This window comes from Planctomycetia bacterium (assembly GCA_015075745.1).
In the GTDB taxonomy this organism is placed as follows: Bacteria; Planctomycetota; Phycisphaerae; order UBA1845; family UTPLA1; genus UTPLA1.
On record JABTTW010000002.1, the window covers coordinates 864,733 to 1,095,418 of the forward strand.

General features: G+C 60.9%; 190 protein-coding genes, 1 tRNA gene and 2 pseudogenes (2 of these 193 running past the window's edge). 75 read left to right on the top strand and 118 right to left on the bottom strand.

All coding sequences use genetic code 11. The features are described from left to right. Window position 1, top strand: a 1-nt sliver of a protein-coding gene (locus HS101_17090) for a hypothetical protein (protein ID MBE7507981.1). Its footprint begins 191 nt before the window's first position; just 1 of its 192 coding nucleotides falls inside the window; its start codon lies off the left edge, out of view; the stop codon is cut by the window's left edge — 1 of its three bases falls inside, at window position 1. Between the two features lie 108 nt (window positions 2-109). Here the strand turns inward: HS101_17090 and HS101_17095 are convergent, their stop codons facing one another. Further along, window positions 110-382, bottom strand: a complete 273-nt coding sequence (locus HS101_17095; protein MBE7507982.1) for a hypothetical protein — start codon at window positions 380-382, stop codon at window positions 110-112. 9 nt (window positions 383-391) lie between these two features. Then, entirely contained in the window at window positions 392-1,378 is a 987-nt protein-coding gene (locus HS101_17100) for a TerC family protein (protein ID MBE7507983.1), read from the bottom strand. A 200-nt stretch (window positions 1,379-1,578) separates the two neighbouring features. Between HS101_17100 and HS101_17105 the strand changes: the two genes are divergently transcribed. Beyond that, complete coding sequence (locus HS101_17105) at window positions 1,579-3,123, top strand: NCS1 family nucleobase:cation symporter-1 (GenBank protein MBE7507984.1); 1,545 nt, start codon at window positions 1,579-1,581, stop codon at window positions 3,121-3,123. Here the strand turns inward: HS101_17105 and HS101_17110 are convergent. The 4 genes from HS101_17110 to HS101_17125 all read right to left on the bottom strand — a co-directional run bounded on the left by HS101_17110 (window position 3,101) and on the right by HS101_17125 (window position 6,182). Next, window positions 3,101-3,922 (bottom strand): metal ABC transporter permease, encoded by an 822-nt coding sequence (locus tag HS101_17110; GenBank protein ID MBE7507985.1) that lies wholly within the window; start codon window positions 3,920-3,922, stop codon window positions 3,101-3,103. The genes HS101_17105 and HS101_17110 overlap by 23 nt on opposite strands. A gap of 26 nt (window positions 3,923-3,948) precedes the next feature. Beyond that, entirely contained in the window at window positions 3,949-4,713 is a 765-nt protein-coding gene (locus HS101_17115) for an ABC transporter ATP-binding protein (protein MBE7507986.1), read from the bottom strand. Window positions 4,714-4,780: 67 nt separating this feature from the next. Then, on the bottom strand, window positions 4,781-5,713 hold the full coding sequence (locus HS101_17120) for a zinc ABC transporter substrate-binding protein (GenBank protein ID MBE7507987.1): 933 nt from the start codon (window positions 5,711-5,713) through the stop codon (window positions 4,781-4,783). A gap of 187 nt (window positions 5,714-5,900) precedes the next feature. Further along, window positions 5,901-6,182, bottom strand: coding sequence for a flagellar biosynthesis anti-sigma factor FlgM (locus HS101_17125; protein MBE7507988.1), 282 nt, complete (start codon window positions 6,180-6,182; stop codon window positions 5,901-5,903). Between the two features lie 546 nt (window positions 6,183-6,728). On the opposite strand from HS101_17125, the gene HS101_17130 reads away from it, so the two are divergent. Further along, window positions 6,729-8,072, top strand: coding sequence for an NAD(P)-dependent oxidoreductase (locus tag HS101_17130; protein ID MBE7507989.1), 1,344 nt, complete (start codon window positions 6,729-6,731; stop codon window positions 8,070-8,072). 31 nt (window positions 8,073-8,103) lie between these two features. On the opposite strand, the gene HS101_17135 is transcribed toward HS101_17130, so the two are convergent. From HS101_17135 to HS101_17160, 6 genes are all read right to left on the bottom strand, one after another. After that, complete coding sequence (locus tag HS101_17135) at window positions 8,104-9,372, bottom strand: retropepsin-like domain-containing protein (protein ID MBE7507990.1); 1,269 nt, start codon at window positions 9,370-9,372, stop codon at window positions 8,104-8,106. Window positions 9,373-9,380: 8 nt separating this feature from the next. Then, a complete protein-coding gene (locus tag HS101_17140; GenBank protein ID MBE7507991.1) occupies window positions 9,381-9,770 on the bottom strand; it encodes a hypothetical protein in 390 nt (129 codons plus the stop codon). Window positions 9,771-9,831: 61 nt separating this feature from the next. Beyond that, complete coding sequence (locus HS101_17145; GenBank protein ID MBE7507992.1) at window positions 9,832-10,452, bottom strand: tyrosine-protein phosphatase; 621 nt, start codon at window positions 10,450-10,452, stop codon at window positions 9,832-9,834. An 80-nt stretch (window positions 10,453-10,532) separates the two neighbouring features. Further along, entirely contained in the window at window positions 10,533-11,588 is a 1,056-nt protein-coding gene (locus HS101_17150) for an iron ABC transporter permease (protein MBE7507993.1), read from the bottom strand. Beyond that, window positions 11,585-12,406: an ABC transporter ATP-binding protein gene (locus tag HS101_17155; GenBank protein ID MBE7507994.1), complete on the bottom strand. Its 822-nt coding sequence runs from the start codon at window positions 12,404-12,406 to the stop codon at window positions 11,585-11,587. Before HS101_17155 ends, HS101_17150 begins: the two co-directional genes overlap by 4 nt. Beyond that, a complete protein-coding gene (locus HS101_17160; GenBank protein MBE7507995.1) occupies window positions 12,399-13,412 on the bottom strand; it encodes an ABC transporter substrate-binding protein in 1,014 nt (337 codons plus the stop codon). Before HS101_17160 ends, HS101_17155 begins: the two co-directional genes overlap by 8 nt. A 27-nt stretch (window positions 13,413-13,439) precedes the next feature. Here HS101_17160 and HS101_17165 point away from each other — a divergent pair, with 27 nt between their 5' ends. Beyond that, window positions 13,440-14,210 carry a phosphoribosylformylglycinamidine synthase subunit PurQ gene (locus HS101_17165; protein ID MBE7507996.1) on the top strand — a complete coding sequence of 257 codons (771 nt, stop codon included), beginning with the start codon at window positions 13,440-13,442 and terminating at the stop codon, window positions 14,208-14,210. A gap of 72 nt (window positions 14,211-14,282) precedes the next feature. Here HS101_17165 and HS101_17170 read toward each other — a convergent pair whose 3' ends face one another. Continuing rightward, window positions 14,283-14,453 carry a hypothetical protein gene (locus HS101_17170; GenBank protein ID MBE7507997.1) on the bottom strand — a complete coding sequence of 57 codons (171 nt, stop codon included), beginning with the start codon at window positions 14,451-14,453 and terminating at the stop codon, window positions 14,283-14,285. 46 nt (window positions 14,454-14,499) lie between these two features. Between HS101_17170 and HS101_17175 the strand changes: the two genes are divergently transcribed. Next, entirely contained in the window at window positions 14,500-16,263 is a 1,764-nt protein-coding gene (locus tag HS101_17175) for a hypothetical protein (GenBank protein MBE7507998.1), read from the top strand. 455 nt (window positions 16,264-16,718) lie between these two features. Here HS101_17175 and HS101_17180 read toward each other — a convergent pair whose 3' ends face one another. Next, window positions 16,719-17,771: a hypothetical protein gene (locus HS101_17180; protein MBE7507999.1), complete on the bottom strand. Its 1,053-nt coding sequence runs from the start codon at window positions 17,769-17,771 to the stop codon at window positions 16,719-16,721. 677 nt (window positions 17,772-18,448) lie between these two features. Between HS101_17180 and HS101_17185 the strand changes: the two genes are divergently transcribed. Further along, window positions 18,449-19,930, top strand: coding sequence for an aldehyde dehydrogenase family protein (locus tag HS101_17185; protein MBE7508000.1), 1,482 nt, complete (start codon window positions 18,449-18,451; stop codon window positions 19,928-19,930). Window positions 19,931-20,293: 363 nt separating this feature from the next. Here HS101_17185 and HS101_17190 read toward each other — a convergent pair whose 3' ends face one another. Then, on the bottom strand, window positions 20,294-22,645 hold the full coding sequence (locus tag HS101_17190) for a hypothetical protein (protein MBE7508001.1): 2,352 nt from the start codon (window positions 22,643-22,645) through the stop codon (window positions 20,294-20,296). Between the two features lie 400 nt (window positions 22,646-23,045). On the opposite strand from HS101_17190, the gene HS101_17195 reads away from it, so the two are divergent. Further along, a complete protein-coding gene (locus HS101_17195) occupies window positions 23,046-25,199 on the top strand; it encodes an oligopeptide transporter, OPT family (GenBank protein ID MBE7508002.1) in 2,154 nt (717 codons plus the stop codon). 7 nt (window positions 25,200-25,206) lie between these two features. Here HS101_17195 and HS101_17200 read toward each other — a convergent pair whose 3' ends face one another. The 4 genes from HS101_17200 to HS101_17215 all read right to left on the bottom strand — a co-directional run bounded on the left by HS101_17200 (window position 25,207) and on the right by HS101_17215 (window position 30,755). Further along, a complete protein-coding gene (locus HS101_17200; protein MBE7508003.1) occupies window positions 25,207-25,797 on the bottom strand; it encodes a phospholipase D family protein in 591 nt (196 codons plus the stop codon). 436 nt (window positions 25,798-26,233) lie between these two features. Then, window positions 26,234-28,024, bottom strand: a complete 1,791-nt coding sequence (locus tag HS101_17205) for a hypothetical protein (protein ID MBE7508004.1) — start codon at window positions 28,022-28,024, stop codon at window positions 26,234-26,236. Between the two features lie 215 nt (window positions 28,025-28,239). Further along, window positions 28,240-29,508 (bottom strand): insulinase family protein, encoded by a 1,269-nt coding sequence (locus HS101_17210; GenBank protein ID MBE7508005.1) that lies wholly within the window; start codon window positions 29,506-29,508, stop codon window positions 28,240-28,242. Next, entirely contained in the window at window positions 29,508-30,755 is a 1,248-nt protein-coding gene (locus tag HS101_17215) for an insulinase family protein (GenBank protein MBE7508006.1), read from the bottom strand. Before HS101_17215 ends, HS101_17210 begins: the two co-directional genes overlap by 1 nt. A 420-nt stretch (window positions 30,756-31,175) precedes the next feature. On the opposite strand from HS101_17215, the gene HS101_17220 reads away from it, so the two are divergent. The 3 genes from HS101_17220 (at window position 31,176) to HS101_17230 (ending at window position 36,610) form a co-directional block, all read left to right on the top strand. Then, window positions 31,176-33,932, top strand: a complete 2,757-nt coding sequence (locus HS101_17220; protein ID MBE7508007.1) for a multicopper oxidase family protein — start codon at window positions 31,176-31,178, stop codon at window positions 33,930-33,932. 78 nt (window positions 33,933-34,010) lie between these two features. Further along, on the top strand, window positions 34,011-34,742 hold the full coding sequence (locus tag HS101_17225) for a DNRLRE domain-containing protein (GenBank protein ID MBE7508008.1): 732 nt from the start codon (window positions 34,011-34,013) through the stop codon (window positions 34,740-34,742). A 56-nt stretch (window positions 34,743-34,798) separates the two neighbouring features. Further along, complete coding sequence (locus HS101_17230) at window positions 34,799-36,610, top strand: redoxin family protein (GenBank protein MBE7508009.1); 1,812 nt, start codon at window positions 34,799-34,801, stop codon at window positions 36,608-36,610. A gap of 44 nt (window positions 36,611-36,654) precedes the next feature. Here HS101_17230 and HS101_17235 read toward each other — a convergent pair whose 3' ends face one another. From HS101_17235 to HS101_17250, 4 genes are all read right to left on the bottom strand, one after another. Next, window positions 36,655-37,473: an SDR family oxidoreductase gene (locus HS101_17235; protein ID MBE7508010.1), complete on the bottom strand. Its 819-nt coding sequence runs from the start codon at window positions 37,471-37,473 to the stop codon at window positions 36,655-36,657. Window positions 37,474-37,512: 39 nt separating this feature from the next. Then, window positions 37,513-38,670, bottom strand: a complete 1,158-nt coding sequence (gene phaC, locus HS101_17240; protein ID MBE7508011.1) for a class III poly(R)-hydroxyalkanoic acid synthase subunit PhaC — start codon at window positions 38,668-38,670, stop codon at window positions 37,513-37,515. A gap of 48 nt (window positions 38,671-38,718) precedes the next feature. Continuing rightward, the gene (locus tag HS101_17245) at window positions 38,719-39,231 is read right to left on the bottom strand and encodes a hypothetical protein (GenBank protein ID MBE7508012.1); all 513 of its coding nucleotides are present in this window, start codon (window positions 39,229-39,231) and stop codon (window positions 38,719-38,721) included. Window positions 39,232-39,540: 309 nt separating this feature from the next. Continuing rightward, on the bottom strand, window positions 39,541-40,014 hold the full coding sequence (locus HS101_17250) for a hypothetical protein (protein MBE7508013.1): 474 nt from the start codon (window positions 40,012-40,014) through the stop codon (window positions 39,541-39,543). Between the two features lie 225 nt (window positions 40,015-40,239). Between HS101_17250 and HS101_17255 the strand changes: the two genes are divergently transcribed. Together HS101_17255 and HS101_17260 are read left to right on the top strand one after the other, a co-directional pair. After that, on the top strand, window positions 40,240-40,875 hold the full coding sequence (locus HS101_17255; GenBank protein ID MBE7508014.1) for a hypothetical protein: 636 nt from the start codon (window positions 40,240-40,242) through the stop codon (window positions 40,873-40,875). A 46-nt stretch (window positions 40,876-40,921) separates the two neighbouring features. Then, a complete protein-coding gene (locus tag HS101_17260; GenBank protein MBE7508015.1) occupies window positions 40,922-41,461 on the top strand; it encodes a protein tyrosine phosphatase family protein in 540 nt (179 codons plus the stop codon). 238 nt (window positions 41,462-41,699) lie between these two features. Here HS101_17260 and rpsI read toward each other — a convergent pair whose 3' ends face one another. The 3 genes from rpsI to HS101_17275 all read right to left on the bottom strand — a co-directional run bounded on the left by rpsI (window position 41,700) and on the right by HS101_17275 (window position 43,823). Next, window positions 41,700-42,155 (bottom strand): 30S ribosomal protein S9, encoded by a 456-nt coding sequence (rpsI, locus tag HS101_17265; protein MBE7508016.1) that lies wholly within the window; start codon window positions 42,153-42,155, stop codon window positions 41,700-41,702. 36 nt (window positions 42,156-42,191) lie between these two features. Continuing rightward, complete coding sequence (rplM, locus tag HS101_17270; GenBank protein ID MBE7508017.1) at window positions 42,192-42,644, bottom strand: 50S ribosomal protein L13; 453 nt, start codon at window positions 42,642-42,644, stop codon at window positions 42,192-42,194. A gap of 165 nt (window positions 42,645-42,809) precedes the next feature. Continuing rightward, window positions 42,810-43,823, bottom strand: a complete 1,014-nt coding sequence (locus tag HS101_17275) for a hypothetical protein (protein ID MBE7508018.1) — start codon at window positions 43,821-43,823, stop codon at window positions 42,810-42,812. A gap of 153 nt (window positions 43,824-43,976) precedes the next feature. On the opposite strand from HS101_17275, the gene HS101_17280 reads away from it, so the two are divergent. After that, window positions 43,977-44,432 carry an ACT domain-containing protein gene (locus tag HS101_17280; GenBank protein MBE7508019.1) on the top strand — a complete coding sequence of 152 codons (456 nt, stop codon included), beginning with the start codon at window positions 43,977-43,979 and terminating at the stop codon, window positions 44,430-44,432. A 13-nt stretch (window positions 44,433-44,445) separates the two neighbouring features. Here HS101_17280 and HS101_17285 read toward each other — a convergent pair whose 3' ends face one another. The 3 genes from HS101_17285 to HS101_17295 form a co-directional block, all read right to left on the bottom strand. After that, window positions 44,446-45,318 carry a DUF547 domain-containing protein gene (locus HS101_17285; GenBank protein MBE7508020.1) on the bottom strand — a complete coding sequence of 291 codons (873 nt, stop codon included), beginning with the start codon at window positions 45,316-45,318 and terminating at the stop codon, window positions 44,446-44,448. Beyond that, window positions 45,315-46,517 (bottom strand): thiolase family protein, encoded by a 1,203-nt coding sequence (locus tag HS101_17290; protein MBE7508021.1) that lies wholly within the window; start codon window positions 46,515-46,517, stop codon window positions 45,315-45,317. Before HS101_17290 ends, HS101_17285 begins: the two co-directional genes overlap by 4 nt. Before the next feature lie 93 nt (window positions 46,518-46,610). Next, window positions 46,611-49,433, bottom strand: a complete 2,823-nt coding sequence (locus HS101_17295) for a hypothetical protein (protein ID MBE7508022.1) — start codon at window positions 49,431-49,433, stop codon at window positions 46,611-46,613. A gap of 381 nt (window positions 49,434-49,814) precedes the next feature. On the opposite strand from HS101_17295, the gene rimO reads away from it, so the two are divergent. Continuing rightward, a complete protein-coding gene (gene rimO, locus HS101_17300) occupies window positions 49,815-51,233 on the top strand; it encodes a 30S ribosomal protein S12 methylthiotransferase RimO (GenBank protein MBE7508023.1) in 1,419 nt (472 codons plus the stop codon). Between the two features lie 27 nt (window positions 51,234-51,260). Here the strand turns inward: rimO and purE are convergent, their stop codons facing one another. The 3 genes from purE to HS101_17315 form a co-directional block, all read right to left on the bottom strand. Further along, complete coding sequence (gene purE, locus HS101_17305) at window positions 51,261-51,755, bottom strand: 5-(carboxyamino)imidazole ribonucleotide mutase (GenBank protein ID MBE7508024.1); 495 nt, start codon at window positions 51,753-51,755, stop codon at window positions 51,261-51,263. 92 nt (window positions 51,756-51,847) lie between these two features. Beyond that, entirely contained in the window at window positions 51,848-53,326 is a 1,479-nt protein-coding gene (locus HS101_17310) for an MATE family efflux transporter (protein MBE7508025.1), read from the bottom strand. Between the two features lie 122 nt (window positions 53,327-53,448). Continuing rightward, window positions 53,449-56,400, bottom strand: a complete 2,952-nt coding sequence (locus tag HS101_17315; protein ID MBE7508026.1) for a hypothetical protein — start codon at window positions 56,398-56,400, stop codon at window positions 53,449-53,451. Window positions 56,401-56,683: 283 nt separating this feature from the next. Between HS101_17315 and HS101_17320 the strand changes: the two genes are divergently transcribed. The 13 genes from HS101_17320 to HS101_17380 all read left to right on the top strand — a co-directional run bounded on the left by HS101_17320 (window position 56,684) and on the right by HS101_17380 (window position 73,674). Continuing rightward, window positions 56,684-58,033 (top strand): glycosyltransferase family 39 protein, encoded by a 1,350-nt coding sequence (locus HS101_17320; GenBank protein MBE7508027.1) that lies wholly within the window; start codon window positions 56,684-56,686, stop codon window positions 58,031-58,033. Between the two features lie 323 nt (window positions 58,034-58,356). Further along, the gene (locus HS101_17325) at window positions 58,357-59,838 is read left to right on the top strand and encodes an SLC13/DASS family transporter (GenBank protein ID MBE7508028.1); all 1,482 of its coding nucleotides are present in this window, start codon (window positions 58,357-58,359) and stop codon (window positions 59,836-59,838) included. Between the two features lie 19 nt (window positions 59,839-59,857). After that, entirely contained in the window at window positions 59,858-61,762 is a 1,905-nt protein-coding gene (locus HS101_17330; protein ID MBE7508029.1) for a DsbA family protein, read from the top strand. Window positions 61,763-62,508: 746 nt separating this feature from the next. Further along, complete coding sequence (locus tag HS101_17335) at window positions 62,509-62,682, top strand: Flp family type IVb pilin (GenBank protein MBE7508030.1); 174 nt, start codon at window positions 62,509-62,511, stop codon at window positions 62,680-62,682. A gap of 133 nt (window positions 62,683-62,815) precedes the next feature. After that, window positions 62,816-63,376, top strand: a complete 561-nt coding sequence (locus HS101_17340) for a prepilin peptidase (protein ID MBE7508031.1) — start codon at window positions 62,816-62,818, stop codon at window positions 63,374-63,376. Beyond that, entirely contained in the window at window positions 63,373-63,813 is a 441-nt protein-coding gene (locus HS101_17345; protein MBE7508032.1) for a pilus assembly protein, read from the top strand. Before HS101_17340 ends, HS101_17345 begins: the two co-directional genes overlap by 4 nt. A gap of 55 nt (window positions 63,814-63,868) precedes the next feature. Then, the gene (cpaB, locus tag HS101_17350) at window positions 63,869-64,780 is read left to right on the top strand and encodes a Flp pilus assembly protein CpaB (GenBank protein MBE7508033.1); all 912 of its coding nucleotides are present in this window, start codon (window positions 63,869-63,871) and stop codon (window positions 64,778-64,780) included. After that, window positions 64,777-66,585, top strand: a complete 1,809-nt coding sequence (locus tag HS101_17355) for a type II and III secretion system protein family protein (GenBank protein MBE7508034.1) — start codon at window positions 64,777-64,779, stop codon at window positions 66,583-66,585. Before cpaB ends, HS101_17355 begins: the two co-directional genes overlap by 4 nt. Before the next feature lie 136 nt (window positions 66,586-66,721). Further along, the gene (locus tag HS101_17360; GenBank protein MBE7508035.1) at window positions 66,722-68,644 is read left to right on the top strand and encodes a VWA domain-containing protein; all 1,923 of its coding nucleotides are present in this window, start codon (window positions 66,722-66,724) and stop codon (window positions 68,642-68,644) included. 174 nt (window positions 68,645-68,818) lie between these two features. After that, entirely contained in the window at window positions 68,819-70,078 is a 1,260-nt protein-coding gene (locus HS101_17365; protein ID MBE7508036.1) for a response regulator, read from the top strand. Between the two features lie 182 nt (window positions 70,079-70,260). Next, the gene (locus tag HS101_17370; GenBank protein ID MBE7508037.1) at window positions 70,261-71,673 is read left to right on the top strand and encodes a CpaF family protein; all 1,413 of its coding nucleotides are present in this window, start codon (window positions 70,261-70,263) and stop codon (window positions 71,671-71,673) included. Between the two features lie 21 nt (window positions 71,674-71,694). Then, window positions 71,695-72,717, top strand: a complete 1,023-nt coding sequence (locus tag HS101_17375; protein ID MBE7508038.1) for a type II secretion system F family protein — start codon at window positions 71,695-71,697, stop codon at window positions 72,715-72,717. Between the two features lie 12 nt (window positions 72,718-72,729). Beyond that, window positions 72,730-73,674 carry a type II secretion system F family protein gene (locus HS101_17380; GenBank protein MBE7508039.1) on the top strand — a complete coding sequence of 315 codons (945 nt, stop codon included), beginning with the start codon at window positions 72,730-72,732 and terminating at the stop codon, window positions 73,672-73,674. A 21-nt stretch (window positions 73,675-73,695) separates the two neighbouring features. Here the strand turns inward: HS101_17380 and HS101_17385 are convergent, their stop codons facing one another. After that, window positions 73,696-74,847 (bottom strand): hypothetical protein, encoded by a 1,152-nt coding sequence (locus HS101_17385; GenBank protein ID MBE7508040.1) that lies wholly within the window; start codon window positions 74,845-74,847, stop codon window positions 73,696-73,698. Between the two features lie 149 nt (window positions 74,848-74,996). Here HS101_17385 and HS101_17390 point away from each other — a divergent pair, with 149 nt between their 5' ends. Then, the gene (locus HS101_17390; protein MBE7508041.1) at window positions 74,997-75,662 is read left to right on the top strand and encodes a LexA family transcriptional regulator; all 666 of its coding nucleotides are present in this window, start codon (window positions 74,997-74,999) and stop codon (window positions 75,660-75,662) included. Window positions 75,663-77,576: 1,914 nt separating this feature from the next. After that, complete coding sequence (locus HS101_17395; GenBank protein MBE7508042.1) at window positions 77,577-79,121, top strand: hypothetical protein; 1,545 nt, start codon at window positions 77,577-77,579, stop codon at window positions 79,119-79,121. Between the two features lie 8 nt (window positions 79,122-79,129). On the opposite strand, the gene HS101_17400 is transcribed toward HS101_17395, so the two are convergent. From HS101_17400 to HS101_17445, 10 genes are all read right to left on the bottom strand, one after another. Next, window positions 79,130-79,837, bottom strand: a complete 708-nt coding sequence (locus tag HS101_17400) for a sugar transferase (protein ID MBE7508043.1) — start codon at window positions 79,835-79,837, stop codon at window positions 79,130-79,132. Between the two features lie 86 nt (window positions 79,838-79,923). Then, window positions 79,924-80,736, bottom strand: coding sequence for a WecB/TagA/CpsF family glycosyltransferase (locus HS101_17405; protein ID MBE7508044.1), 813 nt, complete (start codon window positions 80,734-80,736; stop codon window positions 79,924-79,926). Further along, entirely contained in the window at window positions 80,711-81,898 is a 1,188-nt protein-coding gene (locus HS101_17410) for a glycosyltransferase (GenBank protein MBE7508045.1), read from the bottom strand. Before HS101_17410 ends, HS101_17405 begins: the two co-directional genes overlap by 26 nt. 202 nt (window positions 81,899-82,100) lie before the next feature. Next, on the bottom strand, window positions 82,101-84,359 hold the full coding sequence (locus HS101_17415; protein MBE7508046.1) for a glycosyltransferase: 2,259 nt from the start codon (window positions 84,357-84,359) through the stop codon (window positions 82,101-82,103). Continuing rightward, on the bottom strand, window positions 84,349-86,052 hold the full coding sequence (locus HS101_17420; GenBank protein MBE7508047.1) for a lipopolysaccharide biosynthesis protein: 1,704 nt from the start codon (window positions 86,050-86,052) through the stop codon (window positions 84,349-84,351). Before HS101_17420 ends, HS101_17415 begins: the two co-directional genes overlap by 11 nt. Window positions 86,053-86,054: 2 nt before the next feature. Continuing rightward, the gene (locus tag HS101_17425; GenBank protein MBE7508048.1) at window positions 86,055-87,644 is read right to left on the bottom strand and encodes an O-antigen ligase family protein; all 1,590 of its coding nucleotides are present in this window, start codon (window positions 87,642-87,644) and stop codon (window positions 86,055-86,057) included. Between the two features lie 91 nt (window positions 87,645-87,735). Further along, window positions 87,736-88,656 carry a CpsD/CapB family tyrosine-protein kinase gene (locus HS101_17430; GenBank protein MBE7508049.1) on the bottom strand — a complete coding sequence of 307 codons (921 nt, stop codon included), beginning with the start codon at window positions 88,654-88,656 and terminating at the stop codon, window positions 87,736-87,738. Between the two features lie 117 nt (window positions 88,657-88,773). Further along, window positions 88,774-90,411 carry a hypothetical protein gene (locus HS101_17435; protein MBE7508050.1) on the bottom strand — a complete coding sequence of 546 codons (1,638 nt, stop codon included), beginning with the start codon at window positions 90,409-90,411 and terminating at the stop codon, window positions 88,774-88,776. Window positions 90,412-90,503: 92 nt separating this feature from the next. After that, window positions 90,504-91,667, bottom strand: coding sequence for a polysaccharide biosynthesis/export family protein (locus tag HS101_17440; GenBank protein ID MBE7508051.1), 1,164 nt, complete (start codon window positions 91,665-91,667; stop codon window positions 90,504-90,506). Window positions 91,668-91,700: 33 nt separating this feature from the next. Then, window positions 91,701-92,513 (bottom strand): tetratricopeptide repeat protein, encoded by an 813-nt coding sequence (locus HS101_17445; protein MBE7508052.1) that lies wholly within the window; start codon window positions 92,511-92,513, stop codon window positions 91,701-91,703. Between the two features lie 489 nt (window positions 92,514-93,002). Between HS101_17445 and lptD the strand changes: the two genes are divergently transcribed. Then, a complete protein-coding gene (gene lptD, locus HS101_17450; protein ID MBE7508053.1) occupies window positions 93,003-96,086 on the top strand; it encodes an LPS assembly protein LptD in 3,084 nt (1,027 codons plus the stop codon). A 48-nt stretch (window positions 96,087-96,134) separates the two neighbouring features. Here lptD and HS101_17455 read toward each other — a convergent pair whose 3' ends face one another. The 3 genes from HS101_17455 to HS101_17465 form a co-directional block, all read right to left on the bottom strand. Further along, window positions 96,135-97,178: a diguanylate cyclase gene (locus HS101_17455; protein MBE7508054.1), complete on the bottom strand. Its 1,044-nt coding sequence runs from the start codon at window positions 97,176-97,178 to the stop codon at window positions 96,135-96,137. Window positions 97,179-97,546: 368 nt separating this feature from the next. Then, window positions 97,547-98,293, bottom strand: coding sequence for a 2,3-diphosphoglycerate-dependent phosphoglycerate mutase (gpmA, locus tag HS101_17460; GenBank protein MBE7508055.1), 747 nt, complete (start codon window positions 98,291-98,293; stop codon window positions 97,547-97,549). A gap of 110 nt (window positions 98,294-98,403) precedes the next feature. Then, window positions 98,404-100,554, bottom strand: a complete 2,151-nt coding sequence (locus tag HS101_17465; protein MBE7508056.1) for a DPP IV N-terminal domain-containing protein — start codon at window positions 100,552-100,554, stop codon at window positions 98,404-98,406. Window positions 100,555-101,503: 949 nt separating this feature from the next. On the opposite strand from HS101_17465, the pseudogene HS101_17470 reads away from it, so the two are divergent. From HS101_17470 to HS101_17485, 4 genes and pseudogenes are all read left to right on the top strand, one after another. Continuing rightward, window positions 101,504-101,584 (top strand): annotated as a pseudogene (locus HS101_17470) (SEC-C domain-containing protein). A 61-nt stretch (window positions 101,585-101,645) separates the two neighbouring features. Next, entirely contained in the window at window positions 101,646-102,941 is a 1,296-nt protein-coding gene (locus HS101_17475) for a 3-deoxy-D-manno-octulosonic acid transferase (protein MBE7508057.1), read from the top strand. Window positions 102,942-103,020: 79 nt separating this feature from the next. After that, window positions 103,021-104,097, top strand: coding sequence for a N(4)-(beta-N-acetylglucosaminyl)-L-asparaginase (locus tag HS101_17480; GenBank protein MBE7508058.1), 1,077 nt, complete (start codon window positions 103,021-103,023; stop codon window positions 104,095-104,097). A gap of 90 nt (window positions 104,098-104,187) precedes the next feature. After that, complete coding sequence (locus HS101_17485) at window positions 104,188-105,078, top strand: serine/threonine-protein phosphatase (GenBank protein MBE7508059.1); 891 nt, start codon at window positions 104,188-104,190, stop codon at window positions 105,076-105,078. Window positions 105,079-105,131: 53 nt separating this feature from the next. Here the strand turns inward: HS101_17485 and HS101_17490 are convergent, their stop codons facing one another. The 7 genes from HS101_17490 to HS101_17520 form a co-directional block, all read right to left on the bottom strand. Next, the gene (locus HS101_17490) at window positions 105,132-105,608 is read right to left on the bottom strand and encodes a DinB family protein (protein MBE7508060.1); all 477 of its coding nucleotides are present in this window, start codon (window positions 105,606-105,608) and stop codon (window positions 105,132-105,134) included. A 22-nt stretch (window positions 105,609-105,630) separates the two neighbouring features. Beyond that, window positions 105,631-106,461, bottom strand: a complete 831-nt coding sequence (locus HS101_17495) for a rhomboid family intramembrane serine protease (GenBank protein ID MBE7508061.1) — start codon at window positions 106,459-106,461, stop codon at window positions 105,631-105,633. 45 nt (window positions 106,462-106,506) lie between these two features. Beyond that, window positions 106,507-107,001 carry a MogA/MoaB family molybdenum cofactor biosynthesis protein gene (locus HS101_17500; protein MBE7508062.1) on the bottom strand — a complete coding sequence of 165 codons (495 nt, stop codon included), beginning with the start codon at window positions 106,999-107,001 and terminating at the stop codon, window positions 106,507-106,509. A 36-nt stretch (window positions 107,002-107,037) separates the two neighbouring features. Next, entirely contained in the window at window positions 107,038-108,867 is a 1,830-nt protein-coding gene (locus HS101_17505) for a HAMP domain-containing protein (protein ID MBE7508063.1), read from the bottom strand. A gap of 114 nt (window positions 108,868-108,981) precedes the next feature. Next, on the bottom strand, window positions 108,982-109,695 hold the full coding sequence (locus HS101_17510) for a response regulator (protein MBE7508064.1): 714 nt from the start codon (window positions 109,693-109,695) through the stop codon (window positions 108,982-108,984). A 267-nt stretch (window positions 109,696-109,962) separates the two neighbouring features. Next, window positions 109,963-111,609 (bottom strand): inorganic phosphate transporter, encoded by a 1,647-nt coding sequence (locus HS101_17515; GenBank protein ID MBE7508065.1) that lies wholly within the window; start codon window positions 111,607-111,609, stop codon window positions 109,963-109,965. A gap of 34 nt (window positions 111,610-111,643) precedes the next feature. Further along, window positions 111,644-112,315 carry a TIGR00153 family protein gene (locus HS101_17520; GenBank protein MBE7508066.1) on the bottom strand — a complete coding sequence of 224 codons (672 nt, stop codon included), beginning with the start codon at window positions 112,313-112,315 and terminating at the stop codon, window positions 111,644-111,646. 339 nt (window positions 112,316-112,654) lie between these two features. Between HS101_17520 and HS101_17525 the strand changes: the two genes are divergently transcribed. Together HS101_17525 and HS101_17530 are read left to right on the top strand one after the other, a co-directional pair. After that, window positions 112,655-113,278 carry a DUF47 domain-containing protein gene (locus tag HS101_17525; GenBank protein ID MBE7508067.1) on the top strand — a complete coding sequence of 208 codons (624 nt, stop codon included), beginning with the start codon at window positions 112,655-112,657 and terminating at the stop codon, window positions 113,276-113,278. Between the two features lie 10 nt (window positions 113,279-113,288). Then, entirely contained in the window at window positions 113,289-114,305 is a 1,017-nt protein-coding gene (locus HS101_17530) for an inorganic phosphate transporter (protein ID MBE7508068.1), read from the top strand. A gap of 91 nt (window positions 114,306-114,396) precedes the next feature. On the opposite strand, the gene HS101_17535 is transcribed toward HS101_17530, so the two are convergent. From HS101_17535 to HS101_17550, 4 genes are all read right to left on the bottom strand, one after another. After that, the gene (locus HS101_17535) at window positions 114,397-115,989 is read right to left on the bottom strand and encodes a hypothetical protein (protein MBE7508069.1); all 1,593 of its coding nucleotides are present in this window, start codon (window positions 115,987-115,989) and stop codon (window positions 114,397-114,399) included. A gap of 27 nt (window positions 115,990-116,016) precedes the next feature. Then, entirely contained in the window at window positions 116,017-116,997 is a 981-nt protein-coding gene (locus HS101_17540) for a glycosyltransferase (protein ID MBE7508070.1), read from the bottom strand. A 201-nt stretch (window positions 116,998-117,198) separates the two neighbouring features. Further along, window positions 117,199-117,657: a hypothetical protein gene (locus HS101_17545; protein MBE7508071.1), complete on the bottom strand. Its 459-nt coding sequence runs from the start codon at window positions 117,655-117,657 to the stop codon at window positions 117,199-117,201. Between the two features lie 15 nt (window positions 117,658-117,672). Next, on the bottom strand, window positions 117,673-118,269 hold the full coding sequence (locus HS101_17550) for a sigma-70 family RNA polymerase sigma factor (protein MBE7508072.1): 597 nt from the start codon (window positions 118,267-118,269) through the stop codon (window positions 117,673-117,675). A 318-nt stretch (window positions 118,270-118,587) separates the two neighbouring features. Here HS101_17550 and HS101_17555 point away from each other — a divergent pair, with 318 nt between their 5' ends. The 5 genes from HS101_17555 to HS101_17575 all read left to right on the top strand — a co-directional run bounded on the left by HS101_17555 (window position 118,588) and on the right by HS101_17575 (window position 123,384). Beyond that, a complete protein-coding gene (locus HS101_17555) occupies window positions 118,588-119,721 on the top strand; it encodes a Re/Si-specific NAD(P)(+) transhydrogenase subunit alpha (GenBank protein MBE7508073.1) in 1,134 nt (377 codons plus the stop codon). Window positions 119,722-119,748: 27 nt separating this feature from the next. Further along, a complete protein-coding gene (locus tag HS101_17560; GenBank protein MBE7508074.1) occupies window positions 119,749-120,030 on the top strand; it encodes an NAD(P) transhydrogenase subunit alpha in 282 nt (93 codons plus the stop codon). Window positions 120,031-120,033: 3 nt separating this feature from the next. Continuing rightward, window positions 120,034-121,482 carry an NAD(P)(+) transhydrogenase (Re/Si-specific) subunit beta gene (locus HS101_17565; GenBank protein ID MBE7508075.1) on the top strand — a complete coding sequence of 483 codons (1,449 nt, stop codon included), beginning with the start codon at window positions 120,034-120,036 and terminating at the stop codon, window positions 121,480-121,482. An 82-nt stretch (window positions 121,483-121,564) separates the two neighbouring features. Beyond that, the gene (locus HS101_17570) at window positions 121,565-122,509 is read left to right on the top strand and encodes a histone deacetylase (protein MBE7508076.1); all 945 of its coding nucleotides are present in this window, start codon (window positions 121,565-121,567) and stop codon (window positions 122,507-122,509) included. Next, the gene (locus HS101_17575) at window positions 122,506-123,384 is read left to right on the top strand and encodes a deoxyribonuclease IV (protein MBE7508077.1); all 879 of its coding nucleotides are present in this window, start codon (window positions 122,506-122,508) and stop codon (window positions 123,382-123,384) included. The genes HS101_17570 and HS101_17575 overlap by 4 nt, the downstream gene beginning before the upstream one ends. 24 nt (window positions 123,385-123,408) lie before the next feature. On the opposite strand, the gene cadA is transcribed toward HS101_17575, so the two are convergent. Further along, the gene (gene cadA, locus HS101_17580) at window positions 123,409-125,400 is read right to left on the bottom strand and encodes a cadmium-translocating P-type ATPase (GenBank protein ID MBE7508078.1); all 1,992 of its coding nucleotides are present in this window, start codon (window positions 125,398-125,400) and stop codon (window positions 123,409-123,411) included. Window positions 125,401-125,600: 200 nt separating this feature from the next. Then, window positions 125,601-126,197 carry a DUF309 domain-containing protein gene (locus HS101_17585; GenBank protein ID MBE7508079.1) on the bottom strand — a complete coding sequence of 199 codons (597 nt, stop codon included), beginning with the start codon at window positions 126,195-126,197 and terminating at the stop codon, window positions 125,601-125,603. A gap of 142 nt (window positions 126,198-126,339) precedes the next feature. Between HS101_17585 and lpxI the strand changes: the two genes are divergently transcribed. The 6 genes from lpxI (at window position 126,340) to HS101_17615 (ending at window position 133,409) form a co-directional block, all read left to right on the top strand. Beyond that, the gene (lpxI, locus tag HS101_17590) at window positions 126,340-127,209 is read left to right on the top strand and encodes a UDP-2,3-diacylglucosamine diphosphatase LpxI (protein MBE7508080.1); all 870 of its coding nucleotides are present in this window, start codon (window positions 126,340-126,342) and stop codon (window positions 127,207-127,209) included. After that, window positions 127,209-128,147 carry an SDR family oxidoreductase gene (locus HS101_17595; GenBank protein ID MBE7508081.1) on the top strand — a complete coding sequence of 313 codons (939 nt, stop codon included), beginning with the start codon at window positions 127,209-127,211 and terminating at the stop codon, window positions 128,145-128,147. Before lpxI ends, HS101_17595 begins: the two co-directional genes overlap by 1 nt. Before the next feature lie 80 nt (window positions 128,148-128,227). Next, a complete protein-coding gene (gene glgP, locus HS101_17600) occupies window positions 128,228-130,795 on the top strand; it encodes an alpha-glucan family phosphorylase (protein MBE7508082.1) in 2,568 nt (855 codons plus the stop codon). A gap of 138 nt (window positions 130,796-130,933) precedes the next feature. Then, window positions 130,934-131,007, top strand: a tRNA-Asp gene (locus tag HS101_17605). A 185-nt stretch (window positions 131,008-131,192) separates the two neighbouring features. Then, window positions 131,193-132,068, top strand: a complete 876-nt coding sequence (locus tag HS101_17610; protein MBE7508083.1) for an ATP-binding cassette domain-containing protein — start codon at window positions 131,193-131,195, stop codon at window positions 132,066-132,068. Between the two features lie 9 nt (window positions 132,069-132,077). After that, window positions 132,078-133,409: a hypothetical protein gene (locus tag HS101_17615; GenBank protein MBE7508084.1), complete on the top strand. Its 1,332-nt coding sequence runs from the start codon at window positions 132,078-132,080 to the stop codon at window positions 133,407-133,409. 7 nt (window positions 133,410-133,416) lie between these two features. Here the strand turns inward: HS101_17615 and HS101_17620 are convergent, their stop codons facing one another. Next, the gene (locus HS101_17620) at window positions 133,417-134,130 is read right to left on the bottom strand and encodes a CAP domain-containing protein (protein MBE7508085.1); all 714 of its coding nucleotides are present in this window, start codon (window positions 134,128-134,130) and stop codon (window positions 133,417-133,419) included. A 155-nt stretch (window positions 134,131-134,285) separates the two neighbouring features. Here HS101_17620 and HS101_17625 point away from each other — a divergent pair, with 155 nt between their 5' ends. Further along, window positions 134,286-134,987, top strand: a complete 702-nt coding sequence (locus HS101_17625) for a protein-L-isoaspartate(D-aspartate) O-methyltransferase (protein MBE7508086.1) — start codon at window positions 134,286-134,288, stop codon at window positions 134,985-134,987. A 57-nt stretch (window positions 134,988-135,044) separates the two neighbouring features. Here HS101_17625 and ftsY read toward each other — a convergent pair whose 3' ends face one another. Genes ftsY through HS101_17640 form a run of 3 tightly spaced genes read right to left on the bottom strand, consistent with a single transcriptional unit; the run spans window position 135,045 to window position 136,976 of the window. After that, window positions 135,045-135,959, bottom strand: a complete 915-nt coding sequence (ftsY, locus tag HS101_17630) for a signal recognition particle-docking protein FtsY (protein MBE7508087.1) — start codon at window positions 135,957-135,959, stop codon at window positions 135,045-135,047. A gap of 7 nt (window positions 135,960-135,966) precedes the next feature. Next, a complete protein-coding gene (nusB, locus tag HS101_17635) occupies window positions 135,967-136,428 on the bottom strand; it encodes a transcription antitermination factor NusB (GenBank protein MBE7508088.1) in 462 nt (153 codons plus the stop codon). 44 nt (window positions 136,429-136,472) lie between these two features. After that, window positions 136,473-136,976 (bottom strand): 6,7-dimethyl-8-ribityllumazine synthase, encoded by a 504-nt coding sequence (locus tag HS101_17640; protein MBE7508089.1) that lies wholly within the window; start codon window positions 136,974-136,976, stop codon window positions 136,473-136,475. Between the two features lie 392 nt (window positions 136,977-137,368). Between HS101_17640 and HS101_17645 the strand changes: the two genes are divergently transcribed. The 3 genes from HS101_17645 to HS101_17655 are packed head-to-tail and all read left to right on the top strand — an operon-like array spanning window position 137,369 to window position 141,121. After that, window positions 137,369-138,181, top strand: a complete 813-nt coding sequence (locus HS101_17645; GenBank protein MBE7508090.1) for an FAD binding domain-containing protein — start codon at window positions 137,369-137,371, stop codon at window positions 138,179-138,181. Window positions 138,182-138,224: 43 nt separating this feature from the next. Next, entirely contained in the window at window positions 138,225-138,710 is a 486-nt protein-coding gene (locus HS101_17650) for a (2Fe-2S)-binding protein (GenBank protein ID MBE7508091.1), read from the top strand. Beyond that, on the top strand, window positions 138,707-141,121 hold the full coding sequence (locus HS101_17655; GenBank protein MBE7508092.1) for a xanthine dehydrogenase family protein molybdopterin-binding subunit: 2,415 nt from the start codon (window positions 138,707-138,709) through the stop codon (window positions 141,119-141,121). Before HS101_17650 ends, HS101_17655 begins: the two co-directional genes overlap by 4 nt. Before the next feature lie 146 nt (window positions 141,122-141,267). On the opposite strand, the gene HS101_17660 is transcribed toward HS101_17655, so the two are convergent. Together HS101_17660 and alr are read right to left on the bottom strand one after the other, a co-directional pair. Continuing rightward, the gene (locus HS101_17660) at window positions 141,268-141,528 is read right to left on the bottom strand and encodes a hypothetical protein (protein MBE7508093.1); all 261 of its coding nucleotides are present in this window, start codon (window positions 141,526-141,528) and stop codon (window positions 141,268-141,270) included. A gap of 190 nt (window positions 141,529-141,718) precedes the next feature. Next, entirely contained in the window at window positions 141,719-142,891 is a 1,173-nt protein-coding gene (gene alr, locus HS101_17665; protein MBE7508094.1) for an alanine racemase, read from the bottom strand. 528 nt (window positions 142,892-143,419) lie between these two features. Between alr and HS101_17670 the strand changes: the two genes are divergently transcribed. The 3 genes from HS101_17670 (at window position 143,420) to rplL (ending at window position 145,284) form a co-directional block, all read left to right on the top strand. After that, a complete protein-coding gene (locus HS101_17670; protein MBE7508095.1) occupies window positions 143,420-144,109 on the top strand; it encodes a 50S ribosomal protein L1 in 690 nt (229 codons plus the stop codon). 19 nt (window positions 144,110-144,128) lie between these two features. Next, window positions 144,129-144,665 carry a 50S ribosomal protein L10 gene (locus tag HS101_17675; GenBank protein ID MBE7508096.1) on the top strand — a complete coding sequence of 179 codons (537 nt, stop codon included), beginning with the start codon at window positions 144,129-144,131 and terminating at the stop codon, window positions 144,663-144,665. 202 nt (window positions 144,666-144,867) lie between these two features. Next, window positions 144,868-145,284 carry a 50S ribosomal protein L7/L12 gene (rplL, locus tag HS101_17680; GenBank protein ID MBE7508097.1) on the top strand — a complete coding sequence of 139 codons (417 nt, stop codon included), beginning with the start codon at window positions 144,868-144,870 and terminating at the stop codon, window positions 145,282-145,284. Between the two features lie 313 nt (window positions 145,285-145,597). On the opposite strand, the gene recO is transcribed toward rplL, so the two are convergent. From recO to HS101_17705, 5 genes are read right to left on the bottom strand one after another with little or no spacing between them, the layout of a single operon-like run. Further along, window positions 145,598-146,437 (bottom strand): DNA repair protein RecO, encoded by an 840-nt coding sequence (gene recO, locus HS101_17685; GenBank protein ID MBE7508098.1) that lies wholly within the window; start codon window positions 146,435-146,437, stop codon window positions 145,598-145,600. Between the two features lie 9 nt (window positions 146,438-146,446). Next, the gene (locus HS101_17690; GenBank protein MBE7508099.1) at window positions 146,447-147,700 is read right to left on the bottom strand and encodes an HlyC/CorC family transporter; all 1,254 of its coding nucleotides are present in this window, start codon (window positions 147,698-147,700) and stop codon (window positions 146,447-146,449) included. Between the two features lie 8 nt (window positions 147,701-147,708). Beyond that, window positions 147,709-148,470 carry a carbon-nitrogen hydrolase family protein gene (locus HS101_17695; protein ID MBE7508100.1) on the bottom strand — a complete coding sequence of 254 codons (762 nt, stop codon included), beginning with the start codon at window positions 148,468-148,470 and terminating at the stop codon, window positions 147,709-147,711. Then, entirely contained in the window at window positions 148,467-149,015 is a 549-nt protein-coding gene (gene ybeY, locus HS101_17700; protein MBE7508101.1) for an rRNA maturation RNase YbeY, read from the bottom strand. The genes HS101_17695 and ybeY overlap by 4 nt, the downstream gene beginning before the upstream one ends. After that, window positions 149,012-151,294: an HDIG domain-containing protein gene (locus HS101_17705; GenBank protein ID MBE7508102.1), complete on the bottom strand. Its 2,283-nt coding sequence runs from the start codon at window positions 151,292-151,294 to the stop codon at window positions 149,012-149,014. Before HS101_17705 ends, ybeY begins: the two co-directional genes overlap by 4 nt. 311 nt (window positions 151,295-151,605) lie before the next feature. On the opposite strand from HS101_17705, the gene HS101_17710 reads away from it, so the two are divergent. Together HS101_17710 and HS101_17715 are read left to right on the top strand one after the other, a co-directional pair. Continuing rightward, complete coding sequence (locus HS101_17710; GenBank protein ID MBE7508103.1) at window positions 151,606-152,391, top strand: SAM-dependent chlorinase/fluorinase; 786 nt, start codon at window positions 151,606-151,608, stop codon at window positions 152,389-152,391. Window positions 152,392-153,965: 1,574 nt separating this feature from the next. Further along, window positions 153,966-156,161, top strand: coding sequence for an acetate--CoA ligase family protein (locus HS101_17715; GenBank protein MBE7508104.1), 2,196 nt, complete (start codon window positions 153,966-153,968; stop codon window positions 156,159-156,161). Window positions 156,162-156,243: 82 nt separating this feature from the next. Here HS101_17715 and HS101_17720 read toward each other — a convergent pair whose 3' ends face one another. Both HS101_17720 and HS101_17725 read right to left on the bottom strand, forming a co-directional pair. Further along, a complete protein-coding gene (locus HS101_17720; GenBank protein ID MBE7508105.1) occupies window positions 156,244-157,083 on the bottom strand; it encodes a prepilin-type N-terminal cleavage/methylation domain-containing protein in 840 nt (279 codons plus the stop codon). Between the two features lie 798 nt (window positions 157,084-157,881). Beyond that, a complete protein-coding gene (locus HS101_17725) occupies window positions 157,882-158,904 on the bottom strand; it encodes a DUF362 domain-containing protein (GenBank protein ID MBE7508106.1) in 1,023 nt (340 codons plus the stop codon). 74 nt (window positions 158,905-158,978) lie between these two features. On the opposite strand from HS101_17725, the gene HS101_17730 reads away from it, so the two are divergent. Continuing rightward, window positions 158,979-160,421, top strand: coding sequence for a UDPGP type 1 family protein (locus HS101_17730; protein MBE7508107.1), 1,443 nt, complete (start codon window positions 158,979-158,981; stop codon window positions 160,419-160,421). Between the two features lie 75 nt (window positions 160,422-160,496). Here HS101_17730 and HS101_17735 read toward each other — a convergent pair whose 3' ends face one another. Further along, the gene (locus tag HS101_17735) at window positions 160,497-161,486 is read right to left on the bottom strand and encodes a glycosyltransferase family 2 protein (GenBank protein MBE7508108.1); all 990 of its coding nucleotides are present in this window, start codon (window positions 161,484-161,486) and stop codon (window positions 160,497-160,499) included. 98 nt (window positions 161,487-161,584) lie between these two features. Between HS101_17735 and HS101_17740 the strand changes: the two genes are divergently transcribed. Then, window positions 161,585-163,270 carry a glycosyltransferase family 39 protein gene (locus tag HS101_17740; GenBank protein ID MBE7508109.1) on the top strand — a complete coding sequence of 562 codons (1,686 nt, stop codon included), beginning with the start codon at window positions 161,585-161,587 and terminating at the stop codon, window positions 163,268-163,270. 19 nt (window positions 163,271-163,289) lie between these two features. Here HS101_17740 and HS101_17745 read toward each other — a convergent pair whose 3' ends face one another. Next, window positions 163,290-164,477: a pyridoxal phosphate-dependent aminotransferase gene (locus tag HS101_17745; GenBank protein ID MBE7508110.1), complete on the bottom strand. Its 1,188-nt coding sequence runs from the start codon at window positions 164,475-164,477 to the stop codon at window positions 163,290-163,292. A gap of 198 nt (window positions 164,478-164,675) precedes the next feature. Here HS101_17745 and HS101_17750 point away from each other — a divergent pair, with 198 nt between their 5' ends. From HS101_17750 to HS101_17770, 5 genes are all read left to right on the top strand, one after another. Next, the gene (locus HS101_17750) at window positions 164,676-165,056 is read left to right on the top strand and encodes a hypothetical protein (protein MBE7508111.1); all 381 of its coding nucleotides are present in this window, start codon (window positions 164,676-164,678) and stop codon (window positions 165,054-165,056) included. Between the two features lie 155 nt (window positions 165,057-165,211). Then, window positions 165,212-166,825, top strand: a complete 1,614-nt coding sequence (locus HS101_17755) for a hypothetical protein (protein MBE7508112.1) — start codon at window positions 165,212-165,214, stop codon at window positions 166,823-166,825. A 38-nt stretch (window positions 166,826-166,863) separates the two neighbouring features. Beyond that, a complete protein-coding gene (locus HS101_17760; protein MBE7508113.1) occupies window positions 166,864-167,394 on the top strand; it encodes a hypothetical protein in 531 nt (176 codons plus the stop codon). A gap of 113 nt (window positions 167,395-167,507) precedes the next feature. Then, window positions 167,508-168,629 carry a flotillin-like FloA family protein gene (locus tag HS101_17765; GenBank protein ID MBE7508114.1) on the top strand — a complete coding sequence of 374 codons (1,122 nt, stop codon included), beginning with the start codon at window positions 167,508-167,510 and terminating at the stop codon, window positions 168,627-168,629. A 1,144-nt stretch (window positions 168,630-169,773) separates the two neighbouring features. Further along, window positions 169,774-170,763 (top strand): sigma-70 family RNA polymerase sigma factor, encoded by a 990-nt coding sequence (locus HS101_17770; protein ID MBE7508115.1) that lies wholly within the window; start codon window positions 169,774-169,776, stop codon window positions 170,761-170,763. A gap of 275 nt (window positions 170,764-171,038) precedes the next feature. On the opposite strand, the gene HS101_17775 is transcribed toward HS101_17770, so the two are convergent. The 6 genes and pseudogenes from HS101_17775 to HS101_17800 form a co-directional block, all read right to left on the bottom strand. After that, on the bottom strand, window positions 171,039-172,373 hold the full coding sequence (locus tag HS101_17775) for a PDZ domain-containing protein (GenBank protein ID MBE7508116.1): 1,335 nt from the start codon (window positions 172,371-172,373) through the stop codon (window positions 171,039-171,041). A 98-nt stretch (window positions 172,374-172,471) separates the two neighbouring features. Further along, window positions 172,472-173,062, bottom strand: a complete 591-nt coding sequence (locus HS101_17780) for a hypothetical protein (GenBank protein ID MBE7508117.1) — start codon at window positions 173,060-173,062, stop codon at window positions 172,472-172,474. A 2-nt stretch (window positions 173,063-173,064) separates the two neighbouring features. Then, window positions 173,065-173,691: an RNA polymerase sigma factor gene (locus HS101_17785; GenBank protein MBE7508118.1), complete on the bottom strand. Its 627-nt coding sequence runs from the start codon at window positions 173,689-173,691 to the stop codon at window positions 173,065-173,067. 154 nt (window positions 173,692-173,845) lie between these two features. Next, window positions 173,846-174,234 (bottom strand): annotated as a pseudogene (locus tag HS101_17790) (VOC family protein). A gap of 55 nt (window positions 174,235-174,289) precedes the next feature. Then, window positions 174,290-175,234 (bottom strand): decaprenyl-phosphate phosphoribosyltransferase, encoded by a 945-nt coding sequence (locus HS101_17795; protein MBE7508119.1) that lies wholly within the window; start codon window positions 175,232-175,234, stop codon window positions 174,290-174,292. Between the two features lie 105 nt (window positions 175,235-175,339). Next, window positions 175,340-175,990 carry a PilZ domain-containing protein gene (locus HS101_17800; GenBank protein ID MBE7508120.1) on the bottom strand — a complete coding sequence of 217 codons (651 nt, stop codon included), beginning with the start codon at window positions 175,988-175,990 and terminating at the stop codon, window positions 175,340-175,342. A 204-nt stretch (window positions 175,991-176,194) separates the two neighbouring features. On the opposite strand from HS101_17800, the gene HS101_17805 reads away from it, so the two are divergent. The 7 genes from HS101_17805 (at window position 176,195) to HS101_17835 (ending at window position 183,155) form a co-directional block, all read left to right on the top strand. After that, entirely contained in the window at window positions 176,195-177,787 is a 1,593-nt protein-coding gene (locus tag HS101_17805) for a UbiD family decarboxylase (protein MBE7508121.1), read from the top strand. After that, on the top strand, window positions 177,784-178,260 hold the full coding sequence (locus HS101_17810) for a hypothetical protein (protein ID MBE7508122.1): 477 nt from the start codon (window positions 177,784-177,786) through the stop codon (window positions 178,258-178,260). Before HS101_17805 ends, HS101_17810 begins: the two co-directional genes overlap by 4 nt. A gap of 77 nt (window positions 178,261-178,337) precedes the next feature. Beyond that, a complete protein-coding gene (gene ubiE, locus HS101_17815; GenBank protein MBE7508123.1) occupies window positions 178,338-179,099 on the top strand; it encodes a bifunctional demethylmenaquinone methyltransferase/2-methoxy-6-polyprenyl-1,4-benzoquinol methylase UbiE in 762 nt (253 codons plus the stop codon). Further along, window positions 179,099-180,973 (top strand): hypothetical protein, encoded by a 1,875-nt coding sequence (locus HS101_17820; protein MBE7508124.1) that lies wholly within the window; start codon window positions 179,099-179,101, stop codon window positions 180,971-180,973. Before ubiE ends, HS101_17820 begins: the two co-directional genes overlap by 1 nt. A 6-nt stretch (window positions 180,974-180,979) precedes the next feature. Further along, on the top strand, window positions 180,980-181,585 hold the full coding sequence (locus HS101_17825; protein MBE7508125.1) for a UbiX family flavin prenyltransferase: 606 nt from the start codon (window positions 180,980-180,982) through the stop codon (window positions 181,583-181,585). A gap of 44 nt (window positions 181,586-181,629) precedes the next feature. Next, window positions 181,630-182,157 carry an orotate phosphoribosyltransferase gene (gene pyrE / locus HS101_17830; GenBank protein ID MBE7508126.1) on the top strand — a complete coding sequence of 176 codons (528 nt, stop codon included), beginning with the start codon at window positions 181,630-181,632 and terminating at the stop codon, window positions 182,155-182,157. A 269-nt stretch (window positions 182,158-182,426) separates the two neighbouring features. Beyond that, window positions 182,427-183,155, top strand: coding sequence for a PEP-CTERM sorting domain-containing protein (locus tag HS101_17835; GenBank protein MBE7508127.1), 729 nt, complete (start codon window positions 182,427-182,429; stop codon window positions 183,153-183,155). On the opposite strand, the gene rnc is transcribed toward HS101_17835, so the two are convergent. Beyond that, a complete protein-coding gene (rnc, locus tag HS101_17840) occupies window positions 183,152-183,856 on the bottom strand; it encodes a ribonuclease III (GenBank protein ID MBE7508128.1) in 705 nt (234 codons plus the stop codon). The two genes, HS101_17835 and rnc, sit on opposite strands and share 4 nt — an antisense overlap. 185 nt (window positions 183,857-184,041) lie before the next feature. Here rnc and truD point away from each other — a divergent pair, with 185 nt between their 5' ends. Then, window positions 184,042-185,349 (top strand): tRNA pseudouridine(13) synthase TruD, encoded by a 1,308-nt coding sequence (gene truD, locus HS101_17845; protein ID MBE7508129.1) that lies wholly within the window; start codon window positions 184,042-184,044, stop codon window positions 185,347-185,349. 268 nt (window positions 185,350-185,617) lie between these two features. On the opposite strand, the gene HS101_17850 is transcribed toward truD, so the two are convergent. The 20 genes from HS101_17850 to HS101_17945 all read right to left on the bottom strand — a co-directional run bounded on the left by HS101_17850 (window position 185,618) and on the right by HS101_17945 (window position 212,117). After that, the gene (locus tag HS101_17850; GenBank protein MBE7508130.1) at window positions 185,618-186,616 is read right to left on the bottom strand and encodes a sigma-54-dependent Fis family transcriptional regulator; all 999 of its coding nucleotides are present in this window, start codon (window positions 186,614-186,616) and stop codon (window positions 185,618-185,620) included. A gap of 603 nt (window positions 186,617-187,219) precedes the next feature. Continuing rightward, the gene (locus HS101_17855; GenBank protein MBE7508131.1) at window positions 187,220-187,906 is read right to left on the bottom strand and encodes a PEP-CTERM sorting domain-containing protein; all 687 of its coding nucleotides are present in this window, start codon (window positions 187,904-187,906) and stop codon (window positions 187,220-187,222) included. Between the two features lie 173 nt (window positions 187,907-188,079). Continuing rightward, window positions 188,080-192,795, bottom strand: coding sequence for a hypothetical protein (locus tag HS101_17860; protein MBE7508132.1), 4,716 nt, complete (start codon window positions 192,793-192,795; stop codon window positions 188,080-188,082). Between the two features lie 1,079 nt (window positions 192,796-193,874). Further along, window positions 193,875-194,858, bottom strand: a complete 984-nt coding sequence (locus HS101_17865) for an HDOD domain-containing protein (GenBank protein MBE7508133.1) — start codon at window positions 194,856-194,858, stop codon at window positions 193,875-193,877. Between the two features lie 149 nt (window positions 194,859-195,007). Next, a complete protein-coding gene (locus tag HS101_17870) occupies window positions 195,008-195,508 on the bottom strand; it encodes a tetratricopeptide repeat protein (GenBank protein ID MBE7508134.1) in 501 nt (166 codons plus the stop codon). A gap of 37 nt (window positions 195,509-195,545) precedes the next feature. Next, window positions 195,546-197,618 (bottom strand): hypothetical protein, encoded by a 2,073-nt coding sequence (locus HS101_17875; GenBank protein ID MBE7508135.1) that lies wholly within the window; start codon window positions 197,616-197,618, stop codon window positions 195,546-195,548. After that, window positions 197,615-198,163, bottom strand: coding sequence for a hypothetical protein (locus HS101_17880; protein ID MBE7508136.1), 549 nt, complete (start codon window positions 198,161-198,163; stop codon window positions 197,615-197,617). The genes HS101_17875 and HS101_17880 overlap by 4 nt, the downstream gene beginning before the upstream one ends. After that, entirely contained in the window at window positions 198,160-198,747 is a 588-nt protein-coding gene (locus tag HS101_17885; GenBank protein MBE7508137.1) for a hypothetical protein, read from the bottom strand. Before HS101_17885 ends, HS101_17880 begins: the two co-directional genes overlap by 4 nt. Further along, window positions 198,747-200,405: a hypothetical protein gene (locus tag HS101_17890; GenBank protein ID MBE7508138.1), complete on the bottom strand. Its 1,659-nt coding sequence runs from the start codon at window positions 200,403-200,405 to the stop codon at window positions 198,747-198,749. The genes HS101_17885 and HS101_17890 overlap by 1 nt, the downstream gene beginning before the upstream one ends. An 83-nt stretch (window positions 200,406-200,488) precedes the next feature. After that, entirely contained in the window at window positions 200,489-200,923 is a 435-nt protein-coding gene (locus HS101_17895; protein ID MBE7508139.1) for a hypothetical protein, read from the bottom strand. After that, window positions 200,901-201,491, bottom strand: coding sequence for a prepilin-type N-terminal cleavage/methylation domain-containing protein (locus tag HS101_17900; protein MBE7508140.1), 591 nt, complete (start codon window positions 201,489-201,491; stop codon window positions 200,901-200,903). Before HS101_17900 ends, HS101_17895 begins: the two co-directional genes overlap by 23 nt. Next, window positions 201,488-201,919, bottom strand: a complete 432-nt coding sequence (locus tag HS101_17905; GenBank protein MBE7508141.1) for a hypothetical protein — start codon at window positions 201,917-201,919, stop codon at window positions 201,488-201,490. Before HS101_17905 ends, HS101_17900 begins: the two co-directional genes overlap by 4 nt. A gap of 2 nt (window positions 201,920-201,921) precedes the next feature. Beyond that, the gene (locus tag HS101_17910) at window positions 201,922-202,461 is read right to left on the bottom strand and encodes a type II secretion system protein (GenBank protein MBE7508142.1); all 540 of its coding nucleotides are present in this window, start codon (window positions 202,459-202,461) and stop codon (window positions 201,922-201,924) included. 117 nt (window positions 202,462-202,578) lie between these two features. Further along, window positions 202,579-203,025 (bottom strand): prepilin-type N-terminal cleavage/methylation domain-containing protein, encoded by a 447-nt coding sequence (locus HS101_17915; GenBank protein MBE7508143.1) that lies wholly within the window; start codon window positions 203,023-203,025, stop codon window positions 202,579-202,581. 82 nt (window positions 203,026-203,107) lie between these two features. Continuing rightward, window positions 203,108-204,367, bottom strand: a complete 1,260-nt coding sequence (locus HS101_17920) for a type II secretion system F family protein (protein MBE7508144.1) — start codon at window positions 204,365-204,367, stop codon at window positions 203,108-203,110. A 30-nt stretch (window positions 204,368-204,397) separates the two neighbouring features. Beyond that, window positions 204,398-206,062: a type II/IV secretion system protein gene (locus tag HS101_17925; protein MBE7508145.1), complete on the bottom strand. Its 1,665-nt coding sequence runs from the start codon at window positions 206,060-206,062 to the stop codon at window positions 204,398-204,400. Further along, window positions 206,055-206,492, bottom strand: a complete 438-nt coding sequence (locus HS101_17930; protein ID MBE7508146.1) for a PilZ domain-containing protein — start codon at window positions 206,490-206,492, stop codon at window positions 206,055-206,057. Before HS101_17930 ends, HS101_17925 begins: the two co-directional genes overlap by 8 nt. Before the next feature lie 120 nt (window positions 206,493-206,612). Beyond that, complete coding sequence (locus HS101_17935; protein ID MBE7508147.1) at window positions 206,613-207,374, bottom strand: fumarylacetoacetate hydrolase family protein; 762 nt, start codon at window positions 207,372-207,374, stop codon at window positions 206,613-206,615. A 36-nt stretch (window positions 207,375-207,410) separates the two neighbouring features. Next, entirely contained in the window at window positions 207,411-210,905 is a 3,495-nt protein-coding gene (locus tag HS101_17940; protein MBE7508148.1) for an efflux RND transporter permease subunit, read from the bottom strand. A 9-nt stretch (window positions 210,906-210,914) separates the two neighbouring features. After that, entirely contained in the window at window positions 210,915-212,117 is a 1,203-nt protein-coding gene (locus tag HS101_17945) for an efflux RND transporter periplasmic adaptor subunit (GenBank protein MBE7508149.1), read from the bottom strand. A gap of 263 nt (window positions 212,118-212,380) precedes the next feature. Here HS101_17945 and HS101_17950 point away from each other — a divergent pair, with 263 nt between their 5' ends. The 4 genes from HS101_17950 to HS101_17965 all read left to right on the top strand — a co-directional run bounded on the left by HS101_17950 (window position 212,381) and on the right by HS101_17965 (window position 217,635). Further along, on the top strand, window positions 212,381-214,972 hold the full coding sequence (locus HS101_17950; protein ID MBE7508150.1) for a protein kinase: 2,592 nt from the start codon (window positions 212,381-212,383) through the stop codon (window positions 214,970-214,972). 198 nt (window positions 214,973-215,170) lie between these two features. Further along, window positions 215,171-215,698, top strand: a complete 528-nt coding sequence (locus HS101_17955) for an RNA polymerase sigma factor (protein ID MBE7508151.1) — start codon at window positions 215,171-215,173, stop codon at window positions 215,696-215,698. A gap of 3 nt (window positions 215,699-215,701) precedes the next feature. Continuing rightward, the gene (locus HS101_17960) at window positions 215,702-216,211 is read left to right on the top strand and encodes a hypothetical protein (GenBank protein MBE7508152.1); all 510 of its coding nucleotides are present in this window, start codon (window positions 215,702-215,704) and stop codon (window positions 216,209-216,211) included. Continuing rightward, on the top strand, window positions 216,208-217,635 hold the full coding sequence (locus tag HS101_17965; protein ID MBE7508153.1) for a hypothetical protein: 1,428 nt from the start codon (window positions 216,208-216,210) through the stop codon (window positions 217,633-217,635). The genes HS101_17960 and HS101_17965 overlap by 4 nt, the downstream gene beginning before the upstream one ends. Before the next feature lie 36 nt (window positions 217,636-217,671). On the opposite strand, the gene HS101_17970 is transcribed toward HS101_17965, so the two are convergent. From HS101_17970 to HS101_18050, 17 genes are all read right to left on the bottom strand, one after another. Then, a complete protein-coding gene (locus tag HS101_17970) occupies window positions 217,672-220,572 on the bottom strand; it encodes a hypothetical protein (GenBank protein MBE7508154.1) in 2,901 nt (966 codons plus the stop codon). A gap of 101 nt (window positions 220,573-220,673) precedes the next feature. Beyond that, window positions 220,674-221,096, bottom strand: a complete 423-nt coding sequence (locus HS101_17975) for an HIT family protein (GenBank protein MBE7508155.1) — start codon at window positions 221,094-221,096, stop codon at window positions 220,674-220,676. Window positions 221,097-221,129: 33 nt separating this feature from the next. Next, window positions 221,130-221,804, bottom strand: coding sequence for a 50S ribosomal protein L17 (rplQ, locus tag HS101_17980; protein MBE7508156.1), 675 nt, complete (start codon window positions 221,802-221,804; stop codon window positions 221,130-221,132). 63 nt (window positions 221,805-221,867) lie between these two features. Beyond that, complete coding sequence (locus tag HS101_17985; protein MBE7508157.1) at window positions 221,868-223,049, bottom strand: DNA-directed RNA polymerase subunit alpha; 1,182 nt, start codon at window positions 223,047-223,049, stop codon at window positions 221,868-221,870. A 122-nt stretch (window positions 223,050-223,171) separates the two neighbouring features. After that, a complete protein-coding gene (gene rpsD, locus HS101_17990; protein ID MBE7508158.1) occupies window positions 223,172-223,807 on the bottom strand; it encodes a 30S ribosomal protein S4 in 636 nt (211 codons plus the stop codon). A gap of 21 nt (window positions 223,808-223,828) precedes the next feature. Continuing rightward, window positions 223,829-224,212 (bottom strand): 30S ribosomal protein S11, encoded by a 384-nt coding sequence (gene rpsK / locus HS101_17995; GenBank protein MBE7508159.1) that lies wholly within the window; start codon window positions 224,210-224,212, stop codon window positions 223,829-223,831. 39 nt (window positions 224,213-224,251) lie between these two features. Further along, window positions 224,252-224,638, bottom strand: a complete 387-nt coding sequence (gene rpsM, locus HS101_18000; GenBank protein MBE7508160.1) for a 30S ribosomal protein S13 — start codon at window positions 224,636-224,638, stop codon at window positions 224,252-224,254. A 41-nt stretch (window positions 224,639-224,679) separates the two neighbouring features. Then, entirely contained in the window at window positions 224,680-224,796 is a 117-nt protein-coding gene (rpmJ, locus tag HS101_18005) for a 50S ribosomal protein L36 (GenBank protein MBE7508161.1), read from the bottom strand. Window positions 224,797-224,855: 59 nt separating this feature from the next. After that, window positions 224,856-225,635, bottom strand: coding sequence for a type I methionyl aminopeptidase (gene map / locus HS101_18010; GenBank protein MBE7508162.1), 780 nt, complete (start codon window positions 225,633-225,635; stop codon window positions 224,856-224,858). 47 nt (window positions 225,636-225,682) lie between these two features. Beyond that, a complete protein-coding gene (locus tag HS101_18015; GenBank protein ID MBE7508163.1) occupies window positions 225,683-226,330 on the bottom strand; it encodes an adenylate kinase in 648 nt (215 codons plus the stop codon). Beyond that, entirely contained in the window at window positions 226,327-227,724 is a 1,398-nt protein-coding gene (gene secY, locus HS101_18020) for a preprotein translocase subunit SecY (GenBank protein MBE7508164.1), read from the bottom strand. The genes HS101_18015 and secY overlap by 4 nt, the downstream gene beginning before the upstream one ends. 75 nt (window positions 227,725-227,799) lie before the next feature. After that, window positions 227,800-228,426 (bottom strand): 50S ribosomal protein L15, encoded by a 627-nt coding sequence (gene rplO, locus HS101_18025; protein ID MBE7508165.1) that lies wholly within the window; start codon window positions 228,424-228,426, stop codon window positions 227,800-227,802. Window positions 228,427-228,446: 20 nt separating this feature from the next. After that, window positions 228,447-228,956, bottom strand: coding sequence for a 30S ribosomal protein S5 (gene rpsE / locus HS101_18030; GenBank protein MBE7508166.1), 510 nt, complete (start codon window positions 228,954-228,956; stop codon window positions 228,447-228,449). 68 nt (window positions 228,957-229,024) lie between these two features. Further along, on the bottom strand, window positions 229,025-229,393 hold the full coding sequence (locus HS101_18035) for a 50S ribosomal protein L18 (protein ID MBE7508167.1): 369 nt from the start codon (window positions 229,391-229,393) through the stop codon (window positions 229,025-229,027). Window positions 229,394-229,428: 35 nt separating this feature from the next. Continuing rightward, window positions 229,429-230,004, bottom strand: coding sequence for a 50S ribosomal protein L6 (gene rplF / locus HS101_18040; GenBank protein ID MBE7508168.1), 576 nt, complete (start codon window positions 230,002-230,004; stop codon window positions 229,429-229,431). A 50-nt stretch (window positions 230,005-230,054) separates the two neighbouring features. Continuing rightward, window positions 230,055-230,450, bottom strand: a complete 396-nt coding sequence (gene rpsH, locus HS101_18045) for a 30S ribosomal protein S8 (protein ID MBE7508169.1) — start codon at window positions 230,448-230,450, stop codon at window positions 230,055-230,057. Between the two features lie 54 nt (window positions 230,451-230,504). Further along, a protein-coding gene (locus HS101_18050; GenBank protein ID MBE7508170.1) for a type Z 30S ribosomal protein S14 crosses the window boundary here: on the bottom strand, window positions 230,505-230,686 show its 3' portion. It continues 4 nt past the right edge of the window; 182 of the gene's 186 nt are visible here — the last part of the coding sequence; its start codon lies off the right edge, out of view — the gene reads right to left on this strand; its stop codon occupies window positions 230,505-230,507.

Below are 230,686 nucleotides of genomic sequence, written 5' to 3' on the forward strand. Positions count from 1 at the left end.
ATTTCCCCGGATCATCAGTGCGCCCCTCCTCTGATCCTCCTCGTGCGTTGCGAGGGGGATCGAGGAGATGGCGCACGCAGGGTTCGCCCAGTTCTCCGCGAAGATTTGTTCACACGCCTTTCTGGCCTAATTCGTCACTACTCTTCGGCGGTTTTCCCCGTCTGTTCTTTCCCCTCGCGCGATCGAAAAGGTCTTCCGCCGTGGCGCGAACCGTCTTGAGCAGACGCCGCGCCCAAATAAACTCCGTTCCAAGAATCGCGAGGCCCATGATGGTCAGCGGGATTCCCGGGATGATGGGCATGATGTAGCCGATGATGCTCATGATCAGGACCGTGGCCCCGATCACGCCGATGACCAGTCGTCGAGCGGTTTTATAGTACATGACCGGTCCCTATGCGTCCGGAGATCGGGCTCGGCTGCGCTGCTGTTGGCCGGAAACAACGATTGACGTGACGATACCGGTGATCAGAACACCGCAGATAACCGCCAGCGAAATCTGCGTGGGAACGATGTAATGTCCCGAGAGCAGCATTTTCCCGCCGACGAAGACGAGTACGAGCATGAGACTGGCTTTGAGATATCTGAACTTGTCCATCACGCTGGCCAGGGCGAAGTAAAGCGAACGAAGGCCGAGAATCGCAAAGACGTTCGACGTGAAGACGATGAACGGGTCGGTCGTGATCGCGAAGATGGCCGGAATGGAGTCGACGGCAAAGAGGACATCCGTGCTTTCCACGACCAGCAGGACAAGAAAGAGGGGTGTGATCGCCCGTTTGCCGTCGATCCGAGAGAAAAAGTGCCGCCCCTCGAAGTCGGGTGTTACGGGATAAAGACGGCGTGCGACCCGAACAAACGGATTTCGGTCCGGCTCGATCCTTTCTTCCTTGGTCACGAGCATCTTGACGGCGGTGGCGATGAGCAGGGCCCCAAAGACATAGATGACCCAGTGGAAGCGGTGAATGAGGGCGGTACCGGCGGCGATCATCGCCCCGCGAAGAATCAGCGCCCCGAGGATTCCCCAGAAAAGCACGCGGTGCTGAAAGGCGCCCGGCACGGCGAAATACTTAAAAATGAGGGCGATGACAAAGATGTTGTCTAGGCTGAGGGACTTCTCAACGACGTAGCCGGTGAAGTACTTCATCGCCGCGTCCGCGCCGGACTCCTCGCCGCCCGCGTGAAGGCCGATGCCGAGCCAGTGATGCTCGTACATGTAGTAAATGCCGCCGTTGAAGACGAGAGACAGGAAGATCCAGAACGCAGTCCACGCGAGTGCCTCGCGCGTGCCGATGACGTGTTCCTTTCGGTTCAGGACACCGAGGTCCAGCGCGAGGAGCGATAAAATAAGGGCGATAAAACCGACCCAAAGCCAGACGATCACTGCTTGAATCCTGCCTTTCCCGGCGATGACGAACGGCGGGAGTATAGCGACGCGCGACCGTAATGCACGGCGCGAATTCGCCGATTAGAAATTTCGTCTCTGTTTGGAATCGACCGTGCCGGATATTCCCATGGCGCGGACCCGCCGGGCCCGTCGAGTTTTCCAGACCATCTGGTATATTGCCGTCGAGAGGTAAACCAATGAGCCCTCCGCAAGCCGAAGCCGTCGCCGCAGTGGCCCCAGTCCAGATTACGAACGGCATCCACGAATTAACTTTTGCGCCGGTTGAATCCGCTTATCACAACGATGACCTCGCCCCGACGCGGCTGGCCGATCGCAAGTGGGGGATGAAGGACATCGCCGCTCTGTGGATCAGCATGGCGGCGTGCGTCCCAACCTACATGCTGGCCTCGGGCCTCATCGCGGGGGGGATGAATTGGTGGCAGGCCGTCCTGACCGTCTTCGCCGGAAACGTGATCGTGCTCATTCCGATGGTCCTCAATGCCCACGCGGGCACGAAGTACGGCATCCCGTTTCCGGTTTATTGCCGGGCGTCGTTCGGCATTTTGGGTGCAAATATCCCGGCGCTGCTTCGAGCCCTCGTGGCATGCGGGTGGTTCGGGATTCAGGCGTGGATCGGCGGCTGGGCGATCTTTACGATCATGGCTCAGTTCTTCCCTTCATGGAAAACGCTTTCCGATACGCCTCTGGGGATCAATGTTGCCGAGCTGGGGTGCTTCCTGTTTTTCTGGAGCATCAACATCCTCGTCATCTACAAGGGCATCGAGTCCATCCGCATCCTGCTGAACATCAAGGCGCCGCTGCTTCTGGTTCTCGGGTTGTGCCTATTGGCATGGGCCTACAATCGGGCCGGCGGGTTCGGTGCGATGCTCGATCAGCCGTCGCAGTTCGCCGCCGGTCAGCCCAAGGCCGGACAATTCTGGACCTTCTTCGTCCCGGCGCTCACCGCAAACGTCGGCTTCTGGGCCACACTTTCCCTCAACATCCCCGATTTCACTCGCTATGCCTATTCGCAGCGCGATCAGGTCGTCGGCCAGGCTGTCGGGCTTCCGACCACGATGGGGCTGTACTCGTTCATTGGCGTCGCCGTCACGTCGGCGGCCTTCGTGATTTACGGCGAGGACCCGACACTATGGGATCCCGTGGTGCTGCTCTCGCGGTTCGAGAATAAGGCGGTGCTGGTCCTGGCGATGTTTGCGTTGTGCATTGCCACCCTCGCCACGAATATCGCCGCCAACGTGGTGAGCCCGGCAAACGACTTCGCCCACGTCTGGCCGAAGAAGATCAATTTCCGAGTCGGTGGTTACATCACCGGCGCCATCGGTATCATCATGATGCCCTGGAAGCTGGTGGAAGACCCGACCGGCTATATCTACAAGTGGTTGGTGGCGTATTCCAGCCTGCTCGGGGCCGTCGGCGGGGTCCTGATCGCGGACTATTTCGTTATTCGTCGTGCCCGACTGGATCTTCGCGGCCTCTACGAAAAGTCAGGGCCGTACTGGTTTACCGGTGGTTTCAACTTCCTGGCCGTCGTCGCATTGGCGCTGGGGATCGCCCCGTGCATCCCCGGTTTCATCGGGACGGTGACGACGATCAAGGTGCCGCAGATATGGCTCGACCTGTACCACTACGCGTGGTTTATCAGTTTCGGAATCTCGTTCCTGTTCCATCTCCTGCTGACCGGCCTCTTCGGACGAAGGGCTACTTCCGAAGCGATGGCTTGAGCGCGCGTGACGCGAGGATCGCCAGGACGTAAACGGCCGCGGAAAGAACGATCATCGTTGCGCCGGCCGGCAGGTCGGGACCATAGCTCAGCGCCAACCCGCCGATCGTCGTCGCCATGCAGATGAGTGTCGCGCCGATCATCATCCGGGTCAGCGTTCGCGCAAACTGTCCGGCGGTCGCCGCCGGCAGTGTGAGCAGTGCGATCACCAGGATGATCCCCACCACCTTCACCAGCACCACGACCGTCAGCGCGATCAGACAAAGTAGCAGCAGATAATAAAACTCAACGGCAATCCCGCGGAGCCGGGCGAATTCTTCGTCGAAGCAGACCGCCAGAAATTTGTTGTAGAACAAGAGCCCGGCGGCCACGATCAGCAGGTCGAGTCCCGCCAGCAGCCAGAGATCGTCGGGCGAGACCATAAGGATGTTACCGAAGAGGTAGCTCATCAGGTCCTTGTCGTAGCCCGGTGTCTTGGCGATGAAGAGAACGCCGGTCGCCATGCCGACGGCCCATATCGCGCCGATGACGGTGTCTTCGCGTTCTTTGGCGCGAAGACTGACCAGGCCGATGATCAGTGCGGATATGACGGACGCGAAGACGGCGCCCCAAAGCGGCGTGAACTCCCGCCAACCATGGACAACCTGAAGATACCTTGCCGCACCCATGCCGCCGAGCACGCAGTGAGATATCGCGCCGGCGATATAGGTGATCCGGCGGGTGACGACATAGCTGCCGACGATGCCGCAGGCGACGCTCGCGAGCACCCCCGTCGCCAGGGCAAGCTGGAGCAGCCTCATCTCTCCGACAGCTTGGAAAAACTCAGTCACGGCGTCTCACGATGTGCACAAGGACCGGAGTGGTCGTGATGGATCAGTCGAACGTCTCGCCCGTAAAGCTCGATGATGGCTTCGTTGGATAGCTCGCCGCTGGAGTGAACGTGAACCGTCCGATTCACGCAGACCACCGTCTTCACGAATCGCGATACGAACCCGACATCGTGTGAAACAAGCACGACCGTGAATCGCTCGCTGAGCTGCCGGAGCAGGGCGTACAAATCGTCCTGAACGCCTAGATCCAGATTGGCCGTCGGCTCGTCGAGCAGCAGAAGCTTCGGTTCGCACGCCAGGGCCCGGGCAATCAGCACGCGCTGCCGCTGCCCGCCCGACAGCGAGGAGAACGGCCTGGAAGCCTTCGATTCCAGATTGACGTCCTTGAGCCGGGCGCGGGCCATCTCCTTGTCCTTGGCGGAATAGGGACCGATGCATCGGGCGATGCCCAGTCGTCCCATGATGACCACGTCGAGCACGCTCACCGGAAAGAGCGGGTCGAGCTGGGCATGCTGCGGCATGTATCCGATGAACCCGCGGGCCTTGTCCGGCGGGAGACCGAATACGCGCATGTACCCCTCTTGAGGAGATATAAGGCCAAGCATGAGCTTGAGGAGCGTCGTCTTGCCGCCGCCGTTGGGCCCGACGATGGAAACGAAGTCGCGATCCGCGATCGCAAGCGTCACGTCGTCGAGGACGGTCGCTTCGTCGTAGCTGAACCGTAGTCCGCTCGCTTCAATAACGGTCGGCCGGGTTTCCAAAGGGGGGTGAGCTCCGAATCTATGCCGTGGCTGTCATGGACGAGCCGAATCGCGGATTCTCGCAGACTCAGTTTACCGGGGCCAGTGCACTTCTGATTTTTTGTGCCATCTCCTCGAGGTTTTTCAGATAGTCCCGGGCAAGTGGGTCCAAAGTGTCCAGCTTTGCGCCGAGTTCTCGGGCGACTGCTTCCGCGCCCGTCGTCGCGAACTGAGGCTGGACGAAGATGACTCGGGCGCCGCCGGTTCTGGCCTTCTCGACGAGCATGCGTATCTGTCGAGCGCCCGGCTCCTTGCCGCCCTCCTCGATCGCCACCTGTTTGAGGCCGTAGGCGTCCCCAAAGTAACCGAAGGAAGGATGAAATACGAAAAACTCCTTCCCCCGGCATGGTGCAAGAAGCTCGGTCAGCTTCGAATGCACGGCATCCAGCTCACGCTCGAAAGTCGTCAGGTTGCTCCGGTATTCGACGGCGTGATCGGGGTCCAGCTCTGAAAGCGTCTGCTCAATGCGCCCGGCCAGCTTCTTGACGATCCGCGGATCGAGCCAGATGTGCGGATCGCCCTCTTCATCGTGATGATGATGCTCTGACGCGCCGTCGTCATCATGGAAGCACTCAACGCCGGGACGCCGCTTGATGCCCTCACTCGTATCGACAAACTTGATCCGGTCGCTGACCGATCCCATTCGATCGCGGATCCCCGCCTCAAACGGAACGCCGATCCCGAAGTATGCGCGGGAGGCGGAAATCGCCGCGATCTGTCTTTGCGTGGGTTCGAAGGTGTGATAAGACTGCCCCGGCGCGACGAGGACCTCGACGCGCGCACGTTTGCCCGCGACGCGTTCGACAAAATAGGCTTGCGGGGCAATGGTGACGAAAACAACGAGCGATTGATCCGATGGACCATCAGCGCTTTTTGAGTTGCAACAAGGCTGAAGCAGAACGGCACTGATGACGAGCCCGCAAGCCGACAAACCCAGAAGTATTCTCGCGCGCCTCATCATGGTTTCCCGAAACCGCCGCCAATCCCTGCCAGGAGCGACAGGATGATTGTAATAGCTAGGGAAGCATAGAGCTGTCTCGGTGCAAAAAAAGAAACGGGTCGGCCGAGGCCACAACCCGTTTCAAAGGAAGAGCTCGCGGCACTGGCGGATCAAGCGCCGCGACTCAGTTTGTTGACGCGCCTGCCGATCAGTCTCCCAGATCGTTAAGCAGCCGCTCACTCGCAATGTCCAGCTTGTCAGGCGTCACGTACGAGCCGTCCAGAATCTCGTTGCGGATATTCACGATTCGGCGAGCCCGGACCTCTGGAAGTTCCGAAAGGCGACTCAAGAACGATGCCAATTCCGAAATCTCAACGGTGTCATCCAGGACGGCGGTGTTGGCCGACTCGGATCGGCGGGAAGTCTGATTGGCGAATTCCCTCAACGTTGACGATGAAACCGGCACCCCCAATCCCTGTATCTCACTCACAATACACCTCGCTTACTTCGCTTCGGCACACTTACAATTCACAACTGTTACGACTGATTGCGTGGCGAAGTTCGCAATCTAAAAAACCGTCTCTGACTGTCGCTGGGTCTCGGGCGGAAACTGCGCGTGGTCCGACCAAATCAGCCACAGTCTCAACATTCTCCATATCGGTCGCCAGCTACTCCGGACTAAAGGCATTTGCCGGGCATCCCCCATATGTAGTCTGGAATCGTCAAAAGTGCCGTTTTTCACAGCTTACAGGTATGTGCACACTTATCGGGCAAAGTGTCATAAGTCCTGCGATATCAATACTTGCATCAAGCGCCGCACTTCCACAGGCCGTGTCCAGCCGCTGTGATTTCCTCCAGCCGGGTACCACTATATATGGTGTATTGAAGGTCGTGCGTCCGAGAATATCTTAGGGGCTTCCACAAGTCCCTTTTGTGAAATCCTTCGTATTCCAACGCGCGAAGCGTGCGCGTTGGTCCGTCTGATCGCGTTTTTGGCAGCGGCGCAGTTGCAAAGACATTCCATATAATGCGAGACATGTCAAAGAATTCTCCTCCCGACGTAGCGAAGATACGAGCCGCGAACTTCGCCGAACTCGAACCTCGGTACACCGCAGATGAGGCGATTGCCGAGTCCTCTCGATGCCTGTTTTGCTACGACGCGCCCTGCACGCGCTCGTGTCCGACACACATAGATATTCCCAAGTTCATCCGCCAGATTCTCCACAAGAACCCGATCGGCGCGGCGGAGACGATCCTCAGCGAGAACATCTTTGGCGGATCGTGCGCCCGTGCCTGTCCAACCGAAGTCCTCTGCGAGGGCGCCTGCGTGGACAACACGCTGCTCAAGTCGCCCGTGCGCATCGGCCGACTCCAGCGATTCGCCTGCGATGAGGCGGCTGACAAGGACGTTCAGTTCTTTAAGGCGGGGCCGGACTCCGGCAAGAAAGTGGCGATCGTCGGCGCCGGCCCGGCGGGACTGACCTGTGCTCACGAACTGCGCAAGCAAGGACACGCCGTTACCGTCTTTGAAGCCCGCGAGATGCCCGGCGGAATCAACACCTACGGCATTGCCTACTACAAATACGATACGAAGTTTGCCCTGTCTGAAGTCGAGCAGGTCAAGCGAATCGGTGGAATCGACTTGCGCACCAATTCGCCGGTCACTGGTGCGCAACTTTCAAAGCTGCTTGCCGAATACGACGCCGTCTTTCTCGGCGTCGGCCTGGGGCGCACCGCCTCACTCCGCATCGACGGCGAAGACAAGTCGGGCGTCTGGGAGGCCCTGGACTTCATCTTCCAGACCCACACCATGCCGCTCGAAAAGTGTCAGGTCGGCCGTAAGGTTCTCGTCGTCGGCGGTGGCAACACGGCCGTGGACGTGGGGACGGCCGCGATTCGGCTCGGCGCCGAGGAAGTGACGATCGCCTATCGCCGCGGCGAGGCGGAAATGCCCGCCTTCAAGTATGAGTACGAACTGACCAAGTCCGACGGCATCCGCTGGGAGTTTAACGCCGCGCCGGCGCGGGTCGTCAGTGCCAACGGCGTGGCAACCGGGTTGGAATTCGCCCGGACGCGCCTCATCGGGGCGGGTCGAGACGCCAAACTTGAAACCATTCCAGGCTCCAACTTCGTCCTGGAAGCCGACATGATCGTCAAGGCCCTGGGACAGGAGGCGCTGCTCGACCTCTTAAAGTCCGTTCCGGGACTCAAGCTGGAAAATGGAAAGGTCGCCGTGGATCGAAGCAGTGGGGCAACATCCGTCCCCGGGCTTTTCGCCGGCGGCGACTGCATCACCAAGGGGGGCGAAGTGGTCGATGCGGTGCAGCAGGGCAAGATCGGCGCCGCGGGGATTCACGCTCATTTGACTGGCAGGAAGTAGCCCGTCACATATCTGCGACATGAGTAGTGGGCTACAGAATCGGATCCGACTCGACCTGCACGGTTCGCTGCACGCCGGCCGCATCTTCGATGAGCATCTCCGCACCGCCCTCACGGTGCACGCGCCGCCCGAAGAGCTCAGACTTGCCTTCCACGGTGGTCACGTCGATACTGTTCACCCGGACGATCTTCTCGCCGACGGCAAGCCCGGCCCGTGCAGCGCCGAAGCCGTCGGCGATCGTCACGATCTCATAGATTCCGTCGGCGGTGGACTTGAGAGCCATTCCAAAGGTGCCGATCGGCTCCCCAAGCAGCGTCGGCGTATCGGCCGCCGGGGTCAACTCCATCCACGATCCCATGGTCGATACATGCACGCTCTCGTGACTCGCGAGGATCAACCAACCGAGTAGCGCCCGGCGACGACCTTCGGGAATCAAAACGGCGGGCAAGTTGTCGGCGACCGCGCTGCCGATTCCGACGCCGGGAAGCCTGACGATCGACGTCTCGCAGGCCGCGCCGGCGCCAAGTATGTTCGTGCGAATTTGTGCCAGTGAGGCGGCATCAATTCCGGCGTCGGTCAGCACTTCATCGCCCAGTGCCAGTGCCACGGCCCCGCCGGTGTCCAGCAGGGCCTCGCTCGAATTCGCGGCATTCCCCAGGCGAACGCGCAGCGCGATGACGCCGACCTTGAGCGGCGAAAACGGGATCAACGGTCCCCCGACACTGAGATCAACCGCGTCGCTCGGACGATCTCGCGATCCCGCCGGCAGGAGCACCAATTGACGGCCGTGGTCCTCAACCCGCCAGTCAACCTGCATCAGCGCCGGAGCGGACATGATGAAGTCAACGCCCGCCTCGGCAAAGGTGTCGAAGCCCGACTCGTGCATGACTGTAAATGCAGCGCGACCGATCACGACGCCGCCGATGTCCACCGTCTCGGCCACGAACAGTGTCGAATCAAAATCAACAACAACCCCCGTGCGGCAAACGCCGAGGTCGTCGCGCTCCGATCCGTCCACCGGATTCGGCCCGTCACCAACCAGGCCGAATTTTGCAATGGACCTCGGCGAAGCCAGGCTGGTCAGGATCGTTCCGGTGTCCAGAAGAATGTTCGCCGTCACACCGTTGACGCGGCCCTCGACGATCAGGGCAAGCTGAGACTTGACCGCGACGGAGACGCCCTGCGCAGGCGGCGGAACGAGAAGCGTGTCATAGGGAGGAGCGCAGCCGGCGAAGGACAAGGCGATCGCAAAGAGCCGGACACGCCATCGATGCAAAGTGGGATCAGACCTCAAGGACATGACCCATTCTATTTCGTCCCCCGTCCCCCGGCATCACGGATACTGGAAAGTTTGATTTCAGCGGAATCCGGCGCGACGACGGGAAGCCGCGGCTTCACCTGCTCGTCCGGTGTCGCCTCCGTCTCAACCGGCTGGGTCAGGCCGAGCAGGCGAATCCCCACCAGAATCGCCACTGGTTGTCCCGCAATGATGACCCAATCCAGGCGCACAATGGCATAGACGCCGACGAGTGAAACACCGACCAGCCCCAGTGCCACCATTCCCGGACTCAACGTAAATCGCTCGTCTCGCTTCGACGCGATCAGGTGCATGCCGAGGGCCAGCCACAACAGCAGTTGGCCAAGCCCACCCGCCGCGAACAAAAGGAAGTCCGCAAATTCAATTCCCTGAGCCAGCAATTTCCACCCTTCACCCGAGACAGGATACTCGCCGATTCCTATCTCTCGTTATTAAGACCAATCACGGCTGCGTCGGCGCCGGTGAGTCGGTCGAAGATCGGCTATCTCTGGGGGCTTCTTGCCCTCTGCGGGGATATTTGCGTAGCTGCTCTTCAACGACGGTCTGCGATTCGCGGTCGAATCCGAAGGAGAGCATCTCCTCCATCGCCCGGTCCACCGACCACCCTTGTCGCTCGATGCGATACAAGGCGCATAGATATCCCGTGCGGTGTCGGCCCGCTGAGCAGTGCACCAGAACTGGCTGATTCGCCGGTTCATCGACGCACTCAAAAAACGCCCGCACCTGATCGTCGGAAATCGGCACGCGGCTGTCGATCGGAATTCGCACCACCTTCATCCCCAGCGACTCGGCGTATTCCACTTCCTCGGGGACGCGCCGGCTGTCGCCCTTGCGAACGATGAGGACCGTCTTGATTCCCAACTCATCCTGAAGCGCCTCGAGTTGATCCGTGTCGGGCTGTCCGGAACGATAGAGCACCTTCGGCTCAACGACGGCCAGCCGCTTTGGCAGACGCCGGTCGAGCGCGAGGGCGGCCAGACCGGCCCCTCCGGCGACGAGTACGACGATCACGATCAGTCGAAATGTCCGCTTCGACACTTGGGCACCAAACCTCGGAATCATGAATCTCCCATTCGAGAAAGGAACGTCAGCGGCCTAACAAGGTATTCGCGCCGCCGCCCGGGGGCAACCCTTCACATGGCTCAAAGTGCCTTGCGGTGCAGGAGAACGAGAAAAATCGGCACGCCGACAACCGCGGTGATGACCCCGATCGGCAAAACGGCCAGTCCCAGGTTGGTCCCTGAGACCGCACCGGCCCAGACCATCGCCAGTTGCGATATCCAGTCGCACACAGCAAGGAACACGCCGCCCAGCATCGCCGACATCGGCAGCAGGATGCGGCAGTCCCGGCCCACCAGCAGGGCGGTGGTGTGCGGCACGACAAGACCCACGAAACCGATCGGCCCGCAGATCGCCACCACGCACGCCGTCGAAAGGGAAGCGGCGACCACGCAGATGAGTTGCAGTCGCACGACGTTGACGCCGCGCGTGTGCGCCAATTCGTCACCGAGGACGTACTGATTAAGTGCCCGGGCGGACAGGATGAGAACCAGCCAGCAGGGGACCATCAGCGGCAGATTCGAACTCCATTGCAGGTTTCCAATAGTGTCGAGCGAGCCCATCATCCAGCGAATGATCTCAAAAGTTTGTCGCGCGCTGGAGAGCGAGGTGACCAGCATCATCATCGCCGAGCAGAACATGCCCAGCGTGACTCCGGCCAACAGCAACTCATTCGTCGTCAATCGACGAGCGCCGCGCGTGAACACCAATACAATCCCGATGACGGCCAGCGATCCGGCAAAGGCTGTCCATGTGACGCTCGATACTCCGAGCAGGGTAGACGCAAGGCCCAGGCGAATCGCCACCAATGCACCGAGCGAGCCCCCGCTGGCGATCCCGAGTGTGTAGGGCGTGGCAAGGGCATTACGAAAGAGTGTCTGAAACACAACGCCGGCCAGCGCGAGCGTGATGCCCGCCTCCACGGCAAGCAGGGTGCGCGGCAGCCGCAATCGGAAGCCGATTTGATAGGCCATCGGCGCCTCCTTCTGGCCGAAGTGTGCGATCTCGCGCCACGCGTCGATGACGCCGACCGACTTCGACTGGCTCCCGACGCCGGGACTGATCAGGAGAACGCCCGCGAGCAGGAGAAAGCCCGTCACCAGAAGCCGGATATATCGCTTGCGATCGAGCGGTGTCATCCGGGCGCCTCGCTGCCGGCGCTCAAACCGACCGGTATGATCCACGCGGCAGATCCGCTCGCATGCTTTACCTGTTCAAGCTTGACGCGATAGACCGGCTCCAACTGCGCGGGCGCCAGGACATCCGAAGGCGATCCCTGTGCCGCAACCTTCCCCGAATCGAGAAGCATGACGTGCGTGCAGTATCGAGCGGCGAGATTCAGATCGTGCGTTACGACGACGCAGGCCAGTCCCTCGCCGTCAACGAGTCGCCGGACCAATGAGAAAATGGCAAGCTGATGGTAAAGGTCGAGCGCCGAGGTTGGCTCGTCGAGCATCAGGACCGCCGCTCGCTGCGCCAGCGCCGCCGCGACATGCACGCGCTGCGCCTCGCCGCCGGACAGGGTGGCAAGCGATCGCTCGGCGAACTCCATCGTCTCCGTCGCCGCCAGCGAGGCATCGGCGATGGCAAAGTCCTCCGCCGATTCAAACAGTCCGAAAGGCCGATGCGGATAGCGACCCATCAGCACCACCTGCCGCGCCGTCAGACCAATCTCGCGCGTCGGGTTCTGCGGCAGGAAGGAGATGCGTCGCGCACGGGCGCGATCGTCCGTCTCTTTCAGCGGCACACCGTCCAGTGAAATCGTGCCGGACTTTGGCGTAACGATGCCGGCAAGTAGCCGAAGGAGCGTGCTCTTGCCCGCTCCGTTGGGGCCGACGATTCCCCAGCACTCTCCCGGTGCAATGTGCATCGTGACCGGCCCGAGAAAATTGGGCCGACCCTCGAAGCCGAACGTCACGGCATCCGCACCGATGATGGCCTGCCCGGCGTTAGTCAAACTTCGCCTCCGGATGCAGAAGCCGGGCGAGCCTGGCGATGACGTCCACGATCCTCGGCGATGGAATCGTCGCATTCTCGTCGCACAGAATATGAACGCGATTATTTTTGGCGGCGGGGATGCCGCCGAACGCCTGCCATTGGGCAAGCAGCTTGCGCTCCAATTCCTTCGTCAATTCCAATTCCGGCATGGCCTCAATGATAACGTCGGGCTGAGCCACGAGTATCGCCTCTGGCGAAATCGTCGGATAAGCGATGGCGCTGTCGGCAAAGACATTCTCTCCGCCCGCCGCCCTGATCATGTCGTCGACAAAGGTCCCCCTCGCCCCGGTCATGACCGAACTGATGGAGTCCGTGTTGCGCGCGATGGTGATGAGGACGCGCGGACGCGTACGACCGGCAACGGCGCGAGCGATGCGATCTAATCTGTCTCGCATCTCCCTTTCAACCTCGATCGCCTTCTCGCGCGCGTCCAGCAAGTCGCCAAGCTCGCCCAGCGTCTTGTAGATGTCTTCCAGTGTCTCCGTCTTGTCTTCGAAGAGCGTAATCCCGTTGGCCGCGCACAAGTCCTCAACCGCCTTCTGTCGTCCGCGCAGGACAACAAGGTCAGGCCGCAGCGTCAGCATCGCCTCAAGGTTCACATCAAAGAGCCCGCCGATCCGCGGCAGGTCCTTGATCGAATCGGGCCAGACACAAAAGTTACTCACGGCCACAAGCCGATCCGCCGCGCCAAGCGACGCGATGATCTCCGTCGAGTTCGGCGAGATGGAAATGATTCGTCTCGCCACCGGACGGGTTGTCACTTCGCGCGCCGGCTGTTTCTCGCAGGCGCTGGCGGCCATGACCCAGATGATCGACACATGAGCGATGTTTCTCGCACCGCGCGTGACAAAGCGGCGAAGCAGGGGCCTTATCTTCGATGATATGCTGCGGGTCATGACCCCGCGATTGTCGGGGCCGCTCAACTCACCGTCAAAATGCAGGTTCAGGATCGGTGATCGTGACATGCCGGGCGTCCTTGCTACACTCTCTGTATGGCTCGGCCCCGTATCCTCGTCCTCCGCGCTCCCGGCATTAACTGCGACGAGGAGACCGTCTTCGCATGGCAGCGCGCCGGGGCCGACTGCGACCTGGTTCATGTGAAGCAGCTCATCGCCGCGCCGGATTCCCTCGCTCGCTACCAGCTTCTCACCATCCCCGGCGGCTTCAGTTACGGTGACGACATCGCCAGCGGCAAGCTTCTGGCGAACCAGCTTAGCCATCACCTCGGCGACCAGCTCCGCGCCTTCGTCGATCGCGGCGGACTGGTCCTCGGCATCTGCAACGGCTTTCAGGTTCTCGTTCGCATGGGCCTGCTCCCGGGTGACGACTGCGGCGTTCGCGCGACGCTGGCGCTCAACGCTTCCGGACGGTACGAAAACCGTTGGGTGCGACTGCGCGCGACGGAGAATTGTCGTTGTGCCTTCGTCGAGCCGGGTGAGGAGTTCGACCTCCCCGTGGGGCACGGCGAAGGGCGTCTGGTTTTCGACGGCGACGACGAATCCGCGAAGCAACTTCGCGCGATGGGACGCATCACCCTCGAATATATCAGCCTCACCGTGGCGGCCCCGGTGTATCCGGAAAACCCCAATGGCAGCATTGGAAACGCCGCCGCTCTCACCGACGCCACCGGCCGCGTCTTCGGGCTCATGCCGCACCCGGATCGCCACCTCTTCGCCACGCAATCACCGGGACAAAACCGCGATTTCAATGCTGAAACCGCCGGTGCCCGGTTCTTCCGGCGAGTCGTCGATCGCCTTCGCTGATCCTCTTCATCCGCTCGCCCGACTGATTTCCAATCCGCGATACAGGCGCTGCTTGCCCGCCGTCGATAGTCGTCAAAGCGCGAGTCGTCGGCGTTTGCGGCATGCCGCGCCGCGGGGTTGGCCGATGATGCAGAGCCGTCCGGCGGTGCTGATAAGCGCGAGGTCGCAACCGGCCGGTCGCGCTTTTCCGTGAAAGGCATTTCGCATGAACGCGACGACGTTGAAATCCGACCAGATGCTCATACAATCGCACTCACAACCCAAGGCACTCAGAGTAAGGATGCTCGTTATGCCCAGCTTTGCACGGATGCTTTCTCTCCCGCTTCTCACCGTCCTCTTTGTCGGGGCGGCCTGCAACAAGATGCCCTCGCCCTTCACGGTGAAGGACCGCTCGCCGCATGCCGATTCCGACGCGCCGTTCGATCCGCCGAATACCTATCCCGAGTGGGCGTACGATTCGCAGAGCTATGTCAAACCTCCTCAGGAGCTCACGCCCGAGCCGAAGGTCAACGTCAACGATCCGCTGCATTACTTCACCAAGGGAAACGTCGTCATGATCCGCCGACCCGAGGGCTACACGCCGGAAGAGATTCCGCGGGTGGCCATCTGGTACACGGACAACAACGGCTTCCACTGGAACAAGGCCGGCTACTTCGGGCGCGAGCAGACCTTCTTTCCGTTTGAAGCGCCCGAGGATGGCGATTACGGCATTCGCTTTGTCGGTCCCGGGCAAGACCCCGCGCTTCATTCGCTCCCCTATCCGGAGCGCGTGTATCACGTCGACACGGCGCTGCCCGATGTCGTCGTGACCGTCGAGCCGGAGAAGACCTGGTACAACGTCGGCGAGACGGTGACGATTTCCTGGAAGGCTGAAGACGCGCATCTGATCGAGTACCCGGTGCGCATCGGTCGCCTGCTCGACTTCACCGCCGACGGCGCCAACGCGCTGGAGCTTCAGCGCGACCTGGCCGACGAGGGTCAGATCACCTACACCATTCCCGAAGACGCGCTCGATCACGAAGCGCGCTTCCGCGTCGATGCCCTTGACCGCGCCGGAAATCTCGGTGTTGCCATCTCGTTTGCACTCCAGGTCGTCCCCGAAGAGCAGGAAGACGTTTCCGAGCTCGAAGGCGGTGGCGAGATCGCGAAGGCCAATGTCGGTCCGGCGACCGACGCCTCCGAGGCAAACGCGTTGGCGTATTACGACGGCATCAACACGCCGGCGCTGAAGCAGACGTCCGTCGGCCCCGCGAAGACTCCGGTGTCCTCCGTCAAGCCGACTTTGGCGGAAGGCGACGCCGCGCTGCACGAGCCTTCGACCCTCGGCGATGCCGACTTCGACAGCGTGGCCATCGACGCATCGCTGGAGCCGACCCCAACCGGCGGCGACGCGCCGCTGCCGATGGCCACCATCGCCGCGCGAGCGGCCGAGCCGGAGGCCCAGCTTGTCTGGGATGCGGCGGCAACCGGGGCGACCGTCGGGGATACGCCGTTCCCACTCGGCCGAACCGATGGTGCCACAACTATGACACCCGTTAACGAGGTCCACATCGGAAAGCCCGACATCGCCGTGTCTCACGAGGCGACCCCCGATGGCGACGGGTTCCAGCCCCGCTCCGACGCCATTCTGGAGGAGTACTTCACCGTGCCGCAGCGTCCGGTGCAGTCGGAGCCGGAGCCCGCGAAACCGGCGGAGCCTTCCGCCCGGTCTATCATGGAGTCGAACCCCGCCTATCAGTCGATCGGCCTGACTCATGCCGACGGCCTGCTGGTGCCGATGCCCGCGACGATCGCCCCCGGCGAGACGAAGCTCGGCACGGTCCTGGCTCATCCGTGGCGCTCGCTGACCGATGTGTGGCCTGTCGCGATTCAGACTGTCTGGCTGCTCCCTCGGCCGAACTTCCAGTCGAAGTCGCTCAACGAACTCTTCGAGGGCAGGTTCCTCGCCGCCGGCAAGATCACCTACCCGGTCAGCGAGCCGGCCCCGGTCAATCGCACCGTGGTCAGCGCCCCCGATGCGGTTCTGAGCACGGAAGTGAACATCCAGCCGTAGCGGGATATTTCCCCCGGATTTTTTTTCTCGAATTGCGTGAGACACGAAGCCCACGGATTGGGATCCGTGGGCTTTTTTTTGTCGCGCAGGGGCGCTTGGAAGGCCGGCGCGAGGCGCTTTGGGCGCGCCTGAAGGGTCCAAGAGCAAGGTGACATACGGTGACACAAGCCTCGCGGAGATTGTTCCAACACTTGTGGCGGTCATGTGTTGGGGCAGCGGGCGAATTGGGTGGTTTTTGCGTGAAAACCGCCTGGCACACGCGGCATGTGGCGTCGGGTTTGCCTTCGGATCGCCGGAGATTCTGAATGCTTGTTTGCGGAGCATCGCGGGGACTCCTCCATAAGAACTTTTGCTCCATGTGCGCGCCTGGAAGGGTGAATTAGGGAGGGCCGGCGAGCGAGTAGGGAGTGCGTGCACGAGCGAAACGGCGCGGAGGCGAGACAGGCGGCGCGATCTCAGGTGAGGTCGATGAGTTTTTCGACGCTCGGCGGCGGGATGGGGCTTAGCCAGGCGCGGAGGAGCAATTCGGTTTCCTGAGTTGTTATGGTCAGGGTCTGGTTGCGGCTTTCCTCCACGACGAAGACGGTCCAGGACTCCCTGCGCGATTGGACCGCGACCAGGGTTGCGGACTTGGGGGTGAACAGTTCGAGGTCTGATTGGGTTGCGTTCTTTGACTTCTTTCGGAGTAACAGACCGCCGGGGACGATGAGCCATTCCAGGTGCAAATGCTCAAATGAAAACCCCGCCACACCTGCCAACGCCATCAAAAACGTCGCGACAAAAAACAACAATGACAATGTAACGACCCCCTGTCGATATGACGTCACGGCAGCCTGAATGACTTGTATTGCGATCATTAGAACTATCGGCCAAACCCAAACCAGGCGAAACGACCGCCGTATGCGTCGACCGATGGCCGTCTCCCCTGCGCTTGCACGAAGCCCCCTGCTCTCCTTCGCTTCGTCGCTCACATGGTTCGACATCGCATCCGCCAATTGGACGAACTGCTCGTCGGATTCGTCGAGGCTGACGGCGGGGAAGTTCACATCGAGCGGCTCGATCTCACCGACGGTATCGGTCCAGTGGAGTCGAATCGCCGAGGGTGAATTGCGATGGCGGGCCAGGGACTTCAGCCTGTTCACGATCAGGTAGTTCGGTCCGTCAACCGCGACGCGGGAGGCAATATGAGCCAGCGCGTCTTTGACTTGTCCCTTATCCGTCAGGCTCTTTGCCTCGGCGAGAGCCCGACGGCGATTTCGGTCCGACTCGATGACGACTGCGAAGATGGCAAGCGCCGTGACCGCGACGAGCGCGACAATCGCCACGATGGCATTGAGGGCGCCGATCAGCGCGCAGATGACTATCAGAACGAAGTACAGGCCGGCGGAGGCTGGGACGTAGATGCTGAGTTGGAGCGCACTGGGCTTTTTGAACTTCACGTCCACGAGGCCCGGTGGGGATTGCGGGCTCGCATTTGCGACAGCTTCAGTTGTCTTGACCTGGGTCATGGATGGCGTTCCGGCCCGGCGGGGTGCGTGTCGTGCATTTTTTTGACAGCCCACGCCTCGTGCGCTATCTTATCACGTTGCCCCGCTTCCCATCGAGCCGGGGTTTTTGGTGAACCGTCTCATTTGAAACTACGGAATCGGCCGGGTGTGACGAGGCGGACTACGCACGAGCTGGAAGCTCATGCTACCCGATTTTGAGAAGCCGCGAACCGGAGGGTGGTCGAGAGAATACGCGCGGGCGAAAGAATACGCGCGGGCGAAAGCTACGCACGAGCTGGAAGCTCATGCTACCCGATTTTGAGAAGTCGCGAGCCGGAGGGTGGCCGAGAGAATACGCACGAGCGAAACGCTACGCACGAGCGAAAGAATACGCACGAGCTGGAAGCTCATGCTACCCGATTTTGAGAAGCCGCGAGCCGGAGGGTGGCCGAGAGAATACGCACGAGCGAAACGCTACGCACGAGCTGGAAGCTCATGCTACCCGATTTTGAGAAGCCGCGAACCGGAGGGTGGCCGAGAGAATACGCACGAGCGAAACGCTACGCACGAGCTGGAAGCTCATGCTACCCGAGGGCGAGAACGCACGAGCCGGAGGCTCATGCTACCCGGACCATCAACCGAGACCGACAATGGGCGTCTGACGCGTCCTTGAAACACGCACATTCAGGAGGTATCCCATGGCTACTGCCACCGCACCTGCACCGGTCAAGTCGGACGTGAAGATTGAATACACCAAGTGCCTGATCGACGGCCAATGGGTCGATGCGGTCGCCGGCCGGACGTTTGAGACGATCAACCCGGCGACGGGCGACGTGATCGCGCATGTGGCCGAGGGCGACGAGCCGGATGTGGACAAGGCGGTGAAGGCGGCGCGCAAGGCCTTCGAGAGCGGGCCGTGGCCGAAGATGTCCGCCTCGCAGCGCGGCAACTTGATGTACAAGCTGGCCGACCTGATCGAGAAGAACAAGGAGAAGCTGGCGGCGCTGGAGACGCTGGACAACGGCAAGCCGATCCGCGATTCGCTGAATGCCGACCTGCCGCTGACGGTGGCGTGCTATCGCTACTACGCGGGCTGGGCGGACAAGATTCACGGCAAGACGATCCCGATCAACGGGCCGTTTTTCTGTTATACGCGGCACGAGCCGATCGGCGTTTGTGCGCAGATCATCCCGTGGAACTTTCCGCTGCTGATGCAGGCGTGGAAGTGGGGACCGGCGCTGGCGACGGGCAACACGGTCATTCTCAAGCCGGCCGAGCAGACGCCGCTGACGGCGCTTTATGTCGGGCAGCTTGCGCTTGAGGCGGGCTTTCCGCCGGGCGTCATCAACATCATCCCCGGCATGGGCCCGACGGCAGGCGGCGCGATGGCCCGGCACATGGACATCGACAAGGTGGCGTTCACCGGCAGCACCGAGGTGGGCAAGCTGATCATGGCGGCTTCGGCGAAGAGCAACCTCAAGCGCGTCGGCCTGGAGCTGGGCGGGAAGAGCCCGAACATCGTTTTCGCGGATGCTGACGCGGATGCGGCGATCCAGGGGGCGTACTTCGCGCTGTTCTTCAACCAGGGGCAGTGCTGCTCCGCCGGATCGCGGCTTTACGTGGAAGAGAAGATTCACGGCGAATTCGTCGAGAAGCTCAAGGGCATCGCCAAGAGCCGGCGCGTGGGCGATCCGTTTGACATGAAGACGCACCAGGGCCCGCAGGTGAGCCGCGAGCAGTTTGACCGGGTGATGAACTACATCGACAGCGGCAACCAGCAGGGCGCCAAGATGGTGGCCGGGGGAAGCCGGGTCGGCGATCGGGGCTTTTTCATCGAGCCGACGGTGTTCGACGGCGTCAACGAAGAAATGACCATCGCGCAGGAGGAGATCTTCGGCCCGGTGCTTTGCGTGATGCCGTTCAAGGACATCGACGAGGTAATCGCCCGGGCGAATCGCTCGGTGTACGGCCTTGCCGCGGCGGTGTGGACGAAGGACATCCAGAAGGCGATGACGATCTCCAACAGCATGCGAGCCGGAACGGTGTGGGTGAACTGCTACAACGTGTTCGACGCGGCGGCGCCTTTCGGCGGATTCAAGCAGTCGGGCATCGGCCGGGAGCTTGGCGAGTATGCGTTGGAGAACTACTGCGAAATCAAGACGGTGACGATGAAGCTGTAGGACGGCCGGCGGCGATCCATTCGGCGCGAACAGTGAGCAAGCATTCTCATTTGAGATGCCCACACGCTCGCTTATTCCGCGCTCTTGTCCCGACCGTGCGCGCTGTACATCGCGATCGCGCGATCTAAGGCCGCGTGTACCAGGCGGTTTTCACGCCAAAACCACCCCAAACTCGAATCGCCCCAACACGTGCCCGGCACATGGGTTGCAATCGCCCGCCGAGATTTTTTTCGCCTTATGTCACCTACGATTTTGTGAGGTCCATCCACGGGCAGGCCGCTGTGCGCGAGGCGGACGGGCCGTCCGCAGCGCGCGGAAGAGGCATCGCGGGCATTCACTTCGAGCGAGTCGATCGAAGGATCGCTATGGGTTGATGGTGGCGTCGATGAAGAGCTGGACGTCGAGACCGTCGGGGGCGCCGCTGTCGTCGAGATCGCTTCGGTCGATGTGGCCGGCGTCGGTATCGAGGCCGAGGAGGACCTGGGTGAAGAGATCGACGTCGATGTCATCGCGGTTACAGTCGTCGTTGATATCGGCGGCGAGGCCGCAGGGGGTGACTGCGAAGGCGATGTTTGCATCACCGCCGGCGATGCCATCGCCGGTGGGCAGTGAGGCGGGATCGTCGGCGACGGCGACTTCACCGTCCAGGGTCTGGCCGCTGTTGGCGGCGGTGACGCCGGAGACGACCAGGGTGTAGTCGTCGGGGGGCAGCGGCGCGTCGAGATTGAGGATGGCGGGGTTTACGTTCACGCCGGAGAGGAGTGTGAACGACCTGGCGCCAAAGTTGGCGCCGGTGATCGAGAAGTTCGCCGCGGAGGCGTTGACGTTGGTGTGGAACCAGACGGCGACCTGGGTGGTGGGAGACAGGCCGGAGATTTCGGCGCCGGGGGCCGGGGTGACCTGCACGATCTTCGGCGGGCCGGGCTGGTAGCTGACGTTGGAGAGGCCGGAGCGGAGGATCCACTGCTCGGGATCGAAGCTGCTGGCGGTGGCCGGCGCGTTAATGGGGACGACGAACCACTGGGTGCGCTGGTCGTTGGCAACGCTGATGTCCTGCGGGGAGCCCGCAATGGTGGTTCGGAGGCGGACGGGCATTTTGAAGGTGCTGGGCCAGCCGGCGGTCGTGTGGGTCTGGGCGATTTTCGCGAGGAGGTAGTTCTGGCCGTTGATGTTGGCGGACTGCCAGCCGTACTGATAAGCGGCGGCGCCGGGGCCGTAGACCCACTGGTCGAAGAACCATGAGAGGTCCTGACCGTAGGTGTTGGCGGCGATGGCGGCGAAGTCGTCGGTGGTCGCGGCGGAGCCCTCGAAAGCGGCGCGATAGTTGGCGAGGATCTGGAAGAAGGTTTCGTCGCCGACGACGCCGCGAAGCTGGTGGAGAACCCAGCTTCCCTTGTTGTAGCTGGAGTCGGAATCGAAGATGCCGCTGTAATTGGCGGTGTCGTACACGTAAACGGTCTTGGAGAGATTGCTGGGCTTTCGGTTCAGCATGGCGGAGAGATAGCCGGGCGTGTTGACTCCCCCGCCGCGGCGCTCGATCCAGATGGCTTCGGAGAAAGTGGCGAAGCCTTCGTTGAGCCAGATGTCGCTCCAGGTCTTGCAGGTGATCATGTCGCCCCACCACTGGTGCCCCAGTTCGTGGGCGATGGTCGATTCGTTGAAGGTGCCCAGGCCGGTCATGGTCTGATGCTCCATGCCGCCGCCGAAGTTGAAGTTGTAGTGGCCGTACTTTTCGTTGATGAAGGGGTATTCGCCGAAGACGGTGCGGAAGACGGGGAGCATGCTCAGGCATCTTTCCCAGGCGGTGCGGTTTCCGGGCGTGTCGCTCTCCGGGTAGATGTAGAACTCGACGGGCATCGACCCGCCGGGGTAGTTGTAGGTTCGCGTCCATTTGTTGTAGTTGGTGGAGGCGATGGAGACGAGGTAGGGCGCGATCTGGTAATTGCTGTGCCAGTGGGTGCGGCGACGATTTCCGCTCAGGAACTCCTCACTGACGAGGATGCCGTTGGCGGCGGTGGTGAAGTTGTTGGGGACGGTGTAGGTCAGGTCAATGGTGGCCTTGTCGCTGTTGTCGCCGGGCAGGCCGGCGTCGCCATCCTTTACGGGCCACCAGGAATAGGAGTAGTAGGGCTCACTGAGGCTGAAGATAATCTGAGAACTACCGTGGGGGCCGACCTTGAATGAGCCGAAGCCGAGCGGCCAGGACTCTCCGGTGTATTCGATGGTCAGGGTGAAAATTTCGTCGACACCGTAGCTGCGATCGAGGGTGACGAGGCGCGTCGAGTCACTGACTTCCGTGACGGTGACGGGGATGGTGTCGTCAATCATCGCGCTAAGGATTTCGTATTGAAACCGAAGGCGAAACGTGAATTCGGTGAGATTGGGAACTTTGCTCTGGATGGTGATTGTGTTTCGTCCGTCGAGGGTGGCGTGCGGGATTCCGAGGCTGACGAGATTGGAGAACTCGATATCGAGGTCGTAGTGAAGGACATCGGTGTCATGGAAACCTTCGCGCGGCGTCGCGTGGGAAGATGCCGCGGGGTCGCGATCGTGAAGACCGATCATGGCCTGGGCCTTGCCGCAACCCTGAATCTCCGGCTCGTGGCAGGCGCCGTAGTGAACGGCGGAAACCGGAGATGCAGTGAGAAAAGGCAAGATGATCGCCGCAGCGCTCAAGAAACGAAGCGGCCGCTGGAAGTGGCAAGCAAGACTCATTGATGAAAAACCCCTCTGCGGGACGGTTGTCCCGAACGGAAGACTCCGGCAGCCGGACGATGTTGTTTTAGCGAAAGCGACACTTTCCCGCTCACGCCGGTCGGGGCTGAGGCAGGCGTCCTGACGCTTTTGATTATATCGGGTGCGGTCGCCGACTCAAAGCCATTTACTTGCGGTAATAGAGTGGGTCGGGGAGACTCTTCGGGCCTTTGCCATGCCCCGTCGGCGGGCAAAAGAGGCACACGGGAGAACGCTTATGGGTCAGTGCTCGGCGTGCGGCGCAGATGTCGGTGAATCGGCAAAGTATTGCGGCCGTTGCGGGATTGTATTGGCCGGCGGGGCCGTTGGTTCAGGCGACAGTGTGCCAGCACACAAGCCATACGTCTCCAGCGAGACGGCGATGCCGGAGATGGGGTTCGCCCCGGTTCTTGTCGGCGCTATCCTGGGAATCATATTCGGCGCCTCGTCGCTGTACCTGGTGCTGAAGGTGGGGATGACGGTTTCGGCGTCGATCCCGATCGCGGTGCTTTCGATCACGCTCTTTCGGGTGTTCAGTCCGCTGGCCGGCCGGAACGCGACCATATTGGAGAACAACATCGTGCAGACGACGGGGTCGGCGGGCGAGTCGATCGCCTTCGGCGTCGGTGTGACGATGCCGGCACTGCTGATTCTCGGGTACGACCTCGAGGTGGTGCGGGTCATGCTGGTGGCGGTGCTGGGCGGTTTGCTCGGCGTTTTGATGATGATCCCGCTGCGACGGGTGTTCATCGTGAAGCAGCACGGAAAGCTGACTTATCCCGAGGGCGTGGCGTGCGCCGACGTGCTGATCGTGGGAGAGAAAGGCGGCTCTTCGGCGGCGAAGGTATTTACGGGATTCGGGATGGCGTTCGTCTATCAGTGGCTGATGGCGGGCTTCAAGTTCTGGCAGGATACGCCCGGGCGGCTTCTCAAGTTCTTCAAGGCGGACGGCAGCGTCGCGTTTGAGTTCAAGGGGGCGGCGGTGGCGATGGAGGCTTCGCCGGCCCTGCTCGGCGTGGGTTATGTGATTGGTCCGCGCATCGCGTGCATCATGGTGGGCGGCGGCATTCTGGCGTCGTGGGTCCTGATACCGGCGATCATGCTCTTCGGCGACGGGCTCAGTGCGCCGCTGTTTCCGGCGGAGAAGCTGATCCGAGACATGACCATCGGCGAGATATGGCACGACTACGTGCTGTACATCGGGGCCGGGGCGGTCGCGGCGGGCGGCATCATCAGCATGATGCAGTCGATGCCGATGATCATCGGGTCGATTAAGTCGGGACTCGGCGACCTGGCCGGTTCGCGGGCGAAGAACGGGGCCGTCAAAGTCGCGGCGCCGACGGCGATGCGCATCGATCGCGACATGTCGATGAAGGTCGTGCTGGTCGGGTGCGCGGGGCTGATCATCGCGATCTGGGCGGCGCCGATGCTGGAGATGAACCTGCTGGGCGCGGCGCTCATCGTCGTGTTCGGATTCTTGTTCGTGACGGTGTCGGCGCGGCTGACGGGCGAGATCGGGTCGTCATCCAATCCGATTTCCGGCATGACGGTGGCGACGCTGCTGCTGACGTGCCTCATCTTCGTGGCGATCGGATGGACCGGGGCGAGCCATCGGCTGACGGCGCTTTCGATCGCGGCGATCGTTTGCATCGCATCTTCAAACGGCGGAACGGTGGCGCAATGCCTGAAGACGGGGTACATCGTCGGCGCTACGCCGCGGCACCAGCAGGTGTCGATTCTGGTCGGGGCCATCACTTCGGCACTGGTGATCGGCTTTACCATTTTGCTGCTGAACGATTCGGGCACGGTCTATTCCACGAAGGAATTGCCGACCCGGACGATCGACGTGACGAAGCTCGACGCCGAGGCGAAGGTTCACGTCGGCGGGACCTACGCGGACGACGATCAGGCTGAGTACCTCGTCCTGCAGGCGCGGGTGGGCGAAATCGAGGGCGTACCACAGGGCAAGTACCTGGTGAACGATGCCGGAAATATCTGCTATCTCGTCGATCCCGGCATCAACGGCAAACTTGAGAAGCGCGACGACGGGGTGAAGGTGAACAAGTACATCGCCCCAAAGGCGGCACTGATGTCGTTCATCGTGGACGGCATTCTGACTCAGAAGCTCCCGTGGGCGCTGGTTTTGTTGGGGGTGGCTATCTCCATTGTCCTGGAGCTTGCGGGCATTCCCTCTTTGCCGTTCGCGGTCGGCGTATATCTGCCGTTGTCGGCGTCGACGCCGATTTTCGCCGGCGGAGTCATGCGTTGGCTGGCCGACAAGAAGGCGAGGCGCTCCGCGGCGGAATCGGAGATGAGCCCCGGCGTGCTGCTATCGTCGGGCTATATCGCGGGCGGGACCATCGGGGGCATCCTCGTGGCGATCATCGCGGCGAAGTGGCCGGAGTTGGCGGCGTCGATGGATGTGGGCGAAAGCGTGCTGGGCAAGCTGGCCGCGAATCCGGGGCTGACGCTTCTGCCGTTCGGGCTTCTGACGGTCGTCCTGTTGATGGTGGGATGCCGGAAGTCCGAGGCTTAGGTCGCGGCTACGACGCCTTTTTGGCGTGCTCCAGGTGGCGGTCAAAGTTTTCGATGTAGGCATCGATCACGTCGGCGGCGTTTTTGAGAATCAAGATATTCTCCGCGTTCTTGTCTTCGGCGGCCTTGGTGAAGTTGTACGAGCCGGTGATGAGCGCCCTGCCATCGACGATGGCGATCTTGTTGTTGGCGGTGTTGTGTTCGCGATCGAAATAGACGCGGACGCCGTCACGGCGCAGGACGCGCCAAGGGCCGTAGGTCGCCTTCTCCTGAGACTTGTCGAGGATGACGTCGACTTTGACGCCGCGTTTGGCGGCCTTGCCCAGGACTTCGGCGATTCGCTTCGAGGTGAAGATGTACATCTGAATGCGGATGTTCTTTTTGGCGGAACTCAGCTCTTCGACGATGCGACTCTCGCAGCCGCCGCCGGGCGAGAAGACGGCCTCGGCGCGGATGGCGCCGCCCTTTCGTGACTTGGTCATGGCGCCGGGCCCCATCGCCGTGGCCAGGAGGGCCGTGACGATGACACCGACGGCGGCGATGAGGGGGGCGGGCCTGCGAAGGGCGGAGACGGACGAGGTGAGATGATCAAGTGCCATGAAATGGACCTCCTAAACGGCGATCGAACGACGCCTCGGGCGGTGATCCTACCGAAGTTGGGAGGTCCGGGTCCAGAGAAATTCGGGACATGTTAACGAGGGTTCTGAACGCCGTTGGCGGGCGGATTTGAGTTTCGATTCCGCGCATTGCGGGGCGCGCTGGCCGATCTGTTTGCGACCGAACGATAGCCTCTCGCGAGGTCGATGTCGCAACGATTCTCGCTGGATCAGGGCGATTCTCGATCAAGCGTTTCGATTTCGCTCGCACTGGTTCATGTCGTTCGCACGGGCTGGAAGCCCATGCTACCCTGTTGGGGGAATTCGCAGTTGGGGGAATTCGCAGTTGGGGGAATTCGCTGCTGGAGGATTTGCTGCTGGAGGATTTGCTGTTGGGGGAATTCGCTGCGGTGGGCGTCAGGCGATGGCAGGGCTGGTATCAGGCGATGGCGCGGCGGGTGCGGTAGCTATGCTGCATGAGGAGGGCCCACATGAGGGAGGACTGGCCGATGGTCAGAACGATGTAGACCCATGCGGGTAGCTTGGGGAAGTTTCCGAAGGCGATGAGGATTGCGGCGGCGCCGAGGCTGAGGCAGGTACCGAGGAGGATTGCGGCTGCGCTGGCGTGGACCCAGGCGGCGGTGCTGGCGGTCGGGCGAAGGGCCCAGATGCCGGTGATGCCGGCGGAGGCGAAGAAGGCGGTCCAATAGACGCCGGTGTGGTAGCGCGAGTAGCGGAAGGCGGCGAGCCAGCCTTCGAAGGTGGCGGAGCCCTTGGGCCATAGGAAGTAGAGGGTCGCGCAGAGGACACCGCAGGTCAGCCAGAGGGCGCAGAGGCTCCCTGTGCGGACGCTTTCGTTGGGGGTCATCATGGCGATGCCGGCGACGGCGAAGATGCCGGCGAGGACGGCGGTGGAGAACATCCAGACGAGCGGCGTGATCTCGCGGACCTGGATGGGACGCTGCATGCGCTGCATGGCCTCGCGCTGGGCTTGTGGTAGCAAGTATGGTTCGCTCGATCGTGCGGCGGACGGCTGAGTGCCTGGGGGCGACGATTCAACGGGGAGGCCGAAGCCGGCGAGTGGATCGGCCACGGTTGTCGGCGTCATGCCGCGCTGTTGAACGCCGATGGCGGCGCCTTCGCTGAGGGCGCGGACGAGCGACATGTTGCTGACGGAGTTGTAGAAGGTGAGGCCGCCGAACATCCAGAGGAGGGCGAAGGCGATGTTGAGGATGCCCATGCCGAGGGACATGTGGGCCAGGACAATGGCGAGGACGACGAGCTCGCCGGCGACGACCCAGTGCCAGGCATCGACGTTTTTGTAGCTGGTGTGCTCGACGCTGGGGATGTGGCTGCCGGTGGCGAGCGAGGGGAAGCTTCGGATTTCGGTCATGCCGCTGGAGATGCAATACCATGCGAGACAGCCGAGGATCAGGGCGACGAGGAGGAAGACGGGCTTGGTCCGCGAGGATGCGACACCGATGGCGGTGAGGATGAGGACGGTGGCCCAGGTCGATTCGGCGCCCCAGTCGTTCAATACTTCGGCGGCGTCGGTTGCGAGGCGATCGATCAGCGGGGCCCAGTTGAACCAGCCGTGAACGGTTCCGAGGGCGGCGGCGGCGACGATGAGGAGGCCGATGGTTCCTCTTGCGCTGGCGTTTTCTTTGGTGAGGCCGGCGTGGACGATGTAGCCGAAGACGGCGGAGACAATGGGCAAGACAAAGGGTAACGACGAGTCGCCGAATGCGGTGGTGGCGAGCCATCTGAGCTTGCCGTCGATGAGCAGGTCACAGGTGTAGGCGGTGACGGCAAACTGGGCGGCGGTGACCACGACGCTTAGGGCGCGGCCGCGCTGGCAGGAGAGGCCGAGCAGACCGAGGACGATGGATGCAATCCACTTGGCACTGGGGCTGGTCCAGGGCTGTGCCTCGAGCCAGGAGGCGGGCACCTGATCGGCGGCGGCGGGCGTGACGCCCTGGCCGAGGGTGACGATGGTGATCCAGGTGGGATGGGAGATGGTGCCGAGGGCGACGCCGACGACGAGGAGCAGGAGACCTACGAACGCGAGGAGCGGGCGCGGGGCGGACTGGCCCGTATTGTCCATGACGCGGATGCCGTTGATTTTTCGACCGGAGGGACTAAGGGGTCTTGGCACGTGGGGCGCAGCGTCGGCGTCATGCGCGACGCGCAGTTGCGGGCCGGGTAAGGATTGCGTGGGCAGGTCGGACATGCGCCTCTAGTGAACTTCCTGGAATCCCTCCGATTCCGTAGGTGTATTACCCGCCGGGGTTAAAACAATTTCAATATCGGTAGGGGTTTTGCACGGGGCGAGCGGTTCCGAGGCCAAATTGGACCGGCAGAAAGGACAGAATGGGCTTTTTTTGCCCGCAGAGGCTGCGCGAGAGACGGCCGAAAGGCGGGATCGGGGGGCGGGGCGATCAAGGGTTAGCTGACGAGAGCGGCGTTATCAGGCCAATGACGCGGGCCGAGGCTGGTGAGCCAGCCCTCGGAGTCGATCGGCCATTTTCGCATGTAGTCCTGAATGGTGTCGCGGGTGACGGCCTCGATCGCACTCAAACGCTCGATGACGTCGCGCGGTTTTCCGACGGTGTCAATATCCTGGATGAGCTGCATGAGGCGGTAGTACGGGGCTTCGGCCTCGGTGGTGAGGCCGGTGCGGGTGCGATTCTTGACGCGCTGGACCTCTTCGGCGGTGACGCCGTCGGCGGCGACCTTTTTCAACTCGGAGCGCATGGCGGCCAGCAATTCGTCGACGCGCTGGGTCTCGCAGAAGCCGAAGGCGATCATCATGGCCGCGTCGCAATAGTCGAGCCGGCCGGCGGAGACGTAGGGGGCGATGCCCTCCTGGATGATGTTCCAGAAGAAACGGGAGTTGTGGCCGCCGATGATGGAGGCGAGGACGTCGGCGTTTTCGCGGTCGACGTGGGTGGCGGAGGGCGCGGGGACGGCGAGGGCAATGGCCTGCTGCTTGAAGCGGTCGACGACCTTGCAGCATGCGCCGGTCTTGAGCGGAGGCGGGGCCTTGCGCTCGGGACGCGGACTGCCGGCGGGCCAGTCGCCGCAATGCCTGGCTGCCATGGCCATGGCATCGTCGGGATTGATGTTTCCGGCGATGAGGAGGGTGATATTCGCCGGGTTGTAGCGCTCGACGAAGTAGCCGTGCAGCTCGTCGCGGGTGAGGCGGGAAATCGACTCGGTGGTGCCGAGGACCGGCCAGGCGAGGGCGTGGCCTTCGTAGGTTCGGCTGTGAATGAGGTCGTAGACGCAGCGGTCGATCTGATCGGCGGACATGGCGATCTCTTCGAGGATCACCTTTTTTTCGGTTTCGAATTCGTCGGGCGGGATGGCGCTTTGCATCATGTCGGCGAGGAGCTCGATCTGGCGCTCGAGGTCTTCGACGCGGACCCAGCCGAAGTAGACGGTGCGCTCCTTGGAGGTGTAGGCGTTGTAGGTGCTGCCCATGTTGTCGAAGTCGATGGTGATCTGTCGCCAGTCGCGCTTGGCGGTGCCCTTGAAGCACATGTGTTCGAGGAAATGGGAGACGCCGGCGAGATGCGGCGCCTCATCGCGGGCGCCGGTGCGAACGAGGAAGCCGGCGGCGGCGCTTTGGACGTGGGGCATGACCTCCATCACCAGGCGCAGGCCGTTGGAGAGGGTGCGATCGACAAAGTGGCTCGATTGGGCCGCGCTCATCAGGCGACTCCTTCCAGGGCTCTCGGGCCCAGGGTCTGCACGCAGAGTTGATCGCGCGGGTACTTTTCGAGGTAGGCCTGCACATCGGCGATGGTGACGGCGGCGAGCTTCTCGTTCTTCTCGGCGACGGAGACCGGCCTGCCGAAGTAGAAGAGATCGCTGCTCAGTTCGCTGACGCGGGCCCTGGTGATGTCGCCGTGGGTCTGGGTCTTGGCGATGACGCCGACCTTGACCCGTTCGATTTCTTCGTCGGTCACATCTCTGGCGAGACGATCGACTTCGCGGAGCAGGGTATTGTAGGTTTGATCGCAGCGCGCGGGGGTGGTTGAGGCGCCCATGAACATCCGGCCGGTGTTGCGGGGATGCTCGTCCCATGCGCCAACCCAATAGACGAGTCCCTGCTTTTCGCGCACTTCGACGAAGAGGCGACTGCTCATTCCTTCGCCGAGGACGCCGAGGGCGACGCGCTGGACGGGGTAGTCGTCGTGGTCCACGGGGGCGCCGGGCCAGCAGATCAGGATGTGCTCCTGTTCGAGCTCCTTGGCATGATGGCGGCGACCGGGAACGAATTGCGAATCCAGCGGACCGCCGTTACGTGCGTTGGGATCGCCGAAGCCGCCGAAGAGCTGGTCGATCCGGGCGGCGACTTTTTCGACGTCGATGCCGCCGCCGACGGTGACCTGAATCCTCCCGGCGGAGAAACAATCGCGCCAGAAGTTTGACACGTCCTGTCCGGTGATGCGGGCGAGGGACTCCATCGTGCCCAATTCGTGGCGACCGAGGACTTCGCCGAAGGCGTGCGGCTCGATGAGCTTGCGGGCGAGTTCGCCGGGCTCGTCTTCGAGGCTGGTGAGTTCCTGCTGGGCGAGCTCGATGGCGACGTCCACGAACTCCTGTGGAAAGGTGGGCGTCCGAAGCATTTCGGCGTGGAGGCCGAGGGCGTGATCCAGATATTCCGGGAGGCAGGTGCAGCGGAAGACCATGGACTCGCGACCGACGCCGGAGCCGGTCTGGGCGCCGATGGCGTCGAAGGCGTCGGTCAATTCCTGGGCGGAGCGCTGCCGCGTGCCCTTGGAGATGGACTCTTCGACGGTTCGGGCGAGACCTCCGAGCGACTCGGGCTCGTGGGCCAGGCCGGCGAAGACGCGGATTTCGTAGGCGGCGATTCGTCGGGCCGTCAAGGGTAGGGCCGCAAACTCGACGCCGCCGGGCAGTCTCCGGTGGACGAATTTCTCTTCCAATTTCATGCGGGGTTTATATCCCCGTTCGAGGCGTTCGCCAACCTCGGGCGAGTTGATGAAGAGGCGGGAAGAATCCGACGGGCTACCGGGAGTCCGCTCCTCACTCGCGGTGCGTGACAGGGAGGACGGCGTTACCGGTCCGGTCGGGCGCTGGGTTCGACGGGCACTTGACTGGACTCGCCGGTGCGACCTTATACACAGTGAATGGATGGTCTGGTGCGTCGCCTGGATCGAGCAGATTGGGGGCGAAAGTCTATGCTGACGGGGACCGAGCCTGTATCATGACTCATGTCAGGAGAGTGAAACATTTCCGGACGAGCCTGACCGCCCTCTTGGGGGATTTTCGCTTCGCCGATCACCGACCACACAAGGCGATGACGGCAAGGCATCGGCGATTGAATTCAATCCGGACAAGGAGCAGCCCTGGTGCACTCAGGAAACAATTCTCCCAACGTCCGTTGGGCATTAGTCATTCTGTTAACGGCGAGGGTCACGATCGGAATCGGCGGCGTTGTTCTCGCCGATTCGATCGTTCTCAACCCGGTGAAGGACACGACGCTGTACGATGACAACGAACTATACAGCAACGGCGCCGGCAGCTACATGTTCACGGGGCAGACGAACGGCACCGCCAATCGACGGGCGCTGATGAAGTTCGATGTCGCGGCGTCGATTCCCGCGGGATCGACGATCAACAGCGCATCGCTACAGCTTTATATGTCGCGCACGCAGGCGGGCGATGAGATCGTGCGCCTGCACGTGATCCTGGCCGATTGGGGGGAGGGCTTATCCAATCCGAGTGGGAACGAAGGCAGCGGCACATCGGCGGAGGACAACGACGCCACATGGAGGTATCGATTCTTCGATACGAACGACCTTATGTTTGCGCCGCAATGGACCACCCTGGGAGGCGACTACAACCCGACGCCCTCCGGATCGGCCACCGTCGGGATGTCCATCGGCAACTATACATGGCCCACCTCCTTTGCGATGGTTGTCGCGGTGCAGGGTTGGCTCGACAACCCGGCGACAAATTATGGATGGATCGCCATCGGCGATGAATCGACCGCCGGGACGTCCAAGCGCTACGATTCGCGTCAGTCCACAACATCGAGTCGTCGCCCGCGGCTGACGATCAATTTCACGCCGCCGGCGGCAAGCGGCGCGTGCTGCTTCGCCAACGGGTCCTGCCAGGTGCTGACCCTTCCCAACTGCGCGTCGATGAGCGGGACTTATCAAGGGAACGCCACGAGCTGTTCGCCGAATCCGTGTCCGCAGCCGATGGGCGCATGCTGCTATGCCGACGGCAGTTGTCAGGTACTCGGTCAGAACGACTGCATCACGACAAGCGGCGCCTATCAGGGCAACAGCACTGGCTGTTCACCGAATCCTTGTCCGCAGCCGACGGGGGCTTGTTGCTTTGATGACGGAACCTGCCAGGTTCTGACATCGGCCGATTGCACGACGCAGGACGGCACCTATCAGGGCGATTCGACGGCATGCACGTCAAATCTCTGCCCGATTGTGCTGACGCCGTTTGTTGACCCCCTGCCGATCCCCCCACTTGCCACTCCGACGACGGGCACGCAAGGCGGCGAGGCTAGCTATGACATTGAGATCGTGCAGGTGCAGCAGAAACTGCATTCGGAACTGCCGCCGACGACGCTGTGGACCTATGAGGGGATGTATCCGGGTCCGACGATTCTGGCGACGCGCGACGAGCCGGTGACGGTGCACTGGATCAACGATTTGCGCGACGAGCAGAACGTCCCGCGGACGGATCACTATCTGACGGTCGATCCGTGTGCGCACGGGGCGGCGAATGAGCCGAAGGTCGTCGTGCATCTGCACGGTGGGCACGTTCCGTCGGCGTATGACGGATACCCGGAGAATACGTTTCTGCCGGGCGACTCGGAGACGTATGTGTATCCGAACGATCAACTGCCGGGGCTTATCTGGTACCACGATCATGCGCTGGGGATCACGCGGCTGAACGTGTATATGGGGCTGGCGGGTGGTTATGTGATTACCGATGCGTTTGAGCAGTCACTGAATCTGCCGTCGGGCGAATACGACATTCCCCTGATCATTCAGGACCGCAAGTTCAATCCGGATGGTTCGCTGTATTACCCCGCCGCTTTGGACGATCACTTTTTCGGGGACAAGATGCTGGTCAACGGCATGGTGTGGCCGTACATGAATGTGAAGCAGGGCAAGTACCGCTTCCGGGCGCTGAACGGGTGCAACTCGCGGACGCTGACGCTGTCACTTTCCAACGCGCAAACGTTCCAGCAGATCGGCACCGACGGCGGCCTTCTACCTGCGCCGGTCACCGTAAGTGCGGTGACGCTGGGGCCGGCGGAGCGGGCGGACATCATCGTCGATTTCTCCGCGCTGGCGCCTGCGACGGAGATCGTTTTGACGAACAGCGCTGCATCGCCCTTCCCGAGCGGCGATCCGATGTTTGCGGTGCCGGATGTCATGAAGTTCGTCGTGCAGGCGGAGGCGGGACATACGGACGCCATCCCGGAGAGCCTGCGGCCGATGGAGACGCTTGACCCGATGGATGCGGTCACCACGAGGAACTTTGTGCTGAGGAAGCTGAGCAACCCGTGCAACGGGTCGATGTGGCTGATCAACGATCTGCAATGGGACGACATCACCGAGTATCCGGTGCTGGGGACGACGGAGATCTGGTCTTTCGTCAATCGCTCGGGTATTTCGCATCCGATGCACATGCACCTGGTGTTCTTCCAGATTCTTGATCGGCAGGATTTTCAGGTGATTGAGGGCGAGGTCGTGCCGATCGGGTCACCGGTGCCGCCGGCTGCGAACGAGGCGGGCTGGAAGGACACGGTGATGACACACCCCTACCAGATCACGCGGGTGATCGCGCGATTCGAGGACTATACGGGGCTTTATCCGTATCACTGCCACATCCTGGAACATGAGGACCACGAGATGATGCGGCAGTTCGAGGCGGTGTGCATCAAGGGCGACACGAATCAGGACACGCTGGTGGATGGCCGGGATATATCGCTGTTCGTGGAGGCGATCATCGGCACGGTGGAGGCAGGGACGGCGCAGTTCTGTGCGACCGATATGGACAGCAATCTGGCCCTGGAAACGGCGTACGACATCAATTTATTTGTCGATTGCCTTGTGGCGGGGAACTGCCCATAGAATGCATGACTCAGGGGGGAATTGAGCATGTGCACGGACTTATCAAAATTGGCTCGAAGGGTCGTTGGCTGCGCGGCAATGGCCGCACTGATTCTGGCTGTCGCGGCGGCCGGTGATGTGCGGGCCGATCTGGTCGTTCTGGGGGCGGCGGCGGACAACACGCTGATCGAAGACGCCGAGGGCGACGTCAGCAGCGGCGGTTCGACGGGGATGTTTGTCGGGCGCAATAATCAGCCTTCCAATTCGCGGCGTCGCGGCGTCATTCAATTTGACATTGCCGGGGGAATTCCGGCGGGATCGACGATCAACAGCGTCATGCTGGGGCTGAGCCTGTCGGCATCGAATGCGGCGGACGCCACGGTGTCAGTGCATCGGCTGCTGGCGGATTGGGGCGAAGGGACGGCGACGAGCAGCGGCGGACAGGGCGCGGCGGCCGGCGCCGGCGATGCGACGTGGCTCTTCGCGCAGTACAACACTTCGCCGTGGACATCGGCGGGCGGCGATTACAACGGCGCGATATCGACGCAGCTTGTTGTCGGAGGATCGGGCGACTATTTCTGGCCCTCGACGATCGCGATGGTCGCGGACGTGCAGGGATTCCTTAACGACCCCGCGATGAACTTCGGATGGATCATCATCGGCAACGAATCGGCGGCGCAGACTTCCAAGCGATTCTCGACACGCGAGGACGCGGACGAGGCACTGCGACCCCGGTTGATCGTGGATTACACGCCGGTGCCGGAGCCGACCAGCGCGGCGCTCTTGATAACCACCGCCCTGCTATCGCTTGGGCGGCGGCGACGACCGTGAGATTGGCGAACCACTTGTCAGCAATCGGCGATGGTGTGCGGCCCGGGCGTAAAGGTGTGAGCCTGGGCCGCGGCATGTTGCTCGTGGGCGCGGTTGCGGCCGTTCTCGCATTTCATCCACGGGCACTCGCCCAAGAAGATGTCGCCCTTCGCCGTCAGTCGGCGGTTGAGGATGCGGCATCGCTGGGCATTGGCCGGGTCGTGCCGGACCTTCGGATCGAGCCGCTCAAGGGCGACGCGACCACACTTTCCAAGCTGCTATCAGGCCGCAATGGACTCGTCGTCTGCATGACGAGCACGGACTGCCCATTGGCGGTGCGATACTCATCTCGTCTGGCGGGAATCGAGGATGAATACGCGAAGCGCGGGATTGCGTTTGTCTATGTCAACTGCGTGGACGCCGAGAGCGCCAAGGGTATGGTTGACGCGATCCGGGAGCAGGGATTCGACGGGCCGTATGTCGCCGACCGGCGCCACGACATTCAACATGCCCTTTTCGCGCGGACGACGACGGAGGTTTTTGTTCTCGATGCGGCGCGAGTGCTTGTTTATCGCGGGGCGATTGATGATCAATTCGGCGTGGGGCGGGCGCTGGATCGCGTTCGTCATGCCTATCTTCGCGACGCGCTGGACGCCGTGCTCAAGAAGCAGCGGCCCCGCGTGAGTGCGTCGTGGCCGCCGGGGTGTGTTCTCGATCCGGCGCCGACGACGACGAGGCCGGCGAGTGATCTCACCTATTACGGGGACATCGCCCACATACTTGTGAAGAACTGCGTCGGGTGTCATCGGAGAGGCGGAGTCGCGCCTTTTTCGCTGGAGACGCTGGCCTCGGTGAAGGGCCGGTTCTCGATGATTGAGGCGGTGGTTCGCGATCGGCTGATGCCGCCGGGGCACGTCCTTTCGACGGATGAGAAGCACGAGAGTCCGTGGGTGGACGACCCGATGCTCGCTGATTCGGATCGGGACGCGCTGCTTGCGTGGCTAGGGTCGGACCGGCCGGCGGGGAATCGGTCTGAGTCGCCGAAAGTTCCGGCGCTGTCTCAGACGTGGGCCATCGGGGAGCCGGACGTCCTGCTGACGACGCCACCGCTGGAGCTTCCGGAGTATGGGCCGTTGCAGGGCACGAGATTTTTGATTCCCACGAACATTGAAAAGGATGAGTGGATCAGCGCGGTTGAGTTTCGACCGATCGAGCGGGACAGCGTGCATCATGCGCTGGTGTGGATCATGTCGCCGGGCGACAGATTGCCGGGCAAGTCGGAGCTGCCGGTGCATCTTGAGTTGCTCGGCTCGTTCAGCCCGGCGGACGGGATGATTCGGTACCCCAGCGACGTTGGTCGGCGACTGCCGGGCGGATCGCTGCTGGTTGTTGATATGTATGCGAGCCCAATGGGACGAACGAAGGGATCTCGGCTTCGGGTGGCGATGCGATTTTCGGCTGCGCCGCCGCGGCGCGAGGTGCGGTCTTTGATTGTTTCGGACGCGACTCCGCGGATCGAGCCGGGTGCGTCGGTCGATCATCGCGTGGAGCATTTACTCTCTTCGGCGGCGAGCATTCGGGCGGTGATGCCGTACATGCGGGCTCGCGGGCGGTCGATGGAGATCGAGGCGGCGTCGCCGGAGGGCGATGTGTCACGAATACTCGGCATCGAGCGGTACGATTTTCGCTGGCCGATTCGCTATGAGCGGGCGTCACTGTTGACGCTTGCCAAGGGGACTCGCATCGCCGTCAGCGGCCACTTCGACAACTCTCATTCGCATTTGTCTAACCCGGATCCGTCGGGCGCGGTACAGATCGGGCCTGGCGCGGGAGACGAGGCGCTGATTGTCGCGTTTGAAATCGAGACGGATACCACGGGGCGCAAGTGACCTGTCCGGTCTTGCGGGCGGGCGCGTTGCTTCGTGTGCGGCGGTCAGGCGACGGGGTGCCAGCCGGCGTCGACCCAGAGCGAGCCGCTGACGGCGGAGTTTCGCAGGAGGAAGCAGATGGCGTCGGCGACTTCCTCGGGGCGCAGCAGGCGACGCAACTGGGTCTGCGGCAGGATCACCTGACGAATGAGGTCTTCACCCAGGGCGCGGACCATCGGCGTATCGGTGTAACCGGGGTGGATGATGTTGCAGCGGACGCCGTAGTAGATGGCTTCCTTGGCGAGGGTGGCCTGAGCACCGACGAGGCCGGCCTTGGCGGTCGCGTAGGAGACCTGTCCCTTGTTGCCGAGCGACGAGACGGAACCGATGAAAACGACGCCGCCCTGGGTGCCTTCGGTGGGCTCCCACTTGCCGAGGTTCTTGCGACCGCGATCCTCGGCGACGGTGGCAATGGTTTCCATGGCCCAGTAGATGGGGGCGATGAGGTTGATCCTGATGACTTCCTCGAACTCCTTGACCGGGTAGAGGTCTGCGCGGCTGCCGTTGTTCTTGTGGAACTTGACGGCGAGACGATCGCGGGTGATTCCGGCGGCGGGAACGCAGATGTGAACGGCGCCGAAGCGGTGTCGCAAATCCGCAAAGACGCTCTTGCGGAAATCTTCGTTGGTGACATCGCCGCTGTAGGGAAAGAGTACCTGGCGACCGACTTCCTTGTTGAAGGTGTCGCACATGTCGGTGACGGCGGCGCTGCGATCGACGGCGGCGATGGCCTCGATGCCGAGGTCGGTCATGGCGATGCTGGTGGCGCGGCCGATACCGCTGGCGGCGCCGGTGATGACTGCTACTTTTCCGTAGAATTGCATGGTGACACTCCCCAGTTCATGTCGACCTCGATTTCTCCATTAGGCCCTGGCGGCCTTGCCCCGGCGCTTCGACTTGCGCGCCTGGGGACGCTGGATCGGATCACTGCGATCCGCCAACCACTGAGCAACCTGCGGCCAAAGATCCCGCTGGGCCTTGCTGCCTACCGAGAGACCGATGTGGCCCGCCGGGAAGTTGATCGCCTTGCGATCCTTGGAGCCGACGAGATCGTTAAACGGCGCGCTCTGTCCGCAGGGGACAAGATGATCGGCCGTGGCCATTAGATTAAGTATCGGACAAGTGATGTTTGAAAGATCGACGATCTTCTTGCCGATGCGGAGCTTGTTCTGGACGAGCAGGTTCTTCTGGATGCAGTCCTTGACGAACTGGCGGAAGGTCTCGCCGGCCAGGGGGATGTTGTCGTTGACCCATGCCTCCATGGCGAAAAACTCCTCAAGGAACTTTTCGTCGTCCATGCGCTCGTAGAAGCCGATGTACTTCTCGATCAGGTTTGAGACGGGCTTGAGAATGGCGAAGGAGCCCTGCAACCATGCGGGCGGGGCATTTCCCCAGGCGTCGATGACCTTGTCGACATCGAACCACTTCGGATCACTCCAGACACAGAGAAGCGCCTCGCGGTCGGACCAGTCAACCGGCGCGGCCATGAGGATGAAATTCTTAATCATCTCGGGGTGGAGGGCGGTGTACATGGCGCTCATCGTGCCGCCCATGCAGTAGCCGAGCAGAGAGACCTGGTCCTCGCCGGTATATTCGCACACATGCTTCACGACGTTATGCATGTAGCGCTGAATATAGTATTCGAGGGTGAGGTGCTTGTCGGCCTCGGATGGGACGCCCCAGTCGATCAGGTAAACGTCGAAGCCGGCCTTGAGAAACTGCTGCACGACGCTCTTGTGCGGAAGGAGGTCGAGGATGTAGGGCCGGTTGACGAGGGCGAAGACGAGGATCAGCGGAGTTCGATGGGCCTTGGGGATGTCGGACTGGTAATGCAGGACCTTGAGCTTGTCCTCGATGTAGATGACCTCATGGGGCGTTGCGCCGACTTTGACATTTCGAGCGATGTCCATGACCTTGGGGAGGGCGGCCATTTTCTCCTTCATTTCATTGAAGGAGGGCATCATCGCCGAGAAGTTCGGCATCATGTCGAAGAACGGATTCTTGTATTGAGTCGTCGTCATTTCTTGTTGTCCGCGAGGCCTGTTCGTGCGTGACGAACGGCTCGCCCTTTATTTGCCTGACTTGCCCTTGGCACTCTTGCCTCGGGCTGCCTTGATATTACCGCGACGAGGCGGGCGCTGCGCCCGGCTCGCCCCGGCGCCGCGGCCCGTCCGCCGCTTGTCTTCCACTGCTGCGACTTTTGATTCCAGGGAACAGAGGCGATCGAGAACATTGGTCTCGATCGAGCGAAGTAGACCGGAAATGTCATCGACGTCGGTCTTGGCCGGCATCTGTGCGCCGCGATAAAGCTGGGTGAGAAACGAATCGATCTGCTGTTTGAAGTCCAGGGATCGGTCCATGGTCTCCTTCATCATCTGGAGAAACTGCTCCGACCGCATGAAGTCGTCGAAGTACTTCGCCATCGCATCGAAGAACATGCGCTGCATCTGCTTCTGGTTGTCCCGCGAGAGGGAGGGGCCCGCGCCGGCCCCGGTCTGCGGAACATTCATGCGGGCGAACATGTCAGTCCAGAATTGGGAGAGAGGGTCCATGGCAGCCTGATTGGAGTTGTTGTCGGTCATGACTCTCGCTTTCACCAAAAGCCGGTGTCCTCGCTTCCGACGGCCGGCGCGTCACCGGTGATGGCGCCCGCGGTCGGGCGAGGACGTCGGCCGAAAAAGAAAGGCCGCGGGGCGATTTAGCCTCTCCGCGGCCTTGTCATATTTAACACCGGCATCGATGTAGTGGTGCGAATTGTCGCCTGTTTCGTCATGTTGCAAGTCTCGTGGGGCAAGCGACGGTGTCAAGCAGCAATGCCGGTGTCTTGTAAAGTTTCGAGCCCGGCGGCTGCCTGGGTGGAAGCAGGCCGCCGAGCGTCGAAGGGTGGAGTACTACTTGGTCGCCTTCTTCTCGCCGAAGCTCATCGACTTACCGAAGAAGCGGGACCAATTCTCGATGCACTGGGCGCTGGCTCGGCTCGCCGTGTCCAGGTTGGATCGCATCGAATCAAAGGCGTTCTGCCAGATGTCGCGGGTGTAGGTGACGGCATCCTTGGGGCCGTTACCATTGCCGCTGTCGAGGGTCTTCTTGATGACCTCAAGGCCGCTCTTGCAGCCCTCGTCGAAGACCTTCTGGGCCTGCTCGGCATTCTTGCGGATCAGGTTGACCGAGTCGGTGGCGACGGACTCAAGGCAATGTGCGACGTCGTCGCATGATTCGCCGCGGGCGATGACTTCCGACATGCACTTGAAGGCGTCCTGCTGGAAGCGGACGCCGGTATCCATGGCGGACTTGAAAGTGTCGGTGGCCTGCTTGAACATGGTCTCGGTCTGATTCTTTACGTTTTCGACGGTCTGAGCGGTCATGGCGAACTCCTCAAAAAAAAACTTTTGCTTACAAGCGTCGTTGCCCCAGTTGTTCTGATATAAGTATATCGGAGGATCGGCCCGTTCGCAACATAAATTTGTGCAATTGCACAATTTTTGTGATCCGTCATAACATGCTATATTATAACATGTTACGATTCACATAGCAATTATTTGGTACGGAGAGCGCGTTTTTTTGCTGCAATTGCAATACGGAGGTGCCCCGTGGCGGCTGAACCCGGCGACGTCAAAGTCTACGAAATCAAGAAATACCCCAACCGCCGCTTTTACGACGTGACGCGGAGCCGCCACGTCACGCTCAACGAGCTGTACGATATCGTGCTCGGCGGCGACCGGATCGTGGTGCACGACTCCAAGACCGGCACGGACATCACCAACGTGGTCCTGACGCAGATCATCCTGGAGCACGATCCGCCCAAGCTAGACCTGTTCCCCGCCTCGCTCCTGCACCAGGCGATTCAGAGCAACCAGCAGATGGTCCGGCGGTTTATCGACCAGTATTTTGCCCAGGCGGTCGATGCCTTCGCGCGATCGCGGCAGCAGTTCGACAACTTTCTCTCCAAGTCGGGCTTCAGCCCCCTATCGCCGACGGCGCCGTTTGACTGGGTGCGGATGCTGATCCCGGACGCGGGCAGCGGCGCGACGAGATCGCAATCGACCCAGGATGAGCCGAACGGCGATTCGGAGACACGCAGCGCCGTCACATCAGCACGGATGCAGGAGGAACTGTCGGCCATGCGCGCGGAGCTGAACGCCATGAAGAAGGCCGGCAGCGCCAAGAAGCGCGCGACCGGCAAACGGGGCTCCAAGGCTTCGGTCAAGAAAAAACGGGGGCGTTGAGAAATCAAAGGTGACGCGATCGATACTTTTGACAGGGAGACTGGACATGAGATGGCGAGAGAACTTCCGAGGCATTCGACTCTGCATCGTTGCCATTGGCCTCATGGCAGGCTGCTCCCAAACCGGGCCCGAGAGAGTCGCTGACGTACAGGGCGTCAAGAACCTGAGCCGCGACGGCGACATTTACATCGCGGGAACGCCGACGCCGGAGGGTCTGGAGGGACTGAAGCAACGCGGGGTCAAGACCGTGATCGACTTGCGACAGCCGAAGGAGGGCACGGCGGACGAAGAGGCCGCCGCCCGGGCGCTTGGGCTGCGGTACATCAACATTCCGATGGAAAGCGACAAGCTCACCGATGCGCAGGCGTCGGCGGTGCTTGAGGCGATGGAGCAGGCAGGCGGCGAGCCGGTGCTGATGCACTGCAGCGGGGGAAACCGAGCGGGGGCTGCCTACGGGCTTTATCTCGGCAAGACCGGCAAGTGCCCGACCGCGGAGGCCATTGATCGAGCCAGGGCCGCGGGCATGAAAAACCCGAAGATCGAGTCGGACATGACGAGAGAATTGAAAAAGCCCGCCGGCGAGTAAATGTCGGGATTGTCGGATCGAATCGGGTAGGCGGGTTCGATTCGGCCCCCTGCCTCCCGCACCACCGGACGTGCGGATCACGCATCCGGCGGTTCTCAGTCTCGGGATACCCGCAACCGGGACTCCCAGAGGACTCGCACCACCAAGTCATCGCGCCATGCCCGGCGCACACACAAAAAAAGCCCGGCTCGCTTTCGCGGCCGGGCTGGGGATGTTCCATGTGAATCGGGTATCGCGGTTATCGCTTCGAGAACTGGAATCGCTTGCGGGCTCCGGGCTGTCCGGGCTTCTTGCGCTCCACCTTGCGGCTGTCTCGGGTCAGGAACTTGCCATCGCGGAGGACGGGCTCCAATGAGGGATCGGCCTTGCACAGGGCTCGGGAGATGCCCAGCATGATCGCGCCGCACTGGCCTGTCTGACCACCGCCATGCACGTTGACGGCGATGTCATACTTGCCGAGCACCTTGGTGGCCTTCAGCGGAGCGACGACGTCATTGACGTGCCTGATGTCGAAGAAATAGCTGCCGATCTCACGGTCGTGAATCATGAACTTGCCCGAACCCGGCTTGAGACGGACGCGTGCAACGGCCCGCTTTCGACGACCGGTCCCCCAGTGATAGCCGCCGACGGTCGGAGCCGCAGGCTTCGCGGCCGGCGTCGTTTCGGTCCCGCCACCGCCAATATCCACTTTCATCGCTTGATCCGTCACGCTTCAAAACTCCGGGGGGTTTTAGATTCTCGTCAAATCCAGGGGCTGACAATTCTGCGCCTGATGAGGATGCTCGGCGCCCTTGTATATCTTGAGCTTCTTGATCATCTGGCGACCGAGGGCGTTCTTCGGCAACATACGACGAACCGCGGTCTCGATGATCCGCTCGGGGTGCCGCTCTTTCATCTTGGCGAACGGGATGATCTTGTGACCGCCCGGATAGTAGGTGTAGTAGTCGTATTCGATGGCTTCGGCCTTCCGTCCGGTCACCTTGATGCATTCGGCATTGGTGACGACGACGAAATCACCGGTGTCCACATGCGGCGTGTACACCGGCTTATGTTTGCCCATCAGGACGGTCGCGAGCTTCGCCGCCAGCCGTCCCAATACCTTGCCGTCGGCATCCACGGAAAACCAATCCCGCGATACCTCCAGGGGCTTCGCCTGAAAGCACTTATCTGTTACGCATGACATGGGCTCAATCCTGTCGATCAAATCCGGTAATCAATATCGAGAACCCAACAATGTACCGCAAGATCGCGGCGTGTCAATCTCCCCAGTCGGCCGGGCCGGGCGGTCCTCGAATTCACGCCCTGACAAGCACTTATGCGGCGAGTATCCGCCTCGCCAGGAATGGGGCTATCCAACCGGCTGAGCCCGGCTGGTCGTCGGGCCCTGGCCGTAGTTCAGCGGAGCCCGGCGCTTCACCGCGACCTTATGGCCGCTGCGAGCGCTGGACAAGATCGCCTCGCTTGACGCGATGACGGATGCACATGGGACGGAATCGGCGGCCATCGTACTGCCGGCTGCCACCCACCTGACAAATTCACCGACGAGCCCGTCAAAACCCAACTCAACCGCCGGATCACTCGTCGCCAGCGTCGGTCGGTACATCGCATCCACCCGCGAGCCGTTGCCGCAGAACAGTTGCCCGGTCTTTTCGATGCGCATGCACGTGCCGTCCACCGAACGAAGCTCTAATTCAAGCCCCAGTGACTCGGGCGGTCCACTTGCGTGCAGATTAAGACTGAACGGCGTGCCGGTCATCGTCCGGCCGACGACCATCAACGCTCCCTCCTGATGCGCAACGCTCGTCACCTCGCGAATCGATCCGATCAGTGTCTGCACCAAATCTGCCGCTTCAAAGACCTGATCCGCGGCGACCGGGCCCTGATCATCAAGCCCTTCCCTCGGAGTACCTCGTCGTGTGATGTGCAGGGCAAGTGACATCGGCGTCCCAAACTTGCCGGACTCGATCAGCCGGCGCGCGACCGAAACACCCGGCGCAAAGCGCGACGGCGAAGCCGAAACGACCGTCCTGCCGGCAAGCTTGCTCATCGTCGCAACGCGATCCCACCGGGCCGCTCCACAGGGGATGCCCGGAACAAGGACCGATGCGCCGGAACCCAGGCACTGTTTGATGATTCCGAATCGCTCATTGTTCGGGCGAAAGACAATGACTCCCGCGGGCTCTGCTTCGCGCAAGAGCGCGGCGACATCCGAATACATCCAGCGGGCCTGAAAGACATCCACGTCGCGCCGGGGACTCTCGTCGCAGACGGCCTCCAGAGTGCCGTGCTTGCGAATCGAATGAATAAGCCACGGCGGCGCCTGGTGCGTCGAGCCGACGAAAGCCAGTTTGGGCAAGATCATGGGCCAACCTAACTCAATACGCATTGTCGTTCGCCGCCGGGTTCCTCACTCTTCACTCCGCTGCGCGGCACTGTATAATAACGAGTCATCTTCAGGCTGTCTGGTGAAGCCTGGATCGCGTGGCGACTCTAACTCTACGGAAAAATCACAGCCATGATGAAGTCAGCAAAGCAGTTTTCGGTGTTTCTGGTCAACAAGCCCGGCATCCTGTCCCGGGTGTGTGACGCGCTCGCCGATCAAAAGGTCAACGTCGTGGCCGTCACGCTGATGGACTCGGTTGAGCATGGCGTCTTTCGCCTCGTCGCCCAGGATGTTGAAAAGGCGCGGGCCGTGCTGAAGGGTCTGAATATCCCGACGACCGAGACCGACGTCCTCACGGTGGAGATGCCGAACCGGCCCGGCGCCCTGGCGGACCTCTGCTCGCGGCTGAACGCCGAGCATATCAGCATAAAGTATGCCTATGTGACCAGCGGCGCGGCCGGCGGTCGGACTGTCGGCATTTTCAAAGTCGATAATCTGCAAAAGGCGCTTAAGGTCACCGCGCCCCGAAAACCCGGCCGCAAGGACAAGCTCGTCGTGAAAGTCAATCGCGGCTCGCGGAGCCGTTAACACGAAGGACGCTTCAAAACAGCGAGAGCACTCCTGATTCCGCGGGCGGCGGATCTACCTGGTTGATCAAATCGTCATCCGGCATTCGCGCCACGATATACCCGACCGCCGAATTGAGAATCTCCCTTCGCTTTCGATTCGACCATTCTCCCAGCACATTGAGAATCGTGGCGTGCGTCGTACCCATGCGCCGCTCATAATCGGCAATCATGTCGAGCCTCGCATCGTAGAGTCCGCTCCAGAGCAGAAGCCGGCGCTCGCCGCCGATCTCCGTGCGCACCATGTTCGGCGAGTAGAGTGCCATCCGGGTCACGAAGTTCAGTTGACCATCGAGCATGTCACCCAGCAATGGACGAGGATGAAGCGGCGGACCGGCGCGGCGGCCGTCACACATCGCCATTCGGGCACGGAAGTCGTCCCCGGCGCACTCGAGCGCCAACTGGCGTAAGTCTCCTGGAGTTCTCAATCGGCCGTCAATTTTCAATCGAAATCGCTGTTCCCACCCCCATGGCGCGGTTCGCGGAATGACACCGTCGCGTTCGAGCGCCATGACCGCGCGGACGATCGATGCGTTGTACGCATTGATGTAGTAAGCCAGGCGGTCCTCGTGACGGGGGAAATGTTGCGGCGTCGATTCCGGACCCGTGGCGGCGAGCATCGCCATCGTCCGTTCAAGTGCCATCGGGTTGGCAACCAGCTTGCGGTAATCGAACCGGTCTTCCACGACGCAGCGATTCAGGACAAGCGCCCAATCGGCCCAATCCGGCTGATCGTAGTCCTTGACCCCTGCACCCTCGACGCGCGGGGTGATCGTCTGTGGTATACATCCTGACAGGAAAACCTGGCAACCAAGCAGGACGGCCAATCGTGTCAGATACCGTTTCATTCGGCGGATTCAAAAAGAACGGCCAGCCCCTGACCGACGCCCACACAAAGCGTCGCAAGGCCGCGCCTCACCTTTCGTCTGCGCATTTCCCGTACCAGCGTCGTCGCCAGTCGCGCACCGCTGCACCCAAGCGGATGCCCCAGCGCAATCGCGCCGCCATTAACGTTCACAATCGACGGGTCGAGCCCCAATTCGCGGATGCATGCCAACGACTGCGAAGCAAATGCCTCGTTCAGCTCGACGAGGCCGATGCTGTCGATCGGCCACTCCGCTCGGGTCAGCGCCTTCTTCGTCGCGGGAATCGGCCCCAGACCCATGCAGCTCGGATCGACGCCGGCCGACGCCGATTGTCGTACATACGCCAGTGGGCGCAGTCCCAACTTCTCGGCGACCTTGACCTCAACAATCATGAGTGCCGCCGCCCCATCGTTCAGCCCTGAACTGTTTCCAGCGGTGACCGTCCCCCCCTCCCGAAAGGCCGGTCGCAATTTTGCCAGGGCCTCCATGGTCGAGTCCGGTCGAGGATGCTCGTCGGCGGCGATCGTTTCCTTCTTGCCGCGCCCGATGTCGATATCGATCGGCACAATTTCCTCAGCCAGACGACCAGCCTCCATCGCGGCCTTGCAACGCATCTGGCTCTGATAGGCAAACGCGTCCTGATCTTCGCGCGTAATCTTGTACTTTTCCGCGACGTTTTCGGCCGTCTCACCCATGCTGAAAGGATGATACATCGCCGCCAGCTTCGGATTCGTCATCCGCCAGCCCAGCGTCGTGTCGTACATGGTCTGGTTGCCGCGAACGAAGGCCTCATCCGGCTTCGGAAGCACAAGCGGCGCGCGGCTCATCGACTCCGCCCCACCCGCGATGATGACATCGCCATGGCCCGTCTCGATCATGCGCGCGGCAATCGCAACCGCCTCAAGGCCGGATGCACAAAGGCGATTCACGGTGACGCCCGGCACGGTCTCCGGGAGCCCCGCAAGCAGTACTGCCATTCGCGCGGCATTGCGATTGTCTTCGCCCGCCTGATTGGCCGCCCCCCAGTAGCACTCGTCGATGATCGCCGGGTCGATCTTCGATCGAGAGACAACCGCCTTGATGATATGGGCGGCAAGGTCATCCGGTCGCACCGGTGCGAGTCCTCCCCGGTATCTCCCGATCGGCGTTCGCAAGCACTCAACAATAACAGCCTGTCGCATACACCCGTAGTATATGCACAGGCCGTCAGTGTGCTAGTTTCGATGGGTCAACGCGTCGTCATGTCGCCCGATTCCCAGCCGGGCGCCTCCAACTCATCGTCGCCGGCGACGCAGCCGAGGCCGAATCTGTCTGGCCCCAATGAGCAGGGCGAACGATACCGCCATCGAATTCATGATCGAAAGCCCACACAGCTTGATAGGCGTACCTGTCACGGGAGGAGCCGGCTGCGGCCCCGCCTCGCGGACGCTCACGCTGCAATCGCCGTTTGCGTCGTCAACAGGTCGGCCCTCCGAATTGACCTCTAGGCCCGGTTCATTGTTTGGACAGACGTCCACGCAGTCAGCCACACCGTCGCTGTCCGAGTCCGTATCCGCAACACCGCAGCCGCAAGTGCCGGGCGCAGTCTTATTCGGATCGCTCGGACAACTGTCGATGCAGTCGGGCGTGCCATCACTGTCGGAGTCGCCGCCGGCAATGTTGAAGGTCGCCACCAGCGTGTTGCCGACAATCTGAGCCGTGGCAGAGACGCAACCAGGGAACCTGGTCGTGACAACGGCGGGCGCATCACCCGTAATCGCGTTCGCCGTCAGAACCGTGATCTGGTCCCCCTGAGCCGGGAAGAACCCACCGAACTGCTTCAGCTCCAGCGTGCCGTTCAGGTTGGCCGTGGCCGCGACAACGAGTTGGTCGTGCTGCGTTCCCGCCGTCAGGCCGCCGACCTCAATGACCAGCCTGCCGCCCGCGCCCTGCGTGTAGTTACCGACAATCGGCACATTCACATAATTAGGATCGGGCGTGATGTTGAGAATGCCCGGCGACGCGCCCGGCTCGACCGTGCCGGCGACGTTGTTGACGTTCGACGAAAGATTACCCACGCCACGCAGCGCACCGCCATTGAGCGTCAATGAAAACGCAGTGAGGCTTCCTCCCGCGAGCTCCGTCAGGCCAGAGTTCTGAGTAATCGGGTTCTGAACGAGCATTCGTCCGGATGCCGCGCGAATGGTGCCGGTATTGGTAATCAATGCCCAAAGGATGCTCTCACCGGCCCCGCCCGTCTTTGTAAGCAGTCCCTGATTGTCAACCGGGCCAATTCCAAACCAGCGGCTGAACTCGAAGTCACCCTTGAGATCCACGACGCCGGTCGGCCGGTTGTTGAAGACTGAGAAATGAAAATTCTGCGCGATGACATTCGTCGTACCTTCATTCTCGAATGTGATATGCCCCCCCGTAAACGCCGGGCCTACGTCGTCAGGTCCGGTGACGTTCATGGCCGCGCCCTCGCGAATCGTCACCAGGGGGTTATAGATTCGTCCGCCCTGAAGATCGAGCTCGTGGGTGATGGCGAGGCTCCCGTTCCCGCCGATTCCATGGCCGGCATTCATGTTCCCGGAAACTCTGAGCCGAGGAACGACAAGCTCATATCCTGCGTCAACGGCATTGTTGGCCGCATGATTGACATGAAAGAAGCCGTCTCCCGTAATGTTCGTGCCCGGATGGTAGTTAGCCCAGCCCTCCATGCTGAACTCGGCGCCGGCGGCGATGTCGATCGTGCCGGCACAGTCAAGATTGTTGATGCATCGGAACAATCCCCCTTCGACGGATACCAAGCCGTCGCTGCGATTATTGAGCGGCACATTGAAGGCATTGGCCATCGTGGCCGTACCCGCTGTTGGCGGCTTTCGCAAGGTACCGTGATTCTCGACGGGCTTATCGACCAGGCCGGTCTGATGCAGCTCGCCCCCATCCTCAATCGTCACGACGGCGCCCGGCATGATGTTCAGGAATTGATTGAAGCATCCCAACGCTGCGCCGCTGGCGATGTTGATGGTGCCTTCAAGGTCAATCTGACCAAAGAAGTTTCCGATTCCGTTTTCCTGGATGTGACCACCGGGAAGAATGTGAAGATGCACATTCGGCTGCCCACCTTCGTCGGTGAGTGTGCCGGTGATGCCGAGGGTTGCTGAGCCGCCGAGTCGTCCGGTGGCCGCCACAGTCAGGTCTTCGATGGTAACATCCTGGTCCACAACGATTCCGTAGTTGGGGGAATTCTTGACAACGGCCCGACCCTGAATGACGACCCCGGGAACAAGCGTGAAAAACGCGCCGGTAATGCCCAACTCCGCGCCCGGCTCGATGAGCCAGTTTCCACCGATCGCGCCCGCCTGCGTCAATCGAAGCTCTCCATTCTGGATATGCACGAAGCCGGTATTGTTAAGATTCACTGCCCACTCGCTCACCCCTGCCGAACTCTTTGTCAGCGTTCCTGCATTTTCAAAGACGCCGGGACCAAAGGCAGTGAACAGAATCTTCGCGGCGTTCTGGACATCAAACGTTCCGGTTATTGAATTCTCAAAAATCGCCGGGCAACAGCCACCGGGAATCATGCCGATTGTCCAATCGCCCGCGCCGCTCCACGTCGCCGCGCCGTTGTTCGTCATGCGAAAGCCGCCGAAGAAGCTGAGCGTCTTGGCAGTGTCGCTTTGCATCGTCAGTCCACCGTTCAGAATGACCTGCTGCGCCAGCGCTCCGCCCGAGCGTCCGATTTCACCGGAGTTCCACACCATCGGGCCGTCGAATGTTCCGATCTCCGCAACCTGTAGTCCGCCATTGACCGTGAACGTGCCGTTCATCTGGGTAATGTTCTTCGCCACACCGGTCATCGCAGCCTGAACAGTGCAGTCAGAACCGATGAACACATCGTCATCGCCGCTCGGTAGAACGGGACAGAGCGGGGCCGGCGGAGAAGGGACATCCCAATTGTTCGACTTGGTCCCGGCATCCGGACCGCAACAGGCATGCCACAGCGTGTCCCCGCACGAGTTATCGAAGTGTCGATCAACCGCAAAGGCCGCCGGCAGGCCGGTCAGGCACAGAACGACGGCCGCATGGATTCCGCGAATCATGGCAAGCTTCATGACATTCTCCCGTGACGGTGTTCCCCGTAGATTTCCCCGGCAGGAGTCCCGGTCGGCCCTGACAATCGCATGTAACATACCGTTAGCATTGCAATTACGTCGCGGACCGGTGCGAGGTCCTGGCTGCCGTCCGCCCTGATTGCGACATTCGACCTAGTAAGGGGCCAGAAAAATTCTGAGATGTCAGATTCGGAGGTGCCCGAGCCGATTTCGGCCCGCCTCATACGCGGTTGTCTCTGGCCCGTCGGCGATCCGGAGACACGAAGTACTTCTGGAACGGCGCTTAGCGAAAACCTGACTCCGAGTGCCCCGAAGGGTAAGGTCCGGCGAAACCGCTATAATGGGCGACTCGGAATTTCGAATCGCCTGGAGCCTTTATCAGTGCCTGGACCGACCGTTTCATTTGTTTCCCTTGGATGCCCCAAGAATCTCGTCGACTCCGAGAAGATGCTCGGCATGCTCGCCGAAAGCGGCTGCGCGATCGTCGGCGACGGCGGTACGGCGGATGTCGTCGTGGTGAACACCTGCGGCTTTCTCTCCGCCTCGCGCGATGAGGCCATCGGCATCCTTCGCGACGCCGCCGAACAAAAGAGATCCGGCGAAATCAAGCGCCTGGTTGTCGCCGGTTGCCTGGTGCAACGCGACGGACAGGGGCTCATCGCGGAAGTCCCCGAGATCGACGCACTCGTCGGCGTCAACAATCGCGCCGATATTGTCCGGGCCGTCGTCGGCAAAGCCACCAAGAGCAAAAAAACCGGGAACTCAAAAAAGCAGACCCCGGCGGACAGCGGCGGAAACGGGCGCACGATTTTTCTCGGCGAGTATCACCCGTCTTCGTGGGCGAAGGACAATAAGTCCGATCGCTCGCGACTCCGTCTGACGCCCACGCATTACGCCTATCTCCGCATGAGCGAGGGCTGCAATCAGAAGTGCACCTTCTGCACCATCCCCTCCATCCGCGGGCCCATGCACTGCAAGACCGTCCCCGAGATCATGGCCGAGGCGCGCGAGCTCATCGAAGACGGCGCCGTCGAAATCAACCTCATCGGCCAGGACACCACCAGCTACGGGCAGGACATCGGCTACCAACCGGGCCTCGCAGGGCTTCTCGGTGAATTGAACAAGCTCGACGGCGCTCGCTGGATACGGCTCATGTACGCTTATCCGTCAGACTTCACCGACGAGATGATCGACGCCATCGCCGCCAACAATCGCATCGCCAAGTACATCGACATCCCCCTGCAGCACATCAGCGATCCGGTGCTCAAGGCCATGCACCGCCGAGTCACCCGCAAACAGACGGAACAATTACTCGAAAAGCTCCGACGAAAAATTCCCGGTGTCGCCATTCGCACGACGTTCATCGCCGGCTTCCCCGGTGAAACGGAAGACGACTTCGTCGATCTCTGCGATTTCGTGCGAGACTTCGGCTTCGACGCAATGGGCGTCTTTCCCTACTCCAGTGAGCCGGGCACGCCGGCGCATCGCATGAAGAATGCGATCCCCGGCGAAGCCATCGAGGCCCGCGTCGGCGCGCTCATGGCCATCCAGCAGGAAGTTGCCTTTGCACGCGCGGCCGCGATGAAGGGACGCACGATGGAAGTCCTGATCGATGACTTCGGACGCGGCGGTACCTACCCGGCACGCCATCAGGGCCAGGCCCCGGATGTCGACAGCATGGTCTATGTCGAGGGTGGCGAATATGACCCGGGCGAGTTCGTCCAGGTGCGCGTCACCGGCCACAGCGACTACGACCTGAAGGCCCGGCCGGTCTCGATGGGCCTGCCGATCCTGCACTGACTCGGGCCCAATCCCATCGCAACGCAATCAGGATGTTGGGCGCAGCTCGGATTCCGCAAGAATCGACTCGGCCTGCCCCTTGCGATACTTCTTGAGCGCCTCGCTCAACTCCGGTCGCTTGTTGGCGAGGATCGACACGGCCAGAAGTGCCGCGTTAATAGCACCCGGCTTGCCGATGGCCAGCGTGCCCACGGGAATCCCCGCCGGCATCTGCACCATCGAAAGTAGCGAGTCCATCCCCTTGAGAGACGCCGACTCCATTGGCACGCCCAGCACAGGCAATGTTGACTTCGCCGCGATCACACCCGCCAGGTGCGCAGCCCCCCCCGCCGCCGCAATGAGAACTTCGATCCCGCGCGACTCAGCCTTCGCGGCGTAGTCCAGTGCCTCATCCGGCGTGCGATGTGCCGATAGAACGCGCGCCTCATGCGCCACCCCAAACTTCGCAAGCGTCGCGGCACAATGCTCCATGACCGGCCAGTCCGACTTGGAGCCCATGAGAATTCCGACGAGTGATGACATTGCAGGCATGCTCCTCTCAATGAGTGGTGATCATTCGGCCGGCATCATAACCGGTATCCATCGTGCAATTGAAGGCCGCGGGCGCCGAATCGTTATACTTTGATACGCTGCCACTTCCCGCTGCGAAACCGCCAGATGATGAGCAGGCACCTGACCGTCAGATCGGCGAACATGCCCAGCCACGCGCCCAGCAGCCCCCACTGCAGCACGAATCCGCCGAACAGCGCCCCGGGAATCCGCACCAACGCCATACCGAAGAAGGTAATCAGGATCGGCAGCCTCGTGTCTCCGGCCCCGCGCAGAGCGCCGACGTAGACGATGAGCGGTCCCAGAACGATTTGAAAAAAGGCAAGCGCCCTCAGCGCCGGTACGCCGCATCGCCACACATCTGGTTCGTTCGAGAGCAATCGATACATCGCCTCGGCGCCGAAATAGAGCAGCAGCGCCGAACCAACCATCACCATCATCGTCTGCCGAACCGCCTCATTCGCGCACAGGCGGGCCCGCTCGGGCTGATGGGCGCCCAGATTCTGTCCAACCAGGGTCGACGCGGCAAATGAAAACGCATTGGCCGGCAAATAGGATAGCGACTCGATTCGAATCCCCACGATATGCGCCGCATAAATGATCTCCGTCGGAAACTCGCTCGGCACCCGATTCACAATGGTCATGAAGATAAAGTGCCCCGAAAAACTCAGGAGCCCATCGAGCGATGCAGGCGCGCCGACCCGAAACATCCGCCAGATCATCTGGCGATCGGGCCCTAGTTGCCTCGCATTCAGATGCACCGCCAATCCGCGTCGCTGAAGCAGCACGACAAACCCGAGGGCCCCCAGCCACCGCGCGATCGCCGTGCCCCACGCAATGCCCGAGACGCCGAGGCCCGGAATGCCCGCAACTCCGAAGGTCAGCACCCAACTGAAGACCAGATTGATCACGTTGACCGCGCCCAGCACCTTCAGCGGTGTGCGCGTGTCGCCCGCTCCACGAAGACAGGCCGCCAGGGCAAAGGATATCGAGGCCCCGATGTAGCCGATGGAGTCGATCCGAAGATACTGCACGGCGATCGCCGCTGAATCGCCCCGCAGATTGAGCAGCCGCGCAAATCCAGGCGCGACAAGCCCGATGACGAGCATGCCGACGGCCCCGACCAGTAATGAAAGCGTAAATGCCTGCCCCGTCGCCTGAGCCGCTTCTTTATCATTTCGAGCGCCGATCGCGCGGGAAACGATCGCCGTCGCGCCGATGCTGACCATGGCGAACAGCATCGTCATGAGCCAACTGACGTAACTGGCGAATCCGACCGCCCCCGTCGCCGCCGACGAAATCCGACCCGCAAGAAACGTGTCATTCCACGCAATCGCCGCGTTAAGAACTTGTTCGCCAAGGATCGGCAATGACAACCAGAAGACGGCGGAGCGAATCGGCCCCTCCAGCAGCGGACCTGCCTTATCGGTGGCACGTCCAGCCGTCATCGGCTCTTCAGACACCACGCCCGGCGTCGACGCCTCCGGCTCGATCGTGATGGCGGAGAACTCGGGATGTTCCTCTGAGAGGTGGGGTGGAGTCACGATGGGAGATCGCAGTTCATTGCGGCAATCGATGGACGCTTCACTTCGCGCAATGGACGACGACGTCCGCACATCCGCCGGCGAGCGCAGAGGTTTATAGCTCGCCCGGCCTGACGATTCAATCAGGGTGTCAGATAGGCATCGACGAACGGCTGAATGTCATGTCCGTTGACCAGGCCGTCACAATTCAGATCGCTTCTCACGAGTTGTGCTTGCGACTGCGGCAGGCCGAGAAGCGCCGCGCTGAACGCCGCCACATCATCGAGGTCCTCGTCAAAATCCTGGTCGATATCGACGCCGATGTTACCGGGAACACTCGCAGCGTTCGCCGGATCGCTGCACGCCTCGACCTCGGTGCGATCGAAGAACCCGTCGAGATCGCGGTCGATCCCGATGCGCGTCTCTGATCCCTTCGTGACGACCGTATAGGTCAACTCGCTGCCGGGAGCCGCCGACGCCTGCAGAGCCGCGGCCGTGATCGTCACGCCGGTCAAATCAGACTGAAAGACGTTCGCCCCGTTGTACTTCCAGCCGCGCTGAACGCCGCCCGCAATGCCCTTGACGACAAGTCCCACCTTGTTCGTATTCGCCTGGGCGATCATGCTCGATATCAGCGCCAACTGACCCGGCTCGGGATTGTTCGCATCGCGCAGCGTGGTCTGCCAGCCGACGGCCGCGTGCGTGTCACCCCCCGCGACGCCCGGTGGTTCGAGCGCGGTGCGCGGCGGATAATCCGAGCCGCTAAAGGCGAGCATGAGAGCGACGAGATCCGCCGTCATCTGATCTGATGAGACGCTGAAGACTGGCTCGTTCAAAAAGCTCTCGATGGAATCAACGCTGCCGTCGTGCAGCACGCCAAATCCCGCGGTGTTGCGAAGCTGCGTAAACTGAAAGCCCACTTTTTCGTATTGATTGCGCAGTTGCGGCACCTTGATGCTGAGATTCGTCGACCCGTCGAGTGAAACGAGCCCGAGGTGCATCTCACCATTCGGGCCCTGCGGGATATTCTGAAACGAGACGCCCACCAGCGCAGTATTCGTACCCATGCCCGTCGGCAGCGTGTGACATGTCACGCAGTTGACGCCATCCAGATTGCCCGTTCGATAAGCAGTCAGCCCGTTGACAGCATTGCCGTTCGGTAGCGGCTGGCCGGCAGGCGCAAACCGCCCCGTCGTGAAGTGCCCGGGAAGCGGGAGGCTCGTCGGCAGCGAATTGTCGAAATTGCGATACGGGTTCGGCGGATAGCGCACCGTCGCGAGAAAATTCTCAAACTCCTGCATCTCCGTCTGAGCCAACGGAAAATCGGCTCCCTGCAATGAGGCGAACGCCATCGAAAACTCTTCCAGCCCGTCACGGTCGCCGCGCCAATGATGCGGCTCCTTGCCGATGATGTCCTGCAGCGACTGCGTCGTCATCGGCCCCTTCATCGGATGCCAATCCTGACAGCCGCCGTCGGGGCAATTCTGACAATCGCCGCTCGGACAATTGATTCCGGCGTACGCGTTGAAGTCCTTCATATCCCCGCTCGGGTCGCCCAGGTCCCAGGCCAGCCGGTCCATTCGGGCATCCACATGGCACGACGCGCAGGAGATGTGGCCCAGCCCGGAATTCGCATGCGTATCGTACAAGTGCTTGCGCCCAATCTTGATCGCAGGCGGCGTCGGATCGTGTAGCGGGACACGCGGCAACAGCTCCGCCTCCCCCGTCGTATCAATCGTCGTGACGCTCGCCGCAAACTTGTTCAAGACATAAAGCCGATTCCGCGCCTCATCGAGCACAACGCCCGTCGGCCCCTCGCCGACTTCAATCGTCGGCGCTATCCCCGCCCGCACGCCCGACGCGTTGACGACCACAACATTGTTCGAGCCCATGCCGGAGACATAGCCGCGCGTCCCCGCCGCGTTCCAAACGATCCCGCGCGGATCGCCCAGCGACTTGTCGCGCTCCGATTGATCGATCGAAACAAACGGTACGCTGGTCCCGTACGTCAGATGAGGATTCAAATCGGCAATCGCGCTCACACTCGGCCCCGCCGGCGACACACGGGCCATCTCCACCCGAAGAAACCTCCCCTCAACCACCGGCTCGAAGCGCACCTCGTTCGTCGCATCGGTGCCGACGACCGTGACCTCGCCACTTGCCGGGTTCACCGCCAGCGCCATGCAGATGTTCATGCAGCCGGTCGCGTAAGTGACCGCCAGCGTACCCACATCGATGATCGCCACGTCATGATCGTACAAATCCCAGCCGACAGGCCGTCCGGAAAGCGCCGCCTGCGGACCGCTCACCAGATTCGTCCAGTCGTGGGAATTGTCATCCATCCACTGACCGGAGCCGTTCTTGCGAACGATAAGCCCCACGGCCGGAGGCGCAGGATTCATCGGGTTCTGTAACGGTTTGAAATTCACACCGTCATTCGGCGGCGGATTGACACCGCCGTAGGGCCCAGCCGGATCGCTCACCACATTCGGCGGGGTGCCCGACGCCATCGTCAATCCGCCCCCGAGAATCGTCGAATGGTTCCCCGACTCAAACACGGCGACATAGACTTCGTTGCGTACAGCGCTGTACGCCATCGCCCGGGGGTCCTCACCAAGAATGGCAATGCGAACAGGTGCCGCCGCAAGATTCGCGACGTCAAACACCAGCACGCTATTCGCCTGCGAGCACGACACGAAAGCCCGTTGCGGCGCACCGCCGAACTCCACGTCCGCGGGCTCGTCGTCGGTCCGTAGCGTCCGCACCACGTTCATCGACACCAGGCTGACAATGCTGACGTCGTCTGAGATATGATTGACCACCCACGCCTCGGTGTCGGATCGCGCCCGAACAGAAACGGGATCGAGCCCGACCGGCACACTGCCGAGCTTCAAAGGACGCCCACTCGTGACATCGAAGACTTCGAGCCGGTTATCCGCCGTGTTCACCGCCAGAAGCTTCGTGCCGTCCGGCGTCATGTCCATGGGGTGAACGTGTGGGTTCTCCCAATTGGCAAACTGCTGCGCCGACGCCGGACACCACGCCAGGAGACTTAGTAAGAATGCTGTATACAAGGAGAGTGATCGTGGCCTCATGAATCCTCCAAACCCCGGGAAGCCAGATTCTACCACGAAACCACGTGATAAGTCGGCCTTTTCCCCTGAATCGACGTCCCAAAAAGCAAAATCTGTTCACCTCACTGCACCCGCTCGCCGAGAGCGCGACGCCCGGTTGCATGGGTTCCTCACACACCGTCTCGATAGTCACGACTTATCCGCAGCCTGCCCCGGTTGAGTGTGAATCAGCAATCAAACATCAAGCTGGCTCCGTCAAGCCAACCCCGGCTACACTGCCGATGTGGACCCCCTATCGCCACAGATGGCCACCTGGACGACCGCACGCCCAATCGCGCCGTGGCTGCTGGCAGTCATTCTCGTCGCCATCTCCACGCATCTCTTTACCTTCTTCGCATCCGACTATGAGCCATCGATCGACGCGAAGGAGTACTTCGCGCTTGGCACAAGCCTTTCCGATGAGGGTGAGCTGCGCCTTCCGGATGGCAGCCGCGCCAAGCGCATGCCGCTTTGGCCTGCAACGATCGCACTGGCCGATGCCTGGCAGGGACGCGAACTCCTGCCCCACGCGATCTTCGAAATCCAAGCCGTCCTCTCGCTGATGAGTGTCATATTCATCGCACTGGCTGCCGCGAAGATCGCCGGCCCCAGCGCAGGCCTTCTCGCCGGTTTGATCGCCGCATTCTACGCCCCCTACCGAGCCCTTCAGGCTTCCTACCTCTGCGAGACAATGGTGATCTTCCTCTTAACCGGCGCTTTCCTCGCCTATCTCAGCTCGCTCAGGGCAAAAAGTACCGCCGCAACATGGAGCGCACTGACCGCAGCCTCGGTTGCCCTGGGCCTCGCCGTCCTCACGCGGGCAGATGCCGTCGTCATGGCGATCCCCTTTGCGATCGACACGTTGGCTCGCCGCAATCCCATCGGCGTCCGCATCGCCCGCACATCGGCGATGCTGGCCTGCGTCATCATTGCATGCATCGCATGGGGCCTGCGCAACGAGCGAACCATCGGCAAGTTCACCCTGTCCACCATCGGCGGGCTCAACTTTCACCTTGGAAACTGCGACGCCTACGCCGAAAACCCCGGCATGGATAGCGCCGACTACGCCGCCTTCGACCGCCTCCGCGAAGAGGAGGGGCTTTCCGAAGTCGAGGCCGACGAGCGCCTCTACGCAATGGGGCGCCAATTCCTTCGCGAGCACCCCGGACTCACGGCGGCCAACGCCCTCAGGAAAACGCGCGTCTGGTTTCAGTCAAACGTGACATGGAGCGCGCCGACCACCCTCCTCCTGATACTGTGGACGCTTGCCTTCCGAGGCCCGAGCCCGGCACGGCGATTCTTCTTCGGCGTCGCCGCGGCGTGGTCGCTCATCTGGTGCATCGTGCTTCAGGAGACGATGCGCCCCTGGGCGAGTCCCTTGTTCGTCGTGCCGCTCGGCCTGATCGGCATCGCCATCATGAAAGATCAAATCGGCCTCCGCCGTCTGCTCATCGGCCTCGTCGTCGCCCAGTTGGCCATCGCGATCGCCTTCGTCCCGCTAGAACGGCTGCGCTGGACCATCGACTGGGTCTTCATCATCACCATCGCCGCCGCAACGGCGCGCTTCTGCGATGCAAAGTCACATACGCAGCAGCACATCGAGGCGTCCGTGTAGTTCGTCGATTGCCCGAACCAGAGCCCGATTGATTCCCTCCTGCCCTGTCGCACCGCGTTGATTCCAGTGGCGGATCAGTTTCTTCAATTCGGCGAGATTCGGCTTTCCGCTGCCCAGAATGATGAGTTGACGAAGTCTTTGTAGTTCTTCTCCGGCCCCTGGCATATGACCTCCTTGATTTCACCGTCTCAAGTGTCTGATAAAGCCCGGCCCGCATTGGACTCTATGCCGCTGACTCGAATGCTGTCCACTCTCATTCAAAGAATCTCAATCGTGGCAACCTCGTCTCAATCGCCGCATACTACCTGCCACGGAGTCCTCTCGTGCAAAAGCGCGGCCTCATCATCTTCCTCATCGTCGCCGGCCTCTATTGCTGCTGCGCGCTTTACCCCTGGCACGACAGCGTCGAGGTCCGCCGCGCGACCGGCGTCGTACTCGCGACACTCATCCTGTGGATCACCGAAGTCGCCCCGCTCGGCGTCGTGGCCATGGCCATCCCGATCGCCGCGACCTTCACAGGTCTTCTCCCCTGGAAGGACGCCGTCGCCGCGTGGGGCGACGAGATCGTCTTCCTCTTCCTCGGCGCGTTCCTCCTCGCTCGGGCACTCGACAAGCACGGCGTCTTCGATTGGATCGTTCATTCCAAGTGGGCCACTTTCAAGACTGGCGGCTCAGGTTGGATGCAGACCCTCCTCGTCATGGTCATGGCCGGCGTGCTTTCAACCATGCAAAACAACACCGCCGTCACCGCAATGATGTTGCCGGTCGTGCTCGCCCTCGTGCGCCGCGTGAAGACGCCCGCCGCGCCGCTCCTGGCCCTTGCCTGGGGCGCGACCTTCGGTGGCATGGCCGTCCCGGTGGGGACAGCGCCCAACTTCATCGGCTACTCGGCGATGAAAAACATCGACGCGAGCGTGAGTTTCGTCTCCTGGATGCGCGTCGGCGTTCCGGTGTGGCTGGGATCATCGCTGATCGGCTGGTCCGTGTTGACAATCGGCTCGAGGTTCTTGCGTCGCCGTTCGTCGATGGATGACGCATCCGGCCAATCCGATCCGCCCCGCTGGATCAAGCCACTGCTCGTCACCGACGTCGGTCCCGAACCGGCTCACCATTCCAAGTCAATCCTGGCCGACAACACCGCGTCCACCGCCGGCCCCGCGCGGCGAATTGTCATCTTCGCCTTCCTCGCCGCGGCAACCCTTTGGCTCGTCCCCGGAATCATCCGCAGCGCCACTCCCGTGGACCATCCCGCCGCGATCTGGCTGCGGACCTATCTGCCCGAATCACTCGTGCCTGTCCTAATCGCCTGGGTCCTTTTCCTCGTTCGAACCGGTCCGGATCGCAAACCCATCCTTGATCGACACGACTTCCAGGCGCTCGACTGGGACACGCTCTTCCTGATCGCCGGAGGTCTGGCCATGGGGCGCATGCTCGAAACCAGCGGCCTCGCATCCGCCCTCGCCGACGGCCTTGCCCGCGCCGACATGCCGCCCGTCCTGCTCATGCTCTGCCTCGTCGGCGCGACCGTCCTGCTTTCCGAACTCACCAGCAACACCGCAACCGCATCGCTCATGGTCCCCATCGCCGGCTCGCTCGCCGAAGCGCTCGGCCTGTCCCCGGTGCAGGCGATCTGGCTCGTCGCCCTCGCCGCGAGTCTCGGTTTCGCGCTGCCCGTCTCAACGCCGCCCAATGCCATCGTCTACGGCACGCGCTTGGTTCCGCTGCGCTTCATGGCCGCCACCGGCATCATCGTCGATGCCCTTTGCACCGCCTGGCTCGTCTGCTGCGTCGTCATGTGGGCGTAAACGCTGTAGAATCCGCCGCATGATCCGCTGGCCCGGGAAGAAGAAGCGATCGACAGCGCGGCGCACTGCGCCGTCCACCAAGGCAAAGCCGCCTTCCACTCTAATCCTGCTCGCCGCCATCGGCCCCCTGTCGGTCTCGCTCTTCTCCACCGTCGTTCTCGTGCTCGGTCACTTCGAGATGATGAGTGTGCCCGGTTGCGGAATCGGAAGTCCCTGCGCCGACGCTGCGGCGAGCGTCTGGGGCAAAATCCCACTGATCGAATGGCCGGTGTCTTTCGTCGGGCTGGCCTACTTCATCGCGGTCGGCGTTGGCTGGCTCGTTGGCAGAGGCCTCGTCCCTCGCGCCTTCAAGTGGCTGATTCGATTGGGCGCGGCCGCTTCGCTGTTCTATGTGTTCCTCATTGTCATCTTCGGTCACTGGTGCTGGTATTGTCTCGCCGCACACGCCGGAAACTTCGCCTTCTGGTGGATCGTCGAGCGCCGCGCCGTTCCGACCGGGGACGCCATCCCCACGCTGGCGCCAACGGCGTCGGCCTTTGTCGCCTGTTCTCTGGTTCTCGCCGTCCTGCAAATCCGGCAACAGACCGCGATCAATGCTGAGGCGGCAAAGCAAATCGCCGAGACGACGAAGCAGGTCATCGCTGTCGCAACCGCCCCGGCCGACAAACCACCGACTGTTGATCGGACTCCCTCGCCCGATTTGGAAATGCATCCCGAATCAGACACTCCCCCAGTGGGATTTACAGGCCGCTATCACCGCGGCCCCGATTCCGCCGCCATTCGCGTCGTCGTGTTCACCGATTATCAATGCCCGATCTGCCGCCGGCTTGAAGAAACGATCGAACGCCTCTTGTCCCGCCGAACTGATGTCCGCCTGTCCGTCAAACAGTTTCCGGAATGTGAAGACTGCAATCCGTACTTCAAACGAAAAAACCTTCACCCCAATGCCTGCCGCGCGGCCTTCGCGGCGGAGGCCGCCGGAATCCTCGGCGGCGACAAGGCCTTCTGGAAAATGCACGCGTGGCTTTTTCAGCACGGCGGAGTTTTCTCATTTGAAGAACTTGCCCAATTTGCTCGTGAAATAGATTTGGACAGCGCCAAACTGCTCCAGGTCATGGAAAGCCCGCGCGTTCAAGCGCGCATCGACGCGGACATATCGGAGGCCGCTTCCCTGGGAATTCCACATACCCCGATGATCTTTATCAACGGAGTCGAATTGCGAGGCACCTCTCGCCGCGACGCGCTGTTGGTGGCGGCGAATCAGTTGGCGGAGTCGAGGCTCCCGGTGCTGTCTCCAGACGCCGATCGACCGCGTCTCGCCGCCGATCGCTATCTCGAACTCTGGAAAAAGGCGACCCCGCGATCCATTCCTCCGCTGACAAATGTCTGGCCGCGCGGCCCATCCGATGCGGGCATTCACGTCGTGATGTGGGGCGATTATCAGGATGCCGAGACCGTCGAAGTCGACATGGCCGTCCGCCGCCTCCAATCGGCTCGCGATGATATCCGCTATGAATTTCGACCTTACCCGCTCAACGCCTCGTGCAACCCGACCGTCTCCCGAAGCGACAATCTCATGGCCTGTATCACCACCCGTGCGGCCCTCGCCGCCGGCCTGCTCCAGGGCGAGGAAGGGTTTTGGCGAATGCACGAATGGCTCATGGAAAACCGGGATGGGATGTACGAAGAGGGCCTCATGGCCGGCGCTGCGAAGCTCGGATTCGATCGCAATCAGCTCACCAGGGGAATGAGAAACGAAACGATAGATCGCGCGATCGCCGAGAGCGCCAGGGCGGCCGCCGATGCCAAACTCAAGACGCTGCCCCTGCTCTTCATCAACGGGCGACAGGTGCCGAGGTTCTACGGCCGCAAGGAGGAAATCCTCGGCCGGATTTTTGATGAATCGAAGAAGCTTCGCGACTGATCGGTCGCAGCTCTGCCATCAAGTCCATCGAGATTCCAAGTGAAACCGACTCCAATCGGGCCCGGCAACTCTTGCGCTGCGGCCGGCACTTATTGCGCAGGCCTCGCGCAATTTGTGCCGATATCGCTCCTGCGCATTGCGATCAGATGAATGACATACGTTCTCAGATATCGGGCAATGCGCAGCAGGTGATGCAGGCCGATACTGATTATCAGTATTGCCGTCTTCGCCGGGCGGTCGGCATTCTTTTATGGGTACTCATAAATTTTCCGTGAGAAACCATTTGCCCGCTGCATGGCCATTTCTTATGTTGAGAGTGGCCGTCGCCGATTTTAGTACTGGTACGGTGGCGAAGGCCCGGGCTGATGCACGGGTTTGTCTGGGTGACACATCCGCGTCGCACTTACGCCGGAAGCCGGCAAGTTGCGAAGGCCCGCGTCGGGGGGTTGTGGCGGCGCAAGCATGCGTCGTTACGCCAAGTCAGTTGTCTGCCGCCCTTGGAGCGTTGCGGCGGGCCTTTTCCACTCAAAACAGAAGTTCATGCCCGGTCCGCGTTCGTCTTGAGACGAATGCCTCGCACCGCGGAGGGGCGAACCGGTTTGTCTTCGACAGAATGGACGCTGTCGGAAAGTTCTTCCCCCTCGTTGGGGGGAGAGAAGCAAAGGGCGAGCGCCCGGCAGGAAGTCGGGAGTCCGCCTGATACCCTGGGGACAGCGTCCGTTCCCTGCAGGAAGAGGAGAAGCATCATGAAGGTTCTTGTGAATCGCGTGAAGTCGTTTTTGGTTGAGGAAGATGGCGCGACGGCTACTGAGTACGCCGTCATGCTCGCGCTGATTATCGTGATCGCCCTGGGTGCGATCAGCGCGCTGGGCACCAAGGTGTCCCAGACCTTCGCCGACGTTGAGAGCCAGATGCCGTAATTCGGCGTCTCGGACGGCGGCACGGAATCGCCGCCGGTTGCACGACACGTTTAGCGGGTGGGCGGAGGTGGAACCCTCCGCCCCCCGAACGTGTCGTATGCCTTGAAGAGATCGATTGATCGGAGACTTGTAAATGTTCGGCAGCGGATATGAATTCTGGATGTTGGCGATACTCGCTCCCGCTACGCTTCTGGCGAGCTGGAACGACTATCGCACGCATCGCGTGCCAAATCTGCTCAACGCGATCCTGGCCGCATCAGGAATCGCCGCACAAGGCTTCATCTGGGGCTGGTCAGGCGTCGGACAGGCGCTCGGCGGCATGGCCGTCGGATTCGGACTGCTTTTCGGCCTCTGGCTCGTTCGCGGCATGGGCGCCGGCGACGTGAAGTTCATGGCCGCGATCGGCGCCTGGTTGGGCCCTGAGTTGACGCTCTACGCCGTCGCCGCCGGTGGAATCACAGGCGGGATTCTCGCGATGGGCATGATCATCGCCCGCGGAAAGTGGCGAGAAACAGGTACAAATTTCTCCGTGCTGCTGACAAAGATGAGTTCGATGCGCACGGCATTGTCGGAGTTCGGTTCGGTCGGCAGCCTCGCCGGTCAGGCGGGTGTCATGCCGTATGCGATTCCATTAACGATCGGGACCGGTTTGGCGGTACTGACGAAATACACTGGTTGGTGGGGGGTATTATGAAAACGAAACGATTGAAATCATTACGGCGTGGTGCGGCTGTCGTCGAGACGGCGGTGGTGGCTCCCTTGATGCTCCTGGCGATGTTCGGGATTGTCGAGGTCGGCTACGCATTCATGGTGAAGCAAACCGTGACGCTGGCCTCACGCGAAGGCTGCCGGGCAGCCGCCCTTCCGGGTGGAACGATGGCCGATGTCACGGCAGCCGTCGACGCCTCCATGGGCGCCGCCGACCTGACCGGCTACGCGACGACCAGCAACATCAGCTCGGTCGGCCCGACGGATACCGAGGTCTGGGTCGAAGTCAGCCTGCCCCTGAACCGCGCCGGCTTTACCGGCTCGATGCTCGGCGGCGGCTCCTTTGACATCACCTCGCGCACTTCGATGAGGCGTGAAGGCATTGAGAGTGATTCCTCCTCAGGCGGCGGCATCGAAGGCTGATCAACGCGACATCGGTTGATCCTGTGACGGACCCTTGTAAGCGGAGCAGCAAGATATGAAACCCAAGACAATCATTCCCATGATCATCGGACTGGGTGTTGGCTTCTTCGCCATCAAGATGGGTCTGGACATGGTCCAGAAGGCCAAAGGCTCCCAGGGCGACGAAGCGGTCGTCCTGGTAAGTGCCAAGCAGATCGAGGTGGCGTCGAAGATCACCGATTCCATGCTCACCACGACGAAAGTCCCGTCGGGGCTCCTCCCACGGGGCGCCTTCACCGACCGCAAGGCACTCCAGGAGCGCGTCACCGCTATGACCGTCGCCCCGGGAGTTCCGATCACTGAGAGCATGCTCGCCCCCCCGGGCTCTGAGCCTGGATTGCGGGCAATCATTCCCCCGGGTCACCGGGCCGTCAGCGTAAGCGTGACGGAAGAATCGGCTGTCGCCGGCTTCCTGATGCCCGGCAGCCACGTGGACGTCTCCACGGCGTCGGATCGTGACAACACCAGCAAGTTGATTCTGTCGGACGTCGAAGTCGGCGCCGTCGGACAATCCATGAGCGAAGTCGGCTCCGACGGCAAGAGCACGCGAATCACCAAGTCGGTCACGCTCTTCCTCGAGCCGCACGAAGTTCAGATGCTCAACGCCAACACCGGCGGACGCACGAAAGTACGCCTCGCCCTGCGCGGCAACGAAAAGGACCCGGGCGAGTCGTTCTGGACGAAGTTCATGGAAAACGCGAGCAACATGCCGCTCCCCGCGCCGAAGCCCAGGGCAAGACCCAAAATGCGCCCGCAGCACGTCGTTGAAGTGGTTCACGGTGGCGCCGTCGAACGGCTCGTCTTTGACGACCGTGGATTGGTGCATCGCAGCGGCTCTAAAGGACTAGGAAACGACTTCGCAGCACCCGCCGCGAACAGTCATCACGCCGGGTCGGATGAACCGACTCAGCCGGAGGCTCATGAATGAACTCTGTCACGGATGGACAACTTAAGTCGCTCGTTGCCGGCTCAGGGATGAGCATGGCTTCGTGCATTTCTCGACGCGTGAATCTCCGCTGTGGGCTCGGTCTGTTGAGCCTGCTCGCGGCCGCGGGGCCATCACCGGTCCTCGCCGATGCGCCCGAGTCGTCTGCCCGTCACGCAATGGCCAATCGCGCCATGACGTTGATGGACGCCTCGCCGCAAGTCATGGATTTGGCCGAGCAGGCCGAGCCCACTCGGGCCAATCAGCCCGCACGACTCGATTCAGAGCCCATCCTGCTCGCCAGCTCGATGCCCCCGGGGGACCCCGCCTCAAATGCGCCTCCCCCCAGGGAAGACGGCGATCTGATCGCGTCGATCGACGTCCAGTCCGCCCGAGCCCGGCCGATTACCGTCTCTCGCAACAGCTCTGCCGTCGTGGAGATGAAGGTGAAGTTCGATCGCGCGGAGATCGCCGACCCGAACGTCGCGGACATCTTCGTTGTTTCGCCGACCCGCGCCGTCGTTTCGGGACGCAATTTCGGCAGTACCCAGATGATCATCTGGTTCGGCGATCGACAGCGCGTGTTCAACGTCGTCGTGGAACATGACCTGTCCGTCCTGAACGATGCCATCTCAAAGGCATCGCCCTTGTCGCGCGTCACGCCGCGAAGCGTGAACGGAACGATCCTCCTTTCAGGAACGGTCCCCGACGCGCAGAGCGCCGAGCGAATCGCCGAACTGGCATCCCTCTATCAGGGCGGAGAAGTTCGAAATCAGCTCAGCGTGGCCGGCGTGCAGCAGACCATGCTTCGCGTGGTCGTGGCCGAGGTCAACAAGGACGCCGTTCGCGCGCTGGGCTTCAATTGGGCGATCGGCGCTTCCGACTGGACCAGAGATTTCTTCCTCGCCAATAACGTCGCCCAGCTCAATCCGACGGTCTACTCGAGCAACGGCCTCGCCAACATTCTCGCCCCGAATCCCGCCGGACAGTTGACCTATTCCGTCGCGGCCGTGGGCAATACCGCCAATACGAATCTCACCTTCGGATTCCCGCGGGCGGAGTTCCAGGTCTTCATGAACGCCCTTCGCCAGAATTCGCTCTCGCGCGTGCTCGCCGAGCCGAATCTGGTGGCGATCAGCGGACAGACCGCCTCCTTCCTCGCCGGCGGTGAGGTACCGATTCCAGTCACCCAGGGCGGCGCCGTCGCCGGCTCGATCACCATTGAATACAAGGAATTCGGCGTTCGGCTGGCCTTCACGCCGACCGTCATTTCCGGACAGATCATCCGCCTGCACGTCATGAGCGAAGTCAGTGACGCGGTGCCGGGCATGGCCATCGCCGGCGGGCTGCCGGTTTTCTCGTTCACGACGCGCCGCGTCGAATCGACGATTGAATGCGGTAACGGCCAGACCTTTGCGATCGCCGGACTGCTTAGCGAGCGCGTTCAGGCGGTAGCCGAGAAGATCCCCGGACTCGGCGACCTGCCGGTGCTCGGTTCACTCTTCAGCTCTGTGAACTATCAGAAGAACAACACCGAACTCGTCATGCTCGTGACCCCGCAGCTCGTCGAGCCGCTGGATCCGCAGCAGGTCACTCCGCCGCCGGGCGCCGAGATGGGTCATCCCGATGACTTCCAATTGTTCGCAATGGGCCAGTTGGAAGGCGATCCGAGGCCCGCTCCCGAAATCGTCGGAGTTCCCCGCGAGTCTGCCCCGGTCAACACACCGCCGGAAACATCCGGCTCCTGGCCGACAACACAGTTGACATTCCGCGGCCCCTGGGGACTGGCGGACTACGAAGAAAACTAAGCTCGGCGCACTTCGCCGCGATCGCCGCCGGCCGAAACGAGAGGCTGCGGAAAGATAGAAAGAAGCAGTTCGGGTGTGAATCGATGCCGGAGCGCATGGGTTGCACGATCCCGGGAATTGACAGGAGGGTGAAGCAATGCATCCAAACAGAAAGACCGCTCTGAAGATGGTCCGACGTGCGTCGGTCCTCACGCAGACCGTGATGTTCGGCAGCGCGGTAGGCGTCGGAATGGCCGCGCTCGCGGTCGACACCGGCCTCATGTATTCCTCGAAGGCCGAGTTGCAGAACGCCGCCGATGCCGCGGCACTGGCAGCCGCCTCTCAGCTTGGCTCGACCACCGATGCACAGGCCATGGCCGGCGCCGAAGCAGCCGCGTTCAGCAGCCTCAACAAGGTCGCCGGCGACTACTCCGACCTCATGCAGTCGGACGTCGTCTTCGGGCATGCGGTGCTCAACGGGACGAAGTTCAACTTCAACGCCGGTGAACTGCCCTACGACGCCGTTCGCGTCACCTTGCGGCGAGATCAAACCGCCGCCGACGGACCCGTCTCGATGCTCTTCGGCAAGGCACTCGGCGTCGATGGCGCGAACCTGGAAGCCAGCGCCACTGCCATGCTCACGCCCCGCGACATCAGCATCGTCATAGACCTGTCGGGCTCGATGAACGACGACAGCGAGCTGAGGCACTACAAGGACTTCGCCTCGGAAACCAGCGGTACGCGACCCGGCGTAAAGGTCAATCTGGAAGATGTCTGGCTCGCCCTGCCCTGTCAAAAGGGAAATAACGGCGTGGGAAATGGCATCGATCCCGCTCCGCCGGGCAACCCCTCGAACAACAACGATCAGCCGGGCACCGGACCGGGATCACCAAACAGCCAGGGTGGCAACACCAGTCCCGGCGCAAACCCATCTCAGGGCGGCGGCTGCGGCGGACCGCGATGGGGATGGATGACCGGTTTCGGCAACACCATTAACGTCGGCTCATACACGCCCGTCGGCGATCCCGGGTTGTACTACATTCCGCGATATTCGACGACCAGCCAGGCGGACATCGTTTCGAATCTCACCGAAGCGGGCTATTCCTCCGCCGAACGCACGGCGCTGTTGAGCGGCTCCAGTGACTCATCGTCCACGAACTACAAGAACCGCGTAAAGGTTCTTCTTGGGCTTGCAGGCTGGAAGAGCAAGAAGTCCGGAGGCAAGTACAATGGCGGCCCCGGCAACGGCAACGATACGGTGGACAGCAACGAGCTGACTCAGCAAGTCAACTGGACCTTCGACGGAGGCAGTTGGGACGACTACTTCAACTACGTCATGTCCAGCTCCACGCAGATGACCGCCACGGACTCGAACTTCCGCTATCGCTACGGCATCAAGACCGTGACGAATTACTTGCTCGAAAAGCGGGCCGACAAGGATGACTGTCCGGAGCTGCAGGACGCGCCCGAAATGCCGCTCAAGTCGGTCAAGGACGCCGTCCAGTCGATGATCGACATCATTGTCAGCATGGAGACCCAGGACCACGTGTCCCTCGAGACCTTTGCTCAGTACGGCTACCACGAAGTTGATCTCCCCGACGCGACCACCAGCTCGGAGCTCTATGCCGCACTGGCGGAGATTCCCGCGACCCTGAATCAGCGGCAGGCCGGTCACTACACGTCGATCACCAACATCGGCGCCGGCATGCAGAAGGGAATTCAGGAACTGACCAGCTCTCGCGCCAGGTCGTCGGCCGCGAAGGTGATCATCCTTCTGACCGACGGTAAGCCCAACACCAACTCAAGTGGCGGTTCGGTCGGCAACGACGCCCCCGAAGCCGTCAACTGGGCGCTCGATCAGGCCGACGAAGCCAAGGAATCCGGCATCACCGTCTACACCATCGGCGTCGGTGGCGACGTAAACGCGGACCTCTGTGAGCAGATGGCCTCAGAGCCCGAGTTCTACTTCTACGCGGACAGCAGCCCGGATCCTCAGACGGGTGCACCGATGTATGTGACCCAGCTTCAGGAAATCTTCAACACGCTGGGCACCAAGCGACCCGTTCGACTGATCCAGTAACGACATGCTTTTCGGACGCCGCGGCCGGCCTTAATCATCCTCAAAATCCCAATCGGGTGAGGGTGAAGCGGTCGGTCGCGGTGGCCGATAAGGCAGAGGCGGCATCGCCCGGGAGCGCGGTAAACACCGCGCCCGGGCCTTCGCCCATTCTAGTTGGGAGGCGGCAAACGCGACATGGCCGGCACGGTTCGAGTCATCCTGTACACCACCAATGAATCGAGCCTTCCCGAATTGCGGCGGGCTCTGACCTCACTTCCGCAGATTCGACTCGTCGCGGAACTGGAAGAGCCGAGCATGTTTGCCCAGGCGGTGGCGCAGTTCCCCGCCGATCTTCTCGTGGCCGATCTCGATCCGAATCCGGCGCTGGTCATTGAGTGCCTCAAGCAGCTCAAGGACACGGCCCCCGAAATGCCCATTTTCGCCCTCAGCACTCAGTCCGACGGCGCAGTCGTCCTGTCCGCCATGCGCGCGGGAATCCGCGAGTACCTGCTCAAGCCCTTGAACATCGAGGAGTTCGAGCAGGCAGTCGGACGGTGCGTAACCACCCAAACGCGCGTCCGCGAGCCGGGCAAGCTGATCTCCGTCATGGGCAGTGCCGGCGGCGTCGGTTGCACCACCATCGCGACGAACCTGGCCGTGGAGCTCAACGAGCTCGTGGGCCCACAGCAGAAAGTCGCGATTGTCGATTTGGACTTCCGGTTTGGTCACGTCGCGACCCTGCTGGACGTGCATGGCCAGTTCACCGTCGCCGACCTCTGCAGCACTCCGGAAGAGCTGGACCCGCAAATGGTCCAGAAGGCCCTGGTCGAGCACAATAGCGGCGTGCTCGTCCTGCGGCGGCCTCATTCCTTCGCCCAGGCCGAGATGATTACCGCGGCGCACTGCGCCAACGTTCTCACGTCGCTTCAGGAAATGTGCGCCTATGTCGTCGTCGACGGGCCGACCCGGCACGATCCGGGCGGCAGAAGCGTCCTCGACGCGGCCGACTACGCGTTCTTCGTGATTCAGCTTCTAGTGACCAGCGTCCGAAACGCCGATCGCGTCGTCCAGGAATTGGCCGTCCAGGGATTCAACACCGATCGAATCGCATTCATCTGCAATCGCCTCGGCAGGGAATCGGCTCATCTCGAAGTGGATCAGGTCGAGACCATCCTGAATCGCAAGCTGTTCATGACGATTGCGGACGACTGGAGATCGGTCAGCTCCAGCATCAACGTCGGCCAGCCTCTCAAGACCGAGTACGAACGCAGCAAGATCCGCCAGGACATCCATAGCCTGGCCCTCAAGATTCACGCTCCCGGCGAATATGCCGCCGAGGCCGCCAAACGGGGAGGCCTGCTCAGCAAGTTCTTCCGAAAGCAGCCCGCCAGCTCCTCAACATCCTCGGACGCGGTGGAGCCGGTAAAATCGCCACCGGTGGCAATTGGCGGCTGAGCCTCCGATCCCGATAACTTCGAATCGTTCTTCGACACTTCCCAACCGATAGCCAAATGCGCATTGCCGCCTGACCGATGATGAGGGGGGCCAGGTGCGTTTACGCCGATTGAGCGAGCATCCACCGGTCCCTCCACGGGGAAGAATCCATGTTCGGTAAGTCAAAAATCCCGACCTTGAAAATGCCCAAGGCGCCGGAGCCCCCTGCGGCTCAGGCGCCTGCGAACGCCGCTCCGGACCATGCGCCCGCTGCGCCGACCCCGTCGCCGGCGACCAAGCCCGCTGCATTGAAAAACAACGATCGAAATGATGAATTCTACGATCTGAAATCGAAGATCCACCGCCAGCTCGTTGAGACGCTCGACCTCACCGCCCTCTCGAAGCGCACCGGTGACGATGTTCGCGACGAAGTGCGACAGGTCATCGTCGGACTCTGCGACCAGCAGGACGCCCTGCTGAATTACAACGAGCGGCAACGCCTTGTCAGCGAGATTCTCGATGAGACCTTCGGCCTCGGGCCGCTCGAAGCCCTGCTCAAGGATCCGGCCATCAGCGATATTCTCATCAATGGGCCCAAGCAGGTCTACGTCGAACGCAAGGGACGATTGACCCTCACCGGCGTCAACTTCCGCGACAACTCCCACTTGATGCACGTAATCGACAAGATCGTCTCCTCCATCGGCCGGCGCTGCGACGAAGTCTCGCCGATGGTCGACGCCCGATTGAAAGACGGCTCCCGCGTCAACGCGATCATCCCCCCGCTGGCAATCGACGGCCCGTCCATGTCGATCCGCCGCTTCGGTGCCGATCCGATCACCTGGGACGACTACGTCAAATTCAATTCGGTGACGCCGCAGATGGTCTCGTTTCTCAAGGCATGCGTCATCGCCCACTTGAACATCATCGTGGCCGGCGGTACGGGTTCCGGAAAGACGACCCTGCTGAATAACCTGTCCACCTTCATTCCCGACACCGACCGCATCGTGACCATCGAGGATGCCGCCGAGCTTCGGCTTCGCCAGCCGCACGTGGTTCGGCTCGAATCGCGGCCCGCGAACATCGAAGGCAAGGGGCGTATCTCCATCCGCGACCTGCTCATCAACTCGCTGCGTATGCGTCCCGATCGCATCGTCGTCGGTGAGTGCCGCGGCGCCGAAACCCTCGACATGCTTCAGGCCATGAACACCGGCCACGACGGTTCGCTCACCACGATCCATGCCAACAGCGTTCGCGACGCCGTCCAGCGCGTCGAGACCATGGTCATGATGGCCGGTTTCGACCTGCCCATTAAGGCCATTCGTCAGCAGTTCTCCAGCGCCGTCCATCTCGTCATTAACGCGGCGAGACTCACCGGCGGACCGCGAAAGATCATGTCCATCGCCGAAGTGCAGGGCATGGAAGGCGAGGCGGTCACCATGCAGGAGATCTTCAAATTTGAACAGGTCGGCGTCGATGCGGCCGGTCGGGCCCACGGCCGGTTTGTTGCGACCGGTCTGCGGCCGAGCTTCCTCGATCGCCTCAAGGCCGCCGGTGTCGCGCTCGACCCGTCCATCTTCGAACGACAGGTGCTTTCGACCGACCCGGTGAATCAATAATACGAGGTGAAAAAATCGATCGTGGCGACGAACCTTTACATCCTGGCTGAAGACGCGAGCCTTTTCTCGCAGGCGTGGATCATCATCCTGCCCCTGTTCGGCTCGGTCATGCTGGCCTACGCCATCTTCAATCTGGTGAGCGACCTGCGCAAGGTCGAGTCCAAGAAGGTCCACAATCGCCTGCGCGAAAAGGACGGCCCCGACGGCGAAAACGACCGCGATCGCGCCGTCAAGGAATCGATCCTCCGCAGGCAGAATACCAACGACACAGCCTTCAGCGCCTTACTGGGAAAGCTCAGCTTCGCTTCGGCCCTTCAGAGAATGCTCGATCAGGCAAATGTTCAGATCGGGGCGACTACGGTACTCATCAACCTGATCGGCGCGGCGGCGATTGGATATATCGCCTGCTACTTCCTCGCCTGCGGTCAGTGGACCTGCATCGGCGTCTCCGCGGCCGTCTTTATCACCCCGCTGATCGTCTTGCTGATCAAACAGAAGATGCGCATCAACAAATTCATGAATCAGCTCCCCGACGTCTTCGAGCTGATGAGCCAGGCCCTGCGCGCCGGACACTCGCTGGCCAACTCGATCCAGGTCGTCAGCCAGCAGCTTCCCGACCCCGTCGGAACTGAGTTCGCCCGCGTCTTTCACGAGCAGAACCTCGGCATCAAAATCGAAGACGCCCTCAAGGACATGGCCGCGCGCGTCGGATTGATGGACGTGCGGTTCTTCGTGACCGCCGTGCTCATTCAGCGACAAACCGGCGGCGACCTGGCCGAGGTCCTCGACAACATCAGCGACGTCATTCGCGACCGAATCAAGCTGTTCGGCTCCGTCAAGGCCCTCACCGCGGAAGGCCGCCTCTCAGGATACGTCCTGCTCGCCCTGCCGGTCGTCGTCTTCCTCGTCGAGTTGGTCGTCAATCCAAACTACGCCGACGTCATGATCACCGAGCCCATGGGCCAGTACGCCCTGATCGGCGCCGGCATCGGGCAGCTCTTCGGGTTGGCGATGATCCAGAAGATCGTAAACATCAAGGTGTAAGAGGACCCGGCCATGGATTGGATCATTCTGGGAGGCATGTTGGCGGTCGCGGCGGGGCTGATCGTCTATTCCTTGATGCCCAAGGACACCGAGAAGGTCGAGGCGGTCAAACGACGAACCGCCGGCCTCTCAGCGACCGAAGACGTGACCGCCCTCAAACACAAAGCCAAAGATCGCGCAGCGATGCAGATGCTGCAAAAAGCCGCGCCGTACCTCTCCCGGCCCGTCATGCCGCAAAACACCGAGGAGCAATCCAAGCTCCGAGCAAAACTCGCCAGCGCAGGCTTTCGCCGAGAGTCCACGCCGATTCTCTTCCTGGCATGTAAAACGCTCGGCGGCCTCATCGGCGGGGCGCTCGCGCTATCGTATGCACTGGGCGTGGCGAAGGAATCGACGGAAGTCCTTTACTATGCCATCGGCGGACTCGGGCTGGGGTTCATGCTGCCGCAGTTCTGGCTCTCCAACGCCGTCAAAAAGCGATCCGAAGCCATCCGCAACGGACTGCCCGATTCGCTGGACCTCATGGTCGTCGCGGTGGAGTCCGGCCTGGGACTCGATGCGGCGATCCTTCGGGTCAGCGACGAAATGGGCAATGCCCACGTTGCCCTGGCGGAAGAATTGCAGATCGCCACCGTCGAGACGCAGATGGGCGTGCCGCGCGCAGAGGCCCTCACCAAAATGGCCGAGCGGACCGCCGTGCCCGAGATGAAGGCCCTCGTCGCCGTCATCACCCAGGCCGAAAAACTCGGCACCAGCATCGCCAAGGCCCTCCGCAATCAGGCCGAAGCCCTGCGGACCAAGCGGCGACAGCGCGCCGAGGAGCGGGCGCAGAAGACCTCGGTCAAGCTGCTCATCCCGCTGGTGCTCTTTATTTTCCCCGCCATCTTTGTCGTGGTCGCCGGCCCCGCGGTGATTCACCTGATGAAGACCTTCAGCGGCGGCACAATCAATCACTGATCATCAGTCGCTGATTCGAAATCAAGAAGCTCCGCCACGATCCACCTGCCATTGCCAGTTCGGGTCGTCGTCCGCCCGCTCAGAGAACTTCTGATCCGGATCAAACGTCTCCCGCCACCAAGCCCCGAATGTCTCAATGACCTGCTCCCGCTGACCGGGATTGCCCGCTCGTACGGCCCCCTGCCGCAGATCCGGCAAATACGTCGGCCATCGCCCGAGCACGACCGGAATATCGAGCCCCTGTCCGCCGCGTAAAATCTGCGCCGACTGCATTCCTTTTTCATCGGGCGCCTGCGGAATCATCATCCGAATGTTCGGGTTGCGCACAAAGGTACCGCGCCCCCGCCACTTGCCCTCGATCCAATTCTGAAACATTTCCGCCGCGCCGGTCGCCGGGATCGGCTCCTCATCCAAAGCCACGATCAGGTCCCCATCCTTCACCGGCACGTCAATCGGCACGCCGCGCACGCGCTCCAGCAGAATCGCCGCCCCCCCCTGCTGCACGCGCGCATCCTGCTCGTGAGTCAACACGCGAAACTCTGCCGGCTCCAGCGTGTTCGGGCGAAATGCCCCGTTCTGAGTCTCGATCAGCTTGATGCCCTGCCCGCCGCGGATGATGCTGATTTCGCACTTCGTCCCCGGCGCCTGTTCGCCGATCCAGCGCGTGAACTCAATCGCCTGGTTCTCCAGCGTCCCCGCCTTGCCGTTCAATGCGACCACGAGATCGCCGTTCTGAAGTCCACACCGTTGCGCCGACGAAAGCTTGAACACATCGGTAATGAAGAGCGCCGTCCCACCCGCCGGAACCCGGCCGTCCATCCCCTCGGTGACCGACTGCCCCTTGTGCGAGATCCCCAGAAACGCACGCGGCGGTCCGAGGTGCTCGGTCAGGTAAATCTCCAGCGCAATCTGCCGAATGCGGCGGCGAACATCGTAGTACGGCGTTGAATTGAACGCCTCGCGCAGGGGTCCGTAACACTCCTGCCCCATCTCCATGAGCAGGGTCATCGCATGATCGCGCTGATGCGCCTCGCGGCTCGAAAGCGCCCGAATCAGCTCCGGCACCTCCGCGGCTCGTTTGGCCTGAGGCGAATCCGCATCCGAGGCCTGCCCTGACGCCTGCTGCCAAACAGGCGTGGCCGTCATCATCAAGATCAAACCGAGTTTGAGCATGGTGCGCTTTCAATAGCCTCAAAGTGCCTTCAAGCCGCGGGACTCTGCCCCCCCGCTCGCTGCTCTGATTCTAGCCTCGCATCCGGCAAACCTACAGCTTGTTATCCTGTGGTTTGCCCCGCCGGGCCCATGTTACAATCCCCGGCGAAGTGGCCAAGTCCGATTCACAGCGTGCCCGACTCGTTGAACAGCAGTCGCTCGGTCAGCGACTTCGTCGCCTGCGCCGCCTGCAGGGCCTGACGCAGATCAAGCTCGCCGAAAAATCAAACGTCAATCAGGGCCACCTCTCCTCCATCGAGCAGGGCAATCATCTTCCCCGGCCGGACACGATTCGCGCACTCGCCATCGCCCTCGGCGTGCCCGAAGCAGTCCTTCTCGGCGAGGGAGACGGCCACGACGCCCCGCAGGCCCTCGACACGCGCGAGCTTCCCCTCTTCGGCACCATCCCCAACGGCCCTCCTTCCGATTCGCAGGAACAACTGGAGATGTTCCCGGTGTTGAGACATCTCTGGCGGCCCGATCGCTACTGTCTCCGCTGCGAGTTCGATTCAATGGAGCCCACGCTCAAGCGCGGCGACATCATCCTCGTGGACTACCGCCCCACCGTCGAACCGCAGTTCGTCCAGGGCCGCATCTGCGCCTGTCTCGTCGACGGCCGCCCCACCCTCAAGCGCGTCAGCGTCGAGCGCCCCGGCGCCGGCATCCTCATCATCCTCCGCGGCGACAACCCCTCCGTCCCCCCAACCGTCATCGACGACACCCGCGAATTCTCAATCCAGGGCGTGGCAGTCTGCCTGGTAAGCAGGGAGTTGTAAGGAAGAAAAGGGCAAAGCGGATGAGCTGCCGAGGGGTCCCTGTAAAGAACAAGTTCGCGCGGACGGCGGGAGTGTCGAAACAAACAATGACTGGTGAATGAACTGGGAACAAGCCAAGATGACACTTAAGCAACTTGGGTATCGTGCATCCCTGGGTTTGGCGACGGTTTTCTGCGCCAGTTCCGCGGTCGCATGGGCTGTTAGTTACTATGGGGTCGCTTGGTCATCCCTGTCGGCTGGCCATTATCGAATGATCTGTCTATCAAGAGGCGTCGGAACATGGCAAACACTTCAGCTTAACGGAAGTAGTGATGCTTCGATGGCGCTCCCGCAACGTGACGTTCGAGCGTCGAAGACTTACTTCGGGCATATTCCAAGCAGGCTTTCCCCTCTTTCTAACCCCTGGACGCCCTCGTCGATGAGCTCCAGTCGATTGAAATCACTGTCTGTTCCGCTTTACCTGCCTACGATACTCGTCGGATTACCTCTCGCGATTGTCGTGAGGTTCCAGATCGTCAAGCGGAAGCAGAGGCAGAAAGGATTTTGTGTTCAGTGTGGTTATCCGCACTTTGGAAACCGTAGCGGAATCTGCCCCGAATGCGGCACGCCAATCCCGGTGGACCAGAAACAGTCCATCGCCTAGACGACGACGTTTTCGGTGCCATCCTGCAAAAAAAGGGATCGGTTGAGGATCAGTTCGGGATCAGTTGGGGACAGGATCAGTTGGGGACATGCTACTTTTCCAAGCAACCCATACCCAGCGTGGTCCGGCGATAATCCTCCCGAAAACTCCTCGCCATTCATGTCTAACGATAAATCATTCGATCCGCTCTTCGGTCCCGGCGCGAACACGGAGCATCTATGAATGATGGGAGATCAATCCACCCACGCCCGGCAGGATGGCGCGCGATGCACGATCCAAAATCCTCAGCATCTTCACCCGCTAAACACATGGCCCCTCCTCGTGCCACGCCGTTTTCACCAAAAAACCACCCAAAACGCGAAGCGCCCCAACCTATGCCCGCCACAACACTTGCAAAAAAAAAAATCGGCTGTGTCACCGTATGTCACCTTGCAATTCATCGTCGCCGCCCCCCGATCCGAGCCGCGCGCGTCAGCAAGCGGTACCAGAAAATCCGGATCCCAATCGCATCCAACGCCAACCGTCGACCCAATCAGTGCCGCCGCCTCTGCATTCTCCTGGACCCTCTCGAATGCCCCCGCGCAACCCCGTCGCCGCACACCATTTCGACGTTTCGACGTTTCGACTCTTCGACGTTTCCACCAAAAATCACCCAAATCGCGAACCGCCCCAACCCACGCCCGCCACAACACTTGCCAACGCCCCCAAAAACTTTTTTCGCCTATTGTCACCTTGCAATTCATCGTCGCCGCGCCCCGATCCGAGCCGCGCGCGTCAGCAAGCGGTACCAGAAAATCCGGATCCCAATCGCATTCAACGCCAACCGTCGACGCAATCAGTGCCGCCGCCTCTGCATTCTCCTGGACCCTCTCGAATGCCCCCGCGCAACGCCGCCGCCGCTCACCATTTCGACGTTTCGACTTTTCGACGTTTCGACTTTTCTACCGTCTCCCCCAACACATGCCCGCCACAGGATTTACAATCGAAAAAAATCGGCTGTGTCACTATATGTCACCTTCGATGTGTCGTTCCCGCGAGGGGCCCCGACGCGGCTTGCCGTTTGGCGACGGATCACCAGCCCGGCCCCGCATCGCCGGGCATCAAAGAAGCTCTCGTAACACACTATCACCACACGCTTTACGTCATGCCACCAAAGAGGATATTGTGAAATATTGCCAATTATTGATTTCCTCCCAGCCATGTGTTATCCTTCCCATGTTCGGTTTGTGTTAGGTATTCAAAGGGCTGGCAGGTCAGGAGGAGGCAAAGACATGGCCATCGAAACATCACCACTTCAACGAATCCGAATCAACGTCATTCACGAGCCCGCCGTCGTGCCGATGACCCCGCGAAAGCGCGACATCTGTCTCAACTTCGGCATCCCCCCACGAGAGTCGCCGCACGTCATTGCCGAAAACCTCGACGTCCATCTCGGCGCCGGGCGCATCATCCTCTTGAGCGGTCCGTCGGGCAGCGGCAAGAGTTCGGTCCTGCGGCACCTTTCCGACCAACTCGATAAACCCCTCTGGGTCGGCCGCTCCCCCTTTCCGGCCAATCGCCCCCTGATCGACGCCGTCGCCCCCCGCGAAAAGCTCTCCGTGGCCCTGGAGGTGCTCACCGCCTGCGGCCTGGGCGAGCCGCGCCTGTGGGTCCGCCGCTATTGCGATCTGTCCGACGGCGAGAAGTTTCGCGCCGCCCTGGCGCGTGCCATCGGAGCGGCACTGTGCAACCCCTCGCCCGGCCCGATCCTCTGCGACGAGTTCACCGCCATCCTGCATCGCCGCGCCGCCCGCGCCATCGCCCACAACCTTCGAAAACTGGTGACGCGGCACGGCCTGACGCTGATCGTCGCCACCACCCACGACGACATCACTTCGGACCTGCAGCCCGACGAGACCGTGCGGCTCGGCGGCATGCAGCCGGAACTGCTGTCTCACATTCCCAAGGACAGGGTCGTCTCGCTGCGACGCGGGGCCCGCATCGAGCGCGGCGGCGTCCGCGACTACCGAACCTTCAGCCCCATGCACTACCGAAACCGCGACGGACTGGGGTTCGTCGACAAGGTGTTCCTGCTCCGAGAAGGACCGGCCAGAGACCCGCTGGGCATTCTCGTCTTCGCCCATGCCCCGCGGGAGCTGGCCCTGCGCAACCGGGCAACCGAGGGCCGCTTCTCGCGCAACATGCGCCGCCTCAACCGCGAGCTGCGCATCCTGCGCCGGCTGGTCATGCACCCGGACGTCCGCGGCTGCGGCCTGGGCCACTGGTTCGTGCAGAACACGCTCCCGCTCGTCGGTGTGCGCTTCATCGAGTGTCTCGCGGTCATGGGCGCGGTCAACCCGGTTTTCGAGAAGGCGGGCATGACGCGAATCGGCCGCTGCGCGCTGCCGCCGGGCCGGATGAAGCTGCTGGAGCGGATGCGGGAGATGAAGCTCGACCCGTTTGCCCCCGACTTTCACCGCACGATCGGCCGCTATCCGCGCGTGCGCGAGCTGGTGAAGAAGACAATCCGCGACTGGGTGGCGGCGATGCACAGCGGCAACAGATACGACGTGGAATGCCGCACGCCGATCGAGCTGTCTCGCGCCTTTCGCCAGCTCATCGGCGATCCGCCCATGTATTACCTGTGGGACCGCGACGAGGAGTATCCCGGTCGGGCCATGCAGCCGGCCGATTTGGAGCCGACGGGGCCAAGTCACGGCGACCGGGCCAATCCGCACGAACCGCAGCGGGCCAAGCGCCATCGCGACTCAGACCGGCATCATCCCGCCGGCGACGGATCGGCAAAGCCCAGGCGGCGCAGTCGAGAGTTGGAGTAAGACGCGGCTTAATACGCCCCCCGGCCGGAGAGAACCGCCGGGATGGTCTTGACCAGGATCTGCAGGTCCAGCGAGAGCGAGCGATTGCGAATGTACCAGACGTCGAGTGCCAGCCACTCGTCATATGGAATCTCGGTTCGCCCGCTGACCTGCCACAGACAGGTGATGCCGGGCTTGACGGTGAAGCGGAGCTTCTGGTCGGTCGAATCGGTGCGAACCTCGTCGAAGGGCAGCGGCCGCGGGCCGACCAGGCTCATCTCTCCCTTAAGCACGTTGAGAAACTGGGGCAATTCATCAATGCTCGATCGCCGCAGCCACCGACCGATGGTGGTGACGCGCGGATCGTTCTTCATCTTGAAGCACGGGCCGGTGGGCAGCGCGTTGAACTTGCGGAACAGTTCCTTATCGTCGTCGGCCCCGTCGTACATGGTGCGTAGCTTGTACATGGTAAACGGCCGGCGATTCAGCCCGGCGCGCTGCTGATGAAAGAAGGCAGGGCCTCGGCTGGTCAGCTTCACGAGTGCGGCGGCGACAAGAATGATCGGCCCGACGACCACGAGGGCCAGAAACGACAGGACGATGTCCAGAAATCTTGACGCGAAGGGGTAGTAACGACGGGCCGATGCGACGGCGGCGCGCGGCGGCGCCACCGGCAGAAAGCCGGCTTCCACATCGAGTAACGCTACTGCGGCGCTTGATTGCTCGGTGCCACGCATGACGGCTTCTTCCCAATCCTTCTCAACGAGGCCCGCTCAAGGCGGCGCCTCTTGACCCCCCGGCCGGACCACGCCGGCCGCCTCCATCAACTCCGCGTCAGACCGAGGCTGCCCCCCGGTGACGGACGACCGGCGCGCCGGCAAGCGCGCCAGCGCCAAGTGTGCCACACAAACAGCGGGTTCCCCAGCAGATACCTCCGCCACTTCCCGGCCGGATCCACCAGCAGCCGAAAGAGCCACTCGCCGCCCAGCCGGCAAAGCCACTGCGGCGCGCGGCGCTCGATCCCCGCGAGATAGTCGAAGAGCGCCCCGACACACCATCGCACCGGAACGTCGAGCCGATCGCCATGCTCCGCCAGCCAGAACTCCTGCCTCGGACTCGATAGTCCGACGGCAAGGACATCCGGCCTCGCGGCGTTAATCCGCTCCACCACGGTGGAAGATTCGTCGTCGGAAAAGTGGCCGTGATGAACACCGGCAATCTTGAGCTCGGGAATCTCAGCCTGCAGGCGCATCGCCGCGGATTGAGCGATGCCCTCCCTGCCGCCGAGCAGGAAAATACTGAGACCCATGTCGGCGCACTGCCGCGCGAAACGGGGAAAGTAATCGGCGGCGGTCATCCGCTCCGGCAGGCGCTCATCGGCATAGCGACTCGCCCAGATCAGCGAGGCCCCATCGGCATAGAGCACATCGCTCTCGGAAAGCACGCGATGAAAAACGACGTCGCGCATGGCCATGTTGACGGTGTGCGCGTTGGCATAGGTCGCGGTGGTTCGCTGCCGTGCGCAGGCGCGATGGGCGAGCAGCTCGATGAGCCCTTGCGTCCGCAGGGGACGAAGGGGCAGGCCGAGCACGTCCACCGGCGTCGGCGGCTTAACTCGCTTCGGCGACGAATCCACGCGTCTTCCTCCGATCCATGATCAGCCTTCGATACAGGGCCGCGTACTGCCGGGCGACGATGTCCGCATGAAACCGGCTCGTCATGGTTTCATGCGCGGCGTCGGCCCAGCGGCGCGCGGCCTCTCGATCGTCCAATGTTCGTGCCAGGCCCCGGGCCAGCGCGTCGGGTTGCTGCGAGGGTACCAAAAGACCGTTGACTTCGCTGATGATCGCCTCGGGTATGCCGCCGACATCGGTGGCGACGATCGGCTTCCGCATGGCCATCGCTTCGAGGAGGACATTCGGCATGCCTTCCGACTTGGACGGCAGACAGACGACATCCGCGGCGGCGAGGGCCGGGTAGACATTCTCCACGAAGCCCGCGAGGCGAACGACATGCGACAAACCCAGGGTGTCAATCTGCTTCTGCAAGGCGGCGCGATCGTCGCCATCACCGAGCACGACAAACCGCACGTCGGAATGGGTCGCTTGCAGGCGCGCCGCGGCGTCGATGAGGGTGTCCACGCCCTTTTCGTAGCTCAGCCGGGCGATGGTCAGGACGATCGGCCCGCGGCCTTCGCCCCAGGCGGATCGCAAGGCGGCGCCCTCGCCGGAGAAATCGCCCTCGGGAGGCTCGATGCCGGTGTGGATGACGCTGACACTATCAGGCCGCATGTGGAGCCGGTCGATGCAGTCGGTGGCCACGGCCTTTGACACGGCGATGGTGTGCGTCGGAAGTGCCGCACAGATGGCATCGAGTATCCGGTCCGAACGTCGCTTCTTTTCCCTGCGGAAGGCTCCCATGGCGTAACACGTCGAGACAAGGACCGGAGCGGCGGCCCATCGCGCGGCCAGACCGGCGAAAAGATCGGCCCTGAGCAAATGCGTATGAACGATGTCGGCCTCGAACGACTCGATAAAGTCGCGGGCGCGGAAGATGGCGCGCGGGTCGTGCTCGCCGGCGACGTCGATGTTCTCGGTCCTGACGCCGATATCGTTGAGCTGGGCCTGGATGGGGCCGCCATCGTGGAAGCAAACGGCGGCCGACTGGAACTCGCGGGGGTCGAGGTGCCGTGCAAGCTGCACCAGCCACTTGGTATCCGTCTTCACGGCAAAGGTGGAGACGAAGTGCACCACCCGAAAGGGCCGAGTCAGCGGTCGCATGGGAAGGAAGGCGTACATGCTTCTAAGCATCCCCTACTACTTAGCTTACCGTCATTCTCGTCAGATTCCAAGAAAACGCGGCCATGGGCGGCGGGGTGCCCCATTGCGCGAGGAAACGATGAGAATCGCGTTTTTCCGGGACCCGATCAGCCGTGCGGGCGCAGGATCGACCCCGTAGAAACTTTACTATTCCATTGATCGGGGAACCACCGGCGTCAGTTCATGCGCAAGGCATAATTTCGACGGCGCGCGCGGTGGGATATAGGTCTCGAAGTGATTGTCGGACGCGGGGCGTGGGTTTGGCGGGCAGGGATCGGATAAGGTCCGCGAATGAGCGGGCCATCTGCTCCATGCTGAAATGCGCCGTCACCTTGCGCCGGGCTGCGCCGGCGAGTCGGTCGCGGAGTTTTCGATCTGCGGATAGCTCACGCAGGGCCGCTGTCAGTGCCTCGGCATCGGCCGGTGGAATCAGCAGGCCGGTTTCACGATGGGTGAGGAACTCGGGCATGCAGCCGCTGTCGGGCCCTATGAAGGGGCAACCTGCGACGGCCGCCTCCAGCATGGTCACACTGAAGCACTCCTGCTCGCTGCACAGGCAGGAAACATCGATGCCCGACAGCAGAGCTGGTACGTCGTCGCGCGGCCCGAGGAGGCGCAGCACTTCGGGAGCCAATCCGGATGAAGCGACGAGCGAGTGCACGGCGTCTCGATGGGGACCGTCACCGATGATGAAGAAACGCAGCGAGGGGTTTTCCGTAGATAGCGTCTTTGCGGCGGCGATGAAGACGTCGTGGCGTTTTTCACGGCGCAGGTTGGCGATGATGGCGACGGCGATCTGGTCATCGGAAAGATTCAACTCGCGGCGGGCATCGGGGCGCGACTGACCCTTTTGGAATCGATCCAGGTCAATTGCGTTTGGAATGACCGTGATTCGACCGGCGGGGACCTGCTCGTGACGAATGAGAGCGGCCCGGTGTCGCTCACCGAGTGCTATGAAGGCAACGACAAACCGGAACAGGGCTCGGTTCGATCGCTCGAAATGATTCTGGCCCGGGAGCGGAAACCAGTGCGACCAGACGAGCATGGGCGTGCCTGTCAACTTCGCGGCGAGGGTGGACCAGAACATGCGATCGCCTCCGCTGTGGGCGGCGACGACGACATCGATTTTCTCAGTCGATATCAGGTTCCGAATACGCGGGATCACTGAGGCATCGAATTTATGCCGCAGGAAGCCGTCGAAGACGGGGACGCCTGAGTCTCTGCACTGCGCGGCGAGCGGCCCGGCGTCTTTGAGGCAGAGGACGAACGGCTGAATGTTCAGGCCCACGAGTTTTTGAACGAGGGCGATGAGCATGAGTTCCGCGCCGCCGTTTTCGAGGCGGTTGGTGACAAAGAGAACTCGGCGCGGGGGACCAGCAGAGGTGCCGCCATGTGGAATGCTCAGGGCAGGCGTACGCAGGCCGGTTACGCGAGAGTCCGATTCGATCGGTGACTGTGCAGTGGTCGCGGAGCCGACGAAAGCCTCGGCGAAACGACGGCGCGCCGCGTCCATGAGCCCTGCGAACATGCCCTTGAGCGATTGCAGGTGAAACCGCCGACCGGACCCCACCATCCAAACCGCGTGCATGGCCATGATGACCGCGAGGCTCCATCCGATCAGCAGCACATCGCCCACGCCGGGCCGGCAGGTTTTGCGGATGATGTAGAGATAATTTCGCGCGATCATGAAACCGAATCGCCGTCCGTCAAGGCGCTGACCGGGATCGCGTCGATGGGTGACGCGGGCGAACTTCGATTCGAGCAGCCAGTGGCGTGAGCCGATTCGATAACCCATTTCGCGGTCTTCGCCGAGTGCGTATTCGACAAGCTCTTCATCAAAAGGATTGGCCAGTACGACATCGCGTCGCAGTGCCATGGCCGCGCCGGAAAGCCAGCGGGCGCGCACCGCGACGTGCGGGCGGGAGAGAATCCACGGAGCGGGACGCGGCGGCTTTCCTCGCGGGACCACGCGCCACCATCCGGCCAATCGGTAGCCAAGCTGAAAAAGTCGCGCCGAGGTCGAATCAAAAAGCGGCTCGTCCACCGTCGCCGTAACGCCGGCCACGCGCGGGTCCCGAAACAGCCTGACGAGGCGTCGCAGGAAGTCGACCCTGCATGTCACGTCGTCGTCGAGGTAGACCAGGACGTCGCTTGCCGCCAGGCGCGCCGCCTGATTGCGACCCTTCGTCAAACCCCGCGCCTTACTTTTCTCACATTGGAAGTCGATGCCATGCGAGGCGGCGGCCGCAGCAATTGCAGTTCGCGTGGCCGCGGGGAGATCGCCGTCGTCGATGACGATGAGCTCGTCGGGCTTGTGCGATTGGGCCCAGATGGAATTGAGCGTTTCCAGAAGCGAGTCGGGTCTGTCTCGCGTGCAAATGATCACGGCGAGCGTGGGGTTGTCGCTCTCGGACGCGGCGAAGTGTGACTTAGTCGCCATTCTTCCAGCCCGTGAGGCGGCGAACGGAGGGAACATGCCCGAAGGCGCCGACAAGGTAGCCAAGAACTCTGCGACGTTCCTCGGGTGAAAACACAAGACTTGTCTGCGTGACCAACAGGAGCAAGAGGACCGAGCCGGCCGCGAGGAGATAGGCGTTGAGGCCGAGGAGACCGGCGGCGGCGATGATGATGAATGTGCCGCGATCGAGCTTGCAACACTCCGCCTGAATCAGCGTGATGCAGAGAACCAGCGACGTGGCAATGGCGAAGACGCCGCACCATGCCGCGCTGCCCAGTCCCATGCGATCGGAAAAGCCGGCGACAAACCAAGACGAGGTGTAAGGCGCGATGGATTGCCACAGCGGCATGGCCTTGACGGTGGCCAGGCCGGGCCCGGCGAGCCAGAAGGCGTAGAGCATATTCGCCGCCACGCCGATGGCCCAGGGCCAGAAAGCATGGCGCGTTTTTTCCGTGAGGTGGAAGTGAATGGGCAGAAAAGCGAGGTACGCCCCGACGAGGAAGAACAGGAGGTGCAGCGGCAGAACCGCGGCGCCGGGGGCGTAGGCGGGCTGGAACATGCGGATGATCCAGTCCTTTGAGAAGGCCAGGATCGCGCAAAAGCAGAAGAGCCCCAGGCCGGTCCCGCGAAAGGCCAATGAAAGCTGGCGCTGGGCCGCTTCGCGTCCGCGCGTCTCCCAGGTCTTGGTCACGGTGGTCATGACGACGGTGACGACGGACATCGCGCCGACGAGGATGAATTGACCGATCTGGCGAACGGCGCTGAAGACCGCCACCGCCTCGTGTCCATTGACCTTGTTAAGAAACCACGTCGGGTAATAGACCAGGATCTGCCAGGTAATGCCGGCAAGGGTGGTCCAGATGGAGAAACGAAGCAGCTTCTTAACCAGTTGGTATTCGTGAGTCGGCTGTTCCTCAACGGTGCGATGCGACACCGCCACGAGCAGACCGGCGCCGAAGACGGTAATGGGGATCAGCAGCGAGATGCCGTAGACGCCGGTGAGGGTGAGAGCGCTGAGGTGCCGGGTGGCGATGGCGATCACGCTGGCCGCCAGAAAGATGACGCCGTGGAACATTTCCATGATCGACAGGGCCGTGAACATCCGCAGCCCCTTCATGACCGCGAGCAGATAGAAATAGATGATGAGCAGGCCGATGACTACGGCGGACAGGCGGGTCAGTTCGGGGGCGTCGACCCGGAACTCCGCCAGCCATTTCGCGTCGGTGAACACCTGGGCGTAGAAGAACACGCCGAAGCGCTCCGAGAACGACCACAGGACGGCGATGCTCACGGTCATCGCGATGAGCAGCAGCGCGATCGATTGCTGGAGAAAGTGGCGGAGGGTGCCGCGGGCTTCATACTGGGGCACGTAGCGGGTGACGGCCTCATTAAGGCCCAGGCTGCACAGGGGCGTGAGCACGTTCAACGCCAGCAGGATCATGTTTAACAGGCCGAACTGCTGCCGACTCATCCACCATGTCAGAAGAAGTATGCGACCGAAGTTAATCAGGCGGAAGGCGACGGTCGCGGGGAGATAAAGGCCGAGAGACTGGCTCAGAGCGGTCGAGGAGAACAGCCACGTCATCAGCGGTCCCGAGGCCGCCCGCGCGCGAGGAGGCGCCGCGGTCACTGACTCCGCGACCTTTTGCGGTGTGTTCTCAACAGCGGCCTTCACGATCACCCCCCTCGTTGCCCCGTCCTTCCCTGGCGCAAGGCCCGATCCGGCGCGGCGCCGGGACCCGATCGACCGATGGGCCTTGGAGGCCCGGACCGCACGCCGCCGCGCAAAGGCGTCGGAAAGCCCGGTCGGGCATAAATCGAAACCGGACCGAGCAGGATGTTCAGTGCAACAGGGATGGCACTAAGTCCGAAGAACAAGCTGTTGGCGAAGGGATTGTCGGAAGTCTCGCGGAAGGTGCCGTCGATGAAGTAGGCCATCACGAGAATCCAGTAGAGGACCAGCAAGTCCCGACTGATAAAGCCCGGTCCCTTGGGCGGCAGCTTCCTGAAGAGCTGTATGCTGAAGCGCACGATCACGATCATCATGATTGAATAAAGGACGAGCCCGATGACGCCGGTCTCGGCGACGATGCTGAGCAGGTTGTTGTGTTCGAGGGCGGTGGTGCCGAAGGCATAGAACGGGCTGGACGGATCGCGGGCAAACGCCGGGGCATGGTCACGAAAGTGTCCGAACCCGACGCCGATCAGCGGATGCTCCTGGACGATCTCCCAGGTCATCTGGGCCAGGCCGATGCGCAGGAGGAGCGGCTCGGTGTCGGTGAGTCCGCCCTTGGCCCGGTCGTCGGAGAGGAAGTTCTCCATGTTCACGACAGCGATGATCAGCGCCGCCGCCACGAGAAGCGAGACGGAGACTGCGCGGCTGGTGCGACGTCGCGAGTACGCCGCCCAGATACCCAGGCAGAGGACGAACGACAGCCAGACCGATCTGGTCTTGGTCCAGAAGATGACGGGCAGCATGAGGGCGTTGAGGGCGTAGAGCAACCATCGGCCGCGCTCGACGTTTCGGGCCAGTACGAGATTGTTGAAGTAACAATAGACCAGGGCAAGGCCCATCGCCGCCGACATGACGAAGGGGCCGCGCACGCGTCCCCAGTGAATGCCGACGCTGGGATCGTTGATGAACCGGGGCCAGATCAATGCGCTGATGCCGAAGCGCTCGCACCAACCGGTGAAGGTCAGATAGACGCAGATGATCGAGAAGAAGACGGCCAGACGCTTGAAATCCCGCTCGGAGTGAAACGCGTGCAGGACAAGGCCGAACACGGCGAAGGGGAACAGGTAGCCGCCGATTAATCGATAGTGAACGGACACGACCGAGCGCGTTTCAAACCCGCTGATCATCGCCGAGAGAAAGAAGTACACGGCGACCGCGGCGATGTAGCCGCTGGCCGGCCAGGCGTGTCGCAACCGCAATCGGCCGGCCATGAACATGCCGATGAGCAGGGCAACGAGGACCACGATGCCAAGCCGGGGAATGGTCAGGGCGAAGAAGAACGGCACGGTCATGCGCCAGAACTCTTCGTGAAACACGATCAGAGTCACCATCCAGACGAGAATCGCGGTGAGCAGGTCCCCCTCGATGGTGTAGAAGACAAAAAAGGCGAGGGCCCCCAGCGTGATCCATGTGATCAGCAAGGCATAGGCCGGCATGAGCTGATAGGAGATCAGTCCGACCACCGCCGCCGCGATGACGGTCAGCAACAATGCGGCGGGAATCGGAGATTTCTGGGCGGTGAGGGTGGACACGACTCGCTATCCTTCTTGGCCGGAACATCCGGTTCTCAGCGGCCGCGTTCTTGCGCCGCGGCGGGCCGTGTCGCCGACGGATCCCCGACGATTATGTCATCCGATAGACCAGCGACGGAATCGGATCGGTGCGCTGGTTCAGAACGAGTCCCAGGCAGCGAACACCGGCGAGGTCCAATCGCTTCTTGACGTCGGAGACGGTTTCCCGAGGCGTCCGGCCCGACTCTACCACCAGCAGCGCCCCATCGACCATCGTTCCGAGTACCTGCGGGTCCGGATGGGTGTCGGCATTGGCGACGTCGAGAATGACGTGGTCGTATTTCTCCCGGAGTCGCGTGATCAGTGCCTTGACCTGCCGACTCTTCAGCAAGCCCAGCGGTTGCTCAACCACCGGCCCGGCGGGAAGAACATGAACGGCGCCGCCGCCTTCAATGCCCAGGACCTGGATGGCCTTATCGAGCATGACTCGCCCGGCGAGCACGTCCGTCAGCCCCGGCTCGGCGGCGATGTCCAATTGATCGGCAAGGTCTGGATGGCGCAGGTTGAAATCCACAAGGGCGATCTTCAACTCGGGATGGGCCTGTGCGCCGATGAGCGCGAGGCCTACCGCGATCTGTGTCGCACCGTCGCCGCGATGCGCGGCGGTCACAATGATGGCCTTGGGCGGGGTCTGATCGCCCGAAAAGTAAATGTTGCTCCAGAGCTGGCCCATCTCGCCTTCGGACTTCGGACGAACCCGGCAGGTCAACTGGGCCGTGGCTGCGGTGCGCGATGTCGGGCGCGTGGCGGCCGTCTCTTCGCCGGGCTTTCCGCCGTTGCGAATGCCCTCGATGGCGTCGTCGAGCTTTTCGATATCGTCCCAGCCGAGATCAACTGCCTCGTCATCCTCCTGGCGCGGAGGACTCGGCTGAGGCTGCGGCGGCGGCCATATCTGCTCGGGACGAGGCGGTCGGCCCAAGTCCTCGTCGCCGGAATTGAAATCCGGTCCCTGGTTGTGCGGCTTATCGGACACGAGCCACGCTCCTGTGCTTGATTCTACCCGTTTTGCGGACCGTTCTCTGAGTTTATCGGTGTCCAGACGGCCTCGGTCGCTATATTTCCGGTCATTCCTGCCTCCGGGTACTTCCTATTAGATGCCAACGATCAGGCTGCGTCCCCGGCGCTTGACCGATCCGAGGACCGGCACTCCCAGGTAGCGCTCCGCGTCTCCGGTTGACCGCAACGTATGATCGAAGTGGTCGGCCAGGAAGGCGAAGGCAATGCCCAACAGCATCGAGACCGCAAAGGCGACCGCCGTGAATATCCATGTCATGGGTTGATAGGGGCGATCCGGATTCGGCGTCGTCGCTTCGTCCAGCTTGCTGATGGTGACGGCCTCCTTGGTGATCAGCTTGGCCGATTTGGCGTCGATGCGATCCTGCTGGAGCTTCTCCAGGTGCTTCTGCGCGACTTCGAAGTCGTTCTTCAGCCGGGCGTAGTCAGCCAGCTTCGCGTGAATCTCTTTCTGTTCGTCGGCGGTGCTGCGAACCAGTTCGGCGTACATCGCCTTTTGATCCGATCGGGCCTCGATGCTGGCCTTGAGGCCGTTCATGTATCCGACGACCTGCTCGAGGAGGCGTCGCTTGTTGCGGCTGACTTCCTCGCGAATGTACTGCACGTCGCGGCTGTCGTCGGTGTACTGGGCCTCGATCCTCGACTTCTTGATCTCCAGATTGGCGAGGTTTTTGGACATTTCAAGAAAGAGCAGATTCTCGCGGAAGAACTCCATCGAGACGACGGCGACGGCGGCCGCCACCTCCTCGTCGCTCATCTGGGCCACGCCGCCGGGCTCCAGACACTTGGCGGGCAGCGCCTTGGAGAGCGCTTCGGAAACGGAACGATCGCGGGTCAATTCGAGCTGGAGCGTCGCCTCGTTCTCCCGCATCTTGGTGAGAATGATCTGCACGCCGTGCTCGGTACCGCTCTTGAGAAGCTGCTCGAGCACGCCAATCTTGTCGGAGTTGCTGCTGACGAATTTGGTGTAGGCGTCGGTCGCCTGCTTGAGTTCTCCGGTCGTGAAACTCGCGACGACGTCATCCATGACGCGCTCGGCCGGGGCATTGAGCATTTGCTGCAGTTGCAGGTAGCGCACGATGTACATGTCGGCCAGGATGTCGGCCGCGTAGTGGGCCTGCATGTAGGACTTTGAGCCGGGAAGGCGATCGCCCTTGCGGTCCACTCGAAGCGAAAAGGTTTCAGTCATGGCGACCTGCTCGCCGCCGGGCGTCTGGAGCTTGATCGAGTCGGAGAATTCCTTGAGCTTTTCCTGCTGCTGGGTCAGGACCGTTTCAACCTTGGGCGCAATCGCCTCCGACAGCCATTGGTCGATCTCGACCTGAACCGCTCGGGCGCTGCCGTTGCCCACCTTTTTGGCTTCGTTCCACTTGGCGCGCAGCTCGTACCATTTGTCGCGAAGAGGCGCGTTCTCATCGGCGGAGATGATCATGGTTCGCGCGAGGACCAGGTCGGACATGACGATCTGCTGCTGGGCCTTGACGAAGACCTCCAACGTGCGCTCGCCGGCCTGATCGGTGGTGATGGGGTTCTTGTTCTGCGGGCGCTTGAAGATCAGGCTGATCTCGCTTCGGTAATAGGGCGGCACCACGTATTCGCAAAGGGCATAGGTACCGCCGGCGCCGATCACGACGATCATGGTCAGCAAGAACCAGTGCTGAAAGAGAATTCGAACGATTTCTCGTAGCGATCTTGTTCCGTAGGATTCGTTCATGCTTGTTCTACCGCAATTCTCCGCGTGTCATCTCGTCCACGCGCACCGATCTTGACTCTCCATTCCGAACGAACGCGCCGCCGACTATGCGATCACGGACCGACCTGGGCGTTGATGCCCGGAGGACCGATCGCCCGCGTTTTGACCGTGTTCGGCGGTTCGTAGATGGAGTAACCGAAGTTCATGCCCACGACGCCACTGTACGGGAACACCGAGCGGATGCCCCGGGTGAAGAACTGATCGATCCAGTCGTTGGCGACGGCCAGCGTCGTCGGCGGAACCCAGATGATGTCGCCGTCGGCCAGGTAGCAGTCGTAGCGCCAGTCGCTGCCCTTGGGGGACGAGCCGAATTCCGTCGGCTTGCGCGAGTGCAGCAATTCTTCGAGGTTGAACACCAGCGCCTCGGGCACCGGCAGGTACTGTCGTCTGACGAGAAGAATCTTAGAGCGGTCGGCTCGCGGATTCGGGCCGCCCTGTCGAATGATGGCCTGGGCCAAGGTGATTGGGGCATTCATTTCGATCAGGCCCGGAGCGAGAACTTCGCCCATGACGTAAATGCGCCGCGGCGCGAATTCGAGCGTCTGGACGGTGACTTCGATCTCCGGCAAGTCCTCTTCGTAGTATCGCGCGTCGAGCATCTTCTTGGTTTCGTGCACCGTCTTGCCCGCGACGAGACACTCGCCGACGAAGGGCAGGTCGATGGTCCCGTCCGGCTTGACCGGAACGAGACGCGACTGGCCGCGGGGCGCCGTGGTAATGGCCTTCTTCAGTTCGCTGATCTTGACGTTGGCCGCCTCGACGACGACGGTCATCTCCGGGTGCTTGATGTAGCGTGCGTAGGCCCGGCGAAGCTGTTCCTCAAGGTCTCCGGCGGTTCGACCGGCGGCCCGGACCGGCCCCAGCATGAGGCACCGGATGTTGCCGTCGCCCTGCACGGTAAGCTTCTGATTGAAGCGGTCCTGATAGGGGAACTTGATGCGAATGACGTCCTCGATCTTCAGATCGTAGGGCTTGTCGGTCACCATGTTGCGGACCTGATAGATGATTTCCAAAACGTCGCTGGGCATCAACCGGTACGGCGGGCGATCCAGCAACTGCTCGGGCAGGCCGGTGCCGCCGACGAACGGCTGATAGAGTTCCTGCTTCTCGATGGGGGCGACGTCGGGGATGTGATCGTTGGTGCGCGAGCATCCCTGCGACAAAAGCAGCCATGCCGGCGCCGAACAGACTAAGGCGTATCGAATTACTCGCGTCATCCCTGACTCTCCGTCTCGAGCTGATTGAACTCACTATGGCGCAATGACCGCGCCCGATACATGTCGACGCACGGCGCCGAGCGCCGAATCCGCAAGGACAAAGGTCGGGTACTGTCCGACCAAAACATACTGAAGCGACTGACCCAATCGGCCACGCGGCTCGACGCGCGCGTCGAGGCCGGCTCGCTTGAGCTTGCTGGCAAGCTGGGCGGCGGCGCGTCCGTCCTGATAGGCGCCGCACTGGATTGAAAAATAATCGCCGCGCCATTCGTACATGCGCTTGGCATGCTCGGCCAGATCGCTCGATGGATATCGCTGCAGAATGATGCCGAACTGCCGGCGCGCCTCGTCCCAGCGACCGAGTCGCTGAAGGCAGACGCCGTAGCGAAATCGCACCAGGTCGGCCGGCGGCTTTTCCGGCAGACCCTTCATCGCGTCGCTGAAGTACGCCACGGCGGACGAATCGTCACCGGACTCAAAACAAAGGGTGCCGGCCATCGCGCTGGCCTTGGCCTTCAGCTCCTTGTCCTGAGCGAGCTGGATGCACTGGGTGGCGTCACGCTTGGCGGCCGCCTTGTTCGACGTCTCCGCGTTGATCTTCGATCTGAGGTAGTACGCCTCCGCGGCCCCGGTGAACATCGAGTAATGCGTCAGGACGTCGTCGAGCTTCGTCCGGGCCGAGGCGATGTCGCGCTTGAGGTAATCATTGCGCGCCTCGGCGACCTGCAGCGCCGCCGGAGCGGGCAACTCAGCACAGCCGCCGATCAGCACCAGCGCCGCGGCGCGGATCAACATCTTGCGCACGGTTGATTGCGATTGACAGAAGATGGATGGCAATCGATTCACGGATCAGTCGCTCTCGTTCTTTCCGTTGCGCACTGCCGACAACTCTGCGGCGCGCTCCCCTGCCGCTCTGTTCGCGGACCCGGACGGAGCGCTTCATGCCTGATGCGCAGCCAATGAAGAACTTATCGGAGGGGCATCGCGGCGGGTTAACTCAAAAGGGACCGCGAAAAACTGCCCGCAATCGCGCAAGAGTCGCGCTTTTATCGTGTCATCAGTCTGGCAGCTTATGCCAGGAGTGATGACCGCCGCGCTCGCGGGACAAAGCCAGGCAGGCGCACAGTAGCGCCAGCGGCCATCCAGCTGCTCCCGCGCATCCCGGCGGGCGCCGCCGCGCGTCTCTCAACCCCCGAGACAGGGGCCGACAACACGCAAAACCTGCCGACCTTTCTCCAAATTGACAGCCCCCCCCTCAGACCTATAATCGCCGCTGCGCTGGAATGACGGCCTGCGCCGCACATTGTCGCTGCCCTCGAGCTGTCCTGGATGCGAATGGATTCGAACAGCCGCATTACGAGAAATCTGCGACGGATCGCGGCACTCTCCCTGCTGGCATCCGTTTCCCGTCCGGCTGTCGCCCAGTCGCCATTTCTCGTCGACGAATCCGCGGTTCAGAGCCTCCTGCCTCCCGGCATCAGCGACTTCAATCTCGAACTCTACGGCAAACTTGCCTATACCTGGACGCAGGGTGACGGTGTTCAGGTGGTTCAGATCGAGGGCGATTTCCTCGGCAAGATGGGGCCCCACAGGCTTTCATCCAGAGATGCCGTACTGTGGTTCCGCCACGGCAAGTGGCAGGACAAGGGCTATCTCGAAATCGAAGTATTCCTCTGGCAGGACGCGGAGGTCGTGCAACCCGCCGGGACCGTTGAATCCGGCCCGGCCCTGATGGTCACCTTGCGCACTTTCGGCAAGCTGGTCCTGAACGCCGACGGTCACGCCTCCGAATCGGCCGAGGACACGGAACTCTATCGAGAGGCCCTCAAGGCCCGTCGACTCGTGACGCTCTCACCGACTCCCCGGGCTGAAGAGGCAAGCGAGCCGGTCGTCATCTCCCCCAGCGCCGAGCAACTGCGGCAACTAACGGTTCAAAAGCCGGCTAAGCTCGTCCAGTTCTCGGTCAGCCGCATTGACGGCACGATTGAGTACGAAACCGTCGACGAGGAATCCGTCGTCATTGCACGCAATGATGTGCTCGTGACGCAGGGCTCGCCCTCCGACAGCGGCGAGTACATGGAACTCCGCGCTGATGCCGCCGTCCTCTACCTTAATTCCGATCAGCTCGGCTCAGGGCTGCCCGGGGTATTAGGCACCGACGATGAAAAGAAGAATCGTCAGATCAAGCCGACCGACGAAGCGCCCGATGGGGGCGCACCGAAGCTCAAGGATGACTCCGGCGGCGACAAGTCCGACACCGGCTCGGCCGGTCAATGGGTCAATGCCGTTTATCTGGAAGGCGACGTCGTCCTGACCCGCGGACTTCGGATGATCCGCGCTCCCCGGCTTTACTACGACTTTCAGAACGAACAGGCGCTCATTCTCGACGCCGTGACGCGCGCCGCCGAGCCTTCGCGCGGCATTCCCATTTACGTCCGGGCCGACGAGATTCGACAACTGTCCTCGACGCAGTACGAGGCGAACAAGGCGCAGATCACCACCAGCGAGTTTCACACGCCCCACGTCGCCATCGGCGCGGACAAGGTCGTTCTGACGGACCGAACGCCGCGCAATGCGGCCGGCGACATCGTCGGCATCGAGGCGGGCACCTATAAGGCCTATCACACGACGCTGAATCTGGAGGGCCTGCCCATCGCGTACTGGCCGTTTTCGCGCGGCGATTTCTCCCGAGATCGCATGGCGTTTCGCAGCGCCAAGACCGGCTATAACGGCGACTTCGGCGCCACCTTCGAGACCCGGTGGTATCTGTTCAATCTGCTCGGCCTCGAGACACCCGAGGGCTATGACGCCACCTACAAGCTCGACTACTTCACCGATCGCGGTCCCGCGACCGGCATCGACATGGACTACGAGCGCGACGATTACTACGGCCTGCTGCGATCGTATTACATCAACGACAGCGGCAAGGACGACTTCGGCGGCCAGCGCGGCAGCATCACCCCCGATCACGACAACCGCGGCCGATTCACCTGGCGGCACCGGCAATATCTCCCCAAGGACTGGGAGCTGACGCTGGAGGCCTCCTACCTCAGCGACGATCAGTACATGGAGTCGTACGAGCGAAACGAGTTCGAAAACGGCAAGGATCAGGAAACGCTCGTCTATCTATTGAAGCGACAGGACAACTGGCAATTCTCGACGCTGACCAATTACCGGCTGAACGAATTTCAGACGCAGACCGAGCACATTCCCGACAACGTCTTCAGCCTTATCGGCGAGCCGCTCGGCGATTTCGCCACGGCCTACAGCGAGTCGCGCATCGGCATTGTTCGCTATCGCGGCGACGAGCGGCGATGGCTCAACGGCAAAAACCGGTACGACAACACCGGTTCGACCGGCTCAGTCCTGCGCGGCGACACGCGCCAGGAGTTGCAGTTCCCCCTGCCCGACCTGGGCCCGATGAAGTTCACGCCCTACATCGCCGGCCGGGCCGGCGCCTACGACGACGGCCCCAGCGGCCGGGGTAGAGACAACTCCAGCGGCGGCTTCGGCCGTGTCTTCGGCTCCTACGGTGTGCGCGGCAACATGATGCTCAGCAAAGTGGATGACTCCCTTGAGTCGGAGATTCTCGATCTGCATCGCCTCCGCCACGTCATCAAGCCCGATCTGGCCCTGTGGAACGCCCATGCCAATCGCAACCCGGACCAAATGACGCCGTTTGATTCCGGCGTCGAAGACATCGACGACTTCGGCGGCGGCACCGTGGGAGTTCGGCAGAAGTTTCAGACGCAGCGCGGCGGTCCCGGCAAGTGGCGAACGGTGGATTGGATCGTCTTCGACGTCGAGGCCGGGTTCTTCTCCAGCAAGGAAAAGAGCAAGCCGGTCAACAACTTCGCCTATGGCCGCAACGGACGCGAGATTCACGCATACGACCCGGCGGTCCGATCGAATCGCAGCCACGGCGACTACATCGCCAGCCGCCCCGAGGACAGCATCTCCTCCAACTTCCTCGCGACGAACTTCCAGTATCGCATCAGCGACAGCACCGTGGTCGTCCAGGACAACATCTTCGACGTGAACCGAGGCAACGCGGGAACCAGCAACCTGACCCTGGCCGTCGAGCGGCAGCCGCGCCTGTCATACTTCGTCGGCTGGCGATACATCCACGACATCGAGAGTAATCTGCTCGCGCTGGGCGGCAACTACAAGCTCAGCGAGAAGCACACCGTCGCCATCCGCGAACTCTACGATATTGACGTCGGCCGCAACTACTCCACCCAGCTTGTGTACATCCGTCGCTGGCCGCGATGGTACACCGCCGTCTCGCTCGACGTTGACCGGGGGCTTGAAGATGTCGGGATTAATTTCAGCGTCTGGCCCGAAGGGGCGCCGCAGCTCGGCGTCGGCTCGAAGCGCTACACCGGCCTCGCCGATTCCGTCGGTCTGCAACTGCGATAGATCCTGACGTCGGCGCCCCGCCGACCAGGCCCGCCCACCATCGGGCTATCAGCCTTCACACGTAACCGTAACGTCCGGCTCGCAGCAAGTGTACGAATCCATGCCCGTTTCACCCCACACCACGAGCCGATCGCGCCCCAATCGCTTTGCTTCGTACAGCGCCTCGTCCGCATGCTTGACGACGTCCTGCCACTCTGACGGCGAAGGGCCCGACGCCATCCCGATGCTCACCGTCACATACGGCGCGATGGGGCTGTCCAGATGGGCGAGTTTGAGCGAATGAATCTCCGCGCGCTTGTGTAACAGGATGTTTCGCGCGTCCTCCGCCTGAATATTGGGAAGCAACAGCAGGAATTCCTCCCCTCCGTATCGCCCGATGGAGTCATAGGCCCGCATGTTCTGTTCGAGACACTGGGCAATCTGTCGCAGCACGGCGTCCCCCACCAGGTGGCCTTCAGCATCGTTGAGCCGCTTGAAGAAATCGACGTCGACCATGGCGACGCACGTCGTCTGGCCCAGTCGGATGGCCGCGTCGTGCTGCACTTCCACGGCGCGCATGATCGCCGCATGATTCAGAAGGCCGGTGAGCGAGTCCAGCCGGTTTCGCTGCAGCAGACGATGATTCTGCTCGATGATCGCCTGCGTCGTGCGCTTTTCTTTGAGCAAATGCTTGGCGGCCTGCTTCCGCACTTCGCCCGCCACCTCGGCATCCTGATAGAGCTTCCGGAATCTTGCCTTGGTCAGGTCGCCCTCCACGACATAACCGTCGGCGCCGGCCTGCATGATCTCTGCGGCGGAATAGGGATCGCGTCGTGTGTTGATGACGATGATGGGCGGCGACTCCGACAAAGCGCGCATCTCGCGAATCAGCTCCGCGGCCCGCGGAGTGTCGCACTCGTCGGTCAGATGAATCAATAGAACGGAACAATTCGGGCTGCTGGGATTCTGTGACTTCCATGCTGTCGGATTCGTGAACTTTGCGGCAACACCGCAGACATGCGACAACACGCGACGCAGCGAGTCCTGTTTTGAAAAGTCCTTGCAAAGGGCGATGACCGGGATCGGGCCCAACTCAGTTGCCGGCGATTCCACTCCTCTGAAGCCCGGCCATGGAGCCGACGTCACGGCGGGGTCGTCTCTTCGAAGTACACGGGGTTCTCTCGATCTGGTTGTGCCGCGCATGTGATACCCTCGGAGGCTTGTCAAAAAAAACCTGACCCCGACGGTCTACCGGCCTACGCTCGAAAAAACATTCACATTGCCGGAGGGGCAATGGCCCGACAAGGCATCATCGGCCATCCGTGACGACATCGTTAGAAGCGAAGATAAGGGACCTTGCCAGAGCGGGAAGAGCCAACAAAATCAGGGCAATCCCACGTCCTCCGCCGAACTTTAGATTGACACTTTCGGGCGTGCGCATTCGGGCTTATCGGATGAGCGAGTGTGCTTTCGAGCGAAAGTCACTTGACCTTTCCCTGCGCCGCGACGGCCCCCATTTTCTGCGCGATCTCCGCCGGGTCGCCCAGATACTCGTGACGGACTGTCCGTAGTGAATCGTCCAATTCAAATACCAGCGGCACGCCGGTCGGGATGTTTAACTCGACGATTTCCTTCTCCGGGACGTTATCGAGAAACTTGACCAGCGCCCGAAGGCTGTTGCCGTGCGCGACGATAAGCACCTGCTTGCCGGATCGGATGACAGGCGTGATGGCGTCATGCCAGTATGGAAGGAAACGCTCCACCGTACACTTCAGACTCTCGGTCCTGGGGAGGATTCGAGCATCAATGTCGGCATATCGCGGGTCGCGCCCGGGAAATCGTTCGTCGCTTTCCTCCATCGCCGGCGGCGGAATGTCGTAGCTGCGCCGCCAGATCTGCACCTGCTCCTCGCCGTGCTTCGCGGCCGTCTCCGCCTTGTTCAAGCCCTGGAGCGCTCCATAGTGCCGCTCGTTGAGCCGCCAACTCCGATGGACGGGTATCCACATCCGATCCATCTCTTCCATCGACAACCACAGCGTCCGGATGGCCCTTATTAGGACGGACGTGAATGCCACTTCGGGCGCGAACCCTGCGGCTTTCAGCGTCCGGCCCGCTTCACGCGCCTCGCTGACACCCCTTTCGGAAAGATCGACGTCGGTCCAGCCGGTGAAGCGGTTCTGCTTGTTCCAGTCGCTCTCGCCGTGCCGAAGAAGTATGACCTTGTGCATGACAGCCCTCCATTCATTGCATGTTGCGTTGTGCCGGTGCGCCCGGTTGTTTTGGCGGCCGGAAGAATATCACCTCGAGCGACGCCCTCCGTTCCGATCTGATTCATCCATCATGCCGGCGGCGCCGCGACGGGCGGCGGTCGAAGATGAGTCAGAAAGAACGTAATAATCCGCTCGTACAGTCGAATCGACACGTTCGGGTCGGGCACCATGTGCGTAAACCCGGGCAGCGCCAGGAGATCATAGTATTTGCCGGCCTTGAACAGGGCCTCCGCCATTTTCAGCGTGTGAGCGAAATAGACATTGTCATCCGTCGTGCCGTGCACCAGCATCAGCGGACGCGAAAGCTCGGCCGCATAGGTGAGCACGCTGCACTTCCTGTAGCCATCGGGGTTATCCTGAGGCAGTCCCATGTATCGCTCGGTGTAGTGAGTGTCGTAGTCTTCCCAGTCGATGACCGGTGCGCCGGCCACCGCCGCCTTGAACACGTCCGGCCGTCGACACGCCGCCATCGCCGCGAAGTAGCCGCCGAACGACCACCCGTAAATCCCCACGCGGTTCATGTCCATTTCGCCATACCTCGCGCCCAGGGCCTTGAGTCCGGCGACCTGGTCGTCGAGCGGAATGTCGATCAAATTAAGGGCCGTCGCCCGCTCCCATTCCCGTCCGCGGCGCGGTGTACCGCGCCCGTCGATTGATACGACGATGAAACCTTGATCGGCGATCCACTGCTGACGCAGATAGGCCCGCGACGACGCCGTCACCACCGGATGACCCGGCCCGCCATAGACATAGTCGATTACCGGATACTTGACTGAGCGATTGAAATCCCTCGGGCGAATGACGGCGGCGTGATAGGTTCGCCCGCCCGCGTTGACCGTCGTCACTTCAACATTTGCATCGAACGGCGGATACTCCGCGACCGAAGGCACCTCGCGTTGCGGTCGCCCGTCGCGCGCTCGAACCATCGTCGTGTAAGACCCGTCGGGCAGAGAAGCCTTGTCCACCCAGACCTGTCCGGCCTCGCAGAAGACACCGTCGTGCACACCGGCGCCCTGCGTGAGCACGACGAGCTCGCCGTTTCTCAGCGAGAGGCGATAGAGATTTGTTTCCGTCGGGTTGTGACCACCGGCGAGGACGATCTCTCCGGACTTTGGATTCACATGAACGACGCCGTAGAGGCGGTCGTCTCCGAGGGTGTAGGTCTTCTGCACAGCGCCGTCCTCGCCGCGATGCTCGAGCTGCCACTCTCCGCTGCGCTCGCTTGTCCAAAGGAACGACTTGCCGCCGTCGACCCACCGAGGCATGTCGGGATCGATGTTGACCCATGCCGGGTCGGTCTCGCGCAACAACTCGGTGGTCGCACCCGTCGCGTGATCGACGCGATAGAGCACGCACTCGCGCTGGTTGCGATCCTGCACATAGACCGTCAGAGGTGCGTCCTTGCCCCAGTGGACCGCCGCCATGTAGGGATACTTCTCGTGATCCCAGTCCACCCATTTCGGTTCGCCGCCGGTCACCGAGACGACGCCCAGGCGAACCTTGGCGTTCTCCCGCCCGGCTCGCGGATAACGGAATGACTGCGGAGGCAGCCCTGGATCTCGAGCATCGGCGATGTAGAGATTCTCGACATCTCGCTGATCGCACTCTTCAAAGGCCAGCCACTGGCCGTCACCGCTCCACCAATAGCCCGTCCGCCGATACATCTCCTCCTGCGCCACGAATTCCGCATCGCCGTGTGAGACGTCCGCCGTGCCGCCGGTCGTGACGGCCGTTTCATCGAGGGTGCTCAGATCCGTCACGTACAGATCGTGATTGCGAACAGCGGAAACGTAGCGCCCGTCGGGCGAGAGGCGCGCATCGATCGCGGGGCCGGCCGGGTTGTCGCGCAGGGTCGTGAACTCGCCAGTCTGCCGGTTGATCACGTAAAGGCGACCGCTCAGGCCGGTCAGAATTTTTTCGCCGTCGTCCGACAGGCTGAACCAGGTGAAGCCGCGTCCGATTTCCCGCTTCCGCTCGCGGCGCGCCTTTTCTTCAACGGTAAGCTGCTCCTCGCTGCCCGATAGCAGGTCGGCTGCGCGAACCAGTCCGCGTACCTCACCGGACGTCGTGTTCATCTCATAGAGATTGCGAACGACGTCCCGAGGACCGCTTCGCAGAAACAGGACGGCATCGCCTTTGGGCGTCAGCGCCAGTCCGGTCGGCTGCCCCGCCGAAAAGCCGTAGGTCTCCGAGTAATCACGCAGAAAACTGGTGTCCATGAGGCGACTCGTCGTTGGTTGGTGGACAGGACGCCCACACCCGGGAACGGACATACTGAGCCCGACCGCCACTGCACCGAGGAAATATGTCCGCATGGATCAACGCCCTTCGAAATCACCGGTCAGATTGATACCCGTACCGATCGGCAGGCCCATACTGACCACAAGGTTGCCGCATCTTACGGTCTGAACCGGGTCGAGTCCTTATAAGAAGTGATTGGCGGATCGGTCGGGCGACGGTCGGCTAATACGACTTCAACGAACCAGAAGACCGGGGCGACCGATTTCGATGAAATCGGTGGATGTGGAGCTGGGGGCAAAGCTCGATGATCCCCCGCTGATAACCGGCTCGCCGCCACCACCCAGCCCGGGTGCGGGGAGTAGAAACGGTTGGAAATCGAGCGTGTCCGAGGCGGACTGGACACAGGTTCCAATCCCGAAAAGACAACCCGTCCCCAATGCGAACACCAGTCGGCGAACCTTTGTTGAAAAGCGGCGAAGAATCATGCTGCCTCCACTCGACTCGAACAGGACGGACTCCAGACCCGATTGGGCGACCGCCCGCTCTTTGACTGCGCCGGTAGGGTGATATCCGCCCAATGGAGGTGTGTCAATGAGTATCTATAAACTTATAAAAATAAATAAGTTACAAACGTCGCTAAGGCGCAGAAAAGCGACTCTTCCCCGACCTGGAAGGTCCGGTAAGTAATATCCGCGCCAAACTTGCCTACTCTCGATCAACCGCCTTACACTGTCGCTCGCGCGCGGATGAAGTGAGATTTCATCGCCGCCGCGCAGTGGAGGAAGAACATTGGGAAAAGGCGGCCCGGACAATTTTGAGCGTCACTTCGAACGACGAAAAGAAGCCAAGGATCGCCAAAAGGCCGGACTCCCCGGCGAGGATGATGCGCCGCTTCCGCCCCCTGTAGAGCCCATCAAGGGCGGTGCGGAAGGGCCGGGACGCAATGATCCCTGCCCCTGCGGCAGTGGAAAAAAGTACAAGCAGTGCTGCCTCAAAAAGGACAAGTGATTCCCCTGGCGGCCTGATTGACCGATTGCCGTCAGTCCCCGCGTCCTTATCATCCCTGCAAATGCCGGCTTTACTTCTCGATCTGCTCTACGTCTTCGCCGGCCTGGTCTATCTCCCCTTTCTTTGCTACCAGATGTTCATCCTGGGCAAGAACCGCCGCGGATGGGCCGAGCGGTTTGGCGCAGGCCCGACGCCGTCGGGTCACGGCGCTCGAATCTGGATTCACGCCGTCTCGCTGGGCGAGGTCAATGCCACGCGCAGCCTCGTCGATGAAATCAAGCGCCGCCGGCCGGATTGCGAGGTGGTCATTTCGGCGACGACCGACACCGGCTATGCCGCGGCCCGCCGGATGTATCCCGACCTGGTCGTCTTTCGATATCCACTCGACTTCTCATGGGTCGTGCGCCGGGTCTTAAGTCGCATTCGACCGACGGCCATCATTCTCCTGGAACTGGAAGTCTGGCCGAATCTCATCGAGATCGCCGCGCAGCGCGGGGTCGCGGTCTGCATCGCCAATGGCCGCGTGACTGAAGCCAAGTCGATGCGCCGCTTCCGCAAGCCCGTCATTCGCGGCATCGCCCGGAAAATGTTCTCCCGCATTGCCTGGACCGCTGCGCAAGATGAGACCTACGCGAAGCGATTCATCGAACTCGGTGTTCAAAGCAACCGGGTCCACGTCGTCGGCAATCTCAAATTCGACACCGCCGATCTCTGCGAGACAATTCCTGGGGCCGACGTCCTTGCTGACGCGATGGCCATCGACCGCAACCGGCCGCTCATCGTCGCGGGCTCCACCGGTCCCGGTGAAGAGGAGATGATCCTCAACGCTTACAAAGTTCTTCGAGACAAGCGGCCCGAGCTGCAACTGGCCGTCATCCCGCGAAAGCCGGAGCGATTCGACGAAGTGGCGCGCCTGATCGAGTCCGCCGGGTTCACATGCCGACGCCGCAGCCAATCGCCGGACGGAAACCCGTCGAAGCCCCTCGATAACCGCCCCACCGTGTTTCTCGGCGACACAATGGGCGAGCTGCGCAAATTCTATAACCTCGCCTCCGTCGTCTTCGTCGGGCGCACGCTGGTCCCGCTCGGAGGGTCAGACCTGATCGAGGTCGCCGCGCTGGCCCGGCCGATGTGCTACGGCCCATTTATCGAGAACTTTGCCGACGCCGACGCCCAACTGAGACAGGCCGACGGTGCACTGCTCGTTGAAAGGCCCGACGACCTTGCCCCCGCGCTCAGTCGCCTGCTCGATGACCCTGACATGGCCACCGCCATGGGCCGCAGGGCACAGGCTGTCGTAGCCTCCAACAAAGGGGCGACCCAAAAAACGATCGACTTGCTCATGCAAAGTCTTTGAGACGATGCACCTCAAAAAGGCGGGATCAATTCGCGCCAAGTCCGTACAATGGCCCGCGAAACGAAATGCGGAGAGGCCGATGACCATTCACGAGAGCGATCTATCAAGGCGAAAGTTCATTCAGGCGACCGCGGCGACCGTCGCGGCCGGCGCGTTTCAATCGGCCGTCCCGGTCGCATCCGCCGACCCTCCCGCAGCGCAAGGCAAGGACGGCGCACGACCCGTTGTCATCTCCAGCGCCAACGGTGTGAGCGCCATCAACCGCGCCATGGAGATGCTCAAGGCCCGAGCGGACGTTCTCGACGCCGTCATTGCAGCCGTCAACATCGTCGAGGACGACCCCGAGGACACCTCGGTCGGCCTCGGCGGACTGCCCAACGAAGACGGCATCGTCGAACTCGACGCCTCGGTCATGCACGGCCCCACCCACAAGGCCGGCGCGGTGGCCGCACTCCGGAACATTCGCAATCCTTCCTGCGTCGCCCGCCTCGTGATGCAGCGAACCGACCATGTGCTGCTGGTCGGCGAGGGCGCGCTGCGCTTTGCACGGGCTCACGGTTTCAAGGAGGAGAATCTGCTGACCGAGAAGGCCCGACAGAAGTGGCTCAAATGGAAGGAGTCGCTGTCCAAAACGGACGACTGGCTGGAATCCGATGAGAGCGGGGCCGGGCCACAATCTCGTGCGGCCGAACCCATCAAGCGCACCTGGGGAACGATCAACTGCTGCGCCGTCGATGCCCGCGGTGACATTGCCGGCGTCACGACCACGAGCGGACTGGCATTCAAGATTCCCGGCCGCGTCGGCGACTCACCCATCATTGGAGCGGGTCTGTATGTCGATAACGCCGTCGGGGCCGCGGGCTCCACCGGTCGCGGAGAAGCAAACCTACAAAACTGCTCGTCATTCGCCATTGTCGAGTTCATGAGAAACGGCAAGTCGCCGACCGATGCCTGCTTGGAAGTGCTGAAGCGAATCTCCGACCGAACCGAGCCGAGGCTCCGCCGCTCCGACGGCAAGCCCGATTTCGGCCTGAGCTTTTATGCGGTCGCCAAGGACGGTCGCTACGGATCGGCATGCATGTCCAAAGGCAGCCGGTTCGCCGTGCATGACGGCACAACTTCGCGCGTTTTAGACAGTGCCTATCTCTACGAGTGAATTCGGCGGGCGGGGGAACGGGTAACCTGACTTCCTCTTCCGACATCCAATGACGACAGAGGCGTGTGCCGCGCCCTGGAGTCATCGATCGTGTCAGCCGCCGCCGCAACCATGCAAATCCCCGCCACCGAATCATCCTCCGCCGAACCCCTGCGCCTTGTATGCTCCGAGGTCTGGGGCGGGAATCGTCCGATCCATCGCGCCGTCGAATTGCCGGGCATCCAGGGAATCCTCTTCTCTCAACCATGTGAAGGCGGTCGCGGCGGTGACGTGCACTATATGTCCGTCTGCGGCGCCGGCATTCTGTCGCGGATGTGCCTGGCCGACGTCGTAGGGCATGGTGAGGCCGTCGCGGCGATCAGCGATCAGATGCACGCCCACATGCGCCGCTCGATGAACACACCGGACCAGCGGCGCGTGCTCGGCGATCTGAACACCAGGCTGGAGCAACTCGGCTTCAAGGCAATGACCACCGCCGCCGCGCTTACCTATTACACCCCCACGCGAAACCTCGCCGTCAGTTACGCCGGCCATCCACCGGGCTGGATCTTCAGCAAGGCGGATCGCCGATGGACGCGGCTCGAACTCGACCCGCTTCCTGAGACGGCGCATCCGCTGACCAACGGGCCATTGGCCATCGAGCCGCAGGTACCGTTCACGCGCAAGTCGTTCAAGATGCAGATCGGCAATCGGATGGTCCTCGTCACGGACGGCGTGCTGGAGGCGCCGGACGCCTCGGGCGAACTCTTCGGCGACGATCGAATGCAGAAGGTGCTCGACGAAAACCGCGGCGGTGATTGCGCCATGATTAGCGAGGCGATCTTGTCGGCGCTGGCCGAGCATCGCGGCGATTCGCGGCTGGACCACGACGACGTGACCTTCCTCGTCGCCGAGATCGTGCCAGGCCCGAGCGGTCCTGCCTTCTGGAACGCCGTGAAGAATCTCATAACGCGGCCGCGCGGCAACAGTGACGCCGCTTAACGCAATCGTGACGACACCATCGCGCGAGGCGCCCACGGCGCACGGTGGTTCCACTACTTCTTCATTCGCTTGATGAACTGAATCTGACCGGTGTGATAGATGTCGTGCAGGGCGACGCCGCGAATCATGAAGGCGTTGTCCAGCTTGCTTCCGCCGGGCCGGGCCGCCAGCTCCTTCTCCGAGAGACCTGCGACGACCTCGACCAGCTCACGGTGCGTCCGCTCCAGCAGCGCGACCGCCTCGCGCCAACGCTTCTCACTCGCATCCTTCGGCACGGGAAACCAGTTGCTGCCAGTCAGCGGAAAGGAGCCCCGCTTCTCGCCGGTAATGCGGCGTCGAACGATGTATTTCCAATACGCCGCGTGGAGAACGTGTTCCCAGATGCTCTTGCGCCCCTTGCCCGGCGACCACGCCGCCTTTCTGGCCAAGACGCCGCGGAGCGATCCTCTCAAGTTTGTGCCGTGCCACGACTTCCTGACAAAGGCCTCGTCCAGCAGAATGACGAGCGGGCACGGCGCTTTCGTTCGCATCGCAGGCACACCTCCACGCCGTCTACAGCACAAAGTCCGCGTCATTTTCGTCGATCACTCGCCTCAGCGCGGGACTCGGCGGCGGCTTCTTGGGGAATACAAAGATCATCGCGACGCCTGCCGCAAAGCCGCCGATGTGAGCCCAATACGCGACACCGTCGGATTGGCCGAACGACGCGGGATAAAGATTCTGAACGACAATGTAGATCCCCAGAAACATCCACGCTGGCAGCCTCACGGTGAACCAATACCATCCGAGTGGCACGACCGCGAGAATTCGCACGTGCCAATACAAGACAATGTATGCCCCCATGACGCCGCTGATCGCGCCGCTGGCGCCGACGAGCGGCATCCAGCTTCCCTCAAAAAAGGTATGAGCCAGATTACCGACAAGGCCCGTACCGAGGTAGAAAAATAAGAACAATGCCGGACCCAGGCGATGTTCAATGTTGTTCCCGAATATCCACAGATAAAGCATGTTGCCCAGCAGGTGCATCCAGCCGCCGTGCAGGAACATGCAGGTGAAGATGCTGATCCACACGGGAATCGCAGTGGCGGCTTCCACGGGAATCCGGCTGCGAACAACAATCGGTCGACCGAACAGGTCGTATTGAGGGCGACCGTATCGATCTGTCGCCTGTACCACCGGCGCGTTCCCCGGCAACTCTGCCTTAAACTCCTCGGGCGTATGCACGAGCTTGGCCGGCACGTATCCGTACTTCCAGACAAACGCCTCGTCGTCCGGCGCGGGGAGCGATGCCTGAAACAGGAAGACCAACAGGTTCACCACGATCAGACCGATCGTGAGGTGAGGCGTGCCGTGGGAAGGGTTTTCGTCGCGAATGGGAATCATGCATTCAACATCGGCAGTCGGCCAAATGACGGCCTACGCGCCCACTTAAGAACCCGGATGCGGCGCCGCATGGCATTGACCGCCGCCCTGTATTGCCTTCATGAGGTGCTTTATTGCGGGGCCGACAAGGTCCAGGCACTCGCGAACGCCGCGCGGACTGCCGGGCAGCATGACCACAAGGCACTGACCGATGACGCCGGCGCCGCCGCGGGAAATAATGGACATCGGCGTCTTCTCAAAACTTCCAATTCTCATGATCTCGCCGAATCCCGGGAGGGTCTTGTCGAAGAGCGGCGTGAGGGCATCCGGCGTCACGTCGCGCGGTCCGGCCCCCGTGCCTCCGGAAGTCACGATCAGCGGAAACACGCCGGCCAGTGATTTCACCAGTGATTGTATTTCGCCCGCTTCGTCCGGAACGAGCACCAGATGTGATGCGTCGAAGCCGAGCTCGCCCAGCGCGGCCTGCGCGGCGGGTCCGCTTTCGTCGGCTGCCCGACCGGCGGATCGCGTGTCTGAGATGGTGATGACCGCGGCTTTCACGATGGGATGTTAACGACGAGCGCGGGACGCGGCAAATTATGACCCGCCGGAATCGCGAGCATCAATCTCCGCGCCGACGGAATTCTCCGCGAACGCGGGAATCTGAAAACTCACGACCGTGCCCTCGCCCACTTTGCTGCGAATGGCGACCTTGCCCTGCATGGCATTGACGGCATGCTTCACGATGGCCAGCCCCAGGCCGGTGCCGCCCTGATTCATGCCGCGCGACCTGTCGACCTGATAAAATCGCTCGAAGACGCGGTCGATATCTTCCATCGGGATGCCGCAGCCGTCGTCCTCCACCTCGAAAACCGCGAACTTGTCCTCGCGCCGGCAACTGAGCTTGATGCGCCCGCCCTCCGGGATGAACTTGACCGCGTTATCGATGAGATTCTTGAGAATCAGCTCCAGCCATCGCTGATCAGTGTGGATCGGCCCGACGTCGGACTTCATGGTGAAGGTCGCTTGCTTCGCGCTCAGAACTTGACCGAAGGTGGCCCGCAGGCCGGCATAGACTTCTTCAAGGTCGAAAGTGGAATAATTCAGTTCAATATTGACGGACTCCACCTTGCTGAGATTCATCAGATCGTCGGTCAGGGCTTGCAGGCGCATCAGGTTTCGATCAATCATGGCCATGAAACGCGCCTGTGCGTTCGCGTCAAGGCCCGGCTCTCTCAGCGTGTCCACTGCGGCGCGAATCGCCGCCACCGGCGTTCGCAGTTCGTGTGAAGCGTTGGCGACGAAGTCGGATTTCATCGCGACCGACTTGGCGATGGCGGTGATGTCGCGCAGACACATCAACCAGGCGATGGGCGTTTCAGTGTCGACGACGTGAATGATCAACGCGTCGACGGTTCGCGCGACGCCGTTGGAAGTGAGAATGATCTCGCGACGAACCTCTTTTGAACCGGACGAGGTTGTCTCCTCCCACAATCGGCGAAGCCCGCGATCGGGAATCTGCTCAACAATGGGCCCGCCGACCAGCGAATGGGCAATGCCGAGAATCCGGATCGCCGCCGGATTGACCAACAGCACAATCCCCTCTTGATTCACCGCGATGACGCCTTCTTCCAGCGTGCCGATCGTGATGGCCAGATCGCGCCGCTGCTGATGCGCTTCCTGGATTCTGTCGGACAGATTTCGCCGCATTCGATCCAGCGCCGCGGCGACCTGGCGAATCTCGTCGTCGCCCTCGACCTCCAGCCTCGTGGCCAGATCGCCGCGACCGAGCCGATTGGCCCACGCACCGACGCGTTGAATCGGGGCGGCGAGGCCTCGAGACATGAACCACGCGATCATCAGCGCCAGGGGCAGGGCCACGCAGAGCCCCGCTGCGATAAGCTGCCAGATGACCCGCTCCCGCCGTGCCAGATCCTCAAACGGCGCCGCAATGCGGACGATGGCCACCGTCGCGCCGTCAATGATCAACGGCGCCGCGACATAGACAAAGGAATGACCGACCGACGCGCTGAGTCGCCGGTTGACGCCGATTCGTCCCTGCAACGCCTCGATCACCTCGGGGCGGTCAGAGTGATTCGCCATGGACTTCGCCGGTGCGTCTGAGTCAGCGATGACGTCACCGTCAGGCAGAATCACGGTTGTCCGAAGGCCCGTGTCATTCTTGATTTGCAGACAACCCTCCTGCAGCGAGGCCGAAGATTCGGACCAGCTTCCGGCCACCACTCGGGTCGCGAGGTGGGCACTGTTGCGAAGCTGCTCGACGTTGTAGTCGCTCAGCCAGTGCTGCATGATCTGCCAGGCAAACGCGGCCACCAGCAGCATTCCGATGCACATCATCAAGCCGAGGCGCGTGAAGACGCGCTTGAAAAAGTTGCCCTGGCCCGTACTCAAGTCATCGTGAAGCATCTGTTACCGCGCGATTCTACGGGGATCAGCGCCGCAATGTCGCTGCCTGATGAATGATAACCGACTCAGATTAACACAATGAATGGAAGCGACGGCACGCGCACGACGACGGAATCAGGCCTCTGTGACGGCGCTTGGCCAGATGTCGGCAAATCGATAACCGACTCCGCGAACGGTCTCAACCAGTTCGCGATGGTCGCCGAGCTTGCGCCGCAGGGACGTGATGTGCACGTCGATGGTGCGATCCGTCACGGCGACATCCGGGCCCATCGCCAGCGACATGAGCTGATCCCGCGAGAGCACACGACCCCTGGCCGCGATCAGGGCCTCTAGCAGGCGAAACTCCGTCAACGTGATCGCGATGGCCGACCCATCCACCTCCACGACGTGCCGAGACCGATCCACTGATATCGGCCCGGCCTTGAGCAGGCCCTCCTTGTCGGGCACGCCGCCTCGCCGCCGCAGGACCGCGGCCACGCGGGCGAGGAGCACATCCATGCTGAAGGGCTTGGTGACGTAGTCGTCGGCGCCGATCTGAAGGCCCAGCACGATGTCATTCTCCGCCGACATCGCCGTAAGCATGATGACCGGGATCGAACGCGTCGCCGGGTTTTTCTTCAGCGCAACCGTCACGTCGCGCCCGCTGACTTTCGGAAGCATCAAGTCGAGAAGAATCAGGTCGGGAATCTTGCGCGTTGCCAGGTCAAGGGCAGCCTGACCATCTGATGCGACCATGACTTCGTGACCTTGCCGCTCAATATTGAAGCGGATCGACTCCTGCAAATCCGGATCATCCTCTACGATGAGAATGTTTGCTCGCTGCGACATCGGGAGAGACCCTCGAAGCTGGTACAAAAGGAATGGGTGGTCGTTTCGCCTGCATCGACAGCTCAATTATAGTGCGGGGGCTGATTGAATACACGCCTGAATGATAATGGGTGAAACACTTTCCGACGCCGACGACTTGCGTTGATCCCGCTAAGCGTTCATTCGCAAACTGACAACGAACAACCCTTACGCTGCGTTAACACAATCTTAACCGTCCGCGATCGCCAACCATTTTTCGGTTCGCCCACGCCGACCGCTGCGAAGCATTCACTCTTCCTCCAGCGAATACTCTTCGGGATGCATTCGCTCACGCGCCTCCAGACGAACGCGATGCTCCTGCGCATCTGATCGACGTTTGACGTGACCGCGAATAAACAGGTTCACGATGATGCAGGTCGCCATCCCGATGACACCCAGATAGAACACCACCAAACTCACGAGTCCTGCGGCAATCATGGCGATCAAGGCTGCCGCAAACCAGCAGAACACGACCCAGATGGACCGTCCAAGCTTGAGTGCGGCATCACCACGAACAAAAATACGATCGGCGGCCCCCGTCGCGATGACCGCCGCGAAAGCGACATAGGTCGTCGAAACTGGCATGCCCAGCGCCGAAGCAGTAGCGATGACGCTCGCGGAAACACACACGATCACGCACGCCCGGAGCGGATCGTAGTGCAGAGTCTTGCCGCGAACGTTCTTGGTCTCAATCGGCGCCAGCGACGGCATGACCTCACCGCCCCGGCCGCGAGCCAGAATCCGACGCGCGATGGTGATGCACCAGTTCGGAGCCCATAGTTTCACGTGATGGCCGGCACTGCCCATGCGTACCTCGGCGCGCGTCACCCGCTGGGCATGATCCGTCATCATTCCCATGACCAACAGAACGCCAGACCCGAAGAGCGCCCACCACGGGATGTTCGCCCGGGAGATGTCCTCGATCGGCTGATTCTGGTAAACGCCTGAGACCACCTTGAGCGCGGCCAGGCCCGGCGCCGCACAGTTGGCGAGGTCGTTCTGCCCGAACGAAAACGCCATGCCGAGCATGCCCAGGACCGTTAAGACGGGAAACAACAGCTCGGCCGCCCGACGACGATAGATGATCAGCGTCAAGTGGATCAGGATGCCGAACACGACCCACATCGCCAGAAGCGCAAGAATCGGACCCTCATAGGGACTCGACTTGATGACGGAGACGAGAGGCTTAATGAGAGACACGTTCTTCATGCCCTTGATCAACATGAAGTAGGCCAGGCCCGCCATGAGTCCCCCACCGACAAGGCCGCCATAAAGAAGCAACTGCGGCAGGCTGGACCATTTGTCTCTGATCGCGGCCCTTGCAAATCGCTGGATGATGAAACCCATCACCCCGGAGAGGAAGATCGAGCAAACAATGGCCACAAGTACCTTGACGACGCCCCCCCAAGTGACGGCATGAATGGACTCCGGCGATCTGAATACGCCGAGAAACAGCGATGCCCCGAGCAACTCGAAAATCAGCGTCATCGTCGTGCTGACCGGCATGCCGAACGCGGAATAGGTATAGAGCAGAATCGTGTCAACGATATAAACAGAGGTGTAGATCGCCAGCACCTCTCTGACCCCGAAGGCCTCCGGAGAGAAGATTCCCCGGCGGGCGGTCTCAATGACATCTGACGACAGCGTGGCCCCGAGGATGACGCCGATCGCGGCGATCCGAACGGCCATTTTCCGGCTGAGGATGCGCGAGCCGAACACGGAATTGACAATGTTGGCGGCGTCGTTGCGACCGACCTCGATCGTATCCCAAATCAGCATGCCGATCGCAAGCACCGCCGCGGCCGCCGTAAAGCTGCTAAACCCCTCCGCGGCGGCGGACTGTGCGATCACATTGAGAACGCCATGTTGCAAAGAGTCGCTTCTTTCATCGTCCATCTGCGGACGATTTATCGTGCTGTAACAGTTGGCGCTACTGCGAGATCATGCGCCTGAGCCGATCGGCCATCTTTTCCGCGTGGTTGGCGAGCTGACCCAGCTCCAGAAACACCCTCCACCACAGCATCAGATCCGAAGCCTTCAGCTCGTCCTCTATGGCGAACAATTCCTGACTCAGCTTGTACTGAGCCTTGTCTGCCTCCCACTCGGCAAGCTCCACCGCGCGAATCTGATCATGCAGACCCGCCGCCTGATCGGGCGTGAAGCCGCGCGCCACCAGCTCGGGAAGGCTCTCGTTCATCGCGTGATTCTTGTCGCAGACCTGCAGGATGGTTTCCACGTAATCGAACACGCGCGACTGGAGACTCGCCGGCATCTTCAGCTTCTTGATGGTCAGCAGGATCGCGATGTCTTCCACCGCGTCGGCCATGTCATCCTGAAGCTTCAAATAGCCCAGCAGATCGCCCCGATAGACCGGAAGAAAGAAACTGCGCGGGATGGCCTGCCGGATCTCGTCCTTAATCGTGTCGGCTTCGTGCTCCAGCTTGAACACGCGCTTCACGAGTTCGTCCAACTGGTCGCCCTGCTGATCCCGGACTGCCTCCAGCATCGGACGGACCAGTGTCACGCACTCGCGCACTTTCTTGAGATGATGCAACAATGGTTCAAACGGCGAACGCTGAAACAGCTCCTCGATCAGGCCCATGGCGATCTCCAATCGGGACCTACCCGTCCCATTCGCGCGACGGAATTCCGCCGCGCAGCACGTCCGGCCGACGGAACTACGTTCCCGCCCACCGAAGGTTACATTCTCTTTCGATTGACGCAGTCCACAACCTAATCCAGCGCTAAGAAACTGTTAAGAGCTCGGCCGATCAGATATCTAGACTGCGGTCACCAGAAAAATTCCCAGGATGTTGCGATTTTTGCGATTGCTCCTGCGATTCAACGCTGGACAGGTGCCGCGCGCCCGGCCATGATTTCCCCTCTGCCGGTCGGATATCCGTGATGCTCCGCAGAAATGCAGGCGAGGGAGGATTGGGTTGTGTTCAGTATTCTGCCTCGCGACACCGAGTTTTTCGACTTATTCGATCACACCGCCCGCATCGTTCATACGACGGCGAAAGCCTATGCCGAGCTCGCCTCGGACTACAGGAACCGGGAAAAGCACATCGCGGAAATCCGTAAACTCGAACACGACGGTGACGACGCGGTCCATGCAGCCCTGGGCAAACTCGACACGTCCTTCATCACCCCATTCGACCGTGAGGACATTCACGCCCTCCTTTCGCGCATGGATGATGTCATTGACGAGATCGACGCCGCCGCAAAACGCTTTACGCTCTATTCGATTCCCGAACCGACTCCCTGGATGGAAAAGCAAACCGGAATTCTCGTACGCGCTACGCTGCTCGTCGCCGAAGCCGTCAAGGGTCTCCGCGACCTGCGCCGACCGGGAGACTTGCAGAAAAAGCTCGTCGAAATCCACCAACTGGAGAACGACGGAGACGATCTCAACCACGCCGCCGTCGCCGAACTCTATGCCACGGCAAAGGACCCGATCCTCGTCATGAAATGGAAGGAAGTCTACGACTTTACCGAGCGAGCCATAGACCGCTGCGAGGACATCGCTGACACGATCGAGGGCATCATCCTCAAGAACGCCTGAGGACCCTCGCATGATCACCTACATCGTTATCATCGTAGCGATCGCCCTCATTTTCGACTTCGCCAACGGATTCAACGATGCCGCCAACTCGGTGGCCACCATCGTCGCAACTCGGGTGCTCACGCCGCGCCTTGCCGTTCTCTGGGCCGCCTTTTTCAATTTCATCGCCGCCTTCTTCTTCGAGACCCATGTCGCCGCGACCATCAGCAAGGGAATCGTCGATCAGGCCATCGTCGATCCACACCTGATCCTCGCCGTCTTGCTTTCCGCCATCACCTGGACGGTCCTCTGCACTTATCGCGGCCTGCCCATCAGCGTCTCCCACTCGCTGATCGGTTCCATGATCGGCGCGGGCATGGTCAAAGCGGGAATCGGCTGTCTCAAGTGGTCAAAGATCGGCGAGATCTCCGTTTACATCGTCATTGCACCCTTGGCCGGCTTGGTCCTGGGCTGGATACTGATGGTGGCCACGATTTGGGTTTGCAGGAATAAAACGCCCCGCGGCGTCGATAGCTGGTTTCGGCGGCTGCAACTCGTTTCCGCCGGCGCATTCAGCCTCAGCCACGGTCTTAATGATGCCCAGAAAACCATGGGAATCATCATGCTTCTCCTGCTCAGTAACCCGGCCCTTGCCAAGTATGCGACCATCGATGGCGCAAATACCGGACACCCTCGCTGGTGGATCATCCTGAGTTGCCACTTCGCCATTGCCCTCGGCACCTATCTGGGCGGATGGAAGGTCGTCCACACACTGGGGCATCGCGTCACAAAGCTTCAGCCCGTCGGAGGATTTTGCGCCGAGACCGGCGGCGGCGTCACCATCATCGGGCTCTCGGCCCTTGGGATTCCCCTCAGCACCACACACACCATCACCGGCGCGATCTTCGGCGTCGGCCTCACGCGGCGACTTTCCGCGGTGCGGTGGTCGGTCGGCGGAAAGATCATCACGGCCTGGGTGCTTACCCTGCCCGCCGCGGCGGCAATGGCCGGCGCGATCTTCTGGATCATCTCTAAGTTGGTCTATTGATTTCCGCACGGAATGACCGTGCCCGATCGACCCGACCGCGCGGCCCATCCCCCTGATGACTGCCCAAACATCCGGCAGTGCATGACGCGCTTCAGGCAAGCATGGACTCTGCCCCATCCGCATCCGACAACCAGGAGGAAGCTCGCGTCCGCACCGCCTTCACTTCCGGATTCGACCCTGGATCGACGCCGATCAATCGGGAGTACACCAGCGTCGTATCCGCCCATAGCTGCCCGAGCCAGGCCGACGCCGCGAGATTGATCTCATCAACCGTGATCAGAATCGTGGGCATCTTCTCGCTGCATCGCTTGACATTCGCCAGGCAGAGAATCCGATCCACGGCTCCGGCCGTAAGGCCCGCGTGCTCGGGATTGATCGCATCGGCGGACGCCTCCAGCAGCTTGTGCGTCGGCCCGCCGCCCTTTTTTCGCGTCGCAAGAATAAAGATCGCCAGCTTGTGTTCGCTCGTGCCCAGGATGGCTTCGAGATTCATGTGCGAATCTCTCGGCAGGCCAAGATACCTCGACATCGTGATGTCGTTGCCGTCCCGGTTGACGCCCTCGTTCCAATACTGGCAAAACTCGTCCGCCGAAAATCGCAGCAAGTTATCGTTCGTGCCGAGGTAGATGTGATTGACGCCCCGGCGAAGCTGCTGAATCCGAATGTAACGCGCCAGCACCACCGGCAGCGACTGAGTCTCGGTCAGTGCCATGGCCTCGCACGCCGACTGAATGACCCGCCAATAGCCGCGCACATCCAGCCCCGCCGCGTGCATCGGCGCCATGAGAATCGGCGTCTTGTTTCGTCCGTATCGCCCGGAGACTTCACTCGGCAGCTCGAGCACCAAATTGCCGTCGCGTTCGCCCAGCGCCTTGAGCGGCCCGCTGTTGGCGAAGACGACGCGCTTCGCCGAGCGCGGCGTCAACTCGTGAAGCTTCACCGTCTCTTCCGTGATGCCGCTTCGTGAGAATTCCAAAAACAGCGAATTCTCCAGATTCGCCTCAGGCGGCAGCGAGTCGATCTCCTTCGGCGAATTCGCCAACAACCACGTCACCTTTCGATCGAGCCGCTGATGCGCGAGGGCGGAGACGAAATAGTTGAATTGCTCGTTCGCGCCGATGCCGCTGTTGATGATGAATCGTGGACCGAACGGGCCGAAGTGTTTCGCGATATAAGCGTCCATCTTCACCGCGTCGCCGGCCAGAATCTTCTCCGCGTAGGCCAGCGGCTGATGTCGATACAGCACGCCAAGCGAGTCCTCCGCTGCCCCCGGCAGAAACGCGTCGAGCGGCTTCTGGACCGCGTCCAGGACGCCCTGCGGCGCCATGACCGGCTCATCGAATCCCGGTCCGAAGGCTCGCGCAACGATATTTCCGTCAGCCAGAGCGATGGACCGCCTCGATGACAGCGCCGCGGCCTTGACCTCGTCGCCACCCGCGGCGCTGCCGGCCTGCAACCTTGCGAGGACGCCGCCGAACCCGTGCGATTCAAGCAGGCTCCTGGCCTGCGAATCAGTCACGCGCCACGCCTCGGCGAAATTGTCGATGAGTTTCTGCGGCTGGATCGCGCCGGCCAGCGCGTCTTCAATGCGCTTCACGCTGATGGCGGCCGTGCCTGATTGCTGACCGGCAGCCTCCGACGCCGCGGCAAGTCGATCCGAAACTCGATTCCTGCCATCCGCCATTTCGTCGCTCCATAATCAATAAAGGCGTCACGCATCCTGCTCGTACCGCTCGCCGTGCTGCGCTGCGGTGGGCTCGCCGCGTCGGCGCCTGCGCAGCAGGGAATCGAGTTCGAGAAATCGAAAATTAATCAGTTGCACCGTCACCCCGATGCTGGCCGCCACCAGGCTCATCGCAAACATCGCCGCCGACAGAATCACGCATGTCATCCGATAGCCCGAGTCCGGCGACCAGTCTCGCCAGTAGGCCGTTGCGCCGAGCCCGCATCCAACGATAAACAGCAAAATCGCCATCCCGCCGAAAAACGTCAGCGGCTTGTACGATCGGAACAGGCTCAGAATCTTGAAAATGACGCGCAGCCCGTCATGAAAGGTGTTCAACTTCGAGGCACTTCCCTCGGGCCGAACGCCATAACGGATCGGCACCTCTCGGATCACCCACTTGTGATACAGGCACTGCACCGTCATCTCCGTCTCGATATCGAATCCGTAGGCACAGACCGGCAGATTCTCGGCGATCTCGCGATTAAATGCCCGATACCCGCTCATAATGTCCGTAAGGCGTGCGCCGAAGATGAGGTTGACCATCGTGCGCACCAGCCGATTCCCGAGTACGTGAAACCGGCGGTAGGCCGCCTGCGTGTCTTTTGCCTCCCGCCGCCCCACCACCATGTCTGCCTCGCCGCGCATCACCGGCACGAGCAACTCGCGCACCTGTTCGGCCGGATAGGTGTCGTCACCGTCGGTCATCACGTAATAATCCGCGACCACCTTTTCAAACATCGCCGCGACCACGTGCCCCTTGCCCTGCTTCTTTTCGTGGATGACCACCGCCCCGGCTGCCCGCGCAAGCTCGGCGGTCCCGTCGGTGCTGTTGTTGTCGAAGACGTAAACAACGGCCTCGGGCAACTCGCGGCGAAAGTCTTTGACGACTTTCTCAACGGTCGCCGCTTCGTTGTAGCAGGGGACGAGGACTGCAAGTCGTGGACTTTGGTCTGCCGATTGGCTCATGCATGATCCTCAGGCGCGTGCATCCGCGCACCGCGGACGTGTCGCCACAAATGCTAGCTTCGATGTCGCCGGACGATCTGTCAACGAATGGGCGTGTGAGGAGGCAGTAACGTGGAATTTCGCTGAGTAAAAACGCAAGGCCGAGTTGACATTCCGGTAAACGTCAACCCGGCCTCACATTGCAAGAAAAATACGGAGCCTCTAGCTCCCCAGCAGACATCGCTGGAGTTCTTCCGCTTGCAGTAGCGGATCTCCATCAATGTCCTGAATGCGGTTCACGAGGGCCTGAATGTCCAGCCCGTCGATCACCCCGTCGCCGTTGAAGTCGCAATCCGCCGCCTTGGGTGCTGTCGTCACAACACCGGCGTCGGCGAAAAGCTGAGGCGTTTCGGGCTGGATCACGGCCAAGCCGTCTTGGGCCATCTCGTGTCCCGCGCGTGTTCCAAAGAGGCTGGGTCCCACAAACACGACCGCCACCGCGGCTGCTGCCGCAAGAGGAGCCGCCACTCGAACCCAGCGAAGCCCGGCCGCCGGGCGGACTTCCGCCTGACGCTCTGACTTCATCCAGGGACGACCCGCCGGGCAATCCTGAAGGGCGCCATCACGATGGGCCTCTCCCAGGGTCTCCAGCAAGCCTTCGAGTGAAATTAGGGACTTCATGACAAACCTCACCCTCTATTGACCCTCGGCCCCCCCTTGCGCAGGAAAAATCCGGGAAATCTCAATATTCTTTTTTCCCAGGCACCGGCGCAGGGCATCCATGACCCCGGGCAGCCGAGTCTCCCGAAGCGTCGATTCCGGCACCCCCAAAGCCGCCGATATCTCCCGTAATGTCTTGTTATCAAAGAACCTAAGGCGCACGAGCCGCGCCTCGTCCGGGGGCAATTTGCCAATGCAGTCGTTCAATCCGGCCAGCGTTTCGGCTTCGTCAGCCAACTGGGCCGGCGTCACCATGTCCAGCCGGGTATCCCCCGCGGACTCCTCGGTGCCCCCCAGCGTCAGGGGCGACTTGCGGCACTGCTCCCGATAAACGTTTTGAACGATCCCCGCCATCCAGTGGAGAAACGGCTTGGCCGGGTCGTAGCTCGTCCGCTTTTGGAAGGCCCGATACCACGCCTCGTTGACGATCTCATCCAGCCAGTCCGGCCGATGCGATATGCGCCAGGCCGCAAGCCGTACCCGCCCGGCGAACACTTTGTAGACCTCTTCAAAGGCGGCCTCTTCACCGCCGCTGACGGCCTGCTGAAGCCTTTCTTCCTGGGGATCGCGCATCAACTGCCACCCGTGGGGCTGGTCGCCTCGCCAAGCGGCCTCGCCGATTCATCCGGCCGCGACTCCCTCTGAGCCCACAAGTCTGCATCATAGCCGATTGAACGTCGCTAAGAATCATTCATCCGGCCCAGGGAGGTTTGCTTCGCGGGACGAGCGGCTTCCCCTCTCCGGCAGAGCCGCTACACTGCCGACCCTGAACGGTTGAGTGTTAAGTCGAACGGGCGAGTCGCATGGTGCGCGGTTGGATTCGCCGGGACACCGCGTGTCCGTGCTTGATTCTGATCGTTCGAACAATTGCGCATTCCACACGAGGCATCGATGAAGCTTGCGATTCCAAAGGCGACTCTCGAGGGTGAAGCAAGAGTTTCCCTCATTCCAGAAACCTGCATGCGAATCAAGAAGTTAGGGCTCGATACGCTGATCGAAAGCGGCGCCGGGACCCAGGCCGGCTTTCTCGATTCGGAATACGAAGCAGTCGGCGTCCGGACATGCGGTTCCGCCGATGAGTTGTTCGGCGAAGCGGATATTTTCGTCTCCGTCCACCCGCCGACCGAAGCCGACCTTTCCAGATTACGATCCGGCTCCACCCTGTTCTCAATACTCAACCCGCTCATCCGGCACGATCTCGTTCGCAAGCTGGCCGAGGGCGGGATCACCTCGCTTGCCATGGACCTGATGCCCCGCATCAGCCGCGCCCAGAAGATGGACGTCTTAAGTTCGCAAAGCACCATCTCCGGCTACAAGGCCGTCCTGCTCGCCGCCGTGGAATTGAAAAAGATGTTCCCCATGATGATGACCGCCGCCGGAACCTTGGCGCCGGCAAAAGTACTCGTGATGGGCGCCGGCGTGGCGGGACTTCAGGCCATCGCCACCGCACGCCGCCTTGGCGCGGTCGTCGAGGCCTTCGACGTGCGCCCCGCCGTCAAAGAACAGGTCCACAGCCTTGGCGCCAAATTCGTCGAGGTCGAAGCGCAGGCGGAGGATGCCGAGGACAAGGGCGGCTACGCCAGGGAAATGTCCGACGCCTACAAGCAGAAGCAAAAGGAAGTCATCGCCCAGCATGTGAAAGATGCGGATATCGCCATCTCCACCGCTCTTATTCCAGGCAAGCCGGCGCCGGTCCTGATCACGGCGGAAATGGTCCACGCCATGCGACCCGGCTCGGTCATCATCGACCTCGCTGCCGAGGCCGGGGGCAATTGTGAACTCACCAAGGCCGGCGTGCGCGTCGATGCCAACGGCGTACTGATTCTCGGCCCGACCAATCTGCCCGCGACCGTCCCCTTTCATGCGAGCCAGATGTACTCAAGAAACGTCGGCGCGTTTCTCCAGGACCTCGTGAAGGACGGAAAGCTCATCCTGAGCATGGACGATGAATGCGTGGCGGGTACGCTGGTCACACAGGGCGGACAAATCGTTCACCCGCGCGTCCGCGATGCCATGGGCAGCTAGGAGCTGCGGGATACAGGAGTCACCGACATGGAAATGTTCGTCATCGGTATCACGGTCTTCACGCTGGCGACCTTCGTCGGCTTTGAAGTCATTACCAAGGTCCCGCCGACCCTGCACACGCCACTGATGTCCGGCTCCAACGCCATTTCGGGCATCACCATCATCGGCGCCATCTTCGCAGCGGGCTTGAAGCTCAATTTATGGACATCCGCCTTCGGCGTCATCGCCATCTCATTCGCCATGATCAACGTCGTCGGCGGTTTCTTGGTCACCCACCGCATGTTGGGCATGTTTAAGAGGAAAGGCTGATCCTTGTCTTCCGCACTTAAGAACCCCGCCGTCACGAACCTGATTTACCTCTTCGCGTCGATTCTTTTCATCGTCGCGCTCAAGAGGCTCAGCCACCCCCGCACCGCCCTGCGCGGCAACCTGGTCGGTGCATTCGGGATGCTGCTGGCGATCGTCATCACCGTGCTCATCAGCATCGATCGGCCCGACATCTCCGGCGCAGGATACTGGCTCATCGGCGTGGGCATCGCCGTCGGCACGCTCGTCGGCGCTCTCTTCGCCATTCGCGTGCCGATGACCGGCATGCCACAAATGGTCGGGCTCCTCAACGGCTTCGGCGGCGGCGCGTCCCTGCTGGTCGCCGGCGCCGAACTCATCGCCAAGATGGGTGAAATGAGTCAGCCGGAGTTCCAGTTCGACGAGTCCCTGCGATTCTTCATCGGCTCGACCATGGTCGCCGGCATCATCGGCGCCGTCACCTTCTCCGGCAGCCTCGTTGCCGCCGGAAAGCTCCAGGAGCTTAAATGGGTGCCCAGCGGTAACGTCATCCCCGGCCAGCAAGTGGTCAACGCGCTGCTGTTTATTCTCATCATCGCCGGCGCCGTCTGGGGTACCTATGACCCCTCGAAACTGTGGGTCTTCTGGCCGATCGTCGTTGTCGCCTCCGTCCTCGGCGTTCTTGTCACAACGCCGATCGGCGGCGCTGACATGCCCGTCGTCATCTGTCTGTTGAACTCCTACTCCGGCATGGCCGCCGCCGCGACGGGCTTCGTCCTCGGCAACAACGGCCTCATCATCGCCGGCTCGCTCGTCGGCTCCTCCGGCATCATCCTTTCCCAGATCATGTGCAAGGCGATGAACCGATCGCTCGCCAACGTTCTCTTCGGCAAGCTCGCCCCCTCCGAGGGCTCCGCCTCCGCCGACGACGTCTACGCCGGCAAGGTCAAGTCGACCTCGGCCGAGGAAATCGCCATGCTCTTCGACACCGCACGCCGTGTCGTCATCGTCCCGGGCTACGGCATGGCCGTCTCCCAGGCACAACACGCCGTGCGCGACTTGGCGAACGTCCTCGAGGCCAAGGGCATTGAGGTCGAGTTCGGCATTCACCCCGTCGCCGGAAGAATGCCCGGCCACATGAACGTCCTTCTCGCCGAGGCCAACATCCCCTACGAAAAAGTCAGGGAGATGGACGACATCAACTCGACCTTCGAGCAGACCGACGTCGTCCTCGTCATCGGCGCCAACGACGTGGTCAATCCCCTCGCCCGTACCGATCCCAAGTCCCCCATCGCCGGAATGCCGATCCTCGACGTCGACAAGGCCCGGACGGTCATCATCATGAAACGCAGCCTCAGCCCCGGCTTCGCCGGCATCCCGAATCCGCTTTTTGCCGCTGACAACGCCCTCATGTACTTCGGCGACGGCAAGAAGGCGGTGCTGGACCTGGTGGCAGCGATCAAAGCAGCCGGTTAACTGAAGCGCGGTTTTGCCCGCGTCCCCATCGCGGAATCCGTCCTTCTGCAGGCGATTTTCATTTCACGCTATGATCTCCCCGATGAAACGCGTCGCTTACCTCTGGGATGCCGTCAGCCTCGAACACGACACCGGTGCGCACGTGGAGTGCATCGCCCGCGCCGAGCGCCTGCAGCCCGACCGAATCTCCGCCATCATCCCCGGTCTGACAGCCGCCCCGGTTCAAGACCGAGACACTGCACAATGGATCATGCAGGTCCATTCTCAAACCTACCACGATTGGGTCCGCATCTCCTGCGAAGAGGGCAAAAATCTTCTCGACCAGGGCGACACTTACGTCTGCGAACGAAGCTACGCCGCCGCCCTCGGCTCCATAAACGCGGCCCTGACCGCGGCCGACCTCGTCATCGGCGGCAAGGCCGACGCCGCATTCTGCGCTATGAGGCCCCCGGGCCATCATGCCCTTCCCGAGACGGCAATGGGTTTCTGCCTCTTCGCGAACATCTCCATTCTCGCGAAGTACCTCCAGCAGCATCACAAGCTTGGCAAGATCGCCATCGTCGATTGGGACGTGCATCACGGCAACGGAACCCAGGCGATTTTCTACGACGACCCCAGCGTCCTTTTCATCTCCCTCCACCAAAGCCCCCTCTGGCCCGGCACAGGCATGGAATCGGAGCGCGGCAGAGGTGACGGCCGTGGCTTCACAAAGAACATTCCGTTTCGCCCGGCAACCTCCGAGGCCGACTTTCTCGCCCGATTCGACGCGGAGGTCCTTCCCGCACTCAGGCAGTTCAAGCCCGAGATCCTCCTGATCTCCGCTGGTTTCGACGCCCACCGAGATGATCCCATCGCCGACCTGCGACTGACGGAGCAAGGCTACGCCACGATGACCCGTCGCCTCAACGAAGTCGCGGCCGAGTCCTGCGGCGGTCGCATCATCAGTCTCCTCGAAGGCGGCTACAACCTCGACGCCCTCGCGGCATCCGTGGCCGCGCACGTTCGCGCCTTGGGCGAGGATGCATGAAGCCGTCGAAAGTCGCTCAGAAGTTCGGCGCCCATCTCTCCGTCGCCGGCGGTCTGCACCTCGCCTTCGACGAGGCCGAGCAAATCGGCTGCGACTGCCTGCAAATCTTCGTCAAGAACCAGCGTCAGTGGGTCGCCAGGCCGATCACCGACGAACAGGCCAGACTCTTCAAAGACGCCCAGCGCAAGTCCGGCGTTTCACCGGTCGTCGCCCACGCCAGCTACCTCTTGAATCTCGCCTCGCCCGAAAAGGCCAATCGCGACAAGAGCCGCGACGCCCTCATCGACGAGCTGCATCGCTGCGAAGCCCTCGGCATTGAAGACCTCATCATCCACCCCGGCGCCCACATGGGTTCAGGCATCGAGGCCGGCATTGCCGCCATCGCCGATTCCCTCGACCAGGTCCACGCCGCGACCGCCGGCTTCACCTGCCGCGTCCTGCTCGAATCCACCGCAGGACAGGGCACCACCATCGGCCACGAGATTTGCCAGCTCGGCGAGATCATCAAGCAAGTCCGCCAATCCGAACGCCTCGGCGTTTGCATCGACACCTGCCACGTCTTTGCCGCCGGATACGACATCCGCGACCGCGACGACTACGAGCGCCTCCTCGACGAAATCAAACGCCATGTCGACATCGATCGCGTGAAGTGCATTCACACCAACGATTCAAAAGGCGACTGCGGCAGCCGCCTGGATCGCCACGAGCACATCACAAAAGGGAAAATCGGCAAGTCGGGATTCGCCAACATCCTCAATGATCCCCGGCTGGCACACGTGCCCCGCATCCTCGAGACCCCAAAGGGAACCGACGGCCGCGGAGTGAATCTCGACCGCGTGAACATCAATCGCATGAAGAAACTCATCAGGCCGTGATGGGCCTGTAGTGGTCCGGCGATCTCACATCCGCGGTCGAAAGCCAAGCAGACGCAGCCCGTTCGCAACCACAATCAGCGTGCTCCCCTCATGCCCGACGACCCCGAGCGGCAGCGCAAGCCCGTAAGCCATCGCCGCGACGCCGAGTACGCCAATGACCCCGATGGCGAATACGACGTTCTGCCGCATGATCCGTGCGGCGCGCCGGCTCAGTGCAATGGCGTACGGCACTTTCAAGAGATCATCCGACATGAAAACCAGATCCGCCGTCTCCAGCGCAACGTCGGACCCGGCGGCCCCCATCGCCGAACCCACGTGCGCCGCCGCCAGCGCCGGCGCATCATTCACGCCGTCCCCCACCATCAGCACCGGTCCGTACTCCCGACGCAGTCGGCCGAGCACTTCGACCTTCTCCTCGGGAAGCAGCCCGGCATCGAATTGATCCACGCCCACAACTTCGGCGATTCGCTTGGCCGCTCCCGGATTGTCCCCGGTCAGCATCGCCACATACCGGATTCCCAGCTTGCGCAGTTGATCGACCGCCTTCGCCGCCTCCGGGCGAATCGAATCCGCGACCGCGATCAATCCCAGCCAACCGCCCCACCCCTCATGCTGCCCCAATCCGCCCTCGCGCGCCACTTCACGATGAACCAGTAATACCGTCTTGCCTTCCGCCTCCAGCGACTTCATGAGACGTGACAAGTCATCCGGGATGGCCTCACCGTGCTCCCGGTACAATCGCTCGCCGCCGATCCACACCAGAAACCCATTCGCACGCGCATACACCCCGCGACCCGGCAGCGTTCGGAAGTCGCGTAATTCGGGCAGCCCCAGGCCTCTTTGGCGCGCCGCCGCAAGTACCGCCTTCGCAATGTGGTGCTCCGAGCGTGATTCCAGCGCCGCCGCCGTCGCCAGCAAATCTGACTCGCTCAGCCCGGACGGCGCCGAAGGCGACACGATAATATCCGTCACGCTCAACACCCCGCGCGTCAGCGTCCCGGTCTTGTCGAAGGCCACGACGCAAACCTGCGCGAGCCGCTCCAGATGCGCCCCGCCCTTGAACAGCACGCCCTTTCTCGCGCCATTGGCGATCGCCGAGAGCAGCGCGGCCGGCGTCGCGATAATCAGCGCGCACGGCGAAGCCACCACCAGCAACACCATCGCCCGATAGAAGCTCTGCTCAAACGAAGCCCCCATCAACCACGGGACTACCGCGCAGCCGAGAGCCACCCCGATGACACCCACGGCGTAGTACCCCTCGGCGCGCTCCAGAAATTGCTGCGACTGGGCCTTCTGACCCTGCGCCGCTTCGACAAGCTGAATCATTCGCGCAAGCGTCGAGTCGGTCACGGCCTTCACGACCGCGACCTCCAGCGAACCCGTCCCGTTCAGCGTCCCCGCGAACACCGGATCGCCGGGCGACTTCTCCACCGGCATCGACTCCCCCGTCACCGATGCCTGATCGAGTTCCGATTGTCCATCAACCACCACGCCGTCCGTCGCGACCATCTCGCCGGGGCGGATGCGAATCCGATCGCCCGGCTTCAATCGCTCGACGGCGACGCGCTCTTCCCGGCCGTCACGAATCAAGGTCGCTTCCGCTGGTCGCAGCTTCACCAGGCTGGATATCGCGCTGCGCGACCGCTCCATGGCATAGCTCTGAAGTGTGTTTGACAGGGAAAAGAGGAACAGCAGCGTGATCCCCTCAGTCCAGTGATCGATCGCCGCCGCCCCGATCGCCGCCGCGATCATCAGGAAGTTAATATCCAGACGACGGTCGCGCATCGACCGGATCGCGTCGACAACCCCGTACCAGCCGCCCGCGGCGAATGCCGCAACATGAATCGCCAGCATCGCCTGAACCGACCAACGACCGCTGTCGCCGTAAAGGCTGAACAAGAGCAGCCCGAAGGTCAGCCCCGTTAGGCCGACTTCGACATGTCGCCGCTGCAGACGCCCGGCGGTTGCTGGTGGAGACGAAGTTCTGGCGTTCGCTGCGGCCGAAATACTGGTCATGGTGAATTCTGCATCTACTTTCACGGTATCTTATCGCACGTCAAAGAACATGACATTCACTTTCCGTGCCGGGGGCGATAAGTAGGGGATCATAGACGTATATCAATCGCCGGACCGGGCGATGCGCGGTCGCTGAGACTGAGTCTCATTTCGGCCAGATGCACTGGACAGAGTCCCACGAGTGCCTTCATGATGGCACCCTACTGATCGGACAATCGACGTGCCCCGGCAAAAGGCGATCGACCGGGAACGCCGTATGGAAAAATCGCCGGATCGTGCCCGACGACCCCCTCGTCCGGCCGAAAGACCTTCGCGTAGTACGCATCTAACGAACAAGTGAAGTCGTCGACCCTGATTCCCATATACGACCCGTCCTTTATTTCTTCAATCACCGACGCGAGATAGCCCCGGCTGCTCTCCCGCAGGCGCTCGACGCCATCCGCCTGCCCGAGTCGCAGTTTCAGATGACAGGCCGTAACCTGGATCAATCCCTGCAAGTACCGATGCGGCAGGCTGCCGCGACTCACCTTGTGCCACAATCCTTCCCACGCCTCATGCGCCTCCCACCAATACGCATGATTGTGAAGGTCCCACCCGTACAGATACGCCTCGCACTTTTCCCAGCCCTCCGCGGATTCCCACTCCACCGCGGGCTCCTGCGTCCCCGGCGGTAGATAGCTGTGTCCCTGTGGGCTCGCCGTCGGGTGCGGATCACGTCCGGGCAAAAAGCGGTACGGCGGAAACGCAGTCACGGAGAGTCGTGTGTTTCGGAATTGTGTCAGTTCAGCGTCGTTCATGCGTCTCCACCGGCAAGCGACCTGCTCACTTGAAATCGCGTGTCATGCCATCCAACGCACGCTATCATACCCCCCGTTGGAGACCTGTGAGGTGCGAAGTGGGCAATCTCGATATGCGCCCCGGCACCCGGACGAGCAGCGGATGACGACAGCGACCCATTCGATCGGTCTGATCGCCGGAGAAGGCGAATTCCCCCGCCTCGTGCTGCGCGGCGCAAAAGCCGCCGGTTATCGCGTCGTCGTGGTCGGCCTGCGCGGCAGCGTCGATGAATCCCTCCGCGATGAGGCCGATGTATTTTTCTTCGCCGGTGTCGCACGTCTGGGGCGGTGGATTCGCCTCTTTCGCCGCGAGCAATGCACCCGCGCCATCATGGCCGGCAGGGTCCGAAAAGCCCAGATGCTCGACCTCCCGAAATGGCGACAGTACTTGGCCTACTTACCCGATTGGACTAGCATCAAAGTCTGGTATTTTTCCACCACGGACCGGCGAAATGACACGCTCCTGCGTGCCGTCGCCGACGAAATGGGACGAAGGGGCGTTGAGTTGGTTGATTCCACTTCCTACTGTCAGGATGCCATGGCCGGCACGGGACTCCTGGCCGGCCCCCGCCTTTCCGCCTCCGCCGAAGCCGACGTCGAGTTGGGCTGGCACATCGCCAAGCAAATGGGCCGTCTCGACGTTGGCCAATCCATCGCCGTCAAGGACAAGGACGTCATTGCCGTGGAAGCCATCGAGGGCACCGATGCGATGATCGCCCGCGCCGCTTCGCTGTGCAAAGCCGGCGGCTGGGTCCTGGTCAAGGTCGCCAAGCCGAATCAGGACATGCGATTCGACGTCCCCGCCATCGGGCCGCAAACCATTCTGTTACTTTCACAGTCGCGCGCCGCGGCCGTCGTCGTCGAAGCGGGCAAAACGCTGATCCTCAGTCGTGAAGAGACCTTCGCCCTGGCCAATCGCCATGCGATTTCCGTCGTCGGTCGCGACGCGACACATCAACGTGAGGGCAGTTGATGGACTTTCTCGTTACCGGTGGAGCGGGCTTCATCGGCTCGCATCTGGTTCATCGCCTCGTAGAGCTGGGCCATTCCGTCCGGGTGCTCGATGACCTTTCCTCGGGCAAGCGGGAAAACCTCGTCGACGTACTTTCAAAAACCGATTGGATTCAGGGCGACATGGCCGACCCCGCCATCGCCCGACGCGCGTGCCGGGGCGTGGACGTCGTGCTTCACGAAGCCGCCGTGCCTTCCGTCCCCAAGTCCGTCGACGATCCGGCGACCAGCCACAGGTCTAACGTGGAGGGCACCTTTCAACTTCTCCTCGCGGCCCGCGACGAGAAAGTGCGCCGATTCATCTATGCCGGCAGCAGCTCGGCCTACGGTGAATCGCCGACTCTTCCCAAGGTCGAGTCCATGCCGACAGATCCGCTGAGCCCCTACGCCGTCCAGAAACTCACCGGCGAGTTTTATTGCCGCGCGTTTGCCAGGTGTTACGGCCTGCAGACGCTCACCATGCGATACTTCAACGTGTTTGGACCGCGCCAGGATCCTCGAAGTCAATATGCGGCTGCGATTCCGGCTTTCGTGACGGCGATCCTCCAAAACCGCGCCCCCACCGTGTACGGAGACGGCGAGCAAACCCGAGACTTCACCTACATTGAGAACGTCATCCATGCGAACCTCCTCGCCGCAAAGGCCGAGCGGACGAACGGGGAGGTTGTGAACATCGCCTGCGGCGGACGCATCTCAATCAACCAGATTATTGCAGATATCAATCGATATTTCGGAAAGAGCATCAAGCCCGACTACCTTCCCGAACGTCAGGGAGACATCAAGCATTCCGCCGCCGACATCAGCCTGGCCCGGAAGGTCATCGGATACCAACCGATCGTCTCTACCCTTGACGGTCTTAAGCGGACGATGGATTGGTATGCAGCGAGGATTGCGATTTGACGCTTCGGCGCAGGCCATTTAGATAGTGAGCCGCCGGATGCCCGAATGCATGGATCGTATTCGAGTCGAATGAACAAAGGATGTTAAGCATGTTTCGCTTGCGCACATACACCGTCATTCCTGCACTGCCCCAGCCCCTCGCAAGGCTGCGAGACCTGGCCTACAACATCTGGTGGAGCTGGAACGCCGATGCACGCGAGCTGTTCCGCAGGCTCGATCCCGAATTGTGGGAGGACGTCGTCCACAATCCCGTCCGCTTCCTCGCTCATGTCGCCCAGCGCCGCCTCGATCAGGCCGCACAGGACAAGGCATTTCTCGCACACATGCAGCGCATCCTCGCGGCGCTCGATTCATACATGAGCCGTGAAGGTTGGTTCGCCAAAGCCCATCCCGATCTGAAAGACGCCCGCATCGCCTATTTCTCCATGGAGTTCGGACTCCACGAGTCGCTCCCCATCTATTCCGGCGGCCTCGGCATCCTCGCAGGCGACCACCTGAAGAGCGCCAGCGATCTGGGCATCCCCCTCGTCGGCGTCGGACTGCTCTATCGACAGGGCTACTTTCAGCAGCGACTGACCGCCGATGGCTGGCAAATGGAAGAGTATCCGTCGCTCGATTTCTTCCAGATGCCCGTTCTGCCCGTCACCAACGGCGAAAATCAACCGCTGACCATCTCGCTCCCCGTCGGCGAACGCGAAGTCCGCGCCCAAGTCTGGGTCGTCCAGGTCGGCCGGGTGCCGCTCTACCTCCTCGACACCGACGTCGCTGAAAACGACCCGCGCGATCGAGAAATCACCGCCAGACTCTACGGCGGCGACAACGAACATCGCATCCGCCAGGAAATCGTCCTCGGCATCGGCGGCCTTCGCGCCCTCAAGATGCTCAACGTCTCTCTCGACGTCTGCCACATGAATGAGGGCCACGCCGCATTTCTCACCGTCGAGCACCTTCACAGCAAACGAGAGGAGGGCAAACTCGATTTCGGTGAGGCCCGCGAGGCAGTTGCCTCCAGCCTCGTCTTCACCACGCATACCTCCGTCCCGGCCGGCATCGATCGCTTCGAGCGGGAGTTGATCGATAAGTACCTGAGCCCCTACCTCCCCGCCATTGGTTTGAACTTGGAGGAGTTTCTCGCCCTCGGAAAATTGGAAGAAGCCCAGCCGGTCAAAGGTGAGTTCTGCATGGCGGTCCTCGCCCTGCGTCTGGCCGGCGGCGCCAATGGTGTCAGCGCCCTTCACGGCCATGTCTCCCGCGAGATGTGGTACAACGTCTGGCCCGGCGCCCCGCGCGACGAGGTGCCCATCACCTCGATCACCAACGGCATCCACACCAACACCTGGATCTGTCCCGAGGTCGCCGAACTGCTGGATCGTTACCTCGGACCGACCTGGACCGAGAACCCCGTTGATCACGACATCTGGAGTCGTGTCGACGAGATTCCCGATCTGGAGCTCTGGCGCGCCCACGAGCGCCGTCGCATCGCCCTCGTCTCGTTTGCTCGCAAACGTCTCCGCGAACAACTGCGCCGCCGCGGCGCACCGGCCGCCCAGATCAAGGCCGCCGAGGAAATGCTCAATCCAGATGCCCTGACCATCGGCTTCGCCCGGCGCTTTGCCCCCTACAAGCGAGGCTCGCTGCTCTTCCGAAATCCGACTCGCCTCGCGAAGATCATTGCCGGTGCCGATCGCCCCGTTCAATTCATCTTCGCCGGCAAGGCCCACCCGCGTGACGACAACGGAAAGGCCGTCATCAAGGAAATCCTCGAACAACTCGAGACCGCCGCCTTCCGCGGGAAAATCGTCTTCATCGAAAACTATGACATCGTCGTTGCCCGAATGCTCGTCCAGGGCGCCGACGTCTGGCTGAACAATCCCATCAAGCCCCGCGAGGCGTCCGGGACCAGCGGCATGAAGGTCGCACCCAACGGCGGCCTCAACCTCTCCATCCTCGATGGCTGGTGGCCCGAGGCCTACGACGGCCACAACGGCTGGGCCATCGACGAAGGAAGAATCCAGGAAGACCCCGCCTACCGAGATCACCTCGAAGGCGAAGCGATCTACGACCTGCTCGAAAAGGAGCTGATCCCCGCATTCTACGATCGCTCCGCCGACGGACTCCCCCGCGCCTGGATTGCCCGGATCAAGGCGTCCATGCGCACGATCTGCCCCATGTTCAACACCAATCGCATGCTCGAGGAATACGCCAATCGGCTCTACGTCCCTGCGGCTCACAGGTGGCGGCATCTCTCCCGTGACAACTTCGCGGGTGCAAAGGCCCTCGCACATTGGAAGCGCTCCCTCGCCGGAGAGTGGGACTCAGTCCACGTCGAGCAGGTCGACGCAGAAAGCGATCGAGAGCTGCCCGTCGGCGCGGAAGTGCGCGTCAGGGCCCGCGTCCATCTCGGTAAGGTCCAGCCCAACGACGTCGCCGTCGAACTCTACAACGGTCGAATCGATTCCTCGGGCCAGTTGGTCGAAGGCGGCGCCGTCGAGATGACCTGCGCCGACCATCTCGAAAACGGAACATTCTGGTTCGACGGGACCATTCCCTGTCGTCGCAGCGGCAGGCACGGTTATGCCGTCCGCGTCGTCCCGCAGCACGCCGACCTCGTTCATCGTTACGATGCCGGTCTGATCGTCTGGAGCTGACCCGATCGGCGAATAGCACCAAGCCCGCCTATGATTCTCGGCCGCTACCGGCGATCTTGACACTCCGATTTACCCGCGATACGTTGGCGGGTCTGCAATCGCGGCAACCGCCGTGGTCGCAACTCCCAGGAATAGCCTGGGGCTGTAGCTCAATTGGTTAGAGCGCCGGCCTGTCACGCCGGAGGTTGCGGGTTCGAGTCCCGTCAGCCTCGTTTCCATGAAAGACCCTCGCGCCTTCGCGGCCGCGGGGGTCTTTACCTTTTCCCGGCAATTCCTCGCCGCAAACATGGGCCGCCCCATCGCCGGGGGCTCCGCGTCGCTGCGGCGTTTTTCCAGTTCCCGGGTTAACAGTTCACCTCGTTTCGATAGAATTCCCGGTTCCTCCGGACACGTATCTATGACAAGCTCGTCTGACATCGTCATCTCCATCCAGAGCCTGCGAAAAACATTTCGCGGCCGCGGAACCGTTCAAACCGTCCTCGACGACGTGACCTTCGACGTCCGCCGCGGAGAAACCCTCATCATCATGGGCGGTAGCGGCTGCGGAAAGAGCACCCTGCTCAACTGCCTCATCGGAGAATATCGCGTCGACAGCGGGTCCATCTACTATCACACCAAGGATGCCCCCGCCCCCGTAAACATCGTCGGCCTCGCCGAAGCCCCGATGAACGAAATCCGCAAGCGATTCGGCATCCTCTTCCAAAGCGGCGCCCTGTATAACTCAATGACCCTGGCCGAAAACGTCGCCCTGCCGCTCCACGAGCACAGCGTCGTCGATCCGTCCATCATCGACATCGTCGTCACCCTCAAATTGCAGCAGGTCCACATGCTCCCCCATCGCGACAAGCTGCCCTCTCAGCTTTCCGGCGGCCAGAAAAAACGCGCCGGCCTCGCCCGCGCCACCGTTCTCGATCCGGAGATTCTGTTCTATGATGAGCCCTCCGCGGGCCTGGACCCCGTCACCAGCGCCGCCATCGATGAACTCATCATGGACCTGTCCAAGAAGCTCAACGTCACCAGCGTCGTCGTGACCCACGAAATGGATTCCGCCTTCCGCATCGCCGACCGAATGGTCATGTTGGAGCGCGGAAAAGTCCTGAAGATCGGAGACCGCGCCGAATTCGAACAGCTTCGCGACACGCCGTCCGACCGGCTTGCGACCCGCGAAGAGAAACTCATGAACCAGTTCCTCAACGGACACACCGAGGGTCCGTTGACCGACGCCCAGGGTCTAAGCGACTATGAAAAACTTCTGGTCGCGGGAGAGGAGTAGACTTCCAACATGGCTGCTGATCGCAATGCACTAAAGGTGGGGGCCGTCACGATCGCCGTCGCGGTCGCTTTTTTCATGATTCTGATCTGGATCAGCCAGGGCGTCAGCGGCTCAATGAGTCGCATCGCCGTCCGGTTTGAGTCCTCTCCCGCCATGCCCACCCTCTCCCCCGGCTCCACCGTCCTCGTCGGCGGCCAAAAGGTCGGCAAGATCACCGCCGCCACCCTCAACCCCTACGAAGTCGAGGACATCGCCACAAAAAAGAAGGTCACCCGTTATTACGTCTGGGTCGAGGCCGACATCCGCGAAGACCTAACGCTCATGTCCGACTGCGAGGCCATCGCCGAAGGCCCGCCCCTCGGCGGAGACGGCATCCTCAAGATCAATCTCGGCGTTTCACCGCAGCCGTTCACCGGTGAATACATTGATGGCGCCCAGCCCGCCGGCTTCGCGGCCATCCTTGCCTCACTCCAGAGCGAGTTCGACGGCGCAAACCCCTCCAGCCTCCTCGGACAAATCAAGACCCAGCTCGATCCGCAGGCCGACACCTCGCTCATCGCCAAGTTCCTCAAGTCCGCCGACGACATCAATGCCATGACAACGGCACTCGGCAACCAGCTCGGCTCCGAGGAAAAGACCATGCTCCTCGGAAAGATTCACGCCATCGTTGACAACATCAATTTCATGACCGGCTCCCTTCGAACCGAAACCGACGGGGCAAACCGTCAGGCCCTGCTCGGCAAAATTCACCTCGCCATCGACTCGCTCAACGACGGGCTCGGGTCGGTCTCTCGCGTCCTCACCACCAACGAGCCGACCCTCGACAGGTCCCTGAAAAACATCGCCCACATGACCGACAACCTCGCCGGCGAAACAGACGCATCCAGGCCCGACAGCCTGATGGCGGAGCTCAAGAAAACCGGCGTGATGATCAGCAAGACCGTGGACGACGTTCACACTATGACATCGACAACCCGCGAGATCGTCGTCATCAATCGCGAGAACATCGACCGGATGCTCGTGAACTTCAAAGAGGCCTCCGACCACATCAAAAACGGCATGAAGTACGTCCTCCGCCACCCCTGGCGACTCTTCAACGAACCCAAGCAGACCGAGATCAAGCAACTGGCGATCTTTGACGCCGCGCGAAGCTTCGCCGAGGCCGCCACCCGCATCGACGACGCATCCGCCCAATTAAGAGCCCTCGCCGAACTTCACGACGGCGCCATTCCCTCCGACGCCCCGGAGCTCGACCGCATCAAGGCCGATCTCGACCAGAGTCGGGAAAAATATAAGAAGGCCGAAGAAGAATTGTGGCGGCAATTGAATATCAATAACTGAAGCTGAATTACGACCCGGGCTGGGAGGCGGGCGAGGCATCGTCCGTTACCGGCCGCGATGTCGCCGCTGATTCATCGCTGTTTGACGGCGCTTGCCGAACCGTGCGAAGCGGCTCACTAGACGGTCGACCGAACTCCTGCACCCAGAAGGGCCCGTCTGCCCCGCCGAGTTTGACCGCCAGGCCGATCTCCGTGAAGTCCGGGTCGAGAATGTTGGCCCGATGTCCCGGCGAGGCCATCCACGCCTCCATCACTTCCTCGACGCTCAACTGCCCGGCCGCCAGGTTCTCGCCGACTTTCGTGAATGGATAACCAAAGGCGATGGCCCGCGAATCAATCGTCGAATTGTCGAACGGGTCGCGATGCGAGAAAAATCCCCCATCGGCGAGTCGGCACGCATAAAAGTCAGAAACCACCATCAGCGTGTCTTCGCGCTTAAGGGCGGCGAGACCCGCCTTGCGGCGCTCGGCGTTGACCGCCGCGAACAAATGCGAAAGAACCACCTCGCCAAGCGGAGGATCGCTGCAGACGTCCATTTCCAACAGACGGGCCGTCGCAGTCGCGGGATCCGACAGATTGGGGTTCTTCAGGGGCAATGCGCCCCCTTCCTGACATGCGCCGAGGAAAAGCGGCATCAATGCGCAAACCGCCCAGCCGCTCGTCCAACGGGTAAAAATACCCCGTAGGACCGGTCGGGCGAGACTTCCGTCAGGCCTGACCATACTCCTCCCAATGAACTGAATTTCAGGCATGTACAATACCGCCCCTTTCAATCAGTTTATCCTTTCTATCGGTCGCGAACAACGAACTCTCACGCGCAAACCCCGGTTCCCATAAACTGATACGCAATAAGCGGCTACGGCCCCTAAAATCGGTCATGGATTTCTCGAGCTCCAAAATCGAACCTGCCTCACCTCAGTCGCCCGGCCTCAAAGACGACCCTCCGGCAGCCCGTCGCCTGCGGATGGTGGACCAGCAAATCATGACCCGTGGGATCAAAGATGCCCGCGTCCTCGACGTCATGCGCTGCCTCCCGCGTGAGAACTTCGTGCCGGCTGATCGCGCCAACGATGCATACGACGACCGCGCCATGCCGGTTGGCCTCGGTCAGACGATTTCTCAACCCTACATCGTCGCCTACATGACCGAAGCCCTTGGCATCGAGCCGCACCACCGAGTTCTGGAAATCGGAACCGGCACCGGCTACCAGACCGCCGTCCTCGCCATGCTCGCCCGTCACGTGCTCACCATCGAAAGATTGCCGGAGCTCTCCGAGCTCGCCGCCGCCCGTCTGGCCGAACTCAAGCTGACCAACGTCGCTTTCAAAGTCGCCGACGGGACCGTTGGCTGGCCCGATGAAGCGCCATTCGATCGGATCATCGTCACCGCCGCCGCGCCGGGAATCATATCCGCCCTCGTCGATCAACTCGCGGATGGCGGCAGGCTGCTCGCCCCCATCGGCGATGAGCCGCAGCAACGACTCACTCTAATCGAAAAAGTAAAGGGAAGATTGATCGAGCGGCCGCTCATCGGCGTCCGATTCGTTCGCCTCATCGGCCAGGCCGCTTACGACGAATAAAAAATCCGCGACAGAGTTATTTCCCCGAAAGGATTCGTGAAAGAAATGGACCGGCGCCTACTCTGAAAAAAGCGCCTCGACGAATGTATTGGGATCGAACGGCTCGATGTCGTCGATCTGCTCGCCCAGCCCCACGAACTTCACCGGCACCTTCAGTTGATCGCGGATGCCCACCACGATGCCGCCCTTCGCCGAGCCGTCCAGCTTCGCCAGGAAGATCCCCGTGACCTTGACGTGCTCGCTGAAGCTGCGCGCTTGATTCACCGCGTTCTGCCCGATCGTCGCGTCGAGCACCAGCAAAACCTCATGCGGTGAGCCCGGAATTTTCTTTTCTACCACCTTTTGGATCTTGGAAAGCTCCCGCATCAGGTTGTCCTGCGTGTGAAGTCGTCCCGCCGTATCGAGCAGCAGAATGTCCGCTTTCCGCGCGATCGCCGCCTCGCATGCGTCGTAGGCCACCGCCCCCGGGTCGGCGTCCTGCCCGTGCTTGATGATGTCCACCCCGCACCGTTCGGCCCACTCGGTCAATTGCAGCACCGCCGCGGCCCGAAACGTGTCACACGCCCCGAGAATGACCTTTTTCCCCTGTTGCTTCAGGTAATTCGCCAGCTTCGCAACGCTCGTCGTCTTGCCCGAGCCGTTGATGCCCGCGACAAGAATCACCGTCGGACCGCTCGCCGCCTTCGCCAGCGCACGCACGTCCTCCGGCCACTTCTCAATGATGTGCTGCTTCAGATAGGCGATGATGTCCTGGGACTCGGCGATCTCCCCGCGCTTCCACGCCCCACGCACCGCCCCGATCAACTTCTCCGCCGTCGCCGGACCGAAGTCGTCCTGAATCATCGTGTCGTGGACCTGCTCCAGCAGGCTTTCGTCAATCTTGCGGCCAAAGGGCAGCACCGACTGAAAGCTGCGGACAACCTTGTCGCGCGTCTTCGTCAGGGCCTTCTTGAAGCGATCGAATAATCCCATGTAACTCTCAGCCCTCAACCGGCGGCGCGGGCTCTTTCGCGGCGGTGCTGTCTCCCCCGCCGCCCGATGCCGCCTGCTTTCTCAGCGCATCGAGCACGCCGTTCACAAACGCCGGCGAATCCGCCGTCCCGAAAATCTTCGCGATCTCCACCGCCTCATTGATGGCCACCGCGGTCGGCACCTCCGGCCGCGCGCGAAGCTCGCAGAGCCCCACGCGCAAGACGTTGCGATCGACCGCCGACATCCGCGTCGTCGCCCAATGCTCCGCAACCGCCTGGATGGCAGCGTCGAACGCCTCCCGGTCTTTCCATATCTCGTGAACCAGCCCCCGCGCATACTTCTGCGTGCTCTCCGGCGGAGACTCATCCGCGAAGAATGAGTCGAGCTGCGCAAGCGAGTCATCGCCGAGCACGTCGAGTTGACAAAGCGCCTGCATGGCGAGGATTCGCGCCTGATGACGATCTTTCATGGTGGCATCATTACAGCGGGCCCGACGAATCCGCAAGCTGCGGCCTATCGTCCCGGCTTTTCGGTGGGTCGGTGCGCTCGAAGAAGCATGACCATCTCAATAGCGGCAAGCGCCGCGTCCTCCCCCTTGTTCCCGTGATCCCCACCCGCACGTGCGACAGCCTGCTCAACCGTATCCGTCGTCAGCACGCCGAAACCAATCGGCACGTTCGTTTGCAGACTAACCTGCGCTAGGCCCCGTGCCGACTCGCCGCCGACGTGGATGTGGTGCGTCGTCTCGCCGCGAACCACACAGCCCAGCGCGACCAGCGCATCGTACCGGCCGGTCCGCGCAAGAGCCTGCGCCGCCAGCGGCAACTCCCACGCCCCCGGCACCCACACCTCCGTCACATCCGACGCGCGAACACCGTGCTTCAGCAGCGCATCGCGCGCCCCGGACAAAAGGCGCGACGTAATGTTGTCGTTGAACCGGCTGACGATAATCGCCACCCGAAGCCCCGAACCGTCGAGCTTCTCGCCCTGCCTGGATGGTGTGCCGCTTTGCGCCATGATCCGTGCCCAAAGAATAGCCGCGATCGCGCCGCCCGACCACGTCAGCTCCAATACTCTGCGTTCAGGTATGAATCATGGCCAATGGAAGTATCGATTTTGAGCCCCGACAGGGGCGCCAGATCGTAGCCGCGGGCGTGAGCCCGTGGAGAAAGAAAGCCGAAATCTCAAAGCCCCGAATGGGGCGACAGAGCGTTGCCGGACGAAGAAATCTCACGATGAACCAATATCCAAAACGCAACATCTAGGTCTGCTCTCACCCAACGCCGCCGCGCCGATCCATCAATGCCCGAACGTTGTGACGGGCCCCCGGCAAAGTTAAGATGGCTGAAAGAAAATATCAGATGGAGACTTGCCCGATTCCGGTCGCCCTCTTCGATTAAAGTGCTTGGATGTTCCACCAGCCCCGAAATCTCGATGAAGCCCTCGCCATTCGGGCAAACCTCGGTGCCGACGTCACCCCCATCGCCGGCGGGACCGACATCGTCGTGGCACTCAATCGCCAGGCCAAACCCCCCCGCCACTTCCTCGACCTCACCCACGTGGCCGATGGCTCAACCGTCCGCCGCGACAACGGCCAGTGGTTTCTCGCCGGAGGCGCGACCTTTACCCAACTCGGCAAGCTGCCCATAAAGGCACTCGCCCAGGCCGCCATGACCGTCGGCGGACCCGCCATTCGCAACGCCGGAACCATCGCCGGCAACCTCGGCACCGCCTCCCCCGCCGGCGACGGTTGCGTCGCCCTGATGGCGATGGATGCCCAGATCGAGCTGTCCCACGCAACCCGCGGCAAACGTTCGCTCCCCATCCACGACTACTTCACCGGCTTCCGCAAGACCGCTCTCCTCGCCGACGAACTCATCACCGCCGTCCGTTTCGACGCCGACTGGAAAACAGCCTGGTACAAAATCGGCAAGCGCGGCTCCATCAACATCAGCATCGTCTGCTGCGCCATCGGCATGAATCCGCGCGGCGAAGTTCGCATCGCCTTCGGCTGCGTCGCCCCCACCGTCATCCGCACCCGACAGGCCGAGGCCATCATCGCAAAGGACGGACTCACCGATGCCGCCATCGAGGCCGCCGCCCAGTCCGCCATGAAGGAAGTCGCCCCAATCGACGACCATCGCTCGTCGGCGACCTATCGCCGCGCCATGTGCGGCGTGCTGACCCGCAGATTGCTCCGCGACCTGCGCCAAGGGAATTGAGTTTTTCTCATTTAGCCGCGTCGCTTGCGACGCGCACGACAAAATGACCCAGACCAACGACACAACGTGGCGACTCCGATGCACCGTCAACGGCGATCCCGTTGACGCCGACGTCGCACAAGACGAAACCCTCCTCTTCTTCCTCCGCGACCGCCTCGGCCTCACCGGCGCCAAGGGCTCCTGCCTCGAGGGCGAGTGCGGCTCCTGCACCGTCATCGTCGACGACAAGCCGATCAACAGTTGCCTCGTCCTCTGCCCGCAGATGCAGAATCGCAACATCGAAACCATCGAAGGCCTCGCCCACGGCGACAAGCTGCACGTCCTTCAGGAAAAGTTCCTCGCCTCCGGCGCCGCCCAGTGCGGCTACTGCACCCCCGGCCTCATCATGTCCGCCAAGGCCCTGCTCGAAGCCAATCCAAATCCGTCGGAACAGGAGTTCTTCGAAGGCATGGAAGGAAACATCTGCCGCTGCACCGGCTACGCGGCCATCTGCGAGGCAATCAAATCCGCCGCCCGGGAATGGAAATGAAAACCTCACCCGCACAACCAACCGGGATCGTCGCCCCAACGAAGTCCAATCCGCTCGTCGATCCCTCCACCACGCCGTACAAGGAAGCCCCCCACGGCCCTGTCGGCCGCAGCGAGCGCCGCATCGACGGCACCGAAAAAGTCCTCGGCACCTGCCTCTACGGCGCCGATCTCTTCTTCAATCGCGCCGACTACTTCGCACGCGTCGTCCGCTCCGAGAAGGCCCACGCCCGTATCATCAAAATCGATACCGCCGCCGCGTCAAAGTCCCCCGGCGTCGTCGCCGTCTACACCGCCAAGGACATGCCCGGCACAAACCGCCAGGGCCTCATCCACCGCGATCACCCCGTCCTCGCCGAAGACAAAGTGCTCTATCGCGGTGACGCCGTCGCCATCGTCCTTGCAGAAAATGAGCACGCCGCCAACCGCGGCATAGAAGCCGTCAAGGTCGATTACGAAGACCTCCCCGTCGTCGCCGACTTCGACGACGCCCTCGCCGAAGACGCCCCCCGCCTGCATCCCAACGGCAACATCATGGGCGGCAAGCGCATCCGAAAAGGTGACACAGATGCGGCACTATCCGCCGGCGATGTCATCATCAGCGAGACTTTCCTCACCCAGACCGTCGATCACGCCTTCCTCGATATCGAGGCCGGCATCGCCCAATGGGATGGACGCCTCCTCACCATCCAGGTCTCCGGCCAATGGGCCCACGAAGAACGCCGCCTCATTGCCCTCGCCCTCGGCCTGCCCATGGAAGCCGTCCGCATCATCACCCCCGCGACCGGCGGCGCATTCGGCGGCCGCGAAGACCTCTCCATCCAGGTCTACCTCGGCGTCTGCGCCCTCAAGCACCCCGGCAAGACCATCGCCATGCGCTACAGCCGCGAAGAGTCCATGCGTGCCCGCCACAAGCGCCACGCCATGCGAATCCACTACACCGTCAGCGCAAAGAAAGACGGCACCCTCACCGCCGCCAAGATCACGATCTACTCCGACGAAGGCGCCTACGCCTCAACCGGCCCCGCCGTCCTTCGCAAATCCGCCAGCCACGCCACCGGCCCGCTCCGCATCCCAAATGTCTACGTCGACGTCTACGGCGTCTTCACCAACAACAACCCCACCGGTGCCATGCGCGGCTTCGGCGCCTGCCAGATGGCCATCGCCTACAACGGCATGATGGACCGCCTCGCCGCCCGCCTCGGCATCGACCGCATCGAACTCTGGAAAAAGAACCTCATCCTCGCCGGCGATTCCGTCACCACCGGCCAGGTCATTCCCGTCGCCACCGCCGTCGAGTGCGTCGACGCGGCCCTCCACCAGTTCCAATCGAAAAAACATCACGACCGCCCCCTCGCCCCCCACGAAAAACGCGGCTGGGGCCTTTCCGTCATCTGCTTCGGCCTCGGCTACGGCGACGGTTTCCCCGATGCCAGCCGCGCCACAGTAAAGTTCAACGCCGCCGGCCGAGTCGAGGTCTACACCGGCGCCGTCGAATACGGCCAAGGCCTCCTCAACATGGCGGCGCAAATCACCGCCGAAGAACTCGGCGTCCCCTTCTCACAAGTCGACGTAATCTGGGCAGACACCGGCCGCACACAGGAATCCGGCTCCTCCTCCGCCACGCGGCAAACCTACTTCACCGGAAACGCCGTCAAGATCGCCGCCAGCGAGCTCCGTGAACAGGTCCTCGACATCGCCGGCAAGCTGCTCAACGTCCACCCGCACGAACTCGACCTCCACGATGGCAAAGCCGTCGGCCGCTTCGACCCCGCCCTCGTCGCCCCCATCGCCCAGATCGTCGCCGAAGGTCGCAAGCGAGAATATCCCCTGGAGGCAAACGGAATCTTCAAGCCGCGCACCGTCTGCGAAGACTATGAAACAGGCCAGTCCCCCCGCTCATTCATCACTTATCTCTTCGGCTCTCACATCGCCCAGGTCGTCGTGGACACAGAGACCGGCGAAACCCGCGTCGAGCGATTCATCGTCTGCCACGACGTCGGCAAGGCTATCAACCCCCAAAGCGTCGCCGGCCAGATGATCGGCGGCGCCACTCAGGGCATCGGCATGGCCCTCATGGAAGAGGTCATCATGGAGAACGGCGTGATGAAGAATCCCAACTTCACCGACTACATCCTCCCCACCTTCCGCGACGTCCCCACCATCGAAACGGTCATTCTGGAAACCGACGATCCCGGTGGCCCCTTCGGCGCGCGCGGCATCGGCGAGCCCCCGCTCATCGCCGCCACCCCCGCCGTCCTCTCAGCCATCGCCAACGCCATCGGCGTCAGCCCCCACACCACGCCCTGCACCCCCCAGCGCGTATGGGAACTCCTCCACCCCGATCAGGCCGCGGTCCCCTACGAAGCGAGACTCTCCACCGCCCCGCCCCACGTGCGTTTGTCACATTGAATTTAAGCGAGCAAGCTGAGCGCAAGCCGAGCACAGCCGCCATCATCGGCCATGGGCATGCGATGCCGCTTGCCCTGCGCCGATGCGCGCGGACAGACCGCTGGACCTATCGTGAATTCGAAGGACGAAGAGGAAACTGCCTGGGGCTACGCTGGCAAGCTATGAAGAATCTCAAACGCCGCCTGCACCACCGGCTGCGACGTCGTACTCGCATCGCCCAGCGACAGGAAGAAGGCGTTAATCACCGCCGACGCCAAAGTCGTCAGCGAGGTGGACAAACCCGTCAGCACGGAGTCGCGCACCTCTGCATCGCAGCCGCCCAGATTGAACTGCAACGCCATTCCGCCGACCAGCAGCGGCATCAGAATCTTCGATTTCACCAGGCGGGTTGCTAACGATCGCTTCATGATGATCTCCTTCACTTAAGCCCGCCGGCGAGGAAGACGCCGCACTTGCTACGCCTAATAACAATCGGACTCATCTGGCGGTGAACTCCACCGCGAGCCCCTTTCAGCCCCGATTGCGGGGTACCGGCTGGGATTCGGCGGAGGTTCCCCCCGAAATCCTCTTACGCATCGGACCAAAACGGGTTGCGGATTAGCTTCTCGCCGCCAGCGGCCGATATCCCGCGCAGCTTTTGCCGACGCGCAGCCGATCGATCCGCCGCCCCAGAAGGCACGTCACCTCATACGAGATCGTCCCCAGCCGTCGCGCCACCTCATCCACCCCATTCGGACGGTCATTGTCGTTATCCAGCAAAACCACCTCGTCCCCAACCCCCACCCCGGAAAGCTCCGTCAAATCCAACGCCAGTTGATCCATGCTCACGCGACCGACAACCGGCGCATCGCCCCATTCCGTGCCCACGATCATGTTGTTCGACAGCATCCGCGGGAACCCGTCCGAGTACCCCGCCGGAATGATCCCCAGCCGCGTCGGTCGATTCGTCACAAAGGTCCGTCCATACCCCACGCCGTGCCCCTTCGGCAGTTCCTTCACCGCCGTCAGGTGCGTCACCACCCGAAGAATCGGTCGAAGGTCAACCTGACCCCGCATGTGACGCGACGGATAATAACCGTAAAGCGCCAGCCCCGGCCGAACCATGTCCAGATGCGCATCTGGCAGTGCAATCGTCGCGGCACTGTTGGCCAGGTGACGGATGACACCCGGCGGAAGCGCCGCCCCCACCTCGTCGAGAAACCGTCGAAACACCCCGACCTGCCGCTCCGCGACGCTCACCTCCTCAAAATCGGCCGTTGCAAAGTGCGAATAAACGCCGGTCAGCCGTAGCTGCGGCGTGCGTAGAATATCGCGCACAACCCCCGCGGCATCCTCGGCCAGCACCCCCATCCGCCCCATGCCTGTATCCACTTTGACATGCACGTCGATCGGCGCGCTCAAACGCTGCCGCGATAGGTACTCGACCACCGCCCCATCCGCGATCGTGATACTCAGCCGATGATCCTCAATCACCCCCAGGCGCTCGCCACGCTCCGCCGCGTCCGCCACGCCCAGCACATTCCCCAGAACCAGGATCGGCCGGTCCCAGCCGAGGTCCCGCAGCTCCACCGCTTCAAACAACGTCGCCACCGCCGCCATGTCCGCCCCGGCCTCATACAGAACCGGCGCGACCATCGCCATCGAGTGCCCGTACGCATCCGCCTTCAGCGGCGCGCACAGTTTCACCCCCGGCCGACAACATGACTTCAACGCGTGATAGTTGTGGAGCAGATCGTCTGTGTTGATTTGAGCGAGTAGATCGGAGCGCATCGCATCCCTGCCTTCGTCCGCATGATAAACATCGACTTCCCGCCCGACAAAGTTTCGCGGCCTTGCTCCTCCCCGTACGTCCGGCGTTGCCGACGGTTTCCCCTTCTCCGATGTGGGCCTGCGAAGCCCGGGCGCCCCGCCGGACCGACCCCCTCCCCGCAAATTGCGATTATCCCCTGTCATTTCACGGCTTATGTCCATCCACGTCCGACCCCGCGCACACCTTGAAGAGCGTCGGCAAATGCCCTACACTGCTGGGCTCGATTTCAGGCGGCATGCGTTGCCCCTCGCGACCTGTCCGCCGACCAAACGTCGCCCGACCACGAGCCGCTGATCGTGGCAGACCGAAAGGTCGTTAACAGAGGATTGCACATGTCAGAAAAAGAAGAAGCCGTTCCCGGCGTCGAAGCCGCCGCCGAATCGACTCCCCCGAAGAAGAAGGCCAAGGCCAAAAGCAAGGACCCGGCCAAGGCACAAGCTGCCCCAGAAGGCGGCGACTCCGGACAGCGCAAGAAGCGCGGTCGCCCGATGCGCGGCCTCTCCAAGCGCCACGCCCAGAATCTCAAGCTCGTCGAGAAGGACAAGAAGCATCCCCTTCCCGATGCCCTCAAGTTGCTCAAGCAACTGACCAAGGGAACGAAATTCGACCAGACCGTCAACATCGTCATGCACCTCGGCATCGATCCCAAGAACGCCGAGCAGATGATTCGCGGCGCAGTTTCCCTGCCGCGCGGCATCGGCAAGAAGAAGCGCGTCATCGCCTTTGTCGACGGCAACGAGGCCGACGAAGCCAAGGCTGCCGGCGCCGTTGAAGTCGGTGTCGACGAGCTCATCAAGAAGGTCAACGACGGTTGGACCGACTTCGATGTGGCCATCGCCCATCCGCGAACCATGGGAAAGGTCGGTAAGCTCGGACGCGTCCTCGGCCCGCAGGGCAAGATGCCCACCCCCAAGAGCGGAACCGTCACAGCGGACATTGCCAAGGCCGTCACCGAGTTCGCCGCCGGAAAGATCGAATTCCGAAACGATGCCGGCGGAAACATCCACGCCGTCGTCGGCAAGGCCAGTTTCGCCGATGCCGATCTCTCCGAAAACATCGAATCGTTCGTCGGCCACATTCGCCGACTGAAACCATCTACCAGCAAGGGACACTACATCAAAAAGGTCTGCATCAGCGGCACGATGTCCCCGGCGATTGAGCTCGAAGTGGCTCAGTAAAGAAAGCGCGAGGCGTTCAATGAGTCGATCAATCAAGGAAATGATCTGCGGCGATCTCAAGAAGGCCTATGCCGACTTGGATAGCGCCATGGTCGTCAACGTCCACAAGCTCAGCGGAACCGACGTCAACACCCTCCGCGGCCTGCTCAAAAAGCAGAAGGTCGCCTTGCACGTCGTCAAGAATCGCTTCGCCAAGCGCGTTCTTGCCGGCACCGCACTGGAGCCCATCGGCGCCGTCTTGACCGGACCCTGTGCCTTCGTCACCGGCGGCTCGAGCTCGGTCGATGTGGCCAAGCAACTCGTCGCCCTGGTAAAAGAATATCCGGCGCTGGAGCTTAAGAGCGGAATCGTCGATGGCGATCCCGAGCTCATCACCATCGAGGCCATCTCCAAGCGCCGCAGCAAGGCCGAGCTCCAGGGAGAAGTCGTCATGCTCGCTGTTTCGCCCGGCAGACGCATCGCCGGCTGCCTCAACGTCGGCGGAAAGATCGCCGGCTGCGTCAAGGCCATCGTCGACAAACTGGAAAAAGGCGAGGCCATCGCCAAGGTCGCTTAACGGAATGTTTCAAGAGTCCGCGATCGTTGGGTCGCCGGATTTTGTTAGATCAGTCGAATGACACTCGCTGCTCGGCAGCCCCAATGAGAGGCCCCGCTTGTCGGGGTCGGGTTAAACGGGATCACTGGGATTCCGGCTTTCGAGTGCGGTGAAACCTGGCGCCTTTGTGCGCCGTAAAGATTTGGAAAGGTAGAAAGTCATCATGGCGGAAGCACCAGCGAAGGAATTCAGCGCGGCGGTTAAGGACATCGGCGACAAGATCGTCGGCCTGACGGTCAAGGACGCCCAGTCCCTGGCCGACTATCTCAAGGACACCTACGGCATCGAGCCCGCCGGTGGCGGCGCGGTCATGATGGCCGCTGGAGGCGGCGGCGCGGCAGCCGAGGCCGAGGATGCCCCCACCATGTTCGACGTCATCCTCAAGGATGCCGGCGCCAACAAGATCAACGTCATCAAGGTCGTCCGAGCTGCGACGAGCCTCGGCCTCAAGGAAGCCAAGGACATCGTCGATTCCGCTCCCAAGACCGTCAAAGAGGGTCTCTCCAAGGAAGACTCCGACAAGCTCAAGAAGGAGCTCGAAGAGGCCGGCGCCAAGGTCGAGCTCAAGGGCAAGGCATAAAGCCGACCGGTTACTGCTTCAGTTGATTACGGCCGCTCCGACCGATGCAACAGCATCCTCGGAGCGGCCTCTTTTTTACGGGGCACGGCAGAGCAAGAAATAACTCCCCGGGTCGCATGGGCCTCCGGCCCGTGCGTTAGAAACCCTCCCCCCAGGGTAGCATGGGCCTCCGGCCCGTGCGTTAGAAACTCTCCCCCTGGGTCGCATGGGCCTCCGGCCCGTGCGTATTGACTGAACTTATGCGAACGAGGAATTCCATAATCGCGAGAATTCCACACGAACCCAAAACGCCCGCCAACGCGCCCCGCAAGTCTCACTTCCCCCGCTCCGCCTGCCCCATCATCGCCATCAGCGGTCCGCGCAACCGCGCCTGCTTCCCCATCGTCTCCGTCAGGTGATAATCGAGTATCTCAAACGCCCGATGAATCACGCGCCGATCCGCCCGCTCCACCGCCGCATCGACCGCGTGAACCTGCGTACCTCCGACGTCCGCCCTCTCCTCGTCTCCGCCTTCGCCCCCATCCGGCGCCGCGCCGTTGAGCGTCGCCAGAATCAGCGCAGCCTCGCCGTCAATCCTGATCTTCTCCACGACGTGCGGCTCGCAGTCCCGGCAAATCACCCCGCCCGCGTGCGACGAAAAATGCAGCATCCGGTCCCCTGCCGCATCGCGACCGCAATTCACGCAGCGCGACATCTCCGGCCGTAGGCCGATCTCGCGCAGCATCGTCCACAAAAACTGCACCAGCGCCGCGACGGGGTCGATATTCGCCAGATCGCGCAAGAGCGAGTCAAGCGCATCGAACAGCATCGCGTGCGGATCGTTCACCTCGGTGAGCTGGGCCGTCACCTCCGCCGCATACTGCGCCGCATACATCCGGTATAGATCGCGATGAACGTGTACGTACGACTCCTCCTGACGCCACTCCGTCAGCGTCGCCATCGCGTCTTCCTTCCCCGGCCGCTGGGAAAAAACAATGCGCCCCTGCTCGAGCAGGTCGATGCCCGTAGACGCCTTCTTCTTCGTCGAGCGCTTCACCCCCTTGGCGATCACCCGCTGCTGACCGTGCTCTCGCGTGAACACCACCAGAATCTGCGAGGTCTCGCTGTAGTCCAGGCGGCGAAGGACGATGCCGATGTCTTTCTGAAGTGGCAAGGAGGCCTCTTACTCCTGCGAAGCAGGTTCGAGCATCGTCACGCGCAAACGCCGGATCGCCCGGTCCCGCGCCTCGATCACCTCGATCCGAACGTCCGCCTCAATCAGCGACTCGCCGGGCTTCGGAATCCGCCCCAAGCGCGCCAGCACGAACCCCGCGATGGTGTCGTACGACTCATCCCCCGGAAGTTGAATGTCCATCGCCTGATTGATCTCTTCAATCCGAACGCGTGCCTCCACCTCCGCCGTACGGTCATCGATCATCCGAATCGGCTCGGGCGGCAGTTCATCGTGCTCGTCAGCGATCTCGCCGACCAGTTCTTCGAGAATATCCTCGATCGTGACCAATCCCGCCGTTCCCCCGTACTCGTCCAGGACAATGGCAATGTGAACCCGATTGGCCTGAAAGTCCTTCAAACAGCTCGCGACGTCCTTGGTCTCAGGGACAAACGTCGCCTGACGCATGACTTTCCTGATCGAGAAGTCCTCCGGCTGATCCACCGCCAGCAGGTCCTTGGTGTAGAGAATGCCGACGACGTGATCGATCGTCTCTTCAAAAACCGGCGTCCGCGAGTGGCCCGCGGCGATGATCTGCCGTCGAACCTCGTCGTAGGCCAGCCCCTGCTCGATCCCCACCATGTCCGTCCGCGGCGTCATGATCTCGCCGACCAGCGTATCATCAAGCGTCATCGCCGATCGAATGATATCCCGCTCCGCCTCATCCACCCCTCCGCTCACTTCACCGTGGGACAGCGCGTCGAGAATCTCCCGCTCCACCTCCGCCGCGTCCCCGGGAACATCCTTCGACACCCCCACCAGCCGTCGAACGATCTCCTCTACCACGCGCGCAATCCCCAGCACCGGCCACGACACCCGTCGCACCAGCTCCAGCACCGGCAGCGTCCGCGCCAAAAACCCCTCGCCCGCATAACGCGCCAACGCATTCGGAATAATGGCACCGATGAACAGAAGCCAGACCGCGGAAATCAATCCCACCTGAAGCGGCGCAACGTGCCACGGACCGGCCATGCCGATCTGCCGCCCGACAAGAATGACAAATAAAACAATGCCGAACTGTCGCACCACCAGCGTCGTGACCGCATAGGCCTGTTCGTGCGTGTCGAACAAATCCAGCCGCCCCCCCCGGTCGATCCGCCGCAGCGCCTCAATCAATCGACTCCGCGAAGCCGTGCGAACCGAAACCACCGCCGTCCCGGCGAGCAGCGTCACAAGTGTGCAGACAACGATGAGACCGGTCCACATAAAGACGATTACTTCCTCCGATTTGGCGGCGTCTGCCCACTCAGAGCAACGGGAACATCGGCATACATGACCTCGCCCGCCTCCCTGCAAACGATCGCCCCATCCGGCGCAACGATCATCGCCATGCCAATAACTCCGCCCAAAGCTCCGTCCGCTTCCGTACTCACGTCCGCCACGGCAAAGTGAGCCCCGAATCGCCTGGCCGTCGCGACCATCTTCCCCGTAAGTTCCGCTCCCCGTGCCGGCCCCTTGCCCCCCGCCGAAAGAAAGCACCCGGGACAAATCAGCAAATCCGCCTGCCCCGACGCATCACCAGACGCCCCGGCCGCTTGATAAACATCCCCCGCATTCATCAGTCCAACAGCGCCGATTGCCGTATTCCGCACGTCCACCCCCGACGCACTGGACGCGACCTGCTGCTCTGCCCCCGCATGCTCGCCCCGCCTCACCGCCACAAGATCGCCATCGTGATCCAGCAGCGCCGAGCACACCGCAAGTCGATTCCCGCTTCGCTCAACGAGGCCGAAACTGGCGAACACCCCCCACTGTCGAGCCCGATGGGCAATCGCCGCAAGCGTCGGCCCCTCAAGTCGCTCGCCGACGTCCTTATCTCCCCGCGCCCACTCCGCCACATCGCAAAACGACGGCAAAAGAATCAGGTCCGGCGCCGGATCGGCCTCCGCCGCGCCGTCAAATGCCGCCAATGCACGCTGAAGCGTCGTCGCCCGATGCCCCATCCGTACCACGAGTTGAACGACGGCGACCCTCATCGCTTGCGCTTCCTCGCGGAGGCCGTTCGCGAACTCCGCACTTTCTCACCCTGAGAAAACACTGCGCCGTGGCCCAGTTCCAAAAGAATCTCATCCTCACGTCGATGCATCCGCGCCGCCTTCGACGCCGTGACATCATCATAACCGCAAAGGTGCAGACAGCCGTGAACGACATACAGGAGCAGTTCCAGCCGCCAGTCCCCGCCGGTTTTCGCCGCGCTGCGCTCCGCCACCGGCTTGCACACCACAAGCTGCGCATCCACAACCCCGTCGTCCCCCCCGTCGGACAGATCGAAGCTCAATACGTCCGTAGTGCTCCCCAGCCCCATCCACCGCCGATGCAGCTTGCGCATCTCGGCATCATCCACGATCGCCACCTCAAGCCGCCCGCCCCTGCGACCCTCTCCACCAAAAGTAGCAACCGCCGCCTCCCGAATCCGACCCGCCAACACGCCGCCAGCGCCCGACACCTCCACCTTCACCGCGCAATCGGCGGCCGGCTTGCGACGCAAAACTCTTTTGACTTGGGTTGTTCGGCGACTCATGCCGTTCGGACTTGCCCGGGCGCCGCACTATCCGTCACCTTCGGATAGGCAATACGACCATGGTGGAAGGCGCAGAGACTCTTCACCAGAATCTGCTCCACTTTGAAGAGTTCCTTCAGTGTGATATCGCTGTCATCGAATTGCCCGTCCATCAGCCGCGCCATCGAGATCTCGTGAACCACCGCCTCGATGCGGCTCGGCGTCGGCTCGTGCAATGCCCGCACAGCCCCCTCAACGCCGTCGCACAACATCAAGATCGCCGACTCGCGCGATCGCGGCTTCGGACCGGGATACCGAAACTCCGTCTCGCTCACCGTCCGCGCGTCGCGCCCGCCGGCCCGCGCCTCCTGCGCCGCCATCGCATGAAAATATCGCACAATCGTCGTCCCGTGGTGCTCCGCAATGAACTGCTGCAGCACGCGCGGCAGCCGAAACTCCCGCGCCATCGCCAGTCCGTCCTTTACATGCGCCAAGATGACCAGCAGGCTCATCGTCGGCGCCAGACGCTGGTGAGCGCTGTGCTTACCCGACTGGTTCTCAACGAAGTACTGCGGCTTACACGTCTTCCCGATATCGTGGTAATAAGCCCCCACCCGAACCAGGAGCCCGTTCGCCCCGATCTCCTCGGCCGCCGTCTCCGCCATGCTGCCGATCAAGTGACTGTGCTGCCACGTACCCGGCGCCTTCTCGATCAGATGCCGAAGCAGCGGCGTGCTCGTATCCGCCCACTCCAGCAGCGTCAGGCTCGTCGTCACGCGCAGCGCCCGCTCGATCAGCGGCAGAAGCACAAGCACCACGCTGATGCCCGCCAGCGCCGCAAGGGCGGCAAATGATATCTCTTTCACCAGCGTACTGAATACCTGTTGCCGCATCAGCCCGACGAAGCACGTGCTCAGCGCCGCCGCAAGCGCTGTAACGCCCCCCACCTGCACCATCTTCAACCGCGTGCGAATGTCGTGCAGCATCAGCGAAACCGTCGCTGTCACCGTCAGATGAACCAGAAACAGCCCGAACCGCGCCTCCAGCGTCATGATCGTCAGCAGCGAAAGCGCCGCCGCCACCCCGATCGCAAACGCCGGCGAATACGCGATCGTGAAGATCGCCGCCGTCATCACGATCGTCGCCACGCTCCAGATCGGAGACGTGCTCATCCCCACCAGCACCACCCGGTCCGCCAGCAGCATCAAAATCAATAGCACTGCCAGCGCCGTGGCACGAGTCGTGTTCCGGCCCACGCGAGGCTTTACGTGCATCGTAAACACCGCCAGCCCTGCGGTGATCATCACAATGATCCCGAAGATCCCCGCCGTCTCCTTGATCCACTGCATCCGCAGCTTCGGATCGAGTTGTCGCTGAGATCGATACGCATCCTGCTCGGCGGTCAGAAGACCCAGCGCCTCAGGAACGACGATACCCGCCGGAACCAGCCGATCGCCGACATGATAACTATCCCGCACCGGCTCCAGCTTCCCCGCCGCCTCGATCTGCTCCTTGGTATATGGCCGGTCGTAAACATAGACCGCGTCAGTCTTATCCGCGCTTGGCCCGATGGATCGTCGGATAATCGCCACCAGCGTCGGTCGAATCGCCGCCGATAGCGCCGTCCCCACCGCAGTCTCCGCAAGCCGATCGACGTGCTCCTCATTCACCGCGTAGGTGAGCCGCTCCTTGGAAACGGCCACGAATTGCCCGTCGCCGCGATCCAGCTCCACATGGTTCGACGTCGTCCGGACATCGCGCTCCTCGTCCGCACGCTCCACCATGTTCTGAGCCGCCACCCGCCGGACGATCTTCTGCACCTCGCGACGGTAAGTCCCGCTGCCCGCCTCGTCCGTCAGCGAGTTGATCGTGTTGAAGGCCGCCTCGTCCAGCGTCCACCGCGTGCCAGAGGCGGCCGTGAACTTCTCCAGCGTCGCGGCGGCATTCACCGCCGCGTGCAGATCCATGAACTCCGCCTCGATCCGTTCGAGCAGCGGTTTGTTCAGGCGATAATAACTGGGCACTTCCTGCTGAGCAGCATTGCGCACCTCGGCCGTCCGCAGCAGATTGACCCGGTCGAATTCAACCCGTGAAAAGACCGGTTGGGTCAGATTCTGTCCGAGAAAATACGGAAGCCGCTCCTGCGACGAAAATACGATGAGAAACGCCCCCGCGCAAAACGTCGCCGCCACGGCCATCGGCCAGCGCAGCAACTCGCGCAGCCGCGGACGCCATCCACTTGACAGGTCAACATTGCCACGGCGGGGCTCGGTGAGTTTAGTAACGCGAGGACTTGGCACGTAGCGAGTTCCAGTCAAAAGTGGTTAGTCAAAGGCGGAGGCGTTAGCGGCCGGCGACGCTCTTCGTTCCAAACTTCAGCCAGCCAAGGGATTATAATGGCCCATGCCGCATGGCAACCATATCGCCCAAGCGAATCAGGGCCCTGACGTTATTCCACGGCTGCCCGCCATTTAGAGCCCGATAATAACACATGAGCCTGATATGTCACACTTTTCCTGCCCGCAATCGCCTGCCGTGGATTTTACCCCGCCGCTCATCGCGTACGATTGAGGAACACTGACCCCAGATTCGACCGAGGCTCTTTTTCCACATGCCCATCATCACCCTCACCACCGACTTCGGCCAGGCTGACCACTACGTCGCATGCATGAAGGGCGTCATCCTCCAGTTAGCGCCCAACGCCCAAATCGTGGATATCTCGCACGCAATCCCTCCACACGATGTCGTACGCGGCGCATTCATTCTCAGAGAGGCCTTCGACTACTACCCCGAAGGAACCGTCCACGTCGCCGTCGTCGACCCGGGAGTCGGAACCACGCGCCGACTGATCGCCGCCTCCTACGATGGCCAGATCGTCCTCGCTCCCGACAACGGCCTCGTCAGCCTGCTTCACCGAGACTTTGCCCTCGACGAACTCCGCGCCATCACCAACACCCGGCTCTTCCGCCAGGAAATCAGCTCGACCTTCCACGGCCGCGATGTCCTCGCCCCCGTCGCCGGCCACCTCGCCCGCGGCGTCGGCATGCTCAATGTGGGCCCCCTCATCGACCAGATCGAAATCCTCAACCTCGATCCGCCGGCGACCCTCTCCAACGGAGGCATTGAGGGCCAGGTGCTCTACGTCGATCACTTTGGAAACCTGATCACCAACATCAGCGAAAACGACTTGGCCGCCACCGTCGGAGGTCGGCCGGACCTCAGCGTCTATGTCGGCCCCCTACGCGTCGGCCCCCTCAGAACCACCTACGGCGACGTAAAAACCGGCGAAATCGTCGCCATCATCGGTTCGACAGGCATGCTCGAAATCGCCATCAACCAGGGCAACGCCGCCGCCCAACTCCGCGCCGCCCCCGGAACAATCGTCATCGTTCGCTAACCCCCCGCGCCGAACTCCCCGCCGCCCCAGACCTCGCCCGGCGCCCGCGCTATGATCCCCCTTGCGCATGTCCCGCGCCGATCTGATCACCGCGCGACCCCCACCGCGGCTTGCCGTTTGGCGACGACCCACCAGCCCGCTCCCCCCGACGTCGCCCGCGCTACCCACAGAGAAATCGCCCCCGCGCCCCATCCGCTGCGCCCCCGCCCCATTTAGCCCCCGACCTCGCCCGGCGCCCGCGCGATCATCCCCCCTTACGCTTGTCCCGCGCCGATCTGATCACCGCGCGACCCCCACTGCGGCTTGCCGTTTGGCGACGACCCACCAGCCGCCCCCACCTCGCCACGTGTCACCGCATTCGCACTCCCACTCGACCCCTCGTCCCCTCTGTCTCACCTCCCCGCGATTTCGCATCCCACACTGGCCCCCACCGCGGCTTGCCGTTTGGCGACGACCCACCAGCCGCCCCCACCTCGCCATGTGTCACCGCATTCGCACTCCCACTCGCCCCCTCCGCCCCTCTGCGTCACCTTCCAAAAGGCCGGCTTCAGCCGACCATCGTTTGCCGCCAGTTTTCAACTGGTGGTCCACAGCCCACACCCACCCATTCTTTTTCCCCCTCCCCCAGCCGGCTTCAGCCGGGCTTGCGGCGAACCCGTCAATCCCGCGCGCACAGGGGGCAAGAATTGATACATGGAGATAATTTCAACCATGCCCCGCGAAATAGCGCCCGATGTCACCTGCACCCACAACTCAAACCGCAAGCCCCAGGCCTCACGTCCCAGGCACGTCTCGCTCATTTTCACCTTTTTCGCGAACCACCCCAACCCACGCCTGCCACAAGCGTTACCACAATCCCCGCGAGGCCTGTGTCACCTTATGTCACCTTCGCTTTCACAAGACTTCCACGAACGCCGCCGCCCCCGATCCGAGCCGCGCGCGTCAGCAAGCGGTACCAGAAAATCCGAATCCCAATTGCATCCAACGCCAATCGCCGACGCAATCAGTACCGCCGCCTCTGCATTCACCTGGACCCTCTCGAATGCCCCCGCGCAACCCCGCCGCCGCGCACCATTTCGACTTTTCGACTTTTCGACGTTTCGACATTTCGACGTTTCGACGTTTCGACTTTTCGACGTTTCCACCCAAAACCACCCAAAACACGAACCACCCCAACCCACGCCCGCCACAAGACTTGCCACAATCTCCGCGAGGCCTGTGTCACCTTATGTCACCTTCGATCTGCGCGCACGCCGCCCCCGATCCGAGCCGCGCGCGTCAGCAAGCGGTACCAGAAAATCCGGACCCCCAATCAAATTCAACACCAATCGCCGACGCAATCAGTACCGCCGCCTCTGCATTCACCTGGACCCTCTCGAATGCCCCCGCGCAACTCCGCCGCCGCGCACCATTTCGACGTTTCGACGTTTCCCATCACCCACCCCGCAAGTGGAGAAAACCGCTCCGGCAACCAACTCGGAAGTGAAACGAACAAGCCTTGATCATCGGGCGACAAACTATGATAAGGAAACGCGAATTCTCATTTACCCGGTCCCGTAAGGAACAACACTGCAATGAGTAAACGATCAGTCGGACCGCGAGGCCTTGATCCCCTGTTTCGCCCCTCGTCCGTCGCCGTCGTCGGCGCCTCGCAAAAGCCAAACTCAATCGGCGGCGCCATTCTTGCCAACCTGATTCGAGACGGTTTTTCGGGGAGCATCTACGCCGTCAACTCCAGCGCCGGCAACATCATGGGCATCGCGGCTCATCCCTCACTCGCCGCCATCGGCCATCCCGTCGATCTCGTCGTCATCGTCGTGCCCGCAAGGTTCGTTGAGTCGGTCGTCGACGATTGCATCGCCACGGGCGCTCGTGGAATCGTCATCATCACCTCCGGCTTTGCCGAGTCATCGGAAGAGGGACGACGATCCGAAAAGCGAATCATTGCAAAAACGCGCGCCGCAGGCATTCGCACCGTGGGCCCCAACTGCATGGGACTGCTCAACACCGATGCCGACATCCGATTGAACGTGACGTTCACGCCCATATGGCCGCCCTCGGGAAACATCGGCATCCTGTCCCAAAGCGGCGCGCTCGGTTTGACCATCCTCGACCACGTTCGCGAGTTGAATCTCGGGATATCCTCGTTCATTTCCGTGGGCAACAAGGCCGACGTCTCCGGAAACGACCTGATCGAATACTGGGCCGACGATCCGAACACCGACGTAATCCTTCTCTACCTTGAGAGCTTCGGAAACCCCCGGAAATTCGGCAGAATCGCCCCCCGCGTCGCGCGCAAGAAGCCCATCATCGCTGTGAAGGCCGGCAGATCGGCGGCCGGTCGAAGAGCCGCGTCCAGCCACTCTGGCGCCCTTGCCAGCATGGACGTCGCGGTGGATGCCCTCTTCGAGCAATCCGGAGTCCTTCGCACCGACACGTTGGAATCCATGTTCGACGTGGCCGCCCTGCTGGCCACGCAGCCGCTTCTCGCCGGCCCGCGTGTGGGAGTCGTCTCAAACGCCGGGGGCCCGGCGATCCTCCTCGCCGACGCCTGCGAGGCCGAGGGACTCAAGCTCCCCGAGCTCGCCCCCGAAACAATAAAGTCCCTGCGCGAGTTTCTGCCGGCTCATGCCGGATTTCAGAACCCGGTCGATCTGGTCGCCTCGGATCAACCGGAGGACTTTCGTCGCGCCGTTCAGATTGTCGGAAATGATCCCGGCGTCGACGCAGTGATCGTCGTCTTTATTCCTCCCATGTTGACCACGCGCCCGGAGGAAGTCGCCGCCGCGATCGCCCGCGCGGCCGGCGAAATCCCCGCTGACCGGCCCGTCCTGAACGTCTTCCTGTCGTCGCGCGGAACGCCGGCCATCCTGAGCCCCGGTCCCCGAGGTCGAATCCCCTCCTACCGCTATCCGGAAAACGCCGCCATCTCGCTCGCTGCGTCCTATCGCCTCAGCCAATGGCGCAGCCGTCCGGACGGAAAAGTCACTAAGTTTTCCGAGCCGACCGTCGCCCGCATTCGCGCCATCATTGAGTCGGCGCAGGCCACCGCCGACGAGCCGGGCTGGCTGTCGTCCGACCAGACCGCCGAATTGCTCGACGCGATCGGCATTTCGTTCGCCCAGACTGAGCTTTCGTCCCTCGAAGGGGCGGCACAGGCGGCCGATCGACTGGGTTATCCCGTGGTCCTCAAAGCAGTCGCCCCGGGCCTCGTCCATAAAAGCGACGTCGGAGGCGTGGTCCTGAACTTGGAGAATGCGGATGAAGTGCGTGACGCCATCGAGCAGTTGAAGCGCCGCATGACCAAGGCCGGCCTGAACCTGCAAAGCGTCCTCGTGCAGCGACAAATCGATGTGGGCGTTGAGATGATCGTGGGGATCGCCACCGATCCCGTCTTTGGTCCGCTCATCGTCTGCGGCATGGGCGGCGTCCACGTCGAAGTGCTCAAGGACGTCGCATTTCGGCTCACACCGGTTACGGATACCGACGCAAAAGACATGATCTCAAGCCTCAAGTCCCTGCCGCTCTTGCGAGGTTATCGCGGAGCGCCCCTGGCCGACGAGGCAGCGCTGATCTCGACGATCATGAAGGTCTCCGCCCTGATCGAAATCGCACCGGAAATCCTCGACCTGGATCTGAATCCACTCATGGTGCTCGAACCCGGCAACGGCATTGTCGTCGTCGACGCTCGCATACGCGTGCAGTTAACAGCCGACTCAAACGACCTTTCCCACCCTGCGAAAGAGTGTTCTCTTTCGTCCCCCGCCTGACGCGCAAGAGAGAAGCGGCAGGTCGCGATGAACGACCTGCCGCTTCGAAGATAAACAACTCAGCCAATAACTGTCGGGTTACTTACGGAACCAGACAGGCATCGGAACGACCACCCAGATTGCACTTGGTGCTGGTCGGCGCCTCGTTGCCGGCATCAACGTTCTGCTGGCCCGACTCCGCGAAGACCGTATAGCAATTGTCGCGGCCTCTGGAAACAACTCGGGTTTGGCTATCCACATTACCCGAAAGACCGACGTCCGGGCCCTTCTCGAAGGAAACGTGAGAATCCTGGAACAGGATGTTCTGGCCTTCGCGGTTGGTGTGGTTGTTGCTGTTGCCACGGAACTGCGAAATCCGGTCCTGCACGATAAGTGATGTACCGACGTTGCCCTTGATGTAGGGGTTGGCGTCGGCCATGACCGGGAAGATCGGCTCCGAGCTGGTGCCGATGATCTGGCGATTCGGATCGTGCTGGTACTGATACGCGTAGCTCAGATTGTTGATTCCGAGGAAGTCGTAATAGGCCAGCGAATCCTGAGCCGGATCCGGCACGTCCGTCGTGCTCGGGCAGATGAACTGCTTCGGCGTCGTGTTGTTCTGCCGGACCAGCACCCACAGGTCCGTCGTCACGGACGGAATGCCCGTCGTCGGCGGAGCCGTCGTTCGGTCCACAGGTCGGTACAAGGCCATGTTATTGCCGGTCCCGGTATAGACTTCAGCAACGCTCGGGAAGACGCCCGGCTCGTCCTGCGCGTAGATGTACATCGCCTGGCCGATACCGCGCAGGTTGGCCGAGCAGACGGTGCGCTTGGAAAGCTCTCGCGCACGGGAGAGACTGGGCAGAAGAATCGAGATCAACAAAGCGATGATCGCGATTACCACCAGTAGTTCGATCAGGGTAAATGCCTTACGTCTTTTCACTTCGCTTACTCCTTAGCTTGGCAGTCACTTCGTCACCTGACCCGTTCCCTTGTCCCTGGGCCGAGGCGAATGAAACATCCTATGTATGAAACCAATCCGGCTGGCCCGACCCCATGGGTCGCGACCACCCTAACTTCGCGCTCTCCGTGGACGAGGGCGACCGGCTAGGTGAGGCTCGGAACCGACTGCCAAATCCGTTCCGGACCTTCAACGATCAAGCCGAGAATTCCCGCGGCGAAGCGCCGAGGGGCTCGACTGTAATGCCATTACAATTCTTCGAGTCTGCAGGAGGCGTTTCGGGAAGGCGACAGCCGACAATCACGTGAACCCCCGCTTCCCAAGGTGTGTGCAACAACCTCAGGCGGGAAGAAACGCGATGTAAGGCTATCAGGAAATCTGTGGCGTCTGGCTAGGCAGGAGCTTTGGAATGACTCGCGGATGATTCGGCCCCCGCGCGGGCCGGAATGAATAATTCTCAATGTATGATAACGGTCGCCGCTCTTGCCTCAATTACAGACCACAGTAACTCCCTAGCACGCACAAATACCTGATCGTGAAGCAATCCCCACGACCATGCCTATCTATATCGTACCATATTCGGCGTTACTGTCAATCAATGGCGGCCGAAATGGCCCTGTTTTTTTCGGGCGTTGACCTGGAGTCAATCCAGTCGGCCTCAGTGCAAGACAAGCAGAAACCCACGGTTCGGCAGGACTTTTATGCTTTGCGCTCCAGAATCTCAAGGCCGGGTCAGCCCTGTAATTGCAAGCATAGGCAAATACACAGTTTACCGGAAAATCACACGTCCACGCGGGTTACCCTGATTCTCTCCAGGTCAGACTGGCCGATCCGGCGCTTTGTCGCACTTTGGAGATGAATCGGCAAGGACGCCCCTTTCAACAGGGGTGGCTTTCCCCGAAGCGAGCGAACTTCGTTCAGGAAGCCAAATGCCGAGGCATCGCACGCCACGGGGTCCACTCCGACGAAGAGCGTGTTGCAAGACACGAGGGTGTCGGGGTCGGCCTTTGGCCCACCTTCGACGACACACCGAATTCCATTCATGATGTTAAGGCGCACCTTGCTCCGAATGGCGTCACTCGCGACGATTTCGGCGATCGCCGGATCGCAGCGGCCCTCATGGAATCTGGCCGGGTGCTGGATAAGGCCGTGCGAGAGATTTTTGAGGCAGCCCGTGAGGGTCGTCATATGGTGGGTCTTGATGAACGGGACATTGATGATCGCCGTCGCCTGATCCAGCGCCGCGACAAACGAATCTCGCCCGGAAACACCGAAATTGACTCGCTCGTGCTGCCATCGCCGGTCGGGCTGTTTCGTTGTTCGGAGCATCGAAGGGTTCGCACCAACGGCCTCAAGCAACATCAACTGCGACGGACTCCACCCCGCCTTCTGAAGCGATTCCACCAACTCCGCGGCCATCGCCTGAGTTGTTCCGATGTTCTCAGCTCCCGATTGGTTGAATTTGATAAGAATAACGTCATCCGGTTTCAGGATTCGATGCCATGCATCGGCCATACGATCCTCGCCGGCAATCGATTTGATGCTTTCTTCCAGTGCATCCTTGAGGATGGTGCGGTGGATCACGCTGACGGGCATCATGTGAGCGGAATATGCCCGGATAACGTGAGCAATCGGGAGCGGGCTCGGCGCTTTCACGGCGTCCTGCGCCGCCATCGCAGCAATGCCCCGCAGGTTGCAGAGGCCGGCCGCAGCGCCGGCACAAATCGCGCGGCCGATGAACTCCCGCCGCGTCGGCTGCCTGGGATCGGTCCCTGATTCGCGATCGCCGTCGTCACACGTCACGTTGACAGTCCTCTGTGCCCTGCTAGTTTATCGACTGTGATCCTCACGAACCCGAAAAGAATGGCGGTCGCGGTATGACGCATCCCGTTTCTGAATCAGTTTCCCAGCTCAGAAAAGACCTCGAGGCCGTCGGACAGGGCCACGTGTTTCGGTTCTGGGATCGATTGGCGCCTGCGGCACGGGAGGAGCTGATCGCCGACCTCCGGCTGATTAGCGTGGCTCAGTTGCCGAATCTGGCTCGCCTGGCGGCGTCAGAGACGAAATCAATGCCCGCTCAGGCTGACCTTCAACCCGCAAGCGTCAAACGAAGGGCATCGATTTCGGCGGATATCGTGCGGCGAGGCGAGGCGCTCCTCGCAGCGGGAAAGGTCGCCGCCTTCATTGTGGCAGGCGGGCAGGGCACGCGGCTTGGCTTTGACGGCCCCAAGGGGGCATTTCCAATTTCTCCCGTGCAAGGCAAAACGCTCTTTCAACTCTTTGCCGAGTCGATTCTCGCAACGATTCAGACTTATGGCGGAAAAATTCACTGGTATGTGATGACCAGCCCCGCCAACCATCACGCCACCTGTTCCTGCTTTGAATCCAACGACTTCTACGGACTCGGTCGCGAGGGTGTTTCGTTCTTTCAGCAAGGTGTCATGCCGGCGTTCGATCGTTCAGGCAAGATACTGCTCGATCAGCCGCACCGCATTGCACTGTCGCCCGACGGACACGGCGGTTCACTCCTTGCCCTCGCCACTTCTGGAATGCTCGCTGACATGGCCGCACGAGGCGTTGATCACCTGAGTTACTTCCAAGTGGACAATCCACTTGTTCACTGCCTGGACCCGGCGTTTCTCGGCTTGCACGACTCCTCGCATTCCGAGATGTCCAGCAAGACCCTGCCTAAGGCGGACGACCTGGAGAAAGTCGGAAACTTCGCCGCCATCGACGGAGCGCTAACGGTGATTGAGTATTCAGACTTTCCGGATGCGCTGGCCCGCATGAGAAACTCCGACGGCACCCGCCGGTTTGACGCCGCCAACATCGCCATCCACGCCCTTTCGCGGTCCTTCATCGAGCGGCTCACCGAGGACCCCGCGGCCTTTGCACTTCCATGGCATCGCGCGGTCAAGAAAGTTCCTTTCGTCGATCTGGAATCCTGCGTTCGAGTCGAGCCGACGGAGCCTAACGCGATCAAGCTGGAATCTTTCGTGTTCGACGCGCTTCCCCTTTCGCGCAACCCGGTGTTGATGGAGACCTCGCGCGAGGAGGAATTCAGCCCGGTGAAGAACGCGACCGGGATCGACTCGGTGAATACAGCAAAGCGGGACATCAGTCTGAGGGCAGCGCGATGGCTGAAATCAGCGGGGGTCCAGGTTCCGGTATCTGCTGATGGAAATCCGGATGGAGTTTTTGAGATCAGCCCGCTGCTCGCGCTGAATGCTCAACAACTCGCGGAGCGGCGGCAGTTGCCCAGAGCTATTAAGCCGGGATCAAGGGTGTATCTTGGTCCCGATTCGTTAAGCGTGGATTGACATTTCTGCTTCACGAGAAACAAGCTCGAAGACTATCAGGGCGTTGGGCGACGCAATTACCAGTCCCTATGGTATTTACTCGGATTGTTGCTTGGCGGGTGTGCTCGAACTTACGCTCTGGCTCGTGTCCTGTTCCTCGACGGTGCGCACGCGGTAGAGCAATCGTTCCAAAAAGAGCCGATTTGATCTGATGATGTCCGCCAACAGACCCATCATGCAAAGCAAGAACCCCACGGTTACGAGTAGGCCTGCCACCACCACGGACTGGATGTGGCCCTTACCTTCCCCGGCGAGCATGTAGAAAAAGTATCGAACTGCCAGGGCCAATCCGAAGACCATGGCCATCCCGCCTGCCCCGAAGAAGACGCGAAGCGGACGATACATCGTGTAGACGCGGAGCAGAATGACCAGTTGCCTCAGGATGTATTCACCGGACGAACCGAATAACCTGCTTGGCCGGGTCGCGCGATTTGTGCGGATGGGGACGTCCACCAGACGAAACTTCTGGTGGCTTGCGGCAACAAGTGTTTCAAGCGAATATGTAAAATCGCTCGTCACGTTCATGCGCAAGGCGACCTCGCGCGTAAACGATCGGAAGCCGCTCGTTGCGTCCTTAAGCTCGGTGCCTGTCAGGCGGCGCATGAACCAACTCCCCAGCCATTGCAGTCGCTTCTTAGTCCAGGAGAAGTCTTCCATGTCGGCGATGGGCCTCGTTCCAACGACCATGTCGGCCGTGCCCGCTAGGATCGGCTGAACCAGGTCGGTCACGCATTGACCGACGTACTGGTTATCCGCGTCCGTGTTCACAATGACGTCGGCCCCGCGTCGCAAACATTCTGAAATCGCCGTATCGAAGGCCCGGGCGAGACCGGAATTGTGAGTCATGCGGACGACATGATCGACGCCCAACTGCCGCGCCACTTCGGCGGTTCCGTCCACGGAGCCATCGTCGAGGACGAGCCATTCAACCGCGTCAAATCCGGGCATGGTTCGGGGAAGGTCCGCAAGCATAGCCGGCAAGGTCTGGACCTCGTTCAGACAGCAGATTTGAATGATGAGCTTCATTGGGTCATTCAAGCGGCACAGCCGACTCCGGCGATTGCATCGGTTCGAGGTGAGGAACGAACTCGTCTTCTGTCGTCATGGTAACATAAAGCACCGACATGAAACCTATCGACCAAGTGTCAAATGCCCCGGGATCAAACGACGGGCGCGGCAGTGGGAGACTGCTGATCGTGGTGACACTCGCGGCGGTGGCCCTTCATGCCTGCGGATTGTGGAGACCCCTGATCGATCGGCACGACTGGGGATCGGCGCATCAGGCCCAGTTCGGCCGCAACCACGTTCGATACGGACTTGCAGAGACGAAGGGACGCTGTGTCTACAGCCTCTTCCAACGCAGGCTGCCGGAAGCCAGGCACTTCTATCCGGACCATCCGCCGTTGCTGTCTCTCTCTTTGGCCGCGAGCATGGCAGTCTTCGGCGTTAATGATGTTGCGGTTCGCCTCGTGCCGGCGTTATCCACCGTTATCGCCATTGTATTGACGACTTCGATTGCCATCGGACTTTTTGGTCGGCGCGTGGGCCTATTCAGCGGCGTGGTCATGCTCGCGTTGCCGATCTTCACCTATTTCGGGCGAACAGCATGCCACGAAACGCTGGTGCTGCCGTTCTGCCTGCTTGCGATGCGCGGATACCTGGGATGGACATATGTTGGGCGCTTCCCGGGCGGCTCGCGGCTCAATGCGTTCGTCTTCGCGCTCGGCACAATGCTGTCGATTCTGACGGGCTGGGTCGCGTTTATTCAGGCGGGCGTTGTGGCGATTCATTTTACCGTCTGCGTATGGCGACGGGAACGCAGCGGCCGGCATTCAGGCTGGCTGCTTGTGACATTGCCGGCGCTATTTGCCGCCACTCTTACGGCACTGCATATCCTGTGGACGCTCAATTGGCAGATCGGCCACCTTTATGAACTTTTCGCATACCGCTCCGGCATCAAGAAGAGTGAGAAGCTGCTAACAACAGAAGTCTGGCTGGTGCAACAAGGCATCTGGCTGATTCGCAACTTCACTTCTACCGGACTGGTCGTCGTGGTCGCCGGAATGATGCTCGAAGTTCTGGGAAAGCTCCGTGAGCCGACTCAGAATCGCCGAAGACCGGCAGGTGGACGCAGACGCGCAGGTAGGCGGATGACCGTTACGGAGTTGCCAACGGGCATAGGTATATCCAAAGTGATGTCGCGATTCTGGCTCCTCGGCTCGACGGGATTGCTGTTCGTTATCATCTTTCGCAGTGCTTCGCTCTTGCACGAGTATTGGTGGATACACTTTGCGCCATTCTTTGCCATGCTCGCCGGGGAGGCTGTGGCTCGCATCGACTTAAAGATATCGCGGTGGTCTCGGGGATTGGCGGCCATCTTCTCGTGCCTCGTGCTGGTGGGTATCGCGGTTGAAGGCGCCGCAGAGAAGTCCATATTCCACCATCGCAGACGTCTTCCGGCCGCGGCGTATGAAGCCTGTCAGTACATCGCCGATCATGCGCCGGCTGATGCGATCATCTATGGCAACCGCAAGCTCTGGGCGACACGCTCGTACTACGAGGGCGCCGTCCAGTTCCTGCATCCGCAGTTTTGCTGGTATATGGACCGCATGTATTACTACGTCGCCAGCGATCAGGGGCTGAGGGGCATCGCACCCCAGTGCGAGTACTACCTGTGGGTTGGATTCGACGAGAAGAATCGCCGACTTGCTGAACGGTTGGGCGAAATGGGTGAGGTTGTTCGCCGGTGGCCCAATGCAATCATCTTTGATTTAACGGGCAAGTCGCGGCGCGGTGAGCGCGGCAATTAACCACAGGTCCAGCGGCCCGTTACTTCCTGCCGAGCACCTTTTCGAGTCGATCAAGCCCCTTGTCGATCGTCTTCATGTCGGTCGCGAAGGACAGCCGCACGTGCGTGTCCATTCCGAAGGCGTCGCCCGGCACCATGGCGACATGGACCTCCTCGAGAATCTTCTTGCAGAAGTCTCCGCTGTTTTGAACATCGAGCGCTGCGAAAGTGCCCGAAACATTCGGGAAACAGTAAAACGCGCCGTCGGGTCTCACGCAGGTCACGCCGCGCATCGCCATGAGGCGGGCGTGCATGTGCATCCCTCGCCGCTCGAACTCGCAGCGCATCTGTTCCACGTGTGCCTGTGAACCCGTAAGCGCTTCGACCAATGCATGATGAATAAATGTTGCCGTCCCGCTTGTTGTATGCGATTGAATCTTGGCCATCGCGGAGATCAGCGGCTTCGGACCGGCCGCATAGCCCACGCGCCATCCGGTCATCGCGTGCGACTTGCTCGCGGCATTGAAGGTGATCGTCTTCTCCGCCCACTCCGGGCTGATGGTGGCAAAGCTCAGGTTCTCACGGCGTTCGCCGAATCGCAGACAATCGTACATTTCATCGGCAAAGACGATTACGTCCTTGCCGGTCAGCGCGGCGGCGATGGCGCGCGTCTCATCGGGTGAATATGCGAACCCACCGGGATTGGAGGGGCTATTAAAAACGACGACCTTCGTCTTCGGCGTGACTGCCCGGGCGATTTGCTCCGGACGCACGCGAAGCCCGTTGGATTCGTCTCCGAGAATTGTGACGACCTTTCCACCACATAGCCTCACCTGTTCCGGGAAGCTGACCCAGTATGGGCAAGGCAAAACGACTTCGTCCCCGGGGTTCAGGATGGCGCTGAATGCTAGAAAGAGCGCCTCTTTCGCGCCGACGGTGACGATGACCTGGTCTGGCTTGTAGTCCAATCGGTTGTCGCGGCGGAACTTTTCGCAGACCGCTGCCTTGGCCTCCGGGATGCCGCTGGATGGCTTTGCGTAGCGCGTATGTCCTGCGTCCAGGGCCCGCTTGGTCGCCTCGATAATATGCTGAGGCGTGTCGAAGTCAGGCTCGCCGGCCCCGAAACCAACGACATCGGTGCCCCCGCGTTTGAGTTCCGCGGCACGCGCCGAGACGGCCAGCGTCGCCGATTCATTGAGCTGTTTTGCCCGATCCGAAATCTGCATCATGACTCGCTCTCACCGTTCCTGGACCCTTGTCCTGAGCTCCGGTCAACTTCACCCAAGCCGGCACGGACGCATCATACTATGATCTCGCACTTGTCTGGTCGGCACGATCGCGAACGACGATGTTCGCGCGAGTTTACTGTAATCTTCACCGCGCCCCCGGGCAATCCGGAGGCAATACAACAAGGGTCGGTGTTTCATATGGCATCCGCACGCGTACTGGACGTTGGCAACTGCGACCCGGACCACGGGATGATCTCCGCGATGCTCCGTCAGCACTTTGACGTCGTGATTGATCGGGTCATGTTCGTTCACGAGGCTGTTGAAAGGATGCGAGCCAACAAGTACGCGATCGTCTTGCTCAATCGTCTCATTTTCGCCGACGATAGTCCCGGCGACGCCCTCCTGAAACAATCCAAATCCGATCCGCAACTGGCAGCCACACCAATCATGATGATCAGCAATTTCGCCGAGGCACAGGCATCTGCCGTCGCCCTGGGAGCGGTTCCCGGCTTCGGAAAGGCACAGGTGACGGCCCCCCAAACGCGGGAGCTACTCAGTCAGTACCTCCCGACGAAATAGTCCACGCAAGGGGATCGCCGAGTGCCTCTGACGTCTCTACCGAGGAGGACTTCGTGGTGCCATTCGGATTTAGCGGATAGAATATACCTGCGGCAGGACCACGTCCGACAAGAATACCCATCGGCCCAGACACCCTGCCCACGGGCGCACCTAGCATGACAAATTCACCGAAACTTCAATCGATTGAATTGCACCGAGTCAACACGGCATCCTTGTTTCTGGGTGCGTTCTGTCTTGTCGTCGCGTTTGCATCCAGGGTTTCGGCGGAATCAGAATCAACCGAGGTCGCGAAGCCTCGCACGGCCGCGGTGATCACCATTAAGGACGAAATCAACGATGTCACCTTCTCCAGCCTAGTTCGTCGCGTGGACGAGGCGCGAGAGCAGGGCGCCACTCTGCTTATTCTCGAAATGGACACACCCGGCGGACTGGTTTCCAGCGCGCTGGATATCTGCACCTACTTGAAAAACCTGACCGACATGCACACTGTCGCTTGGGTGAAGCCTTCTGCTTTCTCCGCCGGCGCCATGATCTCGCTGGCCTGCAACGAAATTGTGATGGCCAGCGCGAGCAAGATTGGGGACTGCGCGCCGATTCTGCTTTCTCCGACGGATGGGTTGCAGGAGTTAGGCGAGACGGAACGAGCGAAGATCGAAAGCCCCATCCTGAAGGAGTTTCGCGACAGTGCCCACCGCCGGCACTATGACCTCCACCTTTGCGAGGCCATGGTACGCATGGGCAGCGAGATCTGGTGGATCGAGAAGAAGGACGGCAGTGATCGCAAATTTGTTACCAAGGAGGACAAAGAGCAGCTTCTTGGAGAAGAGGGCAGTGCCTGGAAACTGGTTGAGAAGATGAAAGATCCCGTGACCGGCGAGGCGCTCGTGGTCCGCCAGCCCGTCGTTGAAGACCGGGACTTGCTCACTCTCACGCAATCCGAGGCCGTTGCATTTGGCTTTGCCAAAGCGATTGTCAGCAATGAGAACGAGTTGAAGGCCTTTTATCAGATTTCCGGGGAGTTGGCCCGGCTTACGCCGAACTGGGCAGAAGGCGTCGCCGATTTCCTCAGCTCACCAATCATCCGGACGATTCTCATGATGTTGATTGGGCTTGGCATTTATGCCGAATTCAACGCGCCCGGTCATTTTGTCGGGGGCGCCATCGCACTGGCCGCTTTGTTCGTATTTCTCGGCGCGCCGTATATCACAGGGCTCGCCGACATGTGGGAGATTCTTCTCGTCGCATTCGGCTTGATACTCATCGGGTTGGAGATCTTCGTCATCCCCGGATTTGGCATTGCTGGAATTGCCGGAATTCTCTTCGTGTTCGTCGGATTCATTGCGACATTTGTCCCTGCCGAGCCGGGCCCGATCATTGTTCCCCGTTTGCCGGGCACCTGGCTGGGCCTCAAGACCGGACTGCAGGTCGTGTTCGGCGGGACGGCCCTGGCCATTGGCGGGGCGTGGGTGCTCAACAAATTCCTCCCGAAAATCCCCGGTGGCAGATCGCTCCTTCTCGCGCCGGCCGCTCCGACCAGCGCCGCCGTCGCGGGCGTCCAGGTGAGCTTCGCCACGCCGAGCGCCGTCGAGGTGGGCGACATCGGCCGTACCTTGACCAGTCTTCGGCCGGCGGGTAAGGCTCAGATAAACGGGCGCCGCGTTGATGTCATTGCACATGGTGAATTGATTGACCCAGATAACGAAGTGGAAGTCGTAGAAATCTCAGGCGGCCGTGTCGTAGTGCGGCCTACTTTGCGCGCGCAGGCCTGACAGGCCTGTGCCTTTCTCGCCGGCGGTTGAATCGAATCATGAATGAATGGTTGATCGGGTCTCTGGTCCTGTTTGCCGCCGGTCTCATCATCGCGGTGATTGAGGTCGTGCTGCCGTCCGCCGGCATTTTGGCAATTGCCGCCATCGGGTGCCTGATCGGCAGCCTGGTCTGCGCTTATCAATACAGCATGTATGCGGCCGTTGTTGTTGGCGTCATCGAGGCTGTGATCGTTCCGACCGCGATCGTTATAGCATTCAAGGTCCTGCCCAAGACGACGATCGGCCGTCAACTCATTCTGAGTGCTCCTGGCGAGTCCAAGCCGAAGAAGCTCGCAAACCCTATACCTCCGTCATTTGCCTCTGCGTCAGTCAGCCCGACACAAATCGGCATGGAAGGCAGCGTTGTCACCATGCTCCGACCCAGCGGCACGGCCGAGTTCGGAGGCCGCCGCGTCAGTGTTGTCTCCAGCGGCGAGGTGATCGCCGTCGGTGCCCGCGTACGCGTCGTGCTGATCGAAGGTACTCGCATCGTCGTCGAGGAAATCCGTGACCCCGCGTCAGCATCCTAAATGCAACCCGACCAAACCGGCATCGCAAATGGTCGATCGCTTCGCCAACTAAGGAAGTCATCATGAACGCTATGATTCTCGCTCAATCAAATGACCTGGGCCAATACATCTGGATGGGCGCCGGGTTTTTGGGGTTTGTACTCGTACTCGCCTTCGTGCTGGTGGTTCTCGCTTTTGGAAAGCTTTGGCTTCGGGCGCGATTCAGCGGCGCGCCGGTGAGCTTTGGCTCGCTGGTGGGTATGTTCATGCGGCGCGTCAACGCCTCGCTCATCGTGGACGCCCGAATATCCGCCACTCAGGCGGGCGTCATCGACTTGGCGACGCCGACGATCGAAAGCATCTTTCTGGTTCGCCGAAACACAAATGACGTGCTGGCCTGCGTCACCGGCATCATCACCGCTCACAAAGCGGGACTGCCCATCACCATCGACGAACTCCAGGCGCACTTGTTCGCCGGCGGAGATGTTGGCAAGGTCGTCACCGCCATGGTCGAAGCCAACCGGGCCCGAATTCACCTTGAGTTTGACGCCGCCCGTGCCATTGATCTTGCCGGTCGCGACATACTCGACGCCATTCATACGTCGGTGAATCCCAAAGTCATCGACTGTCCCCTCGCGTCCCTGGGACCGGATGCCCGGCTGGACGCGGTTGCCAAGGACGGCATTCGCCTGTTGATCAAGGCCCGCGTGACGATTCGGACGTGTCTGGAGCGACTCGTCGGCGGTGCGACGGAGGAGACGATCATCGCTCGCGTGGGGCAGGGCATCGTCAGTGCCGTCGGCTCGTCACCCACTTACAAGGATGTTCTGGAGAATCCCGACAATATCTCACGAAAGGTCCTCTCCCAGGGACTGGACGCGGCGACCGCCTTCGAGATCGTCTCGGTCGACATCGCCGACGTCAGCGTGGCCGGTGTGACTGACAGGGCCAACGTCGGCGCCTTCCTCGATACGGAACGAGCCCTCGCTGACAAACAGCAACGGCAGGCCGAGGCCGAAGGAAAGCGCGCGATGGCCATTGCACGCGAGACGGAGATGAAGGCCCTCGTCGAGGAAAACAGGGCGAAGCTGGTCCTTGCCGAGGCGGAGGTGCCACTGGCAATCGCCGAGTCGTTCCGATCGGGCAACCTCGGAATCATGGACTACTACCGGCTGCGAAACATCCAGGCCGACACCGGGATGAGGGATGCGATCGGTAAGGACGTCGGCGACAAGGGCGCCGGACCTAAACAGTAACAGAGTAGTCTGAGACACCTCGTAAGGATGACAGACTTGTACCCTGGAGCGCTGACTGTGCTTTTGCTGGCCGACAAAGACATCACGTCGCTGATTGCCTTCGTGCTCTTTGCCGTAATCAGCGTTCTGGGCAACGCTCTTAAGAAAAGAGCCGAGGCAAAGCGTCAGGAGGCGAGGTCGTCCCCCGACGAGGAACACGACGAGATGCCCGAACTATTGAGCGCTGGACCGACATTCGACCATTCGGTCCCCAGTACACCACCCAGGCCTGTTCCGCCCCTTCCCGGGGAGCCACGTCCCGCTCGTCAGGTTCGGCGGCTCGATCAGCCGACGACAATGCCGAATGACGTTTACGATCTTGCAGTGGCACAGATCGCTCGGAAGGCCTCACAGCCCTTTGCCCCCAAGACCTCATCGTCTGCCCGGACCCACCTCGACTTGGCGACCTCGGAAGCCCCTCGGGGTAATTCGTCGGAGCAGCCATTTTCAACGCCCACAAGAGGTATCCGACGCCTAGATGCGCAAACGCTTCGCTCTGCGGTCGTTTGGTCAGAGATACTCAAGCCCCCTCTTGGCCTACGAGACCTGCCGACCGGATGGCAGGGGGCAGACGAGCGGGAATAGCCATTCGCCATTTGGGGATTATCGCCCTTTGCTACCCACCGTCGAATCCATGTGATAAGTGCATATACACACGCGATGACCTATATTCAGTGTTATTTGTCTTGTTATAACATGGGACGTATGACAGTTACCGATTTCTATTGAATAACTTTAATAGTGCTAAGTCACTGTCTCAACGTAGCTTATGTGATCTCACGACGAAAATCTGATGTTCCGAGAAACATTTATCGTTAGCTGAAATTTGCCTACTCGAATTTCTGTGCTATCTTCTACTTGTCCGCAGCAACCTTTGGCTCCCCCCGAAGAGTCGACCTACCGAACACGGGTCGACAGCTTGATAGATGGCTGAGAGCGAGCATCTATCGAGACCCTGGAAGTAGAAAATTACCGTCTGCCCGATCCGACCGTCGGTGCGTCGTGTCATCCGGTACGTGGTACCGAGCGACCGTCCCCTGCCGGTAGAGGTCTGCCCTCGCGGCATTCGGTCCTTTGGCCCTTGGAGGCCGTGGGAGTCCGTCCAATGTCAGCAGAATCCACTCACGTTGATCGTAAGCAAGCTCTCACCGTCTCGATGCGAGAGGTCTTTCAGCCCAGTGCACGGGGACCGGCGCCTGCGGTCCTGGCCCGATTCAGCCCGGAGGACCGCCTTCGGCTGCGTCGAATCATTGCCGAGCCGATTGAGTACATCGACCATGTGCTCTTTTCCAAGCCTGCGGCACTTCGCAAGGCATTCTCTGAATGTCCCGAGGTCCTCGACGCGACGCGCCAGTGGTGCAACGCCTCCGATACCTCCGCCATGCCCTCGGTCACACTTTCGACGGACAACGAAGTTCGCCTCTTCCTTCGTCTGAATCACGCCCGATTGCGGATGATCCAGATCCTCAAGGAATTCGTCGGCAAGCGATTGACCGCGAAGGTCGCCCATGAACTTCTGGGTTGGCATGCTCAGGCAATGGCGGCGAGATGCGAGATCGTTCAGGCCAACGTTCCGCTGGTCCTCGCCATGGCGAAGCGGACGCGGTTGGGCAGTGTCGATTACGCCGAACTCATCAGCGAGGGCAACATGGCCCTTCTGCGAAGCGTCGATAAGTTTGACTGCAGCCGCGGCTTTAAGTTCAGCACTTATGCCTGCCGAGCCATCCTAAAAAGCTTCAGCCGCGTGGCCATGCGGTCGAGTCGCTATCGAAATCGCTTCCCGACCGAGTTTGATCCTTCGCTGGAGAAGAGCGATTTTCTCGATCAACAGAGGACGGAGGCGGAAGTCGGCTGCGTCGAAGATCTACGCAGCATTCTGGCCCGAAACCTGGCCGAACTGAACGAGGTGGAATCAAAGGTCATCAAGGCACGCTTCTCACTTTGTGCCGTGGAAGGCCTTCAGGGCGACGGCCCCAGGACGCTCGAGCAGGTCGGCATGCTGATCGGCGTGACCAAGGAGCGTGTCCGCCAGATTCAGAATCGTGCCCTCGAGAAGTTGCGGACTAAGCTCCAGGACGACTTCCTTGCGGCGTGATGCCGATAGTGCTTCCATGAGCCTTAACCGGCCGAACAAATGAGATTTGAAGACGGCCGCGGGTGATTGCAGAATCGATCGGGGGATCCGATTCTTGATTTCACTCGCGGCCGTTTAGCGTTTTTACCCGGGCCCATTATCAACGATGTCATCGCACGGCCCAAAAAGCGATGATGGGCCGGACTCACAAGTGAGACCGACCCATCATCGAGGGTGGAGTGGGAGTTTGAACGGGACGGCTCTCGCGCGTCCCGGTTGATTCTGATTAAGGTAGGCTACTGTTTGGAGCTCGTTTGCTCCTGGAACCGCTGATACTTTTCATACAGGTCAGGCCGTGAAGACTGCATCTCGGTCACGTTGTTGAATCGCTCAACCAGCTCGTCCTCACCGCTGCGAGTCGTCACCTTCACCATGCCGTTCGGCTCGATTTCGAACCGGGTCTGCGGCTTTCCAAATGCGAACGAGAATCCATGCAGGTCTTTAAGGTCCTTCAGGTGCTCATGGAGCAGCCCTTGAAAGTCAGCCGCGTTCGGGTCCATTTTGGAGAGGAACTTGAAGGCATGAGCACCAGCCTTGCCGTCCGGGCCAAAAAACATCGCGCAGCCGTTCTCATCGTTGAAGGAGAATCGCTTCGACAAGTCCGGCTCGGCCGCGGCAAATTCCTCCTGATTTGGATAAGTATTGGTGGTGGTCGTTGAGTTGCCGTCTTCCGTCTTTGTCCGCGTCACCGTGACCTGACCGTCGGCATCCGTGGAAATGCGAATTTCCTCGCCTTCCGACTTCTGTACGAAAAGCCGGTTTTGCTGACCATCGCCGGGGCCGGGCACCATGATGTTGAAATCCAAGTCAGATACGTCTGGGATGGACTTCCAGAAGTCCGGGAGGTTTTGCGAATTAAACCCATTGAAAGTCCAATTGCCCTGGTCGTCCTTCTGCAACATGCCGCTTCGACCGAAAACCCGGTCCTTCGCCAATTCCTCGACGGCTGACTCATATTTGAATTTCGGCATAGCATCGGCGGCCGGTCGGGCGCCAACGGTGAGGGTAAGTTGGATCTGCTGCGAGCCTCGCATAATCGTCAGGCTGTGCGACTGATTCGGCAGCCAGGACCGAACGACCTCTAAAAACGCACCGATGTCGCCCGCTGCCGACTGGCCGTCAAGTGCGGTGATCACGTCATATTGCTGAAGTCCCGCGACGTCGGCCGGAGAACCTTCGGCAACATTCAGGATCATCTGCCCCTTGTCATCGCCCAGTTTGAGATGAGCTGCAAGCGGCCTGGGAACCGGGCCAAACTGCACGCCGAGCCATGGGCCGCCCGCCGGAAGATCCGCCGCTTCGGGAGCGACCATTCGTAGTTTCATTCCCTGGTGCTGACCTGCGATCGGGTCTGCGGGCGCCGCAGCCACCCAGACTCCGGCATCTGCGCCGGTGGCGATTGCATTGCCGTTGAACTTAATAATGCGTGGGGCGCCGTCCCCGCCGTCGGCCGACGCCTGCGCCTCAATCACGACTTTCGTCGGTTGGACGCCGTCGGCAGGAGCGACGATATTGACCGCGGGCCAATAGAAGCCGGCAGTGAGCATCAAGATAGTCTGAATTGGCAACATGTCCTTACAACTCCTTTTCGCGAATCCGGTTCGTGGCTGACGAACACCGTTGGCCGCAACAGCCGGATGCTCCTGAAGGCTCGCACTAGCCGGCACGACTAAAAATCGCCGGATATAGGTATGATCCGAGTCGCCTCGGAATTCCGTTCAAAAATATAGATGACGTCCCGATTTTTCTGGTCCTTAGCCCGGACACCAATGACGTCCCTCAGGACATCCTGCTGCCGCCGCGACGGCTGATAGTTCATGTTGCGATAGTCGACGAACTGCGGGGCAACATCGGTCGAAGATGGAGTTCCCATCGTTTGAGTGGGCGCCACACGGCCCTGATCGAGAGCAACCTGCCCGTCGCCCGTCCGACTCGCTCGCCACAAGTTGGGCAGGAATGACAAGGCGACGACGGCGGCCGCTGTCAGCACGGCGCCGGCAGCGGCGAGCCTGAAGCCGCCGGTGCGTCGTGGCGCGACCGCCGTCTTCGCATTTTGAGAATCCGCCCTCAGGGCCGCCGCAGCCAGACCATCGAGCCGCTCATAATCCGCCAACATCCTTCGCGCGGCAGGCGTATGAGCCAAAATTAACTCCAACTCGCGAGCATCTTCGAGATTCAGCTCGCCATCCAGGCGGCGGCAAATCAGGAGCTCAGCACGTTCGCTAACAGAGTCAGTGGAATTGTCGCGATGATCGTTCATTCTCAGTTCACCTGCCCTCCAGCCTGTAAATCAGCGAGGGTCTCACGCAGCATCCTCCGTGCCCGGACCAATCGTGTCTCAACCGTGTCCACGGGCAAATTGAGGGCCTCGCCGATTCGGGCATAGCTCCATTCCTCAAGGTGTCGAAGCATGAATGGCTCGCGGTAGATCGTAGGCAGCCCTTTGATCGCATTGAGTATGCGACGTTCGTCCTCAGCACGGGCGATGCGAAGCGCCGGCTCTTCGGACTGCGTCGCGACGTGCTCGCCATTGTCCGGGAGCGACGCCTGCCGCTTTCGCAGCCTGCTCGATTTCTGTCCGGCATCGATCGCGGCATTTCGGGCCAGCATGTACAACCAGCCTCGCCATCGGGCGATTTCCACCAGCGTGCCGATCTGCTCCCATACACGCATCCATATATGTTGGGCGATGTCGTCTGCATGGGGCGTGCTTCCGCAAGTGGTGTAAATAACGCTGCGAACCCACCGATCATTTCGTCGCACAAACGCATCGAGCGCGCTCCGCTCGCCACGCTGCGCAGCGGCGATCAGCGACTGATCGACCTCTTCTGGGGTCCCTGCCGCAATCACGTCCACCTCTGACTTAATAGACGACGCTTGCAATGCCATTCCTGTCATGATTATCGCTGCGGGGCGGGGGCTGGTTCGCTCATCCAATGCCGGCAGAGGCCCAAAGCCCCATAACCACTTACTTGTCAGAGAATTATGTCAATTGCAATGTGCCGAGGATTTCGCGAATTAGCGATATGGGATCGACCATGAATCACGCCGGCTCTATAAGGTCAGCTTTGTTGCCATAGAGATCCACGAAGACCGCTACTTTCCCATAGGGCTCGTTTCGGGGTGGTTCTACAAACGTCACACGGCGATTGCACATCAGTCGGTAATCACGTTCGAAGTCATCCGTTTCTAGAAAGAGAAAAGCCTGGCCGCCGGTCTGGTTCCCGACACGCGCGGATTGTTCGGCATCGACAGCCCGCGCCATAAGGAACTCGGCCGATCCCTCGCCTGGCGGCGCAACTCGCACCCAGCGTTTCTCCTTGCCGTGGTCTGTATCTTCCAACAATTCGAAGCCCAGCTTGTCCGTGTAGAAGCGAATTGCTTCATCGACTGGCGAACCATTACGGCGATCATCGCAATTCGCTGAGCCACGATGAATGCGTCGAATCTCGATCTGGAATGTCACCCGCCACTATTCTGACAGGTGCTATTTGTCGGACATGACCTGGCCGTGAGTCTGGCCAGGGTATCTCAGTCTCGGGAGGTACTTCTCAATCTGTTCGCCATAGATGACCAGGGCCATCGTGATGATCGTCCAGGCAATCGCGGTAATCAGGAAGGGACGATCATTCACAAGGACATCCGTCGGTCCGGTTCGCTCTCCCAGCTCAATGACCGTCGCATATCGAAAAATAGCGTAAAAAACGATCGGCGTAGTGAACACGAGCGAGTGGAATGAAGTGCTGGGGTCGAGCGTGTAGAGAAGGAAAGTGATGACCGCGATACCACCGCTGGTCGCCAGGAGCTGCGTCAGCAGGCCCGGATTGTATCTTGCCAGCGTGGCCCGGTGCGCGGCCGCTTTTTCGCTTGTCTCCAACACGGCTAGTTCGCAGCGGCGCTTTCCGAAGCCGAGGAAAAGACACAGTGTGAAGGTGCAAATGATCAGCCACGCCGACACTTCCACGTCGATCGCCTGGGCGCCCGCCAGCGCCCGCATGACAAAACCCATCGCGATCAGGATGACGTCCAAGAGAACCTGGTACTTGCCCCATAATGTGTAGACCAGATTAAGGATTAGAAAACTAAGCGCCGTGATTGCGAAGCCACCGGGTAGTCTCAGGGACCAAGCCAGAGCGACGATGGCCAGCAAGACGGCGATCCCGCCCGCCATGGCAGGGGAAATCGCGCCGCTTGCGACGGGGCGACGTTTCTTCGTGGGGTGCAACGCATCCTCACGATAATCGCGCATATCGTTGAAGGCATAAACGGCGCCGGAGAGCAGGCAGAAAATCACAAATGCCGTGCCGCACAACAAAATGGCCTCCGGCTCGCCTCGGCGAGCACCGAACACCAACGCCGCGAACAAGAAAATGTTCTTGATCCACTGGGCCGGTCGCAAGAGAAGTATGACAGCACTGAGCGTTCGGACCATGAAAAAGGGCTCCAAAGCCTGATCGGACAATGTACGGTAAGTATCGACTGGGGAATCGTCAATCGACGGCCCGTTTAAGCGGAGACGCGATTTGCTCAGGGGTGCTCAATCATCCGCCAAGGGGATTTCCTCAGTCTCTCCGACCTGGGGCGAGATGACGTGCGGCGCCGGCAATCGGAAATCGTGATTCGCCGATGCGGGCGATGCAACCGGTGCCACATCGAAAATCCGGCGAGCGCGGATGCCCGAAACAACATGCCGTCCGGGGCGTGTTTTCGCGGGCCTTCGATCTTCGATGTTGAGCCTCTTGTCCAAGCTCGCGCCGATGAGGTACCGAAACTGGGACTGACGAATGCACCACTTTATCGTAAAGGCCACGCGGATCGGCTTGTCGCACATGTTTCGATATGAAACATAACCCTTCGTGCCGACGCTGATCGCCTTGTCATAGATGACCGAGAAACCTGCGAGTGATATGTCAACTAACGGGCACTCGACCTGCATACTGCCGCCGCAATTCGCGTCTGGCTCAAGCAGCACCCAGACTCCCTCGATCGACTTTCTGGCTTCCTTGCGATGGCTGCGCACCGCGCGGTCAGTGGGATCGGCGGTAATTCGCGATCCCTTTTCTTCGCGCAGGCTATCCTGGACCTCCAGCGTGGTTGCCCCGTTGTTGGGCTCCAGTGGGATGAGGCAATCATTGGGTGAGGAATTTTCCGTGCCATCGTCGCCGAGCCGGATCGGTTCCTCCGCCATTGTTTCACCCCCAATCGGTACGCAATCGCCATCGAGACTCGACGGGTGCACAGCATCGGCTCATCGGTCCGAGCGGTTGCGGACTTCCGATTAGCCGCTTCAGGTCCGAAAATTAGTGAAAGTTCTGAACACTCCCCAAGGTACGTTCTGCGGATAACATTCAGCGACATTGGTGGGCAGTGGACAGCAGTGAAGGAGTTCGGCGTGTCGTATACAGATTTGAGGTCATTCGTGGACGCCCTGGAGAAGGCGGGTCAACTGAAGCGAATTCGCGCAGAAGTTGACCCGCTCCTGGAGATTACTGAAATCGCGGATCGTGTGAGCAAGTCGCCCTGTCCGGAGGGATTGCACGTCGCGCCGAAAACCGATCCAGTTCACGGCGGCACCGGAGGACACGCGCTTATGTTCGATCGCGTAAAGGGGAGTAGCATTCCCCTGGCAATCAATCTCTTCGGCAGTTACGCACGAATGCGCATGGCACTGGGCTGCGAGGATTTTGAGAGTCTGGCTGCCAAGGTACAGAAGCTCATCAAACCGGAACCGCCGACCTCGTTTATGGAAAAGATGAAGATGCTTCCGGAGCTTGCGAAGATCGCGGGCTTTGGACCGAAGGTCGTCAAGCGCGGCATCTGCCAGGAGGTGGTTCACACGGGCGATGCAGACCTACTGGCACTGCCGATCATCAAATGCTGGCCCCACGATGGCGGAAGCGATGAAGATGTCATCGTTGGGCGGAAACGGGCGGCGATGAATTCCGCGGCCCTAAGCTCGGGGTCCCAGGACGCTGCACAAGGTCGATTTATCACGCTGCCGGGAATCTACACGACTGCTCCCGACGGCAGCGAGCCGAACATCGGCATGTACCGCATCCAAGTCACCGGCGCTAAGTCCGCGATATTCCATTGCCACATGCACCATGATGGAGCGCGGCACCACCGAATGTGGGCGGCGGAGGGCAAGGACATGCCGGTCGCCATTGTCCTCGGAGGCGAAAGCGTCCTGCCCTATGCGGCCACCTGCCCCCTCCCGCCGAATGTCAGCGAGCTACTTTTCGCCGGATTCCTTAACGATGGGGGCATTCCACTTGTTCCGGCAAAGACGATTCCGATCAACGTGCCGGCAAACGCGGAGATTGTCATCGAGGGCTTCGTGAGTGCGCGGGAAACCGCCCGCGAGGGTCCCTTTGGGGATCACACCGGTTTCTACAGCCTCGCGGATGAGTTTCCGACGCTTCGCGTTACGGCCGTCACGCATCGGGAGAACCCCATTTACCCGACCACCATCGTCGGCCTGCCGCCGATGGAGGACTACTACATGGGCAAGGCCACTGAGCGCATCTTTCTGCCGCTGCTCCAGATGCTTGTGCCGGACATCGTCGACTACAACCTGCCGCAATGGGGCGCCTTTCACAACTTCTGCTTCGTCAAGATTCACAAGGAGTACCCTCTCCAGGCACGCAAAGTCGCCAGCAGCATCTGGGGCGCCGGGCAGATGATGTTCAGCAAGTTCATCGTCATCGTCGACAACGACGTTGACGTCCACGATGAACAGGCAGTCATGTTCGCGGTTGGCGCAAACGTGGATCCGCGACGCGATACGTTTATGGTGGACGGCCCCATGGATATTCTCGACCACTCCGCGCCCTATCTTGCCGCAGGAAGTAAAATGGGCATCGACGCGACTCGCAAGATTCCCGGCGAAGGCATTGTGCGCGACTGGCCCCAACGACTCGTTATGTCTGACGAGATTCGCGGGCTCGTCGACAGACGGTGGCGCGAGTACGGAATCGACGAATGATTGAGCGACACAGTTTGGAGGCAGCCAGAGAAAAGTTGCCGGTGCCCGCAAGCCCGCTGCACCTTTGCCCGAACTGCGATTACAACCTCACCGGTCTTGTTTCGAGGCGGTGCCCTGAGTGTGGGGACAGTTTCACACTTTCAGAAGCACGTCACCGGGCGATCGAGACTTCCGAGGAAGTTCAAAGTTTCGTCCGTGCCACCAAGTGGGACGGCGGGCGAAAGGCGCTTGGGATTGTGCTCATCGTTGCCTCGTTCGCCGTCATCAACTGGGTGCCCCCAGGCTCATTTGTGGTCGTAAGGCGATATGTAGGCGGCTTCATCACAATGGCGGGGGCAATGATGCTTTGGTTCATTCTCATTTCATTGGCCATTGGGGGCATTCTCCGGTTCTATTTCGAGGTTAGCTGGTCATCCGTTTTGCTTGCCATCGGTCTTTTTTGTGCCTGTGGTACGGTGATTCGTTTTCTGTAGCCGTGCCGCCGTTCATGTTTTTCACCATGTTTGGTTGCTTCCTCGCTGCCCGGATCATCGGCTAAAATACCCCGGCAATGGTCGACACCGCCTCGAAGCCCTTGGTATGGGATGAGTCCCGACTTTCCGATCCGCACGGTCAGCCCGACAAGGCTGCGCGTGTGCAGGCGATGTTCGATGCCATCGCTCCGACGTATGAGAAGGTCAACCGGTGGCTCTCGCTCGGACGGGATGCCTATTGGCGAAGGAGGGCTGTCGAGTTGGCCGCCGTCACAACCGCCGACCGGGTGATCGACCTTGCCTGCGGAACCGGGGACTTTGCCCGCGCCTTTGCCGCGGCACATCCCAATGGCGTCGTCGGCTGCGATTTCTCATCCGGGATGCTGAGGCGAGCCCAAAGCCGCACAGGCTCCGGCGGTAACAGTCAAATCGAATGGTTTCAGGCGGACGCACTTCATCTGCCATTTGCGAATGAGTCGTTTGACATCGCGAGCTGCGCGTTTGGTGTCAGAAATCTTCAGGACTTAGGACTGGGCTTCTCCGAGGCATATCGCGTTCTGCGTCCCGGAGGCCGATTCGTGATACTCGAGTTTTCGACGCCGCGAACGCCGCTACTTGGCGGGCTATACATGTTCTATCTGTCCCGCGTTCTTCCCAGACTGGCAACACTGATCAGCCACGACCGGTCAGGCGCGTACCAATATCTTCCAGCATCGGTCTCCACTTTTGTGGACGCGGAAGGGATGGCAAAGCGCCTGACCGCCGCCGGATTCGCCCGAGTCGAGCATCATCGGCTGACGCTGGGCGTGGTCACGATTCACCTGGCTTGGAAGTCGTGATGAGCGATGTTCCGTTTACTTCGCAGCCTCAAGAAGCGCCCACGCACTTCGTAGACGTTTGGTCACGGACCGCGCCGAAGTATCGCCGCCGCGCCGTTCTCATGCTGTGCCTGCTCGCGCTGCTCTTCGCAGGCCTCTGCTGCTTCATGTTCTGGCTTCGGACCGGGGCCTATGCACCCTGGCTGTACTCCGGCTATGCCGAACTGATGTATCGTTCCTTCAACCCTTCCGGGCAGGAGCAGGTCACCCTTTCGCAATTCCTGCTTTTTCCAATCAGCGTTGATGCGGTGCCGATCCACAGCGTCATCGTTGGGCTCCTGTTCGCATCGACCTGTTCGATTCCGATCCTCGTGGCGATCCTCTATCGCCTGCCTTTCTCGATCCTATTTGCGGCCATGGTAATTTTCCTCGCCGCCATGCCGTGGCTTGGCTTGACGGTCCTGTTCGGCTGCGTGCTGGCGTCGCTTCCCAGGTTCAGGTTTTCTTTTCGCTTCGCGTCGGCACTGCTCGGCCTTGTCCCCGTCGGAATCTACTTTGTCTCCGCCTCGTGGGAACCTGCGGGGTCCAGCGGCGTGCCCATTGAGAATAAGGCACTGATGTACGCGCCGTGGGTGCTGGCGATCCTCACTTCCTGTGTCATCTGCGCACTGGCGCTGGCGATTGCCCGATTGATTGACTATCGCCCGGGTGGTGTCCCGCCTGTGCTGGCCGTTGTCTTCGCCGTTCCCGTGGTGCTGTTTCACACGCAGGTCGGGCGGGACGAGCTGGAGTTTCGCATACTTGAGCACGATCTCGGCCGGCGAAGCGCCCGCATGTTTGCCCCGATGGACATTTCGTCAGAAGCGCACCGCCTCGCCACCAATGACTGGGGTTCCCACTCAGAAGACTCATACGAGGCCATCTATCGAGAATGGTTGAAGAAAGTGGCGAAGCGAGTCGTCGTCAAGGCCGAAGACGATCGGGCCTGGGCAATCGTGCGATGTGACGAATTCCTAAGGAATTTTCCGTGGTCTCGGTATGCGGCCCCGGTGAATTTCCTTAAGGGCCAGGCTCAGGATGCGAGAATCAACCATGCGAGGTTTTCAAGAGACTGGTGGCTTGAGTTTCGCGTAGATCTGCCGAGTGTGTCATCGCGTCATACCTGGAGATCGATCGAGCAGGGATACGCCGACTCGTCCCTCGCAGCGGTCGCCGCCTACAAGCTCGCCATCCTTGAGGCTCAGGGCGGACGGCTCAATGAGGCCCTCCAACTGCTCGAGCCGCTGATTCAACCTGCTGAGCCGGCGACTTCTACTCGCCCTGCCATCGGACCGCAACTGCGTCAGTCGGTTTTTCAAAAGGCCGACCCCTCCGCCGGACTCGGCGTCAACTTAAAGCTCGTCCGGCTCCAGGCGAACAGGCTCCATGAAATGATCTCTACATGCCTGCCAGATCCGGTGACTCAATATTCAAGGATTTTCGTAACGCCTTCGTGTGATGTTGATCAGATGGTTCATCCGCTCCAACTCATGCTTCGATTCGACACGACTTCGCCGATGTACCGCGAGAACCTCGTCGCGCTGATTGCCGCCTTTCCGCATTCAATGACAGCGGACTACGCTCGCATCCGAATCGAGGTGTTGGAAAGGGCTATCAGCAGGCGCATCATCGGACTTCGCCAGACCGTGGAAGACTTGCGGGATCGCCCGGCGGTCGCGGAGGCCCGCATGCGCCTGGCGGAGGTCTTACAGGAAGACTCGCTGGTCGCCGAAGCCCGCGCAGTGCTGACAGAATTAACTACTTTACAGCCCGATAGCTGCTGGTCACTGGAGGCCAAGGAACGACTTGCCTCCCTGTCCATGATGCAACGAGAATCGCAAGCTGAATCGGAATAGTGACCCATGTCTAAGCAAATTGTTGTTGCTGTTAGTGGTGCAAGTGGTGCGCCGTATGCCGTTCGGCTGATCAAATCGCTGGTCGAGGGTGGGGCTCACGTCCACCTGGTCATTTCCCCGCACGGTCGGCAGCTCTTCGTCGATGAACTCGAAATCTCCGACCCGACCCCACAGGTATTGGTTGGTGAGGCCCTGGCCTCCTCGATTACCGCATACCCATATCGCGATGTAGGGGCCAAGCTTGCCAGCGGGTCGTTTCTCACGGACGGCATGATTATTTGTCCGTGCAGCAGCAATACCCTGGGCGACATTGCCTCGGGCACGGGCGCGAATCTCATCTCCCGGGCCGCCGCCGTCCACCTCAAAGAAGCACGCCGACTTATTCTTGTACACAGGGAGATGCCGATTTCGCAGATCGAGTTGGAGAACATGCTCCGAATCAGCCGCGCAGGTGGTATCATCTGTCCCGCATCACCGGGGTTTTATCTGCGACCGAAGTCGGTGGATGACCTCGTGGATTTCGTAGTCGGAAAGCTCTGCGACCTGCTGGGCGTGCCGCACCAGCTCAACACGCGATGGGTGCCGAAGCGCAGTCCGCACGTTCAGGGATGACAATGCCGCGCCCGTTCGCGAGCTATGCATACCGGAAAGGAAACATGACCCACAAAGAGCTCGCCGAGCGAATTCGCTCCGTCGCCTATCTGGAGGGAGACTTCACGCTCCGCTCAGGAAAAAAATCGACGTTCTACGTCGACAAGTATCTCTTCGAAACTCAGCCAGACATCCTCGCCGAACTAGGTCGGCTGTTTGCCGGGAAGGCCTCCCCACAGACGACACTCATCGCCGGCGCGGAACTCGGCGGTGTCGCCCTCGCGGCAGCGGCGGCAATGGCGGCCAGTCTGCCATTCGTCATCATCCGCAACGCCAGGAAGGATTACGGCACGGGCAAGATGTACGAAGGGCGCATCAATCCAGGCGACGTCGTGTTGCTCGTTGAAGACATCGCTACCACCGGCGGCCAGGTCCTGGAGGCCGCCAAAACCATTAGCGAGGCGGGTGCGACGGTGGAGAAAATCGTCGCAGTGGTCGATCGCGGCCAGGGAGCCGGGCAAAACATCCGTGCAGCAGGGTTTGCATTCGAATCTCTCTTCGACGCCGCCGACCTGCGCCTGCCGACGCAGTGACCGGGTTCCCCAAAGCTTGCAATCGACCGCATTGGATTCGTATAATTAATGGTTGATTCATGGCACTGAATCAATGATCGGTGCCGAAGAATCGGGCCTAAAGGAGGCAATCAATGCGGCCAAGACTTGGTATACTCGCGCTGATTCTTATCGCATCTAGTTCTTATCCTGTTCCGACCACCGCGTTGCAGTAGCCTCCGGGTCAGCACACACACTGAATCATCCCATACTTGGTTGTTCGTTACACAAGTTAATAGAGGAGAATTGCCATGAAACCCCAGTGCTTAGTGCTCGTTTGTTTGTTTGTCGCAGTTGCCCTGCCGACTCCTTTGATGGGTGCGGGTGCGGTTTATTTCACCGCGGCATCCGCCTCACCTGCAGGAAGCGTCAGCCATCAGGGTGCCAGGGGCGAGGCCCTCGAATTGGAGTGTGACGTCAACTTGGCGTTTACATGCACGTGGGATATCTCCGGTTGGTATCAAAACGACGACGGCGGCGCATTTGGCTGGAGCCTTGACGTCGGAATCCTCGATCCGACCGTCTTTGGCAAGGCAACCGTTAGCAACATTGAAATCCCAATAAGCGAAGTCACGACCATAAGCCATCTCGTGGGAGCCAATGAACCCAATGGATTCCTCATCCACGGTGCCGCCGGCGCCAATTTATCAGGCCCTGGACCGGCTATCTGGAATGTCCTGAATTTCCGATTGACCAAGACCAAGGCAATGGGAGATCCTCAGGTTCTCGACATTTTTGGCGGCGTAGGTTTCTTGGAATTCGGAGGCAATGATCCCGAGGGGTTTGATTTCTATGAGATCATCCAGATTGGCCCCAACAGCCCGGCGGTTGGCATCTATGCCGGCACTTGGCCCTACGGGGCACTTCCGCTTCCTGTTATCACGGTGATGAACATTCCTGAGCCGGCTGCGATTGGGCTCTTCGGTAGCGGAGTCTTGTTACTGACGCGGCGTCGGAAGTGCAGAACGACTAGCCGTTAGGCCATCGCCGCTTCGGCGGGAATCAACTCAAGCTCGATCAAGGCGTTCAGCGCCGCCTTCTGCTCGGCGTCTTTCTTGCTCGGGCCCCAGGCGCTCTTGAAGCGACGGCCGCCGATGCAGACTGCAATCTCGAAGCACTTGGCGTGGTCCGGCCCTTTTTCGTCGAGGACCTCGTATGACGGCGTGTCGCCGCTGTTTTTCTGGGCAAACTGCTGAAGCTGCGACTTGTAGTTGTATTGATGCTCACTGGCGACCGCGGCGTCGATATAGCTGACCATGTGCTTGAGAATGAACTCCGACGTCCGCTCCAGGCCGGCGTCGAGAAACATCGCCGCAATGAACGATTCCAACGCGGCGGCCGAAAGCGAAGTCGGCAACTTCGATCGACCCGCGATTCCGTTTCCGAGAAACAAGAATTGAGGCAGGCCGATCTCCTCACTGATCTCACTGCACGTCTTGCGCGAGACAACCGACGACTTGATCTTGGTCAATTCCCCTTCGAGATACTCGGGGTACTTCTCGAACAAATACCGGCATACCACCATGCCCAGCACTGCGTCCCCAAGGAACTCCAGTCGCTCATTGCTTTGTAGGCGGGTCGTAGCGATGGAAGCGTGCGTCAGAGCTGACACAAGGAGGGTAGGGTCGTTGAACTGATAGCCAAGGGTCGCCTGGCAGCGCTCAAGCGCGTCGTTGTCCATAAAATCGACCTGCAACAGACTCCAGGCCGATGTCGAAAGCCGCGCGACCCTGCTGGGCATCGGGCGAGTTTCGGCATGAGCCTCGCCGGATGTAGCGGCCGAAGAGATGGACCGAGAACCACACCCGACATCTTCACTATACTCTTCGGTAGCCTTCGAGGTCAACTCCACTTACATTGATTCATATGAGCATCATCGAATCTACGTCCCCAACGGATACCCTGCCCTTCCTGACTGCCGACGTGCCCGCGATGCCCGGGGCCATCAAACGCCGCTATGAAGACTTCCTCGTCGAGGAGATCCCCGCTTACCAGCCCTGCGGCAGCGGCGACCACATCTATTTCACGATCGAAAAGCGCGGCCTCGCCACCATGAGAGCCATCCACGATATCGGCCGCGCACTCGGTGTTCAGTCACGCGACATCGGCTTGGCGGGATTGAAGGATGCCCGGGCAATCACCGTGCAGACGCTGAGCATTGAGCACATCGACCCCAAGAAAGTCGCGTCCCTCGACATTCCCCGCATTCGCGTCCTTTCGGTGAGTCGACATGGAAACAAGCTCCGGATCGGGCACCTGCGTGGCAATCGCTTTCGTATCAAGATGCGAGACTGCGACCCTGGGAGATTCGGTGATTTGGAGAGCGTTCTTGAGACACTCCGCAAGCGAGGTGTGCCCAACTACTTCGGCAGCCAGCGATTCGGCTCTCGTGGCGATACCGGCACGATCGGACGCGCCGTCCTTCAGCGCGACGCCGGACTTGTCATGGACTTGATGCTTGGCAAGGCCGGCCCCCATGACACCGGCGAGGTATTGCGCGCCCGACAGCTCTATGACTCTGGCGAATACGAGGCCGCCGCAAAGGCCTGGCCATATGGCTTCCGCGACAATGCCCGGGCATGCCGGGCCATGGCCAGATCCGGCGGCAAGCACAAGCGTGCCTTTCACGCGATCGACCAACGACTTAGAAAGTTCTTCGTCAGCGCTTATCAGTCCGAATTATTCAACCGATGCCTGGCCCAGCGGCTCGACCAACTCGATCGCGTGATGGAGGGCGATCTTGCCTTCAAGCACGAGAATGGTTCGGTCTTTCTGGTGATGGACGCCGCGGCCGAAGCGCCCCGTGCCGCATCGTTTGAGATATCCCCGACGGGCCCCATCTTCGGTGCGCGCATGACGTGCGCGCAGGGTGAGCCTGGGCGCGTCGAAAAGGCAATTCTCGACGCGGAGCAAATAGACCCTGACGATTTTCGAGCCGTTAAGGGCATGAAGATTCACGGCTCGCGCCGTCCGCTGCGATTCGCCATGGAGGATCTACGCATCGATCGTGGGAGCGACGATCACGGCGCTTACGTTGAGCTGGCATTTGCCCTCGACGCGGGCTGTTATGCGACGACGATCCTGCGAGAGATATGCAAGAACGACCTGCAGGAAGGGCTGAACACCGAAGGTGGAGTCGACCGTGACGCAGCAACCGCAGAGATCGAAGACTGATGCCTGCGACCAGTCAGAATTGATGCACCCAATAAAAAAGCCGGAAACCAGTACGGCTCGCGCCTACGGGCTTCCGACTTGAATGTTGGGGCCCACTCCACCCTGAAAGTCGATAGGCCTCAACCTTCCTCCGCCTCTTCACCATAGGCTAACGAATTAGAGCGGCAAAGTCAAAGTTTGAGGCGTCGAATTGACCGGGAAACACGGCTCTCCTGAGTCGCCAATGGCGATTCAGGGCGGTGATTTTTCATGCTCTGCGGCCGCCGTATCAGCCCCTTGAACTGACGGCGTGTTCTTCAGGCTGCCGCAGCTTTTGACGCAGTGTTTTGCGATCGATCCCCAGGATACGCGCCGCATGCGTCTTGTTGCCCTTTACTCGTCCCAGTACATTGCGAATGTGAACCAGCTCCGCCTGTGCAAGCGAGCAATCGGAATCCAGACTCGTCGCGGCCATCGAAGTCATCTGCGACTGTAGCTCAGCGGGACCGATCGACTGAGACGGGTGCTTAACAACAAGTTGGCGAAGAAGAATTTCCAACTCCCGTACATTGCCCGGCCAGTGATATTGCTGGAGCACCGAAATAGCCGCGTCTTCCAGCAATGGTGGCTTGCAGCCGTACTCCGCCGCGAGCTTTTTGATAAACCAATGGGCAAACGGCGCGATATCTTCCGACCGAGCCCTCAAAGGCGGCAGTTCCAGACGCACGGTCGCAATTCGCTGAAGCAAATCGGATCTAACCAACCCCATCGCGACAAGTCGGTCCACCTCCGGGGATGCCGAGGCGATGATCCGGGTAGCTACCTTGCGAGGCGAGGCGATGTCGCGACCGCTCACGCGCCCGGTCTCAAGAAAATGCGCCAAGCTGGCCTGTACGGAAATGGCCAGCTCGGCAATGTCATCCAGAAACAAGGTGCCGCCCTCGGATGCTTCGATCAGGCCGCGACGGCCGTTGCCAAATAGCTCCGTCTCACCCAGTTGGCGAGGCAGCGAGGCGCAGTCAACCGCTACGAATGGACCACCGGCGAGTTGGGAAGAATAATGGACGGCTCGGGCGACACGCTCCTTGCAGGTCCCCTGTTCTCCCACAATAAGAATCGGCGATGTTCCGCGGGATGCAGCCGGAATGCGACAAAGTACGCCTCTGAACGCGGAGGATTTGCCGAATAGGCCCATTCCCTCAAAAAAACCTTCGTCCGGAAGAATAGCCGAGTTCGATTCACACATAGGAACAAGTCGGCGCTCGCCTTCTTTGCGAATTTCGGTCATCGCCTTGCCTCCCAGAATAAGGGACCTTCCGTGCTCATGGTTCGTCTTGTGAGACTCGTGTCAGCCGCAACTGGGTTGGTCGATCCAAGACCCGAACCGGACTCGATTTCCGCCAGGAACGACACAATCTGGTTTCACGGCCAGTCTGGTCTGACAGTCTCCACTGAGCAGATTTAAGCAAGACTCGTACCAGACCTGGATCGCACCCTAATGCCTGGAAAATGACAATCGGCCCTGGGGCGATGGCCGCGATGGGGATTTTTTCGCCGCCAGACTCGGGTTATTCCGGGGTTGCGCTGCTGTTGGCCTGGTGAGGGTTCATAGAGAGTCGCCGCCAGCGAGCGAGGCCGAAATGGGGGAACCGATCCCACCGAACGTCACCCCGAAGGGCACCGTACAACGCGACGGTCAGACAAAACGAGAAAGGCTCCGCCCAAGCAAGCTGGACGGAGCCTTTCGAATGATCATAAGTCAGGACTAGATAGCCAAGCCAGATCGAATCATGCCCCAAAAAAGCGACCTGAAGCCTGCCGCGCGGGTTGCTCCAATTGAGCACCACCGCCGAGCAACGCCCCGAAATCGCCGGCACAGGGCCGGGGTCAATCAGCGGCGGCGGCGGAGGCAAACAAGGCCGCCAAGGCCAAGCAGAGCCAGCGTCGCGGGCTCGGGAGTCGGGTACTCGCTGAGGACGAAGGCGACATCATCGCCGCTCAAATCGACTGAAATCACCATTTCGCCAGCTCCCGCACCGGGGAAGAATGACGAATTGTTGAATACGATTCCGCCATCAGCCCAGAAGTCCGTTGCCCGGCTCGGATTGCCGCCAAAGACATTGCTGGGGTCCATGAACATGCTGTTGGCGAACGGATTCATGCTGAAACCGCTGGAGTCAATGGTATCGAACCAGACGTTGCCGCCCGTTCCGACCGTCATGTGATAGTCGGTCCAGTCCGTGCCGGTTTGATTCGTGACCGATTCGTCAAGGATCACGATATTCGGGACCGTGTCAGCATCGTCGGCTATCTGCCGGAAGATGATGTCCAGGCCCGGAAAATTGCCATTGGGCAGCGGGGGCTGCCTGAAATCCTTCGAGATTTCAATGGCGATGAAATCGCACACCGTGCGGGTATTGCAATCGGCATCGACATTGATGCTCACAGCTGAAGGATCGCCGATATCAGCCTCCCAACCGCCGCCCAGTACGACGGTCATGCCCGCCTGGGCGACAGAGGAGATAACCAGCAGGCAAGCAAAGGCCGAGCAGGCTGTCACAAGCGTTCGCGTCTTCATTCTTCCATCTCCTGACTTCATCTTATTCACTGGCCGGACCAGAGACTAAACTTCGTTCCCCATTCGCACGCATCGATAATCGACAACTCGGTCGCCGATTTCTGCCTCCAGTACGAAAATCGAGGCCCCTTGGCCGGGGGCAGAACCGGCCAAGGGCTCGAATGTCAACTAAATCACTGGCGCTGAGCGCCCGTGGCCTGAACAGGTCCGTTCCTTCGGCTGGAACCTGTTCCACCACCCGGGGCACAGCTGACGTTCAACGTGTAGCTGCCCGTCGTGCCGTTGAAACCTGAAACACGGATGTAGTAGGTCGTGCCGTTGGTGACCGAGAGCGTAGCACGTGACTGCAGCTCATTGCCGCCGACTCCGTCGCAGTTGAAGTCGTCGTTGCAGGCGAGCTCCGTACCGCCGGTGCAGGCGCTGAACACGGCAATCGTCGTGTCGAACGCGCTACCGCACAGGTCGAACGTCGCGGTTCCGGTGCAATCCGCCGTCCAGCAGTGCCAGACGTCGATTGTATCGTTAAACGCACAGGTGGTGATGTCCGTGCCCGTGGCTCCCTCCGTCGTTCCGTTCACCGGAACGCCCGTCGTCACCGTCGAGCAGTTCTCGCATTCGTCGTTCTGCGGCAGACACGCCGTGGATGAACAGGCAACGCCGTCACCGAGGTAGCGTCCCGCTGACGCGGCACAATCGCTCGGCGTCAAAGTGACACAATCAAGGCCGAGGCAGCAGCCGCCGGAGATCACGATTCCGTCAAGGGTCGGCCACTCCTTCAGAGTGAACGAGACTCGAGCAGCACCGCTTAGATCGACACCGATCTGAATCGGAGCAGCACCGCCGCCCGGCTGGAAGAGGCCGCCGTTCGGAACAACGCCGTTGTAAGCACTGATTTCCTTGGCCTGATTGTTGGCCGGGCTATCCAGGAACTTGCTGAACAGCTTGCTCTGGAACGGTAGGACGCTGAAGCCCGACGCACTTACGTCAAACCAGGCATCCGGACCGTCGAACAGCAACCAATGGAAGTCGAGCCAATCGACACCCGTCTGATTTGTAATATTCTCCGACGTGATGACGATCGTGTTGGCCGTCTGCGAATCAGGACAGACCTGCACGAAGTCGATCAGGATCGCAGGAACAAGGCCACCGAAGCCCGGGGGCTCCTTAAAGAGCTTGTCGAGCGTGATCGTCGCCCGGTCAGCAGCGGTATCAACGTCAACGACGTTAATGTTGACGTTGGCCGGGTGAGACACGCTGGCGCACCAGCCCGAGAAGTCACCGGCGCCATCGACGATGGCAATGGTGCCCGGCGGGCACGTCTCGCACGGCTCCATCACACAAGGCGAAGTGCCGCCCGAGGTGAAGTGCAGCGACCAGGAATCAAGCGTACCGGTATCGGCGGCGCCATTGTCACTGATCGTCAGAATCCACGGACCGGCGGCCGGCATTCCGTCGAACGCGCTCAGCGGGTTATTCGGAATGTAGTTTGGCGGTGAGGTCGCGCTGGGAACACATCGATCCTCGATCGGGAGGGTCCCCTCGTCGTCGAGAATGATGTTGTTGTAGTTGTTCTCGCCGCAACCGAACGGCGAACCGCTGTGGCAATCATTAAGACCGTCACCCGGCCGCAAGATCAGGTTGACCGACGTTGCACCGTGAGTCAGGGTGACACAGAAGTCACCGATGAAAGTGTGAGTTGCACTGAGGTCAACATTAACGTCCTCCACCGTGAAGGTGTCGGGCACGTTTATGGTGCTGCTGATACCAGCGGCATTGTTGTCCGGAATCGCCTGACCAACGGCCAGATTGTACTCGCGGTTCATACCACCGACGAGGGCACAATCGGTGCCGTCACCGAGGTAGTCGCCGCCGACGGCCGCACAGTCATCTTCCGTTCGAATGACGCAGATGCCGTCTATACAGCACCCGCCGACCGCGGCACAGATCACAGTTGCCGTGCAGGGAATGCCATTGTCGGTGAGGGTCAACTCAAACGCACCGGTGGCTCCGCCGAAGCCCTGAACCAGGATGCGATAAAGGGCGCCGTTCTGTGAGCACCAGGAAACTTGAGACTGGAGTCCACAGGAGTCATCGTTGCCGGCAACGCAGGTCAGGTTGTTGCACGGACCACAGTACACATTCAGCTTCGAGTCGTATGACGTACCCGTGCAGGTCGAAGCCGTTATCGTGTTGCCCGTTCCGATCACGGTGTACCAGACGCCGGGGGCGCCGATGCTCGTACCGCAAAGCGGAGCAGTATCGATGCTGGTGCCGACCGTCGTGCCCGGCGTGACTGATGGAATGGCAAGCGGGCCAACCGGTTCATCACAAAGGTCGCCAGGAGGCGCTTCCGGACACGGGCAGGTCAGATCAAGCGTAATGGCGCCCGTGTCAGCCCCGCTGAACGAAGCAGCCTGGATGTAGTAAGTGTTGCCGACGGTGAGGCCGGTGACACAAAGCGAAGAGCCAAGGCCCAATGGACCGCAACTGGCGTCATCGTTACAGGTAAGCTCAGTGAGATTGCCGCAAGTGCCGCTGTAAACGGCCAGCAACGTATCCGTCGCGCCGCTGTTGCAGAGGCTTACGAAGGCCTCGGTATCCGTGGCCACGAAGGTGTACCAAAGCGTGCCGAAGCCCTGCTGCGGGCCGAAGAACGCACAGCTAAAGAGCGGGTCATTGACGTCCGTGGTGGCGGATGAATTGTCCGTACTGACGGAACTGTTGCAGGCGATCAACTGTGCCATTGCACACTCGTCGTTGTCCGGCGGCGGCGGTGCACAGGTGGAGTCATCGCCGAGTGCCAGGTTCAGACAGAACGCCAAATCGGGCCCGTTCTCGGCATCACTTGCGTCATAGCCATTGAGCGGACCTCCGTCCTGCACCAACCGACCATTGCCGGTCGTACCATCATCGATTCCCCAGAACCATGAGCAGCTCGATGAGTTGAGGTTGGTGATCTCGATCCAGTAGCACGTTCCGGCACTGACAGGGACAGCCGCGTGGCTGGCGCTGTACTCGTATTCCGGAACGAGACCGGCGATCAAATTGCCCGTCGGGAACTTCGGACTGACGGTCAACGTAGCGCCCGACTGGCTGAACGTCGCAAGGAGTGCACCCGGCAGATTGCTGCCGTTATCGGCATAATACCTGACCTCGAAGGCGTCAGGACCGGTCCCACTGCAATCGCCCGCGCCGTCGAAATAAGTACCCCAGAAGCAGATATCCGTGATGGAACCGTTCATGTCCGGCGTGAAGTCATCCGCCGCTGTAAAGATACCGCGCGTGCTGTTGCGGGCATCCGAAAAGTCTCGAGTGTGGCAGTTCGCCGCAGGCTGGTTGCATGGGGCCACGCCAAGGCAAGCGATGCTAAAGGAACCAACTCCCGGGGCTGCTCCGGGGTAATTGCCAATTCGGATCAGGTAGTTCTGACCGCTCGTTGCGGTAAAGGTCACACTCGACTGAAGACCACAGGCGTCATCGTTACACGCGATGAGCGTTGTGTCGTCGATCGGACAGGAGAGGCCGTTGTAGACCGCCATCTTGGTATCTACACCAGTAAGTCCGCAGGTCTGCATCTGGACGCTGCCGTTGCAATTCGCCGTCCAGCAGAACCAGACGTCGTTCTCGATCTGGTCCTGGCCGAAGAAGAAGCATGCCGCATGGACCGGGCCGTCCGTCGTTGCGCCGCTGTTGTCGAAGGCAAACGTGCCTTCGCCGACGATCGCACTGCAATCGCCGCAATTATCATTCGTTGCCGGCGGCGGCAGGCAGGCTGCCGGATCGCCAAGGGTGACATCGAGACAAACCGCGAGATCGACACCGAAGAGAATGTCCGCGGGAGAGTAGCCGCCGGGTGACCCTGCGTGCTGAACTGCACGACCACTACCTGGAGGTGCAATTTCCCAGAACCATGTGTTGCCCGTAGTGCCGTTGGTGATTTCGACCCAGATACACTGACCGCCGGTCACGGCTACAGCCGCGTGCGAACCGGTATAGCCAAACTCGGGGACAATGCCGGCAATCTGATTGCCGGTATCAACGGGACCGCCGACAGTGAGCGAACCCAGCGCCTGGCTGAAGCACGCAATTGCGGCGCCGGGGAATCCACCGGCATCCGCGTAATAGCAGATTTCGAAAGAGTCCGCCGAAGTGACGCCACTCTGGTAGGTTCCCCACCAGCAAAGGCCGGTGATGTTACCGCTTGACGCAGGAACCAAGTCTTCCGCGGTGGTGAAGGCACCACGAGTGCTGGTCCGCGCATCGGAAAAATCGCGGCCCTGGCAATTGCCGGCGGGCTGCATGCAAATTTCCATCGCGGGAGGCAGACAGGTCACACTAAACTGACCAACTCCACCACCAGCACCAGGGTAGTTACCAATGCGAATCAGATAGGTCTGGCCGTTGACCGCGGTGAACTGAACGCGGGATTGAAGGCTGCAAGTGTCATCATTGCAGGCCAGCAATTCGGCGTCGGTCGGCGGGCAAACATTGCAACTGCTGTAGACCGCGATTCGGGTATCGACCGTTGTCAGACCGCATGTCTCAACTCGAACAGTGCCGTCGCAATCAGAGGTCCAACAGTACCAGATATCGCCTTCGATTTGGTCCTCGCTGAAAGAAAGGCAAGCCGCATGCGGGTTGCCGTCAGTCGTCGCTGCGCTGCTGTCAAAATTGTATGTGCCGGCGCCGCTAATTGCCTCGGCCATGGTGCAGCCATCGCTGCCTCCCATTCCACCGCCACGCGGTCCGGCCGTCGGATTGCTTTGTCCGCTTTCTGCCTGACCTGCGGCCTTGTTAGTCTGTAGTTGAGAAAAATAGTCAGAGATGTTCAGAATCGGAGAAGCGCCCTGCTCAATCGTTACCGGGTTACTCCCGGCAATTGTGGACATCTTAGGCGAATCGGCCGCGGGAACCGGCCGGAAAGCAGACTTACCACTTTCAATAACGTGGGCACTTGTCTTTGTGCCAAGATCGACCTGGACGGAAACTGTCGCCACCTCTGGGAGGACGACGGTTGTGACGGAAGCTCCCAGACCAGGATGCTCCACATGCAGCGATAGCTTGGTGTCGCTCGTGCTTACATAGCGACTGCCATCGGATGCCGGCAGCAACTTGATCAATTGGCCGTTGACCTCGTAGGCCACCGATGCGGACTGAGCGTCTGCGCCGGAAAGTACAACCCGGACGGTCTTCGGTACTTCCGCAAATGAGACTCCAGCACTAATCGCAAAGCAACAAATCCATGTGGTGAATGCCCAGCCAATCCGTGAATTCCGTCGCAGCATTGTCGTCTCCCTTTCCTTGATTCCGAAACCTGTATGAGGGAATCACGAGTTAGCCCGAAAGTACTGCATGAGTCCATGCAGCACGGCGAAAAAAGCGGCGTTTGGAATGCTCTTCTCCCTCCGGCCACTATCGAGCTTACGTGTAGGTCCCTTCCTCCGTTTTGCTCTCACCGTTGCCCGGGTCCACTTTGATCCGTTGCTCCGTGCAGAAGCAAATTGGAGCACAGTGAAACCCGTTCCCTCCCATTGCAAAGGCACAATGGGGCAACATAGCGCCCAGTATCATCAAATCGGGTGATGAAAGTCAAGGAATCCGGACCCTATTTACTCGGAATCTGTGCCCATTCATCCGGCAAATGTGCGAAAGCAATCATTTTTGATAGGTTATTAGGGGGTGCCTGAGCCTGGTGCCCGGTCTTGTCTGTTGGCGACCTTTCAGGCCGCTGCCGGGTTTTCGAACAAGACCGAATAGCTGATTCTGGCAGTAATCTTCGCCCTTTGTCAGGTCCCGGAATTCACAACCTACGCTAATCACGAAGATTATGCTGAATCTCCGACGGATCAACGCCGTCCATGATTCCGAACTCTGACAATTCTTGAAAAGGAGTGGTGAATCGTTGGCCGATCGCCTCCGGCAATGTGGATGGAAGATGTCCGGAACCCGATGCCTGGTTTGCGGGAAATCAACTTTCGAAGAGACTGCGGCTCATCGGTTTGAAAAACATCGAAACGCCGGACTGGGCTGATTCCCCTATTACACTCTGCAGATTCGACGCAAGATCGTCCGTGCTGCCCAGTTCGACGGCCAGGCCCTCCGCGATTTGTTGAATGTGAACGACTAGTTGATCCAGAAGTGCACCTACAACCTCATCGGGGTTGGGACACAGCGCGCCGACCTGCTTAAAAAGGCGATCGACCGCTTCCATTTCAGTTCCGAACAAAGCAAGCTCCGAACAAGTCACCGCGGCAGAGACGATGCGACAAAACTTCACCTCGTTTTCCTGTCCATCCAGATCAGAGTCGGCTTCGTGATGACATCGAACGGCATTGATAACCGACGGATCCAGCTTCCAGTCCGCGAGGATTGCCGACCCGACTTCAGAATGGGTGACGCCGATCACCCGACGCTCAATCCGCTCGATCATAGGTGTGAGCGACCCACCCAATTCGGACAGTACGGGCTTGTAATCATTGGAAATACCATACGCCAAGAGTCCGATGCCGATGTCGCACAGGAGCCCTGCAGTCCCGGCGTCCTCGGCCGCCGACGGCATGAGTTTGCTGCACAAGTCCCGAGCCGCGACGCTGGTGGCAAGCGCCGATTGCCAATACTTGCTGGCGTCAAAGCCCGGCGGACATGCCTTGCCCAGGCCGCTGACGACGTGATCGTTGATGATGGCGGCCCGGACGCGCTTGATGCCCAGTCGCACGCAGGCGTCTTTGACGCTTGAAGTGGCATGGGCCGTGGCATAGAGGGAGCTGTTTGCCTGGCGAAGAAGTTGTACGGTGAGGGCGCCGTCACGTTGAATCAGCTCTGCTACCGCGGTCAGGTTGCAATCGGGGTTCTGCGTCAGAGAGAGGATGCGCGAAACGGTCTGCGAGGGCGCCGGCACTCTGGGCGACTGGCGAATGGTCTTAAGGATTTGATCCTTGGATAACGAAGCCATAATCCGTCCGTCACTTCAGATTAGAGCCGTTTGTTGGCAACCCGCACGCACCGAAGTAACACAGCCAAACGGATCAAAGCTTGCTGCAAAAAACCCAACATCCCCGCGTAAGACAGCCCTCTGCCCCGGCGAGCCCCCGAACTTCCCCCCTAGTTATCTAACTTCGATTGCTCGAGGTATCGCCTGATCTCCGGTTGCTCCGGATTCAATTGCAACGAGCGATTCCATGAGTCCCAGGCCATTTTCCTCCATCCCGGACTCCTCTCGCGATGATACATCTTGATAAACGCCGTCCCAAGATTGGCGTGGCAATCAGCGTCGTTCGGCGTTTCGCTCAGCAGCCGGCGATAGATCGGGATCGCCCGAAGCGGGTCGCCGATCGAGTCGTAACACGCGGCCAGATTGAACATGGCTTCCGTGCTGGACGGATTCATTCGCAACGCTTCTTCAAAGGCGCCCATTGCGTGGGCGTATTGACCGCGCTGAATCATGTTCATCCCCGCCTCATAGGAATAGTAAAACTGATCGGTCCGCTGGGCGTCCGACAGATTGGCCGGATCGTCCGGTCGATCGACTTGTACTGGCGCTGAACCAGCAACGGTGGACGAGTCTGTCTTCGCGGTATGACAACCACACCCGATAGTCATCATCGTCGCTGCCATGACCAGCCGGCATATTGAATGCTGCTTAGGGTTCCTCATCGAGTCGTGCTCCCGAATTAGCGATGGTTCTGGGTCGTCGTACCCGCAGAGACGCCCCACCGCGGGACCGATTGTCGTTCGGCCGGGCAGTGCGGGCCGAATTCGGCATCAGCCTGGCTCGTCGGTCCCGTAGTTCCATCTGAGTGGGTCTTGCGCTTGTCGAGTCCGCGCCAATAGCCGTTTTTGTCGAAGTGCCGTCGATCCGAATTACGTATCCGGCGTTGGAATCCGGAGCTGCGCTCAGGCTCGTCCCAACATTGCAGCCGACTTCGGCATTCGCCGCCTTGATGCGATCGAGGTGCCTAAGCGAATCAAACGCAGGCTTTTGAGTCGGCGGTGCTGGATCCGACTCGGGGGCTTCCTGAAACTCGTCGTCCGCGGCCACGGGCGGATCGCTGAACATGGGCCGAGCCGGCTCGTATTCGGTTGGTATCTCGAAATGGAGCGGCACATCCTGAAGCCGCTCGATATGCTTGAAGTGCGGCTTATACATGTCGAAAACGCGCTGGTCTCGCTGGTCGATTTCCGTCGCCGTCTCCACATGCGCCGTCAAAAAGACGAGCAAGTCAACCCGCTCGGACCGCGGGCTCTCCTGGCGAAACAGCATGCTCAACCCCGGCAAGTCGCCGAGACCGGGAACCTTGCTCGCCTGATGCGTCTTTCGATCGCTGATGAGTCCGCCCAGCACGACGGTCTGGCCGTCCTGCATGATGACCCGGGTGTCGAGTTCGCGCGTGCGAATTCGGGCTACGCGCAAGCCGGTTGTCCCCACGACGTCGTCGCCCAACACACTGGTCGCCGGGTGAACCAGCATGCTGACGCGCCCATCCAGCGTGATCGTCGGCGTCACCTCAAGCTGAACACCAACGGGAATGTACTCGCTGAATGCTTCTGTTACCGTGCCGAAGTCAGTGATGGTGGCCCGGAGAATCGGATAGCGCTCGCCGACGAGAATGCTCGCGCTGTGATTGTTATAGACCAAGAGCCGCGGATTTGCGAGTAGTCGGATGGAGTTGTCTGTCTGATTCGCTCGCAAGAGTGCCGTGAACTGAGTCAGATCAATTGTTCCGAGGGCCATGCCCGCGCTGACCTTCGGGTTTCCGCTCACGTCGCGCATGATCTGTGCGCCACTGGCAAACCCGGCCCGATTGTTCAGCGGCCATTGGTGATCGATCAGCGGACCGCTGGCCAATGCGCTGACGTTCCAGTCGATCCCGAGGCGTCGCTGCAAATCGGTGCTCATTTCGACAATTCGCGCCTCGATCAGCACCTGGGGAGGAAGCTTGTCGAGATCGGCAATCAGCTCCGCGATCCGATCTACGACTTCCTCAAGATCCGTCACGACGAGAGTGCGTGCGTTGATGGCCTGCGCCTGCTGTCCCGCCCCTGCAGCATCTCCAAATCGGCTGGTGAGTCCGCCGCGCGGCTGCTGAGTGCCCGATGACACGCCGGATGCTACGCCGCCGACACCAGCATTGTTCCCCGAGGCGTTGCCGGATAGCGCGCTGAGGTTCTGAACGCCGTAGTTAAGATCGCTGTTCTCGTTCAGCACTTTCATCTTGCCATGTGCGGAAAGAGCAAACTCCAGCGCGTCTCGAACACGGTTGGCGTCCTGGGATCGCAGGTTGAATACACGCGTCACAACCGGAGGAGGGGCGGGGTCACCGATGGCCTGGACCGGCTTGGAAACGGTAATGACGCCCTCTTCAAGCGTGTATTCATATCCATTATTGATGGTGATCGCCCTCAGCGCCGTATTGACGTCGACGTCTTCGAGATAAGTGGAGACTTCCCCCTTTACCTCAGGGCCGATTACCAGATTCAGGCCGCCCTGAACAGCGACCATGCGCAGAACATCGACGATGTCGGCCTTGGCGGATTGAACGGTGATCCGCGTACTCTTGGCCGCGTTGGGCGAACTCTCAACCGCCGAGTTTTCGCTTTCCGCCTTTTGCGACCGCTGCGACTCGCGCGGAGATTCGGCATCCTGCGCCGCCGTCCTGGCTGCCAGGCTCAATAAAAGGACGGCTACGAGCATGACGCGAAACAAAAGCATCATGGCGCCCCCTTCATTCGTTGGACCTGGGCCTCTTCCACGCCGAGGAAGTAACGGAATTGCCAGCCGCCTGAGTCAAGCGTGATTGAACCTTTGTCGATGCGGCTCACTCGATAAGTCTCTTGAATGCTGTCGCCCACCTGCACGAAATCACCCTGCACCATGGCCATCCAGCGATCGGCGGATCGGGAGACGCCGGTAAATGAAATCTTCGGCGCGATCGGCACTGGGGCCCCGACGAATTCCGATTTCTCCGATGGAGCTTCCCGCGCGGCCTGCGCAAATAGTTCAAAGGGATCTCGCCCCCACGGACCATCCTTGACGCGCGTCGCCGCCTCAAGCAAGCCGGAATCAGCCAGTAGCGCCGACACCTCAGCATGTGCAGGCGACAATTCCGACTCCTGCGTATCCTCAAGCGGCTCTGTTTCCAGCGGCATTGCCTCGACAGAGGCCGGCAGATACTTCGTGAGCAATACAAGCCGCCAGATCAGCAGCGGACCGCAGATCGCAAGAATGATCATGAGTTTCTTCGTTCGCGGATCCGTCATCCCGTGTGCTCGTTATTCTGCGGCGATTCCTGAAGCAGAAACCCCTCGACCGTAATCTCGGCGAGCAACAAACCGCTCGGACTTCCGTCCGGGTTGGTCGCATGACTGACTCTAAAGCTCCGGACGCGTGCCGGAATGCGCTGACGCGTGCAGGCCTCCATGTATTCAGCAATCTGCCGGTAACTCCCCGCGACAGAAACGCGGTATTTCGGAAGCTCCGCCCGGCTTGTATCAATGTGACCGGTCGACACCGGAAGTATCTCGCGCACTTCCAGGTGCCCGTTGCGCGCGGTCTGCATGAGCTCGGCCTGGAGCAGTCCCGGTTTTCGAGCTTCCTCTGCCCGGAGGGTGAGGTCCTGCATTTTTTCACGCAGTTCACTCCGCTGCTCTGGAGAAGTCACCGTCCGCTCCAGGACCTGAGCCGATTGGTTCAGGGTTGCTCCGATCATGGCCAGTTCGTTGATCTCTTTTTCCAGGCGATAGGGTCGGGTCACGGCAAAGCCCGCCGCGAACACAATCGCGAGGAGCCCTAGCAATGGCGCGCTCCAGTTGCGGAGGTTTTGACGGGTGAAGCTCTGACGCATTACTTCGCCCCCGCGCCGGATACCGGCGTTCTTAGATCCAACCGAAACGCGACTGAGCCGGCAAGGTGTGAATCGCGATCTGATGCGCCTTGATTCGCGGATACGATCTCGACCCGGTGATAGAGCTCGCTTTTCTGCAGCGCCAACACAGTCTGTCGCACCACATCGTCGAATTCCTTGTTTGAGTCCGCTGTGACGATATCACCGCGCAATGTCAGGCTGGCCTCACGGACATTCCATTCACCGCTGTACTCAGTCGCCCGGAACTCACGCGGCAAAACCTGAGTCTGCTCCTTGAGAACGGCTAACCAATCCGGCGATTCATCGACGAAGGCCCGAAGTCTGCCCTCGATGTGCATGACCGCTTGGTCTACTCGAGAGGACTCTCCACACTGCTTGACATTACTCTGAACGACCGCCAACTGAGCCTTCCGGACAGCGAGAGATTGCCCCACCGCCGAGCCAAGGCTCTCGAACGGCACGGACATCGCCGCAATCGACACGGCGACCATCGGCGCGCAGATTGAGACGCTCCTGCGCCATCGACGGGTCCGTTCTTCCCGGCGAACGTCTTCCGGAATGAGGTCGGGGAGTTTCTTCCAGTGCCTCACCGCCGCGGCGCATAGCCCATACCCCGATGGATTCCCGCCACCCTCCGTGCTGGCCTGTATGACTGACTCTTCCAGCCAGTTGCCTACGGATACGCGGAGACCGGATCGTACCGCGATGGCCTCGCCCATCTGAGGTATCTCCGCGCCGACGCCGATCAGCTCGATCTCCTCTACGATGTGATTCTTGCCGGTGGTCGCGAAAGCCAACCACTGCGTCATCTGTTTGAGCAGCTTCTGAAGGACGGGCTCCAATAAGGGCAGGATTCTGTCACCGGTCACTCCGAGGCTTGAGATGGAGTCATTGGGCAAGGGGACGCCCACCTCATCGCGAAGCTGCATGGCCTTGGCCGCATCTAGCTGAATGACTTCTTCGCCGCGAATGATGGGTCGCATCAGCGCGACGGTGATATCCCCGGCCGAGACGGGAATCTCGCTGCAGATGCAAGGCGCGCCGCCGTCAACAACGACGAGCGTGCTGCTCTGCTCACCCAGGTCGAGGACGACGCGCATTCCGTTTTCATTGTCAAACCTGCTCGCAACGGCGTGAGCGAGCACATCGGAGGCCGCGCAGATTCCCAGCAGCCGAAGTCCGAGCTGGGATGCCGTGTCAACGATCTTGTCGAGGTGCGACTTTAGACCGGCTGTCGCGTGAACCTTAAGCTGGCCTCCGGAGAGACTCTTAAGCGACTTGACGGCCACGACGGCCTCGGCGACTGGAAAGTGGAGCTGCTGCGCCAGCTTGATTCGCGTGGCCTGCGTCAGCTCTTTTCCACTCAGTGGAGGCATGTCCAGATAGTGAGAAGAAACGCCGGCGCCGCCCAGAACAAACAGTACGCCGTCAATTTTCTGCTGCTTGCCTCGACAATAGGACTTTAGTTGATCGATGAGAAGCTGATCGGAAAGCGGGCACGAATCTTTATTCTGAGTGCTCGATGGGAAGCTGCAGCAATCTGCAATATAAACGGAGTCAGAACCGGCCTCGGCGATTGCGGCGCGCACGCCTTCGACGTCGACCTGAATCACGAGAATACTTCGGTTCTTCGACATCCCTGTCTTCGTTCCTCCGACGTCGCATCCTTGGCGCACGACAGCATGCCGGGGCGACTACCTGATCTTCAGCCGCACCGGGACTACTCCGTGCGAATCTCAATCACCCGGCGAAAGCTGCTCCAGGGCAATTGCGCTTGATTCGGCCGACCGGTGGCGCGGTACGTTGGGGGACTTGGCGAGGTTTGCTCCACAAAGAACCTCCCCGCGGCAATCGCCGGGTCGTCGGCTGAGTTTCCGTTGTTCGATATCGTCCCCATGGTCCCAGTACCTTCGTTATCAAAGTCCACACCCAGTCCGATCTCCCGGACCGACATCTCAATACCGCTCTCCGCGGCATAAAGTGCGCCCGTACCCAGGAAATGGCTGAGTGAAGTCGTTGCCGTCGTGCCTGTCAGGTCGAAACCCCACAAAACGAAGGTTCCGATAACGAGAAGCGCCGCGACAAAGGCAACAAGCGCAGCGCCGCGCCGACGGAATCGGCCAGCACAATGTTTAGGGATCGGTCGTGACTTCATCCATAAAGCTCCTGAGATACACCGCCGTCCGCAGTTGCACAGTCTCCGAACTGCGAGTCAGCGCCAGCGTGATCTGGACAAGGCGCATCGATTCCCGGTCAGTCTGTGACAGGGGAAAGCTCGCAAGCGCAGAGCCATCGCGGGCAAAGTAGGCAATGGAAAACTCGGAAACGTCCCGGGCAACCGGATGCCAATTCAAGGCGTCGTCCGTAGTCATCTCCACTTGCCCGCCGCTCAAGCGAAACCCCGTACTCCCGAATCGCAGCTCGGTGGCGGTCGCCAAGCTGACCTGGGCGCGGCCCATGAGGCACGGAGTCGGATTCGCTGGACATTCGTCTTGTTGAATCTCTCGAGCATACCGCACCATGCATTCCATCGCGGCCGCCGCCGTATCCGCCACCTCGACCCGGGCCGCCACCTGGGTGCGCATGTCCGTGGCGCTCCAGATCAACCAGCCTGCCGATCCAGTGATGATGACGCCCACCGTCATCGACACGATCAGCTCCACCAGCGTGAATGCGCTACGACGGCGAAGCCCTTGAACTGATTTTCGATCGCGTCGATTCATGATTCAAAGTTCGCAAAAACCCGCTCAATGACTAACTGTCTCGTTCCCCCGTCCCAGGTCACGGTAACAGTGACCAACTTGTAGCCCTGGTCGCTTATGGCGGCACTGAGGTCGCTGTTCACATAGGCAACACGAACCGACCTCGAATAAGCGGTGAATCCGCTCACCGGCGACTCGTCGGGAAATTCGGCGACCGTCGGTACCGTAAGGGCGAAGTATCCGTCGGTGCCGCGATATCGTCGGGCAATGACCGCCTCCATTCGCTCAACGACCAGAAACGAGGCGCTCGATTCGCGGATGGGAAGAATGGATTGGTTCGATGCTTCTATGAATGATGACATCAGCGGCGGTAGTGCGACTGCAAGAATGACGATGCACATCGCCAGCTCAATAATCGTCGCGCCTAATCGACTGCTTGGCCGCCGCATGATCATATCCTTTCGACCATGCCGCTTACGGGGTACACCGTGATCGTGGCGCCGCCCGAAAGTGTTATCTGCCCGGTTGCTGCTAGAGGATTTCCCGCCCCGTCATGCGGAACCCCGAGACTGTCGAACTCAATCTCGCTCGTCGAATTGACGCTGACATTGCTGATGACGACATTCGAAAAATCGCCGGCGCCGAATTGTACGACTCCCGTATCCTGGCTGGACGGATGGGTAAACGCCTGCCGGCCGGGCTTACCTGGGTTCGAGGGGTCTTCCATGAATAGTTGATAGTTGTTCGAGCCCGCACTGAGCACCACCCATGTGCGAAGTCCTGAAGCCATGGCGATTCGCTGCATCAGTCGGACGTCGCTCGTCAGCCTCGCCGCCGCTGCATTTGTGCGAATTGAATCAATGGATGAGAGAACCGCCCCGCCACCCGCCACCGCCAAAATCCCCAAAATTCCGATCACCGTGATCAGTTCAATGAGCGTAAAGCCCCTTGCGGCTTGCCGGGCGCTTGCCGAACCTGGTTTTCTTGTCATTTGCCTCATGCATTCCTGCTTCAAAGAAGAGCCGAGAATGACAATGCCCCACGGCGAATGCGCCGCGGGCCATTGAGGATCTTCCTCTGCCGGAAGCGATCGCCGGCCAACGGTTCTTTAGAACCCGTTTTCGCCAATGCCGGCGGTATTCGTATTGGCCCAGAACTGACCGGTCGCCGCTCGATACGCCCAGCCGCCCGATCCACCGACGACGACCCCCTTCGTTGCTCCGGCGACGACATTGTTCTTCGTCGCGTCAGTGTCGAACGGATTGTCACCGAGGGTGTCAGAGACCACAGCGCCGGCAGTCCTGATCTCACCGATCGCCGGATACCTCAGGGTACCACCGCCACTCGTGGTAGCTGAGTAGGCGTAGTAATTCGCGATGGCAGCGCGAACGCCGCCGAGAACGCCCTTACATGCCGCGACTTTTGCATCCTTCTGGTAGTCAAGGTAAACCGGCAGCGCAACCGCCGAGAGGATTCCCAGAATCACGATCACGGTTACAAGCTCGATGAGCGTAAAACCCTTCGTCCGATTCTGATGATTGCTTCTCTTGCTCATCTGATTCAACTCCTGGGCAGTGCCCCTGTTGCTCTCATTGATCTCTATACGCTTGCCGTGTCCCCCATCGGAACGGCGAGAACTAACCGTTGCCCACCAGTTTCAGTAGCTTCCACATCGGCAGAAATATGGCCAGCGCAAAGAAAAGAACGACGGTGGCGAGCGCCGTTACCAGAACCGGCTCTATCAAGGTCGATAACATCTTGACGCTGCGCTCGGTCTGCGTCGCATAATACTTCTTCAAATACGCAAATATCTCGTCCGTCCGACCTGCATACTCGCCGATGGCCAGCATCCGCTTCACCAGCGGCGTCAGCCAGCGCGTCTCGCCAAATGCCTCCGTTAACGATCTGCCGCCCTCTACTGCACGAGCCATTCCGCGCACGTCGGCCTTCAGCGCTGAGTTGGTCATGCTGTCACCGGTCACGCGCAGCGATTGCGTGATCGGCAGTGCTGCCTGCGTCAGTAGGTCCATCAACTCAATCAAACGTACCATATAAACGCCGACTAGCAGATTTCCGAAAACAGGCAGTTTTAGGACGCTCTTGTCCAGCCAGGCTCGTACACTACTGAAGCCCATCGCGTATCGGACGAAGACAATCGTCAACACCAACCCGATCGACACCAACACGTAGTGATGCGTGATCGCTCCACTGATCGCGAGCAGCATGCGCGTCGGCAGGGGCAACTGGCCGTGGAACTTGTCAAACATCGCCGCGAACTGGGGCACCACGAATATCAGCATGAACGTGGACGCAAGAACCAGCGCGCCGACCACCATCATCGGGTACATCATTGCCGATCGAATCTGACTGCGGGTCTCCGTCTCCTGCTCTTGGTACCTCGCAAGTGCATTCAGCACCTCAGGAACCTTTCCAGCCGCCTCGCCGGCCGCGATAGTCTTTACATAAAGCTCGGAAAACCACGTCGTCTCCGCATCGAGCGCATCGGCCAGCGAGCGGCCGCCCTCAATACGGCCCACGATTCGATGGATCGCATCGCTCAGCTCAGGATGCTTCGTCTGCTCCCCGACCGCCTTAAGGCCCGCAATCAGCGGAATGCCACTCTCGGCCACCGCCGCAAGCTGGTGTGTAAAATCCAGCCTTGCCCGTCGACGAGCGCCCCCTCCGCGTACGCGCCGAACCTTGCCCGATTGCGAGTGGGGCTTAGATGACTTGGCGCCCGATTCCTTGCGCTTTGCCTCGGTTGCCGCCTTGATGCTGATGGGAGTCTTGCCGGACGCCTCTAGCTGGGCGATCGCCGCCCGTTCCGACTTCGCTTCAACGAGATCGTTTTTGATCTTTCCTTTGGCATCGCAATACTGGACGACGAATTTCGCCATGAAGTCTCAGCTCCTGCCCCGCTTTGCTTCCTACCCACTGCTTGCGACACGAACGACTTCTTCCACCGATGTGATACCCTGGCGAATCTTCTCGATACCGTCCTGGACGATGAACTTCATGCCCGCACGCCGCATCTCGGCGCGAACCACCTCGATAGGTTCCAGTCGCACGATCATGGCCCGAACTTCTTCCGATACCTCGAAGAACTCGTAAATCCCGGCGCGACCGAGATAACCCGTCCCCACGCAACGACGGCAACCCTTGCCGCGCATGGGCTGAAAGTCGAGATCGGACGCACCTAATCCAATCGCACGCAACAGATAATCCGGCGGAGAATCGGGACGTGTGCAATCCGGACAATTGCGGCGCACAAGGCGCTGAGCCAGCACTGCCAGCAATGACGATGAAATCAGGTACTCGGGCACGCCAAGATCTCGAAGCCGGGCGATCGCGGATATCGAATCGTTGGTGTGAACCGTCGAGAGCAACAGGTGTCCGGTCAGTGCCGCCTGGACCGCGATCTGCGCCGTCTCTTTGTCGCGAATCTCGCCGACCATGATGACGTCGGGGTCCTGACGCAAAATCGACCGCAGCCCCGCCGCAAAAGACAAGTCGGCCTCCGGGTTCACCTGAACTTGTCGCACGTTACTGTTTCGATACTCCACCGGATCCTCGATGGTCACGATGTTCTTCTGCGGAGAAACGATTGCTCGCATCGCCGCATACAGAGTCGTCGACTTGCCGCTGCCGGTCGGACCCGAGACGAGAATCATGCCGTACGCGTTTGAAATGACCGCCTGAAATCGGTCGAGCATTTGAGGAGCGAAGCCCAGCTCCCCGATCGTGATTGCATCGGATGAATTCTTAAGAACGCGCATCACGACGGCTTCACCATAAACGCTGGGCAGTATCGAGACGCGAACCATCACATCGGCATCGGCGCTCTTGAAGGCGTAGGCGCCGTCCTGCGGATTGCGCGTCTTGGAGATATCCAATCGACTGATAATCTTGATGCGCGAAACGAGTGCCCGATGGAGCCCAAGCGGCGGCGCCGAGACTTCACGCAGCACGCCATCTACACGCATTCGAATTCGAAGTTGATTCTCGCCCGGCTCGATATGAATATCCGACGCATTCTGCCGAATCGCCTCGTTCAGCAGGTTATCAACCAGACGGATAACGGGGCGCGTCTCATCGCCATCGATGACTTCCGCCGCGTTCGAAAGCGACTCAGCCACCGAGGATTCGGAAAGGTAGTTGCTTGCCCCATAGGCCCGCTCGATGAGCCCCAGAATCTCGCTGCGCGACCCACGGCATACATCCACTTCCTGTTTGGTGATGCGCCGAATCTGGTCCACTGCCACCAGGTCATTGGGATCCTCCATGATCATCGTGATCACACCGTCCAGGACGAAAAGCGGGAACATGACATGCGTGCGCGCGGGCTCCTCATCGAGGAGTTCCGAGTTCTGTAGCCGCGGAATGAAATCAGACAGATTGCAATAGACATGACCCGACCGAATCGCCTTCAGTGCCTGAAGATTGACGTCGGTCAGAACGCGGTTCTTTCGAAGAATCGTCTCAAGGTCGCATTCCGCTTCCTGTGCCTCCAGCTCGTACTTTGCGAGCTGCGGCGTCGTGAGAATATTGGAAGCCAGGATTTGGTCACGCAGCTCGGAGCTAGCGCTATACATTTTCGCTCCTCCCGGCTGACTTCTCGGCTGCGGCAGTCTTCGACGCGGCGGAGATTCCAACCAGCTCCTGCTCGTCCCGTCCGGCCGGATCCACGAACTGAAGTCCAATGAGGTAGCTGGGCCTGTGATCAACAAGCGTATAGCGGCGCACGATCGCCCGAATGGTCAGCGGTCGAGCAGTCTCGGCCCCCGACGGACCAGTCTGAGAAATCTTCAATACCACCTTCAGGTTCTTCGGCAGAAAAACACCGGAGTGAAGTCCAATGCCGCCCCTGCTGACATCCACCACGGCAAAGTCATTCAGGGCGTCACCGAAACTCATGCGCACCTGATCCGCGTGGTCGGGATGCACCTCGACCGACGCCGCCAGGTGTGTCCCATGGCGCACGAAGAGCCGGGACGCTGCTAGAAATGATTCCTGCGTCTTCATCACCTCGAGCTATCGGGTAGCTGTTCGGTATAGTTCAGAACCGACCTGGCCCCTGACGACCTCGACGAAAGGGGATGGCCACTCGACTGCCGACGAATGACATGAATCTCGGACGAACGATCAATCTGCCGCGATCACTCGATTCGATAATCGTCCGATACCGTCGATCTCCACGCAGATTTCGTCACCGGGACGCAGAAAAACCGGAGGCGTCCTCGCGGCCCCTACCCCCTCTGGCGTTCCGGTCAGAATGATCGTGCCGGGAAGCAACGTGAATTGGTGCGAGAGATAGCTCACCAGCGCCGCGACGCTGAAGATCATCTCACCGGTGTTCGATTCCTGCATCAGCCTGCCGTTCAGAAATGACCTGATTCCCGCTCGCGACGGATCGAATTCTCCGCGAGGCACGATGACCGGCCCAATCGGGCAAAACGTGTCAAAGCTCTTGCCCCGTGCCCACTGCTTGTCGCGTCGCTTCTGGCAATCCCTTGCAGATACGTCATTGGCACACGTGTAACCCAGGACATGATCCATCGCGTCTTCCAATGAGACATTCTTCGTCGCCCGCGCAATGATGACGCCCAACTCCGCCTCGAAATCTACTTCCTCAGGCGCACTTCGCGGCAGAACAATGGGATCGTCGGGGCCGATCACCGCCGTCGTCGCCTTGAGAAAAATCAACGGATCGGTCTCAGGCGTCTCCGCCTTCATTTCCTTTGCGTGCCCCTGATAATTGCGCCCGATGGCGATGATGTTGGGCGGCTCAATCGGAGCGAGACGCGCGGAAATGCGATCTGCAGTTTCCCCCCATTCCCACGGATCAAACAAGCCTACCGTCAGGGGAATCGCTTCGCCCGCGCCTGCACATTTCCCGTAGCGAATAGCGCCCCTTTCGTTGACGTATCGGACGAGTTGCACCTAGCCCACTCCCGGCGTCGTCGTGACATCGCGCTCAATAGACGAAATGCTGGATTCTCTCGGCGCGACCGCCGCCGACGCACCGGTGACGGGCAGATTACGACTGCGCCCAAAGAGCACGCGGCCCAGATGAACGCGCGCACCGATGGAGAGCGAGAGCATCGCCGGCACGACAATGAGCGTGAACACGGTGGACATCAAGAGCCCCCCGAGCACAACCGCCCCGAGGCCGCGATACAGCTCAGCGCCCGAACCCGGTCGAATCACGAGCGGAATCTGGGCGAAAAACGTTGTCAGCACCGTCATGAGAATCGGCCGAATGCGCGTGCGGACCGATTCATAAATGGCCGCGTCGCGCTGCATGCCATAGCTCATGAAGTTGAGCGCCTGATGCACGATGAGAATGCCATTATTGACCACGATGCCGAGCAGAATGACGAACCCAAGAATGGTCAGCATGTCGAGTTGCTGAATCGCCAACCCGGGATCGGCCCAGGTCCACGCATTCATCAAGGCCAATCCGGCGAAGCCGCCCACCACGGCGAATGGAACCGTGAAAATGATCACAAACGGATACGCGAATGACTCGAAGAGTCCCGCCATCAGCAAATAAGTGATCAGAAAGGAAAGCCCCAACAGCCACTTCAGCGAATCCCAGGTGGTCTTCAGCTTGTCCGCGTTGCCCGCGAGCCCGACGATCACTCCCGGGCTGATCTTCGCCTTCATCGGCCCATATCCATCGCCGCGCATCGCATCAACAATGTCATGGTTGATGACGTCGATCACCTCCGGCAGCGAAAGCCCCTCCGGCGGTCGAACAGTGAGCTTGACGGCCCTTTGCGTCTCGATGTGACTGATCTGCTGCGGCGAGGTCGTATTGACGATGTCACAGACCGCTGCGAGCGGAACAATCTGCCCGGTCGGCGTGAACAACGGCGTCTGAGCGATCCTCGCGGTCGTGTTCGCGCCGCTCGTCGGATCCTCTGTGCCGGCGATTTTAATGGCCAGATCGATGCTCTTGCCGGATTCCCGATACTGACCCACGACTCTGCCGTCGCCGCAGGCTCGAACGAAGTTACCGATGTCAGCGACGGTCAGCCCAACGTCGCCCGCGCGCACGCGATCCGGCACGAGTTGATCCTCGCGGCGATCGAGCATGAAGTTGGTCGGTGTCGCCTCCGGCCTTGAACCAAATCTCTCCATGCACGCCATCATGACATGTCGCGCTGCATCAACGACCTCATCCAGCCGATCCCCGCGTATTTCGATCTCCACCGAGTTGCTGGAACCGACACCGCGAAAAATCGAGGTCTGAAAGAAAATGGCGAACGCATCAGGCACGGAAAATCCGGTCGAATTCAATACGTTTTCAAGCGGCCGGACGACCTCGGGATCCTTGCTGGAGCATCCCATGAATACACCGCCGCCAAATGCCACGTAAAAGAAATTATCGATCGGCGGAGGCGGCACCCGCCATTCCGCGATCTCTCGCTTCAATTCTCGTACCCGAAGGCTCGCTTGCCTCCGTTCCTTCCGGGAAAGCTCTGAGTTGTGCATCTGCTCGTTCGCTTGCGCTATTTGCGCTTCGAAGCCCGGAACGACGACTGACTCAACCATCTTCGACCAGTCCGCAAGGAGCTTTTCATACTCCGGCGTTCCAAGGTCCACTTCCCAGAAGGGCCGGATGCCGACAATCCCCTTTTCGGGGTCGCCGTTCTCGAGCTTTTCAGCGATGCGCGTAAACTCGTTCACGTTGTAGCCCGGCGGCGTGACAAGGAACCCGAAGATCAGATTCTGATTTCCCGCAGGCAGGTAGCTCGGGTCCGGCGCCATTTTCCAACTAAGCAGAACCGAGCCTCCCGTAATCAGAAGAATGACCATCGCGCGGCGCAGTACCGTATGGTTGATCCACGCCACCGTCCGGGCGACCGTGTCGGCAAATTTGCTGCTCTCATTTTCCTTCACCTTCGGCCGACCGAGAATTCTCGAAGCCAGCGGCGGAATCACCGTTACGCTGACGAGCAGTGAGAGACCGACGGCGCCGCTGATGGCGATGGCGATGTCTCGGAACAACTGCCCGGCCTCACCCTGAACGAAAATGATCGGCAGAAAGACAACGACCGTTGTCAGCGTATTGGCCAGGACTGCCCCCCACACCTCCGACGATCCATCCGCCGCCGCTTGCCGTTTCGACTTGCCCATCTCTCGATGGCGGAAAATGTTCTCAAGCACGACGATCGCGTTGTCCACGACCATGCCTGTCGCAAAGGCAAGTCCCGCGAGCATCACCACGTTGATATTCCGCCCCGCCAGCGGAATAACCAGAAACGTCCCGATGATCGAGATCGGAATCGAGACGGCGACAACCGTCGTCGCTGAGATGCTTCTCAGAAAGACGAGCAGGACGCCGATCGCAAGGATGCCGCCGTACCAGATGTTGTCCCGCACCAGACCGATCGAAGCCTTGATGTACGTCGTTTCGTCATAAACTTGCGTTAGCTCGATCTTCAAATCGCGGTGCGCCAGCACCTCCCGATTGACCTTCTCGATGGCCGCGCGCAGCCCCTCCATCACCTCAATCACATTGGAGCCCGTCTCCCGATATGCGGGCAGCGCAAGCACCTCCTTGCCTTCGCTGCGAACAAAACCATACCGTCGCTTGAATGAATCTTTCACTTCTGCGACGCGCCCGACACGGATCGGGCCGCCCGGCCCGGTTTTGATGACGGTCTGCCGGATTTCCTCCAGAGATGCGAACTGACCCATCGTGCGAATCACGATGTCGCGCTTTCCCTGCGCGCTGTTCCCCGCCGAGACGTTCGTGTTCTGGCTTTGCAGCGCGGTCTGTAATTCAGAAAACGTCACGCCGGATTGGGCAAGCTTCCGCGGATCGACGGCGACCTGTATTTCGCGCTCTCGCCCGCCAAAGATGCCAATGGAGGAAATCCCCTCGACGCGCTCCAGAATCGGTTTGACATCTTCATCCACAAAGGTGAACAGTTCCGGCACAATCAGATCCGGCCGGTCGCTCGACAGGATCATCCAGGCGATCGCCTCCTCTCCGAATGGGCGGCCGCTCTGGACTGTCGGATTGTCAAACTCGTTAATCGGTATTTGATACTTCACGCGTCTCAGGGCGTCGGAGACGTCCTGTTTCGCCACGTCCTGATCCGTGCCTACTTCGAATTCCAGGGTGATCGTTCCGGACCCCTGACTGCAATCCGCGGTCAGCTTGTGAAGCTTGGTGATGCTCTTGAGCACTTCCTCCTGTGGCTCGATGATCTCGCGTTCGACATCCTCCGGACTGGCGCCTTCCCAGCTCGTCGAAACGGTGACCACGGGCTCGTCGAGATTGGGTGTGAGTTGCACCGGCACCCGGATCGGTGACGGCGCGATGCTCGGCGGAGTGATCGTCAGCAGACCGAACAAAACCAGCAGGATCACGCAAACGGCGACCTTGACCGGGTTCTCAATGAATACCTCGACTAATCGCATTTGCTTAGCTTAGCCCTCGTCGGAAGGCTGAGTTGTTGCCGCGTGTACGGCGGCCTTCGTTGCGCCGCCGTCACCCGAATCCGTTGATGTATCGGACACAACGACGACCGGCCCGGGAGCAAACATGTATTCGTTGCCTCGTATCACAACTCGATCGCCTGCCGACAATCCGCTCGCCTCAACCGCCAATCGGTCCCGAACTTCCGAAATAATGCTGACGGATACCGGCATGGCCGTCGCGCCCTTTTCGCCTTCTCTCACAACAAACAGGATCCTGCCCGCACCGCGAACAACGACCGCATCCTTGGGTACAACCAGTTGCTTGCCCGACGGGCCCGACGGCATCGCCACGCTGACAAACATGCCCGCCCGAAGCTCTCGCTCCGGGTTTTCAACGTCAACCTCTACGGGAAATGTACGCGCCCGCTCGTCAGCGTCAGGAACGACCCGCGATATCTTCGCCGGATAGTCCGACTTGAGTGCATCCACCCTCACCAGCGCATCCCTGCCGACTTGACAATGCGCGATGATCGCCTCCGGTACATTGACCCTGGCCCGAACGACCGTCAAATCGACAAGCTCCACGATTTCGCCGCCCTGCTCGACCCAGGCGCCGACCTCGGTTCGCTTCGTCACGATGACGCCATCGAATGGAGCACGAATCTCAGTCTGCGAGAGACGATCGGCCAGGACCTCTACCACTTCTTTCTGTGTTTGAAGCGCGTGCTCGGCCTGCCGTGCCCGGCCGTCAGCAGCCCGATGATCGGCCCGCGCATCGGTGTATTCCTTCTCCGTGGCGCGCTTTTCCTCCCACAGCGCCGTCATTCGCTGGGACTCGAACGCCGCCTTGTCGAGCATGGCGCTCGCCTCGTCCCGCGCCGCCTCCAATTCGGCCAGGCGGGAAACGGCCTCGGCGTGTTCCGCCACCCGGATCGTGTTGCGCAACCTACAAAGGATCTGACCCCTCCGCACCTCGTCCCCGATGTCCACGGGAAGTTCAGCCACCAACCCCGACACTTCCGCAGCAATCACGCTTCGCAGCCGCGGGCGGATCGTCCCCACCAGTCGCATCGTGGGCGCCACCTCGACAAGTTCAGCCGGCGCAACGGCGACCTGCGACGGCCCCCCCTGACCGAAGATCGTCGTGGCTGAAACGAGAACGGCCGCCGGGGCCGCAAAAATGCTGTAAAATCGTCGAGGAATGAGGCTCATCCTTTGGCGTTATCTCGGCAAGCTCGCTGACACCGGGGATCATAAGGTCACTCGCTCGGGGCGGCAATTTAGGCCCCACCCGCGGTCGGCGGAATACCGTTTTCTAATGATTACCGGGCCCAGCGAAGTCGAATTCCGGGCCTCTTAGGGGATATACTTAATGGAACGTTGATGAGTTTGTGGATGGGGTGCGTCCCGCCCTGTCCGCTCGCACCTTTATACCTGGTGCCCTGCCCGCTCCGTCCACGGTGCCCAGAGTAAAAATGTCTGACCCACGAGATGATCTTCCCATCATGCCGTCGCGCGACAAGCCATCCGTCGTCGACGCCCATTCCGTGGAGCAAAGCCGCCCGTTCTATCCAGGCCTCCCCACCGGCACCGGCATCGGGAAATACCGCATCCTTGGACGAATCCGAGCCTATCACAACGCCGTCGTCTACAAGGCTCGAGACCTCATGCTCGACCGGCTAGTCGCCATCAAGCAGATGACCCCCGAACTGATCGACAGTCCCATCGCCTGCGGCAACTTCCGACGCGAGGCGCAATTTCTCGCCAGGATTCCCAAGGACTCTCGATACATCCTGAACATTCACGAACTCATCGAGGATGAATTAGGCCTCTTCATCGTCGAAGAGTACGTCCCCGGCCACTGGCTCGAGTCACTCATTTTCAAACGCCACATTGACCAGAGCGGCGCCTATCGGCTCCTCAAGACCGCATCCATGGGCTTGCGGACGCTTCACAATCACATGATTGTTCACCGGGATATCCAGCCCGGAAACATCATGATCACAAAGAACCTCTCCGCGAAACTGGCGAATCTTGCCTCCGCGGCCCAGGAGGGCGACCTCAGCCCCCCGCCGGTCATAACCCCACAATATGCCGCGCCGGAATTACTTCTTGAGCAAAGATACGACAACCGCGTCGATATCTACGGCCTGGGAATGACGGTCTATGAGATATGCGTCGGAAGGCCGGCGCTGGAGCGTCATTTTCCTGAAATCTATTCCAGCCCGTTCCCCGTTGGTAAATGGATCGAATGGCAGACCGACGCAAGCCGCCATCTTCCCGACGCCAGTGAACTCAATCCACTCGTTCCTCCGGCACTCACAACCATTTTGCGGAAAATGACCGCCAAGAGTCTGGACCATCGTTACAGCTCAATCGACCAAGTGCTCGAAGCCGTTGCCGCCTACTTGACCGGCGCGCCCACCACTGCCTCTGCACGTCTGCTTAAGGGTTATAGCGAGTCAGGCGCGCAGGACTCGTGGCAACAGAAGCTACTCCCCAATGCCGAAGCACCGGCAGAAACTCGCGACAATTATGAAATGCCCGCCGCCGAACCGACTCGGCGCCGGACACATACCCACACCGTCCGTTCCGCTCGTCAACGCTTCCGAGACGAGGCCAGGTGGGAATGGGGCGCCGAAGCGATCGTTGAAACGCCCGTCGGGCCGCGAACGCGCGGTGCGGGTACCTGGAACCGTCAGCGTCGGCCGGGTCGTGGTTTCTCGCCGCCGCGCCCCCAAAAAGTCGTCGTTATTCCACCACCCCCAAGCTCCAAACCTATTGTCCACAAGAGTCACGCCCCCCGAGTCTTGGCTTGGACAATCAGTCTCCTGTTCTTCCTGATTAGCGTCGGTGCCATCGGGTACGGAGGTTGGTATTACAACTACGGCCCCGGCGCGACGCATCCCGTCGAACCGGTGATTGCCAAGGGCATCGCCGCGTACGAAGCGGGTCGATACGAGGAATCCGAAAGGCAATTCGCCGCGGCAGCCGGAATGAAGCTAAGCGATCGGGACAAGAACATCTGGAGCGAGCGAATTCAATTCTGGACGGAACTCGTCCAGGCTCAGTTCGCCCTAAACCGCGATGAATACGAAGTCGTTCAGGTCTTGCTGCGAAACGCTGCCAGGAGCGGCATCGACCCGGCCAAAGTAGATGAACTACAGCAAAAGGCTTGGTTGAAGCACGACGCGCAAAGGCTCGCCTCCCAGGGAATGGAGGAGATCGCCGCAGGCAACATTCATGCTGTCGAGGAAAAGCTCGAGGAATACGCCCAAAAGGCCGCCGCAGTAGGGCTCGATCCGACCAGGCTCGAATCGACACTCAAAGAGACGAAGCAGGATATCAAACAGCGGGAATACCTGCAGCAGGCGACGAAGGCCCTGAGAGAAGGAAAGTTCCTCGAAGCGATCACCGCATGCGAAAAGGCAGAGCAGGTCCTCGTGTCAACCGCGACCAGAGAACTCCGCAATGCAATCGCCAACGCTCAGGCCCGGCAGGACTGGATCGATAAGGGTGACCGAGCGATTGCTGATCGGGAATTCTCCGAAGCCGAGCGATGCTATAGTAATGCCCTCTTGATCGGCCCGGATATTGCCACTGAGAAGAAAGGTCGGTTGGCCAGAGCCTACGTGCTTCTCGATGAGGCCCTTGAAAACATTAAGGCGGGCGAACTGCTTGACGCCGAGAGCAAGCTCAAGAGCTCCCTTTGGAACACGGAAACACCGGAAGTCCGCGCCAAACTGGCCCAGTTGGATTCCGCCTTCGCCGCGGCACGTCTCGTCAGACGGGCCGACCGGCGCGCCGAGGAGGGCGATTTCGAAAGGGCGCGTTCCCTCTATGAGCGAGCCCTGCCGTCCCTCCCAACCCCCGCCGATGAACGATGTCGCCAGAAGCTGCTCGGTATCAAGCGAGCCAAACTCCTCTGGGACGGAGATCAAGCCTTGGGTAACGGCGACCGCGAAATGGCCGAGGATCTCTTCATCCAGGCACGCAAGCTGGCCCCCGGCAAGGATGTCGATGATCGCCTCAACCGCCTGAACCACCCAACCAGCGGCCCAGGCTGAGCCCAGTCGGACAGCCCCAGATACAACCAGCCCTCGAATCCCTCTACCAGCCAAAGACCTCACATCTGGCCGGTTCTTGATCTATCCCATTCTCGATGGCCCCCCGTAACCCCAGTCCCCCAGAATAATGCAGAATTTTGATCGAACTTTCCCCGCTCTCCGGGACACCTGTAGGATGAGGCCCGAATGGATGCCCGGATGCGGAATCTTGAGCTGCTCTACCGTGACGTCGGTCCGGATGTGCTGAGATTTCTGCGTCGATTTCTGGCCTCTGCGGCGGATGCCGACGAACTCCTGCAAGAGACCTTTCTTGTCGTCGCGAGAGATGATGCCGCGCTCGAAAGTGCCCGCTCACAGAGAGCATGGCTGATCGGGATCGCTAGAAATCTCGTTAGCGCTCATCGTCGTCGTTCGGCCGTCCGCAGGACGCTGAGCTTGATGACCGAGCCCGTCGCCACGCCGCCGAAAAATGAAGGCGACGAACTGGAGTCGATTCGCAGCGCCATTGCCGGGCTTCCTGCTGCGCAGCAGGAGGTCCTACAACTCCGTCTTGCCGACGACCTCAGCTATGCGGAAATCGCCGAGGCCCTCGGCATCCCGATCGGCACGGTCCGCTCGCGATTGCACACGGCAATAGCAACCATTCGCGAAAGGCAGCGTGGAGTCGCCGGCTCGAACGATAACTCATTACATGCAATGGTGCGCGACAACGCAAAGGAAGCGTGACACATGAACCGCGAAGCGCTCGAACATCTGATCATCGACCGTCGCCTGGGCGAACTGCCCAACGACGTCGCGCTCCTGCTGGATGCGTATCTGCACGCATCGCCGGATGCCAATTCAACGGTTCAGGAAGTCGAGGCGACGCTTACAATGACGAAGCAGGCAGTGCATACATCGTCAACAAATGACACTACGCTTCCTTCCTTTCCATCGAGCCGCATCGCAGCAGCCATGTCAGATCGACCTCGGCGACCGTCCCACCTCTTGCGGTGGCCGGTCGCGCTCGCCGCAACACTGGCACTGGGCGTGTTTCTCGGCACGCGAACGAAGCTCCCAACATCGCCGCGGCCTGTGCAATCGATCCCGGTCGTCTTCCACGAAGTAAGCGACGACGCACCGGGCGACTTTTGGTCCCTCAGCCCTCGTCAAACAACATCGACGTCTTCATCAACCTCAACCAAACACCTTGAGTGGTCATCTCCGCTCAACTGGCCCGTCAAAGGAGAATCATTGTGAAATCGATGACAAGAATCTCGTGCCTCGCGGCCCTGGGTCTGACACTCTGCGGATGTCTGCCCGAAAAGCGAATCGTCTGGTCTCCGGACGGAAGCCGGGCGGCAGTCGCCACGCCGACCGGCCTGTACTTAATCGACGCAACCGGCAAACTCCTGAAGCCTCGCATTTCAGATACGCCGACGCGCTGCGTCTGGACCGCTGACGGAAAAGGGCTCCTCGTCGCCCACGCTCAAAAAGCTGCAAAGTGGGATGAACTCACGAAATCAATGAGCGCCGCGGAAAAGGAGATGATCGAATCAACGGCCGTCGAATTACGAAAAAGAATTCTCGAACACGACGGAGACTGGGAGAAATTCGAGCTTGATCCGGACAAGAAGCTCTCCGCCGGCATGGAGGCCGCCGCCGTGCTCTGCCTGCGCGACAAGCACGCCGAGGGCGTAAAGGAAAAGCTCGGGGACAAGTGGGAAGACATCGAAAAGGTCGACGCCCCGGTGTGGAAGCTGACTCTGTTCGACGTAACAGAAGAAAAACTGGTCGAGAGGAAGACGCTCTTCCAGGGTCTCGACGAAATTCGCGCGCCTTCGCTTTCGCCAAACGGCCGTCTCGCTGGATTCCTTTGGAATCGTTCCGTGGCTTCTGACGACGAAGACTTATCTTCGATCACCCGACCCCTCCAACTCGACCAGTTGTCGCTCAACATCGTGCCCACCGACGGCGCCAAGCCCGCCAGGCTCGTCGCCAACAAAGTCGCCATCGACTACGACTGGAGCCCGGACAGCCGAAGCCTTGCCTTCATTCACGGCGCCCCCTCAATGGAAGAAGGCTCCCGCGTCGAACTCGGCTCGCTCGCCACAACCACCGTCGCCGACGAAGAGGGCCGTCTTCTCGATAAATGGGAAGAAAAGGATCGCGTGGGCATGCTTTTCAACCCCATGCTGAGCGTTCGATGGCTCCGCGACGGTCGGCTGCTCTTCTCCTCCGTCGAAGTAACGCTCCCTGTGACCACCCGCGCCATGCCGCAGGAGTGGACCCTTTTTGTCATGGACCCGCGAACCCCTGCCAGCGTCATGCGCGTGCTCGGCCGCGACCTCGCCGAGCCCCGCGAGCCGGAGACGCCCGTCTTTTCTTTGAGCCCCGATGAAAAACGCGTGCTGCTGCCCGGGCCCAACGGTCGCGTCACGCTCTACGAATTCACGACGGGCGAAACGACGGCCCTTGTGTCGACTCAAAACCCAAAGGGCGGTGCAGGGAGCATCCCATCGTGGCGAAACAACGAGGAGATCACTTTTGTAATGCCCCAGGCGGACGCTCAGTCTAGCGAATCCAGTCGCCCCGAAGTCCATATCTGGAAAGCCGGAAAGAGCCGATGCATCAGTAAGGATTGGCCGGAAGAAATGCGAACCGGCTGGTTGGAGAATAAGTGACCTGGACGGACTCAGGCATCAACCGGGCGGCATTTGTCATTCCAGGAGATGCCGCCGAACGTCAAAGGGAAATGAGTTGACGCAGTAGCCATAGTCGTCTCCCACCGCATTGATGAAAAAGTAAAACCCCCGCGGCGAATAAACCTTGCCCATTTCAAGGTCCGAATGCGAACGATCAAACGAGGCAGTCTCACCGTCCGGACTAAACGCCAGCACCGTCTGCTCCATCTTCTCCGCGATGCGACCGGTGATGTAAACCCTTCCCGTCCGGCTGACGAGTCCTCGATCGGCTTCGATGAGCGGCGGCAGCTCACGAAGGAAACTTGGCGCATCGCCGCTGGTGTCGTAAACACGGCATCGCGTGCCCGATCGATCCGTCACGCAGAGCTTCCCGTTCGACCACGCGACCGCATGGGGACCCTTGAAATTGGCTTTCTCATCAAGAAAGCCCAGAAACCGAAATGACGAATCAAGAATCTGCACCCGATCGTTCCCAAAGTCAGCGACATACACTCGGCCGCCGCCATCTACTGCAACGTCCCACGGCGCATAAAACTCTCCCGGCTCGTCGCTCGCAAACCCCGGCCAGCGTCCGCGATCAGGAATAATTTCATCCAATTCGCCACGATCGTTATACAGCGCGAGCACATGGTTCAGCGGATCGGTCGCGATCACGCGATGATCGGTATTGATGGCGAGGCCCACAAGCGTCGGTTCATAGCCCGGATATTTAAGGTTGCGCACGCCGTACGGCTGAGTCGCTCGCTCACCGTCCCAACGAAGCATCTGGCACGGTCCGTCGCCCACCAGCGTGATCAGTGCGTGATCACGATGAATAGCCAGCTTGGCCGCGTCCTTGCCCCATGCACCAAAGCCCGGAGCCGACAGATTGCTCTCCCGGCCCTGATTGTCGACGCAGGAAACAGCGTAAAACGTATCCAGCGAGTAGCCGGCCATCGGCTGGAAGTCCTGCCAGAATCGCCCTTCATACTGCAGCCACCACAATTCGCCGCCGCGCGGCCGCGTAGCCACAAGCCGCCAGGGCTTCACGTCGTCGCCGCCAAAGCTCGTCCGCCGATACACGCGGAACTCCGATATGTCCTTCGTACGATACCCCGGCGGAGCATACCAACTCGCCGTCACGGTCGAAGCTGATGCGTCCCGCCGCTCCATCAACATCGCGGTCGACGTCGGCGCGGGCAGCGCATCGGGCGTTCCGAAACGAGTTTGGAGGTCTATCACATGCTCGGCTTGCTCGCCGCGCAAATACGCACTGAGAAAATCATGCAGTCGGAGAAAGTGAAACTCTTCCGACGTCCCATACTTAAGCTTAAGAAGCAACAGACCATTCGACCCGTCCGGCGCGATTCGGCCGAACGGATTCGGTCGCAGGTAAATCCCCATCGGCGAGACCAACTCGGGCACATCCTGATTCAGAAGTGTGAACTGTCCGAGCGAATCAGTCGGCGATGAATAAAGCGGATCTCCAAGTCCGACCCCCGCTACCATTCCGGCATATTCCCCCTCACTCTGAAGCTGGTAGGCGTCAATTTGCGCTCCTTCCAGCGGCTGACCGTTTCCAGCCCGCACCACCACCGTCAACTTGGCGGGCAGAAGATACTGGTAATCGCCCTGCGATCCTCGCGGCCTTCCACGCATCGAATTCAAATACGCCGCCTCTGGATCCAGCAGCCGGAATCCGCCGGGCGTGTGCGTTAATGTTTGTGGTACGGGGAATCGATGCTCCCGCTGCACATACAGGCCGAGTTGATCAGTTGCCAGGCATTGGTCGCAGCGCGTGTCCAGCTTGGCCAGATCGATCAGGCCAAGCTGCAGCGCCAGTGACTTCATTCTCGGCCAGTCGATCTTCAGCGCTTCGTATCCCAGGGAACTCGCGTCTGCCTCCGCGTCGAACTCAAGAAGGGCCTGGTATTCGGCCGCGCCATCAGCATCTCCCCCCGCATGAAGTGCGTCTCGCCATTTACCCGCCGAATCCATAATGACGATGCGATCGCACGTCACACGCTCCAGGACGCCCTGTGGCGCCGCCGGATGAACCGACCTCGCCAATAGGGCATTAAATGAACCGATCTGATATCTGATCCAGTCCTCGAAGCAATAAGAATCCACCGCGTTCGGATTGACTTTGAACTGATCGTAGAAATCGTGCGTGACCGCAACCGCGATCGCCAGCGCATCGGTTGCCTGCCAATGGACGTTGTTCCATAGATTGATCTCTCCCCCGCCAAGTGGGAGCACCTCCGCGCGAACCGCATGAGTCCCTGGCTGCCGATTCCACTTTGCGTCGAATGAAGATCGTTCTCCGGCATCAAGCGGCGGCACTTCAAAAGACCCGATCTCATTGCCGTCTACAGTCACGCCCAGCTTTGTCGCAAACGATTTTACGGCGCCGGCATTAAGAACATGGACGCGAAACACTACCTCGCCGCCCATTTGCGCCGAATCCGCGGCCTTTGCGGCGCTCTCCTCAAGCTGAGCAATCCCCTCCTCGACAAACACCCTCCCCTGCCAGCTTTGCTCCCGTGGAAGGCGTTCGATGTACGCAATCGTTAGATCGGGTAGCTGCGGTTGAACCCGGTGGACGTGAGACCTTCGAAACTCGACTTTCGCGACCTCCCTGGCGTCAATCGCCTCGGCACGGCCGTCGACGCCATAGATAAGGACTTCATCAGCCCACTCAATCGCCTTGCCAAGGCGCATGGACCCATCGGTCAGAGTCGCGAGGTCGGAGTAATTCCGGCGGCCATGTTCAAATCGGTACTCCAGCAGACCTTCCGACTCCGTTGCGCCGATCTCCATCTGCAGACTCGGCTCGCTCGAACTACTTGGTGAATCGGCCCAGGCACCGCCCCCAAACCGGAAGATGACCGCCCCTGCCAGCAGCCCGCAAAAAATCAAGAATAGTCGTGTGCTCATGGCCTCATATTCTCGCCAGAATTCGGCGATGGGGCAAACGACGCACAGAGGGTTTTGTAGGTAATGAGCGAAAGAGTCTTAGCCTATGCGAAGCCTGCGAATCAATGCCCCGCCAGGGATGATTTGATGCGCGCCTGCATCGACTCGGCCTCCCCTGCCTCGTAATCGCCGGCATTCCATCGAAAGCCCAGCCGGTCATCCGAGACGCGGGGAATGAGGTGGAAGTGGAGGTGGAACACAGCTTGCCCGCTCGATTCGCCGCTGTTTTGCAGGACGTTCAGGCCCGTAGCCCCCGTGCTCTTCAGGACCGCTCGAGCAAGCGACGGCAGGTGCATCGTCAACCGGCCAAGAAGCTCGGGCGATGCCTCCAACAGGCTCGAGCAATGTGACTTTGGAATAAGCAGGGTATGCCCCGGCGCGAGTGGCGCAATATCGAGAAACGCCACGGCGTCATCCGACTCAAACACGCGAAGGGACGGAATCTGGCCGGATGCGATCTTGCAAAAAATGCAGTTCGCGCTCACGGGCAAGCTCCACGAATGTGCTGGGCGGCAAGCCTACTCGGCCGCCGACTCCCCTTCCGCACCCTTGGGCTCCGCCTTGGCGCCCTTGCCGGAAGCGGACTTCTTGGGGCTGGTTTTGCCTTCAAGGGCACGGATGCGGCCGGCCGCGGTCTGTCGGCGAGGCATGGCCGGCTTGCGCGGCGTCCCGGCCGTAGCCGTCTCGTTTCCGACGAGCTGAAGGATGGCGAGATCGCTGTTATCACCGATGCGCCGCTTCGCCAATCGAATAATCCGCGTATAGCCGCCGGGTCGATCCTTGAACATCGGCGCGACGTCGTTGATCAGCCGGTGAATCACCGACTTGGCGACGAAGGTATAGGTCTTCTTGTTGTAGCTGGCGGGAACCTGACCCGTGCGGTGACGCCGGCCGGACCGCGAAGTCAGGACGCGCTCGCGCTGGGCGCTGCTCATGGCGTCGTAGCGCTCCTGCTCATCCTGCGAGAGGGCCGCGCGGTCATTCAGTAGCGCGATCAACCGCTGCCGGCTGTGGAGGGTGTTCTTCCTCGCCAGCGTAATGAGCTTCTCGACAAACGGACGAATCTCTTTTGCCTTCGTCAGCGTCGTTTCAATCTCGCCATGTTGAAAAAGGCTCTGCGCCATATTCCGACGCATCGCCTTGTGGTGCGACGGGCTCCGCGAAAGATGTCGTCCTGCTAGTCTATGCCTCATGGTCCTTCACCAACTTTCCAATTCGTTCCACCGCACTCTCGCCAGAGCCAATGCCGCAGGGTTTCAACCGGGGTTTCCCCGGGACGCGTCGGCAGGGTCGGACTCCGATGGCTGGGTAGCGAATGACCCGGGCGTCATGCCGCCGGAGATGCCCGAGCTGACAGGCGAGCTACCGAACGAGCCCATGGAACCCTCTTGCTCGAATTCCGATTCGTCATCCTCTTCATTCATGTCGACATCGACGCCCATCTCCGACCGAAGCGACAGGCCGTGATCGGAGAGCTTTCGCTTCACCTCTCGCAGCGAAGTCTTGCCGAAACTTCGAAGTCGAAGAAGATCGGCCTCATCCTTGGCGGCCAGTTCTCCGACCGTCGAAATATTCGCCGAGAGGAGACAGTTGCTCGCCCGAACGGACAAATCCAGAAACGCAATGGGCTGAGCCAGAAGACTCGGGTCCGCACGAACGCCGGAACTGGATGAAACCGAGTCCGACTCCGCGCCGGCGACCGCCAGTCCGCTGCCAAGTTCAAAATACTGAACAAACGGGTTGAGGTGCTTGCGCAGAATCTTCGCCGCCTCGACCAGGGCCAACTCAGGCGCCAGCGTTCCGTTGGTCCAGATCTCCAGCACCAGTCGATCGTAGTTGGTGCGCTGACCCACGCGTGTATCTTCCACGCGATAGCGAACACGCATGACCGGCGAATAAACCGAATCCACCGGCACAATGCCGATGATCTGGTCCTCGCCCTCGATCTTGTGATCGTCGGCCGTCGCGTATCCGCGACCCAGTCCGACGGTCATCTCGACCTCAAAATCCACCGCGTCGTTCAGCGTGGCGATGTGCTGGTCGGGGTTGATCAGCTCAATCCCGGCGTCTGCCTCGATCTGCGCCGCGCGAATCTGAACCTGCTTGCCGGCCTGACCCTTAACGGCCAGCCGCATCGTCTTGGGAACATCGCTGTTGAGGCGAACCACGAGCGACTTGATATTCAGAATCAGGACGGTCACGTCCTCGAGAACACCAGGGAGTGTCGTGAACTCGTGTTCGGCACCCTTGATCTTGACGTGCGTGACTGCCGCGCCCTCAAGGCTCGACAGCAGGATTCGACGAAGGCTGTTGCCCACCGTCGTACCGAAGCCGCGCTCAAACGGCTCGATCATGAACTTTCCATACGTGGGCGTGCTCGCCGACTCGTCCCGCAGAACGCGCGTCGGGAGTTCCAAACCTCGCCACCTTATTCGCATCGCATTGACCTCCCTGGAAAAGGACGACCAGCCGCCGGATGTCCGGCCGACAACATCGGGCCGCGCCGATTGCACATCCGCCGCGGGCGCCAGGACGTCACTCATGTTTTCTTCCGCACAAATCATCGACTACAGAACTCGATCACTAGTTGTTCTTCTACCGGTATCTGCACGTCATCGCGCGCCGGCATCGCCTCGACCGTCGCCTCAAGCTTGGCCGGGTCCAGCCGCAGCCAGGATTGCACCGCGCGGTTCGGATCCAGATCAAAGAATGAGCGAACATACTTCTGGCTCTCATCCCGCCTCTGCACCGAAATCTTGTCGCCCACCCGCACCAGATAACCGGGCTTGTTCACCCGCTGTCCATTCACCATGAAATGGTTATGACCAATCGCGATGCGCGCCGCCTTGCGCGATGGAGAAAAGCCCAGCTTGCACACGACATTGTCCAGTCGCCGCTCCAGCAGACCGAGTAGGGCGATACCCGTGTTCTCGGTGCTATGTTGCGATCGCTCGAAATAGCGTCGGAACTGCTTGTCCCAGAGACCGTAATACCGCTTGACCTTCTGCGTCTCGCGGAGGCGCTTGCCGTATTCGCTGCTGGTCCCTCTCCGGAAGGCCCGGCCCGCGCCGGGCGGCGCGTTGCGAGACGGCTTTTCCATCGGACATTTCGCGCTCTCGCAGCGTGAACCCTTGAGCATCAACTTGATGCCCTCCCGGCGACACATGCGACATACTGGACCTAAATTTCTACCCATAGCCTTATCAATACCTCTCGCTTAGACCCGCCGCTTTCGTGCCGGACGACACCCGTTATGCGGCAGGGGCGTCACGTCTTCGATCGATTGAATCCGCAGGCCGCCGGACTGCAGGCCCGAAATGGCCGACTCACGTCCGCTGCCGGGGCCTTTGACGCGAACCTCTATTTCCGTCACACCGAACTTCCGCGCCGCCGACGCCACCGACTCGCCGGCGCGCTGCGCCGCGAAGGGCGTACTCTTGCGTGTTCCCTTGAAACCAACCGTGCCGGCCGATTGCCAGCAGAGGGTTTCACCGTTCACGTCCGTGATCGTGATCATCGTGTTGTTGAAGGTCGCCTTCACGAACGCGATGCCACGCGCCACATTCCGACGGATTTTCTTTTTGCCTGCTGACTTTGCCACTCGTTCTGCTCTCCTCGGGACGATTCACGCCCGATCTCTTTAGCTGCGAAGTTCCTTCACGCCCCTCTTGCCCGCAACCGTCTTCTTCGGTCCCTTCCGCGTTCGCGCGTTCGTCCGCGTCCGCTGTCCACGAACCGGCAAACCGCGACGATGTCGAAGGCCGCGATAGCACTGAATATCCTTGAGCCGGGCGATGTCCTGAGTGATCTTCCGGCGAAGCTGTCCCTCAACCACGTAATTGCGGTCGATGATCGAGGCGATCCGGCTGATCTCGTCCTCGGTCAGGTTCTTCGCTCGGACGTTCTCGTCGATTCCGGCTTCCTTAAGCAGCTCTTTGCTGTTGCTCGGACCGATCCCGTAGATGTAGCCGAGGGCCACAACAACCCGCTTCTCGTTCGGAATATCAACACCAGCTATTCGAGGCATCGCGCTTTTCTCCCGGGACGGACATCAGCCGTCCCATGCCCTTATCCCTGCCGCTGCTTGTGCCGCGGATTAGCCGAGCAAATGACGCGTACAACGCCCTTTCGCTTGATCAGCTTGCAATTCTCACATATGCGGCGAACGCTGCTGCGAACTTTCATGATCTCTCGCTCCCGGCGAATCTCCCGCCGATCTCAAAACAAAACTGCCCGAAACGGGACTACCTCCCGTCGGTCAGAATATCCACACCCGTCGTTGTCACTGCGACCGTATGCTCAAAATGAGCCGACGGACGCCCGTCCTTTGTCACCTGCGGCCAACCCGTCCAGTCGCCGCTCTTCACTTCGCGGCCCCCGGCGTTGACCATCGGCTCGACTGCCAGAACTAATCCCGGCTCCAGCCGGAAATCGTCCTTCCGCTGCTTGCGATCCGAATAGTTCGGAACCTTCGGTTCCTCGTGCATCTCCTGGCCGATCCCGTGGCCGACAAACTCTCGAACCACAGAAAACCCGGCGCTCTCCACGTGCGATTGAATCGCCGTGGCGACTTCGCTCCACCAGCGCCCCGGCTTCATCTCGCGAACCGCAATCTCCAGCGAGCCCGAGGTCACGTCCAACAGCCGCTGCGTTTCCCGATCGATGCGACCGACGGCCAGCGTCGTAGCCGAATCGCCGCAATAGCCGCGAAGCAACACGCCGCAATCGACGCTGATAATGTCGCCTTCCTTCAGAACCCGGTCGCCCGGTATCCCGTGCACCACTTCCTCGTTCACACTGGCGCAGATCGCCGATGGAAAAGGAAACTTCGTATGGGGCGTCTGCACGCCTTTGAACAGCGGCACTCCGCCCGCTGCTACAATCATCTCTTCCGCGATCTGACCCAGCTCACCCGTCGTTACACCGGGCTTGACTGTCTCTCGGAGCCTCTGCAACACCGAAAAAACGACGCGACCGGCGGCGCGCATCAGCTCAATCTCTCGCGGGCTCTTTAGCACGGCCATCCGAAGCCCGTTCGTTCGAGAGTCACGCTTTTCAACAGTCGACTCTCTCATTTCGCTCGACAGACCTTCTCAATCGATGCGGTCACCGCGTCCACTGTGCCGCTTGCATCCACCGGCCGAAGAAGCCCGCGGGCTTGATAATACGCCACCAGCGGCTTGGTCTCGGCGTGGTACGTCTTGACCCGCTGCGCCACGACCGAAGGCTCGTCGTCCTTTCGTCGCGTCAGCGCCGTGCCGCAATCATCACACACCCCGGCCTTGCCCGGCGGTGAAAACATCTCGTGATAGATCCGCCCATCCGTGGGGCAGGACCACCGACCAGTCAAACGCCGGGTCACTTCCGCGTCGTCAACTTCCATGTTGACCACAATATCAATCTTAGCGCCGCGCTCCGACAGTCTCTCGTCCAGGCCCTCCGCCTGTGCGACTGTCCGGGGAAAACCGTCCAGCAGGCACCCTTTTGCAGCACCGGGACGACCGATCCGATCCATCATCATGGCGAGGATCAAGTCATCTGGAACCAGATCGCCGCGATCCATGAAATCCTGGGCCTTCCGGCCAAGTTCCGTCATCTCCTTACGCTCCGCCCGGAGGATGTCCCCACTGGACAGATGCTGCAATCCGAAGGTCTTCGAGATCCTGACCGCCTGAGTTCCCTTCCCGGCACCGGGCGGACCTAACAAGACGACAATCACGCATAAGCTCCCTTGATCCGAGCACCGCTGCCATCACCCAGGAAGCCGCCGTAGTTCCGCATGATCAAGTTCGCCTCAATTCGCTGCACAAGATCGAGCCCCACGCTCACGACAATCAGTAGGCCGGTGCCTCCCAGGAACGAGGACACGTCCATCGGGATTTCCATCGCCGCCGCGATGATCTGAGGAATCAACGCGATCGCCGCCAGAAAGCCGGCGCCGACAAAGGTGATTCGCGTCATGACGGTCTCAAGATAGTCCGCCGTTCGCTTCCCCGGACGAAGGCCCGGGATGAAGCTGCCGTAGTCCCGAAGATTGTTGGCCATTTCCTTGGGCTGAAACTGGACCGTGGTCCAGAAATAGGCAAAGAAATAGACCATCACCACAAAGACCAGTGCGTAAATAAATCCCGATCGATTGAATTCGCTGGCAATCATTCCCAGAAAACCGACATCCGGGAAGACCTTCGACAACCAATCGAAGATCAGGCTGGGGAAGATCATCAAGCTGCTGGCGAAGATGATCGGCATGACGCCGCCGTGATTGACGCGAAGCGGAAGATAATGTCGCTGGCCGCCCCAAACACGACGACCGCGCGTCTGCTTGGCCTGCTGGATCGGGATGCGCCGCTGACCCTGCGTGATAAGAATCGATCCGGCGACGACGCCCACAAATGCCATCAGCAGGAACACGATCTTCGCCGGTCCCATCTGGGCATCACCGCTTACGTCCATCGATGCGTTCTGAGCAACCCAAATCACGGCGTTCGGCATTCGGGCCACGATTCCCGCCATGATGATCAAGCTGACGCCATTGCCGATTCCGTACTCATCAATCTGTTCGCCGAGCCACATCAGGAACACAGTCCCGGCGGTCATCGTGCTCAAACCGATCAGCCAGAAACTCGTCGTCGGCCAGAAACTCGCCGAAAAATCGCTGAACTCACTGTAAACCAGACCCGATGCCTGGACGTACTTCAGCCAAAATGCCGCCTGAACAAAACAGATGCCGACCGTCGCATATCGCGTGTATTCCTGAATCTTCTTCTGACCCGCCTGTCCTTCCTGCTTCAGCTTCTCCAGGGCGGGGATAACCGTGCCAAGGAGCTGGAAAATAATTGACGCGGAAATGTAGGGCATGATGCCCAGACCGAAAATCGTGCTCTGCTGCAGATTTCCGCCGGTAAACATGGCGAATGCTTCGGTGAGCTGCTGCACACCGCCGCTTGCTCCGCCGCTGCCCATATTGCTGAAGTGCGTAGACAACGAAGGCTGATCCACGCCCGGCAGCGGAACGTAGAACCCAATGCGATAGATCGCGAGCATGCCCAGCGTGAACAGAATCTTGTTCCGCAGGTCCGCGACCTTGAAGATGTTAAAAAAAGCCTTGAGCATCTTTGTCTCGCAATACCGTACCCGGCGCCGATTCGGCCTCGCAGCCGATCGCTCGCGGGCCGACGGTGAATCACATCATCCCTGATCTGCCTCGCCCTCAGTCTTGGGCTTGGCCTTGGCGCTTTTCTCGCCCTTATCCTTCTTGCCGCCGGCCTTGCCCTTGGCTGCGCCCTCGGCCTGCTCAGCGTCCTTCGCTTCCTTCGCCTTCAACCACGCCGGACGCTTAACGAACTTCTTCTTAGGTTGTGCGCCCAGCCGCTTGATGGTGCCTCCGGCCGCCTCGATTTTCTTTGCGGCAGACACGCTGAATCGCTGAGCTTCGATCGTCAGTTTCTTCTGAATCTCGCCCTCGCCCAGGATCTTGACCGGAGCGGTTCGATCGCGGATGAGTCCAAGCGCCTCGAGGCTCGCAGCCGTCACATGGCTCCCGCTCTCACATCGCGTCTCAAGATCGCGGAGATTGACGACCTGGTATTCGGTGCGAAAAATCTTGTTGTTGAATCCCACCTTCGGCAATCGCCGAAAAAGTGGAAATACGCCGCCCTCGGAAAGCAGTCCGCGCTCGCCGCGACCGCCGCTTCGCGATCCCTGGCCCTTATGGCCATAGCCGGATGTTTTGCCGAGTCCGCTGCCCGGCCCGCGACCGACGCGCTTCCGCTTGGGTCTTGCCCCGGCTCGAGTTGTAATTTCAGTGATGTTCATCTCTGACTCTTTCTTACTGATCAACTACCGACAAGGCTTACGCCGCGAAGTCGCTCGACCGCCGCGCGTTCCCGCAGCATGCCTAGCGCTCTGATCGTCGCCTTGACGAGGTTCTTCGGACTCGTCGAGCCGTAGACCTTTGTCAGACAATCGTGCAGGCCGGCCAGCTCGAGCACGGCGCGAACACTTGTACCCGCGATAACGCCGGTTCCAGCGCTCGCCGGCAACAACTTGACCATACTGGCGCCGTAACGACCCTCCACGAAATGCGGAATGGTCGAACCGTGCAGTTGGACGGGATGAAGATTTCGAATGGCCTGCTTGCGGCCTTTTTCAACTGCCGAGGGCACTTCGTTCGCTTTGCCGTAGCCGACGCCGACCCGGCCATTGCGATCGCCCACGACGACCAGCGCCGCGAACGAAAACCTGCGCCCACCCTTGACCACCTTGGAACAACGATAGACCTTGACGACATTGTCGTCATAGCCAGGTCCGTCCTGCTCCGCGGCTCCTCTTCGATATCTCGCCATCCGTCACACCATGCTCTCGGTCGATCGTCGGACTCCGGCACGCTTACCGGATCACGCCGCCGCCCGTACTAGAATTCCAACCCTGTCTTCCGTGCCGCCTCGGCAAGCGCCTTGAGTCGCCCGTGATACCGTCGTCCGCCTCGATCGAATGCCGCCGCGCGAATCCCGTGCATCCGTGCCTGTTCGGCAAGGTGCTTGCCGACAAGGGCCGCGGCGGCGCAATTGCCCCCGTTCTTGGCCTGTCCGGCGAGTGCCTTCGAATTCGTCCCTGCGGAGCAAAGCGTCTTGCCGCTCACGTCGTCGATCAACTGGGCACTGATGTGCTTGATGCTGCGACTGACGCTCAGCCGCGGCCGCTCCACCGTGCCGAAGATTCGACGGCGCACGCGACGCTTGCGCCGCAACTTTCTCTCGTTCTTGAGTGCTCTCGCGTTCATGACTCGTCAACCTGAAATCTTGCCAATGCTTGTCATCAACCACCGGCGCCGGCGAAGGCCTTGCCTGCCTTCCGCTTGATCTGTTCGCCTGCATAGCGAACACCCTTACCTTTATATGGCTCGGGCGGACGCGCATCCTTGATCGATCGGGCAAACTGTCCGATCGTCTGCTTGTCAGTCCCGCTGATGGTGAGCTTCGCTGGCGTCTCATCACCCTTGGTCTGGCCAACCTCAACTGCGACCTTGATCCCCTGAGGGATATCCAGCTTGATCGGGTGCGAGTAACCGACGTTCAGGTCAAGGGTCTTGCCGCTCACCGCACAGCCGTAGCCGGTCCCGTAAATCTCCAGCTTCCGCTCGTAGCCCTGCGACACGCCCGTGACCATATTCTGAATCAGCGCCCGTGTTGTGCCGTGCAGCGCCCGATGCTTGGAAGCATCCGATGCCCGCGTCACGACAATCGCCTTGCCGGGCTCTACATTGACCGACACCCCGGCCGCATGTGACCACGAAGCCGATCCCTTCGGACCAGTGACCGTGATCATGCTGCCCTTTAAGTCCGCGCTGACGCCGGACGGCAGGGTGATGGGTTTCTTTCCAATACGTGACATGACTCTTGTATCCTGTCATCGCCCCGATTTACATCGAGGCTCCACGCGGCCTAATAGGCCGTACAAATCAACTCGCCGCCCAAACGCTGCTGACGGCACTTGCGATCGCTCATCACACCGTGGCTGGTCGAAACAATCGCGATACCCAGTCCGTTAAGTACCTTCGGAATCTCGTCCACCTTGACGTACTTGCGACAACCGGCCTTGCTCTCCCGGCGAATCCTCTGAAGGACCTGCTCGCCTCGCGGACCGTACTTCATCGTGATTCGCAGTTGATCGCAGGGCTTGCCCTCGATCCGCTCGGCATCGCTGATATAGCCTTCTTCCTTTAGAACCTGGCAAACAGCCATTTTGACGCCGCTATAAGGCGCCGTCACGCTGCGGGCGCGATTGTGCAGCCCGTTACGAATGCGTGTCAGGAGATCGGCGATCGGATCAGTCCACATGCTGTGTTTGCCTCATACTTACGACTGTCTTTTCCTCAGACATCCCGGCGCGAGCTACCAGCTCGCCTTTCGTACGCCGGGAATCTTTCCTTCCAGTGCCATCTGCCGGAAACAAAGGCGGCACAAACGAAACTTCTTGTACACCGCCCGGGAGCGACCGCACACCTGGCATCGAGTGTAGGCTCGAACCTGAAACTTCGGCTTCTGCGCCGCTTTGATAATCCAGCATTTTCTGG

What these genes read in the sequence shown, in the direction of transcription:
- lpxI (MBE7508080.1), top strand. Translation starts at nt 126,340, where the DNA reads ATGACGACAGCGACCCATTCGATCGGTCTGATCGCCGGAGAAGGCGAA.
- HS101_17195 (MBE7508002.1), top strand. Translation starts at nt 23,046, where the DNA reads ATGCCGGAGATGGGGTTCGCCCCGGTTCTTGTCGGCGCTATCCTGGGA.
- HS101_17615 (MBE7508084.1), top strand. Translation starts at nt 132,078, where the DNA reads ATGGCTGCTGATCGCAATGCACTAAAGGTGGGGGCCGTCACGATCGCC.
- truD (MBE7508129.1), top strand. Translation starts at nt 184,042, where the DNA reads ATGAGCATCATCGAATCTACGTCCCCAACGGATACCCTGCCCTTCCTG.
- HS101_17835 (MBE7508127.1), top strand. Translation starts at nt 182,427, where the DNA reads ATGAAACCCCAGTGCTTAGTGCTCGTTTGTTTGTTTGTCGCAGTTGCC.
- HS101_17535 (MBE7508069.1), bottom strand. Translation starts at nt 115,989, where the DNA reads ATGGCGGATGGCAGGAATCGAGTTTCGGATCGACTTGCCGCGGCGTCG.
- HS101_17675 (MBE7508096.1), top strand. Translation starts at nt 144,129, where the DNA reads ATGAGTCGATCAATCAAGGAAATGATCTGCGGCGATCTCAAGAAGGCC.
- HS101_17210 (MBE7508005.1), bottom strand. Translation starts at nt 29,508, where the DNA reads ATGAGCGCGGCCCAATCGAGCCACTTTGTCGATCGCACCCTCTCCAAC.
- HS101_17960 (MBE7508152.1), top strand. Translation starts at nt 215,702, where the DNA reads ATGAACCGCGAAGCGCTCGAACATCTGATCATCGACCGTCGCCTGGGC.
- HS101_17800 (MBE7508120.1), bottom strand. Translation starts at nt 175,990, where the DNA reads ATGGCGGAGGAACCGATCCGGCTCGGCGACGATGGCACGGAAAATTCC.
- HS101_17235 (MBE7508010.1), bottom strand. Translation starts at nt 37,473, where the DNA reads ATGCAATTCTACGGAAAAGTAGCAGTCATCACCGGCGCCGCCAGCGGT.
- HS101_17380 (MBE7508039.1), top strand. Translation starts at nt 72,730, where the DNA reads ATGGATTGGATCATTCTGGGAGGCATGTTGGCGGTCGCGGCGGGGCTG.
- rpmJ (MBE7508161.1), bottom strand. Translation starts at nt 224,796, where the DNA reads ATGAAAGTTCGCAGCAGCGTTCGCCGCATATGTGAGAATTGCAAGCTG.
- ftsY (MBE7508087.1), bottom strand. Translation starts at nt 135,959, where the DNA reads ATGGGATTATTCGATCGCTTCAAGAAGGCCCTGACGAAGACGCGCGAC.
- HS101_17915 (MBE7508143.1), bottom strand. Translation starts at nt 203,025, where the DNA reads ATGAGCAAGAGAAGCAATCATCAGAATCGGACGAAGGGTTTTACGCTC.
- rplM (MBE7508017.1), bottom strand. Translation starts at nt 42,644, where the DNA reads ATGTCATGCGTAACAGATAAGTGCTTTCAGGCGAAGCCCCTGGAGGTA.
- gpmA (MBE7508055.1), bottom strand. Translation starts at nt 98,293, where the DNA reads ATGCACAAGGTCATACTTCTTCGGCACGGCGAGAGCGACTGGAACAAG.
- map (MBE7508162.1), bottom strand. Translation starts at nt 225,635, where the DNA reads ATGGCCGTGCTAAAGAGCCCGCGAGAGATTGAGCTGATGCGCGCCGCC.
- HS101_17825 (MBE7508125.1), top strand. Translation starts at nt 180,980, where the DNA reads ATGTCTAAGCAAATTGTTGTTGCTGTTAGTGGTGCAAGTGGTGCGCCG.
- HS101_17135 (MBE7507990.1), bottom strand. Translation starts at nt 9,372, where the DNA reads ATGTCCTTGAGGTCTGATCCCACTTTGCATCGATGGCGTGTCCGGCTC.
- HS101_17105 (MBE7507984.1), top strand. Translation starts at nt 1,579, where the DNA reads ATGAGCCCTCCGCAAGCCGAAGCCGTCGCCGCAGTGGCCCCAGTCCAG.
- HS101_17900 (MBE7508140.1), bottom strand. Translation starts at nt 201,491, where the DNA reads ATGAATCGACGCGATCGAAAATCAGTTCAAGGGCTTCGCCGTCGTAGC.
- rplO (MBE7508165.1), bottom strand. Translation starts at nt 228,426, where the DNA reads ATGAACATCACTGAAATTACAACTCGAGCCGGGGCAAGACCCAAGCGG.
- HS101_17415 (MBE7508046.1), bottom strand. Translation starts at nt 84,359, where the DNA reads ATGGCGACTAAGTCACACTTCGCCGCGTCCGAGAGCGACAACCCCACG.
- HS101_17940 (MBE7508148.1), bottom strand. Translation starts at nt 210,905, where the DNA reads ATGCGATTAGTCGAGGTATTCATTGAGAACCCGGTCAAGGTCGCCGTT.
- HS101_17945 (MBE7508149.1), bottom strand. Translation starts at nt 212,117, where the DNA reads ATGAGCCTCATTCCTCGACGATTTTACAGCATTTTTGCGGCCCCGGCG.
- HS101_17745 (MBE7508110.1), bottom strand. Translation starts at nt 164,477, where the DNA reads ATGATGCAGATTTCGGATCGGGCAAAACAGCTCAATGAATCGGCGACG.
- HS101_17250 (MBE7508013.1), bottom strand. Translation starts at nt 40,014, where the DNA reads ATGACCGCTCAGACCGTCGAAAACGTAAAGAATCAGACCGAGACCATG.
- ybeY (MBE7508101.1), bottom strand. Translation starts at nt 149,015, where the DNA reads ATGAGTCGCCGAACAACCCAAGTCAAAAGAGTTTTGCGTCGCAAGCCG.
- HS101_17180 (MBE7507999.1), bottom strand. Translation starts at nt 17,771, where the DNA reads ATGACCCAGGTCAAGACAACTGAAGCTGTCGCAAATGCGAGCCCGCAA.
- HS101_17620 (MBE7508085.1), bottom strand. Translation starts at nt 134,130, where the DNA reads ATGGTCAGGCCTGACGGAAGTCTCGCCCGACCGGTCCTACGGGGTATT.
- HS101_17695 (MBE7508100.1), bottom strand. Translation starts at nt 148,470, where the DNA reads ATGAGGGTCGCCGTCGTTCAACTCGTGGTACGGATGGGGCATCGGGCG.
- HS101_17275 (MBE7508018.1), bottom strand. Translation starts at nt 43,823, where the DNA reads ATGATCTTGCCCAAACTGGCTTTCGTCGGCTCGACGCACCAGGCGCCG.
- HS101_17320 (MBE7508027.1), top strand. Translation starts at nt 56,684, where the DNA reads ATGGCCACCTGGACGACCGCACGCCCAATCGCGCCGTGGCTGCTGGCA.
- pyrE (MBE7508126.1), top strand. Translation starts at nt 181,630, where the DNA reads ATGACCCACAAAGAGCTCGCCGAGCGAATTCGCTCCGTCGCCTATCTG.
- cpaB (MBE7508033.1), top strand. Translation starts at nt 63,869, where the DNA reads ATGAAACCCAAGACAATCATTCCCATGATCATCGGACTGGGTGTTGGC.
- HS101_17710 (MBE7508103.1), top strand. Translation starts at nt 151,606, where the DNA reads ATGCCCATCATCACCCTCACCACCGACTTCGGCCAGGCTGACCACTAC.
- rpsE (MBE7508166.1), bottom strand. Translation starts at nt 228,956, where the DNA reads ATGGCGAGATATCGAAGAGGAGCCGCGGAGCAGGACGGACCTGGCTAT.
- HS101_17340 (MBE7508031.1), top strand. Translation starts at nt 62,816, where the DNA reads ATGTTCGGCAGCGGATATGAATTCTGGATGTTGGCGATACTCGCTCCC.
- HS101_17260 (MBE7508015.1), top strand. Translation starts at nt 40,922, where the DNA reads ATGAGATGGCGAGAGAACTTCCGAGGCATTCGACTCTGCATCGTTGCC.
- HS101_17760 (MBE7508113.1), top strand. Translation starts at nt 166,864, where the DNA reads ATGAATGAATGGTTGATCGGGTCTCTGGTCCTGTTTGCCGCCGGTCTC.
- HS101_17755 (MBE7508112.1), top strand. Translation starts at nt 165,212, where the DNA reads ATGACAAATTCACCGAAACTTCAATCGATTGAATTGCACCGAGTCAAC.
- rnc (MBE7508128.1), bottom strand. Translation starts at nt 183,856, where the DNA reads ATGGACAACGACGCGCTTGAGCGCTGCCAGGCGACCCTTGGCTATCAG.
- HS101_17530 (MBE7508068.1), top strand. Translation starts at nt 113,289, where the DNA reads ATGATCACCTACATCGTTATCATCGTAGCGATCGCCCTCATTTTCGAC.
- HS101_17550 (MBE7508072.1), bottom strand. Translation starts at nt 118,269, where the DNA reads ATGCGCGATCCCCAGGAAGAAAGGCTTCAGCAGGCCGTCAGCGGCGGT.
- HS101_17360 (MBE7508035.1), top strand. Translation starts at nt 66,722, where the DNA reads ATGCATCCAAACAGAAAGACCGCTCTGAAGATGGTCCGACGTGCGTCG.
- HS101_17435 (MBE7508050.1), bottom strand. Translation starts at nt 90,411, where the DNA reads ATGAACGAATCCTACGGAACAAGATCGCTACGAGAAATCGTTCGAATT.
- HS101_17555 (MBE7508073.1), top strand. Translation starts at nt 118,588, where the DNA reads ATGAAGCTTGCGATTCCAAAGGCGACTCTCGAGGGTGAAGCAAGAGTT.
- HS101_17225 (MBE7508008.1), top strand. Translation starts at nt 34,011, where the DNA reads ATGGCCGCACTGATTCTGGCTGTCGCGGCGGCCGGTGATGTGCGGGCC.
- rpsM (MBE7508160.1), bottom strand. Translation starts at nt 224,638, where the DNA reads ATGCCTCGAATAGCTGGTGTTGATATTCCGAACGAGAAGCGGGTTGTT.
- lptD (MBE7508053.1), top strand. Translation starts at nt 93,003, where the DNA reads ATGGATTCGAACAGCCGCATTACGAGAAATCTGCGACGGATCGCGGCA.
- HS101_17875 (MBE7508135.1), bottom strand. Translation starts at nt 197,618, where the DNA reads ATGATGCTTTTGTTTCGCGTCATGCTCGTAGCCGTCCTTTTATTGAGC.
- HS101_17440 (MBE7508051.1), bottom strand. Translation starts at nt 91,667, where the DNA reads ATGACGCGAGTAATTCGATACGCCTTAGTCTGTTCGGCGCCGGCATGG.
- HS101_17510 (MBE7508064.1), bottom strand. Translation starts at nt 109,695, where the DNA reads ATGTCGCAGCGAGCAAACATTCTCATCGTAGAGGATGATCCGGATTTG.
- HS101_17110 (MBE7507985.1), bottom strand. Translation starts at nt 3,922, where the DNA reads ATGAGGCTGCTCCAGCTTGCCCTGGCGACGGGGGTGCTCGCGAGCGTC.
- HS101_17985 (MBE7508157.1), bottom strand. Translation starts at nt 223,049, where the DNA reads ATGCGAATAAGGTGGCGAGGTTTGGAACTCCCGACGCGCGTTCTGCGG.
- HS101_17245 (MBE7508012.1), bottom strand. Translation starts at nt 39,231, where the DNA reads ATGACCGACAACAACTCCAATCAGGCTGCCATGGACCCTCTCTCCCAA.
- HS101_17735 (MBE7508108.1), bottom strand. Translation starts at nt 161,486, where the DNA reads ATGAAGCTCATCATTCAAATCTGCTGTCTGAACGAGGTCCAGACCTTG.
- HS101_17810 (MBE7508122.1), top strand. Translation starts at nt 177,784, where the DNA reads ATGATTGAGCGACACAGTTTGGAGGCAGCCAGAGAAAAGTTGCCGGTG.
- rplQ (MBE7508156.1), bottom strand. Translation starts at nt 221,804, where the DNA reads ATGAGGCATAGACTAGCAGGACGACATCTTTCGCGGAGCCCGTCGCAC.
- ubiE (MBE7508123.1), top strand. Translation starts at nt 178,338, where the DNA reads ATGGTCGACACCGCCTCGAAGCCCTTGGTATGGGATGAGTCCCGACTT.
- HS101_17640 (MBE7508089.1), bottom strand. Translation starts at nt 136,976, where the DNA reads ATGGCGCAAAGCGGCACACCATCCAGGCAGGGCGAGAAGCTCGACGGT.
- HS101_17885 (MBE7508137.1), bottom strand. Translation starts at nt 198,747, where the DNA reads ATGCGTCAGAGCTTCACCCGTCAAAACCTCCGCAACTGGAGCGCGCCA.
- HS101_17145 (MBE7507992.1), bottom strand. Translation starts at nt 10,452, where the DNA reads ATGATTCCGAGGTTTGGTGCCCAAGTGTCGAAGCGGACATTTCGACTG.
- HS101_17820 (MBE7508124.1), top strand. Translation starts at nt 179,099, where the DNA reads ATGAGCGATGTTCCGTTTACTTCGCAGCCTCAAGAAGCGCCCACGCAC.
- HS101_17860 (MBE7508132.1), bottom strand. Translation starts at nt 192,795, where the DNA reads ATGTCCACAATTGCCGGGAGTAACCCGGTAACGATTGAGCAGGGCGCT.
- HS101_17560 (MBE7508074.1), top strand. Translation starts at nt 119,749, where the DNA reads ATGGAAATGTTCGTCATCGGTATCACGGTCTTCACGCTGGCGACCTTC.
- HS101_17855 (MBE7508131.1), bottom strand. Translation starts at nt 187,906, where the DNA reads ATGAAGACGCGAACGCTTGTGACAGCCTGCTCGGCCTTTGCTTGCCTG.
- HS101_17315 (MBE7508026.1), bottom strand. Translation starts at nt 56,400, where the DNA reads ATGAGGCCACGATCACTCTCCTTGTATACAGCATTCTTACTAAGTCTC.
- HS101_17215 (MBE7508006.1), bottom strand. Translation starts at nt 30,755, where the DNA reads ATGAAATTGGAAGAGAAATTCGTCCACCGGAGACTGCCCGGCGGCGTC.
- HS101_17285 (MBE7508020.1), bottom strand. Translation starts at nt 45,318, where the DNA reads ATGAAACGGTATCTGACACGATTGGCCGTCCTGCTTGGTTGCCAGGTT.
- purE (MBE7508024.1), bottom strand. Translation starts at nt 51,755, where the DNA reads ATGTCATCACTCGTCGGAATTCTCATGGGCTCCAAGTCGGACTGGCCG.
- HS101_17290 (MBE7508021.1), bottom strand. Translation starts at nt 46,517, where the DNA reads ATGCGACAGGCTGTTATTGTTGAGTGCTTGCGAACGCCGATCGGGAGA.
- HS101_17655 (MBE7508092.1), top strand. Translation starts at nt 138,707, where the DNA reads ATGAAAACCTCACCCGCACAACCAACCGGGATCGTCGCCCCAACGAAG.
- HS101_17780 (MBE7508117.1), bottom strand. Translation starts at nt 173,062, where the DNA reads ATGAACGATCATCGCGACAATTCCACTGACTCTGTTAGCGAACGTGCT.
- HS101_17930 (MBE7508146.1), bottom strand. Translation starts at nt 206,492, where the DNA reads ATGAAGACGCAGGAATCATTTCTAGCAGCGTCCCGGCTCTTCGTGCGC.
- HS101_17150 (MBE7507993.1), bottom strand. Translation starts at nt 11,588, where the DNA reads ATGACACCGCTCGATCGCAAGCGATATATCCGGCTTCTGGTGACGGGC.
- cadA (MBE7508078.1), bottom strand. Translation starts at nt 125,400, where the DNA reads ATGACCAGTATTTCGGCCGCAGCGAACGCCAGAACTTCGTCTCCACCA.
- HS101_17650 (MBE7508091.1), top strand. Translation starts at nt 138,225, where the DNA reads ATGACCCAGACCAACGACACAACGTGGCGACTCCGATGCACCGTCAAC.
- HS101_17130 (MBE7507989.1), top strand. Translation starts at nt 6,729, where the DNA reads ATGTCAAAGAATTCTCCTCCCGACGTAGCGAAGATACGAGCCGCGAAC.
- HS101_17870 (MBE7508134.1), bottom strand. Translation starts at nt 195,508, where the DNA reads ATGATGACTATCGGGTGTGGTTGTCATACCGCGAAGACAGACTCGTCC.
- HS101_17365 (MBE7508036.1), top strand. Translation starts at nt 68,819, where the DNA reads ATGGCCGGCACGGTTCGAGTCATCCTGTACACCACCAATGAATCGAGC.
- HS101_17395 (MBE7508042.1), top strand. Translation starts at nt 77,577, where the DNA reads ATGGCCATCGAAACATCACCACTTCAACGAATCCGAATCAACGTCATT.
- HS101_17545 (MBE7508071.1), bottom strand. Translation starts at nt 117,657, where the DNA reads ATGAAGTCCCTAATTTCACTCGAAGGCTTGCTGGAGACCCTGGGAGAG.
- HS101_17970 (MBE7508154.1), bottom strand. Translation starts at nt 220,572, where the DNA reads ATGAGCACACGACTATTCTTGATTTTTTGCGGGCTGCTGGCAGGGGCG.
- HS101_17165 (MBE7507996.1), top strand. Translation starts at nt 13,440, where the DNA reads ATGGCTCGGCCCCGTATCCTCGTCCTCCGCGCTCCCGGCATTAACTGC.
- glgP (MBE7508082.1), top strand. Translation starts at nt 128,228, where the DNA reads ATGTTAAGCATGTTTCGCTTGCGCACATACACCGTCATTCCTGCACTG.
- HS101_17645 (MBE7508090.1), top strand. Translation starts at nt 137,369, where the DNA reads ATGTTCCACCAGCCCCGAAATCTCGATGAAGCCCTCGCCATTCGGGCA.
- HS101_17345 (MBE7508032.1), top strand. Translation starts at nt 63,373, where the DNA reads ATGAAAACGAAACGATTGAAATCATTACGGCGTGGTGCGGCTGTCGTC.
- rpsI (MBE7508016.1), bottom strand. Translation starts at nt 42,155, where the DNA reads ATGAAAGTGGATATTGGCGGTGGCGGGACCGAAACGACGCCGGCCGCG.
- HS101_17740 (MBE7508109.1), top strand. Translation starts at nt 161,585, where the DNA reads ATGAAACCTATCGACCAAGTGTCAAATGCCCCGGGATCAAACGACGGG.
- HS101_17385 (MBE7508040.1), bottom strand. Translation starts at nt 74,847, where the DNA reads ATGCTCAAACTCGGTTTGATCTTGATGATGACGGCCACGCCTGTTTGG.
- HS101_17765 (MBE7508114.1), top strand. Translation starts at nt 167,508, where the DNA reads ATGGGCGCCGGGTTTTTGGGGTTTGTACTCGTACTCGCCTTCGTGCTG.
- rpsD (MBE7508158.1), bottom strand. Translation starts at nt 223,807, where the DNA reads ATGGGTAGAAATTTAGGTCCAGTATGTCGCATGTGTCGCCGGGAGGGC.
- HS101_18035 (MBE7508167.1), bottom strand. Translation starts at nt 229,393, where the DNA reads ATGAACGCGAGAGCACTCAAGAACGAGAGAAAGTTGCGGCGCAAGCGT.
- HS101_17170 (MBE7507997.1), bottom strand. Translation starts at nt 14,453, where the DNA reads ATGAGCATCTGGTCGGATTTCAACGTCGTCGCGTTCATGCGAAATGCC.
- HS101_17190 (MBE7508001.1), bottom strand. Translation starts at nt 22,645, where the DNA reads ATGAGTCTTGCTTGCCACTTCCAGCGGCCGCTTCGTTTCTTGAGCGCT.
- HS101_17715 (MBE7508104.1), top strand. Translation starts at nt 153,966, where the DNA reads ATGAGTAAACGATCAGTCGGACCGCGAGGCCTTGATCCCCTGTTTCGC.
- HS101_17955 (MBE7508151.1), top strand. Translation starts at nt 215,171, where the DNA reads ATGCGGAATCTTGAGCTGCTCTACCGTGACGTCGGTCCGGATGTGCTG.
- HS101_17585 (MBE7508079.1), bottom strand. Translation starts at nt 126,197, where the DNA reads ATGAACGACGCTGAACTGACACAATTCCGAAACACACGACTCTCCGTG.
- HS101_17850 (MBE7508130.1), bottom strand. Translation starts at nt 186,616, where the DNA reads ATGACCGAAATTCGCAAAGAAGGCGAGCGCCGACTTGTTCCTATGTGT.
- HS101_17795 (MBE7508119.1), bottom strand. Translation starts at nt 175,234, where the DNA reads ATGGTCCGAACGCTCAGTGCTGTCATACTTCTCTTGCGACCGGCCCAG.
- HS101_17520 (MBE7508066.1), bottom strand. Translation starts at nt 112,315, where the DNA reads ATGGGCCTGATCGAGGAGCTGTTTCAGCGTTCGCCGTTTGAACCATTG.
- secY (MBE7508164.1), bottom strand. Translation starts at nt 227,724, where the DNA reads ATGCTCAAGGCTTTTTTTAACATCTTCAAGGTCGCGGACCTGCGGAAC.
- HS101_17625 (MBE7508086.1), top strand. Translation starts at nt 134,286, where the DNA reads ATGGATTTCTCGAGCTCCAAAATCGAACCTGCCTCACCTCAGTCGCCC.
- nusB (MBE7508088.1), bottom strand. Translation starts at nt 136,428, where the DNA reads ATGAAAGATCGTCATCAGGCGCGAATCCTCGCCATGCAGGCGCTTTGT.
- HS101_17865 (MBE7508133.1), bottom strand. Translation starts at nt 194,858, where the DNA reads ATGGCTTCGTTATCCAAGGATCAAATCCTTAAGACCATTCGCCAGTCG.
- HS101_17570 (MBE7508076.1), top strand. Translation starts at nt 121,565, where the DNA reads ATGAAACGCGTCGCTTACCTCTGGGATGCCGTCAGCCTCGAACACGAC.
- HS101_17515 (MBE7508065.1), bottom strand. Translation starts at nt 111,609, where the DNA reads ATGGACGATGAAAGAAGCGACTCTTTGCAACATGGCGTTCTCAATGTG.
- HS101_17880 (MBE7508136.1), bottom strand. Translation starts at nt 198,163, where the DNA reads ATGACGGATCCGCGAACGAAGAAACTCATGATCATTCTTGCGATCTGC.
- HS101_17730 (MBE7508107.1), top strand. Translation starts at nt 158,979, where the DNA reads ATGACGCATCCCGTTTCTGAATCAGTTTCCCAGCTCAGAAAAGACCTC.
- HS101_17540 (MBE7508070.1), bottom strand. Translation starts at nt 116,997, where the DNA reads ATGAGCCAATCGGCAGACCAAAGTCCACGACTTGCAGTCCTCGTCCCC.
- HS101_17495 (MBE7508061.1), bottom strand. Translation starts at nt 106,461, where the DNA reads ATGATTCCCATTCGCGACGAAAACCCTTCCCACGGCACGCCTCACCTC.
- HS101_17950 (MBE7508150.1), top strand. Translation starts at nt 212,381, where the DNA reads ATGTCTGACCCACGAGATGATCTTCCCATCATGCCGTCGCGCGACAAG.
- HS101_17355 (MBE7508034.1), top strand. Translation starts at nt 64,777, where the DNA reads ATGAACTCTGTCACGGATGGACAACTTAAGTCGCTCGTTGCCGGCTCA.
- phaC (MBE7508011.1), bottom strand. Translation starts at nt 38,670, where the DNA reads ATGACGACGACTCAATACAAGAATCCGTTCTTCGACATGATGCCGAAC.
- HS101_17750 (MBE7508111.1), top strand. Translation starts at nt 164,676, where the DNA reads ATGGCATCCGCACGCGTACTGGACGTTGGCAACTGCGACCCGGACCAC.
- HS101_17400 (MBE7508043.1), bottom strand. Translation starts at nt 79,837, where the DNA reads ATGCGTGGCACCGAGCAATCAAGCGCCGCAGTAGCGTTACTCGATGTG.
- HS101_17895 (MBE7508139.1), bottom strand. Translation starts at nt 200,923, where the DNA reads ATGAAGTCACGACCGATCCCTAAACATTGTGCTGGCCGATTCCGTCGG.
- HS101_17660 (MBE7508093.1), bottom strand. Translation starts at nt 141,528, where the DNA reads ATGAAGCGATCGTTAGCAACCCGCCTGGTGAAATCGAAGATTCTGATG.
- HS101_17770 (MBE7508115.1), top strand. Translation starts at nt 169,774, where the DNA reads ATGTCAGCAGAATCCACTCACGTTGATCGTAAGCAAGCTCTCACCGTC.
- rpsH (MBE7508169.1), bottom strand. Translation starts at nt 230,450, where the DNA reads ATGTGGACTGATCCGATCGCCGATCTCCTGACACGCATTCGTAACGGG.
- alr (MBE7508094.1), bottom strand. Translation starts at nt 142,891, where the DNA reads ATGCGCTCCGATCTACTCGCTCAAATCAACACAGACGATCTGCTCCAC.
- HS101_17200 (MBE7508003.1), bottom strand. Translation starts at nt 25,797, where the DNA reads ATGGCACTTGATCATCTCACCTCGTCCGTCTCCGCCCTTCGCAGGCCC.
- HS101_17610 (MBE7508083.1), top strand. Translation starts at nt 131,193, where the DNA reads ATGACAAGCTCGTCTGACATCGTCATCTCCATCCAGAGCCTGCGAAAA.
- HS101_17205 (MBE7508004.1), bottom strand. Translation starts at nt 28,024, where the DNA reads ATGTCCGACCTGCCCACGCAATCCTTACCCGGCCCGCAACTGCGCGTC.
- HS101_17095 (MBE7507982.1), bottom strand. Translation starts at nt 382, where the DNA reads ATGTACTATAAAACCGCTCGACGACTGGTCATCGGCGTGATCGGGGCC.
- HS101_17185 (MBE7508000.1), top strand. Translation starts at nt 18,449, where the DNA reads ATGGCTACTGCCACCGCACCTGCACCGGTCAAGTCGGACGTGAAGATT.
- rplL (MBE7508097.1), top strand. Translation starts at nt 144,868, where the DNA reads ATGGCGGAAGCACCAGCGAAGGAATTCAGCGCGGCGGTTAAGGACATC.
- HS101_17920 (MBE7508144.1), bottom strand. Translation starts at nt 204,367, where the DNA reads ATGGCGAAATTCGTCGTCCAGTATTGCGATGCCAAAGGAAAGATCAAA.
- HS101_17335 (MBE7508030.1), top strand. Translation starts at nt 62,509, where the DNA reads ATGAAGGTTCTTGTGAATCGCGTGAAGTCGTTTTTGGTTGAGGAAGAT.
- rplF (MBE7508168.1), bottom strand. Translation starts at nt 230,004, where the DNA reads ATGTCACGTATTGGAAAGAAACCCATCACCCTGCCGTCCGGCGTCAGC.
- HS101_17925 (MBE7508145.1), bottom strand. Translation starts at nt 206,062, where the DNA reads ATGTATAGCGCTAGCTCCGAGCTGCGTGACCAAATCCTGGCTTCCAAT.
- HS101_17465 (MBE7508056.1), bottom strand. Translation starts at nt 100,554, where the DNA reads ATGGACACCAGTTTTCTGCGTGATTACTCGGAGACCTACGGCTTTTCG.
- HS101_17410 (MBE7508045.1), bottom strand. Translation starts at nt 81,898, where the DNA reads ATGTACGCCTTCCTTCCCATGCGACCGCTGACTCGGCCCTTTCGGGTG.
- HS101_17175 (MBE7507998.1), top strand. Translation starts at nt 14,500, where the DNA reads ATGCCCAGCTTTGCACGGATGCTTTCTCTCCCGCTTCTCACCGTCCTC.
- HS101_17785 (MBE7508118.1), bottom strand. Translation starts at nt 173,691, where the DNA reads ATGGCATTGCAAGCGTCGTCTATTAAGTCAGAGGTGGACGTGATTGCG.
- HS101_17490 (MBE7508060.1), bottom strand. Translation starts at nt 105,608, where the DNA reads ATGCGAACGAAAGCGCCGTGCCCGCTCGTCATTCTGCTGGACGAGGCC.
- HS101_17475 (MBE7508057.1), top strand. Translation starts at nt 101,646, where the DNA reads ATGCCGGCTTTACTTCTCGATCTGCTCTACGTCTTCGCCGGCCTGGTC.
- HS101_17670 (MBE7508095.1), top strand. Translation starts at nt 143,420, where the DNA reads ATGCGCGGCCTCTCCAAGCGCCACGCCCAGAATCTCAAGCTCGTCGAG.
- HS101_17690 (MBE7508099.1), bottom strand. Translation starts at nt 147,700, where the DNA reads ATGTGGACCGGTCTCATCGTTGTCTGCACACTTGTGACGCTGCTCGCC.
- HS101_17295 (MBE7508022.1), bottom strand. Translation starts at nt 49,433, where the DNA reads ATGAAGCTTGCCATGATTCGCGGAATCCATGCGGCCGTCGTTCTGTGC.
- HS101_17120 (MBE7507987.1), bottom strand. Translation starts at nt 5,713, where the DNA reads ATGATGAGGCGCGCGAGAATACTTCTGGGTTTGTCGGCTTGCGGGCTC.
- HS101_17370 (MBE7508037.1), top strand. Translation starts at nt 70,261, where the DNA reads ATGCCCAAGGCGCCGGAGCCCCCTGCGGCTCAGGCGCCTGCGAACGCC.
- HS101_17330 (MBE7508029.1), top strand. Translation starts at nt 59,858, where the DNA reads ATGATCCGCTGGCCCGGGAAGAAGAAGCGATCGACAGCGCGGCGCACT.
- HS101_17890 (MBE7508138.1), bottom strand. Translation starts at nt 200,405, where the DNA reads ATGTCGAAGAACCGAAGTATTCTCGTGATTCAGGTCGACGTCGAAGGC.
- HS101_17480 (MBE7508058.1), top strand. Translation starts at nt 103,021, where the DNA reads ATGACCATTCACGAGAGCGATCTATCAAGGCGAAAGTTCATTCAGGCG.
- HS101_17905 (MBE7508141.1), bottom strand. Translation starts at nt 201,919, where the DNA reads ATGCGGCGGCCAAGCAGTCGATTAGGCGCGACGATTATTGAGCTGGCG.
- HS101_17595 (MBE7508081.1), top strand. Translation starts at nt 127,209, where the DNA reads ATGGACTTTCTCGTTACCGGTGGAGCGGGCTTCATCGGCTCGCATCTG.
- HS101_17910 (MBE7508142.1), bottom strand. Translation starts at nt 202,461, where the DNA reads ATGACAAGAAAACCAGGTTCGGCAAGCGCCCGGCAAGCCGCAAGGGGC.
- HS101_17505 (MBE7508063.1), bottom strand. Translation starts at nt 108,867, where the DNA reads ATGCTTCACGATGACTTGAGTACGGGCCAGGGCAACTTTTTCAAGCGC.
- HS101_17280 (MBE7508019.1), top strand. Translation starts at nt 43,977, where the DNA reads ATGATGAAGTCAGCAAAGCAGTTTTCGGTGTTTCTGGTCAACAAGCCC.
- HS101_17775 (MBE7508116.1), bottom strand. Translation starts at nt 172,373, where the DNA reads ATGTTGCCAATTCAGACTATCTTGATGCTCACTGCCGGCTTCTATTGG.
- HS101_17575 (MBE7508077.1), top strand. Translation starts at nt 122,506, where the DNA reads ATGAAGCCGTCGAAAGTCGCTCAGAAGTTCGGCGCCCATCTCTCCGTC.
- HS101_17160 (MBE7507995.1), bottom strand. Translation starts at nt 13,412, where the DNA reads ATGTCACGATCACCGATCCTGAACCTGCATTTTGACGGTGAGTTGAGC.